Source organism: Levilinea saccharolytica (genome assembly GCF_001306035.1).
Taxonomy (GTDB): Bacteria; Chloroflexota; Anaerolineae; order Anaerolineales; family Anaerolineaceae; genus Levilinea; species Levilinea saccharolytica.
In genome coordinates this window covers 1-224,488 of record NZ_LGCM01000065.1, presented here as the reverse complement: position 1 = coordinate 224,488, position 224,488 = coordinate 1, and the positions used below count along the sequence as shown (strand labels likewise).

Annotated in this window: 216 protein-coding genes, 2 tRNA genes, 2 pseudogenes, 1 riboswitch and 1 other annotated feature (1 of these 222 cut by a window edge); of the genes and pseudogenes, 75 read left to right on the top strand and 145 right to left on the bottom strand. The window is 60.6% G+C overall.

The window, feature by feature from the left end; translation table 11 throughout:
- The 3 genes in view from ADN01_RS18235 to ADN01_RS18225 are tightly spaced (at most 16 nt apart) and all read left to right on the top strand, a layout consistent with a single transcriptional unit that may run on beyond the window.
- On the top strand, positions 1 to 1,762 hold the 3' portion of the coding sequence (locus ADN01_RS18235) for a PEP/pyruvate-binding domain-containing protein (RefSeq protein WP_062417156.1). The gene continues 578 nt to the left of window position 1, outside the view; the window shows 1,762 of its 2,340 coding nt (coding positions 579-2,340); its start codon lies off the left edge, out of view; its stop codon occupies positions 1,760 to 1,762.
- Between the two features lie 16 nt (positions 1,763 to 1,778).
- Entirely contained in the window at positions 1,779 to 2,528 is a 750-nt protein-coding gene (locus tag ADN01_RS18230) for an ABC transporter ATP-binding protein (protein WP_062417155.1), read from the top strand.
- A 13-nt stretch (positions 2,529 to 2,541) separates the two neighbouring features.
- Entirely contained in the window at positions 2,542 to 5,121 is a 2,580-nt protein-coding gene (locus ADN01_RS18225; RefSeq protein WP_062417154.1) for an ABC transporter permease, read from the top strand.
- Between the two features lie 90 nt (positions 5,122 to 5,211).
- Here the strand turns inward: ADN01_RS18225 and ADN01_RS18220 are convergent, their stop codons facing one another.
- The gene (locus tag ADN01_RS18220; protein WP_062417153.1) at positions 5,212 to 11,118 is read right to left on the bottom strand and encodes a choice-of-anchor D domain-containing protein; all 5,907 of its coding nucleotides are present in this window, start codon (positions 11,116 to 11,118) and stop codon (positions 5,212 to 5,214) included.
- A 389-nt stretch (positions 11,119 to 11,507) separates the two neighbouring features.
- On the opposite strand from ADN01_RS18220, the gene ADN01_RS18215 reads away from it, so the two are divergent.
- Entirely contained in the window at positions 11,508 to 12,800 is a 1,293-nt protein-coding gene (locus ADN01_RS18215; protein ID WP_062417152.1) for an ATP-binding protein, read from the top strand.
- Between the two features lie 21 nt (positions 12,801 to 12,821).
- Here the strand turns inward: ADN01_RS18215 and ADN01_RS18210 are convergent, their stop codons facing one another.
- From ADN01_RS18210 to ADN01_RS18115, 23 genes are all read right to left on the bottom strand, one after another.
- Complete coding sequence (locus tag ADN01_RS18210; protein ID WP_062417151.1) at positions 12,822 to 13,286, bottom strand: GNAT family N-acetyltransferase; 465 nt, start codon at positions 13,284 to 13,286, stop codon at positions 12,822 to 12,824.
- Between the two features lie 17 nt (positions 13,287 to 13,303).
- The gene (locus ADN01_RS18205; RefSeq protein ID WP_160318466.1) at positions 13,304 to 13,960 is read right to left on the bottom strand and encodes a CPBP family intramembrane glutamic endopeptidase; all 657 of its coding nucleotides are present in this window, start codon (positions 13,958 to 13,960) and stop codon (positions 13,304 to 13,306) included.
- 59 nt (positions 13,961 to 14,019) lie between these two features.
- A complete protein-coding gene (locus ADN01_RS18200; RefSeq protein WP_062417149.1) occupies positions 14,020 to 14,784 on the bottom strand; it encodes a flavodoxin family protein in 765 nt (254 codons plus the stop codon).
- 143 nt (positions 14,785 to 14,927) lie between these two features.
- Entirely contained in the window at positions 14,928 to 16,118 is a 1,191-nt protein-coding gene (locus tag ADN01_RS18195) for an ImmA/IrrE family metallo-endopeptidase (protein ID WP_062417148.1), read from the bottom strand.
- Positions 16,118 to 16,411, bottom strand: coding sequence for a type II toxin-antitoxin system HigB family toxin (locus tag ADN01_RS18190; protein WP_062417147.1), 294 nt, complete (start codon positions 16,409 to 16,411; stop codon positions 16,118 to 16,120). The genes ADN01_RS18195 and ADN01_RS18190 overlap by 1 nt, the downstream gene beginning before the upstream one ends.
- A 110-nt stretch (positions 16,412 to 16,521) precedes the next feature.
- Positions 16,522 to 17,376, bottom strand: a complete 855-nt coding sequence (locus tag ADN01_RS18185; protein WP_062417146.1) for a DUF2785 domain-containing protein — start codon at positions 17,374 to 17,376, stop codon at positions 16,522 to 16,524.
- Between the two features lie 76 nt (positions 17,377 to 17,452).
- On the bottom strand, positions 17,453 to 18,646 hold the full coding sequence (locus ADN01_RS19495) for a hypothetical protein (protein ID WP_147238974.1): 1,194 nt from the start codon (positions 18,644 to 18,646) through the stop codon (positions 17,453 to 17,455).
- A 40-nt stretch (positions 18,647 to 18,686) separates the two neighbouring features.
- Positions 18,687 to 19,193: a hypothetical protein gene (locus ADN01_RS18180; RefSeq protein WP_075071338.1), complete on the bottom strand. Its 507-nt coding sequence runs from the start codon at positions 19,191 to 19,193 to the stop codon at positions 18,687 to 18,689.
- Between the two features lie 4 nt (positions 19,194 to 19,197).
- Positions 19,198 to 19,776, bottom strand: a complete 579-nt coding sequence (locus ADN01_RS18175) for a hypothetical protein (RefSeq protein ID WP_062417144.1) — start codon at positions 19,774 to 19,776, stop codon at positions 19,198 to 19,200.
- A gap of 140 nt (positions 19,777 to 19,916) precedes the next feature.
- Positions 19,917 to 20,633, bottom strand: a complete 717-nt coding sequence (locus ADN01_RS19490; protein ID WP_147238972.1) for a hypothetical protein — start codon at positions 20,631 to 20,633, stop codon at positions 19,917 to 19,919.
- A gap of 198 nt (positions 20,634 to 20,831) precedes the next feature.
- Positions 20,832 to 21,473, bottom strand: coding sequence for a hypothetical protein (locus tag ADN01_RS19485; RefSeq protein ID WP_147238971.1), 642 nt, complete (start codon positions 21,471 to 21,473; stop codon positions 20,832 to 20,834).
- Between the two features lie 91 nt (positions 21,474 to 21,564).
- Positions 21,565 to 21,984 (bottom strand): type II toxin-antitoxin system VapC family toxin, encoded by a 420-nt coding sequence (locus ADN01_RS18170; RefSeq protein WP_062417143.1) that lies wholly within the window; start codon positions 21,982 to 21,984, stop codon positions 21,565 to 21,567.
- Positions 21,981 to 22,238 carry a type II toxin-antitoxin system Phd/YefM family antitoxin gene (locus ADN01_RS18165; RefSeq protein WP_062417142.1) on the bottom strand — a complete coding sequence of 86 codons (258 nt, stop codon included), beginning with the start codon at positions 22,236 to 22,238 and terminating at the stop codon, positions 21,981 to 21,983. Before ADN01_RS18165 ends, ADN01_RS18170 begins: the two co-directional genes overlap by 4 nt.
- A 145-nt stretch (positions 22,239 to 22,383) precedes the next feature.
- Positions 22,384 to 22,680, bottom strand: a complete 297-nt coding sequence (locus tag ADN01_RS18160) for a hypothetical protein (RefSeq protein ID WP_062417141.1) — start codon at positions 22,678 to 22,680, stop codon at positions 22,384 to 22,386.
- A gap of 21 nt (positions 22,681 to 22,701) precedes the next feature.
- On the bottom strand, positions 22,702 to 24,588 hold the full coding sequence (locus ADN01_RS18155; RefSeq protein WP_075071337.1) for a DUF805 domain-containing protein: 1,887 nt from the start codon (positions 24,586 to 24,588) through the stop codon (positions 22,702 to 22,704).
- Positions 24,589 to 24,948: 360 nt separating this feature from the next.
- Positions 24,949 to 25,380: a hypothetical protein gene (locus ADN01_RS18150; protein WP_062417139.1), complete on the bottom strand. Its 432-nt coding sequence runs from the start codon at positions 25,378 to 25,380 to the stop codon at positions 24,949 to 24,951.
- Positions 25,377 to 26,996 (bottom strand): phytoene desaturase family protein, encoded by a 1,620-nt coding sequence (locus ADN01_RS18145; protein WP_062417138.1) that lies wholly within the window; start codon positions 26,994 to 26,996, stop codon positions 25,377 to 25,379. The genes ADN01_RS18150 and ADN01_RS18145 overlap by 4 nt, the downstream gene beginning before the upstream one ends.
- Positions 26,993 to 27,931, bottom strand: a complete 939-nt coding sequence (locus tag ADN01_RS18140; RefSeq protein WP_113918825.1) for an SDR family NAD(P)-dependent oxidoreductase — start codon at positions 27,929 to 27,931, stop codon at positions 26,993 to 26,995. The genes ADN01_RS18145 and ADN01_RS18140 overlap by 4 nt, the downstream gene beginning before the upstream one ends.
- Before the next feature lie 294 nt (positions 27,932 to 28,225).
- The gene (locus ADN01_RS18135; protein ID WP_062417137.1) at positions 28,226 to 29,125 is read right to left on the bottom strand and encodes a class I SAM-dependent methyltransferase; all 900 of its coding nucleotides are present in this window, start codon (positions 29,123 to 29,125) and stop codon (positions 28,226 to 28,228) included.
- A 26-nt stretch (positions 29,126 to 29,151) separates the two neighbouring features.
- The gene (locus tag ADN01_RS18130; protein ID WP_062417136.1) at positions 29,152 to 30,039 is read right to left on the bottom strand and encodes a phosphotransferase family protein; all 888 of its coding nucleotides are present in this window, start codon (positions 30,037 to 30,039) and stop codon (positions 29,152 to 29,154) included.
- Between the two features lie 28 nt (positions 30,040 to 30,067).
- Positions 30,068 to 30,364 carry a hypothetical protein gene (locus ADN01_RS18125; protein WP_062417135.1) on the bottom strand — a complete coding sequence of 99 codons (297 nt, stop codon included), beginning with the start codon at positions 30,362 to 30,364 and terminating at the stop codon, positions 30,068 to 30,070.
- Positions 30,365 to 30,386: 22 nt separating this feature from the next.
- Positions 30,387 to 30,860, bottom strand: a complete 474-nt coding sequence (locus tag ADN01_RS18120; protein ID WP_062417134.1) for a GNAT family N-acetyltransferase — start codon at positions 30,858 to 30,860, stop codon at positions 30,387 to 30,389.
- Between the two features lie 15 nt (positions 30,861 to 30,875).
- Positions 30,876 to 31,367 carry a SagB/ThcOx family dehydrogenase gene (locus tag ADN01_RS18115; RefSeq protein WP_236691037.1) on the bottom strand — a complete coding sequence of 164 codons (492 nt, stop codon included), beginning with the start codon at positions 31,365 to 31,367 and terminating at the stop codon, positions 30,876 to 30,878.
- Positions 31,368 to 31,938: 571 nt separating this feature from the next.
- Here ADN01_RS18115 and ADN01_RS18110 point away from each other — a divergent pair.
- On the top strand, positions 31,939 to 32,217 hold the full coding sequence (locus tag ADN01_RS18110) for a type II toxin-antitoxin system Phd/YefM family antitoxin (protein ID WP_062417132.1): 279 nt from the start codon (positions 31,939 to 31,941) through the stop codon (positions 32,215 to 32,217).
- Complete coding sequence (locus ADN01_RS18105; protein ID WP_062417131.1) at positions 32,210 to 32,479, top strand: Txe/YoeB family addiction module toxin; 270 nt, start codon at positions 32,210 to 32,212, stop codon at positions 32,477 to 32,479. The genes ADN01_RS18110 and ADN01_RS18105 overlap by 8 nt, the downstream gene beginning before the upstream one ends.
- Positions 32,480 to 32,553: 74 nt before the next feature.
- On the opposite strand, the gene ADN01_RS18100 is transcribed toward ADN01_RS18105, so the two are convergent.
- The 5 genes from ADN01_RS18100 to ADN01_RS18080 all read right to left on the bottom strand — a co-directional run bounded on the left by ADN01_RS18100 (position 32,554) and on the right by ADN01_RS18080 (position 37,182).
- Complete coding sequence (locus tag ADN01_RS18100; RefSeq protein WP_062417130.1) at positions 32,554 to 33,558, bottom strand: hypothetical protein; 1,005 nt, start codon at positions 33,556 to 33,558, stop codon at positions 32,554 to 32,556.
- Between the two features lie 54 nt (positions 33,559 to 33,612).
- A complete protein-coding gene (locus tag ADN01_RS18095; RefSeq protein WP_062417129.1) occupies positions 33,613 to 34,197 on the bottom strand; it encodes a dihydrofolate reductase family protein in 585 nt (194 codons plus the stop codon).
- Positions 34,198 to 34,325: 128 nt separating this feature from the next.
- Positions 34,326 to 35,591, bottom strand: coding sequence for an RCC1 domain-containing protein (locus tag ADN01_RS18090; RefSeq protein WP_075071336.1), 1,266 nt, complete (start codon positions 35,589 to 35,591; stop codon positions 34,326 to 34,328).
- A 268-nt stretch (positions 35,592 to 35,859) separates the two neighbouring features.
- Positions 35,860 to 36,357, bottom strand: a complete 498-nt coding sequence (locus tag ADN01_RS18085) for a YkvA family protein (RefSeq protein WP_062417127.1) — start codon at positions 36,355 to 36,357, stop codon at positions 35,860 to 35,862.
- 222 nt (positions 36,358 to 36,579) lie between these two features.
- Entirely contained in the window at positions 36,580 to 37,182 is a 603-nt protein-coding gene (locus ADN01_RS18080; RefSeq protein ID WP_075071335.1) for a hypothetical protein, read from the bottom strand.
- Between the two features lie 103 nt (positions 37,183 to 37,285).
- Here ADN01_RS18080 and ADN01_RS18075 point away from each other — a divergent pair, with 103 nt between their 5' ends.
- The gene (locus ADN01_RS18075) at positions 37,286 to 37,876 is read left to right on the top strand and encodes a type IV toxin-antitoxin system AbiEi family antitoxin domain-containing protein (protein WP_062417126.1); all 591 of its coding nucleotides are present in this window, start codon (positions 37,286 to 37,288) and stop codon (positions 37,874 to 37,876) included.
- A complete protein-coding gene (locus ADN01_RS18070; protein ID WP_062417125.1) occupies positions 37,873 to 38,769 on the top strand; it encodes a nucleotidyl transferase AbiEii/AbiGii toxin family protein in 897 nt (298 codons plus the stop codon). Before ADN01_RS18075 ends, ADN01_RS18070 begins: the two co-directional genes overlap by 4 nt.
- Before the next feature lie 26 nt (positions 38,770 to 38,795).
- Here ADN01_RS18070 and ADN01_RS18065 read toward each other — a convergent pair whose 3' ends face one another.
- The 3 genes from ADN01_RS18065 to ADN01_RS18055 all read right to left on the bottom strand — a co-directional run bounded on the left by ADN01_RS18065 (position 38,796) and on the right by ADN01_RS18055 (position 40,034).
- Positions 38,796 to 39,191: a hypothetical protein gene (locus ADN01_RS18065; RefSeq protein ID WP_062417124.1), complete on the bottom strand. Its 396-nt coding sequence runs from the start codon at positions 39,189 to 39,191 to the stop codon at positions 38,796 to 38,798.
- Positions 39,192 to 39,405: 214 nt separating this feature from the next.
- Positions 39,406 to 39,792 (bottom strand): type II toxin-antitoxin system death-on-curing family toxin, encoded by a 387-nt coding sequence (locus ADN01_RS18060; RefSeq protein ID WP_062417123.1) that lies wholly within the window; start codon positions 39,790 to 39,792, stop codon positions 39,406 to 39,408.
- Entirely contained in the window at positions 39,789 to 40,034 is a 246-nt protein-coding gene (locus ADN01_RS18055; RefSeq protein ID WP_062417122.1) for an AbrB/MazE/SpoVT family DNA-binding domain-containing protein, read from the bottom strand. The genes ADN01_RS18060 and ADN01_RS18055 overlap by 4 nt, the downstream gene beginning before the upstream one ends.
- Before the next feature lie 181 nt (positions 40,035 to 40,215).
- Between ADN01_RS18055 and ADN01_RS18050 the strand changes: the two genes are divergently transcribed.
- Complete coding sequence (locus tag ADN01_RS18050) at positions 40,216 to 41,025, top strand: DODA-type extradiol aromatic ring-opening family dioxygenase (RefSeq protein ID WP_062417121.1); 810 nt, start codon at positions 40,216 to 40,218, stop codon at positions 41,023 to 41,025.
- A 100-nt stretch (positions 41,026 to 41,125) separates the two neighbouring features.
- Here ADN01_RS18050 and ADN01_RS18045 read toward each other — a convergent pair whose 3' ends face one another.
- From ADN01_RS18045 to ADN01_RS18020, 7 genes are all read right to left on the bottom strand, one after another.
- Positions 41,126 to 42,073: an alpha/beta fold hydrolase gene (locus ADN01_RS18045; protein ID WP_082142622.1), complete on the bottom strand. Its 948-nt coding sequence runs from the start codon at positions 42,071 to 42,073 to the stop codon at positions 41,126 to 41,128.
- The gene (locus ADN01_RS18040; protein ID WP_062417119.1) at positions 41,965 to 42,561 is read right to left on the bottom strand and encodes a PadR family transcriptional regulator; all 597 of its coding nucleotides are present in this window, start codon (positions 42,559 to 42,561) and stop codon (positions 41,965 to 41,967) included. The genes ADN01_RS18045 and ADN01_RS18040 overlap by 109 nt, the downstream gene beginning before the upstream one ends.
- Before the next feature lie 217 nt (positions 42,562 to 42,778).
- Positions 42,779 to 43,246: a GNAT family N-acetyltransferase gene (locus tag ADN01_RS18035; RefSeq protein ID WP_174232581.1), complete on the bottom strand. Its 468-nt coding sequence runs from the start codon at positions 43,244 to 43,246 to the stop codon at positions 42,779 to 42,781.
- 111 nt (positions 43,247 to 43,357) lie between these two features.
- Positions 43,358 to 43,912: a DUF1697 domain-containing protein gene (locus ADN01_RS18030; protein ID WP_062417118.1), complete on the bottom strand. Its 555-nt coding sequence runs from the start codon at positions 43,910 to 43,912 to the stop codon at positions 43,358 to 43,360.
- A gap of 108 nt (positions 43,913 to 44,020) precedes the next feature.
- Positions 44,021 to 44,680: a methyltransferase family protein gene (locus ADN01_RS18025; protein ID WP_082142620.1), complete on the bottom strand. Its 660-nt coding sequence runs from the start codon at positions 44,678 to 44,680 to the stop codon at positions 44,021 to 44,023.
- 166 nt (positions 44,681 to 44,846) lie between these two features.
- Entirely contained in the window at positions 44,847 to 45,023 is a 177-nt protein-coding gene (locus ADN01_RS20380; RefSeq protein ID WP_113918824.1) for a PDDEXK family nuclease, read from the bottom strand.
- A gap of 114 nt (positions 45,024 to 45,137) precedes the next feature.
- Positions 45,138 to 48,977: an nSTAND1 domain-containing NTPase gene (locus ADN01_RS18020; protein ID WP_062417116.1), complete on the bottom strand. Its 3,840-nt coding sequence runs from the start codon at positions 48,975 to 48,977 to the stop codon at positions 45,138 to 45,140.
- Between the two features lie 177 nt (positions 48,978 to 49,154).
- Between ADN01_RS18020 and ADN01_RS18015 the strand changes: the two genes are divergently transcribed.
- On the top strand, positions 49,155 to 50,057 hold the full coding sequence (locus ADN01_RS18015) for a nuclear transport factor 2 family protein (protein ID WP_075071333.1): 903 nt from the start codon (positions 49,155 to 49,157) through the stop codon (positions 50,055 to 50,057).
- A gap of 369 nt (positions 50,058 to 50,426) precedes the next feature.
- On the opposite strand, the gene ADN01_RS19475 is transcribed toward ADN01_RS18015, so the two are convergent.
- From ADN01_RS19475 to ADN01_RS17940, 15 genes are all read right to left on the bottom strand, one after another.
- Positions 50,427 to 52,367, bottom strand: coding sequence for a sortase (locus tag ADN01_RS19475; protein ID WP_062417114.1), 1,941 nt, complete (start codon positions 52,365 to 52,367; stop codon positions 50,427 to 50,429).
- 353 nt (positions 52,368 to 52,720) lie between these two features.
- Positions 52,721 to 53,260: an AAA family ATPase gene (locus tag ADN01_RS18005; RefSeq protein WP_062417113.1), complete on the bottom strand. Its 540-nt coding sequence runs from the start codon at positions 53,258 to 53,260 to the stop codon at positions 52,721 to 52,723.
- Positions 53,261 to 53,665: 405 nt separating this feature from the next.
- A complete protein-coding gene (locus ADN01_RS20270; protein WP_082142619.1) occupies positions 53,666 to 53,893 on the bottom strand; it encodes a GDCCVxC domain-containing (seleno)protein in 228 nt (75 codons plus the stop codon).
- A 30-nt stretch (positions 53,894 to 53,923) separates the two neighbouring features.
- Positions 53,924 to 54,247 (bottom strand): hypothetical protein, encoded by a 324-nt coding sequence (locus tag ADN01_RS19470; RefSeq protein WP_160318465.1) that lies wholly within the window; start codon positions 54,245 to 54,247, stop codon positions 53,924 to 53,926.
- Positions 54,248 to 54,451: 204 nt separating this feature from the next.
- Positions 54,452 to 54,811 carry an endonuclease domain-containing protein gene (locus tag ADN01_RS17990; RefSeq protein ID WP_062417112.1) on the bottom strand — a complete coding sequence of 120 codons (360 nt, stop codon included), beginning with the start codon at positions 54,809 to 54,811 and terminating at the stop codon, positions 54,452 to 54,454.
- 337 nt (positions 54,812 to 55,148) lie between these two features.
- Positions 55,149 to 55,550: a Zn-ribbon domain-containing OB-fold protein gene (locus ADN01_RS17985; RefSeq protein WP_062417111.1), complete on the bottom strand. Its 402-nt coding sequence runs from the start codon at positions 55,548 to 55,550 to the stop codon at positions 55,149 to 55,151.
- A gap of 91 nt (positions 55,551 to 55,641) precedes the next feature.
- Entirely contained in the window at positions 55,642 to 56,802 is a 1,161-nt protein-coding gene (locus ADN01_RS17980) for a thiolase C-terminal domain-containing protein (RefSeq protein ID WP_075071332.1), read from the bottom strand.
- 29 nt (positions 56,803 to 56,831) lie between these two features.
- On the bottom strand, positions 56,832 to 57,911 hold the full coding sequence (locus ADN01_RS17975) for a hydroxymethylglutaryl-CoA synthase (protein ID WP_113918822.1): 1,080 nt from the start codon (positions 57,909 to 57,911) through the stop codon (positions 56,832 to 56,834).
- Positions 57,912 to 57,949: 38 nt separating this feature from the next.
- Entirely contained in the window at positions 57,950 to 59,245 is a 1,296-nt protein-coding gene (locus ADN01_RS17970) for a hydroxymethylglutaryl-CoA reductase, degradative (RefSeq protein ID WP_062417108.1), read from the bottom strand.
- A gap of 171 nt (positions 59,246 to 59,416) precedes the next feature.
- Positions 59,417 to 60,106 carry a metal-dependent hydrolase gene (locus ADN01_RS17965; RefSeq protein ID WP_062417107.1) on the bottom strand — a complete coding sequence of 230 codons (690 nt, stop codon included), beginning with the start codon at positions 60,104 to 60,106 and terminating at the stop codon, positions 59,417 to 59,419.
- A 31-nt stretch (positions 60,107 to 60,137) separates the two neighbouring features.
- Positions 60,138 to 62,306, bottom strand: a complete 2,169-nt coding sequence (locus tag ADN01_RS17960) for a heavy metal translocating P-type ATPase (RefSeq protein WP_062417106.1) — start codon at positions 62,304 to 62,306, stop codon at positions 60,138 to 60,140.
- On the bottom strand, positions 62,303 to 62,692 hold the full coding sequence (locus ADN01_RS17955; RefSeq protein ID WP_062417105.1) for an ArsR/SmtB family transcription factor: 390 nt from the start codon (positions 62,690 to 62,692) through the stop codon (positions 62,303 to 62,305). The genes ADN01_RS17960 and ADN01_RS17955 overlap by 4 nt, the downstream gene beginning before the upstream one ends.
- Positions 62,693 to 62,808: 116 nt before the next feature.
- Complete coding sequence (locus ADN01_RS17950; protein ID WP_062417104.1) at positions 62,809 to 63,849, bottom strand: GNAT family N-acetyltransferase; 1,041 nt, start codon at positions 63,847 to 63,849, stop codon at positions 62,809 to 62,811.
- A 64-nt stretch (positions 63,850 to 63,913) separates the two neighbouring features.
- Entirely contained in the window at positions 63,914 to 64,600 is a 687-nt protein-coding gene (locus ADN01_RS17945) for a response regulator transcription factor (protein WP_062417103.1), read from the bottom strand.
- Positions 64,590 to 66,794 carry an ATP-binding protein gene (locus ADN01_RS17940; RefSeq protein WP_062417102.1) on the bottom strand — a complete coding sequence of 735 codons (2,205 nt, stop codon included), beginning with the start codon at positions 66,792 to 66,794 and terminating at the stop codon, positions 64,590 to 64,592. The genes ADN01_RS17945 and ADN01_RS17940 overlap by 11 nt, the downstream gene beginning before the upstream one ends.
- A 545-nt stretch (positions 66,795 to 67,339) precedes the next feature.
- Between ADN01_RS17940 and ADN01_RS17935 the strand changes: the two genes are divergently transcribed.
- The 4 genes from ADN01_RS17935 to ADN01_RS17920 are packed head-to-tail and all read left to right on the top strand — an operon-like array spanning position 67,340 to position 71,747.
- Positions 67,340 to 68,569, top strand: a complete 1,230-nt coding sequence (locus ADN01_RS17935; RefSeq protein ID WP_062417101.1) for an ABC transporter permease — start codon at positions 67,340 to 67,342, stop codon at positions 68,567 to 68,569.
- Positions 68,570 to 68,592: 23 nt separating this feature from the next.
- Complete coding sequence (locus ADN01_RS17930) at positions 68,593 to 69,822, top strand: ABC transporter permease (protein ID WP_062417100.1); 1,230 nt, start codon at positions 68,593 to 68,595, stop codon at positions 69,820 to 69,822.
- Between the two features lie 36 nt (positions 69,823 to 69,858).
- Positions 69,859 to 70,554: an ABC transporter ATP-binding protein gene (locus tag ADN01_RS17925; protein ID WP_062417099.1), complete on the top strand. Its 696-nt coding sequence runs from the start codon at positions 69,859 to 69,861 to the stop codon at positions 70,552 to 70,554.
- A 20-nt stretch (positions 70,555 to 70,574) separates the two neighbouring features.
- On the top strand, positions 70,575 to 71,747 hold the full coding sequence (locus ADN01_RS17920; RefSeq protein WP_075071331.1) for an HlyD family secretion protein: 1,173 nt from the start codon (positions 70,575 to 70,577) through the stop codon (positions 71,745 to 71,747).
- A 320-nt stretch (positions 71,748 to 72,067) separates the two neighbouring features.
- Here the strand turns inward: ADN01_RS17920 and ADN01_RS17915 are convergent, their stop codons facing one another.
- The 3 genes from ADN01_RS17915 to ADN01_RS17905 form a co-directional block, all read right to left on the bottom strand.
- Positions 72,068 to 73,102 carry a threonine aldolase family protein gene (locus ADN01_RS17915; protein ID WP_062417097.1) on the bottom strand — a complete coding sequence of 345 codons (1,035 nt, stop codon included), beginning with the start codon at positions 73,100 to 73,102 and terminating at the stop codon, positions 72,068 to 72,070.
- An 86-nt stretch (positions 73,103 to 73,188) separates the two neighbouring features.
- On the bottom strand, positions 73,189 to 73,935 hold the full coding sequence (locus ADN01_RS17910; RefSeq protein WP_062417096.1) for a 4Fe-4S binding protein: 747 nt from the start codon (positions 73,933 to 73,935) through the stop codon (positions 73,189 to 73,191).
- Positions 73,932 to 74,513, bottom strand: a complete 582-nt coding sequence (locus ADN01_RS17905) for a PadR family transcriptional regulator (protein WP_062417095.1) — start codon at positions 74,511 to 74,513, stop codon at positions 73,932 to 73,934. Before ADN01_RS17905 ends, ADN01_RS17910 begins: the two co-directional genes overlap by 4 nt.
- A 151-nt stretch (positions 74,514 to 74,664) precedes the next feature.
- Between ADN01_RS17905 and ADN01_RS17900 the strand changes: the two genes are divergently transcribed.
- Entirely contained in the window at positions 74,665 to 75,567 is a 903-nt protein-coding gene (locus ADN01_RS17900) for a GNAT family N-acetyltransferase (protein WP_062417094.1), read from the top strand.
- 322 nt (positions 75,568 to 75,889) lie between these two features.
- On the opposite strand, the gene ADN01_RS17895 is transcribed toward ADN01_RS17900, so the two are convergent.
- From ADN01_RS17895 to ADN01_RS17885, 3 genes are all read right to left on the bottom strand, one after another.
- Positions 75,890 to 76,993 (bottom strand): aminotransferase class V-fold PLP-dependent enzyme, encoded by a 1,104-nt coding sequence (locus ADN01_RS17895; protein WP_062417092.1) that lies wholly within the window; start codon positions 76,991 to 76,993, stop codon positions 75,890 to 75,892.
- A 143-nt stretch (positions 76,994 to 77,136) separates the two neighbouring features.
- A complete protein-coding gene (locus ADN01_RS17890; protein WP_062417091.1) occupies positions 77,137 to 78,510 on the bottom strand; it encodes a PQQ-binding-like beta-propeller repeat protein in 1,374 nt (457 codons plus the stop codon).
- Between the two features lie 89 nt (positions 78,511 to 78,599).
- Complete coding sequence (locus tag ADN01_RS17885; RefSeq protein WP_062417090.1) at positions 78,600 to 79,994, bottom strand: amidohydrolase family protein; 1,395 nt, start codon at positions 79,992 to 79,994, stop codon at positions 78,600 to 78,602.
- Positions 79,995 to 80,604: 610 nt separating this feature from the next.
- Between ADN01_RS17885 and ADN01_RS17880 the strand changes: the two genes are divergently transcribed.
- The 5 genes from ADN01_RS17880 to ADN01_RS17860 all read left to right on the top strand — a co-directional run bounded on the left by ADN01_RS17880 (position 80,605) and on the right by ADN01_RS17860 (position 87,295).
- On the top strand, positions 80,605 to 81,612 hold the full coding sequence (locus tag ADN01_RS17880; protein ID WP_062417089.1) for a sugar phosphate nucleotidyltransferase: 1,008 nt from the start codon (positions 80,605 to 80,607) through the stop codon (positions 81,610 to 81,612).
- Positions 81,613 to 81,629: 17 nt separating this feature from the next.
- Positions 81,630 to 81,860: a hypothetical protein gene (locus tag ADN01_RS17875; protein ID WP_062417088.1), complete on the top strand. Its 231-nt coding sequence runs from the start codon at positions 81,630 to 81,632 to the stop codon at positions 81,858 to 81,860.
- 57 nt (positions 81,861 to 81,917) lie between these two features.
- Positions 81,918 to 83,078 carry a pyridoxal phosphate-dependent aminotransferase gene (locus tag ADN01_RS17870; protein ID WP_062417093.1) on the top strand — a complete coding sequence of 387 codons (1,161 nt, stop codon included), beginning with the start codon at positions 81,918 to 81,920 and terminating at the stop codon, positions 83,076 to 83,078.
- A gap of 162 nt (positions 83,079 to 83,240) precedes the next feature.
- Entirely contained in the window at positions 83,241 to 86,036 is a 2,796-nt protein-coding gene (locus ADN01_RS17865; protein ID WP_160318464.1) for a diguanylate cyclase, read from the top strand.
- Positions 86,037 to 86,092: 56 nt separating this feature from the next.
- Positions 86,093 to 87,295, top strand: a complete 1,203-nt coding sequence (locus tag ADN01_RS17860; RefSeq protein ID WP_062417086.1) for a YhfC family glutamic-type intramembrane protease — start codon at positions 86,093 to 86,095, stop codon at positions 87,293 to 87,295.
- 85 nt (positions 87,296 to 87,380) lie between these two features.
- Here ADN01_RS17860 and ADN01_RS17855 read toward each other — a convergent pair whose 3' ends face one another.
- Positions 87,381 to 88,190 carry a VIT1/CCC1 transporter family protein gene (locus ADN01_RS17855; RefSeq protein ID WP_062417085.1) on the bottom strand — a complete coding sequence of 270 codons (810 nt, stop codon included), beginning with the start codon at positions 88,188 to 88,190 and terminating at the stop codon, positions 87,381 to 87,383.
- A gap of 223 nt (positions 88,191 to 88,413) precedes the next feature.
- Here ADN01_RS17855 and rpsB point away from each other — a divergent pair, with 223 nt between their 5' ends.
- From rpsB to pyrH, 3 genes are all read left to right on the top strand, one after another.
- Positions 88,414 to 89,280: a 30S ribosomal protein S2 gene (rpsB, locus tag ADN01_RS17850; protein WP_062417084.1), complete on the top strand. Its 867-nt coding sequence runs from the start codon at positions 88,414 to 88,416 to the stop codon at positions 89,278 to 89,280.
- A gap of 101 nt (positions 89,281 to 89,381) precedes the next feature.
- Positions 89,382 to 89,990: a translation elongation factor Ts gene (gene tsf / locus ADN01_RS17845; RefSeq protein WP_062417083.1), complete on the top strand. Its 609-nt coding sequence runs from the start codon at positions 89,382 to 89,384 to the stop codon at positions 89,988 to 89,990.
- 53 nt (positions 89,991 to 90,043) lie between these two features.
- Entirely contained in the window at positions 90,044 to 90,763 is a 720-nt protein-coding gene (gene pyrH / locus ADN01_RS17840) for a UMP kinase (RefSeq protein WP_062417082.1), read from the top strand.
- Positions 90,764 to 90,825: 62 nt separating this feature from the next.
- Here pyrH and ADN01_RS17835 read toward each other — a convergent pair whose 3' ends face one another.
- Positions 90,826 to 91,710, bottom strand: a complete 885-nt coding sequence (locus tag ADN01_RS17835; RefSeq protein WP_062417081.1) for an SDR family NAD(P)-dependent oxidoreductase — start codon at positions 91,708 to 91,710, stop codon at positions 90,826 to 90,828.
- Positions 91,711 to 91,860: 150 nt separating this feature from the next.
- Here ADN01_RS17835 and ADN01_RS17830 point away from each other — a divergent pair, with 150 nt between their 5' ends.
- The 6 genes from ADN01_RS17830 (at position 91,861) to ADN01_RS17805 (ending at position 97,504) form a co-directional block, all read left to right on the top strand.
- Positions 91,861 to 92,682 (top strand): SDR family NAD(P)-dependent oxidoreductase, encoded by an 822-nt coding sequence (locus tag ADN01_RS17830; protein ID WP_062417080.1) that lies wholly within the window; start codon positions 91,861 to 91,863, stop codon positions 92,680 to 92,682.
- Positions 92,683 to 92,954: 272 nt separating this feature from the next.
- The gene (locus tag ADN01_RS17825) at positions 92,955 to 94,139 is read left to right on the top strand and encodes an ABC transporter substrate-binding protein (protein WP_062417079.1); all 1,185 of its coding nucleotides are present in this window, start codon (positions 92,955 to 92,957) and stop codon (positions 94,137 to 94,139) included.
- Between the two features lie 81 nt (positions 94,140 to 94,220).
- On the top strand, positions 94,221 to 95,096 hold the full coding sequence (locus ADN01_RS17820; RefSeq protein WP_062417078.1) for a branched-chain amino acid ABC transporter permease: 876 nt from the start codon (positions 94,221 to 94,223) through the stop codon (positions 95,094 to 95,096).
- 14 nt (positions 95,097 to 95,110) lie between these two features.
- Positions 95,111 to 96,004: a branched-chain amino acid ABC transporter permease gene (locus tag ADN01_RS17815; RefSeq protein WP_062417077.1), complete on the top strand. Its 894-nt coding sequence runs from the start codon at positions 95,111 to 95,113 to the stop codon at positions 96,002 to 96,004.
- On the top strand, positions 96,001 to 96,786 hold the full coding sequence (locus tag ADN01_RS17810) for an ABC transporter ATP-binding protein (protein ID WP_062417076.1): 786 nt from the start codon (positions 96,001 to 96,003) through the stop codon (positions 96,784 to 96,786). Before ADN01_RS17815 ends, ADN01_RS17810 begins: the two co-directional genes overlap by 4 nt.
- Positions 96,776 to 97,504 (top strand): ABC transporter ATP-binding protein, encoded by a 729-nt coding sequence (locus ADN01_RS17805; protein WP_062417075.1) that lies wholly within the window; start codon positions 96,776 to 96,778, stop codon positions 97,502 to 97,504. The genes ADN01_RS17810 and ADN01_RS17805 overlap by 11 nt, the downstream gene beginning before the upstream one ends.
- A gap of 75 nt (positions 97,505 to 97,579) precedes the next feature.
- Here the strand turns inward: ADN01_RS17805 and ADN01_RS17800 are convergent, their stop codons facing one another.
- The 7 genes from ADN01_RS17800 to ADN01_RS17770 form a co-directional block, all read right to left on the bottom strand.
- Positions 97,580 to 98,560 (bottom strand): hypothetical protein, encoded by a 981-nt coding sequence (locus ADN01_RS17800; RefSeq protein ID WP_062417074.1) that lies wholly within the window; start codon positions 98,558 to 98,560, stop codon positions 97,580 to 97,582.
- A gap of 36 nt (positions 98,561 to 98,596) precedes the next feature.
- Positions 98,597 to 99,280 carry a methyltransferase family protein gene (locus ADN01_RS17795; protein ID WP_062417073.1) on the bottom strand — a complete coding sequence of 228 codons (684 nt, stop codon included), beginning with the start codon at positions 99,278 to 99,280 and terminating at the stop codon, positions 98,597 to 98,599.
- 117 nt (positions 99,281 to 99,397) lie between these two features.
- The gene (locus ADN01_RS17790; RefSeq protein ID WP_062417072.1) at positions 99,398 to 100,204 is read right to left on the bottom strand and encodes a type II CAAX endopeptidase family protein; all 807 of its coding nucleotides are present in this window, start codon (positions 100,202 to 100,204) and stop codon (positions 99,398 to 99,400) included.
- 42 nt (positions 100,205 to 100,246) lie between these two features.
- Positions 100,247 to 100,540, bottom strand: coding sequence for a muconolactone Delta-isomerase family protein (locus ADN01_RS17785; protein ID WP_062417071.1), 294 nt, complete (start codon positions 100,538 to 100,540; stop codon positions 100,247 to 100,249).
- Positions 100,541 to 100,722: 182 nt separating this feature from the next.
- Positions 100,723 to 101,826: a DUF6544 family protein gene (locus ADN01_RS17780; RefSeq protein WP_147238967.1), complete on the bottom strand. Its 1,104-nt coding sequence runs from the start codon at positions 101,824 to 101,826 to the stop codon at positions 100,723 to 100,725.
- A 16-nt stretch (positions 101,827 to 101,842) separates the two neighbouring features.
- Complete coding sequence (locus ADN01_RS17775) at positions 101,843 to 102,457, bottom strand: TetR/AcrR family transcriptional regulator (RefSeq protein WP_062417069.1); 615 nt, start codon at positions 102,455 to 102,457, stop codon at positions 101,843 to 101,845.
- Positions 102,458 to 102,469: 12 nt separating this feature from the next.
- A complete protein-coding gene (locus ADN01_RS17770; RefSeq protein ID WP_062417068.1) occupies positions 102,470 to 102,973 on the bottom strand; it encodes a flavodoxin domain-containing protein in 504 nt (167 codons plus the stop codon).
- 368 nt (positions 102,974 to 103,341) lie between these two features.
- On the opposite strand from ADN01_RS17770, the gene ADN01_RS17765 reads away from it, so the two are divergent.
- The 4 genes from ADN01_RS17765 (at position 103,342) to ADN01_RS17750 (ending at position 106,908) form a co-directional block, all read left to right on the top strand.
- Complete coding sequence (locus ADN01_RS17765; RefSeq protein WP_075071329.1) at positions 103,342 to 104,997, top strand: DEAD/DEAH box helicase; 1,656 nt, start codon at positions 103,342 to 103,344, stop codon at positions 104,995 to 104,997.
- Positions 104,998 to 105,108: 111 nt separating this feature from the next.
- Positions 105,109 to 106,137: a CPBP family intramembrane glutamic endopeptidase gene (locus ADN01_RS17760; protein ID WP_075071328.1), complete on the top strand. Its 1,029-nt coding sequence runs from the start codon at positions 105,109 to 105,111 to the stop codon at positions 106,135 to 106,137.
- A gap of 123 nt (positions 106,138 to 106,260) precedes the next feature.
- Positions 106,261 to 106,656, top strand: coding sequence for an RNA recognition motif domain-containing protein (locus tag ADN01_RS17755; RefSeq protein WP_062417066.1), 396 nt, complete (start codon positions 106,261 to 106,263; stop codon positions 106,654 to 106,656).
- Positions 106,657 to 106,695: 39 nt separating this feature from the next.
- Positions 106,696 to 106,908 carry a cold-shock protein gene (locus ADN01_RS17750; RefSeq protein ID WP_062417065.1) on the top strand — a complete coding sequence of 71 codons (213 nt, stop codon included), beginning with the start codon at positions 106,696 to 106,698 and terminating at the stop codon, positions 106,906 to 106,908.
- A 748-nt stretch (positions 106,909 to 107,656) separates the two neighbouring features.
- Here the strand turns inward: ADN01_RS17750 and ADN01_RS17745 are convergent.
- From ADN01_RS17745 to ADN01_RS17740, 3 genes are all read right to left on the bottom strand, one after another.
- Complete coding sequence (locus ADN01_RS17745) at positions 107,657 to 109,420, bottom strand: hypothetical protein (protein ID WP_062417064.1); 1,764 nt, start codon at positions 109,418 to 109,420, stop codon at positions 107,657 to 107,659.
- A 571-nt stretch (positions 109,421 to 109,991) separates the two neighbouring features.
- Positions 109,992 to 110,135: a hypothetical protein gene (locus ADN01_RS19770; protein ID WP_160318463.1), complete on the bottom strand. Its 144-nt coding sequence runs from the start codon at positions 110,133 to 110,135 to the stop codon at positions 109,992 to 109,994.
- 205 nt (positions 110,136 to 110,340) lie between these two features.
- Positions 110,341 to 111,573, bottom strand: coding sequence for a DEAD/DEAH box helicase (locus ADN01_RS17740; RefSeq protein WP_062417059.1), 1,233 nt, complete (start codon positions 111,571 to 111,573; stop codon positions 110,341 to 110,343).
- 215 nt (positions 111,574 to 111,788) lie between these two features.
- Here ADN01_RS17740 and ADN01_RS17735 point away from each other — a divergent pair, with 215 nt between their 5' ends.
- A complete protein-coding gene (locus tag ADN01_RS17735) occupies positions 111,789 to 113,921 on the top strand; it encodes a molybdopterin-containing oxidoreductase family protein (protein ID WP_147238966.1) in 2,133 nt (710 codons plus the stop codon).
- Here ADN01_RS17735 and trhA read toward each other — a convergent pair.
- From trhA to ADN01_RS20155, 20 genes are all read right to left on the bottom strand, one after another.
- Entirely contained in the window at positions 113,918 to 114,556 is a 639-nt protein-coding gene (trhA, locus tag ADN01_RS17730; RefSeq protein ID WP_062417057.1) for a PAQR family membrane homeostasis protein TrhA, read from the bottom strand. The two genes, ADN01_RS17735 and trhA, sit on opposite strands and share 4 nt — an antisense overlap.
- Positions 114,557 to 114,678: 122 nt before the next feature.
- The gene (locus tag ADN01_RS17725; RefSeq protein ID WP_062417056.1) at positions 114,679 to 115,569 is read right to left on the bottom strand and encodes a transglutaminase-like domain-containing protein; all 891 of its coding nucleotides are present in this window, start codon (positions 115,567 to 115,569) and stop codon (positions 114,679 to 114,681) included.
- A gap of 87 nt (positions 115,570 to 115,656) precedes the next feature.
- Positions 115,657 to 116,568, bottom strand: a complete 912-nt coding sequence (locus ADN01_RS17720) for a GNAT family N-acetyltransferase (protein WP_062417055.1) — start codon at positions 116,566 to 116,568, stop codon at positions 115,657 to 115,659.
- A gap of 32 nt (positions 116,569 to 116,600) precedes the next feature.
- Positions 116,601 to 117,788 (bottom strand): MFS transporter, encoded by a 1,188-nt coding sequence (locus ADN01_RS17715; protein WP_062417054.1) that lies wholly within the window; start codon positions 117,786 to 117,788, stop codon positions 116,601 to 116,603.
- Between the two features lie 56 nt (positions 117,789 to 117,844).
- Positions 117,845 to 119,197, bottom strand: coding sequence for a sensor histidine kinase (locus tag ADN01_RS17710; protein ID WP_062417053.1), 1,353 nt, complete (start codon positions 119,195 to 119,197; stop codon positions 117,845 to 117,847).
- A 9-nt stretch (positions 119,198 to 119,206) separates the two neighbouring features.
- Entirely contained in the window at positions 119,207 to 119,893 is a 687-nt protein-coding gene (locus ADN01_RS17705; protein WP_236691036.1) for a response regulator transcription factor, read from the bottom strand.
- A 78-nt stretch (positions 119,894 to 119,971) separates the two neighbouring features.
- The gene (locus ADN01_RS17700) at positions 119,972 to 120,661 is read right to left on the bottom strand and encodes a phosphatase PAP2 family protein (RefSeq protein WP_062417052.1); all 690 of its coding nucleotides are present in this window, start codon (positions 120,659 to 120,661) and stop codon (positions 119,972 to 119,974) included.
- A 96-nt stretch (positions 120,662 to 120,757) separates the two neighbouring features.
- Positions 120,758 to 121,702, bottom strand: a complete 945-nt coding sequence (locus tag ADN01_RS17695; protein ID WP_062417051.1) for a 2-dehydropantoate 2-reductase — start codon at positions 121,700 to 121,702, stop codon at positions 120,758 to 120,760.
- Positions 121,703 to 121,744: 42 nt separating this feature from the next.
- Positions 121,745 to 122,542, bottom strand: a complete 798-nt coding sequence (locus ADN01_RS17690) for a M55 family metallopeptidase (RefSeq protein ID WP_062417050.1) — start codon at positions 122,540 to 122,542, stop codon at positions 121,745 to 121,747.
- 49 nt (positions 122,543 to 122,591) lie between these two features.
- On the bottom strand, positions 122,592 to 123,362 hold the full coding sequence (locus tag ADN01_RS17685; protein ID WP_062417062.1) for a sulfite exporter TauE/SafE family protein: 771 nt from the start codon (positions 123,360 to 123,362) through the stop codon (positions 122,592 to 122,594).
- Between the two features lie 141 nt (positions 123,363 to 123,503).
- Positions 123,504 to 124,718, bottom strand: coding sequence for a M28 family peptidase (locus tag ADN01_RS17680; protein ID WP_062417049.1), 1,215 nt, complete (start codon positions 124,716 to 124,718; stop codon positions 123,504 to 123,506).
- A gap of 111 nt (positions 124,719 to 124,829) precedes the next feature.
- Complete coding sequence (locus ADN01_RS17675; protein WP_062417048.1) at positions 124,830 to 125,318, bottom strand: ASCH domain-containing protein; 489 nt, start codon at positions 125,316 to 125,318, stop codon at positions 124,830 to 124,832.
- On the bottom strand, positions 125,315 to 125,884 hold the full coding sequence (locus ADN01_RS17670; protein WP_062417047.1) for a hypothetical protein: 570 nt from the start codon (positions 125,882 to 125,884) through the stop codon (positions 125,315 to 125,317). The genes ADN01_RS17675 and ADN01_RS17670 overlap by 4 nt, the downstream gene beginning before the upstream one ends.
- Positions 125,885 to 126,006: 122 nt before the next feature.
- Complete coding sequence (locus ADN01_RS17665; protein WP_062417046.1) at positions 126,007 to 126,852, bottom strand: DAK2 domain-containing protein; 846 nt, start codon at positions 126,850 to 126,852, stop codon at positions 126,007 to 126,009.
- A gap of 20 nt (positions 126,853 to 126,872) precedes the next feature.
- Complete coding sequence (locus tag ADN01_RS17660) at positions 126,873 to 127,394, bottom strand: LysM peptidoglycan-binding domain-containing protein (RefSeq protein ID WP_062417045.1); 522 nt, start codon at positions 127,392 to 127,394, stop codon at positions 126,873 to 126,875.
- Between the two features lie 101 nt (positions 127,395 to 127,495).
- Positions 127,496 to 128,206, bottom strand: coding sequence for a B3/B4 domain-containing protein (locus tag ADN01_RS17655; RefSeq protein ID WP_062417044.1), 711 nt, complete (start codon positions 128,204 to 128,206; stop codon positions 127,496 to 127,498).
- Positions 128,207 to 128,231: 25 nt separating this feature from the next.
- The gene (locus ADN01_RS17650; protein ID WP_062417043.1) at positions 128,232 to 130,751 is read right to left on the bottom strand and encodes a 2-oxoacid:acceptor oxidoreductase family protein; all 2,520 of its coding nucleotides are present in this window, start codon (positions 130,749 to 130,751) and stop codon (positions 128,232 to 128,234) included.
- Between the two features lies 1 nt (position 130,752).
- Positions 130,753 to 131,418 carry an HD domain-containing protein gene (locus tag ADN01_RS17645; RefSeq protein WP_075071327.1) on the bottom strand — a complete coding sequence of 222 codons (666 nt, stop codon included), beginning with the start codon at positions 131,416 to 131,418 and terminating at the stop codon, positions 130,753 to 130,755.
- Between the two features lie 22 nt (positions 131,419 to 131,440).
- On the bottom strand, positions 131,441 to 132,133 hold the full coding sequence (locus ADN01_RS17640) for a hypothetical protein (RefSeq protein WP_062417042.1): 693 nt from the start codon (positions 132,131 to 132,133) through the stop codon (positions 131,441 to 131,443).
- Positions 132,134 to 132,275: 142 nt separating this feature from the next.
- Positions 132,276 to 133,127 carry a peptidylprolyl isomerase gene (locus ADN01_RS20155; RefSeq protein WP_236691034.1) on the bottom strand — a complete coding sequence of 284 codons (852 nt, stop codon included), beginning with the start codon at positions 133,125 to 133,127 and terminating at the stop codon, positions 132,276 to 132,278.
- A 129-nt stretch (positions 133,128 to 133,256) separates the two neighbouring features.
- On the opposite strand from ADN01_RS20155, the gene ADN01_RS17630 reads away from it, so the two are divergent.
- The gene (locus tag ADN01_RS17630) at positions 133,257 to 135,083 is read left to right on the top strand and encodes an ATP-binding cassette domain-containing protein (RefSeq protein ID WP_062417041.1); all 1,827 of its coding nucleotides are present in this window, start codon (positions 133,257 to 133,259) and stop codon (positions 135,081 to 135,083) included.
- On the opposite strand, the gene ADN01_RS17625 is transcribed toward ADN01_RS17630, so the two are convergent.
- From ADN01_RS17625 to msrA, 3 genes are all read right to left on the bottom strand, one after another.
- Positions 135,080 to 136,303: an aminoacetone oxidase family FAD-binding enzyme gene (locus ADN01_RS17625; protein WP_062417040.1), complete on the bottom strand. Its 1,224-nt coding sequence runs from the start codon at positions 136,301 to 136,303 to the stop codon at positions 135,080 to 135,082. The genes ADN01_RS17630 and ADN01_RS17625 overlap by 4 nt on opposite strands.
- Positions 136,304 to 136,305: 2 nt before the next feature.
- Positions 136,306 to 138,531 carry a xanthine dehydrogenase family protein molybdopterin-binding subunit gene (locus tag ADN01_RS17620; protein ID WP_062417039.1) on the bottom strand — a complete coding sequence of 742 codons (2,226 nt, stop codon included), beginning with the start codon at positions 138,529 to 138,531 and terminating at the stop codon, positions 136,306 to 136,308.
- A 146-nt stretch (positions 138,532 to 138,677) separates the two neighbouring features.
- Positions 138,678 to 139,238: a peptide-methionine (S)-S-oxide reductase MsrA gene (msrA, locus tag ADN01_RS17615; protein WP_062417038.1), complete on the bottom strand. Its 561-nt coding sequence runs from the start codon at positions 139,236 to 139,238 to the stop codon at positions 138,678 to 138,680.
- 115 nt (positions 139,239 to 139,353) lie between these two features.
- Between msrA and ADN01_RS17610 the strand changes: the two genes are divergently transcribed.
- Entirely contained in the window at positions 139,354 to 140,766 is a 1,413-nt protein-coding gene (locus ADN01_RS17610) for a glycosyltransferase (RefSeq protein ID WP_062417037.1), read from the top strand.
- Here ADN01_RS17610 and ADN01_RS17605 read toward each other — a convergent pair.
- The 3 genes from ADN01_RS17605 to ADN01_RS17595 are packed head-to-tail and all read right to left on the bottom strand — an operon-like array spanning position 140,763 to position 142,483.
- Entirely contained in the window at positions 140,763 to 141,281 is a 519-nt protein-coding gene (locus ADN01_RS17605; RefSeq protein ID WP_075071325.1) for an NUDIX hydrolase, read from the bottom strand. The two genes, ADN01_RS17610 and ADN01_RS17605, sit on opposite strands and share 4 nt — an antisense overlap.
- Before the next feature lie 4 nt (positions 141,282 to 141,285).
- Positions 141,286 to 141,543, bottom strand: coding sequence for a hypothetical protein (locus tag ADN01_RS17600; protein ID WP_062417035.1), 258 nt, complete (start codon positions 141,541 to 141,543; stop codon positions 141,286 to 141,288).
- Positions 141,544 to 141,562: 19 nt separating this feature from the next.
- On the bottom strand, positions 141,563 to 142,483 hold the full coding sequence (locus ADN01_RS17595; RefSeq protein WP_062417034.1) for a class I SAM-dependent methyltransferase: 921 nt from the start codon (positions 142,481 to 142,483) through the stop codon (positions 141,563 to 141,565).
- Positions 142,484 to 142,703: 220 nt separating this feature from the next.
- Here ADN01_RS17595 and ADN01_RS17590 point away from each other — a divergent pair, with 220 nt between their 5' ends.
- Both ADN01_RS17590 and ADN01_RS17585 read left to right on the top strand, forming a co-directional pair.
- The gene (locus ADN01_RS17590) at positions 142,704 to 143,990 is read left to right on the top strand and encodes an L-lactate MFS transporter (protein WP_062417033.1); all 1,287 of its coding nucleotides are present in this window, start codon (positions 142,704 to 142,706) and stop codon (positions 143,988 to 143,990) included.
- Between the two features lie 116 nt (positions 143,991 to 144,106).
- Entirely contained in the window at positions 144,107 to 144,964 is an 858-nt protein-coding gene (locus ADN01_RS17585) for a UbiA family prenyltransferase (protein ID WP_062417032.1), read from the top strand.
- A gap of 23 nt (positions 144,965 to 144,987) precedes the next feature.
- Here ADN01_RS17585 and ADN01_RS17580 read toward each other — a convergent pair whose 3' ends face one another.
- The 4 genes from ADN01_RS17580 to ADN01_RS17565 all read right to left on the bottom strand — a co-directional run bounded on the left by ADN01_RS17580 (position 144,988) and on the right by ADN01_RS17565 (position 149,169).
- Positions 144,988 to 145,353, bottom strand: coding sequence for a YbaN family protein (locus ADN01_RS17580; RefSeq protein WP_062417060.1), 366 nt, complete (start codon positions 145,351 to 145,353; stop codon positions 144,988 to 144,990).
- A gap of 97 nt (positions 145,354 to 145,450) precedes the next feature.
- On the bottom strand, positions 145,451 to 146,359 hold the full coding sequence (locus tag ADN01_RS17575) for an ABC transporter permease (protein WP_062417031.1): 909 nt from the start codon (positions 146,357 to 146,359) through the stop codon (positions 145,451 to 145,453).
- On the bottom strand, positions 146,356 to 147,384 hold the full coding sequence (locus ADN01_RS17570) for an ABC transporter permease (RefSeq protein WP_062417030.1): 1,029 nt from the start codon (positions 147,382 to 147,384) through the stop codon (positions 146,356 to 146,358). The genes ADN01_RS17575 and ADN01_RS17570 overlap by 4 nt, the downstream gene beginning before the upstream one ends.
- Positions 147,385 to 147,495: 111 nt before the next feature.
- Complete coding sequence (locus tag ADN01_RS17565) at positions 147,496 to 149,169, bottom strand: MDR family MFS transporter (RefSeq protein WP_062417029.1); 1,674 nt, start codon at positions 149,167 to 149,169, stop codon at positions 147,496 to 147,498.
- A gap of 246 nt (positions 149,170 to 149,415) precedes the next feature.
- Between ADN01_RS17565 and ADN01_RS17560 the strand changes: the two genes are divergently transcribed.
- From ADN01_RS17560 to ADN01_RS17485, 17 genes are all read left to right on the top strand, one after another.
- Positions 149,416 to 149,772, top strand: a complete 357-nt coding sequence (locus ADN01_RS17560) for a hypothetical protein (protein WP_062417028.1) — start codon at positions 149,416 to 149,418, stop codon at positions 149,770 to 149,772.
- Between the two features lie 20 nt (positions 149,773 to 149,792).
- On the top strand, positions 149,793 to 150,017 hold the full coding sequence (locus ADN01_RS19765; protein ID WP_160318462.1) for a hypothetical protein: 225 nt from the start codon (positions 149,793 to 149,795) through the stop codon (positions 150,015 to 150,017).
- Entirely contained in the window at positions 149,977 to 151,137 is a 1,161-nt protein-coding gene (locus ADN01_RS17555) for a hypothetical protein (protein WP_062417027.1), read from the top strand. Before ADN01_RS19765 ends, ADN01_RS17555 begins: the two co-directional genes overlap by 41 nt.
- Positions 151,138 to 151,151: 14 nt before the next feature.
- The gene (locus tag ADN01_RS19955) at positions 151,152 to 152,126 is read left to right on the top strand and encodes a GNAT family N-acetyltransferase (protein WP_075071324.1); all 975 of its coding nucleotides are present in this window, start codon (positions 151,152 to 151,154) and stop codon (positions 152,124 to 152,126) included.
- A gap of 79 nt (positions 152,127 to 152,205) precedes the next feature.
- Complete coding sequence (locus tag ADN01_RS17545) at positions 152,206 to 152,613, top strand: 4Fe-4S dicluster domain-containing protein (protein WP_062417026.1); 408 nt, start codon at positions 152,206 to 152,208, stop codon at positions 152,611 to 152,613.
- Between the two features lie 11 nt (positions 152,614 to 152,624).
- Positions 152,625 to 154,454 carry an aldehyde ferredoxin oxidoreductase family protein gene (locus ADN01_RS17540; RefSeq protein ID WP_062417025.1) on the top strand — a complete coding sequence of 610 codons (1,830 nt, stop codon included), beginning with the start codon at positions 152,625 to 152,627 and terminating at the stop codon, positions 154,452 to 154,454.
- On the top strand, positions 154,451 to 154,675 hold the full coding sequence (locus ADN01_RS17535; protein WP_062417024.1) for a MoaD/ThiS family protein: 225 nt from the start codon (positions 154,451 to 154,453) through the stop codon (positions 154,673 to 154,675). The genes ADN01_RS17540 and ADN01_RS17535 overlap by 4 nt, the downstream gene beginning before the upstream one ends.
- Positions 154,676 to 154,694: 19 nt before the next feature.
- Positions 154,695 to 155,219, top strand: a complete 525-nt coding sequence (locus ADN01_RS17530; protein ID WP_062417023.1) for a GNAT family N-acetyltransferase — start codon at positions 154,695 to 154,697, stop codon at positions 155,217 to 155,219.
- Positions 155,220 to 155,302: 83 nt separating this feature from the next.
- Positions 155,303 to 156,118: an SGNH/GDSL hydrolase family protein gene (locus tag ADN01_RS17525; RefSeq protein WP_062417022.1), complete on the top strand. Its 816-nt coding sequence runs from the start codon at positions 155,303 to 155,305 to the stop codon at positions 156,116 to 156,118.
- Between the two features lie 22 nt (positions 156,119 to 156,140).
- Positions 156,141 to 157,253 carry a DUF4037 domain-containing protein gene (locus ADN01_RS17520; protein WP_062417021.1) on the top strand — a complete coding sequence of 371 codons (1,113 nt, stop codon included), beginning with the start codon at positions 156,141 to 156,143 and terminating at the stop codon, positions 157,251 to 157,253.
- Positions 157,254 to 157,299: 46 nt separating this feature from the next.
- A complete protein-coding gene (locus ADN01_RS17515) occupies positions 157,300 to 158,010 on the top strand; it encodes a response regulator (protein WP_082389745.1) in 711 nt (236 codons plus the stop codon).
- A gap of 13 nt (positions 158,011 to 158,023) precedes the next feature.
- A complete protein-coding gene (locus ADN01_RS17510; RefSeq protein WP_062417531.1) occupies positions 158,024 to 158,314 on the top strand; it encodes a DUF6812 domain-containing protein in 291 nt (96 codons plus the stop codon).
- A gap of 15 nt (positions 158,315 to 158,329) precedes the next feature.
- Positions 158,330 to 159,643: a CpaF family protein gene (locus ADN01_RS17505; protein WP_062417530.1), complete on the top strand. Its 1,314-nt coding sequence runs from the start codon at positions 158,330 to 158,332 to the stop codon at positions 159,641 to 159,643.
- Between the two features lie 147 nt (positions 159,644 to 159,790).
- Positions 159,791 to 160,468, top strand: coding sequence for a helix-turn-helix domain-containing protein (locus tag ADN01_RS17500; protein ID WP_062417529.1), 678 nt, complete (start codon positions 159,791 to 159,793; stop codon positions 160,466 to 160,468).
- A 3-nt stretch (positions 160,469 to 160,471) separates the two neighbouring features.
- Positions 160,472 to 161,014 carry a hypothetical protein gene (locus tag ADN01_RS17495; RefSeq protein ID WP_062417528.1) on the top strand — a complete coding sequence of 181 codons (543 nt, stop codon included), beginning with the start codon at positions 160,472 to 160,474 and terminating at the stop codon, positions 161,012 to 161,014.
- A gap of 10 nt (positions 161,015 to 161,024) precedes the next feature.
- Positions 161,025 to 161,882 carry a GNAT family N-acetyltransferase gene (locus ADN01_RS17490; RefSeq protein WP_062417527.1) on the top strand — a complete coding sequence of 286 codons (858 nt, stop codon included), beginning with the start codon at positions 161,025 to 161,027 and terminating at the stop codon, positions 161,880 to 161,882.
- Positions 161,883 to 161,961: 79 nt separating this feature from the next.
- On the top strand, positions 161,962 to 162,666 hold the full coding sequence (locus ADN01_RS17485) for a DsbA family protein (RefSeq protein WP_062417526.1): 705 nt from the start codon (positions 161,962 to 161,964) through the stop codon (positions 162,664 to 162,666).
- A 51-nt stretch (positions 162,667 to 162,717) separates the two neighbouring features.
- Here the strand turns inward: ADN01_RS17485 and ADN01_RS17480 are convergent, their stop codons facing one another.
- Both ADN01_RS17480 and ADN01_RS17475 read right to left on the bottom strand, forming a co-directional pair.
- On the bottom strand, positions 162,718 to 163,020 hold the full coding sequence (locus ADN01_RS17480) for a DUF6958 family protein (RefSeq protein ID WP_062417525.1): 303 nt from the start codon (positions 163,018 to 163,020) through the stop codon (positions 162,718 to 162,720).
- Between the two features lie 135 nt (positions 163,021 to 163,155).
- On the bottom strand, positions 163,156 to 163,485 hold the full coding sequence (locus ADN01_RS17475) for a DMT family transporter (RefSeq protein WP_062417524.1): 330 nt from the start codon (positions 163,483 to 163,485) through the stop codon (positions 163,156 to 163,158).
- 419 nt (positions 163,486 to 163,904) lie between these two features.
- Between ADN01_RS17475 and ADN01_RS17470 the strand changes: the two genes are divergently transcribed.
- Positions 163,905 to 164,549 (top strand): phosphatase PAP2 family protein, encoded by a 645-nt coding sequence (locus tag ADN01_RS17470; RefSeq protein ID WP_062417523.1) that lies wholly within the window; start codon positions 163,905 to 163,907, stop codon positions 164,547 to 164,549.
- 16 nt (positions 164,550 to 164,565) lie between these two features.
- Positions 164,566 to 165,753 (top strand): M24 family metallopeptidase, encoded by a 1,188-nt coding sequence (locus ADN01_RS17465; RefSeq protein ID WP_062417522.1) that lies wholly within the window; start codon positions 164,566 to 164,568, stop codon positions 165,751 to 165,753.
- Here ADN01_RS17465 and ADN01_RS17460 read toward each other — a convergent pair.
- The gene (locus ADN01_RS17460) at positions 165,695 to 166,723 is read right to left on the bottom strand and encodes a diacylglycerol/lipid kinase family protein (protein ID WP_062417521.1); all 1,029 of its coding nucleotides are present in this window, start codon (positions 166,721 to 166,723) and stop codon (positions 165,695 to 165,697) included. The two genes, ADN01_RS17465 and ADN01_RS17460, sit on opposite strands and share 59 nt — an antisense overlap.
- Positions 166,724 to 166,828: 105 nt before the next feature.
- On the opposite strand from ADN01_RS17460, the gene cobS reads away from it, so the two are divergent.
- The 3 genes from cobS to cobU are packed head-to-tail and all read left to right on the top strand — an operon-like array spanning position 166,829 to position 168,950.
- A complete protein-coding gene (gene cobS / locus ADN01_RS17455) occupies positions 166,829 to 167,569 on the top strand; it encodes an adenosylcobinamide-GDP ribazoletransferase (RefSeq protein WP_062417520.1) in 741 nt (246 codons plus the stop codon).
- 11 nt (positions 167,570 to 167,580) lie between these two features.
- Complete coding sequence (gene cbiR / locus ADN01_RS17450) at positions 167,581 to 168,402, top strand: cobamide remodeling phosphodiesterase CbiR (protein ID WP_062417519.1); 822 nt, start codon at positions 167,581 to 167,583, stop codon at positions 168,400 to 168,402.
- A complete protein-coding gene (gene cobU / locus ADN01_RS17445; protein ID WP_062417518.1) occupies positions 168,387 to 168,950 on the top strand; it encodes a bifunctional adenosylcobinamide kinase/adenosylcobinamide-phosphate guanylyltransferase in 564 nt (187 codons plus the stop codon). The genes cbiR and cobU overlap by 16 nt, the downstream gene beginning before the upstream one ends.
- Here the strand turns inward: cobU and ADN01_RS17440 are convergent.
- From ADN01_RS17440 to ADN01_RS17380, 13 genes are all read right to left on the bottom strand, one after another.
- Positions 168,947 to 169,240: a hypothetical protein gene (locus ADN01_RS17440; protein WP_062417517.1), complete on the bottom strand. Its 294-nt coding sequence runs from the start codon at positions 169,238 to 169,240 to the stop codon at positions 168,947 to 168,949. The genes cobU and ADN01_RS17440 overlap by 4 nt on opposite strands.
- Positions 169,241 to 169,343: 103 nt before the next feature.
- Positions 169,344 to 169,841, bottom strand: coding sequence for a DUF402 domain-containing protein (locus ADN01_RS17435; protein WP_201778703.1), 498 nt, complete (start codon positions 169,839 to 169,841; stop codon positions 169,344 to 169,346).
- Complete coding sequence (locus ADN01_RS17430; RefSeq protein ID WP_062417515.1) at positions 169,832 to 170,875, bottom strand: ABC transporter ATP-binding protein; 1,044 nt, start codon at positions 170,873 to 170,875, stop codon at positions 169,832 to 169,834. The genes ADN01_RS17435 and ADN01_RS17430 overlap by 10 nt, the downstream gene beginning before the upstream one ends.
- A gap of 57 nt (positions 170,876 to 170,932) precedes the next feature.
- A complete protein-coding gene (locus ADN01_RS17425) occupies positions 170,933 to 172,630 on the bottom strand; it encodes an ABC transporter permease (protein WP_075071323.1) in 1,698 nt (565 codons plus the stop codon).
- Positions 172,627 to 173,697: a thiamine ABC transporter substrate-binding protein gene (locus tag ADN01_RS17420; RefSeq protein ID WP_082142673.1), complete on the bottom strand. Its 1,071-nt coding sequence runs from the start codon at positions 173,695 to 173,697 to the stop codon at positions 172,627 to 172,629. The genes ADN01_RS17425 and ADN01_RS17420 overlap by 4 nt, the downstream gene beginning before the upstream one ends.
- Before the next feature lie 2 nt (positions 173,698 to 173,699).
- On the bottom strand, positions 173,700 to 174,374 hold the full coding sequence (locus ADN01_RS17415; protein ID WP_082142672.1) for a thiamine diphosphokinase: 675 nt from the start codon (positions 174,372 to 174,374) through the stop codon (positions 173,700 to 173,702).
- Between the two features lie 32 nt (positions 174,375 to 174,406).
- A riboswitch (TPP riboswitch) is annotated at positions 174,407 to 174,517 on the bottom strand.
- Between the two features lie 58 nt (positions 174,518 to 174,575).
- The gene (locus ADN01_RS17410; protein ID WP_062417514.1) at positions 174,576 to 175,019 is read right to left on the bottom strand and encodes a DUF123 domain-containing protein; all 444 of its coding nucleotides are present in this window, start codon (positions 175,017 to 175,019) and stop codon (positions 174,576 to 174,578) included.
- Between the two features lie 5 nt (positions 175,020 to 175,024).
- Complete coding sequence (locus ADN01_RS17405; RefSeq protein WP_062417513.1) at positions 175,025 to 176,122, bottom strand: glycosyltransferase family 4 protein; 1,098 nt, start codon at positions 176,120 to 176,122, stop codon at positions 175,025 to 175,027.
- Between the two features lie 373 nt (positions 176,123 to 176,495).
- Positions 176,496 to 176,912, bottom strand: coding sequence for a hypothetical protein (locus ADN01_RS17400; RefSeq protein WP_062417512.1), 417 nt, complete (start codon positions 176,910 to 176,912; stop codon positions 176,496 to 176,498).
- Positions 176,909 to 177,349: a DUF3795 domain-containing protein gene (locus ADN01_RS17395; protein ID WP_062417511.1), complete on the bottom strand. Its 441-nt coding sequence runs from the start codon at positions 177,347 to 177,349 to the stop codon at positions 176,909 to 176,911. The genes ADN01_RS17400 and ADN01_RS17395 overlap by 4 nt, the downstream gene beginning before the upstream one ends.
- 25 nt (positions 177,350 to 177,374) lie before the next feature.
- Entirely contained in the window at positions 177,375 to 177,962 is a 588-nt protein-coding gene (locus tag ADN01_RS17390) for a putative hemolysin (RefSeq protein WP_082142670.1), read from the bottom strand.
- 16 nt (positions 177,963 to 177,978) lie between these two features.
- Positions 177,979 to 178,998, bottom strand: coding sequence for an NAD(P)-dependent alcohol dehydrogenase (locus ADN01_RS17385; RefSeq protein WP_062417509.1), 1,020 nt, complete (start codon positions 178,996 to 178,998; stop codon positions 177,979 to 177,981).
- 42 nt (positions 178,999 to 179,040) lie between these two features.
- Positions 179,041 to 179,751: a DUF4386 domain-containing protein gene (locus ADN01_RS17380; protein WP_062417508.1), complete on the bottom strand. Its 711-nt coding sequence runs from the start codon at positions 179,749 to 179,751 to the stop codon at positions 179,041 to 179,043.
- A 297-nt stretch (positions 179,752 to 180,048) separates the two neighbouring features.
- Here ADN01_RS17380 and ADN01_RS17375 point away from each other — a divergent pair, with 297 nt between their 5' ends.
- The 4 genes from ADN01_RS17375 to ADN01_RS19460 all read left to right on the top strand — a co-directional run bounded on the left by ADN01_RS17375 (position 180,049) and on the right by ADN01_RS19460 (position 184,682).
- Positions 180,049 to 180,666, top strand: coding sequence for a CGNR zinc finger domain-containing protein (locus ADN01_RS17375; RefSeq protein ID WP_062417507.1), 618 nt, complete (start codon positions 180,049 to 180,051; stop codon positions 180,664 to 180,666).
- A gap of 346 nt (positions 180,667 to 181,012) precedes the next feature.
- Positions 181,013 to 182,659 carry a hypothetical protein gene (locus tag ADN01_RS17370; protein WP_062417506.1) on the top strand — a complete coding sequence of 549 codons (1,647 nt, stop codon included), beginning with the start codon at positions 181,013 to 181,015 and terminating at the stop codon, positions 182,657 to 182,659.
- Between the two features lie 610 nt (positions 182,660 to 183,269).
- Positions 183,270 to 184,076, top strand: coding sequence for a TIGR02391 family protein (locus ADN01_RS17365; RefSeq protein WP_075071322.1), 807 nt, complete (start codon positions 183,270 to 183,272; stop codon positions 184,074 to 184,076).
- 231 nt (positions 184,077 to 184,307) lie between these two features.
- Positions 184,308 to 184,682 carry a hypothetical protein gene (locus ADN01_RS19460; RefSeq protein WP_147238997.1) on the top strand — a complete coding sequence of 125 codons (375 nt, stop codon included), beginning with the start codon at positions 184,308 to 184,310 and terminating at the stop codon, positions 184,680 to 184,682.
- A gap of 232 nt (positions 184,683 to 184,914) precedes the next feature.
- Here the strand turns inward: ADN01_RS19460 and ADN01_RS17360 are convergent, their stop codons facing one another.
- The 3 genes from ADN01_RS17360 to ADN01_RS17350 are packed head-to-tail and all read right to left on the bottom strand — an operon-like array spanning position 184,915 to position 189,490.
- Complete coding sequence (locus ADN01_RS17360; protein WP_062417505.1) at positions 184,915 to 185,619, bottom strand: AIM24 family protein; 705 nt, start codon at positions 185,617 to 185,619, stop codon at positions 184,915 to 184,917.
- Positions 185,620 to 185,658: 39 nt separating this feature from the next.
- Positions 185,659 to 188,811 (bottom strand): isoleucine--tRNA ligase, encoded by a 3,153-nt coding sequence (gene ileS, locus ADN01_RS17355; RefSeq protein WP_062417504.1) that lies wholly within the window; start codon positions 188,809 to 188,811, stop codon positions 185,659 to 185,661.
- 37 nt (positions 188,812 to 188,848) lie between these two features.
- Positions 188,849 to 189,490, bottom strand: coding sequence for an O-methyltransferase (locus ADN01_RS17350; protein ID WP_160318461.1), 642 nt, complete (start codon positions 189,488 to 189,490; stop codon positions 188,849 to 188,851).
- A gap of 45 nt (positions 189,491 to 189,535) precedes the next feature.
- Positions 189,536 to 189,803, bottom strand: a binding site (T-box leader).
- A 133-nt stretch (positions 189,804 to 189,936) separates the two neighbouring features.
- On the opposite strand from ADN01_RS17350, the gene ADN01_RS17345 reads away from it, so the two are divergent.
- Genes ADN01_RS17345 through ADN01_RS17335 form a run of 3 tightly spaced genes read left to right on the top strand, consistent with a single transcriptional unit; the run spans position 189,937 to position 192,800 of the window.
- Complete coding sequence (locus ADN01_RS17345; RefSeq protein WP_062417502.1) at positions 189,937 to 191,073, top strand: glycosyltransferase family 4 protein; 1,137 nt, start codon at positions 189,937 to 189,939, stop codon at positions 191,071 to 191,073.
- Positions 191,070 to 191,759, top strand: a complete 690-nt coding sequence (locus ADN01_RS17340; protein ID WP_062417501.1) for an FkbM family methyltransferase — start codon at positions 191,070 to 191,072, stop codon at positions 191,757 to 191,759. The genes ADN01_RS17345 and ADN01_RS17340 overlap by 4 nt, the downstream gene beginning before the upstream one ends.
- A 3-nt stretch (positions 191,760 to 191,762) precedes the next feature.
- Positions 191,763 to 192,800: a L,D-transpeptidase gene (locus ADN01_RS17335; RefSeq protein ID WP_062417500.1), complete on the top strand. Its 1,038-nt coding sequence runs from the start codon at positions 191,763 to 191,765 to the stop codon at positions 192,798 to 192,800.
- A gap of 16 nt (positions 192,801 to 192,816) precedes the next feature.
- Here the strand turns inward: ADN01_RS17335 and ADN01_RS17330 are convergent, their stop codons facing one another.
- From ADN01_RS17330 to ADN01_RS17285, 10 genes and pseudogenes are all read right to left on the bottom strand, one after another.
- Positions 192,817 to 194,121 (bottom strand): thymidine phosphorylase, encoded by a 1,305-nt coding sequence (locus tag ADN01_RS17330; protein WP_062417563.1) that lies wholly within the window; start codon positions 194,119 to 194,121, stop codon positions 192,817 to 192,819.
- A 167-nt stretch (positions 194,122 to 194,288) separates the two neighbouring features.
- Positions 194,289 to 195,074 carry an RNA-binding cell elongation regulator Jag/EloR gene (gene jag, locus ADN01_RS17325; protein ID WP_062417499.1) on the bottom strand — a complete coding sequence of 262 codons (786 nt, stop codon included), beginning with the start codon at positions 195,072 to 195,074 and terminating at the stop codon, positions 194,289 to 194,291.
- A gap of 26 nt (positions 195,075 to 195,100) precedes the next feature.
- A complete protein-coding gene (locus tag ADN01_RS17320) occupies positions 195,101 to 195,895 on the bottom strand; it encodes a YidC/Oxa1 family membrane protein insertase (RefSeq protein ID WP_062417498.1) in 795 nt (264 codons plus the stop codon).
- 13 nt (positions 195,896 to 195,908) lie between these two features.
- Positions 195,909 to 196,934, bottom strand: a complete 1,026-nt coding sequence (locus ADN01_RS17315; RefSeq protein ID WP_062417497.1) for an outer membrane protein assembly factor BamB family protein — start codon at positions 196,932 to 196,934, stop codon at positions 195,909 to 195,911.
- Between the two features lie 90 nt (positions 196,935 to 197,024).
- Positions 197,025 to 197,237, bottom strand: a pseudogene (gene yidD / locus ADN01_RS17310) (membrane protein insertion efficiency factor YidD); the annotation flags it as partial.
- Positions 197,238 to 197,307: 70 nt separating this feature from the next.
- Entirely contained in the window at positions 197,308 to 197,664 is a 357-nt protein-coding gene (gene rnpA / locus ADN01_RS17305) for a ribonuclease P protein component (RefSeq protein WP_075071320.1), read from the bottom strand.
- Between the two features lie 73 nt (positions 197,665 to 197,737).
- Positions 197,738 to 197,908 carry a 50S ribosomal protein L34 gene (gene rpmH / locus ADN01_RS17300; RefSeq protein WP_062417495.1) on the bottom strand — a complete coding sequence of 57 codons (171 nt, stop codon included), beginning with the start codon at positions 197,906 to 197,908 and terminating at the stop codon, positions 197,738 to 197,740.
- A gap of 186 nt (positions 197,909 to 198,094) precedes the next feature.
- Positions 198,095 to 198,766, bottom strand: coding sequence for a potassium channel family protein (locus ADN01_RS17295; RefSeq protein ID WP_062417494.1), 672 nt, complete (start codon positions 198,764 to 198,766; stop codon positions 198,095 to 198,097).
- A 3-nt stretch (positions 198,767 to 198,769) separates the two neighbouring features.
- Positions 198,770 to 199,432: a potassium channel family protein gene (locus tag ADN01_RS17290; RefSeq protein WP_062417493.1), complete on the bottom strand. Its 663-nt coding sequence runs from the start codon at positions 199,430 to 199,432 to the stop codon at positions 198,770 to 198,772.
- Positions 199,429 to 201,396, bottom strand: coding sequence for an APC family permease (locus ADN01_RS17285; RefSeq protein WP_062417492.1), 1,968 nt, complete (start codon positions 201,394 to 201,396; stop codon positions 199,429 to 199,431). Before ADN01_RS17285 ends, ADN01_RS17290 begins: the two co-directional genes overlap by 4 nt.
- Before the next feature lie 244 nt (positions 201,397 to 201,640).
- Between ADN01_RS17285 and ADN01_RS17280 the strand changes: the two genes are divergently transcribed.
- Entirely contained in the window at positions 201,641 to 203,125 is a 1,485-nt protein-coding gene (locus ADN01_RS17280; RefSeq protein WP_062417491.1) for a phytoene desaturase family protein, read from the top strand.
- 17 nt (positions 203,126 to 203,142) lie between these two features.
- Positions 203,143 to 204,099, top strand: coding sequence for an L-lactate dehydrogenase (locus ADN01_RS17275; protein WP_062417490.1), 957 nt, complete (start codon positions 203,143 to 203,145; stop codon positions 204,097 to 204,099).
- Positions 204,100 to 204,123: 24 nt separating this feature from the next.
- On the opposite strand, the gene ADN01_RS17270 is transcribed toward ADN01_RS17275, so the two are convergent.
- The 7 genes from ADN01_RS17270 to ADN01_RS17240 form a co-directional block, all read right to left on the bottom strand.
- Positions 204,124 to 205,833: a glycoside hydrolase family 13 protein gene (locus ADN01_RS17270; protein WP_082142666.1), complete on the bottom strand. Its 1,710-nt coding sequence runs from the start codon at positions 205,831 to 205,833 to the stop codon at positions 204,124 to 204,126.
- An 18-nt stretch (positions 205,834 to 205,851) separates the two neighbouring features.
- Positions 205,852 to 207,141 carry a MiaB/RimO family radical SAM methylthiotransferase gene (locus tag ADN01_RS17265; protein ID WP_062417489.1) on the bottom strand — a complete coding sequence of 430 codons (1,290 nt, stop codon included), beginning with the start codon at positions 207,139 to 207,141 and terminating at the stop codon, positions 205,852 to 205,854.
- Between the two features lie 148 nt (positions 207,142 to 207,289).
- Positions 207,290 to 207,952, bottom strand: coding sequence for a hypothetical protein (locus ADN01_RS17260; RefSeq protein WP_062417488.1), 663 nt, complete (start codon positions 207,950 to 207,952; stop codon positions 207,290 to 207,292).
- 33 nt (positions 207,953 to 207,985) lie between these two features.
- On the bottom strand, positions 207,986 to 209,389 hold the full coding sequence (locus ADN01_RS17255) for a tetratricopeptide repeat protein (protein WP_062417487.1): 1,404 nt from the start codon (positions 209,387 to 209,389) through the stop codon (positions 207,986 to 207,988).
- Between the two features lie 120 nt (positions 209,390 to 209,509).
- Complete coding sequence (locus ADN01_RS17250) at positions 209,510 to 210,352, bottom strand: DUF6159 family protein (protein WP_062417486.1); 843 nt, start codon at positions 210,350 to 210,352, stop codon at positions 209,510 to 209,512.
- Between the two features lie 83 nt (positions 210,353 to 210,435).
- A complete protein-coding gene (gene proC, locus ADN01_RS17245) occupies positions 210,436 to 211,287 on the bottom strand; it encodes a pyrroline-5-carboxylate reductase (RefSeq protein ID WP_062417485.1) in 852 nt (283 codons plus the stop codon).
- A 2-nt stretch (positions 211,288 to 211,289) separates the two neighbouring features.
- Positions 211,290 to 212,198 carry a class I SAM-dependent methyltransferase gene (locus ADN01_RS17240; RefSeq protein WP_062417484.1) on the bottom strand — a complete coding sequence of 303 codons (909 nt, stop codon included), beginning with the start codon at positions 212,196 to 212,198 and terminating at the stop codon, positions 211,290 to 211,292.
- Positions 212,199 to 212,342: 144 nt separating this feature from the next.
- Here ADN01_RS17240 and ADN01_RS17235 point away from each other — a divergent pair, with 144 nt between their 5' ends.
- The 4 genes from ADN01_RS17235 (at position 212,343) to ADN01_RS17220 (ending at position 215,835) form a co-directional block, all read left to right on the top strand.
- Positions 212,343 to 213,509 carry a MalY/PatB family protein gene (locus ADN01_RS17235; RefSeq protein ID WP_062417483.1) on the top strand — a complete coding sequence of 389 codons (1,167 nt, stop codon included), beginning with the start codon at positions 212,343 to 212,345 and terminating at the stop codon, positions 213,507 to 213,509.
- 23 nt (positions 213,510 to 213,532) lie between these two features.
- Positions 213,533 to 214,177: a YdcF family protein gene (locus ADN01_RS17230; protein ID WP_062417482.1), complete on the top strand. Its 645-nt coding sequence runs from the start codon at positions 213,533 to 213,535 to the stop codon at positions 214,175 to 214,177.
- Between the two features lie 99 nt (positions 214,178 to 214,276).
- Positions 214,277 to 215,269: a DNA-methyltransferase gene (locus ADN01_RS17225; protein ID WP_075071319.1), complete on the top strand. Its 993-nt coding sequence runs from the start codon at positions 214,277 to 214,279 to the stop codon at positions 215,267 to 215,269.
- Positions 215,266 to 215,835, top strand: coding sequence for a BglII/BstYI family type II restriction endonuclease (locus tag ADN01_RS17220; protein WP_062417481.1), 570 nt, complete (start codon positions 215,266 to 215,268; stop codon positions 215,833 to 215,835). Before ADN01_RS17225 ends, ADN01_RS17220 begins: the two co-directional genes overlap by 4 nt.
- Before the next feature lie 249 nt (positions 215,836 to 216,084).
- On the opposite strand, the gene ADN01_RS17215 is transcribed toward ADN01_RS17220, so the two are convergent.
- The 4 genes from ADN01_RS17215 to ADN01_RS17200 form a co-directional block, all read right to left on the bottom strand.
- Positions 216,085 to 216,156: transfer RNA gene (locus ADN01_RS17215), tRNA-Gly, on the bottom strand.
- Positions 216,157 to 216,561: 405 nt separating this feature from the next.
- A complete protein-coding gene (locus tag ADN01_RS17210) occupies positions 216,562 to 217,713 on the bottom strand; it encodes a diguanylate cyclase (RefSeq protein ID WP_062417480.1) in 1,152 nt (383 codons plus the stop codon).
- Between the two features lie 163 nt (positions 217,714 to 217,876).
- The gene (locus tag ADN01_RS17205) at positions 217,877 to 218,665 is read right to left on the bottom strand and encodes a HEAT repeat domain-containing protein (protein WP_062417479.1); all 789 of its coding nucleotides are present in this window, start codon (positions 218,663 to 218,665) and stop codon (positions 217,877 to 217,879) included.
- A 19-nt stretch (positions 218,666 to 218,684) separates the two neighbouring features.
- On the bottom strand, positions 218,685 to 219,077 hold the full coding sequence (locus tag ADN01_RS17200) for a cytidine deaminase (protein WP_062417478.1): 393 nt from the start codon (positions 219,075 to 219,077) through the stop codon (positions 218,685 to 218,687).
- Between the two features lie 125 nt (positions 219,078 to 219,202).
- Here ADN01_RS17200 and ADN01_RS17195 point away from each other — a divergent pair, with 125 nt between their 5' ends.
- Together ADN01_RS17195 and ADN01_RS17190 are read left to right on the top strand one after the other, a co-directional pair.
- Positions 219,203 to 219,784 (top strand): PadR family transcriptional regulator, encoded by a 582-nt coding sequence (locus ADN01_RS17195; protein ID WP_062417477.1) that lies wholly within the window; start codon positions 219,203 to 219,205, stop codon positions 219,782 to 219,784.
- Positions 219,785 to 219,792: 8 nt separating this feature from the next.
- Positions 219,793 to 221,307, top strand: a complete 1,515-nt coding sequence (locus ADN01_RS17190) for an apolipoprotein N-acyltransferase (RefSeq protein ID WP_062417476.1) — start codon at positions 219,793 to 219,795, stop codon at positions 221,305 to 221,307.
- A 44-nt stretch (positions 221,308 to 221,351) separates the two neighbouring features.
- On the opposite strand, the gene ADN01_RS17185 is transcribed toward ADN01_RS17190, so the two are convergent.
- From ADN01_RS17185 to ADN01_RS19760, 3 genes and pseudogenes are all read right to left on the bottom strand, one after another.
- Complete coding sequence (locus tag ADN01_RS17185; RefSeq protein ID WP_062417475.1) at positions 221,352 to 222,905, bottom strand: L-lactate permease; 1,554 nt, start codon at positions 222,903 to 222,905, stop codon at positions 221,352 to 221,354.
- Between the two features lie 778 nt (positions 222,906 to 223,683).
- Positions 223,684 to 223,758, bottom strand: a tRNA-Ile gene (locus ADN01_RS17180).
- Positions 223,759 to 223,795: 37 nt separating this feature from the next.
- A pseudogene (locus ADN01_RS19760) lies at positions 223,796 to 224,488 on the bottom strand (hypothetical protein); the annotation flags it as partial.

Genomic DNA, 224,488 nt, shown 5'->3' with positions numbered 1-224,488 from the left:
GGCCTGGGTTGCCCGCCCGGATGACAGCCAGGTTCCCATTCAGGTGATGGAACAGGTGGCAGCCGGGGCACGCCGCATCAGCAAACTGCTTCGCAAAGATGTGGACCTGGAATGGGTCTACGACGGCAGCCAGGTGGTTTGGGTGCAAATGCGCGAGATCACCGCGCTGAATCATGTGAATGTGTACACCAACCGCCTGTCGAAAGACATGATGCCCGGCATCATCAAACCCCTGATCTGGTCCATCAACGTGCCCCTGGTGAATTCGGTGTGGATCGGTTTGATGGAAGAGATGGTCGGCCCCACCGGCCTGAAGCCGGAAGATTTAGCCCGGCCGTTTTATTACCGCAGCTATTTCAATATGGGCGCTATTGGGAAGATCTTCAACCGCGCGGGCTTCCCCTCCGAAGGGCTGGAAATGATGATGGGCGTCATCCCACCGCAAAAAGGCCGCCCGATGATGATGAGCATGAAAAGTCTGGTTTTGCTGCCGCGTGTGCTGGTTTTCCTGGCGGATAAGTGGAATTTCAAGCGCAAGCTCACCGCCAGCCTGCCCCCCCTGCAGGCCGCCCTGACCGCCCTTCCCATCCCGCCGCAGGCCGACCTCAGCGAACAGGCTTTGGCGGCCCAGGTGGAGGAAATTTACGCCCTGGTGCAGAAAATCACCTACCTCAACGTGGTGGTTCCGCTGCTGGTCACCATGTACGGCCGTCTGTTGGCCCAGGACCTGCTGCGCCTGGGGGTGGACCCTCCCCATTTCCACCTGACCGAAGACCTTGCGGAGATCGACGACTACAACCCCGCGGTTCACATGAACGCCCTGCACCAGATGACGCTGGCCCTCAGCGAGGAACAGCGCGCGCAGCTGCGCCAGATTTCCTACGCAGAATTTCAAGCCCTGCCCGGCCTGCAGCCCCTGCAGCAAGCCGCGGCGCAGTTCTTCACCCGCTTCGGGCACCTCTCCGATAACAGCAACGACTTCTCCGCCGCGCCGTGGCGCGAACACCCAGAGAAGATTCTGAGGCTCATTCTCGATTACAGCCGCGGGGAGGATGGGGCGGATTCCCGCGTGAGGCTCGCGGATCTGCGCGTGAAGGGCATCGCCCAACAGCGGGTGCGCCTTTTTTACAACCGCGCCCGCGCCCTCATCCCCTACCGCGAACAGATCAGCTCCCTGTACACCTATGGGTACGGCCTGTTCCGTCCTTACCTGCTGGCCCTGGCCGCCCGCCTGGTGCGGCGCAGCCTGCTGGACAGCGAGGATGACATCTTCTACCTGCATTGGGAGGAGATCCGCTCAGCGGTGAACGGCGCGGGCGAGGAATCCTTGCGCGAGCTGGTGCGCAGCAGGCGCAGCGAGATCGAGCGCGTGCGCGGCATAGAGCTGCCGGAGGTGATCTACGGCGACGAACCGCCGCCGGTGCTGCCGTCCTCGGCGGAGCGCATGTCGGGTACGCCCACTTCGCGCGGGTACTACACGGGAACCGTCAAAATTGTCCACAGCCTCGGCGATTTTCAGAAACTGGAAGCGGGCGATGTGCTGGTGGTGCCCTACTCCGATGTGGGCTGGACGCCCTTGTTTGTCAAAGCCGGGGCCGTCATCGCCGCATCCGGTGGCATGCTCTCGCACAGCTCGGTGGTTGCGCGCGAATACGGCATCCCCGCGGTGGTATCTGTCGCCAACGCCATGCAGCTCAAAGACGGGCAGCGCGTGTGCGTCGACGGCTACCGCGGATGGGTGACCATCATCGAAAGTGCATAGCAAAGGGACAGCAATCATGAGCGTTCTGCAAGCAAGCCAATTGATCAAACGTTATCAGTTGGGGGTTCATGAGGTGAACGCCCTCAACGGGGTGGATTTTGAGGCCGCCGCCGGGGAATTTGTGGCCATTATGGGACCGTCGGGGAGCGGAAAATCCACCCTGCTGCACCTGTTGGGCGGCCTGGATGCGCCCACCGGCGGCACCGTCATGCTGGCAGGGCAGGAGCTTTCGGGGTTGAATGACCAACAGGCCACCCTGGCGCGCCGCCGCAGCATTGGCTTTGTGTTCCAATTTTTTAACTTGCTGCCGACCCTTTCCGCAGAAGAAAACATTCTGCTGCCGATCTTGATTGACGGCAAAAAACCGGCGGAATTCAAGGAACGGCTGGACCAGCTGATTGCGCTGGTCGGCCTGGAGGAGCGGCGCACGCATAAACCCGACCAGCTTTCGGGCGGCGAGCAGCAGCGCGTGGCCCTGGCGCGCGCGCTGATCACCCAGCCGGCCATCCTGCTGGCCGATGAACCCACCGGCAACCTGGATTCCAACACCGGCAAGGCCATCATGGAACTGCTGCGGCGCTCCTGCGATGATCTGAATCAGGCCATCGTGGTGGTGACCCATGATGCCCGCGCGGCCGCGTTCGCTGACCGGGTGGTTTTCCTGCGCGACGGTCAGGTGGAACGCCGGCTGCAGTTGGCCCAAGACGAAGCGCCCGCCCAGCGCATGCGCGCCATCATCGAAATCATGGAAAGCCTCGAGCTGTGAACGGGAGCCCATCATGCTGCTGACCCGTTACCTCTCCCTGCGCTCGCTGCGTGCCCGCCCGCTGCGGGTGCTGCTGTCTATGTTCGGCATCACCATCGGCGTGGCCGGCATTTTGGCCATCGGCATCGCCAACCAGGCCGCCATGGATTCGATCACCCGCCTGTTTGAAGATACCAGCGGACGCGTAGACCTGATGGTGACCGCAGCCAGCAGCGATTCCGGCTTCAGCGATTCGCTGGCGCGCAGCCTGGTGAACGTCCCCGGAGTACAAATGGCGCTGCCCATTCTAAAGGCCCAAACCGCCCTGGCCAGCAGCTCCGCTCAGACGGAGCTGGGTTTGAGCTTTTTCGGAACCAACAGCGGCGGGCTGATTCTGTACGGCGTTGACCCGCTGGGCGAGCCGCAGGCGCGGGATTACACCATCACAAACGGGCGTTTCCTTTCGGAAGACCGTCAGGCGTTTGAGGTGGTGCTGGTGGAAAACTACGCCGATGATCAGGACATCCGCGTGGGCGACCGTGTGGGCATCTTAACCCCTTACGGGGTGGAAAAGGTGCAGGTGGTCGGGTTGATGGCGCGCGAAGGCCCAGGCCAGACCAACAACGGGGTCTTTGGTGTGCTGCCGCTGGAGGCCGCCCAACAGTTGTTCAACCGCCCCGGCCAGGTGGATCAATTCGACCTGATTTTAGACCCCAAAGCCAGCAGTCCGATTGAATCGATTCAAGAGGTGCTGCAAAAACGCCTGGGTGCAGATTACTCCGTCACCTACCCGGCTGGGCAAGGCCGGCGTATGACGCAGATGCTGTCCAATTATCAGATCGGCCTGAATTTTCTCAGCGGCATTGCCCTGTTCGTGGGCGCTTTTCTCATTTACAACGCCTTTGCCATGACAGTGGTGGAGCGAACACGCGAATTTGGCATGCTGCGCGCCATCGGCATGACCCGCCGCCAGATCACCCAGCAGATGTTGGTGGAAGCCCTGGTCCTGGGCGCCGCCGGGTCCATCCTGGGGGTCTTGCTGGGGGTCCTGGGGGCGCGCGGGCTGGCAGCGATGATGAGCACGCTGCTGGGATCTCCCGTTCAATCTCAGCTCACCATCCCCCCGGCAGCCCTGGCCGTCAGCCTGAGTATGGGCATGGGCGTTACCCTGCTGGCGGCGGCGCTGCCGTCCATCCAGGCCGGGCGGGTCACACCCATCGCCGCCATCCGCATCCGCGGTGTGCCGCGCCAGGGCTGGTTTCAGCGCCACGGCTGGAAGCTGGGCGTCGTGCTTCTGGCCGTCTCCACGGCGCTGCTCATCTGGAATCCCTTTGCCGATGACCCCCTCTTCCGCGCGGGCAGCATGGTGGTCTTTGCCATGTTCACCGGCATCACCCTCATCATCCCGGCCATGGTAGACGCCTGGGAACGGTGGACGCGCCCGCTTATGGCGGCCATTTACGGAGCCAGCGGAGCCTTGGGCAGCCGCAACATCCAACGTGCGCGTTCGCGCACCACGCTGACGGTCGGTGCGCTGCTGGTCGGCGTGGCCATGATCCTGGTGGTGCGCGGTCTGACGGGTTCCTTCGCCGCGGATCTGCGCGTGTGGGTCGAATCCTACCTGGGCGGGGATGTGTATATCCATTCCTCCGTTCCGCTGCGCGCCGATCTCGCCCGCCAGATCAGCGCGGTGGACGGCGTGGCTGCGGCGGCTTCCATTCGCTACCAGCCCACCGAAGTGCGCCTTTCAGACGGCAGCTTTGAAGCCATCACCTACATGGCCGTGGATCCCGCCGCCTATTCGCGCGTGACCCGCTTTGTCTTCAGCGACAACCGCACCGACTCCTCCGCGGCTTTATCCACCCTGGCGGCGGGGGATGCCCTTTTCATTTCCAGCGTGCTGGCCGAAAAATACCAGTGGCAGGTGGGGGATGCCGTGGCGTTAAGAACGCAGGGCGGCGTGCGCACCTTCACCGTGGCGGCCGTGGTGGTGGACTTCTTCAACCAGGGTCTGGTGGTGACCGGGAACTGGAACGACCTGCGCCGCTATTTCCATTCCAACGAAGCCAGCACCATCCTGGTGAGCGTTCGCGATCCGCAGTCTGTCGCCGCCGTTCAGACCAGGATTGACGACCTGTACGGCAAGCGCTACCGGCTTTCGATGGATTCGAATGCGTCCATCCGCGCGCGGGTGTTTAACCTGATGGATCAGGCCTTCAGCATGTTTGATGTGCTGGCCCTGCTTTCGGTGCTGGTGGCCTCCTTGGGGGTGGTCAACACCCTGACCATGAACGTGATCGAACGCACCCGCGAAATTGGCATGCTGCGCGCCACCGGCATGACCCGCCGTCAGGTGATCTTGATGGTGATGGCGGAAGCCGGGCTGATGGGCATGATCGGCGGCCTACTGGGGCTGGTCTTTGGCGTGCTCCTCTCGCGCATTTTCCTGACCGGCATGACCGCCATGTCAGGCTACCGCCTGGATTTCGTCATGCCCGCCAGCGGCATCCTCAGCGCGCTGGTGGTGGCCCTGGTCATCTCCCAGCTGGCCGCCTTCCCCCCTGCGCGTCAGGCCGCCCGAACCAACGTGCTGGAAGCTATCCAGTACGAATAGAACCGTCAACAGCTTTTCCACTTCCAAACACAACGGCGCGCCCAGGGGATATTCCCAGGCGCGCCGCAGATTGCATCCATCAAGCCCGACTTAATCGGGGTCCACCACCTTCATCTGCACCGCCCGCACCACCGTGCGCCAGCGGTACGTGCCGGTTTTCTCGTCATAGCCGTTGCAGGTGATCAGGGTCAGCCAGGGCAGTTCTTCGTGCTTGCTCAGCACGCTGACGTCCTTCGGATCCGTCCAGCGGTTGACCGTGCGCACCTCATAGATGTAGTCCTGCCCAAAGGCATGGATCACAATCTTGTCGCCCCAGATCAGGCTGCCCAGGCGGGCAAAAGGCCCGCTGCCGCCGTTGGCGTCCGTGGCGTGGCCGGTCAGCACCGAGTTGCCCGCCCAGGTGGGGAAGGCCGTGCCGCCCAGATAGCCAACCTGATCGCCCAGCCAGGTCACATCCCAGCCTTCGCTTTCGGGCACGCCCACGATCGCCTCGTTCACGCTCAGCGCCGGGATCTCCAGCACCATTGGGGTGCTGAAATAGGCGCGCTCACCCGGCTGCTGGGGCAGCTCGGTGATCTTGCCGGGGGCAAAGCCGGTGACAGGCAGCACCTTGCTGCTGGCACCCTCGCTCTCGCTTTCTGCGGCGGCGGGGGCCACGCGGAACTCATAGGTGAAATCCATGAGGCCGTTGTTGATGGGGTTGCCCGCCAGATCCACAATGGAGGTCGTGCCGCACACAAAGACCACATATTTCCCCGTCGGCAGAACCGCGCCGCCGTTCACCGTCACCGTGGCGGTGAAGGTGCTGCTGTCGTACACCACCTGATCCATGCTGAGATAAACATCATCCGAGCCGGGCGGTGGGGGTTCCACACAGGCAGCCCGTTCGGTGACGCCGTTGGGGCCCTTGTTGATCAGCAAATAATTGGCCGGGTTGGTCACGTCGTCCTCGGCCGTGTCGCCCGCCGGGTCGTTGACCGCCTCGCTGAATTCCACCGTAAAGCTGCTGAACCCGGAGGTCAGCCTGGATTTCAGGCTGGTCTTCGACACCGTGGGCATGCTGGCGTCAAAATGGACGGAATTGTCCGCCGACGTGCTGGCGCTGTTGTGGTTGCCGGCCGTATCCTGCACCTTATCCGCCGCCAGGCTCATGGTCACCGTGCCGGGCGCGGTCAGGCCGTTCACCGCCGCGTTGAAGGTGGTGCCGTCATTGGGCGCGATCTCAGTGATAGTAGCCGCGAGCGCGCCGGGCCCGGTGCTGCTGAGGGTCAGGTCAGCCGCGGTAAAGCTGAGCGGATCAATGGCCCGCCCAAAGGTCACGGTGAAGTTCACCGGCAGGGTATTGGTGGGGTCCAGCTGCGCAGCGGCCTGCTCAACGGTCACATCCACCGGCCCAACCACATAGTTAACCAGATTGTCCGTGGAGGTGGAGGCCTGGCTGGTGTTCAGAGCCGCGTCCTGCGCCGCGCCGTCCGCCACGGAGGCCGTCACCGTGCCGTTGGCGGTCATGCCGCTGACGGCCACGTCATAAGTCGTGCCGCTGCCGCTCACCACGGCCGTGGTTGCCCCGGCAGTTCCGGCCAGGGCCACGTCGCTGTCCTCAAAGCCCGTCACCGCTTCGCTGAAAGTCACCGTAAAGTGGATGGGCGAGATGTTGGTGGGGTCGGCCTGTGCAGCAGCCTGCTCAATGGTCACCGTGGGACGCACGGAGTCATAGGTGATGCTGAACGTATTTGATTCGGTGTTCGCGTTGCCAGCCGCGTCCTGCCCGCTGGCCGCCGGAACCATCACCGTCACCGCTCCCTGCCCGCTGGGGGTCAGGTCAAAGGTGTAAGTCGTGCCGCTGCCCGCCGGGTTGCTGTCGGTGCCGTTGGTGATGACCACATCCCCCGAGGCGCTGCTGGGGGTGAAGCCGGTCACGGCCTCGTCAAAGGTGATCGTCACCGGGATGGGGCTCACGTTGGTGGGGTCGGCGGCTATGGAACTCACCGTCACCCCCGGCTGGGCAATATCGTAGCTGACGGTGTTGTCCGTCGACGTGCTGGCGCTGTTGTCGTTGCCGGCCGTGTCCTGCACGGTATTGGCCGCCAGGCTGACCGTCACCGTCCCCGACCCGGTCAAACCGGTCACCGCCGCGTTGAAGGTGGTGCCGTCGTTGGGGGCAATCTCGGTGATGGCCGCCGCGGGTGTGCCCGGGGCGTCGCCGCCCAGGGTGAGATCACTGGGGGTAAAGCTGCCCAGGTTGATCGGGCGGCTGAAAGTCACGGTGAAGTTCACCGGCAGGGTATTGGTGGGATCCAGCTGCCCAGCAGCCTGCTCAACGGTCACATCCACCGGCCCAACCACATAGTTAACCAGATTGTCCGTGGAGGTGGAAGCCTCGCTGGTGTTCAGGGCCGTGTCCTGCGCCGCACCGTCCGCCACGGAAGCCGTCACCGTGCCGTTGGCGGTCATGCCGCTGACGGCTACGTCGTAAGTCGTGCCGCTGCCGCTCACCACCGCCGTGGTTGCCCCGGCAGTTCCGCCCAGGGTCACGTCGCTGTCCTCAAAGCCCGTCACCGCTTCGCTGAAGGTCACCGTGAAGTGGATGGGCGCGCCGTTGGTGGGGTCAGCCTGTGCGGCGGCCTGTTCAATGGTCACCGTGGGACGCACGGAGTCATAGGTGATGCTGAACGTATTGGATTCGGTGTTCGCGTTGCCAGCCGCGTCCTGCCCGCTGGCCGCCGAAACCATCACCGTCACGGCTCCCTGCCCGCTGGGGGTCAGGTCGAAGGTATAGGTCGTGCCGCTGCCCGCCGGGTTACTGTCGGTGCCGTTGGTGATCACCAGGTCCCCCGAAGCGCTGCTGGGGGTGAAGCCGGTCACGGCTTCGTCAAAGGTGATCGTCACCGGAATGGGGCTCACGTTGGTGGGGTCGGCGGCTGTGGAGCTCACCGTCACCCCCGGCGGATCGGCGTCGTAAGTCACCTGGTTATCGCTGATCGCGGCGGCGGTGCTGTCATTACCCACCGCATCCTGCGCGGCCCCGGCAGCGATGTTGATGATCACCTCGCCTGCCCCGGTCATGCCGCTCACCGCCACGTCGTAGGTAGTACCGCTGCCGGTCACCAGGATGGTGGTCGCGCCCGCGCTGCCGCTGAGTGCCACGTCGCTGGCATCAAACCCGGTGACGGATTTGCTGAAGACCACGCTGAAATGGATTGGGCTGGCGTTGGTGGGGTCAAGCTGCCCCACCGCCTGGCTGATGGTCACCGTGGGCGCCGCCCGATCCAGGGCATACACTTCACCGGTGAAGGGCAGGTTGTAAAGCCCGTTGTTCAATCCCGCGGCGCTGGTCAGGTTCAGTCCCAGCGTGCCCGAACCCGTGCCGGTGCTGGCCGTCACCGTCCAGCTCGTGCCGGAGCCGCTGACGCTGGTGATGGAAGCCCCGGCCAGGCTGCCGCCGTCGACCAGGGTGAAATTGGAGGCGCTCAAACCCGTCACCGGCGCGCTGAAAGTGACATCCCAGCTCAGCGAACTGGCGTTGGTGGGGCTGGCGCTGCTGCGGGTGATGGAGGCAACCATGTTTTGGGTGGTAAATTCTTCCACGCCGCCGTACGAGGTGCCCTGCGGGTTGGTGGCATAGGCCTGAACGTAGTAGTGAGTGGCCAGCGACAGACCCGAAATGGTTTCGCTGAACGCGCCGCTGCCGGAGCCGTTGGTGTCCTGAGTCACACCCAGGCCGCCAATGGTGGGGGTGGTGTTGGTGGACGAATACACCACACCGCGCTCGGTCACAGGGTCACCGCCGTCGCTGCTGATGGTGCCGCCCAGCACGGCTGCGCTGTTGGTGATCCCCGAAGCCGCCGCAGTGGTCAGGGTGGGGGCCACCAGGCCCGTCCCCTGGATGTTGAACGTGTAGGGATTTTCGTTGCTGTCGTTGTTGGCGATGGACACCACCGCGGAGCGCACCCCGCCGCCAGCCGGGTTAAACTCGATCGTAAAGGCGGCACTTCCGGTCAGCGCAGCGACCGGTGTGGCTGGCTGCGCGCTCACGTTGAACTCGCCGGCATGCGTGCCCAAAATCTGTACCTGCGGTGAGCCCGTCAGGTTCAAGGTTTCGTAACCGGTATTGTAGATGGTGAAGGTGTGCGAGGTGCTGCCCGCAGCCACACCCACCGAGCCAAAATCGGTGTCATTGGCCAGGCTAGGGACAAGGCTGCCGCTGGCGATGCTCACGCCGCCGCCCTTCACGTCCATTTCCGGGCCAGCGTACACAATCGTGGGCGGCCCAGCGCTTTCAAACCCGGCGGTGGTATTGGCAGACCAGCCCGCCAGCCCAACCGGAGCCACAGCTTGCGAGTTGGTAAAAAACAGGTAGTCCATGTCCGTGTCGTCGGTATCCACGTCCAGGTTCCAATAATAGCTCGAGGTGTACTCATCGTTAAAGATGTAGTAATTGAGCGTTTCATGCTTCCAATATTGGAACTCGTTCAATTCCCCCTGGAACAGATACACGCCGTTGGCCGCCGCGGGGGTGGTGATATCCGACACCATCAAATTCTTGGGTGTATAGGCGTCGCCCGAAATGGTGAAGGTATAGCTGCCCTCGTCGCTGTCATCACTGGCGACGGTGAGGGTGGCGGTCTTGGTGCCTTCGCTGGTGGGGTCAAACGTCACGGTAAAGGTGATGCTGCCGTAGGCGGGGATCGAGGTCGAAGCGGGGTCGGTTTTGCTGAATTCGCCCGCGTCGCTGCCCCCCAGAGCCACGCCCGTGAGAGTCAGGGCCGCGCCGCCGCTGTTTTGAATGGTGTAGGTGCGCGTCCGGGAACCGCCGGAGACATCCACCGAGCCAAATTTGGTGTGATCCGAAAACGAGGGCGTGTTGTCGTTGATCGCAATCAGCGTGCTGTTGCCGTATAGATCAATTTCGGGTGCGGCAACAGCGTAGCTGATCACCGGGGTTCCAGCCGGGTCTGGGTCTAATGCAGTATCTGGGCTCCACCCCGTCAGCCCCACCGGCGTGCCGTCTTCAGACCCCTTGAAGAATAGGGCCTGGGCATCATCCGTGTCCGTGTCAATCTCCCAATAACCGCCGCCCCCAAAAGTGTCGAAATAGATGTAGTAGTTGAGGGTGGCGTGTTTCCAGTATTGGAACTGGTTCAGCCGCCCCTGATGCAGGTAAGTGCCGTTGGCCGCCGCCGGTTCGGTAATCCCTGCCACCAGCAAGTCGCGGGCCACATAGCCGTATCCCTGAATGGCGAAGGTGAATTCCCCTTCGTCGCTGTCGTTGCTGTTCACGGTCACCACCGCATTGTGATAGCCCTCAAAAGACGGGGTAAAGGTGATCGCAAAGGTGGTCGTGCCGGTCGAAGCGGGGATGCTAGCACTGGGGATGGTCGTCACCGCAAAGCTGCCAGCGTTGGCGCCGCTGATGGTCACATAGGGTGAGGGTCCCGCCAGGGTCAGCGCCGCCGAACCGGTATTATTAATCGTGAAGGTGCGCGAGGCGGTTTCGCCGGGGAACTTGGCCGCGCCAAAATTGGTGAAATTATTGGTGAGAATGGCTGCGCTGCCGTCCATAATCTGCGCCCCATTCCCTGTGATCGAGATCTCCGGGCTGGGGGTGCCCGTTTGGACGATCAGAGAGCCCGCCCCCAAATCCGCCGTCCAACTCAGCCCGGTGGGCACCAGAGCGGTGGAAGGGCTGGAGGAAAAAAACAGGGTGGCCAGCGTGCCTTCGTCATCAAAATCGGTATCCAGGTTCCAATAGCGGTCCGGGCCTGCGCCGTAGACGTCATTGTAAAGCACGTAGGTGGTGGGTCCCACCGTCAGCGACCAGTAATCATAGCCGCTGTAGGTGCCGGCCCAAACGTAGGTTCCGTTGGCCTCGAATGGGTTGGTGATGCCGGATACCAACAGGTCCGGGCCAGCCGCGGAGACCGCGGAGGTGGGGACTAAGAAAAGGGAAAATAGCAGGGTGAACAGCAGCGTACAGCGGACGAGGGTGTGTTTCATTGGGACTCCTGGGTTGCAGCGTCTGACCGTGGGCCTGGGGTGGCCGCTTAATTCACCACCCTGATTCGCTTTATGGATGTGGTTCGTGGGGCTCAGCAGCCGTTTTCATGCACGGCGGTATGAAGCAGCCCTTTTGCCGCCCTACAACGCGAACATCGGTACGAATCAATTTTCCGAAAAAACCGGGGGGTTCAAGCAAAACCCGCTTAACTCTAGCATAGATTGAAAAATGGGGTTGTTTTTTTGCCTCCCCAATTTCTCTTTTTGGCTCCGAATTTCAGACTCTCGCGGTGCTTTACGCAGGGGCATAATTTCCGGCCGCTCTTTCAGGCCGCAGTTCTTATAATATTTTCATTGACAATGAAATCTTTTATTGCTATAATTTCATTATGAATGAAGTTACCTGGCGTTCCCGATGGTCTTCAGAACAGGTCCGCGCCATGCTGCTGGAGCAATTCGAGGCGTTTTGGCGGCGGGACCCGGGCATTGAGCGAGAAACGCTGGCCGAAATTGAGAAAGCCGCCGGTGCGCCGCATGCGGTTATTCTTTCGGGGCTGCGCCGAGTCGGCAAGTCCACCCTCCTCGCCCAATTGGCGCACCGGCTGGGGGCGGATGCATTTTACTATGTCAACTTTGAAGACGACCGTTTTTTGGGATTCCGTGCAGAAGACGCCGACGATTTATATCAACTACTGGTCGAGGTTTTTGGCGAACGCAAGATTTTTCTCATCGATGAAATCCAAAACATCTCCGGCTGGGAGCACTTTGTGCGCCGTTGGATGGACCTGGGGTTGAAATTTTACATTACCGGTTCCAACGCTTCCCTTTTAAGCCGCGAGCTGGGCACACGCCTGACCGGCCGGTATATCCCCATCGAACTGTTCCCGTTCTCGTTCCGCGAATATCTCCGCTTTCAAGAAAAGCCCATCCCGCACCCAGGGCACATGACCACCGTGGAACGCGCCCAGCTGAACGCAGCCCTGACCGCTTATTTGCAGGCTGGCGGCATCCCCGACGCCTTAAAATATCCCGAGCTGCCCCTGCTGCGCACCCTGTACGATGATGTGCTTTACCGCGATATCGCCTCCCGCTACCGCATTGAGGCGGTGACCGCCCTCAAAGAGCTTGCCTTTTACCTCATCAGCAACCCGGCCAGTCCCATTTCGTTCAATAAGCTGAAAGAACGCCTCAAATTGGGCAGCGTCAATACCATCAGCAGCTACATTGGTTACATGGAAAATAGTTGGCTGATCTTCACCCTCAATCTGTATGATTTTTCGGTGAAACGCCAGCAGATTGCCCCCAAGAAAATTTACTGCGTGGATACAGGCTTGGCCAACACCGTGGGCTTTAACTTCTCCCCCAATACGGGCAAGCTCCTGGAAAATTTGGTGTTCCTGACCTTGCGCCGGCAGACCCAGGCGATCTACTATTACACGACCCCAGCCGGGTATGAGGTGGATTTTTACCTACCGGAAAAGAAGCAGCTGATCCAGGTGGCGCAGCACCTTGAAAACCCGGCAACGCGTGAACGGGAGCTTCGGGCTTTGGAAGATGCCCTCCAGGCGCTGGATGCGCGCAGCGCCCTGATCCTCTCAGATGCCAACGAACCCGGCTTTACCCTCCGCGGCATACCGGTAGAAATACAATCCTGCGCCGAGTGGATGTTAACAGCCAAATAACCAGGCGCAGTGAAAAACTGCCTACAGATCCTTCACCAACTGCAAGGCCCCCACTTCCCACAGCTCCTCATACCGGCGCGTGACCCTGAAGCCGTGCTTTTCATAAAAACCCAGCGTGGAAGCATACGCCGGCTTGCGGTCCGGCGGCACGGTGTACACCATGATGCGGTTGAACCCGATGCTCTTCACATGCTCGCAAAACGCGTTGAGCAGGATCGAGCCCAGGCCGCGGCCCCGGGCCTCCAGGCGGGTGCCCATCAAGGACAGCTGAATCGTACCGTCCAGGCAGGTGAACATGATGAAAACGGCGATCCTGCCCCCCTCTTTGAGGATGATCACATCTTGAAAGCCCAAATCCGCATAGGTGTCCTGGGGGACGTTGGGCGTGAACCATTCTGAGGTGAGTTCCTGGGCGATGCTGACGATCTCATCCCGAATTGCGCCGGACGGCCGGGGGTGAACTTCAATCTCGTAGTCTGCCGACATAAATCCCTCTTTAATGCTCACCACAACCCGTAGATCGGCCCGGTGAAGAAGAAAATAATGACGCCCACAGAGTTGTAAAACCCGTGCGCCAGCACCGCAGCCCACAGGTTGCCGTCCATTTTCAGCTTCAGCCAGCTAAAGAAGAGCGCATCCAACGTGGTGACCACCACGCCGATGAGGCCCTGCTCGGTGTGGGCAATGCCGAACAGCAGGCTGGAAATCCCCACGGTGATCAGCACCCCCGGCAGGCTGGGCCCCACCAACTGCGTGAGCAGCTTTTGGAGGTAGCCGCGGTACACCATCTCTTCGCCCAAAGCCGCCAACGTCCAGGAAACCACCAAAAGCAAAACGAGCTGCCCCAGGTTGCCCTGCAGGTGGGCAAACCCGCTGTAATCAATGGTCGTACCCGTCAGCCGGTTGAGGATCGGCAGGGTCACGCCCACATCCAACAACTGCAGTCCCACCGCACCGGCGAAACTCAAGCCAATCAGGCGCGGCCAGGATGGGGGACGCTTGAACCCCAGCACGCGGATGGGTTCGCGGCGGAGCAGCAGCGACGCTGCCATCATTCCCAGGATCACCAGGGTGGGTATCAAGAGGTCCAATACGATCACCACCGCCGCGGCCGCCAGCTCCACCAGGGTGATGATTTTCCACAGGGTTTCACGGTTCATGATCCACACTCCCTGCCGTCCGAATTTCCGCAGCATTCACCCGTCTATCCTGCACCATCTCACCGCAATATCACCGCCATAATGCCTTTGCCCATCCAGCGAGCCGCGCCAGTTTTGAGGCGGCTCACCGGAACTTCCGTATAGTACGCGCGCCCCTCGCTCAGCCAGCCCTGCTCCTGCCAGAACTGCTGGTCATAGGTGCCGTCATACTCCGCCTTTTGATAATACATTTTCTGGATCTGAAAGGTCAAGAGCTGCAAAAAAGACGGCTGCTTCCGCGGCGCAGCCCGCAGAATTTTGCGCACGTCCGCTTCAATCTTCTGGCGGTACTGCCGGGCGAATTCATCCGGGGTGGTTTTTGCCCCCGCGATAAACTTACTGCGCCCAATGATCCCTGCCCCCCAGGTCTGCAAGGCGCGCTGGAGCGTGTCGGCCGCGTGCCACGAGGCCCCGGAGCCGGACGTGCACACGATGTAGGCCTTCTGCGCGAACAGCTGTGGCCGGTGGCAGTTGAACGCCATGCGGTCAATCCAGTTCTTCATGATCCCGTTGACGTCTTCCACGTAAATGGGGCTTCCCAGGAGCAGCACATCGCTGCTTTTAACCTTCGCATACAGCTCCAAAAGGTCATCCTTGTGCGGGCAGGCTTGCTCGCCCCGATCAAAACACAGCCGGCATCCCCGGCACATGCCGATGTTCAGCGCAGAGATCTGCACCCCCTCCACCGTCCAACCGGCCTGGCGCAGGATATCGGCGTAGACGGATAAGGCGGTGTCCGTGTTGCCGTGCCTGCGGGCGCTGCTGTTGATCATCAGTGCATGCATGTTGAGTCTCCTGCGTCTATGTTCTGAATAGTCTCTTGTAGATACTCAGAGGTATGCAAAACCCCAAAACCAAAGCACAAATCGGCCAGGCTGCCGTAGCGTTATATTCTCAACGACTCTTAACGCGCGTATTTCTCTTCACCTCACCCAAAGAAAAGTTGACGCACCTTATTTCGGCCAATTAAATCATCAAAACGGGTATAGTCATTACTCTCCCAACGGATACGCCCCGCAAGAATGGCTGGTGAGATTTGCAGGTCCTCTGCGAATGCGTGGATTTCCGCGCGGTTAGCATTGAGGAGCGCTTCTTTCCTCTGTTCCCAGTAATCTCTAGGAATGAGCATATCCCGCGCCAAAGAATTAGCTTCTTCTTCCTGTGGATCACACGATTCTCGCAGACTTGACTCGGTATCATCAAAGAATGCCAAAGGTTGTGAACCCAAATGCAGTAAAATATGAGCCAATTCGTGGGTCAGAGTAAACCAAAAATTGTCCAACCGGTCGTGGCGAAGGGTTAATCCAATCACGGCGCGGCCTGAAGGCAATTGGAAACAAGCCCCATCCAGGTAGGTATGGGGCAGGTGACGGAGAATGATCAAGGGGATGCCGCGTTTATTCAGCTTCTCTTTTGCTAATAACGGCCCCTGATCAAAATAACTCAATTGCACCATATCCCGAATAAAATCTTGACTGATCTTTGAAGAGTCATATGCGGGCAGATTCTGGCTTTCAGCAAGCATCATCACACGAGCCTGCCAGGCAATAAGCGCCTGCTCATCGCTCTGTCCTTCTGAGCATCGTGGAAAAATTGGCTGTGGCTGCTGTCCACGGAAGACAGAAAACAAGTCTTCAAGGAGTTCTTCCGCCATTCCCTTTGCTTCTTGTAATGACTCAAGATTCGAAGGAAAAAACCCGGCGTGAAACATGTCCCTAAACGGAAAACGGCGGTAATCATAACGCGGTTCTACCAGCTTCTTTCCAGGTTCCTGCAAGAGTATTTCTGCGGGAATTCCCAGGCCAGTGTGCAAAGCTCGGATCATTGCCAGGCTTAAGGGGCGCTTGCGGTTCAGCACTTCAGACACTTTGCTTTGACTGCCAATGAATTGTTTAAGGTCCTTGCGCGTCAACCCCTGCTGGTCCATCCGAAATTCAATCGCAGCAACCGGATCCGGCAGATCAATGGGGAAATGCGCCTGCTCATACTGCTCGACAAGAGTCGAAAAAAGCTCCAATTCTTCCTCTTCAGGCGAACCGGGTTCTGCATCCATCAAGGTATCCAGGTAAGCCAGCGCTTCCTGATATTCTGCTTCTGTCTTCAGGATTTTTGGCTTCATCAGATTGTCTCCGCATCTATTCGGTCATATTCGGCATGCGTGCCAACAAAACGGATATAAACAACGCCCGTGTTATAGTGGATCTTCACAACCAAACGGTAACTATTCCCTTTGATATTGAATACCACCCGGTTACCTGGCAAGAAATCCGCGCTGCGATAATGTTCTTTGATGTCACTCGGGGACTGCCAACAGGCGTGTTCCGCTTCTTTGAACCAGGCGTCGAGCGCTGGTTTTGCATCGGAATGGGTCTGTCCATATTGGTAGAGCTGCTGGCGCGAAATGACTCGCATATATTATATCCCTTTTTGGGAAAATGTAAATATGATAAATATCCCAATTTGGTATATATTCCAAAATTGTTGAATTCTTAGATCCTCACCCCCACCCGACCCGCGCCGGGTTAGCCGCCCTCCTTCGGCGCAAACGGGCTGATCCTGCGCAGGGTCTGCTGGATGGGCGTCTCCAGCGGATGGGGCAGGCCCTCCCAGCCCAAACGGAAGTACAGCGACTGCAAGAAATTCTTCACATTCCCGCGGATCCAAATTCTCTCCGGTAAGGCCGGAACCGCCAGCACCGCATCCCCGAAGCCCTCGATCCACGGAATCAGCTCCGCGTCCAGCACCAGTTTCCTTTTAAGAACGGTGATCACCGCGCTGGCCAGGCGTTCCTCCTCGCCGCAGGTATAGCACGGGCTGTGCACGCACACCGTCCGGCGAATGACGCCCAACATTTCCAGCAGGTCGGCCTGGGTCAGCTCTGCGCATTCGGCCAGATCGTCCAGGGCATCGGCGGCGTGGGCCGCAGCGTGCGCCCAACCCTTGCCGGGCACGTACCCGCGCCGGTCTTTTTCCTGTGTAAGATAATCGCAAACCTGCCGCAGAATCGCTTGGATTTCGGCAGACGAAAAAATCGGCTGGGAGCGGTGGCGGATGAGCAGCAGCGGCAGCACCAGAACGGAAAATGTGCGCGTGAAGACGCTGTCGGTGTCCTGTTCGCCGAGCTTAAAGCGCAAATGTTCTTCATCCAGGATGACGGGCAGCAGGCCGCGCACCTGATCGGAGTCCAGCACGGGTTCGCCCAGAATCCAAGCGTCGAAGGCGGTGTAGATCAAATCATCGCGCAGCTCGCTGTCGGTGGAACCGATATATTTCAGCATGGCGGGGATCAGCTCCGCCAGCTCCTCGCGCCGGGCCAGATGAAAATCTTCCTGCGCCAGGGCCTGCAATTTTTCTTTGAGTTCGGTTTCAGTTAACATATTTTTTCCTGGGTTATGATTTTTTTGGTGCGGGGGATAAGAGTAAAGGGCAATTTTGATCTGTTAGCTGTTGTTATTAGCCCTCTTTGTTGTTCACGAGTGATTGTATCGGATGTCCTGAAGTGCAACGAAGGATACAATCATGAAATGAAGGCAGGCTGTCAATTCCACAAGCACAGAGCATAAACCCATCGAAAGGTTTGGGTAAAGCCGGGACATGCCCACGCATCAATGCCCTGGCAATCTGCCAGTCGCTGCCAAGCAAGTAATTCACCATCAAAAAATTTGGGTGATGCTCATCAATCCTATTTGCAGAAGCTTTATTACGAAGCACTTCCCTGCATGCACGATCCAAGTAACGCTCCGTCTTACAACCTACTGAACTTAAGATCTTCTCTAACCTAGGTTTATGATTTTCTGCCCATGGGTTTTCTAAATACACATAAAAATTATTAGAACTCTTTGTGGTGTGAATTATCACTGGTGTTTCTCCGAGGGTCTGCTTCCACTTGCGACGTAAAAATATTGGATCAAGGTATGGTCTAAACAAGTTATCTAAAAAAATATCAATCTCGCGGCCCTTTGGGAGGGAGAACTTTTTCCAAGGTTTGTGTTCAATCTTGATTTGTGGGTCAATGAATTGAAAAATCTCTCTGACAAACTCCTCAAGCCCAAATGACTTACGATAGGTTGTACATTCAACGAAAAAACACGATGAGCCTGTTGAGACGCGAAAATCCGGGCCATCCCTTTTCCACTCTGTATGCAATTTGAGGTGGCCAGCAAAAAGTGCAGCTACCTGCAACTCCCAGATAAAGCCCCAAAAGTTATCAAATTCACAGCCTTTTGGGATTCGGGTTGTATCCCATCCTTTTAATTCTGCGCCAAATCCCAATAATGTATCCAGAAATTCGAAAAGTTTTTCATCCTGCCACGTCCCAAGTCGCCAACTGAGATAATGACAATAATACGGCGGCTTATCTGAACAGCCTCGCAAGGTGTCAATTGGGAATGCCTTACCGATATTCTTATATCGGTCTAGACGTTCTCTCACTAAATCCCAATTGAGATATTTTTCTACGAAGATCCGATGTGCTGGTTTTTCCATAAACATGGCGCTCATGCCCCTAGCAGCAAATGGTATTATGCTCAAATGACACAGCGATGCGAGTGGATTTTTCCCTTTACCTTGCCCACCGCCTTCTATTATATACTGACCTGCCGCACAACCAAAAAATCGCCCCCAATGTTCGGGGGCGATTCGATACATCCGTAAATCTACTGTGCCACGCGGCTGCTCACGGTTCGTCTCAAATCAGTTTTTTCCGGCGCAAAAGGAACCCGCCCAGGGTCAGGATGCCCCCAGCGGCGCCCGCGCACAAGATCAGGGACAGCGGGAGAAAGCACCCCGACCCAGCCGAGGGCGCCGGCGCAGCCGGAGAAAGCGGCGTGACGGTGGGGTACTGGCCCCAGGTGCAGGCCATCCATTCGTTTCGCGGCCCTTCCACACAGTCCAGGGGGTGATCCTGGCCGGCGTCCAGCTCCTGATAAGGCACGACCTGGTAGCCCGCCGGGCACTGCCCCGTGGGCGAGACCTCCCAGGGGGCAACCACCCGGCAGGTATGGCATTCATCGGACAAATACACGTTCTCCACGCACTGCTGGAGGGTCGGGTTCACCAACAGCACCGGGGGGGTGGGCGTGGCATAGGCCGTGCGCGTTTGCGCCAGCCCCGCCGCGGCCAGGATCAGGCACAGGATCAGCGCGCGCCGGAGGCGAGGGACTGGGTGTTTTTGGGGGGCGGGGGTGGGGGGCATGGGGTTATTTGTGGGTGGGCGTTTCCCGATCATCGGGGTGAACCCATCGGTTAATGACTGCTGAAGAGGGCGTATGGGTGGAAAAAACAGGAATTTCTTTCGTTTCACAATCCTCAATATGAGACAATAAATTTAGAGCCGGAAATTCTTCCTTTGATAAGGTCTTTAGAATTTCAATTAACGGTGGTTCCATCGTTCGAATAACCGGTGACCAGTCAAATTCTTTTCCGCGCTTATTAGTCCCATGGGCAAGAAGTTTATCAATAAGAGTCTTAGAAGTTCCTTTAAGTTCCGATACATAGACTTTCTCATAGGCGTGATGTAAATTCTTAATCAAGAGCTTATGTTCGTCACACCATTTTTTCATGACATTCACAGCCTTGATATCGTCCTCACGTCCGCCTGGCATGAATATCTCTGTCAGCACACGTATATGCAAAACAAGCGATTCCGCCAAAGCATTCTTTATGTAATTTTCCATTACGGAATCGCTACAGTCTTTTTCCATTCTTTTTTGATAAAAAATCAAAGCCGATAAAAACATCCCGATTTCATAATTTATGACATCAAATTCTGTATCCATCTTGCCTCGCTCAAATATTAACCTCGGAAAACCCGCGTTGTTTTACTGCAAGAGAGAGTTAATTTCAAGATTGGTTTTACGGAGAGGGGTTGAACCTAAATCCAGTTAAGGAGGATAAGCCACAAATCGGCCTTGTTTGTCTATACAGTGTTTTTTCTTTTAAGCTGGAATGGCGTTTGCTGTTTGTCAAGTGACCTTAAATATTCATTTGTGTCGACAAAACTAAAATCATGCCACAAGAACAGTGTTGAAAGAGAAATTTCCATGCTGCGAACAAATATGAACCGCTGGCTTCTTTTTTCTTGTTCATATGCTATCACAACTAAAAAAAGACTTGGCGGGTTTTCGCGTGTGTTAATTTGACTTTGCCAATACTGAGTTACGGTCCTAATAAAATCGTTCAACTTATCCACGCTGCAATAGGTTAATAGAAACCCGTCCGATTCTGGATTTTGCTGAACCCCGTTCCATAGCTTTTCTAACTCTTTATCTTTGTCAAAAATACTCGACGGGTCACTTTCCCACTCTGCAACTAATATTACGCCAGGAAAAACGCTTAGACTGTCAATTACTGCATCAAGTCGTCCCATCGTCTCAAAAGTACATCCCAAATATAAGGTTTTTGCTGCAGAGCGTATAGAAAAATAAACATGATGTGTCCAATTACTTCTATTTATGCTCTCATTCGAGTTCAATGGGGTTTCCGCAAAATAATGCAGAAACAATAAAACAAAGTTCTCAGAAAGCCGGTGCCGAACACCCACAACTTTACATTTATCTTTTAAAGCCTCCTGCACCTTCTCAACATTGACAGGAAGTGGCCTATCATATTCCTTGAGAGTAACATCATCAGGCATATTCTCTTACCGTCCTATATCTGCACACTATGGAAAAAACTAGCCAATTCGCACAACGGCCCTAAAGGACCAATTAAAGGGCGGGATTAATTTATGGGAGAACACCCTTCCTTTCCCCCTTCCCTTCCCATTATACCCCCTGCGAACCTGCGCGTAATTAAAAACTCACAACGGATTGGGGCGATCCCTTGGATATCGTCACTTTTGCTTGCACTGGTTTTCCACGCAGGCGCACATGTCATCCGAGTAGGGATAATACCCTGCCCAATTTAAAGGCGCATGCAGAAAATTACTGCACCCGATGAGGGGTACGCCGCTGCCCGAAAGGCCGCGGCAGTCAGGGCCAACACGACAAAACAACGGGTCCTTGATATAGGCAGCAGCAGGGTCTAGATGATCGATCGCCAATGTTTTTTGATTTACTTTCACAACAATCCTGGATTGCGTAGGGTCGCTGTGACGAAACTTACAATTTTCTGATACCCAGAGTGCAACCGTCCAAACCGGCGCCTCATCGACGATGGAATACTCAACGCATTTCCCAATGCCTTTGTCAGGAGAAAACGTTGGAGTATCACACCCTTCGCATTCCGAATAAGTTGTGACAAAATCAAAAACCTCTTTGTTTGAAAGCGCGTATTGTAATGGACAACGTGCCGCGCTTACACAAGTTTGGGAAAGACAGTCTGTTTCAGAACCACAAATTAGGCTGGTGACGGCATTGAGAGGAACAGTTTGATTGGCAAGCGAATTGGTTTCATCAGCGATTGCCGGGTTTTCCAAATTACAAGAAGCCGCGAATAATAAGATCACGGTCAATAGAAAAGGCATCTTTTGCACAGTTCTCTCCCACAGTCGGTGCAAGAAAGCTTGCGTTCGCACTACTCAAAGCTCAGTTCCAGGATTTGGTCCTCTGGCCGCCCTCTCCCCCTCACCCCCAGGGGTTGATTACCTGCGCCCCGCTGGGCGTAAAATCCGCCGTGTTGCGCGTGACGATGATCAGGTTGTTCTGCACGGCGCTGGCCAAAATCAGCGAGTCCATCACGCCGATGGGCTGCCCCGCCGCTTCCAGGCGCGCCACCAGAGACCCCCACAGGTACATCGTCGTCGCGTCGATCGAAACGATGCGCCCCGCGAAGCGCGCCGTCAGCCCGTTGTCCATCCACACCGCCAGCTCCGTTTTGCGGCGCGAGTCCGGCAGGCGCTGGATGCCGCGCTGCACTTCGCCAATCGTAACCGCGCTGATGAACAACTGCTCCTCATTCATCGCATCAAGCCAGGCAACCACCCGCGCGTCGGGCTGGCGGCGGGTGAATTCCGAAAGGACGCAGGTATCCAGTAAATAGTTCACGGCTCAATCTCAAGATCCCGCGGCAGGCGCGGATCGCGTTCGATGACCAGTTCAGACCCGGCCAGGGGGGAAGACAGCAGGAACTGCGACAGGCGGCCGGAGGGCTGAGTCAGGCGCTGATATTCCTCAAAGGGCAAAATCACCACGGTCTTTTGGCCGCGGCGGGTGACGATCTGTGCCCCGTGCGCCAGGGCGCGATCCACCAGTTCGCTGAATTTGCTTTTGGCGTCTTGAAGCTGCCAGACGTTTTTCATGCTGCACCTCCTTGCTTTACTAGTCAGACTAGTCTGACTAGATTATACGACTTTTCGCCGCTGAAATCAAGCGGAGCCCCCCACCAAAAAGCGCCCCCCATCTCTGGAAGGCGCTTCCTACGCTGCAATTCCCACTCCCCCAGCCCTACAGAACCGCAATCACCAGCGCGGCCAAAAACACCGCCATCATCCCCGCGATCATCCAGCCCAGCACCGCCGAGTAGTTGGCAGGGTCAATCTGCCCGCCGCGGTCCATCTTGCGGATCAGCGGGAACAGCCGCCAGAAGAAGGATGCGATCGAAACCAGCATGGCTGCCCCCGTCCACAGCAGGGTCGTCTGCGGGGCGGTGGCCAGAATCACGATCAGCAGCAGGATAAAGATCAGCTTGGTGCCCGCCACCCAGTTCACCAGATCATGCACCTTGGGGTCTTCTCTGATCATGCAGTATCACGTTGGATTTTTTCACGCAGCCTTCCGGGATGGGATCAATATGCAGATCAGCACAAGCGCTGCACCTGCAAAAACCAGATATGGGCCGATCCCAGTGCCAGTATATGTAAACCATGCTTCCCCAATATTTTGCTCAGAGATAAAATAATAGGTAACAGCGGCAGCCAGCAAAGATAAAAAGGTTGCCCAAAGATGCGCCGGCGTTTCTTTTTCGATGGAAAAAAGCAAGGTCAAACCTAACAAACTGAGGACTGCTGAGATAATTCCTTCCAAGGTACTATACCCCAACATTGTTTCTACACTCCTACCGAAGATGCTGCTAGTAATCTCAAATTCCCAGGGAAAGACCAAAGAAGCAACAATATCAACTAGGCCAATTGCGCTGAGGATACGTTTGACTGTAAATTTTCCCGGCTTGGCTTCAGAAGTATTGGAAACAGGTTGAAACGTGGAAGATGCATACGCCACCTGCGGAGATGCGGCAAATTTTTTGCGGCGAGGTTTTATAAAGACCAGAACACCCAGAACTGCCCCCAAAACACTGACCATGTAAACAAGCGCGACAGTTGTGGGATCGAAATGGTCAAAAAGAACGATCATACCTCCTTGTAGGAAATTGTAAATCTCAAATAGGAGAATCACTAGGAAGATATTAACCAATGCCAGTATGCGGCGAATATTGAATGGGCGGGCCGATAAAGGTGTAATAAATGCACTAATGAAATTCAAGATTAGCAGAATTGAAGAAGTGGGCGCCAGGTTGTAAACATATGGGAAAACCAATCTCCCAAAAATCATCTGGAGCACGACGTATACTAAGCCCATGCCGATGAAAGCAAGGAAAACTTCTCCCACTCCGGGTTCTCGCTCTGACTGAATTTCGGGTTGAAAAGGGTTTGGCGGGTAAACCGCCGTTCCTTGTACCCTATAACCGTACAGATTTTGCGCATCCTGTGACCTGGTCAGAGGAGTTGAAGCATCAAATAAAGTATCGTCCTCACCCGTTGGGTTACCACAATTTTGACAGAACAACGATCCCGACAGCAACGAGTTTCCACAATGCCGACAGGTCCGCATTGTATTTACTTTTTCATTAGACCTGATGCTTTTTTGCACTACTTCAGCAGGTAAATGTAGTTTCCCTAATCTTTCCAGTGCTTTCTTATTGTCCGGATTGATACGTAATGCCTGCTGTAAGCAGTATTTTTTTTGTTCTTTTCTATCAACGCACAAATACAAACATAACCATGCTTTTTCGTTATTGGGTTCTTCCCGAACTAATTCTTTCAATACTGAGAACGCATCCTCTTTCTGCCCATTTCTCAACAGAGAATAAGCATACTCGGCTTTTGGTGAACCCAACTGAGGTTTTCTTTGTGGACGTGTTTGCGTCAATGTAGGAAAATCCTGCTGCACAGCAGGATAGGGGGAAGCCTGGATAAAAACCCTACCACAAATTGGGCAAGCCGTGCTGACGGCTGGAATTACATTGCCGCAATAACACGTCATCATCTCTTGCGAATGATTAACCACTCTTTTGCCCGGATAGGGTCCGTATTGGTTATCTTGCCTCTTTCCTTCGCCCACCAAAACAATAAGCAACCAGATGGGGCCGATAATCGGGATCAATCCGATGAGTTGAAACCATCCGTTTTTACCTACATCATGCAGTCGTCTAGTAGTGACAGCAGTAAAGGGAAGAAGTGTCAAAAGATTATAGAGAAGAAAAACGAGACCATAAGGTAGATCACTGCTAATTGTTGTTCCATTGATGTTATCCAAAATTGTAGCGCCAGTACCGATAATTAAATGAAATACATAAAAAGTCCAATATTCTTTTCTACTTGCTCTTCCGGAAAAAACAGCATACTTTCCAATAACAATGAAGTACTGTTTCATTTTCGTTTATTATCCTTTTGACATTTTCGGACCTGGAAAATGGGGTGTTTTTAAGCGGGTTCTTAGGGATAATTTTTTTAGATAAACCACAAGACTCATAATACGTGCGCAAATGGGATGATAACAGCCAGCGAACCTGACAGATCGCCTGCGCATACGCAAAACAGTACTTGTTTGGGGGAAACACCCTTCACAATCCCCCAATATTTTCATTATACTTCCCCCCCAAATCCTCACAACAAAAAACACTTTTCAGATATGAAAGGTGCTGCTAAATCGCATATTCGCCCCCCACAGCCTTACGATGATTCGCCTCTCGCCCGCCTCAATCCCAGGGGTTGATCACCTGCGCCCTCAGCCCTACAGAACCGCGATCACCAGCGCAGCCAAAAACACCGCCATCATCCCCGCGATCATCCAGCCCAGCACCGCCGAGTAATTGGGGGGGTCAATCTGCCCGCCGCGGTCCATCTTGCGAACCAGCGGGAACAGCCGCCAGAAGAAGGACGCGATCGAAACCAGCATGGCTGCCCCCGTCCACAGCAGGGTCGTCTGCGTGGCGGTGGCCAGAATCACAATCAGCAGCAGGATGAAGATCAGCTTGGTGCCCGCCACCCAGTTCACCAGATAGCGCACCAAATCATGCACCTCGGGGTCCTGCTTGGATTTTTCCCAGGCCTTAAACACGCCGACCCCGTTGGCATATTTCGACCCCGGGAAGAAATACAGCGTGAGCACGTTTGAAGCTTCCATCAGTAAAAAGGCGATCGTCACCACCGCAACAGCGTTCATCGGATCAGCCCCGCCTTTCGCGCGTCTTTCAGGATCCGTTGGGACGCGTACCAGCCGGTGAGCATGGCGATGGGCACGCCCGCGGGGGAATAAGCCCACTGCCCGGCCTGGTACACGCCGGGGATGGGGGTGAGCACCGACTTGGGGATGTCCTTCAGTTTGTTCACCACCGGCACGTCCGTTTCAAAAGACCAGCCGGTGATGGCCCCCTCTGAGCTGCCCGCGACCTGGCAGATGGTCAGCGGCGTGGCCGAGAACTTGAAGAGCAGATCCTCCGCCAGCCCCGGGTACAGCGTCTGTGAGAAGATGCGCACCACGCGCTCTTCCAGGGCGGTCTTGAATTCATCGTACCAGCCCGCCGCGTTGATTTTTTCGATCAGGGCGTAATCCGTCAGGAAGCTGATCATCAGCCCCGTCTGGCCTTCCGGCGCCAGGGCCGGGTCGCGCAGGGCCGGCACAGACACCTCAAAGGTGTTCAGCTCGCAGAACCGGGCCGCCCAATCCAAAATCTCGGCTTTGGAGGTGTGCTCGAAGGCCTCCAGCAGTTTTTGCCTTTCGGCCTGATTGGTTTCGCCCAGGCCCTGGGTAGAGGGGGTGAAGAACAGGTGCTCCCCGCCCCTCGCCCGGAAATACTCCGGCGGACGGTTGACCGCCAGGAACAGAATGAAAACGGATTCAGCCCCCTTGGCCGCCAGAGTCTGCCGGGTCTTGGTGTCAATTTGGGCGCTCACTTTTGCATCCAACCCCGCCGGGTTCAGCGAGCGGTACAGGGTTTTCAAGTCCGCGGCCCAGATCAGGTCGTCGTACGCATAGCGCTGGCCGTCCGCGTCCGTGACGGTCTTTTCCGCCGGGTTGACGGCCGCGATGCGCGTGTTCAGCCGGATCTCCCCGCCCCCTTCCAGCACTTTGTTTTTCAGCAAATCCGCCAAAACGCCCGTGCCGCCTTTAGGATAAAAATAATCCAGGTACACGTAGTAATAGCCCAGCGCAAAATAGGCAGGCGTATGCTTAAAGAAATGCTGCAGCAGCACATCGCTCAGGGATGCATTGGCGGTGTAGCGCCGGATGAAAGCCTCCATAGGTATGTTAAACTGCTCGAACTTTCTCAGCGCGTGCAGGAACTTAAACGTCCAGGGGATCAATTTTCGGAAGATGAACTTGCGGTCATTCATCTGATCCGAGAAATTGGGGTTGTCAAACTCGTACAAAACGCGGGTATATTCTGATAATTCCGAAGAGATCGCGGTAATTTTTTCAATTTCCTGGGCGTTCTGCGGAAACAGGCCGGTCAGCATGCGCTGATAGTCCTGGATTCTGTCCATCGAATCAAAGCGCAGCATCTGGTCGGCAACCCCGATGGAGATTTTGTTCTCCAAAAACTCCCACTCCATGCCCAAATCTTTGAGGATGGGCTTAACGATGCCGGAGTTCACAAAAGCCCGCGGCCCAGAATCAAAGTAAAAACCGTTGCTGTTGAAGGTGCTCAATAATCCCCCGCAGCGGTCATTTTTATCCAGCAGCAAAACGTCGCAGCCGTCCTTCAGCAAATAGGCTGCCGCAGTCAGTCCGGCCATGCCGGCGCCAACAATCACAATTTTTTGCTTTTTCATGGTCATGTGAGTCCACCTAGCTCCAGGCTGCGCTGCCACAGTTCCTCGGCGGCCTCCGCGTCCAGGGCCGGAGGGGCCGGTTCTTCCACGGTTGTCAGGTTAAAAAACTTGCCGGTCATCTGCTTAACTGTATCAGAAACGCCCAAAAAATACAGGGCTTCCGCGGCCACCTCAATCGGCCGGGCGGAGCGGTCAATCAGCAATTTCTTGAAGAATTTGTAAACAACCCCGTTATTCTGTCCGCTGTTGGTCTTAATGTTGCCGGGGTGCATGGCGTTGACCGTGACCCCGCTGCCCCGGAAGTATTCATTGAGCTTGATCATCGACAGCAGCTGGGCCATTTTGGCCGCGCCGTAGCTGTTCAGACCCGAATAGGCGTGGTGTTCCCAGGCCAGGTCGTCCAGATGCAGGCCCCAAACCGCAAAGCGGTGCGCCTCCGAATTGACAAATAGAATCCGCCCGCTGTTTTGGCGCCGCAGTTTTTCTTTGATGCCGTAGTTTAAAATGAAGGTGCTCAGGTAATTGGTCTGAAAGACCAGGTCAATCTGATTTGCGGTCAGGATTTTTTGGGTGTTGTAAATCCCCGCGTTGTGAATCAGCACGTCAATATTCCCCTCCAAGGCGGCCAACTGCTCGGCGGCCGCGCGAACCTCGGCCGGGTTGGCGAAGTCCGCGAGGAGATAGCTGCATTTCGCGCCGTAATCCTTGTACAAAGCAGCGCACAATTCTTTGGATTTGGACTCGCTGCGGTTGATACACACAATTTCCGCCCCGCGCGCAGCAAATTTCCGGGCGGCCGCCGTCCCAATCCCCGACGTGGCGCCGGTAATCACCACCACCCGGTTATCAAACGGATCGGGGCAAATTTCCGGGTTGAGTCTCTGATTGCGCAGCATGGCACCAATATTGGACCATTTGTATTGTCGGTAATACTTCTGCAAGTCAACCTCGTGTGGATGGTGAATGTGAATGCCAGGGAACTGTGGGGTTACTCGCGCAGAAGGACGTCCCCAACTCTTCAGTGCAAAAAGCTCCCAATGAACGCCTGGGGGCTTCTCTTTAACTGTTATTGATTATAACCATTCCTGTTTTGGGTGCAATCCAAATATGCCAATCCTTATATGAAAGGGTTATATCCTTTCCACCTGTCCCCCTTTATGCGGTTCTCACTCTCGGCCAGAACTATGTCACGCTCACACCCAGCCAACGGCGAACAAATGAAGCCTCCCACCCCATCATTCAGCTCGGAAGATGCGGCTGACGCTGAGGTCCTGGGTTTTTTGCTCGCGCTGGACGAGGTACTGCTGGGTCGGTAAAGCCTCTTCCACGCTGGGCAGAGCGGGCGCGTAGATAAAACAACCGCCGACGGCTAATGCTTCAAGCATCTCTTTCATTTTTAGCAGGTAGCGTTCCAACTGAGAATAATCGTGCCGGTAAGCGTAATTGAGATGATTGCTAAAGCCCATGTTCGACACAATCGTGCCCCAGCGGTCTTTCTCAAAGCGGTAATCGAACCAATCCGCCTGAAAAATATACGGGCGGCTGGTCTGCACCTCGCGGTCCATGCCGTAGGCTTCCATTCCTAAAGAACGAAGATGCCGCACCAGGTTCGCCTGGCTGCCGCAGCCCACGTCCAAAATGGGCGGCTGCAGGCTGGCCAGATCCAAACCCAAGAGCTCAATCTGGAATTCGGCTGAATATTCTTCGTAGGTCACGCGGCCGACGCTGGGCGAGCCTCTCAGAGACTTTTGAAATTCTTCGGGATACAGCCCCGTCAGCCATTTGGATAAGGCAGGGTAATGGAATTCATTCAGTGTAGTTTTGATATCCCGCGTCTGCTGCATGAGCTGCCAGGTCTGGCGGTAGATTTGTTCCAGGGCTGCCGCATCCGCCGGGTTGATTCGCAAATAGGGGTTGATCGCATAAATGCGCTTCACCATTTCATTGGCCGTGAAAGCCGCGAACTGCGCATGCGCTTCTTCCGGCGGTTGGTTGGAATCCGAATTCAGCAGGGCTTCCAGCGCCGCCAAAAAGCTGGGGGCCACGCTCATGCTCTGCTGGATATGCTCAAACAGCAGATTCTTGGATTGATTCAGATCCAACTGCTGTTGAATGCTGTCCTGAATCGACCGCATACACGCACACCTTCAGGCTTGTCAGCCTAATCCTCATACCCCTGGGGGTTTTCTTCGCCAGCCAGGACGGCCCGGAAATCGGCCAAGGACTGGGTGAAATCGTCCGGGTCAAACACATCAAAGCTTTGTTCACGCGGCAGCAGGATGTGGAGGCAGTGCATCGCCATGCGCACCTGCATTCGCTCCTGAAAAGCCGCATCAGGGGGATAACCCGCTTCTTCCAAAAAGCTTTCGCGCAGTTGGGGTGGGTAGTACCACCACAGCGTCGCGCCCACATCCAAGGCGGGGTCATCCAGCGACATGGACTCTAAATCAATCAAATACACTTTTCCGTCCGTGGAAACCAGCCAGTTGGCGTTGCATATATCATTGTGCGAAGCCACCAAACCCGCCCCCTGAAAATCTGCAATTTTCTGCCGGAGGTCGCCCAGGCTGTGATCCACAAACTCCGCGGCCTGGGGCACTTGTGCCCGCCAGCGCGCCCATTTTTGCTCCAGGCGGCTGAGAGCTTCCAAACCCGCCGCGGCGTACAGGTCGGAAGGAGCCTGGGGGAGAAGTTTTTGCAGGGCGGTGTTGTGGTGCAGTTGGCGGATCGCCGCAGCAAACTGCGTCAGATGCAGGCGGTATTCTCTGCGTGAAGGGTTTTTGCCCGCCACATAGGCCTGAACCAGGATGCTCTCGCCGTCCGCCAGGCGCCCGGCGGCCAGCACTTGCGGCGTCAATCCCATCGCGGCCAAGGCTTGATACCGGGCAATCTGCACGCCGATCTTAACGAAATAGGTCTGATCGCCGCATTGTGCAAAGTAGGTTTCATGTCCGCTTCCCACGGGAAGGGTCAAATCCCAGGCTTTGTTGGAGATGTGCCGCTGCAGAAAAGCCTGAACTTCCTGCTGGTGCTGCGTTCTGTCCATCATCACTCATCCTGATAGGCTTGCGGCCCATTTATACCAGCTTCTTGCACATGGGGCACAGGTAATCCGTCTCAAACGTCTCCGCGTCAAACCGCATGTCCAGAATTTCGCGAAGTTTAAAGGAATCGTTTTTGATCTTCGCATGCAGCGCATAGTACGGATAACCGCAGGCATCATACCGAAATTCGTAGTTCGCCAACGCGATGCCAAACGGCAGGGTGCGCAGCAAGGCTTCTATCTGCTTTTTCTTCGTTTCTTCTGGAACCTCACTGCGCAGGATCGCCAGAATTTTTTGCTTGGATGCTTCCCAGTCAAAACGCTTCTTCATAGCAGATCACCCTTTCACGGATTCAGCCGGGCAGCGACAGGCGTGCGACCACTTCGTCATCTTCCCATTCCGTTGTTTCCATAAAGCCCAGTTTTTCGTAAAGCTGCCGGGCGGCCGCATTGGCGGGTTGGTAAGACAGGGCAAAATGTCGGTACCCATGCTCACGGGTTAACATCGAGACGGCCTCCCGCACCGCCTGTCCTCCAAAGCCGCGCCCCTGCACCGCCGCATCCACCAGGATCCCTCCCAGCCAGCAGCTCCCGTCTTTTTCATCCACGGCCCACATCATGAACCCGATGACCTGCTCCTCCACACAGATCGCCAGCGGATGCCAGTCGCCCCCATAATTGCACAGAGCCAGGTAGTAGCACGGCTCGGCGACAAATTCGCGTTGGGCGTCGGTCACCTGCAGCCGGGCCACAGCGCGCCAATTCTCGCGATTGACCGGGTGCAAGGAGACCTGAGGCGGGTTTTTGGCTGGGGAGGTTGAATCCATGGGCGCAGCACCTTTCTAGGGTAAGTACCCCACCACCTGAGTCAAAACGATCTTCTCATGTTCTTGCAGCTGCATTCGTTGATGCAGCTCATCACGATCCACCAGGGATAAGGCCACCGTCCCCAAGCCGAAAGCGGCGCAATACAAATACACATTTTGACTGATATAACCGGTATCCACCCAGGCACAAAAGCGCTGCGCTTCCTTGTTCTTCAAATAAGGGCTGGTCATTCGTGAAAGATCCGCCACAAACACAAGGCCCATAGGCGCCGATTTCATCATTTTCTGCGTGCCAATGTGTTCGCGAATATCCGCTGCGGCCACCTCAATTAACGTATGGCTCTCTTCGCTGTAGAGAAATACCCCCTTCGCCAGGAGGACATAGACGCAGATTTCCTGCGAATTGCAGGCGGAGGGGGCTGTCCGCTTGCTCTTGACATTCCCATACTTGCTTTTGGTAATTCCGCATGCAGCCCACAAAAGGTTGGATAGGTCTTGCTCGGCGATCGGGGCATCTTTCCATTTTCGGATGGAACGCCGGTTCTCCAGCGCTTTACAGCATCTTCCCCTTCAAAAAGATGCGGCGCAAAATTCTCAATGATTACAACGCCCTGGCTGGCAAAAGCAGACAGCAGCGATTCATCGCCTGTCTCAATAAACTGCGCAACCTTCTCGATTGGCGCGAGTAATGCTGGGTCAAGAAGTTCAGTCATCCTATCTCCTGGCAAATTCGATTTCGAAACAAGTAACGGATATGCATGGACACCACCCGCCCAACGGCTGGTTTTGGCTGCCAGGGCTGGCGCGGACTGCTGCGAGGCAGCGTATTTGGCACAAGTATCTCTTTTTCTTCTGATACTTTCCAGTATACTCGCGCCGCAATTCCCCGCAGCCAAAAAGTGCCCTCCACCGCTGGAAGGCGCTTCTACATCGTCTCACCCGCCAGCGCTGGGTCCGTGCCGCACATCCGGTCTCATCTGCACGCATGGACGGCCGTTTCGTGATCGAAGACTGGGTAGGATCCTTGACAAACCAGCGTATATATTGTACAGTATTCCTGTACAGATTGGAGGACGAAATGACCATTCAAACTACCTATACACAGGCCCGCGATGGGCTGGCGAAATTACTGGATCAGGTGACGCACAACCGCGAAGTTGTTGTGATTCAGCGCCGCGGCGAAGAAGAAGTGGCCATGATCGCCGCATCTGAGCTGACCAGCTTAATGGAAACCGCTTATCTTTTGCGCTCTCCGGCAAATGCTGAACGCCTGCTTTCTGCACTGGGCCGCGCATTGAAAAATGAGGAACAGCCGCTCACTGTGGATGCTTTGCGGCGAGAGGTAAACCTTGAGTAAGCAGGAGCGCCTGGCGGTCTTCCATCCTGAGTTTATCGAAGACCTGCGGTACTGGGTGGAAACTGACCGCAAGCTTGCGCTCAGAGCGTTCGATCTCATCGACGCCGTTTTGCGAGATCCCTTCGAGGGGATAGGCAAACCCGAACCGTTAAAATATCTCACCCCGGGGGCATGGTCCCGAAGGCTGACCCAGGAGCACCGCATTGTCTATCTGGTTCGGGATCATCAGATTGATTTTCTACAGGCGCGATATCACTATTAAATGCAATTGCCTCACTCCACCGATGGGTAAGGCACGGATCGTTCCATTCTAGCCCCCTCTTAGAACCGCGTCACTCATGAGCAAAGCTCTGCCGGCAGCCAGCCATACCCCGCGCCTTCCAGGCGGAGGGCCAACCCAAAACCAAAAAACTCTCTGGCCTTCAAGACCGCCGTCAAACGGTGGGTTCCCTGGCTCAAATAGCGGCTGACGGCTTGATCCGGCCGCACGTACCCGCGTTCTTCCCATTTGGGAGACACGTGGAACAGGTTCTCTCCCGTGAAAACCTCTTCGCCGTCGATCTGGAAGGTGATCTCATCGCTGAAGCCCAAATGGAAAACAAATTCCCCGGCCTCGTCCACGCGCATCTCCCGCGTCAGCCGGACGGCCTGTTCGCTGACGGGCAGGTACCGGTTGAGATTCAAAATTCCATTGGCTTCGGCGCCCACCACGCCAAACCCCTCTAAGAACCACTCCCGCACCGTCCCGGCCGGCAGCTCTGGGTTGGGGGCCGGCTCCGTTCCCAGTCCAAAGTCAACCGCATCATCCCCCACGCGCAGGTTCGCAAAATACGCCGGAAGGAAAGTCCACAACCCCAAAAGCCCCGTTGGGTGCGAATGCGCCAGTTGGCGCACCACCAGCGGTTCCTGCTGCCCCACCCGAATGCGGGCCGTCTGACCCTGGAACTCAACCCGCAGATGGTGCCAGGTTTGCACGGGCACATCCACAGCCTGCTGCGCCTGGCTGCCGTAGTAAAGCTGCCAGGTGTTTGAGCCGTGAAAAACGGGGTCATATTGCAGGGCGTCCCATTGGCCGCTGGTGTGCGGCTGGATGTAGGCCAGCTCGTAATTCAGGCTGTCGCGAAGCCGAAAGGCGATCCCCGGATAGGCGGCCCCCTCCGAACCCAGATCAACTTCAACCCAGCCCTGGGCCAAAGACAAACCGGGCACAACCAGCAAGCTGCCCTCCTGGCCGCCCAATTGGAGCGCCTTTTTCCCTTGCCAGTCACAAAGGAGCGGCTGGGGGCCGCGAATGAACAGCTCGTTTGGGTTTGGCACGGCGCTTTCATACAGGATGGTCATGAGGTTCCTCGTAGAATCACTTCTGGAATGTTTTCGTCACCGTGATACCGGGCTTCAGTCAAGCACTGCGCTGCGCTCATACTGTGCGATGATAACGCCCTTGGACGTAACCGTGCTGTCCGTCACCTGAAAAGCCCTGTGCAAGGCGCCCTGAGCAAACAGCCGTTTTCCAGCGCCCAGTGTGATCGGATAAATCATCAGCCAAAAGACATCCACCAAATCCTGGCGGATGAGGGTCTGAACCAGCTCGCTGCTTCCCCAAACCTGCAGGTCAGGCCCCGGCTGCTGCTTGATTCTGGCAATTTGCTCAGCCGCGTCCCCGTTTAAGAACACCGAGGGCTGCCACGGGCTGGAGGTGATTGTATGAGAGGCAACATACTTGACGGCCGTGTTCACCCCAGGCCAAATATCTGCATGCTGCGGCCAATACGGCGCCCAAATGTCAAAGGTTTTGCGGCCCAGCAGCAGGTCGAAGGGCAGGCTCATCTGCTTGCGCAGCCTGGCTCCGAGAACCTCGTCCGAATAGGGGCCGATCCACCCGCCGTAGGCAAAGCCGCCGCTGGGGTCCTCATCCGCCCCGCCAGGGGCCTGGATGACCCCATCCAGGGTGATATGTTCATGCACGATGATTTTTCTCATGCCGGTGATCCTTTCGTGCGGGCAGCCGGAAACGCGCGCAGCCGGCCAGCGGCAGCCAAACGTGGATCGTCACGCGCATCTTTTGGACGATTACAGCAGATCCAATATACCTTACCTGCGCGTTGGGATCAAGGAAAGAGCACCGGCTGGGGGTCGGGGCTGGCCTCCATGCTGCCGCGGCCCAGCTGCCCCACATTGTTGTTCCCCCACGCCCAGACCACGCCAAACCGATCCAATGCAAGCAGGTGGTCTTCTGCACAGGAGATGGCAACCATATCCTTGAGGGGCGTCTGCCGAAGTTGAGCCCCTGACTGCATGTCGATTTCCCCAAACCCCACCAGCCACACACTGCCGTCGGCTTTGAGGGCCGCCAACTGCATACTGCAGGCGTCCACCTGCACGGCATCCGCGAAGGCATCCAGGGGCATGGGGTTCGGGTAAGGCTGCGGGTCACCCAGCTTGCTGGGGTCCAACTGCCCGCCCAGGTTGCCCCCCCAGACCCAAACGCTGCCGTCCTGTTTTTGCACCAGGCTGTTGGTAAACCCTGCGCTGACGCCGGTCACATCCGTTAACCCTGGCACCTGTTTGGGTTCGGGATGCTGCCGGGTATCTGCTGTTCCCCAACCCAGCTCCCCGAACTGATTAAAGCCCCATGTCCAAACCGTGCCGTCAGAGCGCAGGACCATGCCGTGATGCCAGCCGGTATCCACCGCGGTCACATCCCCCAAATTCACCACCGGCGCCGGGTTTTCTTGATAGAGGGGGTAATCGGGTGTGTACGAGTCTTTACCGTTCCCCAATTGACCGGCGCTGTCGCCACCCCAGGCCCACACGGAACCGTCTTTCTTCAGAGCCAGGGTAAAGTTGCCGCCAGCCGAGACCGCCGCCACATCCGTCATCCCCGGCACCTGCACGGGCTCCTCATGATACGCTTTGTCGCCGTACCCCAGGCCCAGCTGATAGCGCTCGTTCTGTCCCCAGCCCCACAAACTGCCGTCGCTTTTCAAAGCCATGCGGTGGGTGAACCCAGCGGATACCGCCACCACATCCGTGAGATTGGGCACCAGGGCCGGCGTGAGCAGACAGGCATCCCCGCCCTTACAGGGCGAGTTGTTGGGCCCCAGGTGATAGCTCCCCCACTGCCAGACCCGTCCCTGATCGTCAACAGCCAGGCTGATATTGCTGTTGGCATGAATCGAAACAATCCGCACCGCCGGTGGGGTGGGCAAATCTGGGCTGAGGGTTGGGGGGGCTTCTGAGGGGGGCGGAGCGGTGGTGGGGTTCGGCTTTGGCGAAGGCGGAACGGCGGTGGGGCCTGTTTTTGGTAAGCTGAAGGAGCAGGCCAGGGTAAAAATTACGAACAGAACCAAAATTACACTTTTCTGTTTTTTCATGGTACCCTCTCCGTTTCACCTGACATCCTCTCCGGTGCGAAAGCGGGGGAAAAACGATCGCTTTCTGAGCTTCGGTGACGATACGGTGGGTGCGTTCCCTTCAGACCAAACCAGAACGGAAAAGGGGGCAGCGGTTAACGTTCACAAAGAACGCTGCGGGTCAGGAAGGGCCGCGGCCTTCCATTAATGATTATACTCCTCGCGAAAGGCGGGGCAATAAGTAATCGCCCCCCAGGGGTGGAGGGCGGTTGAAGACTCCAATTACGTACTAATCAAGCTCAGACGGGCCTTCCTCTATGTCATCCTCAACGCTTACCCTCTCGACTTCCCAGGTTAAGAATTGATCTAGATCTGCTTTTATCTGTTTTACGACAAATGCAATAACCGTCGCATCATCAATAAGCCCGCCAGGAAGTACGTCGGGGATCAGGTCAATTGGCGACACAAAATAGATGATCGCGACGATTACCAGTACAATGGATCCCCATGGGATGTCCTGATACTCTCCTTTTACATAAGCTCGCAATAAGCGAAAGAGGGATGTAAGATAACTCCACACTTCTGCCAAAGGGCCTCTGTTAATTTGATAGCTCTTGGCCTTCTTCACTGCGTCATCGAGTAATTTTTTGGCTTTTTTTGGATCACGAGCATATTCTTCAGCCTTGCTTTTGGTTTGTTCAATCGCTTTTGCGACTTGCTTCTTAGTAGGCCTTGTTTTACGGCTGGGGGACTCTATTGGTTTATTGTCGGGCTTCCTAGGTGTCATCGTATTCTCCCTTAAGTGATCAGACAGAAACTATTCCAAAATAAGAAACCATCAACATCCGGTCTTTTCGAAACGCAACCCATGAGCGGGCATGTTTTCACGGGGAACATCCTTACTTTCCCCCTCTGGGTTAATTTTACGCACCCCACCATTCCGCGCAACTCAAAAGCGCCCTCCATTGCTGAAAGGCGCTTCTCGCCGGCCGCTGTGTCAGCGCCATTTTCATATCGAAGCCGCGAGGATCTTCTTGATTGCCGGGCCAATTTCACCGAACGAAGCTTTCACAGGGTTTAACCTTAATAATGCAGCCAGACCAATTGTCCTTTGACACGGCTTTTCAGCATTAAGAACAGCTGTCGATAAAAGGTAAAAATCCCATTGATCTAAATCTAACGGGTCCAGCGTAGCTTTTTCGTGATGGTTTAATAAACAAAACACATAAACATCCGCTTGCCGTTTACATTCACCGCTGTATTCATTCGTGCTGGCTTGCCAGGCTCTGGTTGGGGCAATATCAAACAAGATTTGAGAAGGTTTCGCTTGCGCCCAAGATTGCAGATAGGATGCCGATTTTATCTCCAGTTTAATGCCGTCTTGGGTCTCTAAATCGTAAGCATCCCATTCGCGCCTCGTATTTGCGGCTATGCCTAATGCAGAAGCCACAATGTATTCTGCGAGAACACCGCGCGATGCGTTGCTGGATACATCGGAAAAAGCCCACTGCCAAAAACCGAGCAAGGTATGTTCTAAGCGAATTCCTTTTGCTTTGAAATGTTCATCGCCCTTTTTGCGAGTTACGGTGATTGCGCCTAGAGGTTTTTCCATCTGCGATGACCCTAACCTTCTGCCGTTTTTTGCCCCAGAATTTGCAAGTCGTTGTATAATATTAACTGTACTTTTTAGGAAACACAGTTAAATCAATACGCTCATGAACCGTGCAATTGAAATATTTAAGAAATATAAGGGCACACTCAAAACCAGTCAAGCCATCGCCTTGGGTATTTCTCCGCGCACGCTGTACGCCCTGCGAGACACAGGCTTGATCCGACCGATCAGCAGGGGTATTTATCAGCTCACAGACCAGGAGCTGCCGGGGGATCCCGACCTGATTCGTGTCGCCCTGCGAATTCCAAAAGCGGTGATTTGCCTGATCTCCGCTCTCAATTTTTACGGCCTGACCACCCACATCCCCCACAAGGTTTATATCGCCCTGCCTCAATCGGCGGAGAAACCGCGAATCGAGTTCCCGCCGCTTGATATTATCTGGTTGACAGAGAAACCTTATTATGCTGGGATCACAGAAAAGCAGGTGGATGGTGTGCCCATCAAAATCTATTCCAGAGAAAAAACGATTGCCGACTGTTTTAAGTTTCGCAACAAAATTGGAATCGATGTGGCTTTGGACGCCTTGAAAGATTACCTGAAACTGCCAGACCGGCAGTTGGACCAACTGCTGGAATACGCCCGTATCAATCGAGTGGAGAGTCTGCTGTCACGCTATCTTGAGGCCCTATTATGACACCCGCAAACCAGGCCGCATCCATCCATCAGAGAATATTGAATAAAGCGGCGGCGGATCATAGGCCATTTCAGGAACTGCTTCAGTATTATGCGGTTGAGCGCTTTCTCTACCGGTTGAGTGAATCTCCGCACAGCACATATTTTGTTTTGAAAGGCGCTCTGGTCTTCCTTGCGTGGAAAGCGCCCCTCACTCGCCCCACACGAGATATAGACTTCCTCGGATATACACATAATTCCGTTGAAAATCTGACTCGTATGATTCAGGATGTTTGCATGCAGCCTGTCGAAGCGGATGGTATGATCTTTGATCCACAAAGTGTGGTTGCAGAAGTCATCAAAGAAGAAGCAGATTATGAGGGTGTGCGCGTCAGCTTTCTCGGTTTTCTTGGAAGAACCAAAATTCACATGCGCCTGGACGTAGGTTTTGCAGATGTTGTGACCCCATCGCCGAATGAACTCGAACTTCCAACTATCTTTAAAAACATGGGCAAACCCTGCTTGCGCATTTACCCGCCGGAAACAGTTATCGCGGAAAAATTTCAGGCGATGGTTACACTGGGGATCATTAACAGCCGCGTGAAAGACTTCTATGATATCTGGTTTTTGGCACAATCCATGGAATTAGACTTTCGTACGTTAAACGAAGCGATCATAAACACCTTCGCTCAAAGAAGAACCGATGTTCCTAAGGATCTTCCCACAGCATTAACCTCTAAATTTGCGGAACAAAAACAGGTTTTGTGGTTCGCCTTCCTAAAAAAGAATCAAATCGAGCATGCACCGACGGAACTCAGCACCGTTATCCAGGTGCTATGTAAGTTCTTTGATCCGTGGGTGAACCTATCAGCGAAACCTTTAACCCGTTGGTCTCCAGAAATTGGCTGGGAATGATCGCGCGGCGTGTGCCATCTTGCGATTTACCGGAGTTCTATGCCATCTCGATAATCTTGATAGATTCGTTCTTGCGGGATTTGCATTACCTTTTTTAATGCTTCATGTTGGTCAATCACATGTCGAAACTCAGGACGCATTTTGTGCAAGTCGCCATTGAAACGTTCTATAAAAAGAAGGTATCCCGTAAAGCCGAATTTTTCACCCGGGCTTTCTAATTCATCAACTTTTTGTGCCAGGCTACTCAAAATACCGCTGACAACAGTGCCTTGTTTTGTTTCAGGCATTCTTGATGTTATCTCTGGTAGCGTCAAACCAGGTTCTGGAGAATTGTAAAGGATATTGAATATTGCCAACTGATTTGAGGTGAAATGCATATTGTGAACAACGTACAAGATCGATTTTTCAATTTCTTTGACCATGGGACAATCCTTTCAGCATAACAAGGGGGTGATTTTTTTGCGTACACCAATCAACCTTTGGGTTCGGGCACAGGTCGGCCTTATTCAGACGCAGTTTCAATCAATTTCGGAAAACACCTCTTCTTTGCTCAATTAATTACAACCTCCTATTAATCCTCACTGTCCTGAAAACGACATTTCTTCTTCACATGATACGATTGTTACTGGATAAATTTTACAATGGGCTGCAAAACCGTTGAAACCACGCTGTGATTTCTTCCAAAACAGCCTGTGATTGGGCACACGCGAGCGTAAAGCGGACCATCTCTTCATTCGGAACCAGCAGAACATAACCATTCATGCGCAAAAAAAGCGCCGCCGCGGTAACGGCCGCTCGCTTGTTTCCGTCTAGAAAAGGGTGATTTCGAATGAGCGAATCCATCAATGCCGCAGCCTTGGAGAAAATATCTCCATACAGTTCATTCCCATCAAAGGTCGCCTGCGGCCTCCCCAGCGCTGAAAGCAGCATGGAAAGGTCGCGAATCCCATAAGCGCCCCCCGTTTCCTGAACGAGGCGGCTGTGAATAAAAAGCACCTGCTCCGGGGTGAGGTAGCGGGTCACTTTGCCAGTTCTTCCAAGGCCGGGCGATACTGTTCGATGAAATCATTAATTTGGCGGGCGAATTCTTCATCCACCCCAGTAATTGCCAGCGGTTTTTCGACCGGGCGCACAATGACCTGCCGCTGCTGGCTGTCCAATTCTAAAGAGACGTTCTCGCCCTCAGCCAGCCCCAACTCATCCAAAATTTCCTTTGGAAGTGAAAGAACCACACTATTTCCGGTCTTGAATAAACGCCGCAGCATATCAGCCTCCTGTGCTTACATTGTAAGTATAGCACAGCGTCCTGGCGCATTCAAGCCGAGGCGTGAACGCAGAATCAACGGGTCTGAACCGCCGCCCTTTCCATCACCCGCCCGCCCGGCTGGAGCAAAAAGCGGTACAATGATTCCAGACCGTATCCCCTTACCATCCCCGAGGTGTCGAATGAACCCAACAGAATCGCGCAGCCAAATGCAGGTGGTCTATTTTTCGCACGGCGGCGGGCCGCTGCCCATTTTGGGGGACCCCGGGCATCAGGCGATGGTAGATTTTATGACCCGCCTCCCCCAGCAGCTCACCCAACCCGACCTGATCCTGGTGATCAGCGCCCACTGGGAGGAAAAGGCGGCCACCCTGCTGGGCGCAAAAAACCCGCCCATGTTCTACGATTACTACGGTTTTCCCGAAGCCGCCTATGAAATCCAATACCCGGCCCCCGGCAACCCACAGGACGCCCAGCGGATCGCCGAGCTCCTTTCGCAAAGCCAAATTCCATCCGCTGTGGACGCGGAGCGCGGTTTTGACCACGGGGTCTTCATCCCGCTGAAGATGATGTACCCGCAGGCGGATATCCCCTGCCTGCAGCTTTCTCTGCTGCGCGGCCTGAACCCCGGCGCCCACCTGGCCCTGGGGAGAGCCCTGCGCGCACTCCAGCCCGAAAACATCCTGGTGATCGGCTCCGGGTTCTCCTTCCACAACATGCGGGAATTCTTGTGGAACGGCGTCCCCCGGCAAAACCCGGCCAACGACGCCTTTCAGAACTGGCTGATCGAAACCTGCACCGGCCCGCTTTCACAAAGCGAGCGCGAGCAGCGCCTGTTGGAATGGGAACAGGCGCCCAATGCCCGCTACTGTCATCCGCGTGAGGAACATTTGCTGCCGGTGCATATCTGTCAGGCGCTGGCTAATAAACCCGGCCAAGTGATCTTCGACGACTATATTCTGGGGCTCAGAAGCGTGGGCTTCCTCTGGTAAAAGAAAGGCAAGAGATAAGTACAGCGCCTTCCATTTTTTGAAAGGCGCTGTTTGTTACCCGAAAAGCGCGGACCAACGGGTCCAGACAGCCCGCTGGAGCTTATGCGCTCAAGAAAGGGATAATCTTCTCTGAGAGGTTAACCAGCGCGTGGCTCATCCCCGGGATAATTTCCGCCGTGAAGTGGGGCAGCAGCTTTTCCATCCGCGGGGTGATCTTCTCTACCGGGATCAGGGCGTCTTCGGTGCCGCCAATCAGCAGAGTCGGCATGGTCAGGCGTTTCAGTTCCTCATCGGTAAAAATATATTCCTTTTCCAGGCGGCCGTGAAAATTGGCCATGATGGTGTTCATAAACCGCACGGCGTCCGGGTGCATCTCCTGTCTGCCCATCACCAACTGATTCATCTTTTCGCCGCCCTTACTGCCCAACAGACTGTAGAAAATCGCCTTCAGGAGAAACGAAGTACGCGCGGGGGCAATGCCAGCGGGGGCTAATACAACCAGCTTACTCACGCGCTCAGGCCGGTAGGTGGCAAATCTTAAGGCCGTCCACCCGCCCTGTGAAATTCCTACCAGCGCAGTTGCTTCGATCCTGAGACCGTCCAGAACATCCTCCAGCCATTCGCCGAAATCCAGCTCTTGCCAGGAGGGGCGGTTTTCCGCGCTCTTCCCCGGCTCGCCCGGAAGGTCCACGGCCAGCACATGAAAATGCGCGCTGTAGGCGGCAACATCCGCCACCCACGAAGCCGCATTCGAGGCGGAGCCGTGCAATAGAATCAAGGGCGGCGCGGTTCTTTCTCCGCTCGAAATCACAAACGTATCGCCGTGCCGCGTCGGAATGTATATTTCTTCATGCGGTACAGGCCAACGCGCCAGAACCGCGTCATAAAGGGCCATGATTTCTTTCTTTCCCGCGGGGGATTTATAGATCGGCTTGGCGTTCATTCCTTTTTCCCTTCTTCGGTATGCTTGAGTGCGGAACGGAGATCCCGGATCCACTTCAGTTCGTTTTGATAGAATGCGATCCAGTTTTCCTGGATCTTGTTCCATAAAACGGCCTCCCGCGGCGTGCGCGCCAGCGCTGGGTTGATGTAGGAGTCGCGCATTTTTCCGGAGGGCGCAATGTTATTCTGCTGGGCCATCATCTGGAGCATCGCCGCCTGGATGCGCATTTCATCTTCATACTTCGCCAGCAAGGCGTCCATCTCGTCGTCATCCAGTTGGTCCGCCCAGGCGAGCTGCACCAAGAAGGGGTGGATCAACTGCGGCGGCTCCGGCTGCGAGAGCAGGGTTTTCTTAAGCTCCTCCAGCCCCAGGGCGCTGATGCGGTACAGCTTGCGTGAAGGCCCAGACGGCGGCAGTTCAATCTCCTGCGTGACCCATTCCTTCTGGTGCAATTTTGCCAGCGAGGTATACACCTGGTTATTGTTGCCAGACCAGTAGAGGACATGGGAGCCTGTCATCATCTTTTTAATATCGTATCCGGTCATGGGCCGCATGCTCAGCAGCCCCAAAATGGCAAATTCAATCGTGATCATTCTTCCCTCAATTCGCGCGAAGGCTTACAGTTCATATGGAACATATGTTATTTATAACATATGTTCACACATTAATCAATGCTCATTTCGGGCGAATTGTTGTCTCATTTCAGCGCATTCACTCAGCCGCGGCTGGGCGCCCGCCTTAGGGCAGCAAAAAAGCGCCCCCCATCGCTGGAAAACGCTTTTGGCTTCGCCGAAACAGCTAAATGAAGGGTCAGCCAGCAGTGTCCGAAAACCGCAGCGTCAGACGCAGCATATCAAAGAGCTGAATGCCGTCCTCAAAGATCGGCTCAGGGTAGTTCTTGACGAAGAAGTCATGGTCAATGCGGGTCACCCGAAAGCCCTGCCGCTGGTAGAAAGCCAACTGGTAGCCGAAGGTACCGGTGCCCACCTCCAACTGCCGTGCGCCAGAATTGCGGTAATACGTAATCACCCATTTCAACAGCGCTGTGCCGTATCCAGACTTCTGATAATCTGGGGGCACGGCGATGCTCATCAGCTCATGGGCGCCTTCACCGCACGGCTGTACCACGCAGGCGCCCACCACAACCGCATCCAGTGACGCAGTGAAGCACTTGGACCCTGGAAGATAGGAGCGAATCTTCTCTTCCGAGGGATCAGCCAGCAGCAGCAGTTCGATGGGGGCATGGGTTTCTGGGACTTCTTGAATCAGCAGCGGCATAGGGTTCGGTTTCCTCTCGGTTGGTGTTGGCGAAGCACCCCATCGGGGCGCGTGCGGCTGGGCGCGGACTCTGCCAGGATCGCTGGGCGAAAGTCCCCCACGATTCGAAGCCTACGCGTCCATTTTCCGCAGCAATTCCAGCAGCTTGGTGGTGGTGTTCCAGTTGCGGATGGTCATGGATGCATACCAGGGCGACTCCATAATCTTGTTCAGGCGGCTTTTCGTGCGTTCAGAGCTGAGGCGCTGCGAATAGATCACCCCATCCCCCGCCCAGACTTGGTCCACCCCCTCGCGCGGGTTGAAAGCCGGCAGTACCTGAGCCGCATCCAGCCCCATCAGGAAGATAACATCGCTGTGATACTTCTCCGGCTGCTCGCCGAAGCCTTCGGGTTTGTGCTCAATCACAGCCTGGAGCTGCGCGGGCGTCAGCACCAAAACCTTGACGAAGCCGTTATCCAGCGAAAAGTTTTCCGATAAAACCCCTTCGATCCGGGCTTTGACATCATCGGCGTCCAGGTCGGATTGTAAGAGCACGTTCCCGCTGGCGATATAGGTCGAAACCTGGGAAAACCCGTGCGCTTCCAGGCAGGTTCTTAAACCCGCCATGGGGATGATATTCTTACCGCCAACATTGATGCCGCGCAACAGGACGATATAGGTGTGCATGCTTGCCTCATTCCTTAAGTTAATTCGGAACGCAATGGGCTGAATGATATCACCCAACGGTGTTCGTTCGCAAATCACCCTCGCGTGGTACGTGTGGGCGGACGTGGGTTACTTAACCGTATGTATCCTTAGCAGCTTAGGAAAAAACATGCTGGTCCTTTTGCGGTATTCACCATACTCTTTTGCTGCCAATGTCATCAGGTAATTTTCTTCGGCACGTGATTGAAAATAAATTGCAATCCAACCGATCATACCGAGCAACGGCAACCAAATACCAGTAAACAAGAATAAAGCAAGGTTTAGAACAGCTGCAGCTGCATAACGTGGATGGCGAATGATTTGATATGGGCCTTGCGTTGCCAAGACGAACTCTTGAGGCGGGGTTGTGTATAAGGGCGTATAGTTGGGGTTAAAAACCATGGCGAGAAAACCAAAAATGGTGTCTAAAACGAACAAAATGCTTCCACCCACGTTCACACAAAGCGGCAAGTTGACTTTTACAAACGCTGTGTATTGATTGGTTGACGATGAGAGCAAGTCCGCGAGAAGGAGAATGACCGTCGCGATATTGACAACAAACACAAACAGCACGCCTATTTTTGAGAGAATTGTCCCTGGCGGTTTCGATGAGGTGGACACACGGGAAACGACTGTCTTTGAGAAGTGATGTGGAAACGCACTTCGTAATAGAAATCTATTGACACTATACAACACAAATAGTGCAGCCCATGTTATCGCGATGATCAACAACCGGTTTTGGTTACTCATCGGATGACCTTTTCGGCGAGCGCCTAACGGTTAACCTGACCCGCCTGTGAGCGGAACGAGGCACACTTTAAAATGAGTATAAGCCCAAAGTCAGGAAAATGCCTATCAGTCGCGGTGAGTTAGATCCATTAACCGGTAGGGTGGGTTGAATTTAAAACCCACCACTTCAACAATGGTAATTATACGTCCCAGCATAAAAAACCGCCCTCCATCTCTGAAAGGCGGTTCCCGATCCAAGCTGCACCCTCACCCCCATCTCCAAGATCTTTGGCAGCACCTCTTCCAAATTCTCCATCCCCTCATGACTCCAAAATCGCAGCACCCGGCAGCCCTTCGCCTCCAGATAAACCGTACGTCAAATTCCTGGATATCGCCAAAATAATAGCTATAAAGACAGGAGATTTACCCGTATTCACAATATCAGTTCAGTCGAATTTGGAGCGGGCTAGTTGCTGTGTCAGGGACAAGTTTCACGATGCAAAAACTTCTGGCATTCTTCAGTGTTCAATACTCGGGTAACGCGTTCTCTGGCAAGCACCACCAGATCATTCGTTTGCGTTGTGAACCATCTGACATTCCCGTCCGCCCCTGCCGTAACCAGGCGCTTTCCATCCGGGCTGAACGAGACGCCAAAAACATTCCCGGCATGGCCGTAAAGACTGAATAATTCTACGCCAGCGGCAACATCCCAAACTTTGGCAAGACGGTCAAAACTGGCCGATGCGAGGCGGGAGCCGTCCTGACTAAAGCTAAGACGCGCCACCAGCCCGGCATGACCAGACAAGGTGTGCAATTTCTTTCCCGATTGAATCTCCCATAAGGCAATCGTGCCGTCCTGCTGGCCGACTGCCAAAAGATTGTCATCTGGGCTGACGGCAATGCCGTAAACATCCTGTCCGCCAGCGGAGAATTTTTGTAATTCCTGACCCGTCGCCGCATCCCAACGGTAGACCGACCAGTCAATGCCGCCGGTAAATATGCTTTTTCCATCCGAACTAAAGGCCACGCCCGACCACTGTTCGGGAAAAGTCAGGAGTTCTCGGCCAGAGGCCAAATCCCACAATTTCGCCGTTCCATCCCAACTGGAAGTGACCAACTGGCTTCCATCTGGGCTGAAAGCGAGATCGAATACCAAATAGGTATGACCCGGCAAGGTCATCACCCATTGGCCCGTCTCCGAATCCAGGATGAACACCTTTCCGGTTGCGCTTCCCACCGCCAATTGCCCACCATCCGGGCTAAAAGCAAGGCTCGTCAGCCCATCTCCAGGTGAGAGTGATCGTGTAAATTGGCCTGTCACGGCATCCCAGAGCACTGCAATTCCATCGGCGCCAACAGTTGCCAGGTGGGTTCCATCGGGGCTGTAAGCAATGTCCCAAACGATGTCAGTATGCGCCGTAATGGTGAGCAATTCCCGCCCGGGAGCGGTGTCCCATATCTTGAGTGTCCCGTCATAACCCGAGGTGGCGATATGCGTTCCATCCGGGCTGGCGACAACGGAGGTGACGGTGCTGGTATTGCCCGCAAGCGTAAACATTTCCTGACCTGAAACCGCATCCCAAACCCGGGCAGTACCATCTTGCCCGGCAGTGACCAGGCGTTTTCCGTCGGGCAAAAAAATCACGCCGTACATTCCAGAATTCCCACGCAAACTCCAGGCTTCCTGACCGGTGACCACGTCCCAGACCCTGAGTGTGCCGTCCTCGCTGGCCGCGGCCAGCTGTGTGCTGTCATGATTGAAGGCAACGCTATGCACATTCCCACTCAGGGTCAAACTGAGCAATTCCTGACCGGTGACAGAATCCCAGGTTCTGACCATCCCAGCATCATCGCTGGTTGCCAGCAGTTTGCCATCCGGGCTATAGGCAATACCATCGCAAGGTTGGCTGTGGCCAACCAGAGAGAATATCTCTTTGCGCGTGGCAATATCCCAGATTTTTGGGCTGCCGTCCATGTGCGCAACTGCAAGGCGGCGGCTATCTGGGCTAAAACTGAGGTGTACCATCTCGTTGTTCGGCGCGCCGCTTACATTTCCAGGCAGATAGAACAATTCCTCGCCTGTCGCCGCATCCAGAACCAGCAGCTTCGTGTTCAGTGCAGCGGCCAAAAGTTTACCATCCGGGCTGTACGAAATATCATAACCCACACCGCCAGACGCATTCAACACTGTAAAAACCTGCTCTCCGTTGGATGCATCATAGACCTTAATATCACCATAGGCGCCAATGCTGGCCAGATGGCTCCCATCTGGGCTATAAGCCACACCCGCCGCACCGCCTTGATGAGATGAAGGAATCGTACGCAAAAGATGTAATTCTGGCAGAGCTTGGTGAAGCGCGTTGCGCGCTTCGAGCGTGTCGGCTTGCTCCAAGGCGTGCAAAGCCAGCTGCACACTGCGCTCCGGGTCAATTTGCAGGTTGTTAACGGCTGCGGCAGCCAGTTCCCGCGAGTTGGCGAGTCTTGCGTTTTGAGAAGCGCGCTGCCCATACCAGGTGACGGTAACGGCCAACAGGACTGCAAGGATGGATACAAGAGCCAGGAAAGCATTCCGCTTGCGTAATTGCTGTGCTGCGTTGGATTGCTCCTCGGCTCGGCGGGTTTCTGTTTCGGCCAATTTTTGGGCAGCCTCCAGTTCGCGCTTGCGCTGCGCCTCACGCTCACGAGATTCTTGTTCGGCCAACGTCTGGGAAGCTTCAAGGAAGGCGCGTTCCTGGATGTTCAAAACGGAAGCATTGGCACTGCTCCACTCAAGCGCCTGGGCCAGCCGCGCTCCACGGTACAGCCCATCCGGGTCATGCTGTCGGTTCTCCCATTCAAGAGCTGACTCGGTCAGGTGGCGGTGTAAGCGCAAACCCTCACGGTCCTCCTCCAGCCAGCCGCGCAGGGTGGGCCACTCACGGATCAGAGCCTCATGCGCCACCTCCGCTGTGTTTTGGTCGGTGGTAATCAGGCGGGCATCAGCCAGCGTGTTCAAAACCTCGCGAACAACAGCCCACTGCTCGGGCGTTTGAGTAAGTTCAGCAAAATTGACCCGGCGGCGGGTATCGGCAGTCGTGCCCTCGCTGCCCAATTCAGTCAGGCGCAGGAAAATCTGACGAGCAATGGGGCGTTGTTCCGCTTCCAATTGGTCAAAAAAGACGGCTTCGGCGGTTTCCGCGATGGCACTGCGAACGCCGCCAGCCGCACTGTACCCGCTCATGGTCAACATCCGCCCGCGGCGCCGCTGCCAGGTTTCCAGAAGAGCGTGTGAGAGCAGCGGCAGTGCGCCGGGTTCGGGCGCATGACCGGAATCAGCACCGAGGTCGTGGAGCAAAATCTCCACCAGGCCCGGTTCAATCTCCCAGTGACCGCGCCGGGCCGGTTCCTCGATGGCACTGCGCAGCTCGTCGGCGCTCATTGGCCCAATATATTCCTGATGCTGAGCTAACGCCTGGCGCAATGGGTCAAAACGGGCGCAATGGGCATAAAAATCGGCCCGCAGGACGATGATGACAATGGCTTTACCGCCCGGATAGTTTGCTGCTGTCAGCAGGTTTTCGACAAATGCAGCCTGTTCCGTTTCGCTGCGGCAGAGGGTAAATAACTCCTCGAACTGGTCAACCACCAACAGGGTGTGGGCGGTTGCGGCCCTTTCCGCAATCCGGTCCAAAGCCTGGCATAAGCCCTGAGGATTGCCTTCCAAATCATCTACAAATTTCCTGGCTGACAACCCGCGGCGAAGTTCCTCGCTCAGGCACACGGCCAGGGCTTCCAAAGGATGGGCGGTCGGCGTCAACGTGTAAACCGGCCAGCCAGAGGAGGCTGTCTGCCAACGCAAGGCCGGAATCAGCCCGGCGCGCACGACCGAAGATTTCCCGCTGCCCGAAGCGCCAACCACTGCCAGGAAACGCTGCCCGGTTTCCAGGCCGGTGGTCAGTTTCCCAAGCAGAACCGCCGTCAGGGTCTCACGTCCGAAAAACAATTCAGCATCCGATTCGCCAAAGTAATACAGGCCCTTGTACGGGGCCAGTCCGGTTGCGGGGGCATCTTCTCGGCGCATAGCAGCTGCCAGCTCCAGCAGACGTACGGCGACTTCTGGCTGATCATCAGCATGTAAGGCGGGTAGAAAACGAGCCGTCAAAGTGGCCAGATCGGGCAGGCGTTCGTTTTGTTCGAGGCGGGAAATTTGCGTATCGCTGTAGCCGACCGCAATGGAAAGTTCGCGCTGGGTAATACCGGCGCGGCGGCGCAGGTATTTGAGCAGGTCACCAAAGGTGGTGAATTGGTCAAGTGCAACCCTCACGCTGGAAACTGGCATGGTGACTCCTTTCCATACCTTTCAGTATAGTGATTTTCTATGCAAGTGGGGAATTTTGTCAAATATTGTCAAGTTTCGCAATCGGCAGGATGTTACGCTACCCATGAGGTTGGCGAAGAATTGGGTGTCTGACCTCACCTGAAATTTCGATTGACTTGAGGTAAAGGAGTGATCCAAATGAAAACCCTGTTAAAAAATCTCGCGTTGTTACTCTCGATTCTGGGGTTGGGGCTGACGAGCTGTGCTACCCCGGCCACCCAGCCCCCACCGCCCCCAACATCTGTTCCGGTGGCGGATAATCCGCCGGAAAAAATGGTGCTGGAGATGGTGGAACTCCTGAATGCGGGCGACATTGAAGGATCGCTGGCCTACTTTTCCGAGGATGTCATGAGTTACATCATCGGCTTGCCTCCCACCGGGATGGAGGTCTATGCCGGGAAAGAACAACTGCGCACCCTGTGGCAGGATAGCGTCGACAACCATTTCCAATGGGAAGTCGCTCTTCCCCGTGTCAATGGGAATGTGGTTTCTGTCAGCACCAAAACCTGGCACGACTTTACCCGCCAGTTAGGTGTTGCGCCTCTTTCCTGGTATGACGCCTATGAAATCAAGGATGGCAAAATTATCGCGTATTCGACCACCATCACCAGGGAATCGTTGGCAAGTTTGAAAACAGCCCTGGCCGAAGCGATGCCGCCCGAACCCACCTCTGCTCCGTCCACGAATCTGCCCGCATCCGAGATGACTGTCACCATCGCAGGAGGCACCTGTACTACCGATAATCCTCTCACCCTGCGGGCCGGTGAAGTCAAAGTCCATCTGAATATCAAGGATCAGAACAAACCCCTCTATGCCTTGACGCTCTTCAACCTGGATGAGGGCAAGGATCTCTTGGATCTGATGGCTGCCACAGTCGGGGAGCCGCCTTCTTGGGCAGATATGCTCTTATTCAAAGAAGTGGAACCGGGTACAAACGCAACGTATACCTTCACCGTTAAAAAGGGGCCAGTCTACCTCGTCTGTTGGGCAAAACCGCTCGAAATTCCGATTGGAAATGCCGGCCCTCTTGAAGTGAAGTAAACCCAAGTGGTAAATAGAATCAAAACACAAACTGGCAGCCAGCGTCAGTTTGTGTTTTGATGAAAGCTAAGGTCGTTTGACATTTCATCCTGGCCACATCAAAATGCCAGCAAAGCTGAGGAAATCGAGATGACGATGATCTAGCCGGTAGGGTGGGTTCGATTTTGAACCCACCACTTCAACAGAGTCAATGATACGTCCCACCATAAAAAAACTGCCCTCCATCTCTGGTAGGCGGTTCTTAATCCCGGTGTCGAGCCTGTGGGCGCCGATGAGCCATTGGCCCCTCCTGCCTGCCCATTTTGAAAACCCAAAATGGGGGAGAGAATATTAAAGCACACCCTTTGGGGCTATCCCCATCTCACCGCCCTACGGCGAATGGATCGTGATGTTGACCAGCACAGCGCGCACCATACGGCGCGCGCCGTAGGTGGCTGTCTCTTCATCGAAACCCTCACAGGTCAGCAGTGTGAGCCAGCTGGACGATTTTGACTCAAATGCCAGGTCAATCTGGTCAGGCTGGATGCGCAGATTCTCTGTCACTTCATAGGTATAGCGCTGTTCTGCCATCCGCACCTCAATTTTGTCGCCGTAGCGCAGCTTGTTCAGGTGTGCAAACATCCCCGGGGTATTATCCGCATTCCACACGTGCCCGGTCAGCACCGAGTTGCCAGACCAGGTGGGGAAGGAGGAGTTCTCCAGCCAACCGGCATTGTTCCCCAACCAGGATACATCCCATTCGCTGCTGACAAAAGGCACGCCCAGGATGGGCATTTTCAACCCCAGTTTAGGGATTTGCAGGGTCAATTCCGTCGCGGCGTAGGCCTTTTCTTTGGGCTGACGTGGAAGTTCCGCCATAATCCCAGGCATGAAGCCTGTATCAGGCAGCTTTTCGGGGTCGTCCTTCGCTGCCGTCACGCGGAAATTCGCCACGGTATCCAGGCCGCCGTTGATCTTATTCCCATACGAATCCTGAATGGAGGTGCTTCCGCAGACCAACAGCCGGTAGACGCCAACCGGCAGCGGCGCTGACAGATTGAGCACGGCCTGAAATGGGCCGGCGCCGGAATTGCTGCTGTACACCGCGCTGGCGATGTTCTTTTGTTTGTCGTCGCCTTGCCGCCCGCCAGAGCAGGTGAGCGTTTCAAGGGTTTGATTGAGCCCCTGTTCCACCAGGAGATAGTTAATGGGGTTATCCGCGGCATTGACCGAGCCGTCATGAATCACATCTTTGTCAAAAGTGACCTTCAACTGGGTTGGGCCTTTGCTCAGCGCTGCGCCATCCTTCGGAACCGTATCCATAACCAGCGGCGCCGGGGGCAGCGTGTTTGTGATGGTGGGGGGGATGGGGGTCGCCGTGACTGTGCTGGTTGCCGTCGGGGATGGAGTCACGGTAAACGTGGCTGTATTCGTAGGGGTCAGCGTATCTGTAGCTGTGTTGGTCGGCGTCAGGGATGGAGCCGGGGTAAAAGTTTCTGTATTCGTAGGGGTCGGAGTCGCTGTGTCTGTCACCGTTGGGGATGGGGTCATCGTGAAAGTTTCGGTATTCGTGGGGGTCCAGGTGACGGTGGCGGTGTGCGTGGATGTACCGGTGCGGGTGACTGTGGGGGTGGGCGTGGCACAATCGGCCGCGCCGCTGGCCACCTGCACGCCGTTGTTGTCGCGGATCACAACCGTTAGCTGGCCGTACAGCCCGCTAATCGTTAACTGGAGCGAGCTGCCTGTGTTTCCGGCGGCGGTCAGAGTGAACGGGCCCGAAGTCAGGAAAACGCTGTTCTGATACAGCTCCCAGGTGTAATTGACCGTCATTGCCCCGCCCGTGTTGGTGATGGTGAAGACAGAATTTCCGGCACCGTCGCAGCTGCCGCTCAGTGTAATGCTTGGCGGAATCGGGGTTGCGGTGGGGGTGCGGGTGACTGTGGGGGTGGGCGTGGCACAAGTGGCCGCGCCGCTGGTCACCTGCACGCCGTTGTTGTCGCGGATCACAACCGTCAACTGACCGTACAGCCCATTAATCGTTAACTGGAGCGAGCTGCCTGTGTTTCCGGCGGCGGTCAGAGTAAATGGGCCCGAAGTCAGGAAAACACCGTTCTGATACAGCTCCCAGGTGTAATTGACCGTCATTGCCCCGCCCGTGTTGGTGATGGTGAAGATAGAATTTCCGGCACCGTCGCAGCTGCCGCTCAGTGTAATGTTTGGCGGAATCGGGGTTGCCTGGGCCAGAGCAGGAGAAGGCCATACCAGGCTGATGAGCAGCACCAAAAGCAAGCTGAAGAGTACGGTTTTTTGTTTGAGTAGGTATTGATTCATCACGATCATTCCTCAACGATCATCATCGATGCTTCAGGTTCGCACCTGGCCCCAAATGGGTGATCAACATCCATACCTTCGGGCAAAACCTGTCAATGGTTCGCTGCCGCTTTCTCGACCCCTTCAGTGTCACAGGAAACCCCCGCCGCGCTCCGCACCCCGCAGCCTACCACCTTGAGTTAGGGCGTTTCATAGCACTGGGAGGGTTTAATTTTTGCATATTCACCCATAAGATACCATTGGCAACCCATCCACATGTCAATGACCCTCTTTTCCAAATCTTAGTTCTTCTTCATTCTGCCCGTAAGGCAGCCAATCGAGTTTGCAGCGATGGGGGGTATGCCGCCGCGGTGTCAGGCTGAGCTGCGGCTGAGGATTTCTCTGACTGTCTCCTCAATACTCAGGTGGGTTGTGTCGATCAGGATCCAGCCGGCTGCACGCAGAGACTCCATCGAAGCATTGAGCTGTGCGTACACCGAACGGATGCCGATATCAATGTACTCACGCGCCGGATCATCCCCGCTGCGCTTCAAATTGCGCGCATGGGCGGTTTCCTGCTCCGGCAGCAGCAGCACCTTATGGATCCCGGGCTGGTCGGCAAATGCCCGATACTCGCTCAATTGATGCGGGTCGAAGAAATCGTCCATCACCACAGCAAAACCGGCCTTCTGATACTGGAAAGCCATATGAATCACACTCTCCCGAGCCAGGCCGACTTGCTGAACCAGTTCACGGCTCCAATCCAAGCTCGGCAGAACCAGGCCAGACACAACCATATCGCGGATGTCGTCGACAGGGATGTGGATGCTTCTGCTGAATTTCGAGGCCAATGCTCGGCTCGTGGTGCTCTTGCCCACCGCGGGAGGGCCAACCAATAAATATATGGGCTGCATCCGTATCTCCGATCCGGTACCTTCGCTGGCCGTCCACAGGATCCGCCTGCAGATCAGCACGGATCATGATCCAGTTATTTATACACCATCTTTATCTAATTTATCACATTTTCCAAAATTGTGGGTGAGAAAAAAGGATGGATCAGGCTGCTGTGGGCGCCCTGAAAAAGGTACCCCTACACGCGGCTCGGTCTGCGGGGGAGAGGTGAGAGTATTGATTTTACGGCAGGCGTTACCGGCGGGCGCGGGATTTTGCGGACAAAACCACCAGATGCCGAATCCGCTCGCCTGCCCCGCGTTACTGGCGGGGTTGGAGTCGCAGCCCTGAAAGTGCAGGCAGCGCTCGCCCGTGTCCAGTGCGCACTTTGTTGGCACGCTTTTGACCTTAAGACTCACTTGCTTTTATCAACCCTCAACATCGCCAAGTATTTCTCGTTGTTTCGATGGGCAATGTTTATCTGAATACGAACAAAAAACACAGCAATCACCTGCTTTGGGTCGAAGTATAGCCCCGCAACGGGAGCATTTATAGATAATAGCTCAAGTGTCGGGCGGCATTTGCTCGTGTTTAGCGAATTGGCACTTTGGGCAGGTAATAACTGCTTCAAAATCTATGCTTGCACTATCTTTCATTTTTTCAATGGGAATCATCTTTATCTGATCCTATCTTGCAAATTTGTTGTAGGTATATCCCAACAACGCTCCTAAAATTAGCGTCATAACGGCTATTGGAAGCAAAGAAAAAGGATTATTCCAACCAATTATAAAAGTGCTTGGGAGTAAACAAAGAAATGGAATAATTATGCCTTTGAGGATTGGATGTGCTGTCAAATTAGATGTGGATAACATAAAGCCTGACACAACCCACAGAAAAAACGCCGATAAATTTGCGTCCCAAGTTAAGCCTTGAAGTAACATGGGAATTACATCAAGTACGCCAGCAACCACCCCAAGTAATAAGCCAACAGCGATTTTCTTTTTCATCATCCTAGCCTTCTTTATACATAGTGTGAAAATATGTTTGTTTTGCAAGGGGCGTGCTAACAGCTGGCGTTACTTACGCTGGGGCGTGGACAATGCGCAGAATTTAGTAATCTCTGGTAACGAACATCACGCCCCACCACTGCAATTATACAAAATACTGCAATCTACACACAAAAACCGCCCTCCATCTCTGGAGGGGCGTTCTCGTTACCTCCCTGAACTCCCCATCTCCATAATCCTCAACAGCACACCTTCCAAATTCTCCATCACCTCATGATTCCAAAAGCGCAGCACCCGGTAGCCTTTCGCCTCCAGATAAGCCGTGCGCTCAGCGTCATACGCTTGTTGGAACAGGTGCTGGCTGCCGTCCACCTCGATGATTAATTTCTGGCGCGGGGCGCAGAAATCCACAATATACGGCCCGATGGCGTGCTGGCGGCGAAAATGAACATCGTTCAGGCGGTGGGCGCGCAGCACCTGCCACAATCGGGCCTCTGCCTCCGTCAGGTGATGGCGGAGCTGGGCGGCGTATTGGAAGGTTGAGATGCGCGTGCGCCGATGCGCCATTGGCCCCTTCCTGCCTCCCCCATTTTGAAAACCTAAAATGGGGGAGAGATCATTGTGTTGCACTAGAGATTCTTACTCTTAGTATACAGCATTCCCTCCCCAAGTATTGCAATAATTGGGGAATCGCCGGGTGAGGTCATCCGCAGCAGCGCTCTCAAGCATTCCCTCCCCAAATTTCGCAGAAATTAGGGGAGGGTGGAATACAAAAAACCGCCCTCCATCTCTGGAAGGCGGTTGAAACCTCAATATCTGCTTATGCCTGCATCACCGGCCGGAACTTACCCTCTGCGAGGGCTTCACCCACACCGTCCCCCCTGTGGGGATACACCAGCATTTCCTATGCCTGCATTACCGGCCGGAACTTATACCCGTACACCAACATACCGCGCTCATCCCCATCCGAGCGGATGCGCCGCGTGACCATTTCCACCGGCATGCCAATTTCCACCGGCTGGCTGCCCAGGTCGGTCAGCTGCGCCGTCACCATCGGCCCCTCTTGCAACTTCACCAGCGCCACCGTGTAGGGCGTGGATTCCTGATACCCCGCCGGGGCGTCGTTCATCACCGTGTACGAATAAATCTCACCCCGCCCCGTGAAGGCAAAGGGGGTCTTGGCTTCGCCGCCGCACTCCGGGCACACATCCCGCGGCGGGAAGATTTTCGCGTCACAATGCGGGCACACTTCGCCCACCAGCGCGTAGCGTTGTTTCTTAATTCTCCAATGGCGAGGAATCTCCATGATCTGTCTCCTTTTCTTTGCGTTACAACCCGTAGTGTATCGGTAAGATACTATCAATTCCTATCAGACCCGCGCACGGATCTGTCAAAAGCTATCCCAAACGCTCCAGCACATGGGTGACGGCCGTGGAAGCCGGGCCGCCCAAAGACTGCACCAGGCCGCGCTGGGCTCCTGCCACCTGGTTGGCCCCGGCTTGCCCGCGCAGCTGCATCACCGCTTCCACAATCTGATACACGCCCGTGGCGCCCAGGGGGTTGCCGCGCGCCTTCAGCCCGCCAAGGGTCAGCGCCGGCAGTTTGCCGCCCAGGTTCAGCGCACCTTCCGCCGCCAGCCGCCAGCCTTCGCCGCGCGGCGCAAAGCCCGCCGCCTCCAGGCTGAGGGCCGCGTAAATGGAGGTGCTGTCGCACAGCTCAAAGAAATTCACATCCTTGGGCAAAATGCCCGCCTGGCTGCAGGCCTGCTCCACCGAAATGCGCGCCGCCTCAAAAGCCAGCGGATCGCTGCGGTCGTGCAGGGCCAGGGTGTCCACCACCACGCTGGAGCCGCTCACCCGCACCAGCGGATGGGGGAAATCCTTGGGCAGCAAACTGGCGCGCGTCAGCAGCACCGCCGCCGCCCCATCCGCCAGGGGGGCCACGTCGAATAAATTCAACGGTGCGCTCACCATGCCGGCCTTCTCGTAGGTCTCCGGCTTAATCGCCTTGCGGAACATGGCGTTGGGGTTGTTCACCGCGTTGGCATGCGCCAGCAGCGGGAAAGCCGCAAAGGCTGAGCGCGGCGGCTGGTACTCGTGCAGGTAGCGCTGCATCAACAGCCCCGCCTGCCCCACCGCCGAAAGGCCCTGCACGCCCTCGTAGTCATAATCCATGGCCTGGGCTGCGGCGCTTTCCAGGCCCGCCCCCACCATGTCGGTGTACTTCTCCACCCCCACCACCAGGGCCGCATCCACAAAGCCGGAAGCCACCGCCAGATACCCCGTGCGGAAGGCCCCCGCCCCCGAAGCCCCCGCGGCTTCCACCGTGTAGGCCTCAATGCCGGTCATGCCGGCGTTCTCGGCCAAGAGCGCGCCCAGGTTCGACTGGTGCGACACCACCGAGGCCAAAAAGTTGCCGATATACAGCGCCTGCGGACGAATGCCGCCCGCGTCGCGCACCGCCGCCAGCATGGCCTTGGCCGCCTGGCTGCGCAGCGAAAGCTCCCAATGCTCGCCCACGGGAATTTGCCCAATGCCTGCAATGATGATATCCGTCATAGCTCCTCCCAAAACCTGCCCCGTCTGGTTTACTTCATCGCCAGCTTGCCGCGCAGGCGTACATAGGTGGCATAATCAATTTCCGTGCGCCGGGCGATATAATCGGCCGTGCGCAGGGCCTTCTCCCGCCGCTCCAGCAGCGCATCCGTCACAAGGATGGAAAACGCATCCGAGCCAGCCCCAGAGCCAAAAGACACCATCAAAATGCGGTCCCCCGGCTGGGCCACATCCAGCGTGGCTGTCAGCCCGATCATGGCCGCGCCCGCGTAGGTGTTGCCGATCACCGGCACCAGCAGCCCCGGCTTGATCTGTTCCGCCGAAAAGCCCAGCATGCCCGCCACACGCTGCGGGAATTTGGTGTTGGGCTGGTGGAAAACCGCGTATTGGTAATCGCCCGCGCTGGTGCCCATCATCTGCATCAGGGCCTTGCCCGCCGAGGAAATGTGGTGAAAATACGCCGGCTCGCCGGTGAAGCGCTGCCCGTGTTCGGGGTACTTGGCTTCCGCCCGCCGCCAAAAGTCGGGGGTGTCGCTGACGAAGGAATAGGAGGCCTCAATCACCGCCAGGGATTCTTCGCCCGGGCCCAGGATGTAGGCCGCGCCGCCCGCCCCCGCCGTGTATTCCAGCGCGTCGCCGGGGCGTCCCTGGGCCGTGTCCATGCCCACCGCCAGGGCGTAGCGCGCCATGCCCGACCCCACCAGGCCCATGGCGGCCACCATGGCCTCGGTGCCGGCCTTACAGGCAAATTCCCAGTCGCCGGATTGAATGGAGGGCGACGCACCGATGGCCTCGGCCACCACCGTGCCGCTGGGTTTCACCGCGTAAGGGTGCGATTCCGAGCCAATCCACACCGCGCGCAGCTCTTCCGGCGAAATTCCCGCCCGCTTCAGGGCGTTGCGCGAGGCCTCGATAGACATGGTGATCACATCCTCATCCATCCCGGGCACAGCCTTTTCCTTAATTGGCAGCCCCTCTTCACCCCCCGCCCACACCCGCGCCACCTCGGCGGCCGGCAGGCGGTACTGCGGCACATACGCCCCGTACCCAACGATCCCAACCGATCGGTTGGTCTTCAACAGCAGGTCTTTTTGAGGTTGGGTCTCACTCATCACTTCGCTCCTTGTAGATGCCTGTGTCCGGTCGGCGCTTAGGCTCGGCCGGTCTCACTCGCATTGAGTTCTTTTAAGATATCCATCGCGCGGTCAATCCGCACCACTTTTTCCGCCACCAGCCGCCCGGCCACGGTTTCAATCTGCGCCCCCACCGCCCCGGCGGCAATCGCCACCTGACGCGCATGCAGCGACATGTGCCCGCGCTGAATGCCTTCGGTGGCCAGCGCCCGCAAGGCCGCCAGGTTCTGCGCCAGCCCCACCGAGACGATGATCTCGGCCAGCTCGCGCGCACTGCGCACGCCCATCAGCTTCAGGGCCGCCCCCGCCGTGGGATGCACCCGCGTGGCCCCGCCCACCGTGCCCACCGCCATAGGCATTTCCAGCGTGCCCACCAGATTCCCTGCCGCGTCCTGTCCCCAGGTGCTCAGGCTGGTGTAGCGCCCGCTGCGGGCCGCGTAGGCATGCGCCCCGGCCTCCACCGCGCGCCAATCGTTGCCGGTGGCAATCACCACCGCGTCCACGCCGTTCATGATGCCCTTGTTGTGGGTGGCCGCGCGGTAAGGGTCCGCCGCCGCAAAAGCCCAGGCGGCGATGATGCCGTCGCGCACCTCTTCGGCGGCGTAATTTTCAAAAGCCAGCTCCTCCAGGCGCACGGTCATGCGCGCCCGCGCCAGACGCCGGTCGGCCAGATTGGAAAGAATGCGCAGCAGCACGCGCCCGCCGGTCAGCTTCTCCACCATCGGCGACAGCCGCTCCATAGCGGTGTTGACCGCGTTGGCCCCCATCGCGTCGCGCACATCGTAGATCAAATGCAGCACCAAAAAGGTTCCCAGCCCCGGCCCCTCCAGAATGCGCACTTCGATCTCGCGCGGGCCGCCGCCCAACTGCGCCAGCAGGGGGTCCACCTGGGCCGCCTCGGCCAAAAGCTGCTCGCGCGCCTCCAAAAGCCGCAGCCGCGCGCTGGGCGCATCCGCCAGATCCAGAATCTGCATCTGGCCAATCATCAGCGGGTCGGAGGAGGAGGCAAAAAAACCGCCGGAAGAGCGCGCCAACTTGGCCATGAAGGAGGCCCCCGCCACCACCGAAGGCTCTTCCAGGGTCATGGGCACCAGCACCTCGCGCCCATTGACGATGAAATTCTGGGCGATGCCCAGCGGCAGGCTGTGCAGGCCGACCACATTTTCAATCATGTGATCCGCCTGGTCGCTGTGCAGCCCGCCCCCTTCGGCCAGCGGCGCCAAAACCTCAGCGCTCAGGCCGGTCTGCTGGCTCAGCCAGGCCAGCCGTTCTTCCACGCTCATCTGATAGAATTTTTTGCTCGCGCCCGTCATCCGTCCACACTCCTCCCGCAGGATCTATCAAAAATCTTATCACGTTTCACTGGCAAAAACTATCAGACTCAGCCACCTTGTACAATATTTGTGGAAAGCTTGTACATTCTGTGCCGTCCCAAACAAAAGCGGGCCTCGCGGCCCGCTGGTTTATGCATGGAAATGCGTCTTTTAGGACAGGGTATAGCTCTCCCCCGGCTGAAGCAGCAGCGCGTGCACGCTGGTCTCGCGGTTCACGCGCTCCACCCAGGCGGCCGCGTCCTGCTGAATCACCCCCCAGGTGCTGTAGTGCATGGGGATGACCACCTTGGGCCGCAGCAGCCGCACAGCGCGCAGGGCGTCCTCCGGCCCCATGGTGAAATTGTCGCCGATGGGCAGCACGGCCGCATCCAGGCCTTCTTCGCCGATCAGAGCCATATCCCCAAACAAGCCCGTATCGCCCGCCAGATAGATCTTCTTCCCGCCCAGGGTGGTAATGAGCAGCCCGGCCGGGTTGCCGCCGTTGCTGCCGTCGGGCAGGGCCGAGCCGTGCAGGGCAAAAGTCAGCTTGAGATAGCCAAAGGGATGGTGATAGCCCCCGCCCAGGTGCTGCGCGTGGGTGTTCTCCACCCCTTGCTTGCGCATCCACCCGGCAATTTCGGCGTTGCTGATCACCAGCGCTCCGGTGCGTTCGGCGATCTGCACGCTGTCGCCCACATGGTCGCCGTGGCCGTGAGTCACCAGGATAAAATCCGCCTGAGCTTGTGAGGCTTGCAGCGTGGCCGCCGGGTTGCCGCTGAAAAAGGGGTCCACCAGAACGGTGTAGCCGCTGGTTTTCAGCCCCCAGGCCGCATGTCCGTACCAGGTTAACACATCTTGCATGGCTTTACCCTCCGATTGCAATCTACCCTCATTATACAGACTTTTGGCTCTCAAAGCGCACCGCGCGCATGCCGTTGGCGGTCACTGCCAGCGAAATGCCCATATCGCCCACCACCGCCAGCCACATGGGCGCCCACCCCAGCAAAGCCACGCCCATCAGGCCCAGCTTGGTCAGCAGGGAAAAAGCGATGTTCTGACGGATGAGGCGCAGGGTAAAATGCGCCAGGCGGGTGACAAAGGGCAGCTGCTCCAGCGAATCGGCCATCAGCACGATATCCGCCGTTTCCAGGGCCTGGGCGCTGCCCGCCCCGCCCATGGCCACGCCCACACTGGCCGCCGCCAGCGCCGGGGTGTCGTTGATGCCGTCCCCCACCATGGCCGCCGGGCCAAAGGCCGCCTGCAGTTCGCGCAGCGCCCCCAGCTTCTCCTCCGGCAGCAGCCCGGCCCGCACGGTCTCAATCCCCGCCGCCGCAGCGCTGCGCTGGGCCGCCGCGGGGTTGTCGCCGGTCAATACCGCCGTGTGCAGCCCCAGGGCATGCAGGGCCGCCGCCACACCGGCCGCCTCCGGGCGGATCTGATCGCTGGCGGTGATCACCCCGCGCACTGCCTGCCCGTCGCTGACCAGCATGGCGGTTTCTCCGGCGGCCTCGGCCGAAAGGACCCAATCGCACAGCGCGGGCGGGTGCGGATAGTGCGCATCGAACAGGCGGTGGCTGCCGATGACGGCCGTGGCGCCGTTCACCTGCCCGCGCAGCCCCAGCCCCGCCATCGCCGTGACCCCCTCAGCCGCGGCGTAGGCCTGCGCCAGGCCGCGCGTTTCAGCCGCCGCCACCACCGCCTGGGCCAGCGGGTGCGCGCTGGATCGTTCCAAGGCGCAGGCCAAAGCCAGCACCTCGCCGCAGCGCGCGCAGTCCGCCGATCCTTCGCAGTCCACGGCCCGCGCCTGCGTCACCTGCGGCCGCCCGTAGGTCAGCGTGCCGGTCTTGTCAAAGGCGAACAGGCGCACCCGCGCCAGGGCTTCCAGGAAGGCCCCGCCCTTCACCAGCACCCCGCGCCGCGCCGCCGCGCTGAGCGCCGAAAGCACCGTCACCGGCGTGCTGATCACCAACGCGCACGGGCAGGAAATGACCAGCAGGGTCAGGGCGCGGTACAGCCAGCCGCGCGTGCCGTCTGCCAGATCAAAGAAAGGCGCGCCCCACAGCAAAGGCGGCAGCGCCGCCACCAGCAGCGCTAAAACCGTCACCGCCGGGGTGTACACGCGCGCGAAGCGGTCCACCATGCGCTGGCTGGGCGCGCGCAGGGCCTGGGCCTCGCTGACCGTCTTGACGATGCGGCTGAGGGTCGATTCGCCCGCCGTGCGGCTGACCTGCACATGCAGCGCGCCGCTGCCGTTGAGCGTACCGGCGAACACCTCATCGCCCACCCCTTTTTCCACCAGGCGGCTCTCGCCGGTGATGGGCGCCTGGTTGACTTCGCTTTCGCCCAGCGCCACCACCCCATCCGCGGGGATGCGCTCGCCCGGCTGCACCAACACCCGATCCCCCGGCTGCAGGGCCGCCGCAGGCACTTTTTCGGTCTCCGTGCCGCGCAGGCGCAGGGCCGTATCCGGGGCCAACTGACTCAGCTCGCCCAACACGCGGCGGGCGCGGTCGGCGTTGTATTCCTCCAGGGCCTCCGAGATGGCAAACAGGAAAATCAGCGTAGCGGCCTCGCCCAATTCGCCAATCCACACCGCCCCCAGCGCCGCCAGGGTGGTCAGCAGGTTGATGTTAAAATCGCGGTTGACCACCAGATTGACCACGCCGCTGCGCGCCACCGGCCAACCCGCCAGGCCCAGCGCGGCGATCTGCAAAACCACCGTCAGGGCGCGCGGCGCGCCAGCCAAACCCAGCAGCCAACCCGCCAGCAGCAGCCCCCCGCCCACCAGCGCCAGGCGCGTGACGCGGCTGGAAAGCAAAAAAGCCGCCAACCCCATGCGCCCCGCTGCCGCGGGGGCTGGCGTGGTCTGCACACCGTAGCCCAAAGCCGTCACCCGCGCCGCCACGGCCTGCGCCTCGGCGTCGCCTTCCACGCTCAGAGTCTGGTCGGCAAAGTTGAGCTGCACCGCCTGCACCCCCGGCACCTGCCGCACCCCATTTTCCACCGTCGTCACGCAGTCGGCGCAGTGCAAGCCGGTGATCTGAAAAGTCTGTTTGCTCATGCCGCACCCCCTGCCGCTTCATCCCCTTTGGGATGGCGGATATGCTCCAGGCCCATCTGGAACAGCAGGCGCACATGCTCATCTTCCAGGGCGTAATACACAATTCGCCCGGCTTTGCGGTGGCGCACCACCTGTAAATTGCGCAGCAGGCGCAGTTGGTGCGAAACGGCGCTTTGAGTCATGCCCAACACCGCCGCCAGATCGCACACGCACAATTCCCCGCCGCTCAGGGCTGAAATCAGCCGCAGCCGGGTGGGGTCCGACAAGGCCTGGAACACCGCCGAAAGGTAGGTGGCCTCCAGGCCGGAAATCAGGGTCGCCTGGGCGGCCTGCACCTCTTCTTCATGGATCACGTTTTCTTCACAACGGGCTATGGTGGGTTTCATGCGGTCATCCTTGAATATATGAGCAGTTATTCATATGTTGCCCAGTATACAAGCCCCCCTTACGACTGTCAAGGGGGGCCTGGGGGTTTTCTCAAAAATGATAGGCTGCCGTGCGCTCAGCATTCCAGGCGCACGCGCATCACAAAGCGGTCCACCGCCCCAAATTTGTACTTATAGCTTTCGTCGCCGCGCATGAAGTCAAACTCGTCCCGCCCCTGCTCATTAGCCCACTGCAGCAAATACCCCAGCATGACCCACCCCGGCGAATAAGCGTTAAAGGCCGGATCCATGCCGGAATTGTAGACCCACAGACGGTTTAAATCGTCAAAGCTGAAGTACCCGGCCGCCTTGTGACCTTCGATCTCCAGGAAAGACAGATGCAGACAGCCCGCCCCCAGCGCCCAGCGCGCCGTGTGATGCAGGTGCTGGCGCATGGCCGGGGTCAAGAAGGCGGCTTTCTCCGCGTCCTGAGCCATCAAAGCCATGAAATCATCCACCTCGGCCGCTAAACGGTCAGGGTCATCAGCCGTGTACCAGCGGAAGGGCACGCCCGACTCTTCCAGGCGGCGCATTTTACGGCGGATCTCGTGGCGCTGCTTCTTATCAATCCCCGCCAGATAGGTTTCCCAATCCCCCGGCAGACGGATGAAGGGCGAATGCTGCAAGCGTTCCACCTGCGCGCTGTACCCCGCCGCGGCCGCCTCGGCTTCCAAAAGCGCCAGGCTGGGCGAATCGTCCAGCAAATTGTAGAGGTCCAGCGCCGACCAGGCAGGCAGATCCAGACCCGGCAGAGCCGCCAGCAGCCCGCGGATGAACTCCGCCAGATCCTGCGGGCGGGCGATGACATCCAGATAATCCGAAATCTCCACGCTGCCCAAAAGCATCAGCGCGGCGCCGCCTTCGGCGCGGGGCGTCCAAAAGAGGGGCGCCACCCCCACCAGCTCGCCCTCGCGGCGCGCTGTCACCAATGCCAGCTGCGCCTCCGGCCATTCCCCCCCGCCGCGGGTCTGCCACCAGCCGCGCAAATACCCCGGGTGTAAAAACGGCACGTGCACAGCCGCCTGATTCAGCAAACGCGTCCATTCTTCGTCCAGGCTCTCTGGGAAGTCGCGGTGCAGTTCAAAATTCATGGCATACCCCTCACGGTGATTTTTCATTCGGCCTGCATTATACCCCAGGGGTCAAGGCCGCTTCCAGCCTGTGCACACCCTTGCCCCGCCCTCAATCCGTATCCAGGCGGTAGCCAAACCCGCGCACGGTGATGACGTGGCGCGGCTGCGAAGGGTCGGCCTCGATCTTCTGCCGCAGCAGCCAGATGTAGCGGCGCACGGCGGTGGAATCCTCACTGCGGCTGGCCCCCCACACCGCCTCAGACAGCTTTTCTTCCGACACCGCGCTGCCCGGGGTCTGCGCCAGCACCTCCAGCAGACGGAATTCGGTGGGCGTGAGGGCGATGACCTGCTCCCCGCGCCGCACCTCGCGCCGGTCAAGGTCCAGGCTCAGCTCACCCACCGGCAGCACATGGTGGGCCGTTCCCGCGCGGCGCGCCGCCCGGTTTAACACCGCCTGAATGCGCGCGGTCAGCTCGGCAAAGGAAAACGGCTTGGTCATGTAATCATCCACCCCCAGCCGGAAACCGCGCAGCTTATCCGCCTCGGTGGTCTTGCCCGTCAGCAGGATGATGGGCACATCCGCCATCTCGCGCAGACGCACGGTCACTTCCCAACCGTCCATGCCGGGCATCATCACGTCCAGCACCACCAAGTGGGGGTGTTCGCGGTAGGCCAGGCGCAGGGCTTCGGGGCCGCTGCCCGCCGAAAGTACCTCGAAATTCTCGTTCTGCAAAAATTCGCCCACAAAGCGGCGCAAGGTGCTGTCGTCATCCACCAGCAGGATCTTATAGCCCATGTTCACCTCGCTCTTCCAAACGCGGCAGGCGGAACCAGAAACAAGCCCCACCCTGCGGGCGGTTTTCGGCCCCCACCTCTCCGCCCATCGCCTCCACCAACCGCCGTACAATGTAAAGTCCCAAGCCGTGCCCGTACACCGCCTGTGAATCGCCCGCGTTGGAGCGGTAAAAGCGTTCGAACAGCAGCGGAATCTGCCCTTCGTCCAGTCCCGGCCCCTGGTCGCACACCTCCACGCGCACGGTGTGCGCTTCAGCCCGCGCCTGTGCCCAGATTTCGCCGCTGGCGGTGTACTTGAAGGCGTTGTCTAATAGATGAAAGAGCGCGCTGTTCAGAGCCTGCTCATCCGCCAGCACCGGCGGCAGATCCGCCGGAATGTCCCAGCGCAGCCGCTGGGCCTGGGCATGGGCCATGAACTGCTGGCGCAGGGGGGCCAGCGCCGCCGCCAGCAGCAGCGGTGCCGGATAGAGCGGCAGCCGCCCGGCGTCCAAGGCCGAAAGGTCGAGGATGGTCTCTACAAAGCGGCTCAGGCGTTGAATTTCAGCCTGCACCAGGGTCAAATTCCCGCGCGCGCGCACCGGCAGGCGGTAACCGCCCCCCAACAGCAATTCAATCCCCCCGCTGATATTGGTCAGCGGGGCGCGCAGCTCATGCGACACCAGGGAGACAAACTCGGTTTTCAGCTCATCCAACTGCTGCAAGGCGCGGTTCTGCGCCTCCAACTGCTCCAGAGCCTGGGTCAAATCGGCGGTTTTCTCAGCCACGCGCACCTCCAGCTGGGCGTTGAGCTGTTCCAGCTCGGCGCGGTCCGCGGCGATCTGCTCATAGGCCTGCTGCAGCGCGGCCTGCTGGCGTTTTTGCAGACTCAGGTCGTGGGCTGTGCCCGCCAGCGCCAGGCGCCCGCCGCGCGCCGGTAAGATGGGGCGCAGCGCCAGAGAAACGGGCAGCATCTGACCGTCGCGCCGCCGCAAATGGATCTCGCCCCGCCAGCCGCCCTTCAGCCCCGCGGTGATCCAGCCAAAGGTGCCCTCCGCCGGATGCACCAGCTGCTGCAAAGGCCGCCCCAGCAGGTCGTTGGCCTGGGTGTAGCCCGCCGCCTCCAGCAGGGCCGGGTTCACCAGCCGCAATCTTCCTTTGGAATCGCACACAAAAGTCGGCTCGGCCACCGAATTGACCAGGTTGGCGTACTGCTGCATCTCCACTTCGCCAGTCAAAACTCCCTGGCGGGCGATCAGCCCCAGGCCCAAAATCAGCGTCACCCACAGGGCGGTGGGGTTAAAGCGCCCCCACAGCTGCCATTCCACCAGGCTGTACCAGCCCACCACCACCACCGTCAGCAGCGGCAGCAGCGCCTGCAGGCGCACCACCCAGCGCCGCACCCTTCCGGCGGGGGGCGGCTCGGCGTTCATCTGCGCCACGGGGGCCTGCAAGGCCGCCCAGGCCAAAAGCCCGTCGCCGATCACCCAACCCAGGTCCAACAGCGTGCCGCTCTGGTAACCCGGCCCAGCCAGCATAGCGGTGTAGGCCAGGTCGGAGAATAAATATGCCAGCAGCCCCAGCCCCACCCAACCCAAAGGGGCGGGCAGGCTGCGCGGATCGGAAAGCAAAAACAGGCTGAGCAGGAGCAGCAGGGTCAGCAGATCCATACCCAACGGCAGCAGCACCAGCGCGCTGGCCCCCGCGCTGGCTTGCGCATCCACCACAGGCTGCAGCGCCCACAGCCAGGCCAACGTCACCGCGCCGGTGGACACCAGGGTCAGGTCAAACAGCAGCCCCAGGCGGCCCAGCAGCGGGCGCGGCTGGCGCGGAAAACGCAGCAGCCCCACCCACACGGCCAACGCGCCGGGGATATACAGATATTCCAGAGCGCTCAGGCGCAGTGTGGCGTCCGCCGCCGCGGCCTGCGCCGCCAGACGAACGGCATCCCCCAAAGCCCAGGCCCACAGCCCCGCCGACGTCCACCCCCAGGCCTGCCGCAGCCGTCCCGGCCCCACCCGGCGAGCGGCGCGTGTGGTCAGCACGGCGCTGAGCAGCCCGGCAAACACCAGGGTCACGCCCCCCATCCACACCCGTTCCCAGGGCTCAGCCCGCCCCCACAGCAGCCAGGCGGCGTAGAGCAGCCCAAAGACGGCCGCCAGCGGCCTCAGACTGCGCCGGGCGCGGGTTTGCGTGTCTTGCGGTTGCGAAGCCAACATATCCTCATTGTACAACAGAAGTCCTCGCCCCTCCCGCGGACGATTCAGACGAAAAATCCTGGATTTTAACCAGCATTTAATCTATAATGATGCCATTGTGTTTCTCCTCCCAGGGCGCCGCAACGCCTGGGCTTTGATGAACGGTTTGGTGTCTACATGATCCCCTGCATGAGGCGGCAGCCCCTTCGGATGTGGCCTTTTTTGTTGGTTCGTCTTCCTGGCGTCCGCGCTTTTCGTTTGAGACGCATTCTCCCCAACTAAACCAACCCATCTCGATCTTTCTCGCTCGCGGTGCAAGGCAGCCTTTTGCTCACTGCGTGCGCTTTTATGCCTTACCCTGGGTCACCCGATGAATCTGTTTTCTTCGCCTTCCAAATTTGTGCCAGCCCTCGCCCTTTTATGGCGCGGCAAGCCTTTTGATTCCCAATTAGATGAGGTGTGGAGCCATCCCCCACCGCGGCGTGCCTGACCTTACCCTTCCGGCGCCGTCTGGCAGCCCCAGACGAGCTTACCGCATCTATCCGTTTTTTGATCGAGGTTCTTCCATGACAAAATTTCTCAAAATCACCTGGCGCAACGTCTGGCGCAACTGGCGGCGCACCGTCATCGCCCTGGCAGCCATTTCGCTGGGTCTCTTCTTTCTGGTCTTCATGGACGGCGTCATGAGCGGGTCGCGCGTGGCCATTTACGGCAATCTCATCAAGGTCCTGGGCGGCAACATTCAAGTGCACGCCCAGGGATATGGTGAAAAAGCCGGCCGCTCCCCGCTGCTGCCCATCCCCAACCCTGACCAGGTACTGCAAGCCGCTCTGGCCCGCCCCGAAGTGACCGGCGCCTCCAGCCGTATCCAAACGGGTGGGTTTGCCACCAGCCGCGATGCCTCGCTGCCCGTGGCCATCAGCGGCATCGAACCCGAAAAAGAAGCCCCCCTCAGCCTGATCGCCGATCACATCATCGAGGGACGCTATCTGACCGCCGAAGATCAGGATGCGATCCTCATCGGCTACACCCTGGCCGAACGCCTGAACATCGGCCTGAACGACCGCATCAGCCTGGTGGGGCGTGCCCCGCACGAACAAATGCGCACCCGCACCATGACCGTGGTCGGCATTTACCGCATCGGCTCGCCCGAAACCGAAAAGCGCAACGTGTACATGTCCCTGGCCGAGGCCCAATCCCTCTACGATCTCCCCGGGCAGGTCACCGAAATTGTCGTCGCCCTGAACAGCGTCGGCAATGAAGAGCCCACCGTCAGCGCCCTGCGCAGCAGTCTGAGTGGGGTAGAGGTGGATTCCTGGAAAGACCTGAACCCGGCCCTGCTCAACGCCTATGCGTTGGGCGATAAGATCATGGGCATTTTTGGCTTCATCGTGCTGGGTATCGCCGGAATCGGCATCCTCAACCTGATGCTCATGGCTGTCTTCGAGCGCACGCGTGAAATCGGCCTGCTCTCGGCCATCGGCCTCAAACGCCGCCAGATTCTGCTGCTCTTCCTGATGGAAGGCACGCTCATCGGCGTGCTGGGCGGCGTGGTGGGAGCCGTGCTGGGCGCGGTGGTGGTGACCATCGCCGGCTCCATCGGCTTCGATCTCAGCATGGCGGCAGAAGCCAGCGAGATGATGGGGCTGCTGGGCACGTACCTGTACCCCGTGTTGGAAGCCGGGCCGTTGGTCTCGCGCTTCATCACCGTCATTTTCATCTCCGCCCTGGCGTCGCTGTACCCCGCCTGGCAGGCCGCCAACAGCCAGCCCGCCGAAGCGCTGCATTACGTGTAGGCTGCGGCCCAAAGGAGCCATCTATGTTTAAAATTTGGAAAATCGCCTTTCGGGATCTCGTCCGCAACCGCCGCCGCTCGCTGCTGACCCTGCTGGCCATCGTCATCGGCGTCAGCCTGCTGCTCTTCACCGGCAGTTTTTACGACGGCGTCTTCGCCGGTTCGCTGGATATGAGCATCCACTTGCAGACCAGCGACCTGCAAATCCGCGCTCAATCTTATGACGCGGATAAAATCAGCCTGGATTGGAAAGACCTGATCGAAAACCCTCAGGATCTGACCGGGCAAATTGAAGCTATTCAGGGCGTGCAAGCCGTCACGCCGGTTCTGTGGGCCAGCGGCATGCTGCTCTCGGGCAGCGAATCGGTAGGCGTGCAGATCAACGGCATTGACCCGCGCTCGCCCATCTACGACCCCATCCGCCAGGCCCTCACCAGCGGCGAAATGTTCGCCGCCGACGACCGCGGCGGCGTGCTGGTGGGAGAAAGCCTGGCCAAAAGCCTGGGGCTGAGCGTGGGACAAAACATCACCCTGGTCACCAACACCGCCAACCGCGAAACGGATCAGGCGGCCTTCACCATCCGCGGCCTGTTCGATACGGGCGTGGCCCAATATGACGACAGTACCATTTACATGCCGCTGGAGAAGGCCCAAACCTTCACCGCTGCCGGTACGCGCGCCAGCGCCATCCGCATTCTGCTGAACGACCGCACCCAGGCCGAAAGCTACGCGGCGGCCTTTGCCGCTCCCGGCCTGCAAGTGCTCACCTGGAAGCAGCTCAATTCCATTCTGATGGATTCGGTTAACGCCAGCGCGGCCTTCATCCAATTGCTGTACTTCATCGTGTTGGGCATGGTGGCGGTGGTCATCGCCAACACCCTGCTCATGTCGGTCTTCGAGCGCACCCGCGAGATGGGCATTTTGTCCGCGCTGGGCATGAAAAGCCGTCAGATCCTGGGCATGTTCCTGCTGGAAGCCGGAATGTTAGCCGTGGTGGGGGTGGCCCTGGGGGTGCTCTTCGGCGGGCTGATTGTGTACTACTACTCTCAGGTCGGCATCAGTTTTGGCCAAGACATCATGGAAGTCAAAGCTTCCAACATGATCACCTACGGCAAGGTCCTTTACACCCAGTTCTCAGCCCTGAAAACCATGCAGCTGAGCCTGACGGCGCTGATCATGATCTTGTTGGTCGCTGTGTACCCGGCCTCGTTTGCGGCCCGTCTGCAGCCGGTGCAGTCCCTGCACGGCAAATAATTCCCTCATCCATCATCATCCTCGCGGAGGAGCGATATGTCTGCAATCGAAGTGGAACAAATCACCAAAACCTATAAAATCGGCACGCAGGAAACCCATGCGCTGCGCGGCGTGACCGCCAGCTTTAACGAAGGCGAATTCACCGCCCTGGTGGGGCCTTCGGGCTCCGGCAAAACCACCCTGCTGCAAATTATCGGCTGCCTGGATCAGCCCACCAGCGGCGCCCTGCGCATCAAAGGCCAGGATGTCAGCCGCCTGAACGCCGACCAGCGCGCTGATCTGCGCAAGGGCACCATCGGCTTTGTCTTTCAGTTCTTCGCCCTCATCCCCGGCCTGACCGCTTACGAAAACGTGGAACTGCCCCTGCTGCTCAACGGCGAAGGCACGGCGGCGCGCAAGGCGCGCGTGCTGGAGCTGCTGGACGCAGTGGGCCTTTCGGAACGTGCCAACCACCGCCCCGATCAGCTCTCCGGCGGCGAACAGCAGCGCGTGGCCGTGGCCCGCGCCCTGTCTGTGCGCCCCCTGATGGTGCTGGCGGATGAGCCCACCGCCAACCTGGACACTGAGAACGGCAAACAGGTCATGGAGATCATGCGCCGCCTGAATCAGGAAACCGGCGTGACCTTCCTGTTTGCCACCCACGATCCGCGGGTGGTATCCTACGCCACGCGCGTGGTACAGCTGCGCGACGGGCGCATTGACGACAATCACAGCGCCATTCCCACCGTTTGAGCCTTCATAGGACACTTCCCATGCTGCGCAAACTTTCCTTTCTTCTGATCGCGGCTGCACTGCTGGCCAGCTGCAGCCCCAACCCCACCCCCGCCGCCATTCCCACCCTGGCGGTCAACGCCACCTCCGGCGCGCCGGAGTCTCCCGCCCCTGCCCGCGGGGACGGCATCATCGCCACGGCAGAGATCGTCCCCGCCCAAAGCGTAGACCTGGGCTTTGCTGCCGCCGGCTTTGTGGACGCCGTTTACTTTGCCGAAGGCGACACCGTGCGCGAAGGCGACCTTTTGGCTCGCCAGCAAAACCTGGAACAGCTCAAGATCACGCTGGAAGCCAGTCAGCAAAGCCTGCAAAGCGCCCAACACGCTCTGGACGAGTTGGTGGCTAACGCGCCCCTGACCCTGGCCGAGGCCCAACTGCGCATGGTGCAGGATCAAAAGCGCTATGACGACGCCGCCAAGAAGCAAAAACGCTCCGGTTTCCGGCGCTGCAACGACGAGACCATTGACCTGTATTCGGAGCGCTTTGAAGACGCCAAAGACCGCCTGGAAAAGGCCCGCGACGACAACGACGGCTCGCTTTCGGCCCTCGAAGCCCTGCAGTCGGCCCAAAACCAGTTTGACACCGCCCAGGCCAACTACCTCTACTGCCTGAATTACACCCCCCAGGAAATCGCCGAATCCGACGCCGAGCTGGCCGTGGCAGAGGCCGCCCTCAAGATCAGCACCAGCCGTTATGAGCAGCTCAAGAGCGAAAACGGCCTGGATCCGGTGGAACACGCCCGCCTGAGCGCCGCTGTGGCCGAAGCCCAAAGCCGCCTGGCGAGCGCCCAATCGGCCTACGACCGCGCCGTGCTGGTGGCCCCCTTCAACGGGCTGGTCGCCTCGGTCAACGCCACCGCCGGACAGGCGGTGAACCCCGGCCAGACCATCCTCACCCTGGCCAGTCTCGATACATGGCAGGTGGAAACCACCGACCTGAGCGAGCGCGACATCCCGCGGGTGAAGGTGGGCCAAACCGCCTCGGTGCGGCTGGAGGCCTTCGCTGAAGATTTCCCCGCTGAGGTGGTGCGCATCGCCCCGCGGGCCACCAAGGCCGGCGGCGACGCCGTCTATAAGGTCGTCCTGCGCTTTATCGAGACGCCCCCCGACCTGCGCTGGGGCATGACCGGCTCGGTCGTGCTGGACGCGGAATAAAACCAACGCAAGGCGCCCCGTATGGAGCGCCTCGCGCTTTATTTGTTCAAAAAGCGGAGTGCCTAAGCCCCCAGCCAATGCATTGCGAGCAATCTCTACCTTGAGAGAGAAATCACCGCAGCCCCCAAGAACGAGGGCAGGCCACCTGTTTTCGGTGGTCGCGATGACATGCGGAGGCTCGCCCCAACGGGGTGTGGTCGATAGAGCACTTCAAGATGATACGGGGCATCTTCCCAGCCCTGCTTGGCGTCCTTGGCGCCTTCGCGGTTCAAATAGTTCGAGAGAGGGTGAAGCAATCTCTACCTTGAGGGAGAAATCGCTTAAGCCCCCAACCGCCGTAAATCCTCCAAAAATTCATCCACCTTTTCATCCGGCGTGGCCCACGAGGTCACCAGACGCACAGCCGAAAAGCCAGGCCGCACCCTGGCCCACACGTAAAAGCCGTAGAGGGCCTGCAGCCGCTCAATCAGCGCATCCGGCAGGATGGGGAAGATCTGGTTGGTGGTGGAATGGGTCAAGAAGGGGTAGCCCGCCGCTTTAATCCCCGCCGCCAGCCGCCCCGCCGCGGCGTTGGCCCTGCGTGCCAACTGAAAGTACAGATCCCGCTCAAACAACCCCAGAAACTGGCTGCCGATCAACCGCCCTTTGGCCAGCAGCGCCCCGCGCTGCTTGAGGTGATGGCGAAAACCAGCCTGAAGCTGCGGGTTCTGTAGGATGATGGCCTCGCCGATCAGCGCCCCGTTCTTGGTGCCGCCGATGTAAAATGCATCCAACGCGGTGCACAGGTCGGAAAACTGCACATCCGACTCCGCGCTCATCAGACCGCAGCCCAAACGCGCCCCATCCAGATACAGATACAAACCGTTGGCACGGCACACCTGCGCCAGGGCCAGCAGCTCATCGCGGCGGTAAATCGTGCCCACCTCGGTGGAATTGGAGATGAACACCACCCGCGGCTTGACCATGTGCTCATCGGTATGCTCGTCCACCACCGCCTGCACCTGTTCAGGGCGCAGCTTGCCGTCCTGCGAAGGCACGGTGTTGATCTTATGCCCCGTGGCCTCAATCGCCCCCGATTCATGCACGGCGATATGGGCCGTCACCGCGGCGATGACCGATTCATACGGGCGCAGCAGGGCCGCCAACACAATCTGGTTGGCCTGCGTGCCGCCGGAGACAAAATGTACCGCCGCCTGCGGGCTGCCCAGCTTTTCGCGAATCAGGGCTTCTGCCTGCTGGCATAGGCTGTCTTTGCCGTAGCCGTCTTCCTGATCCAGGTTGGTGCGCGCCAACACGGCCAGCAAATCAGGGTGGGCGCCTTCTGAGTAATCGTTAAAGAAGCTGTATTTGGTCATCCTTCACCATCCGGCAGGGGGAATTGGCCGCGCAGGGCAGCCGCAGGTTAATTGTATCCCTTTTTGCCCGCCGCGCCGGGTGAGCTTCACTTGCCCGCGCGAAAAACGTATTGGATGGCCTTCGAAGGGCAGCCGTCCACGCATTTGCCGCACAAAATACACTCGCTGTGCTCCATCGCCCCTGCCTTGACCATAGCGTTCACGTCCAGGCTCATGGCGCAGTTCTGCGTGCAGGTCATACAGTCAGAACAGCGCTGCGGGTCAGATTGCAGCCGCAAGGACGGCCAGGCGAAGACATTGCGCAGTTTGCGGCCCAAAATCATGAAAGGGGCCATCCAGCAAAAAGTGTGGCAGCCCGCCCGGCGCCCCACCGCCACCGAGAGGATAAAGAACAGGCCCACCACGCCGTAATACACGATGTAGCCCTGGGCGTCCACCACCGACACGCCGCCCGCGGTCATATACAGCGGGTCCACGCGCTGGTAGCCGCCCGCGCGGATCACCAGGAACGCCAGCAGGCTGATCCACGGCAGCCAGATGGCCCATTTGATCCAATCCAGGCGGCGGCCCCTCACCGCCCGCGGGTTCACCGCCGTGCACACCTCGCCCAGCGCCCCCCCAGGGCAGGCCCAGCCGCACCACAGGCGGCCCACCAGCAGCGAAGCCAGGAACATGAGCGCAAAGGAAATGGCACTGCCGGTTACGATCCCCTCGGAACCGCCCTGTAAAATCAGCGCGGGGGAAAAATAATACAGAGTGATGGGGAACAGCAGCAAAGACACCAGCAGCAGCGCCTGGCGAACGGCCTGACGTTTGGAAACGGTTCGTTTCATGCTTCACCTTCCTGAGGGGGGTCGAGCGGCGGAACAGCTCCTTGTTCCAGGTCGCGCAGCACCTGTTCCGCCCACAGGAGCTGCGCCTGCATGGTCAACATACCCAATTCCAGGGTTTTCATCCAAAAATAGGTTTCGCGCGGTGAATCCACCTGATGAACATAAGGCTGGACCTGCTGGGGAACCTGCTGGTAACGTTCCAGCATCCCGCGAAACAGGTCTGCCGCCGCCGCAAACTTGGCCTGCACCACCGCATCGGGCATTTGGCCGGAGAAGAACACCTGCACCAGCGGTCCGCTGTGCGGCGCCGCCGTGGGGAAAGGCCCCGCCAGCCATTCCCGCAGCGCTGCCTGTCCCTGGGGGGTGATGCGGTACAGCTTGCGGTCGGGGCGCTCGCTTTGCTCCACCACCTCCACACTGGCCCAGCCCTTTTCAGAGAGCTTGCCCAGCGTGCGGTAAATCTGGCTCAAATCCGCCACCCAGAAATGCTGCACGGAGCTGTCGAACATCTTTTTTAGGTCGTAGCCGCTGAAGGGTTGGTAATTTAAGAAGCCCAGTACAGCGTATTCCAGAGACATACGCGCCTCCTTGATAAATGCAATTGCATATACGTGCATATGCATATAATAAACCCACGGATTTGCGCTGTCAAGGGTCTGGCGTAAACCGCCGCCTCTCCGGTATACTGAAGGTGTTCCCTCATCCATCCCCCTGCACGAGGCCTCCGCCATGCCTTTTCACCTGCGCCCTGCCCAAGCCAACGATCTGCCCGCCCTCCAGGAAGTGGAAAAGCTTTCAACCCCCTCGCTGACCTATCTGCCCTACGTCTTTGAGCAGTTCCTGCGCGACCCTGGCGGCGAGCTGAGCGTGGCCGAGGACGAAAGCGGCCGTCTGGTGGGCTGCGGCAAGTTCACGCGCCTGCCCGACGGCTCGGCCTGGCTGGAAACCCTGCGCGTCATCCCTGCCTGTCAGGGCCAGGGGATAGGCAAACTCTTTTACCAGCGCTTCTTAGATACCGCCCGCGCCCAGGGCGTCACCACCCTGCGCATGTACACCGGCGTGGAAAACCACACCAGCCGCGGGCTGGCCGAGCGTTTCGGCTTTACCCTGGCCGAAACCCTGCGCGGTTACCGGCGGCCCTGCCCATCCGAGGCGCCGGCGCTGGCCGCCAGCGGCTGGCACCCTCTGGGGACCCCCGCCAGCGTTGCGCCCATCCTGGCGGCCCAACGCGCCGCCTGGGGGCCGTTTTTGGTGCTGAACCGCACCTTCTACCCCCTCACGTCCGCCCTGGCTGAGCTGGCGGTGCAGCAGGGTTGGGCCTTCCAAAACGCCGACAGCGGGGATTTCTGCATCCTGGGGGCGCGGTTCATGCCCCAACAGGCTCTGCATTTGGGTCTGCTGAGCGGCGACCTGGACGGCTGCCTGATCTTTGCCTTGCAGCAAGCCTACCAACGCAGCGTGCCGACCCTGATCTGCACCCTGCCTGCCTCCGCCAGCGCCGTGCAGGCCGCCCTCCTTCGTCACGGCTTTCAGCCCGAACCTGCTGATTTAATCGTGATGGAAGCCCATTTCCCCGAATACGTGCCCCAACCCAGCCAACGCCCCCGTACGGGCACGGCGGTTTCCACCTAAATCACAGCCCGCAACGGCCTCGCCGTGCCCCCCAGCCAACGCCCCCGTAGGGGCACGGCGGTTTCCACCTAAATCACAGCCCGCAACGGTCTCGCCGTGCCCCCCCCAGCCCATTGGGCACGGCGGTTTCCACCCAAATCACAGCCCGCAGCGGCCTCGCCGTGCCCCCCTTGCCGTGCCCCAACCCAGCCAACGCCCCCGTACGGGCACGGCGGTTTCCACCTAAATCACAGCCCGCAGCGGCCTCGCCGTGCCCCCCCTTGCCGTGCCCCCCCTTGCCGTGCCCCCCCTTGCCGTGCCCCAACCCAACCAACGCCCTCGTTTACAGCGCGTCTAAAAAGCGGTCCACGTCCGTTTCATTATTAAAGAAATTGGGGCTGACGCGGATGCGCCCGTCGCGCATGGCCACCAGGATCTTCTGGGCCAGCAGGCGCTCATAGAGACTCTGGTTGGCCTCCTGCGACCCCAGCGTGATAGAAAGGATGGCCGAACGCTCCTCCACCCGCTCCACCGGCGAAGCGATGGTGATGCGCCGCGCCCGCAGCCCGGCGATCAGGCGGTCGGTCAACTCCAGCACACGCGCGTGAATAGCCTCCACCCCCACGGCCTGCAGCAGCTCCAGCCCGGCCGTCCAGGCGTGAAACAGCGAATAGGCAATCGTGCCGGTCTCATAGCGGCGCGCATCCGGGAAGTAGCGCAGCGCGCGGGTGTCGTCCTCAGCGGCGAACATACCGGGGATCACCGGGCGAATGCGCTCCAGAGCGCGGGCGTTGGCGTATAAAAAGCCCGTGCCCGGCATACCCAACAGCCATTTGAAGCCCGCCGCGCAGAGCAAATCAATACCCATCTCTTCCACGCGAATAGGGAAAACCCCCGCGCCTTGAATGCCGTCCACCAAAAACAGCGCCCCGTGAGCGTGTGCCATCTGGCTGTAGAGCTTTAAATCAGCACGGAAACCGGTGTTAAAACGCACCGCCGCCATCGCCAGAATGCGCGTGCGGTCGTCCACCAGGGCCGCCACCTTTTGCGGGTCCACGCGCTGATCTTCGTCCACCGGCGCCAGACGCACATCCACCCCGCGCTCGCGCAGGGCCAGCCAGGGGAAGGTATTGTTCCAATGCTCATCGGCGGGCACCACCATGTTGTCCCCCGGCCGCCAGTCGTACCCCGCGGCGGCCGTGCCCACCCCCACGCCGGTGCTGGTCACCAGGGCGTAATCCCTGGGCGCCCCGCCAAACAGCCCCGCCAGGGCCTTGCGCACCGCGGAGCGCGGCGAGGGTTTGTCTTGCGGGGCCGCACTGGCCGTCGTCAGATATTCTTCCAGCCGCTGCCGCACCCGCAAATTGAGCGGAGATTCAGCCGCATTGTTTAAGTAGACCGCCTGTTCCGTCACCGGAAACAGCGCGCGCGCCTCAGCCATTTGCATTCGATTCTCTCCTGATCCAGCGCTTGCCAAACACAGCCTCAAAACAACTCAACGCCCCCGGCATCCGGTCGGGGGCGGTTAAGGTGATTATACAGATTGTCCGTTTGCGGCGCGCTTAAAAATGGCCGCGGCTTTGCTTCTCCCTAGGGCTGGTCGTAACGCAGCACGCGCGGGGTATTGGTGACCACCACCAGAGCCCCATCTGGAGTGAAGCTGAGGCCCATCGCCACCCCCTCTACATCCAGCATGCGCAGATAGCGCCCGTTGCCGTCAAAAATCTGAATGCCCTTGATGTCGGTCACGTACACCTGCCCCTGTCCGTCCACAGCCAGGGCGTAGGGCGCGCGGAACTGCCCCGGTTCTTCCCCCTCCCCGCCGAAGCGGTTGATAAATTTGCCCTCCGGCGAAAATTTGAACACGGCGTTGTTAAAGCGCCCCAGCACGTAGATGTTGCCCAGCCCGTCCACCGCCAGGCCCGCGGCCAGCTCCGAATCCCCGCTGATGCTGCTGACCGCGTCTTCCACCGTCCACAGCACCTGCCCCTCGCGGTCCATGCGCAGGAGGGTCTCACTGTCGGCCAACACCACCAGTCCGCCGTCGGCCGTCACCTGCACATCGTCATAAAAGCGGTTGCCGGGGTTGGGCAGCAGCCCCAGGGGTTTGCCGGTGGCGCCTTCAAAGCGGTGAATACCGCTGCCGTAGGCCACAAACACCTCGCCGTCGCGGGCCGCCGCCAGCGCCCCCAAGGGGGTCTTATCGCCCATATCCCACAGGTTCAAGAAATTGCCGTCAGAGTCAAAGCGCTGCACGCGCCCGTCCGAGTAGTTGGCCACCACAATATTCCCCTCGCCGTCCACGCCCACACTGCGCGGGTCGTCCAGCAGCCCCGGAGCGATGCCCTCCTCGCCAAAAGACAGACTGGCCTGCGGGCCTGCGGGCGTGGGGGTGCTCAGGCTGAGCTGTGGGGCCGCCGTTTCAAAAAGCTCCTGCGGCTGCAAGCCCGCCGTGCTGGAGCTGCCGGCGCTCAAGGAAAAATACAAAATGCCTCCCAGCACCACCAGGAAACCCACCACCAACAGGCTCACCAAGCAGCTGATTCCGCCGGTCACCTTGGCCGCGGTTTTGACCGCCTGCCCCAGGCCGCTCATGTCCACCTTCACAGGCATCTCTATCGGGCTTTCGAACCCCACCTGCACCACCTGCCCGCGCTCAATCTGCTCCACCGCGGTGCTGGCCTGCTGTAAGGTGAAGTGGAAGCGATCCTGAAGCAGCTTCACGGCCGCCACCTTTTGGCCGTTCTTCACCAACCGCACTGCCTCGCGCATGGCCTCGGCCAGGTCTGGCAAATCCGTCATGGCCTGGTTGGCGCTCATCGTCGGCTCGCGCAGCGCCTGACGCCGCAGATCCGCCGGAACGATCACCGAGGAGGTGCAGAAACCGCAGCGCACGGTGGTGCCGGCGTTATCCGGCAAATCCAGCGGCGCGCCGCAGTTGGGGCAGTGGAAGGTCTGGCTCATGGCTTCTCCTGTTTCTATATCTAATAAAGTACATCTATTTTATCAATTTTTATTTCAAACTCAAGCCTCCCCCACACCCATTCAAGGACTTAATCGTTTTTGGAGGTTCGCCGCGAGAAATAGGCCCATTCCTGCGGGGCAGCCTGAGGAGGCTGGCCTTTTTGTGGGTACGCCCCTGGGCCAAAATCGCGCCGCCGCAAGCGCCCCGCCGCGCGCTGCACCAGGGCTTCTTCGTCCACGCTGACCATGTGCCCATCCCACAGCAGCGGGCTGCCGTCCACAAACACCGCCGCCACATCCCCCGCCGCCGTATTGTGAATCAGGCGCGAGAGCAGGCCGCGTTCGCCCAGCAGGTGCGCCTGGGGGTAGCGCAGCACGGTCAGGTCGGCGCGGTAGCCCACCGCCAGGCGCCCCACCTTGCCTGACCAGCCGCTGGCCTCGGCCCCGTAATCGGTCAGCATGTGCAGCACCTGTTCGGCGGGCAGGGCGGCTGCATCCATGCCGCTGCCCTTGGCCAGCAGAGAGGCCAGGCGCGCTTCTTTTAATAGATCATAGGTTCCGCTGCTGGCGGCCCCATCGCAGCCCAGGGCCACGGGGATACCTTTTTTCAGCAGGGCCGCCGCCGGGGCAATCCCGTCTGCGATTTTTAGATTGGTCGAAGGGCAGTGCACCACCCGGCCGGTGTGGTTGGCGATGATCTGAAGATCCCGTTCGCTCAGCCACACGGCGTGCACCAGGGCGCAGTCCGGCCCCAGCAGGCCGCAGCGCTCCAGCATCTCCACCTCACTGGCCCCGTAGCGCGCACGAACCGCTTCGGTTTCGGTGGGACCCTCGGCGCAGTGGGTCACAATTTGGGTGTGCAGCTCCTCGGCCAGGGCGCGCATGCCCCGCACCAGGTCCAACGTGCAGGCAGCCAGCCCCACCGGCCCCATGAGCACCTTCAGCCGCCCCCAGCCCGCGCCGTTCCAGCGCTCAAAGAAGCTGCGCGTGGCCGCCAGAGCCTGATGGGTGTTCATGTCCGGGGGATTATTGCCCTCGGCCTGATCCCCCACCATCACCGCCAGCGAGGCGCGCAGGCCGCTGTCCAAAATCGCCTGGGCGGCCGCGTCCGCGAAAGCCAGCTCGGTCATCTCGCTGACGCAGGTGGTTCCGGAGCGGATGGCCTCCACGCACCCCAACAGCGTAGCATCATACGCTTCATCTTCGCTCAGCGTATATCCGTGAATGAGAGCCTCCAGCCAGGCGTTGACCCCCAGGCCGTCGTACAGCCCGGTACCCAGGCTTTGGTACAGGTGGGTGTGCGCGTCCACCAGACCCGGCAGCACCAGCCCGCCGCCCAGTTCGTACACCTGCCAGCCCTCTTCACGGGGTAGAGGGCGCTCGCTGAGGCTGTCGATGACCCCATCCACAATGCGCATTTCGATCGGGCGCAGCCGTTGGCCGCTCTCATCCAGAGTCACCGCCTGAGTCAGCTGAATGCGCATGTCTGTCTCCTCTCGCAAAAAACCCACGTTTTATCCATACGGCGCCAGCTGGGTGTGGTACGCTCAGCCTCAGCGAACGCACCAAAAGGCCCAACACAACCGGTGCGTTGAGAACGCACCCTCTGTTTTGCGCCCTTGGCGCCTCCGCGGTTCATAGACACATTTTTACCGCCAAGGCACGAAGAACGCCAAGAAAGCGAAACAAAGAGCCCCTGTCGTTCCGGCGCGTTCGATAAAACGGGCCGTTTCCCCGGCTCTGTTTTGCGCCCTTGGCGCCTCCGCGGTTCAAAAACACGTTTTTTACCGCCAAGGCGCGAAGAACGCCAAGAAAACGAATCAACAAACCTCTGGCCTTCCGGTGCGTTCGATAAAACGGGCCGTTTCCCCGGCTCTGCTTGGCGCCTCCGCGGTTCAAACCGTTCGAGAGCCCCTCTTTCTCGAAGCAAGCGAACAACCCTGAACAAATTATACATCCCCCGCCGCGCTGGAAGAAAATCGGGAATTAAGGAAGCTCATGGGGTGACGTTTGTGAGGTGATTCCCCCCGGCATAAAATGTTACAATACGCGTATCCGTGCTTGACCCATCCCCTTTCAGGTAAAGGAAAAGTCATGAGCCAGACCTTAAAAATCGCAATCCCGATGGCTGGGCTGGGCACGCGCATGCGCCCCCACACCTGGAACAAACCCAAACCCCTGATTGCCCTGGCCGGTAAGACCGTCCTGGATTACGTTCTGGAACAGTTCAACACCCTGCCCGACCCTCAAAACGTCGAATATATCTTCATCGTTGGGCAGCAAGGGGACCAAATCCGCGCCTATATGGATGAGCGCCACCCCGACAAAAAAGTTCACTACGTCCTGCAGGCCGAAATGCGCGGCCAGTCGGACGCCATCTATCTGGCCCGCGAACACCTGCAAGGCCCCATGCTCATGGCCTTCTCCGACACCCTGGTGGAAGCCGACCTGAGCTTTGTGGGCAGCGAAACCGCCGACGGCGTGGCCCTGGTGAAGCCCGTGCCCGACCCGCGCCGCTTTGGCGTGGCCCTGGTGAATGAGCAAGGCTGGATCACCCACATGGAAGAGAAGCCCAAAGACATGCACAACAATCTGGTGTTGGTGGGCTTTTACTACTTCCGCGACAGCCAGGCCCTCATCAGCGCCATTGAAGCCCAAATGCAGCGCGGCATCACCCTCAAGAACGAATATTTCCTGACTGACGCGCTGAACATCCTGCTGGAACGCGGCGCACGCCTGCGTCCCTATGCCATTGACACCTGGCTGGACGCCGGCACGGTGGACGCCCTGCTGGAAACCAACCGCTACCTGATGGAACACGGCCACAACACACCCCTCACCGAAGCCGCCCGCCCCGGCGTGGCCATCATCCCGCCGGTCTTCATCCACCCCAGCGCCACCATCGAAAGCTCGGTCATCGGCCCCTACGCCTCGGTGGACTGCGACTGCCACATCAGCGACTCGGTGGTGCGCAATTCCATCATCGGCGAAGGCTCGCACATCAAGCAAATGATCCTGCAGGAATCGCTGGTGGGCCACAACGTTCAGCTCGAAGGCCAGGCCATCCGCCTGAACCTGGGCGACAACTCCTCCACCCGCTAAAAGGCACATCAGGGCGTATGAGCGAACGGGTTGAATGTCACTCCGGGTATGAATATGCCGAACGGCCGCTGGCGCTGGTCTGGCAGGATGAACGCCTGGAAATTGAAGAAATTGAGGCCCAATGGCGCATCCCCGGCGGCAAATGCTTCCGCGTGCGCACCGCCCCGCCCGCCGGCGAAAGCGCCCCCCGCCGGTTTGAACTGTTCTACGGCGAACTGTATGACGAATGGCGAATCCATCCGCTTTAAGTTCGTAAGGAGAATCCAAAGTCTATGAGCCAGGAAATCACTGCACAAGGAGCAAAAATGCGTGAGTCTTACATTTCCAGCCGCGTGGCTGGGCTGAAACCCTCCGGAATCCGCAAGTTCTTCGACATCGCCGCCACCATGAAAGACGTTATTTCGCTGGGCATTGGCGAACCCGATTTTGACACCCCCAAGACGATTGTCGAAGCGGGCGTAGCTTCTTTGCGCAAAGGTCAAACCCACTACACCTCCAACGCCGGCATTTTGGAACTGCGCCAGGAACTGGCCACCCACCTGAAAAAGCTGTACGGTGTGGAATTTGACCCCGCCACCGAAATCATCATCACCGTCGGCGGCTCCGAAGCCCTGTACCTGGCCAATACCGCCCTGCTGGACCCCGGCGATGAGGTCATCATCCCCACCCCGTGCTTTGTCTCCTATCAGGCCGAAGCCACCCTGGCGGGCGGCGTCCCCGTGGAAGTGCCCTGCCGCATGGAAGACAACTTCGACCTGAACATCGAAGCCGTGCGCAAGGCCATCACCCCCCGCACCAAAGCCATCCTCATCGGCTACCCCAACAACCCCACCGGCGCGGTGGCCTCGCGCGAAACCCTCACCGCCCTGCTGAAACTGGCCGAAGAGCACGACCTGATCGTCATGTCGGATGAAATCTACGATCAGCTCGTGTACGGCATCCCGCATGTGTGCTTCCCGGCTCTGCCCGGCGCCCGCCCGCGCACCCTGCTCTTGGGCGGCTTCTCCAAAGACTACGCCATGACCGGCTGGCGCATCGGCTTCGCAGCCGGCCCGGCTTCCATCATCCAGGGCCTGGTGCGCATCCACCAGTACACCATCATGTCCGCCCCCACCACCGCCCAGGTGGCCGCCATTGACGCGCTGAAGAACTGCGATGAAGACGTGATCGAAATGCGCGAAGAGTACGACCGCCGCCGCAAATTGATCGTCAGCGGCCTCAACCGCATCGGCCTGCCCACCTTTGAGCCGCGCGGGGCTTTCTACGCCTTCCCCAAGGTCTCCGTCACCGGTTTGGATGACGAAACCTTCTGCAACCGTCTGCTCAACGAAGAACATGTGGCCATCGTGCCCGGCTCGTCCTTTGGCGCGGGCGGCGAGGGCTTTGCCCGCTGCTCCTATGCCACCGCCTACGAAAAAATCGAAGAGGCCCTGCGCCGCATCGAGAAATTCGTCAACCGCCTCTAAACCTACCGATCTATCCATGCCGGGCCTGCTCAAAGAGATTGAGCAGGCCCTCTTTAAACTGAAAACCACTTGTAAGCGCAGGGGGGTTCCGGAATGCGAATTACTCGTTATACTATAAAAATGATAAAGTATTACCCCTATCCATGATCATTGGACCCTCAAGTGAGCGCTGAGTCAGCCGACCTTTTTCGTTTATTGTTAGATCATCTTCCCGATGCCATGGTGGTGCATCAAAAAGGGAAGATCCTTTTTGCCAATCCTGCTGCCCTGCAAATGTTCCGCGCCAGCCGACTGGAAACCCTGGTTGGCAAAGACATCCTGGCGCTGCTGCATTCCCAGGAGCAAATCACTGTGCTCACCCGCCTGCAGCGCGCGCTGCGCGGCAAGCCCACCCCGCCCACCGAAGAGCGCCTGGTGCGCTTTGACGGTTCCGAATTCCCCGCCGAAATCACCACCCACACCATCACCTACCAATCGGCTCCGGCTGAACTGGTGCTGCTGCGCGACATCACCGCGGAGAAACAAGACCAAACCGCCGTGTTCAATCGCGAGCGCATTTTGCAGGCCGCCGCGCTGATTTCTGCCTTCTTCCTGCGCCAGCCCGATTGGGAATCGGCCCTGCGGCGCAGCCTGGAAACCCTGGCCCTTCAGGCCGGGGTCAGCCGCGTGTACCTCTACGAAAACCTGCCGGCCGTTAAAAATGAATGGCTGGTGCGGCTGCGTTCCGAATGGGCGGCGGCGGGGCTGCCCCTCCTACGCGACGCCACCCCCCACATCCAATGGTCCTTCCGCGAAGTCGGCCTGCGCCGCTGGGAACAGCTGCTGCGCGCCGATAAGCCTGTGGCCGGGACGCTGGACGACTTTCCCAAAGGCGAAAAGCCCTTCCTGGCGCGCAAACAGACCCAATCCACCGCCTTCCTTCCCATCTACACCCTCGGCTCCACCTGGGGTTTCCTGGGGCTGGATGACTGCACTCAGCCGCGCGCCTGGTCCAGCGGCGAGCTGGAAGCCCTGCGCCAAACCGCGGATGTGTTGGGGGCCGCCCTGGAACACCGCCAGATGACGGACGAGCTGAGTGAAATTCAAAGCCGCTTTCACGACCTGTTTGAATTCACCCCCCTGGCCATCACCGAACAAGATTTTTCCCGCGCCCGTCAGGTCCTTCTGGATCTGCGCCGCGCCGGGGTTCAGGACCTGCACCAGCACCTGCAAACCCACCCGGATGTCAAAGCGGCCTACTTCCGCAGCATCCGCCTGGTGGACGCCAACCGCGCCGCCCTGCAGTTGTATGGCGCCCGCTCCAAAGGCGAATTGATCGCCCGTTTTTCGCTCATCGCACCGGTCGAAAACCAGCTCATCACGCCCCAAGAACTGGAAGCCGTCCTTTCGGGCCAAATGAACTTTCAAAAAGAGGTCGTCAACCACACCCTCAATCACGCCACCATGCATGTGGACTTGCGCTTTGTGGTCCTGCCCGGCTATGAAAAAGACCTCTCGCGCGTCATCGTCTCCACGGTGGACATCACCCAGCGCGTACAGGCCGAAGCCTCTGCCCAGGAGCGCCAGATCCGGATTCAAACCTTGCTTCAGGCCATCCCCGATTTGATGTTTGTTTATTCCAATCAAGGCGTTTTTCTGGAAGCTTATGCTCAAAATCCAGAGGATCTATTCGTGCCCATTGAACATGTCATCGGCAAATCTCTCGATGAAGTTTTGCCGCCCGATCAAGCCGCAAAGTCCCTGGACTGGATCAAGAAAACCCTGGCAAAAAACCAAATGCAGATCTGGGAATATCCGCTAGAAATTCAAGGGCAAACCAAATACTTTGAATCGCGCGTGATCCCCTTTGATGAACACCGTGTTCTCGCCATCATCCGCAATATCACCGAACGCAAAGCGTCCGAAATTGCGCTCAAAGACGCCCAGACCCAATTGGCGCAGCGCGTGACTGAGCTGGAGAACCGCAACCGCGAAACCGCCGCCATGGCTGAAATGATCAATCTGCTGCAAATCAGCACCGACTTCGATGAGGCCCTGGGGATCATTGAACAATTTTGCGTGCGCCTGTTCCCGGATATGGCTGGTGCCTTTCTGGACCTGGACGAAACCCACGCTCAACTGCGCGTGCGCCGCACCTGGAACCACCCGGCCCTCATTGGGGAGACCTTCCAACGTAACGACTGCTGGGCTGTGCGGCGCGGGCGCTCCTTCATCTCCACCGACCCCGAAACCGGCCCGGTTTGCCAGCATGTGGGCATGCCGCTGCCTTCCAGCTACCTGTGCGTGCCGATTTTGGCCCAGGGGCAAATTGTCGGCCTGCTCCACCTGCAAACCCCCGCCGAACAGCCCGGCCTGACCCCTGCCCAACAGCAGTTAGCCGTCCACGCCAGCGAACAGATCGGACTGGCCCTTTCCAATTTGATCCTGCGGGAAAAATTGCAGCGGCAGGCCGTACACGACGACCTGACCGGCCTGTATAACTACAGCTACATGGAGGGCAGCCTGGAGCGCGAGCTGTATCTGGCCCGCACCACCAGCGCCCCGGTCAGCATCATCATGCTGGACCTGGATCATTTTAAAGACCTCAACACCCAGTTCGGCCACCCGCGCGTCAACCAGTTCCTGCGCCAGTTTGGCCGCCGTCTGCGCCAGGTGGTGCGGGCAGAAGATGTGCCCTGCCGCTACGGCGGAGATGAATTTCTCGTCGTCCTGCCCCACACCGACCTGAACCAGGCCGTGGAATTGGCCGAAACCCTGCGCGTTCAAATTCGCTCTCTGCCGATCCAAAGCGAATCCGCGCCCACCCACTTCATTTCTGCGTCCATCGGCGTGGCCTGCTCTCAGGAACACGGCCTGACCATTGAAGAGCTGCTCGAGGCAGTGGATCGGGCGGTGTACCAGGCCAAAGCCCAAAACGACTGCGTGATCATCGCCCCGCCCCGCACGCTGAATCCCTGAAAAGCGGTACAATTAGCTCCGTACAGCCAAACTATCCAACTTGACGGAGCCATCCCATGAAGAACCTCAAGCGCATTTTGGCGCTGCTGAGTTTGCTGTTTTTGGCCGCCTGCGCCCCGGCTGCCGAGCCTTTTCAGCCGGGCGGGTGGGTCAACGGGCCAATCAACGAAACCCAACCCGGCGCATCCGATATTTTTGTCGTCACGGTGGCCGCCGCGGGCGACCCTGTCGGCATTGATTTCAGCGGGTCAGTCACCAGCGGCTCGGTGCGCGCCGTCCTCAGAGACCCCAGCGGCCAGATCCTGTGGGAGCAGGCAGCCCCCGCCGTGCCCGGCCCCTTCGCCTATACCACCACCCTGCGCCCCGAAACCCCTGGGGAGTACCAGTTGGGATACGCCTGGGAGGCCAACACCCAGGCCTCCTATTCCATCGTGTGGCGGCCTGAAGAAATGGTGCGGCCCAGTCTGACCCCGGTGATCCTCGTCCCCGGCATCAGCATGATCCTGGTGGCCCTGGCGTTTTTGGCCTACAGCCTGGTGCGCCGCCTGCCCTTCCGCTACTTCCTCTTCGGCGGGCTGGCCTGGGTGGTGACGGTGGCGCTCAAGTTTGCCTGGGCTATCCCCTTCAACACCCCCATCTACAAATTCCTGACAGAAAACCTGCCCGCGGCGCTGGGCTTTCCCGTCTTCTATCTGTATGTCGGGCTGCTCACCGGCGTTTTCGAAGTGGCCCTCACCTGGCTGGTGCTGCGCTACACGCGCCTGGGCAAGGCCCCCTGGCGGGCGGCTTTGGCCTTTGGCATCGGCTTTGGCGCGCTGGAGGCCTTTCTGCTGGGCGCAAATTCGCTGGTGGGCACGGCCACAGCCCTGCTCCTGCCGAATATCCTGCCCCTCTCCACGCTGGAGACCGTGGCCCAGGCCAACAACTGGATGTACAGCCTGATGCCCTCGTGGGAACGCTTCTTCACGGTGTGGATTCACATTTTTTGCAACACCATGCTCTTCCTGGGCGTGGCCCAATCGCGTCCCAGCCGCATGTGGGCGGCTTTCATCTATAAATCCCTCATTGACGCCCTGGCTGCCTGGGTGCAGGTGGCGGGGATAACGGATGTTGGCTCGCTGTGGATGGTAGAAGCCGCTATCGCCATCTGGGGCGGGCTGGGTTGGTGGGCGGTGGTGCGCTGGGTGCAGCCGCGCTACCCCGCCGAGACGCCGCCCGCGCCAGCCTCGCCGTCTGAAACGCAGGCCGCGCCCCTGTAATTATCTTCCCCAGTGCATGCACAAACACGAGGGGCGGTTTTGGGGCCGCCCCTCGTTGATTCCCAATCCGTTTCGGCAGGCAGCCTTACACCCCCAGGCCCTTCAGCAAGAACCCTACCCCATAGGCCACGCCCGCCGCCAGCCCGCCCACCACCAGCATCTCCAGCCCGCTGCGCCAAAAATTGCGCTCAGTTACCAATACCTTGGCCGCCCCCAGCCCAAACAAAGCCAGAGCCGAAAGCCCCAAAGCCGTGAAGAAGGTGGTATCCTGCGGCAAGCCCAAAGCAAAGATCCAATCAGCCAGATAGGCCAGCAAGGGAATGGCCCCTGCCAGGCAAAAGGCCCCAAAGGTGGTCAAAGCTTCCCACAGCGGGTTGCGCGTCTCCTTTAGCAAGCCCAGCTCTTCCACCATCATGGCGTCCACCCAGCGCTGCGGATCGCGCGTCTTAATCGCCAGCATCTGGGCGGCGTCCTCCGGCGGGTAGCCCTGCTTGAGATACAGCTCCAAAAGCTCAGCGCGTTCGCCGTCGGGGAAATTTTCCACCTCCCAGGCCTCGCGGGCGCGTTCACGCTCATAGAATTCCTTCTCGCTCTTAGAGGACAGATACGCACCGGTGGCCATCGAAAAGCCGTCCCCCAGCAAATTGGCCAGCCCTAAGATCAAGATAATGCTGGCGTTCAGCTCCGCCCCCACCACGCCCGAAACCACCGCAAAGGTGGTGATAATTCCATCCAGGCCGCCGTACACCAGGTTGCCCAAATAGGCCGACCCCACCCCGCCGTGATGCTCATCCGCCTGTTGAATCCGTTTGACCTCATGCGCGCGGGCCGCCGCTTTGCGGTCTCCGGCAGCGTACGCCTTGCGCGCTTCTTCCAGCCGTTTCGAAATGCTCATCGTTCACCTCATTGCTGTCCAGGGTATTCAAGCCGCCGTCCATTATACTCCCGCTCGCGCGCCGAAAAACCCGGCTGGACGACTCCCCCTGCCTATGGTATAATCCCCCCGCTTAATCCATCTCACACGCCTGCCTGACCGTCCGCTGCGTGCCCCCCTGGGGGTGGCGGCCGGAGTGAGGGCGGCGGAGGAAAATAACGCAAAAGGAGAATACCCAAACCCTATGGCTACCATCATCTCGATGAAAGCCCTGTTGGAAAGCGGCGTCCACTTCGGTCACCGCACCAACAAGTGGAACCCCTCGATGAAGCCCTATATCTTCACCGAGCGCAACGGCATCCACATCATTGACCTGCAGCAAACCGTCAAAGCCCTCACGGCGGCCTACAACCTGGTTCGCGACACCGTGCAAAACGGCGGCTCCGTCATGTTTGTCGGCACCAAGCGCCAGGCTCAAGAGACCATCCGCGACGAAGCCATCCGCTGCGGCATGCCCTACGTCACCGAACGGTGGCTGGGCGGCATGCTCACCAACTGGAGCACCATCAACAAACGCATCCAGGAGCTTGACCGCCTGGAACGCATGCACGAAACCGGTGAAATCACCCGCCTGACCAAAAAAGAAGGCCTGATCATTGACCGCGAAATCAAGCGCCTGGAAACCCGCCTCAGCGGTGTGCGCAAGATGAAAAATGTGCCCGACCTGCTCTTCATTGTGGATGTGGGCCGTGAATCCACCGCAGTGCACGAAGCCAATCTGAAAAACATCCCGATCCTCGCCATGGTGGATACCAACTGCGATCCCTCCGGTGTGGATTATGTGATCCCCTGCAACGATGACGCCATCCGCGCCATCAAGCTGGTGGTCGGCAAAATCGCTGACGCCGTCCTGGAAGGCAAAGGCATGCGTAAGGATGAGGACATGGAGAAGGAATTGGCCGCCGAAAGCGCTGCCGCCGCTCCCCGCCCCGCCCCCGCCCGCCCGCGGCTGACTGTGGATGCGGAAATGGAAGAAGGCGATCTGCTGGGTGAATCCACCATCGCCAAATTGGCCGCCAAGGACGAAACCGACTCCGAGGCCGAGGCCTAATCCGCACAGCTCCATGGACAAGAAACCTGGCAAGGGGCGCAAGCCCCTTGCTTTATGGAACGGAAACCAACCACCGGTTATCAACAGAAGGGATGTAAAGAATGGCTATTACTACTGAACAAATCAAAGAGCTGCGCGCCTCCACCGGTGCGGGCATTTTGGACTGCCGCAAGGCCCTCGAACAAGCTAACGGCGATATGGCCGCTGCTTTGGATTACCTGCGCGAGAAAGGTCTCGCCACGGCTGCCAAGCGCGCCGAACGCCAGGCCAGCGAAGGCGTGGTGGAAATTTATTCCCACGGCAGCGGCCGTGTGGGCGTGATGGTGGAACTGAACTGCGAAACCGATTTCGTGGCCCGCTCCGAGGCCTTCCGCAATCTGGCGCACGAACTAGCCCTGCAGGTGGCTGCCACCTCTCCCCTCTACATCCGCGAGGAAGACATCCCCGCCGATGTTTTGGAACACGAAGCCAAAATCGCGACCGCCAAGGCGCGCGAAGAAGGCAAGCCGGATGCCATCATCCCCCGCATCGTGGAAGGCACCCTCAACAAGTACAAGGATGAATTCGTCCTGCTGCGCCAGGCCTACATCCGCGACGACAGCATCAGCATCCAGCAGCTCATCAACCAGAACGTCGCCTCCATCGGCGAAAATGTCATCGTCCGCCGCGTTGTGCGGTGGGCGCTGGGTGAAACAACCCAGGAAGAATAATCCACCCAAGGCCAACCCCACGGTTGGCCTTTTTTTTGACTGGAGGTAGCTGCATGGAAGGACTGCAATTCCGCCGGATTTTGCTCAAGCTGAGCGGCGAAGCCCTGGCAGGTGATCAAGGCACGGGCATTGACCCCCAGGCCGCCGGACACATCGCCGAACGCGTGCGCGAAGTGCGCCAGATGGGTGTGGACGTGGCCATCGTCATTGGCGCGGGCAACCTGTGGCGCGGGCGCACCGGCATCGGCCTGGGCATGGACCGCGCCACCGCCGACTACATGGGCATGCTCGCCACCGTGATGAACGCACTGGCCCTCATGGACGCCCTGGAAAATATCGGCGTGGTCACGCGCGTGCAATCCGCCATCGAAATGCGCTCGGTCGCCGAGCCGTATATCCGCCGCCGCGCCATTCGCCATCTGGAAAAAGGCCGCGTGGTCATCTTCGGCGGCGGCACGGGCAACCCCTACTTCTCCACCGACACCGCCGCGGCCCTGCGCGCCATGGAAATTGACGCGGATGTGCTCATTAAGGCCACCAAGGTGGACGGCGTGTACGACTCGGACCCCCACCGCAACCCTGATGCCGTGCGCTTCGACCGCCTGAGCTACATTGAAACTCTCAACCGCCGCCTGGAAGTGATGGACAGCACCGCCATTTCACTGTGCATGGAAAACAAACTGCCCATCCTGGTGCTCAACCTGTGGGATGAAACCGCCCTGCGCCGCGCCCTTCTGGGTGAATCGTCCGGCACGTTGGTCACAGCCGACTGAGGCTGTTCATGTAAACACCCCACCGGCGGGTTTGGAAGGCAGCTTCCAGGCTCGCCGGTTTTTTATTCCCCCGTCATGCCGCATAAGGCACGCGATACGGCCCACAATTCCGCCGCCAGATCGGCGCGCTGGGCTGTGCGGCTGGGGGTCTTGGACTGCAAGTCGCGCCAATAGAAATCCGCGCTGGTTTGCAGCGCCGCCTGTGCGCATAAATACACCACCGTCTGCGCCGGAACCTGCGGCGGGCGGCCCTTTTTGGCGCGCTGCGCCCAAACCCAGGAGGAAATCCCCCGCGGGCCTTTGACGCCGATATCCGTGCGGATCAGCCCTGGGTCCACGGCAAAGGCGCGCACTTCCTGGGGTGGGAAGCGCCGGTTCAGTTCATAGGTGAAGAGCACATTGGCCAACTTGGAGACCTTATAGGCCCACAAGCCCAAGTACAGGCGCGGGCGGGCTGCTCGTTCGGGGTTCATCCAGGTGCGGTAGTGCGAGGCCGAGCTGACCGTCACCACCCGCCCGCCGCCCGGCGCAGCCCGCAGCGCGTCCATCAGCTCCGCCGTCAGCAGAAAAGCGGCCAGATGGTTCACCGCGAAGGTGCTTTCCACCCCATCCTCGGTCCACACCCGCCGTTCGGCATAGATGCCGGCGTTGTTCACCAGCGCCGCCAGCGGCGGGAAATCCCCACCCGCCAGCAGGCCGCGAATTTCGGCGGCGGCCCGCCGCACCTGGGCCTGCGAAGACAGATCCGCCAGGCAGTACGCCGCGCGCACCTGAGGGTAGGCCGCCCGCAGGCGCGCCTCGGCCTGTTGGCAGCGCTCTGCGCTGCGCCCTATACCAATCACCGCCGCCCCCTGCCCTGCCAGCGCCAATAAGCTCTCCCAGCCAATCCCCGAAGTCGCCCCGCTGACCACCACCGTTTTTCCCACCAGGCGCTGCTCGCTGTTCATCGCTGCTCCCTTCTGCTGCCTCTCAAAAGTGAATCCCCTCTGGTGTATTGTACTGGAAGCGCGCTTTTTTGACACCCGCGCGCGGCGTTTCCGGTATACTGGAAGGGTATGACCCCCGCAGCCTCCCTTCGCACAGGAGCGAACTTGCCTATGCCTTCTTACATCCTGATCACCGGCGCGTTGGGCGGAATCGGCACCCGCATGGCCCGCGAACTGGCCCTCCGCGGCTATTCCCTCTGGCTGGTGGACCAGCGCCCCGACGAACAAGCCTTCGCCGCCGAGATTCAGCGTATCTACGGGGTTGAAACGCGCTTCACGGCGCTGGACGTCACCAACGTCGCCGCCCGCGCCGACTTTCTGCAGGCGCAGGCCGCGGCTGGCGCGCGCTTTTGCGGCCTGATTCACATCGCCGGGCGCGACTTTGAAGGCGCCTTTTTAGAAAAATCCCGCGATCAAATCGTGTACCTCTCGCGCCTGATCATCGAAGCTAACCTGGACCTCACCCACGGCATCCTCAGCCTGCGCGACCCCGACCGCCGCTTTTTGCTCATCAGCATCTCCAGCCTGGCGGGCTTTTTCCCCATGCCCTACAAGGCCACCTACGCCGCCGCCAAGCGCTTCCTGCTGGATTTTTCGCGCGCCCTGCACGAAGAAATCCGTGAATTTGCCGACGTGCTGGCGGTGTGTCCGGCGGGGCTGCCCACCACAGCCGAATCGCGCCGCAAAATCGCCGCACAGGGCTTTTGGGGCCGCGTCACCACTGTGGATACCGACCGGGTGGTGCGCCGCGCGGTGGAGCTGGCCCTGCGCGGGCGCTCGGTGTATGTGCCTGGGGTGCTCAACCAGATCTTTGCCGCCCTGGGCGGTTTGCTGCCGCCCGCCTGGGTGGCCCTGTGGGTGGGGCGCCGCTGGCGCAGTGCCCAGCAAAAAGTGCGCGCCATGCTGCAAACCCAAGACGGCCAGGAAACCTGAACCGCTCCGGTCAACATTGCCGATTTTCCTGACTTGACACACCCCCTCTGAATGCATAGAATATTTTGCATAGGGGGTGTTTTGACAACGCTGTCCGGCTTTTTTTTGGGCTGTACCGCCGGATGAGTTGTTTTTTGTTTATCTGTTCCATATCGGAAACCATCATCCATTGCACAACCGTTTAACAGCCCCATATTTGCAGTACCTGAGGATCCCTTCAGGCGTCGTTCACTTTCCCCCCTACCCTTCATTTCATCAGGAGCAGAAAGCACATGAACCGTCCGTCCTCAATTTTTTCGTGGTTACGAGTCCCCCTGGTGCTCGTGCTCGCCGCCGGTCTTTTGCTCACCGGCTGCCAGCAGGAGAAAACCATCAAAATCGGCTACGTAACCGAACAAACTGGCGTGGAAGCCTATATCGGCCAGGCCACCGTCCCCGCCCTGCAGGATTACATTGACGAGGTCAATGCGGCGGGCGGCGTGGGCGGTTATAAATTGCAGTTGGTGGCCTACGACACCCGCTCTGAGGTCACCGATGCGGTCTCCGTCACCAAACGGCTGATCGAGCAAGACCGCGTCACCGCCGTCATCGGCCCGTCGTGGTCCGCCGCGGCCATCCCCATGGCTGAGATCGCCGACACCAACAAGGTTCCCATCATCGCCACCACCGCCTCCAACGTCAACGTCACCGTGGACGAAAAGGGCGAATTGAATCCCTTCATGTTCCGCGTGTGCTTCATTGATCCCTATCAAGGCTTTGCTCTGGCCGATTACGCCTATAACGAACTCGGCAAACGCAAAGTGGCCTTCCTCACGGATGTGGCCTCGCCCTACTCGGTCGGCATCCAGCGCTACTTCGCCGAGCATTTTGTGGAACTGGGCGGTGAGGTGGTGGCCGAAGAAGGCTATCAGACCGGCGACACCGAATTCCGCGCGCAGCTGGCCAAAGTGAAAGACTCCGGCGCGGATGTGCTGGTGGCTCCCGCCTACACCTACCGCGACGCAGGCCTGATCGGCCAGCAGATGAACGCCCTCGGTCTGACCATCACCGTCATGGGCGCGGACGGCTGGTTTGTGGACGACCTGCTCTCGATGGCGGGTAAGGAATTGGAAGGCGCGTATTTGACCAACGGCGTCTCCACCGACGACCCGGCCTTCGCCCCCTTCAACGCTGCTTTTGAAAAGAAGCACAACGTCAAAGCCAATATCTACACCTACTACACCCTCGACGCCATGTACGCCATCAAGTACGCGCTCGATCAGGCCGTCCAAAAAGTCGGCAGTCCCGACCCGGTGGCCGTGCGCGATGCGTTGGAAAACATGAAGGATGTTCAGGTCTTCACCAGCAAAATGACGATGGAGCCGGACACCCACAACCCCCACAATAAGCCCATTCTGATCATGACCATCAAAGACAGCAAATGGGAAATTGTGAAAACCTTTATCCCAGGTCAGTAAGGCAGAGCCAGACTCCACGTTGAAGCCCGGGGTGTTCGCGGCCAACAACCGCGAACACCCCCTGGAAAAAAGGATAAGCCCATGGAATTGTTCTTTCAGCAAATCGTCAGCGGTATCTCAATCGGTGCGGTGTATTCCTTACTGGCAGTCGGCTACGCATTGGTGTACAGCGTGTACAACTTCACCAACTGGGCCTTCGACGCCTTCATGGCGTTCGGCGCGTTTATGGCCTTTTACGCCATATCGCTCTTTTTTATGCCGTTTTGGGCCGCTGCACTCATTTCCATTGTGTTGACCATTGTGCTGTCGGTGGGGTCAGAGCGCCTGGCCTACCGGCCGCTGCGGCTGCGCAAAGCCCCGCGCTTGTTCATGATGATCTCGGCTATGGGCGCCAACCTGATGATCGTCAACCTGCTCAACCTCATCTTCGGGGGCTCCTTCCGGCGCTTCCCTGTGGATGCAGCCAAGCCCTTCTTCATCGGCAACGTCTCCATCGGGCGCATGGACCTGCTGGCAGGGGCCATCTCCTTCGCCATCCTGGCCCTGCTGTGGTGGTTCCTGTACCGCACCAAACCCGGCCTGGGGGTGCGCGCCAGCAGCATTGACATCATGACCGCCTCGCTGATGGGGGTCAACAACGACGCCGTGGCCTTCATCATCTTTGCGGTCACCGGCGCGCTGTCTTCGGTGGCGGGCGTTTTTTACGGCATCAAATACGCGGTCTTCCCCTACATGGGCCTGGTGACCATCAAAGCCATGATCGCCAGCATCGTCGGCGGGCTGGGCAGCCTGCCTGGGGCCGTGGTCGGCAGCCTGATTTTGGGCGTGCTGGAAACCCTGGTGGCGGGCTACATCTCCTCCACCTACCGCGACTTATTCTCGTTCTTATTCCTGGTCATCATCCTGCTCTTCTTCCCCAACGGGTTAATGGGCAAATCGGGTGATGAAAAACTCTAAGGAAAGGTGCAGCCATGGGATACATTAACGCGATCATCATCCTGGGCGGCATCAACGTCATCGCCGCGCTGGGAGTAGCCATCCTCACCGGATACACCGGCCTGTTCTCCATCGGCCACGCCGGATTCATGGCCCTGGGCGGGTACATGTGCGCCATCATGGTCATGGAATTCAACGTCCCCTTTGCCATCGCCCTGCTTATCGGCGGAACCTTCGCCGGGCTGTGCAGCTTCATCATCGGCTACCCGGCCTTCCGCAGCCGTCTGCGCGGGGACTACTTCGCCATCGCCACCCTGGGCTTTTCAGAAGCTATCCGCCTGGTGCTGAACAACACCTACGAGGTGGTGGGCGGCGCATTCGGCTATATGGGCATGTCCACCCTCACCACCCTGCCCGTCATTCTCATCGCTGTGGCGTTGGCGCTGTACTTCGCCCACATGTTCGTCACCTCGCAGTACGGCAAAAACTGCATCGCCGTCAGCCAGGATGAAGTGGCCGCCCAGATGATGGGCGTCAACCTGCTGCGCACCAAGCTGATTGCCCTGTTCATCAGCGCATTTTATGCCGGGGTCGCCGGGGGGTTGCTGGGCTTTTACATGGCCTACCTCTCGCCCTCCTTCTTCTCCATCACCCGCTCCTCCGACCTGCTGGCGGCGGTGGTCTTTGGCGGCATTCAGTCCCTCATCGGCCCCTTCATCACCGCCTTCGTGCTCATCGCCGTGCCCGAACTGCTGCGCTTCTTTGCTGAATGGCGTTTGGTGGTCTACGGCTTGCTCTTCGTGGTGGTCATGCTCTTCCGCCCCCAGGGTCTGCTGGGGTATGTGGAAATGAACTTCGCTTTTGCCCGCCGGTGGTGGAGCAAACTCACCGCCAAAAAAGACGCCTCCGCCAAAGGAGGTGCAGCATGAGCACGGCCATCCTCTCCCTTCGCGATCTCACCGTAGACTTCGGCGGCGTGCGCGCCGTCAACCAGGTGACGCTGGATATTCAGCCCGGCGAACTGGTGGGCCTCATTGGACCCAACGGCGCGGGTAAAACCACCGTGTTTAACCTCATCACCAATTCCATCCAGGCCACCTCCGGCGACATCCTCTTCCAGGGTAAGAGCATCCGCAACAAAATGCCCGACGCCATCTGCCGCATGGGCATCAGCCGCACCTTCCAAAATATCCGCCTCTTCCCGCAGATGAGCGTCTACGAGAATGTGGAGCTGGCGCTGCACAACGCCCCGCGCTATTCCATCCTGGAAGCCTTCGTGCGCACGCCCCGCGCCAGCCGCATTGAAAAAGAGACCCGCCAGCGCGCCTTTGAACTGCTGGAAATGGTCAGTCTGAAGGACTATGTGCACGAAAAAGCCGCCAATTTGCCCTACGGCCTGCAGCGCCGCCTGGAAATGGCCCGGGCGATGGCCGCCAACCCCTCGCTGCTGCTGCTGGATGAACCCGCGGCGGGCATGAACGAAGATGAATGCAACGATCTGATCAAGCTCATCCGCCAAATCCACACCCAAATGGGCTACGCCATCATCATGATCGAACACCACATGAACGTCGTCATGGATCTCTGCGCCGGGTCGCGCATTTACGTCCTCAACCTGGGCAGCATCCTGGCTGTGGGCAGCCCCGCCGAAATTCAAAGCAACCCCGACGTCATCAAAGCCTACCTTGGGGAGCGCCGAAATGTCCGCTAACTCACCTTTATTGGATGTTCAGAACCTGGTGGTGCATTACGGGGGCATTTGCGCCCTGAACAGCGTCAACCTGCACGTCGACTCGGGCGAAATTGTGGCCGTCATCGGCGCCAACGGCGCGGGCAAATCCACCCTGATGCGCACCATCGCCGCCGTCAAAACCTTCACCTCCGGGGCGGTGCTGTTCAACGGCCAGCCGCTGAAGAAGGACGCCTCGCGCGTGGTGCGCGACGGCATCACCCTGGTTCCCGAAGGCCGCCGCATCTTCGCCCCCCTGACGGTGCGCGAAAACCTGATGTTGGGTGCCTACACCCGCTCAGACCGTAAGGAGCAGGAGGAAACCCTGGAAGAAATCTACGCGCTCTTCCCGCGCCTGAAGGAGCGCCTGCACCAGCGCGGCGGCACCCTCTCCGGTGGGGAACAGCAGATGCTGGCCGTGGCCCGCGCCATGATGTCGAAACCGCGCCTGTTGCTGCTGGATGAGCCTTCGCTGGGTCTGGCCCCCATCGTCATTGACGCCATGTTCGACGCCATCGTCAAGCTCAACCGCGAGCTGGGCCTCACCATTCTGGTGGTGGAACAAAACGCCTCGCTGGCCTTGGAAATGTGCCACCGCGCCTATGTGCTGGAAACGGGCACCATCCGCATGGAAGGCCGCGGCAGCGATCTGCTGCAGGATAAGCGTGTGATGGAAAGCTACCTGGGCATCACCGGCTGATTGAGTCCCACTTTGCCGAAACATAAACGAGACGCCGCGCGGCGTCTCGTTTTTTGTCTATCTCGCGGCGGCCCGTCAGGCCTGGGCGGTTTCCATGCACTGACGGATCCTCCAGGCGGCCAGGGTGAGCCAGCGGGAAGGCGCTTTCTTCTGACCGAACTCCCACTCCTTCCAGGCCGTCCACACAGACTCCAGGGTAAAGCGCCCCTGCGGGTCGGCTTTGGCGCTCATGGTGTCCAGCATATCGTGCAGGCGGGGGTCGCCGCGCAGCCACGGGAAGCGCGAGAGGACGTCCAGCACATGCATCAGGTCATACCAGACAAAAGGCACTTTCAGTTTGCGGAAATCGGTGCCCATAAAAAACATATAGGGGTGCTGGGTCTCGCTCTGCGTCCACAAGCTGAGCAGGGTCTCCGCCCCCGTGCGGGCGGCAGGGCCGTCGCGCAGGCTGTCCTCCGCCGCCGCCAGTGCCTTGAGCATGGCCAGGGTCGCGAAGGGGCAGGGGTCGGCTTTTCGCCCCGGCCCGCGAAAGCTGCCCAGCTCTTTGGAAACCACACAGGGCCAACCGTTCTCCCGCACCAGTCCGGTCAGATACTGGAGGGCTTTCTGCACCGCTGGTTCGTGTTCATAGCCGAGCCGGAGCAGAGCAGAGACGATCAGCGGCGCATCGCACAGCGCCCAACCCCATTGATCCTGGCCCGTTCCGCCGTAATGTTCGGCGATGTTCATGGGCAGCCGGAAGGGGCCTTCGGGGGAAGCCTGTTCCAAAATGCGCTCGACAATCCCATTCACGCCGGGGTCAGCCGCCCTCAGTCCCAGTTCCGCCAAAAAAGTGAGCTTGTGAAAGGGTTGGCTGGCGCTTTTGTGACTGGCCAGCACCGTGCCCGGCCAGCCTGCCAGCTCCGCCAGCAGCTTCTGCACCAGCGGGCTGGCCAACATGGCCACCCGCGCCGTCTGCACCGCGGGGTCGCTTTCCGGCTGGTTCAGCACATCGCGCCGGGTGCGGTATGCAATCCAGTCCTCCCCTTCCAACAGCCAATCCACAGGAATCTGCATGATTCTTTCCTCCATCCTTGGCGGGAGCCGGCAGCCTCACCACACCCCTGGGAAGAGGCGAAAGCGCACCTGCCGGGCGTAGTCGGCGTAGCCTGGCAGCTCCGCCAAAAGGGTGCGGTCTTCCAGCACGGTACGCACCATCAGCAGTACGGCGCTCAGGCCGCTGACCGCGAAAGCCCACCAGGAAGCCAGCAAGAGGGAGATGGTCAGTTCGTACATAATCGCCCCCAGGTAGCCTGGGTGGCGCACGTAGCGATACGGGCCGCCGCTGACCACCGTGTGCCCGCGCTCCCCCTGAATGCGCACAACCTGCGAAAAAAACGCGTTTGAAGCCGTGGCCCACACCACCAGAGCATATCCCAGAGCGCACACCACCAGAGCAGCGATCTGAAGCGCGGTTGGGAATTCGCCCGTCCAGCCGTAACGCTGGTCCAGACCAGCGGAAATGTAGCGAGCCAACTGCAGCAGTCCCACCAAGCTCAGGAGAACCGTATCCCAGGACTTAGCCCCCTTGCGCGGCCCCAAACGCTCGGCCAGGAGAGTCGGGTTGGTGCGCAGAATAACCACGGCTGTCGCCGCAGTCCAGGCAGCTATCACCGCCAGGGCAGCCCAGCCCGGCCACCAGTCTATTCGTCCGGCGGACACAAACAGGGCAGCGCCCATGACGGCCAGCCCCATCGTTTCCCGCACGGCGTACCGCACAATCAACTTCGTGTTCATCGGCTCTCCAATCACACAGAAGGCGGTTTATCGTTTCATTCACCGGCTGGCTGAGGAGTTGGCTGAAATATGCCGACTTATTGGAAATTCGCTTGGGGAGCCCCCCTAAAAACTCAGTCAGGCGCGCGCGGTGGGGGCGCCCATTTTCCAGAAAATCAGCCCCACCAGGATACCCGCGGCGGCCAGGCCCAGGCCAAATTCGGTGGTGAAGTAGAACGTCTTGCCGGTGTCGAGCGTCAGGGGATCCAGCACGGCCTGAATGATAAAGTTGTGCCCGCCGTGCAGCAGCACCGCCGTCCACAGGCTGCCGCTTTTCAGGCGCAGCCAGGTAAAGGGGAAACTGATGCCCAACACCATCACGGCAAAGCACAGCCACCCAAACCACACCGGCGTGCTGGAACGATAGTCGCTGAATAAAATCAGCGGGGTATGCCAAAGCAGCCAGATCAGTCCGGAGAGGAGTGAAACGCGCACCCAGTCCAGGTCCTTGGCCATCTCCGGCACCAAAAACCCGCGCCAGCCAAGCTCTTCCCCCAGGGCGGTGATGCCCGTGCCCAAGGTGGCCAGAAGGAGCAGAGTCACCAACCCCTGCACCGAGCCCATGCTGGCAAGGGTGTCCGCGTTCACCTGGCCCAGCCCAAAAGCCCACACCAGGCCGTAGACGACACCCGCATAAACAAAGGGCAAAAAGTAGCTGAGGAGCTGCCAGCGGGTCTGTCCCCAGCGCCAGCCCAGGCCGCGCAGGGATTTATAGCAGATGCGGCTGGTGAGGATGGCGGCGATGCCGGGGCACCACATCAGAACAGCGGTGAGGCCGCCCTGCGTGCCCAGGCCCATGCCGATCATGGGGATATACAGCAAAAAGCTGAGCCCAAAGGTGATCCCCAGAAAAATCAAAATGGGCTTACGGCGAAAAACGATCATGGATAAAACTCCTCGCTCGGGATATTGATTAAATTATACCGCTCAGGCTGCGGCAAACAGCCTGGAAAACCCCGGGTAAGCCGCCAGGGGGATGATTTCAAAGGTGATCAGCCCCTCTTTCACCAGCGGCAGGGTCGCCAGGGCTGCCTCGGCCTCCTCAGCATCTCGACATTCCAGAATCAGCACCGCGCTGTGGGCATCCTGACGGAAATACAGCTCGCGAATGGTGCCGGCCTGATAAAGCTCCCAGGCGCGGGCAGCCTCGGCCTTCAGGTGCGGCTGAAAGCGCTCCGCGGGGATGCCCTCGGCTTCTTTCTCAATCGCCAATATTTTCATGGTGTGAATCCTTGTGCAAAGTCAAGGCCGGCAGCATCCTGCGGCCCATGTGTAATGAAATTATACAATCAACTATTCCAGCGTCTGTACATCACAGCCGAATCAATTCACCCCACCCGCCCAGAAATTGCTCTGGAGGGGTGGGGTGAGGTTATTTTTGCACGGTGATTTCGCTGCCCCCCCTAGGCCCCCTTCTGGCGCAGATAGGCGCTGACATCCGCGTTGTAGACCGCATCCTCCAGCCATTCCGTCAGCCAGGGCGTGCCCTCGTCTTCCCAGGTGGCCGTGAACACCTTGCGGCCGTCCACCACGGGCGACTCGCACCACCAGCGCATGGGCGGGGTCTTGCTGTCGCGCAGGCGCAGCGTCTCCAGGCGCACAAAATCACCGCTGACCGGATCAAACTCAAAGGTGAAGGTCTGCGTTTCCGCTCCAAAGGGCACGTGCAGTTTGGCCTGCCGCTCGTCCACGCTCTCCCAACGCACCCGCGGGTCGGTGACCAGCGAGACCGGGTAATACATCATCTCAGCCCATAAGCCCTGGTTGGCGGCGCTGTCTACAGCGGGGCCTTCTTCCACCCCAAAGGGCAGTTCCAACCGGCCGCGGCCGTCCCTATAGACTTCGTTGACCTTCATCACCGGCCGCCCCCAAAAGGTGGCCTCCAGGTAGTGGCGGTAATCGTAGCCCGAGCGGTGGGCAAAGCGGATGCGTGCCGGAAAGGTGACGCCCATCACGCGCAGCGTGCCGCGCCCGGTGAGCACCGCCGAATGGATCCGCGGCAGGCGCTCGCCGTACACCCCGCGCAGATAACGTTCCACCGGCTGAGGCAGCCCTGGGGGCAGGGGCACGCTGTCCACCGTCCCCGCCGCCAGGGGCGCCGGCGGGAAAGGCACGGGGCTTTGGCGCAGGCCAAACACCACCCCCAGCACCAGCAGGACAGCCGCATTGATCCAGGCCCCGCGATAGGCCGCTTCCCAATCCAGAATGCACAGCACCAGCGACACCAGTGCGGCCGCCAAAATCACCCCGGCCCAGGCCCGCCGCCGCAGCGCCAGCAGCACCGTCCCCACGGCAAAAGCCAACCCCGCCGCCAGCCAGACCGCCGCGAACAGGCGCATGCCCCCTGCGCCCAGCACCAGTCGGCCGCCCCACAGGGCGGTTTTATACGGCAGCTCGGCCACCTCGGCCAGCGGCCAATAGGCCGCAAAGCCCATCGCATGTACCAGGCCGTGCAGCAGCAGGCCTACCCCAAACAATCCACGAAAAAATCGCATCATTGACTTCATCTTGATCCTCCCAGGCTCAGGCCTGAGTCCCGCGCACAAAAATTTGCACCAGCGCATCCACGGCTGTTTCATGGGTGTACGCGCCGGACGGCGAAAACGACCCTTCAAACAAGTTTTCCAAAATCAGTTGGGTCGAAAACAAACTGTCAAAAGCCATCACCAAAGCCTCGGGGGCCACATCGGCGCGCACCACACCGGCTTCTATCTGGCGCTGAAAAAAGTTCCGCAGGCGGGCAAAATTGCCGCTGCCTCCCTGCACCATGGCCTCGCGCAGCTCCGGCACGTTGCGCGCGTCACAGATCAGCACGCGCAGGATATCCATATGCTCCAGCGTGTCGCGCATCTGGCGCACCGCCATGCGGCGCACATCTTCGGCGTACTCCCCACACAGCTCGGTTTCAAAAGTGGCCGCAAAGCCGCCGGCGTTCATAGTTTCCACACAGGCCGAGAGCAGGTTCATCTTGGTGCCAAAATGACGAAACAGGGTAACCTCGTTCACGCCTGCTTCCTGGGCGATGGCGCGGGTGGTGGTTTGGGCGTAGCCGACACGGCCAAAGAGAGTCAGGGCCGCCTGGATGATGCGCTGGCGGGTGTCTTCCGCCGGCCGCTCGCTAGTTTTTTGCACATTCATGGTTCTCCTCCCTCAGGAAAAAAGCACCGTTCGCGCCGTTTGCGCCCAGGCCTGCAAAGTCTGCGGGCTGGCCGGCTCCCCGTTTTCCTGGGGGATCATGCGCGTCAGCAGGCGCTCAAAGAAGTTCAGTCGGGCCGTATCGGTACGCCCCACAAAGAAACCTTCGCAGCGCGTCTGGAGCAAAGGGCGCACCTTAACCAAATAAGCCTCACGCTGCACGCGGCTGGCGGCGTCGTCACCGCGGTTTAAATCGTGCACCGTGAACAGCGCCGTGGGGCGCTGAGCCAGGGCAGCCTGGTGACCTTCTACAAATTTCTGCGCCTCAGCCAGCCACTGACCAAAGCGCACGCTGCTGCCCAAAATCACGGCGTCGAAGCCGTCCAGATCGCGCACATCCTGCATCTTCAGCACCTGCACGCTGTCCGCGGCAAACGCCGAGGCCTGGGCGAGGATTTGGGCATACTCAGCAGTCACACCGGTGCGGCTGGCGTAAGCGATTAAGATACGATGGGACATGATGACCTCCTCAGATTCGTTGCTGCAAGCAAGTACTTGCATGTTAGTTCTTGCACACAGTATACCGCGCCCTTGTATGTATGTAAGTGATTACTTGCATACATTCCAGATGACATTCTTCCCGGCCTTGCGCGCCAGCTCGATTCGCTTAATTTTTCAAAGCGTGGTATACTACCCGCCGCGATCTCAACAGAGAGATCAACGTATCTGGGAATTGTTTTGAGACTTCCGAATGATTGCCCGACGTAAGCTTGGTCGGGCTTTTTTGTCGCAGTCAGCGCACCTCCGCGAGGAGCCGCTCACACTCTGCGGCAGCTTGGGCAGAAGTCGGGAACATCAAAACAATTCATGAATTTTGAGGAGTTTTGATGACAACCGATTTTACCCAACTGTCCCTGCACCCGCAGCTGGTGCAGGCTGTGACCGAGCGCGGCTACCAAACCCCCACGCCCATCCAATCCGCCCTGATTCCGGTGATGCTCACCGGCAAAGACGTCATCGGCCAGGCCCAGACCGGCACCGGCAAGACGGCTGCTTTTGCCCTGCCTTTGCTGAACAACCTGGAACCCGGCCAGTCTTACGTTCAGGCCCTGGTGGTGGTACCCACCCGCGAACTGGCCCTGCAAGTGGCCGAAGCCGTAACAGAATACGGTCAGTTTTCACAGGTGCGCGTTTTGGCTGTGTACGGCGGCGCCCCCTACCGCCCGCAGATTAACGAACTGCGCCGCGGTGTGGACATCGTCGTGGGCACCCCCGGCCGCCTGATTGACCTGATGAACAAAGAAATCCTCGACCTGCGCCGCGTGCGCACGGTGGTGCTGGACGAAGCGGATGAGATGCTCAACATGGGCTTCATCGAAGACATCGAATCGATCCTGGCTGCCACACCCTTCACCCGCCAAACCGCCCTCTTTTCCGCCACCATGCCGGCCGAAATTCGCCGCCTGGCCGAAAAGTACATGAACGACCCGCAGTCCATCACCATCCGCCGCGAACAAATGACCGTGGAGACCGTGGACCAGCGCTACTATCTGGTGAACGACAGCGACAAACTGGCCGCCCTCACCCGCCTGTTCGAGGTGGAAGACATCACCAGCGCGCTGATCTTCGTGCGCACCCGCAATGAAACCGGCGAGTTGGCCAACGCCCTCACCCTGCGCGGCTTCCCTGCCGAAGCCCTCAACGGCGACATGAACCAGGAATCGCGCGAACGCACCATGTCCCGCTTCCGCCAGAACCTGATCACGGTGCTGGTGGCCACGGATGTGGCCGCCCGTGGGCTGGATATTGACGACATTTCGCATGTGATCAACGTGGGCCTGCCCGAAGACGCCGAATCTTACGTCCACCGCATTGGCCGCACCGGGCGCGCCGGGAAAACCGGCACCGCCATCACCCTGCTCACCCCGCAGGAGCGCCGCCGCCTGGGCTATATCGAACACTTCACCCGCTGCAAGATCAAACGCGGCACGCTGCCCTCCGAAACCGATATCATCGCCTACCGCGAAAAACAGCTCATGGATAAAGTGGGCATGTGGCTGCGCCGCGGGCGCTGCCTGCATGAACGCGAGCTGATCGAGGCCCTGGTGGCCGAAGGCAACGACCCCCTGGCCGTGGCGGCCGCCGCCCTGAAGGTGGCCCGCGCCGACGAAAAACAACGCCCCATCGCCGCCATCACCCCGGTGGTGGAACCCCTGCCCGTGGAGCGCACGCGCGAACGCACCGGCGCCAGCCGCGGCGGCCCCGGCCGTCCGCAGCCCCGCGCCTGGAACGATGCTGCCTCTCACGAGCCGGGCATGGTGCGCCTCAGCCTCAACCTGGGCCGCAAGCACGGCATCGGCCCGGCCGACATCGTGGGCGCCATCGCCCGCCACGCCGAAATCCCTGGCTCGGCCATCGGCAAAATCCACATTCAAGAGAAAACCTCCCTGGTGGATGTCCCTGAAGCCCTGGCCGACCGCGTGATGGCCAAAGCCAGTGAGGTGCGCATCCGCCGTATGGCCATCGCCATGCAGCGCGCCTGAAAGCGCCTCCGATCCCCTCAGCCTGTTTCCCCTGGTTTTCGACCCGCCGTTCCCGTCAAAACCAGGGGTCTTTCTTAACCTTGTGCCCATGAAACCAAAGGAGACCCACCCATGAAAACGATCTTCATCAACCCTCAAGAACAGCGGCTGCGCGCCGGGTGGCGTTTGCTCTTGCAGCTAGTCGCCTTTCTGCTGATCACCTTCCTGGTGCAAATCCCCCTGGGCATCCTCCTGGCCGCTCTGCCCAATCTTACCAGCGGCAGCAACTTGTGGCTGCAATTCCTGCTGCGCCCGCTGACGGGGCTGATCAGCCTGGCGGCGATGGGCTTCAGCTATTGGCTGGCCGCGCGCTTCTTCGACCGGCGTCCCGTGCGCGATTTCGGTTTTCATTTCAGCCCGCGCTGGTGGAGCGACTTTGGTTTTGGGCTTTTCCTGGGGGCCTTCCTGATGGCCCTGGTCTTCGCCGTGGAATATGCCCTGGGCTGGGTCACCATCACCGCCGTGCGCTACCACGCCTACACCGGCATCCCCTTTGGGCTGGGTCTGGCCGCCTCGCTGCTGTTTTACATCTGCGTCGGCTTTTATGAGGAAATGCTCTCGCGCGGCTACCATCTGCGCAACCTGGCCGAAGGCTTTAACTTCGGCCGCCGCTCTCCCAAAACCGCCATTTTCCTGGCCTACGTGCTGTCCTCTTCGATCTTTGGCCTGCTGCACCTGTTTAACCCCAACACCTCGCTCATCAGCACGTTCAACCTGATCCTGGCGGGTATCTTTTTGGGCTTTGCCTACGTGCTCACCGGTGAACTGGCCATCCCCATCGGTCTGCACATCACCTGGAATTTCTTCCAGGGCAGCGTTTTCGGTTTTCCGGTCAGCGGCGGCACGCCTTCGGTGGCCTGGCTGGCGCTGCGTCAGGGCGGCCCCGACCTGTGGACGGGGGCAGCCTTTGGCCCCGAAGCAGGTCTGCTGGGTCTGCTGGCCATGTTCCTGGGCATCCTGCTGACGGCTGGCTGGCTGCGCCTGCGCGGGCAGCCCCTGGCCGTGCAAACCCGCCTGGCTGAGTACCCATCTCCGGCGACTTCCATGCCAAAGAGGGATGAATTTGAGGAAAATTTGGGCAATATTAACCATTTAACTTAAATTTGTGTTATAGTACACGAGCCTTGTTCGTCTCGTGTTGCGTTGAATCACCGCCGGAACAGTTCAGGTTCGGCGGTGTTTGTTTACAGACGCAGCCTGTCAAACCTCAGGAGAGGATGAAAGATGGAAGTAAAACTGTATGTTGGAAACCTGTCATACAACACCACAGCGGATGAACTCCGCACGGCGTTTGCTGAGGCAGGGACGGTATCGTCTGTCGATATCATCATGGATCGCATGACGGGAACCTCGAAGGGCTTCGCCTTTGTGCAAATGAGCACCCAGGCCGAGGCGGAAAAGGCTATCCGTATGCTGAATGGTTACCGCCTGGGCGGACGCGAGCTGAAAGTCAGCGTGGCGCGCCCTAAGGAAGAAGGCGGGTCGGGCGGCTTCGGCGGCCCGCGCCGTTCAGAAGGCGGGTTCGGGCGTCGCCCTGGCGGCCCCGGTGGGAATCGAGATAATCGCGGCGGGCGCGGCGGCGGAGATCGACGCGGCGGCGGCGGTGGTTACTACCAGTAAGTCACACAATTTTTTTAATTTCACAAAGGATAAAAAGCAATGTCAGAACGGATCATCGGAACGGTTAAGTGGTTCAATAACACCAAGGGTTTTGGTTTCCTCTCGCAGGACAACGGCGCGGATGTGTTTGTTCACTTCTCCGCCATTCAGAGCGACGGCTACCGCAGCCTCGAAGAAGGCCAGAAAGTGGAATTCACCATCGAAAAAGGCCCCAAGGGCCTGCAGGCGTCGAACGTCACCATCGTTCGCTAATCACTCTATCAAAATCACGAACACCCCGCCTGAAAATGGCAGGGTGTTTTCTTTTTAATCCGTGCCCTATTTCCGGGGAGGGGCCGGGCACGGCGAGGCCGTTGCAGAATGTGATTTAGGTGTAAACCGCCGTGCCCCTACGGGCACGCGGCCTGGGTTGGGACACGGCGAGGCCGCTGCGGGATGTGATTTAGGTGTAAACCACCGTGCGCCCACGGGTACGCGGCCTGGGTTGGGGCACGGCGAGGCCGCTGCGGGATGTGATTTAGGTAAAAACCGCCGTGCCCCTACGGGTACGCGGCCTGGGTTGGGACACGGCGAGGCCGCTGCGGGATGTGATTTAGGTGTAAACCGCCGTGCGCCCACGGGTACGCGGCCTGGGTTGGGGCACGGCGAGGCCGCTGCGGGATGTGATTTAGGTGTAAACCGCCGTGCGCCCACGGGCACGCGGCCTGGGTTGGGACACAGCGAGGCCGCTGCGAAATGTGATTTAGGTGTAAACCGCCGTGCGCCCACGGGTACGCGGCCTGGGTTGGGGCACGGCGAGGCCGCTGCAAGATGTGCTTTAGGTGTAAACCGCCGTGCCCCTACGATGGTCAATGGCGTTCGCGATGACATGCCCGGGCGGGGCTGCCTGCTGCGTGCGATGAAACAGGGCTTCTTCCCGTCCTTCCTTGGCGTCCTTCGCGCCTTCGCGGTTTAAAGACAGCGTGGGCGTTTGGCGCGTTTCAGCAAGACAAACGGCACCCTACCCGTCTTCACCCTTTAATATCCGCAGCAGCGCCTGGGCCGCCTGCTCAGGCCCGCTCCGCTCCATCCCGCCAATCCCCAACTGTGTTCGCATCTGCCCCACAAACATGCCCTGGGCAAAAAAGGCCTCAAAAAAGGTCTGGGCCAGTGCGTCATAGGCTTCAGGGTACTGCTGAGGGCCAAACACATTGGCGAAATACGAGCGCACCAGCCCCGTGGTAGTGGTGGTACCTTTACTCATCACCGCTCCCTCGCGGAACACCGCCAGGGCCTGTTCGGGGCTTTCAAACCGCTCCACAGCAGCGTGCTGCGCATCCACCGCCTCGTAGTTGTTCGCGTACAGCACCATATCCACCGCAAAGCCGCGCATGATGGTCTCGTAGGTGGTCACCGGCAGCACCGCACGCGCATTCACCTCCGCCGGGCTCATAATGATGGTGCGGTCAATTTGACCAAAGGCATAGCCGGGCTTCAAATCATCCAGGCGCACGAAGGCCCCGGTCTCGGTTCCGTAGCCCAACACCCGCCCTTGCCCGTCCATGCCCAAAGAGCCCATATCGTCGGCGATAATGGTGATATCCTCCAGCTCATCACTGCCCAACGTGCGCAAAGCTTCCAGCATTTCAGATTTGCCCGCGCCGGTGTCTCCCAGGGTCAGCACCGTAAAACGCCCGTGTCCGCGCACCGCCAGGTTGATCAGCGCGCCGTGGAAGGGCATTTTGCCCAGCTTGATCATCTTAATATTGTGCAGGGTCAGGATCATCTTTTTCAGATACCCAAAATAGCCAAACTTGGGGCTGTCGGGGATAGCCGCCACCAGTAAGTCGTGCGCCGGATCGTCATAAAAGATGGTCTGCCCTGCCCCCAGGTTGGGGAAATCCTCTTCGGGGACGCCGAATAAAAACACCGCATCCGGCTTTTGATGCAGGGCTTCGTCCCCGGCCAACTCGAACAGGTTCGCCAGGGTAAAGCCCAGCTCGAAATACCGCAGTGAGAAGTACACCATCACCAACAGCGGCCCCACCTTGGCCGGGTAACACAGCCAATTATTTTTATTCAGAGTCAGCGCTTCTAACGGGTTCCGCGCCACCCGTTCAAAAACCCCAGAGCGTTTGTTCATGGGCGGGTTGAAGATCAACGGTGGGTAAATCAGCACTTGCCGAATCACCGGTATCGCGTTCAGGCGCGCCGCGTACAACTCAGGATAATGGATATCTTTCGGCAGCGCAATCGTGGCAATTTCTGCCCCGGCGCTGACCTGGCGGTAAATATTGGGATGGTTGCCGGTGATGTTCTCCTGGGTTTCGCGGTAGGTGCTGCGCACCAGATGGGTCAGCGTTTCCACGGTGCTGTTAAAGGTGCGGTAGGGGCGCTGGTCAAAACGGTCGCCCGCTGAGTCGCAGATCACCAGACGCTGCATCCCGCGCCAGGAGTTATAGAGATGTTCCACAAAATCATTAAAAAGCACCGGATCGCGAAAGAAGGTCTCGGCGCCTTCCACCACCCTGGGCACCAGTCCGCCCGGAAGCTTCACCAGGAATTTCAGCGTGCGCACCAGCAGCAGCAGATCCGCGCTGCGCACTGGCGTCTGGGGGAAAATTCCCAGCAAAGGGGAGTTGCGCCGCTCCAGCTCCGCCACGGTGCGTTTGAGAATATCCAGAAAAAGCGGGCTGCTCAGCAGGCTTTCCGGGGTATCGCAGATTCGATCGCGGATTCGCAGGATGACCTTACCGTCAATGATCTGGTGGGTTCCAATTTCCATTTCGGGCCTCCGGGCATAAATTCGTTCCATTTTAGCCGATTTTGTGTGTTTTGGAACAAATTGCTGGGAACAGGATTGGTGGTGGGGGCGTCGTCCCGGTTGGGGCACGGGCACGCGGCCTGGGTTGGGGACGGGCATACGGCCTGGGTTGGGGACGGGCATACGGCCTGGGTTGGGGCACGGCGAGGCCGTTGCGGGATGTGATTTAGGTGAAAACCGCCGTGCCCCTACGGGTACGTGGCCGGGGGGGGACGGGCACGCGGCCTGGGTTGGGGCACGGGCACGCGGCCTGGGTCGGGGACGGGCATGCGGCCTGGGTTGGGGCACGGGCACGCGGCCTGGGTTGGGGCACGGGCACGCGGCCTGGGTTGGGGACGGGCATACGGCCTGGGTTGGGGCACGGCGAGGCCGTTGCGGGATGTGATTTAGGTGTAAACCGCCGTGCCCCTACGGGTACGTGGCCGGGGGGGGACGGGCACGCGGCCTGGGTTGGGGCACGGGCACGCGGCCTGGGTCGGGGACGGGCACGCGGCCTGGGTTGGGGCACGGCGAGGCCGTTGCGGGATGTGATTTAGGTGAAAACCGCCGTGCCCCTACGATGGTCAATGGCGTTCGCGATGACATGCCAGGGCGGGGCTGTCTGCTGCGTGCGATGAAACAAGGCTTCTTCCCGTCCTTCCTTGGCGCCCTTCGCGCCTTCGCGGTTTAAAGACATTGAGGGCCCGCCTCTCGCACTGAGAGCCCTACAGTCTGGGTTGGGGCACGGCGTGGCTGTTGCGGGATGTAATTTAGGTGAAAACCGCCGTGCCCCTACGGCAACCTCCGCGCCTTCGCGGTTCCCTCATCGGGGCGTCACAAAAACAACACCCGCCTCCAATCAACAGAGGCGGGTGGTCATCACAACACCAAATCATCAGGGCCTACGGCGTTCTGCGCGCCTGCGCGCGCGCCGCGGGCCGGGGGGCACGCCGCCCCGCCGCGTGTATATGCGTCCGGGTGGGGGGAAGGGACGGCTTCACCTCTGGCATCACCGCCACGGTCTCAAAACCAGCCAGCTTCTGCCGTTCCAACGGCTTACCCAGGGCACGCTCAATGCTGCGCACCATCTGCGAATCTTCCGAGGTGATCAGCGTGTAGGCTGTGCCTCGCGCCGCCATGCGGCCCGTGCGCCCAATGCGGTGGGTGTAAGCCTCCACTGTATCGGGGATATCGTAATTGATCACGTGCGAAATCCGCGAAATATCAATACCGCGTGCAGCGATATCGGTCGCCACCAGAATGCGCACCTTGCCGGTGCGAAAACCGTCCAGGGCGGTTTGACGCTGGCTTTGCGACAAATTGCCGTGCAGGGCTGTGGCCGAAAGGCCGGCCCGCGTCAGCTGACCAGCCACCTTACGGGCGCGGTACTTGGTGCGGGTGAACACCAGCACCTGCCCCGCATCCACCCCGGCCAGCAGGCCCAGCAGCATCTCGGATTTTTGGGTCGAATCCACCGGATACACCGCGTGGCGGATGGTTTCGATGGGGCGGGTGATGTTCACCTCCACCGTCACCGGGTCTTTCAGCAGATCGGTGGCAAAGGAGCGAATTTCGGAGGGCATGGTGGCCGAAAACAGCAGCGTCTGGCGCTGGGCAGGCAAAGCTGCCAAAATGCGGCGGATGGACGGCATAAAGCCCATGTCAAACATTTGGTCGGCTTCGTCCACCACCAAAATTTCCACCGAGCGCAAATCCACTGCCTTTTGCGCCATCAAGTCCAATAAACGCCCGGGGCAGGCCACCACAATTTCCACGCCCGATTTGAGCGCGCGAATTTGAGGCTGCGCCCCAACCCCGCCGTAAATGGTGACACTGCGCAGTCCCGTCTGCCGTCCCAGCGCGGTGATGGCCGCGTGAGTTTGTTCGGCCAGTTCGCGCGTGGGTGAAAGGATCAGCGCGCGCAGCCGTCCGCGCGGTCCGCGCAGTAAACGCTGTAAAATCGGCAGGCCAAAGGCCGCCGTCTTGCCGGTACCGGTCTGAGCCAGACCCAAAACGTCCTTACCCGCCAGAATGGGGGGGATCGCCTGAGATTGAATCGGGGTGGGGGTAATATATCCCGCCTGAGTAATGCCCGCATGGATCTGCGGGTGCAGAGAAAACGCTTCGAAATTCACAACACATCCTTATCCGCGCATAAATTGAGCCGCGCGGGGCGCGGCCTGGGGTGGTGATAACCTGATAAATTTTATCGGATTATACCCGCGGTCAGTCGAGTATACCACGAAATGCGCATAAATCCACGGCTGTGTCAAATCTCGCCTTATGAGCGAGAGGCGCACACGCCCCCAATGCTCTCCCAAAATCGACTCATTCCACGTACAATAGGGGCTTGAAAACCATCTCCCCCCACCCCCAGGATGCCCCCATGACCCACACCCTCCCCACCTTTTGCGGTAAAGACTGCGGCGGCGACGCTTGCCCGCTCTCAGCCGTCCTCGAAGAGGGCCGCGTCACGCGCATCATCAACAACCCCGCCGGGGGTAAGTACCTGCGCGGCTGCTGGCGCGGCCACCACCAGTTGGAGGCCCATAACGCCCCCGACCGGCTGCTGCATCCCCTGGTGCGGGTGGGGCCGCGCGGCTCGGGTCAGTTCCGCCGCGCCTCCTGGGACGAAGCCCTGGATCAAATTGCCGCCGCCCTGACCCAGGTGCGCAGCCAACACGGCCCCCAGGCGGTTTTATCCCTGGCCTCGGCGGGCTGCACCGGCGCCCTGCACGGAACCCACGGCCTGCTCACCCGCTTTCTGCACCTCTTCGGCGGCTGCACCGAGCTGACCAGCAATTACAGCAACGGAGCGGCCAGCTTTGTACTGCCCTATCTGTACGGCGATGCCTGGCGGCAGTCCGGGTTTGACGCGGCCACCCTGCAGGTTTCGCAGATGATCATCCTGTGGGGGGCCAATGTGCTGGAAACCCGCCAGGGCACCGAAGTGCCCATGCGCCTGATGGAGGCCAAAGAGCGCGGCGCTCAGATCGTGGTCATTGACCCCCGCCGCAGCGACACGGTGGCCCAGGCCGCCACCTGGTGGCTGCCCTGCCGCCCCGGCAGCGACGCCGCCCTCATGCTGGCGGTGCTGCATGTGCTCTTCAGCGAAAACCTGGCCGACCGCGCCTTCATGCAGGCCCACGCGGTGGGCATGGACGCGCTGGAACGGCACGTGCTGGGGCTGGACGGCGGCCCGGCGCGCACCCCAGAATGGGCCGCACCCCTCTGCGGGCTGCCCGCAGAGGAAATTGCACGCTTTGCCCGCGCCTATGCCGCCGCCAAACCCGCTGCGCTTTTCCCCGGCTACTCCATTCAGCGCGTCTTCGCGGGCGAAGATACCTACCGCCTGACCGCGGCTCTGCAAATCGCCACCGCCAATTTCGGCGTGCTGGGCGGCTCCACCGGCTCCATCAACAGCCGCCTGCCCGCCCCGCGCGTGGGCAGCCTGCCCATCCAGCGCCGCCCCCACACGCCCTCCCTACCCATCCTGCGCTGGCCGGATGCCGTACTGCAAGGCCGGAGCGGCGGCTACCCCAGCGATCTGCACGCCATCTACGCCCTGGGCGGCAATTTCGTGAACCAGGGCGCGGACGTACACAAAAACTGCGCCGCCTTTGCCGCCGTGGATTTTGCCGTCACCCACGAAATGTTCCTCACCCCCACCGCCCGCTGGTGCGACGTGGTGCTGCCCGCGGCTGGCCCCCTGGAAAAAGAGGATATCGGCATCCCCTGGCTGGGCAACTACCTGCTCTACAAATCCCAAATCGTGCCGCCCCCCGGCGAGGTGCGCACAGATTACGACATCTTCTGCGCGCTGGCCGAACGGCTGGGCTTTGGGTCTGAATTTTCCCAGGGCCGCAGCGCCGCCGAATGGGTGGAGCTTTTCATCCAGGAATCCGAAATTCCCGACCCCCAGGATTTCCGGCGCACAGGCATTTACCTGGCCCCCAACCAGGAGCGCACCGGCCTGGCCGAATTCAGCGCGAATCCTCAACGTCACCCCCTGCCCACCCCCTCCGGCAAGGTGGAAATCGCCAGTCCACGCTACGCCGCAGACACCGGCTTTCCGGCTGTCCCCACCTACCAGCCGCCCCCCGCGGACCCGCGCTTCCCCCTGCTGCTGCTCACCCCCAAATCACGCTACCGCACCCATTCGCAGGGCAGCAACCTGCCCGCCGTGCGTCAGCGCGCCGATGACGCCCTGGAAATGCACCCCGCGGACGCCGCGGCCCGCGGACTGCGCGAGGGGGATAGGGTGCGCCTATTTAACCCCAACGGCGCAGCCCGCCTGCGGCTGCGCCTGAACGCTGAGATGATCTCCGGGATCGTAGTTTTGCCCGAGGGCATTTGGTTTGAGCTGGACGAGAACGGTGAAGACCTCGCCGGTTCGGCCAACCTCTTCACCAGCACCCAGGGCACCGCCCCCGCCGCCGCCTGCATCATGCACGCCGTGGGGGTAGAGGTCGCCGCGGGCTAAAGCAGGAAGGGCGCCACGTAAGCGGCCACCACCACCAGATGGCTGAAAGCCCCCAGCATCACAAAAATATGCCAGATCTCATGAAACCCGAACACCCCGGGGAGGGGATCTGGCTTTTTGAGGATATAAATCAGCGCGCCCAGGCTGTAAAACACGCCCCCCAACACGAGCCACACGATGGCCGCGGCCGGCATGGTCGCCAGCATCTGCCGCACCGCCAGAATGGACAGCCAGCCCATCAGCAGATAAATCCCCGCCGTTACCCAGCGCGGCGCGCGGATCACAAACAGCTTGACCACAATCCCGATCAGGGCCATGCCCCAGATGGTGCCCAGCAGGCCCCAGCGCCAGATACCGCTGAAGAAATGCAGGCAGATGGGGGTGTAGGTTCCGGCGATGAGCAGGTAGATGGCCGAATGATCCAGCTTGCGCAGACGGCGCAGGGCCGTCTCAGACACGACCGCCAGATGGTAGCTGGCGCTGGCCGAGAACATGCCCACCAGGCTGAGGCCGTAAACCGTCAAAGCCATCTTGCCGCCCCAGCCGCCGGGGTGAATGACCAGCATCCAGACCAAAGCCGCCGCCGAAACCACCGCCGAAAACGCATGGGTCAACCCGTTCACTGGTTCGCGCATTGCACCGCTCCTAAGCTGCCGTCGTTGTCCAAAATGTTTGCCGCCCCTGAGTGTACCATCAAATCACAAAGATCAAAAACTCCCCCGCGGGGGGGGAGTTGAAAAAACACACAGCATACGGCTCATTCCTGGGCGGGCGGCAGCTCCACCGGCAGCATCTGCCCGTTCACGTAACTCAAAATTGGGTTCTCCACCCGGAAGCGCGCATCCGTCTGGTAGCACTGGCGCACAGCTTCTGCATCCGGCACATCCCCGGCGGTCAGCGCCGCGGCGGCGTCCAGGGCTGCCAGGTCGCCGGGGTCGTCCACAGTCCGCGACAGGATCACCCCCCAGCAGTCCCAGGGGAGCAGCTCCACCTTGTTCAGCGAGGCCAGATCGCGCACCAGGTTACCGCGCACAAACCCCAGGCCGCGCATATCAAAAATGCCGAAATGGTCGGGGTTTTCCTGCCCGGAGCGGCACAGCTGCCAGGCATGCCCGCCCACGATGAACTGGTCGCGGGGCACGTCCAGCGGATTGAAGTTGATTTGGAGCGTGCTGCTCTGGAAGGCATCCAATTGTGGATCCACCAACACCCAGCGCGCGGCAGTTTCATCCCAATATTCCGCCACCCAATGATCCTCAAAGTGGTTGGGCTGAAAATAAGTGGCAAAACCACAGCGGGCGCGCGCGGGGATGCCCGCATGCCGCAGGAGAGAGGTCAGCAGCACAGAATGATCGCGGCAGTTACCGATCAACTTCTGATCCAGCGAACGCTGCTCCAGCAGGGGCCGCGGGTCCAGCTCCAGGGTGCGTTCCAGGCGGCGCGGGATGGTGCGCAGCTGAAGCTCAGCCGTGCGTTCCACCGGGACCTTGTAGCCGTAGCGTTCGGCCCAGAAAACGTGGAGGGTCACATTCTGAACAACCTTGACCAACTCCGCCGCCGAAGTGGGCAGGGATGCATACAGGGAGCCCAGCGGCCCCGGATCCGAAATGCGGCCTTGCTGCGTAAAGTACGTCAGGGTAGGGTTCATACACACTCCTTTCGAAGCGAATGATAACACGTCCGCATCCAGGCGCTTCCCCCGGCCAGGGGGTTCCTTCCTGGTCAGCTGGGCAGATTATACGGATCCAGCCTCAGCCGGAAACGGATGAGAGAACCACAGCACCTCGTAATCCAGTTCAAAACCGGCGGCCTCGGCCGCCCGGCGCATGCCCGTGTTTTCACTGGTGGTGCCCAGGCGCACGCACACCGCCCCGCGCGCCTGTAAGGCCGCGGCCCCCGCGCACAGCAAGGCTTTGGCCAGCCCCAGGCGCTGAAAATCGGGGTGAACGGCCACGGGGTCGGTGTAACCCACCATCTGCTCGCCCGCCGGGCTGAGCGAGCCGGTGCAGTAGGCCGCCAGGCGCCCATCCCCAGCCTGCACCACCCAATCCAATTCGGGGCAGTATTCACTGGTGTGCATGGTGGCCAGGCGGTCTTCTTCCGTCATCTGCTCGGTGCCAAAGGCCGCGCGGTGCAGCGCCACCACCGCCCCCACCTCTTCCTCCCCCGCCAGGGGGCGCATAAGGAAGCCTTCGGGCAGTTGAGGGGCCTGCGGAGGGGTGTTCAGGCGGTGCACGTAGTGCACGGTACGCACCGGGCTGTCCGCAAACCCGTGGCAGCGCAGCAGGGCAATGCGCTCCGCCGCACTGCCGCGGCAGCTGGAATCCAGCAAGTTCTCGTCCCCCTCTTCCACCGGCAGTTCCGCGGCGCGCGCCAACCCCCAGCGCACCATCGCATCCCCCAGCCCGGGCTGCGGGCGGTATTCAAAATGCAGATTGCGGTAGTCATCCACCCAGGCATAGCCTTGCAGATCGCCGCGGTCGTCTTCCCACAGCTGAATCCAATCGGCTGCGTCGTGCTGGGCCAGGAATTCTTCAAAATCCACCCGCCCCGGAAAGTCGCTGCGCTGCTGCGGCGGGCGCACGGCCGCCTGCAAAGCCAGAATCCGTTCCAGATCCTCTTCCCCTTCGTACAGCCGTGTTTTCATCGAATCCTCTCCTGATTGCAGTCTGACAGCGTTTACACCGCCTTTTGCGGCAGGCGAATACGCAGGGCTGCGAAGAAATTGACCGCGGCAATCACCATGCCCATGATGAACACGTATTGGTAACCAAATCGGTTCCAGATGACTCCACCCACCAGGGCGATGGTGATAGAGAAGATATGATCAATGGTCACCGCCGTGGTCAGGGCGGGCTGCACGTCCTGCGGCTGCACGGCCACTTTTTTCATGTAGGTGGAGCGAGCCATGTTGACCGACATGAGCGAGTAATCCAACAGGTAACACACGCATGCCGCCCAAAACGCCGCCTGCTCCGACAGAAAATTGGGGCCAAACCCGTACCCAAAGCACACCCCCACCAGCAGCACCGCCTCGCCCGCCAGCACAAAGCGCTCGCCCAGTTTGTCAATCATCCAGCCCAAGAGCGGCTGGAAGAGGATGCTGATGATACCGCCAATCATCAAAAGCTGCGCCAAAAGCTCGGTGGGCTGCTGAAAGACAGTCACCAGCACCCACGGCGCAAAGGTGATGAAGAGCTGCTTGCGCGAGCCGTACAGCACCGCCAGAAGGTAGTACAGCCGGTATTCGCGGTGCAGCCGCAAATACACCCCAGCGGGCTGGGCTTCTTCTTTTTTCATCCTGAACATGAGGACCGCCGCGATGACGAATCCTGCCGCGGCCAGCGCAAAGGTCATTTGAAAGGTAAGCCCCAGGTAGCGAAAGCCCAAAAATACCAGGAAGCTGCCCAGAATGGTGGCCAGGTTGCGCAGCGCGTTCAGCTGCCCCAGGCGCCGGCCGGTTTTGCCCTCCGCCGCCAGCTCCATGCCGATGGTGGAGGATACCGGCATGAAGACGTGCTGCCCCAGGCTGTAGATAAACAGCCAGATCACCAGCAGCAGGTAGCTGGGGGCCGCGAAACCGATCAGGATGCAGCCCACGCAGCTGAGCAGCAGCGAAACCGCCCCCAAACGCCGGCTGCAAAGGAACCACATGCCTGCCGTTACAAACACCACCAAAAAGCCGGGCAGTTCGCGCGGGGCCTCCAAAAAAGAGCGCTCAAACCCGCTCAGGGCAAAGCGCTCGTTCAAGAAGTTATTGAAGGTGGAGTCGAACAGGCTGTAGGCCACGCCCATGACAAAAGAAGCCAGGGCAAACAATTTCAATTCACGGGAAGCATGTTGGATGCGCAGTGTGAGGGCGGTCATAATGCCCCCATTCTATCACAGCCCCCGCCCCGCGCCGCTTCGGACCAGGATTCTTTTCAGAGCCGCGCGGGCATCCACACGATAAAAGTGCTGCCCTGGCCCAAGCCGGGGCTTTCGGCCCGAATACGCCCGCCGTGCAGTTCCACCAGCGACTTGGTGATGGCCAACCCCAGACCCGATGCGCTGTTCTGCCGGGCCGAATCGGCACGGTAAAAGCGCTCAAAAATCTGCGGCAGGGTCTGGGCGTCCATCCCTTCGCCCGTGTCGCGCACGCGCAGCTCCACCCCATCCTCCGCTGCCCGCGCGCTCAAAATGATCTCACCCTCCGCCGGGGTGTGGTGCAGGGCGTTGCTGACCAGGTTATCCAACACCTGCTCCATGCGCGCCGTGTCAGCCCACATCTCCGGCAAAGGCTCCTCCGCCACCACCCGCAGCTGCACATGCTGCTGGGCGGCCTGGTGCTGAAAAGCCGCCGCGGTCTGTTCCAGCAGCAAACGAGGCTGCACCGCCTGGGGCTGCATGGACAGCTCGCCCGCATCGGCCAGCGACAGCGTACGCAGATCTTCGACCAGATGGGTCAAATGGCGCACTTCTGAATACATGACCTCATAGCGTTCCGGGCTGGGCGGCAGCACGCCGTCGCGCAGCGCCTCCAGATAGCCGTTGAGCACCGTCAGCGGGGTGCGCAGGTCGTGGGCAATATCGGCGGTCATCTGCCGCCGCAGGTGGTTGGCATGGGCCATCTCCTGGCTCATGTGGTTAAAGGCCGCCGCCAGCTCGCCCAGTTCGTCCTGCGAACGCACCGGCACGGTCTGGTGCAAATCGCCCTGAGCCATGGAACGGATGGCCTGGGTCAGTTCGCGCACGGGCCGGGTGAGGGTACGCGCCAGGAACACGCCCAAAACCAGGGCCGCCACGGCCGACCCCAGCGCCGCCAGCCACAGCGAATTTTGCAGGCGGCGCACATATTCAATCTCGCGCGGCTCCAGGCGGGGGTTGCCCAGGCTGTACACCGTGCCCACCCGCTGGCCGTTCACCACCACCGGCGAAGACTGCATCATGCCCATCATTTCCATCATGCGCATGCGCTGTCCGGTCTGAAAATTGCCCGAACCCACCACCACATTCTGATTCAGATCCACCAACACAAAGCGCGGCCCGCGGCCCACCTCCGGCGCACCCGCGGGTAAGGGCGGCCCGTTATGCAGGGTCTCAGACGCCCCGGCCCAGGATCCGTTCTCCGCGTAGTACTGCGCCGCCGCGGCCACGAAATTCTCGGTGGCCTGCTGGCTCACCAGGCGGTCAAATTCGCGCGAGGTGGCCAGGCGCGAAAACAACCCCACCAGGAGGGCCGCCACCACGCTGATCAACAAAAATGCCAGGGTCAGTTTGAGAAAGAGAGAGCGCATCGTATCCTTTTACCGATCCGAACGAAAACGGTAGCCCACCCCAAACACCGTTTCAATATACACAGGCTGCGAAGGGTCCGCCTCAATCTTGGCGCGCAAATTGCGCACATGCACGTCAATGGTGCGCTCCACGCCCTCAAAGGCGCTGCCCTGCATGCGTTCCAGCAGCTCCATGCGCGTGAAAGCCCGCCCCGGCGCGCCCATCAGCACCGCGAGCAGGTCGAATTCCGAAGGGGTCAGGTTCACCACCTCCTCGCGCACTTTGACCACGTGGCTGCCCTTATCCATCATCAGGTCGCCGCTGCGCAGCACCTCGCTGGCAGCCGCGCTTTCTTTGGCCGCCCGCCGCAGCACCGCCTGAATCCGTGCCGCCAGTTCGCGCATGCCAAAGGGCTTGGTAACGTAATCATCTGCGCCCAGCTCCAGCCCCAGCACCTTATCCGATTCTTCCATGCGCGCGGTCAGCAGAATGATGGGCGTGTCCTTCTCCTTGCGGAAGGCGCGCAAAAAATCATAGCCGCTCATCTCCGGCATCATGATGTCCAGCAGGATCAAATCTGGCTTTTCGTGACGGGCGGCATACAGACCCTGCTGGCCGTTTTCCGCTGTCACCACACGGTAATTCTCCTGGGTCAGGTAATCCTTCACCAGCGTACGCACATTGGCTTTATCATCCACCACCAAAATCGTTTTCACGCGCCTTTCCTCCTCCACCGGCTGCATGTTCCGGCTGTACTGATTGTATTCTACAATGCCGGGCAAGAAAAGCACTCCTTAACGCGACTTGACGTTGACGCGGACCGGCTGCAAACTCAGCCCTGTCACCTCGGCCGTCTGCCGGGCCTGCTCGGGGAAGAGGGCCGTGCCCAGGCGGTAAGCCCCCCAGGCCAGCGCCGCCCCGCCCAGCGGGTCGGGCAGGTTGTGCTGGTGAGTAAAGAGGGTAGAAAGCACCACCACCGCCACCACCCCGGCCCATACCCAGCGGGTCTTGGGATACCAACGCGCCATGAACAGCCCTAACAGCAGGGTCTGAAAGACATGCCCGCTGGGGAAGGCGTTGTACAACTGATCATTGGCATACACAAAGCGCAGCAGATCCCAGGCCCAGCCCGCGCCCTCCAGACTGGGGCGGATCACATAGGTGGGGTAAAAGGCATAAATCAGGGTGGCCGTGCCCAAAGCCAGGAGCGAGGCGCTGATGAAAGCGCGAAAACGCTGCCCCTTGACCTTCCACACCACCCAGGCCAGCCCCAGCCCCCACAGCGGCAAAGCCAGCAGATAGGGGACCGTCCAGGCGGGCCATAAGGGGATCCACGCGTCCCACACGGTGGTCAGTTCCGTGCCGCCGGTCAGATTCTGGTTCAACGGAAAATACAAAAAAGCCACAGCAGCCACCAGGCCGGCCCAAATCAGACGTTGGGCAGCCCCATCTTTATTTTTGAGCAGTTCACCACTTTGAATCATACTATCCTCCAGACAGGTCATGCAGCAACTGTCTGAAGGATAGCAAAAGGGTGTTCAGATTCGGTTTAGATGTTCTTAGGGTTTTCGGTAGGTTGGCTACAGGCTGAATTCCAGCTCGCCGCGCGCGCGCAGTTCACTGGGGCGCAGGCTGGCGTACAGGCTGGTGCACACCGGCACGGCCACACCCGCCGCCTGACCCAAATGCACCACCGCCCCCACCAGCGAATCCAGCTCGGAGCGCCGCCCGGCGATGACGTCGCGCTGCATGGAGGCCGTCCCGCCCGCGGGCTGGGTATCCACGAAGGTCATGGCGCGTTCCACCGCCTGCTCATCCAGCACAGCCCCGTAGGCCGCCGCCACCGCCCGCGTCTCTTCCATGCAGGCGCGCAGCATGGCGCGCGTCTCCGGCACACTGCGCAGAATGCCAATCGGCGCGCGCGCGGCTGCCCCCACGCTGCCAAAGGCGGCGATCATCAGCAATTTTTCCCACAGCGCCGCCTGAATGTTATCGGTCAATTCCGCGGCGATGCCCTGCGTGTTTTTCAGCACCGCATACAGACCCTGCGCCCGCGGGCTGATCTTTCCATCCAGTTCGCCAATCAGGAACTGGGCCGGGCCGCCGCCGTGCACCACATGTCCGGGAGCCACCAATTCGGTGAAGAGCTTCACGATCCCGCCCAGCATGTGCCCCATCCCCAGGATTTCGCCGAACTGCTGCGGGGCTTCCACGCCGTTCTGCACGGTCACCACGAGGGTCTCTGGCCCCACCAGCGGGCGCATGGCTTCCGCCGCCTGCGGGATCTGCCAGGTCTTGACGCAGGGGATGACCACATCCACCGGCCCCACCGCTGCGGGGTCGTCCGTGGCGGTCACCTGCGGCAGGACGAAATCACCCTTGGTGCTGTCCACGCGCAGACCGCTGGTCTGCAGGGCGCGCAAATTCTCACCGCGGGCGATGAACACCACCTCGTGCCCGGCCTGGGCCAGCCGCCCGCCGTAATAGCCGCCCACCGCTCCCGTTCCATAAATCGCAAATCGCATTCTAGCCTCCTGTTTGAGCCGCTGCTGCTTTTGCCGCCCCGCTTACAGGGTGAAAGACACCAGGCGCAGCACATCAAAATAGTCGTCGCTTTCAAAGCCGATGGTGTGCGTGTCCAGCAGGCGCGCGCCCGGGTAAAACGAGCTGCTGTAGGCGTGGCGCATCTCTTTGTAGCGTATCTCCACCGAGAAATGCTTGGGCAGCTCCAACCGGCATTTAGACAGGTCGCCCGCCAGGGCCTGCTGCACCCCCGCGCGGATTTTTTCCAAAGCCACCTGCGGATGCAGATTGATGGTCGAGTCGCCGCAGCCGCTCTTCACCGCCACATGCGTGATGGCCGGGATCAGCGCGGCAGCTTCTTCGCACAAACCTTCATCGCCGGAAACAAACACCACCGGCACGCCCGCCAATGCGGCCGTGTAGGCGTTGAGTATAAATTCGGAGGCATACAGGCCGTTGATCTTAATCGTGCTGACCCGAAGAGAAATGGTGTGCGAAAGCGGGTTGGCCGCCGAGCCTGCACGGGCATGGTAGCCAATCATCACCGCCGCCTGGAAGCTGCCGTCCAACTGCTCCATCATCATATACGGGTGGCCGGCCCAGCCGCGCACCAGACGCGTCTGCTCGGGGAGCGACCCGGCGATGATGTTGCGGGCGGAGTGATGCGCGTCGCGCACCCATACCTCGCTGGCCCCAGCCTGCAGCGCCCCTTCACAGGCCGCGGCCACCTCGGCGGTCATCTGCTCGCGAAAGTCGGAGTAATCGGGGAATTTGATCTCGGTTTCGTCCCAATGGGTAGTGCCGGTGACGCCTTCAATGTCAGCGCTGAGGTAAATTTTCATGGTTTGGCTCCTGAAAAGGATGGGGGATAGGATAATTATACGCCAGGCCTCAGCGCAGCAGGTACACCAGGGCCACAATCACCCCAATGGTCACCACCACGCCGCGCAGCACGGCGGGCTTCACCCGGCTGGCCAGTTTGCCGCCCAGGGTGCCGCCCACCCAGGCGCACACCGCCATCACCAGCGCCGCAGACCACAGCACCTGGCCGGAGAAGACAAAGAACACCGCCGCGGCGATGTTGACGCTGAAAGCCACCGCCTGCTTGAGGGCGTTTAACTGCGTCAGAGGTTGGCTGAGCAGCAGGCCCAACACCGCCAGCACGATCACGCTCAGCCCGGCCCCAAAATAGCCGCCGTAAATGGCCGCCAAAAAGACGGCCGCGGCGGCCCACACCCCCAGCGAAGCCGGTTGGGCGCTGCTGCCCGACCCCGTCCGCCGCAGCAGCCAGCCGCGCAGCGGATCAGCCGCGGCCAGCAGCGCACAGGCCAGCAGGATCAGATACGGAACCAGATCGCGGAACAGGCGTTCACCCGTGTTCAGCAGCAGTACCCCCCCAAGAATGCCCCCCAGCACCGAAGCCGGAACGTACAGCCACAGGCGCTGTTTTAGCTCTTTAAGGTCTTTCCACTGCGCCAACGTGGCCCCCAAATACCCCGGGCACAGCGCCACCGTGTTGGTGACGTTAGCCACCACCGCCGGAACCCCCACCGCCGTCAGCATGGGGAAGGTGATCAGCGTGCCGCCCCCCGCCAGCGCGTTCACCATCCCCGCCGCCACCGCGGCGATCCCAATCCAAACGTATTCCCAGCCTTCCAGCACCATGTTCGCAGCCGTCCCTTCGGTGTGCAGGTTTCCCCTTGCGGCTTAGTATACCCGTTTTTCGGCCCGGCTCCCCCACAAAAAAACCCGCCGAGGCGCGCGGCCCCGGCGGGTGGGTGTGAGAAAAAACGGTCTCGCGGGTTATTCCGCGGCGGCTTCCGGGCGCATCCAGCCCAGCGGCCGGGCGTGCATGCGCCGGACGATATCTGCCGCCAGTTGGGCGCATTCCAGCAGGCGCGGCGGGTGCACCCAGCGCAGGCTGTCGTCGTGCTGGTGCGAATACAGCCAGATGGCGCGGCTGCTGAAGGCCAGGGCGGGGACCCCACGCATGGCAAAGGTGCTGTGGTTGCTCTGCGGCCAGGGCTCCACCCACTGCACCGCCGGGTAGGCGCGGCTGACCGCCTCCACCTCGGCCTGAAACTCCGCCGAGCAGGTAAAGCTGGCCAGCGAATTGACATCCACAATGTGCCCGGGCCCGTCAAAGTTGATCGCCATCAGCACCCGATCCAAAAAGCCTTCGCCGCGCCGCTCCAGATAGGTGTCGTCGCCGATGGGCAGATACTCCTCGTTGGTGAAAGCCACCAATTCCAGATTGCAGTCCAACACGTCTTCGCGCAGCAGTTCCGCCGCAGCCAGCATGGCCGCCACGCCCGCGGCGTTGTCGTTGGCGCCGGGGGTGTCCACCTTGGTGTCGTAATGGGCGCACAGCACCAGGGTTTCGGGGCGCGTACCCTGGCGGCGGCCGATGATGTTGGCGGTCGTGCCGCGGCCGCTCACCGTGCGCAGCCGCACCTCAGCGCGTTCACCCGCGTGCAGCAGCACCACCCGCCCGCTCTCGGCCGGCAAGGTGGCGGAGGGCAGCAGGAATTCCCAATCTTCAAAAATACGGTTGGTGGAGCCTGGGGCGGCCTGCACCGCCAGGATGACCGCGGGCGGGTTGGCTTCCAGCAGCTCCAAAATGCGCCGGTCGCGGTCTTCGGTCAGGAACCAGGATTTGGCCGAAATGGGCGCGCGGGTCAGATCCCCGTACAGCACGGCGATCTTGCCGCCCAAATCCGCCTGTTCCAGCTCCGCCAGGGTGCCCACCGCCGCCAGTTCCGCTTCCACCGCGCAGCTGGGGGAATAGGGGTTGGCGTACACGGCCAGTTCCTGCCCGGCGGCTTTCAGGTACTGCTCCTCCACCGTCCAGGAGGGGATTTCAAATCGCTGTTCTTCCACTTCCAACCCTAACGCCCGCATTTCATCGGCCAGAAAAGCGGCCGCTGCCAGATTGCCGGGCGTGCCCGAATGACGGCATCCGATGGCGCCTGCAAGCATGTTCAGGCGCTGTACAATTCTTTCCTCGACAGAGGTCATGGGGGTGCTCCTTCAAGGTCTGCTGGGGGAAATCCGGTTTGCGCAAAGCCGGTGAGAAAAACCGACCTCAAGCTTAACCGCGCCCGCCGCGGGCGTCAACCGGCCAACTGGCTAAACTTCACCTGCCCGCCACACCAGTCGAAAGCGCTCACACAGCAGCGGGGCCTGGGGGGTGAAGGTGCGCCCCAGGGTCTGGCATTCGCGCGTGAAGTAGCGCCAATGCCCCTCGCGCCAGGATTGCAGTGAACGGTCGTCTTCGCCCTCCTCGGCGGCAAAAACAGCGTCCACATCTTCGTAGGCCCGCTGCCGCAATTCCACCGTCTCAATCAGGGCCATCACCCGCCCGCGCCCGTCCAAAATCAGGCTCAAATCCCCCACCTGGGGCATGGGGTCCACGCCCATCTCGTAGCCCCACATCAGCGAACAGGTGGCCGTCTTGATCCCCGCGCACACCAGCCCGCCCAGTTCATCTGCCATTTCGGGGGAATCGCCAAAGCTCCACGCGGCCGGCAGCGGGCGCGCGCGGTGGGGGTGGTCGGGCGGCAGCGCAGCCAGATAGGTCTGCCAGGCGCGTTGGATATCGTCTTCGTCGGGGTTCATGGTTCTTGCCTTTCTTGGGTGGATGTTTGTGCGCGGGTCAGCAGGTCCCAATCGCTGATTTCTTCCAGATAGGTCAGCAGGTGGACGTTTTTTTGACCTTTCAATTCCTCGCGCGCCGCAGCGCGCAGTTCCCCCAGGGTCAGCCCCTGCTCCTGGGCAAATTTCTCCAGTTGGGGCAAAATGTCGCGTTCAAAACGGCGCTTGCGGGCCGCGTCGCGCAGGCCGCCCAGGGGAATAGACATGACCAGGAAGGTCAGGCCCGCCAACAGCAGGCCCACCAGCCACTTGCTCCAATGCGGCTCCCCTGCCACGGAGATGCCCAGCACCACCAGCGGAAACGCCGCCCAGCAAATCAGCAGCAGCCAGGCCAATGCGCTGTTGAGGGATTCCAACTGCTGGTGCGCGGCCCGCAGCCACGCGCGGACGGCAGCCTGCCGGTCTGCGCGCAGCGGCTGACCGCAGTGGGCGCACAGCCATTCCTCCGGCGCGCAGGGCGCGCCGCAGCGTTCGCAGATCCGGCTGCCGGCCTCTGACGAACTCTCATGGGCTGAACTTGCAAAGGGCATCCATTTCCTCCTGAATCAAATTTGCCTGGTACTGGGATGATTGTACCTGAGGTTGGGCCAGACGGCGGGAAAAAGAAAGCCCCCCTCTGGAGGAGGGGGGCTGGGGGGTACAGTTTTACAGCCTATTTGGCCATTCCGCTTAAGGCTTGCAGGAACGATCCGATGACCAACTGGGTGGACTGCTGGCGGTGGGGGGCTGTGCCCATGCCGCTGCCGGCCAGGAAGGCCTGCAGCAGTGCCTGGGCGTTGCTGCCGCCCTGCTGTTTGGCGGCCATGTAGGCCATGCCCGCGTTGAGCAAATCACCCATATCCAGGCCGTCCTGAGCGTTGGACTGCGTGCCAGAAGAGCCGGTCAGACCGCCCAACAAAGCGCCCAGCATATCCGCGCCGCCCGCGGCAGGGGCCTGGGGCTGGGGCGCCTGGGCAGTTTGCCCGCCCATCAGCCCGCCCAATAACTGGCCGAGCAGTTCGTCGCCGCCCGCGGCCGGAGCCTGGGGCTGAGGCGCCTGGGCAGTTTGCCCGCCCATCAGCCCGCCCAATAACTGGCCGAGCATGTCGTCACCGCCCGCGGCCGGAGCCTGAGGCTGGGGCGCGGGTGCGGGGGTTTGCGGCTTGGGGGCCACCTGCCCGCCCGCGATCAGCGTTTGCAGCAGCTGCATGGCCCCCTGGGCATCCACCTTTTTGCCTTTGAACTGCGCGGCGGCCTGGTTCAGACCCTGGGCATACAAATGGCCTGAACTGCTGCGGGTGCTGGCCTCTAACTTTTTGGCAGCATACGCCATCGCCGTGCTGTCTGCGCTGCCGCTTTTTTCCTGCAGCGCCTCGGTGATGGTTTGAAAGGTCTGCACCATGTTGGTGCCGTGATCCTGATTGTACACATCCGCCTGGTTCAACCCCTGCTGGTTTTGCGCCAGGGTTTGCGTCACCGTTTGGAAAAGGCTTACCAGATCAACGCCAGAATTTGTCATGCTCTTGTTTCTTTCCCGGCTTACTTCAGTTCTTCGGGGAGCGGCGGGATTTCGATTTCCAGCCCGACGCGGATATCATTGGGATGGTTGCCGATGATGCCCTTGTTATGTTCGTAAATCAGCCGCCAGTAGGGTTCGGTGAACTTGCCGTAGTGCTTGAGGGCCAGGCTGGCATAGGTGTCGTCCTTGGTCCACACATGCTTAATCACCGCAGCGGCAGCAGCAGCGGCAGCAGCTTCAGCGGCCGCTTTTTCCGCGGCGGCCTTTTCGGCGGCGGCTTTCTGCTCGGCCAGGCGCTGCTGCTGCAGGAGCATACCCTGGCGCGCGCGCTCTTCTTCCGCTTTCTTAGCGGCATCCAAGGCAGCTTTCTTGGCGGCTTCGGCTTCTGCTTTGGCTTTCTCGGCCTCAGCCTGGGCTTTTTCCAACAGCGCCTTGGCTTCCGCCGCTTCGGCAGCGGCTTTTTCCGCGGCAGCCTTCTCGTCGCGGTTGGTCAGGGCGTCCACAGCCCGGTCGAAAATATTCTTCTTTTTCTCTTCAGCCATTTCAGTCTCCTTGTACTACGCTAGGTGAACGTGCTTGGCTTGATTATACAACCATTGTGACATTGTCACATGTAAATATGCCCTCAGATGTCTTTTTTACCTTAAATTTCCATTTCTGGCTGCTGCGCGCTCAGCACCGCCCAGCGGGTTTGCCCGCCGCAGTAGGTTTGCACCCAGGCGGCCACCTGTTCGCAAATGGCGTGCACCTGTGCATCCGTCACCAGGGCCAGCGCGTCCACGTTGAATTCCACCGTTCGCGTTTCGGCTGTCACCAGGGTGTGTTTGGCCTGCCGCCAGGTCCAGCGCCGTGTCAGCACCGTATCGCCCTCGGCGAAGATCATCTCACCCGCCGCGGGATGTTCCAGCACGTCCGTGCCAAAGGGTTCAAAGTTCTCGTCCCCGCGGGCCAGCCGCAGCGAGAGGTCCCCACGCACATCGTCCAGGGCATGCGCCCCAATGGGCAGCATGTAGTGGATGGACGCCAGTGTGCCGATATCCACCAGGGCAGAAATCAGCGGCAGGGCGTCGCCGCGCAGCACACGCCGCACCAGAGCCTCGACCGACGGGCGAAACTCGCTGGGTTTCATGCCCGCGGCACGGTAGGCCTCACGCCAGGCCGCTACAGTGGGGTCTTCTAAGAGCGCCTCCAGGCTCAGCCGCGCGCGCAGGGCCTCTTCCGCGGCGCGCAGCTCCGTCACCAGCCCCGCGGGGGCCGGGGGATTCTGCACGTCCAGCGCCGCCACCACCCCGCGCCGGTAGCCGGGGAAACGCGTAAAAACCTGGGGGTCAATGCGATAATACCGATGGGTCATCTGCGCGCACCTCCTACTGTTCGGTTCAGCGGCCTTGGGCCTGCAAGCGGGCCGCGTATTCGCGCCCCGCCTGGAAAGCCGCCTGATTTCCAGCAAAGACCACCGCGCGGGCGTTGACCTTGCGCAGGGCCTGCAGCCACAATTCCGGCGGCAGTTGATCAAAGGGCGGCAGCGTGCTGAGGATGCCCATCATGACCACATTGGCAATCCGGCCGGTGGGGTCGCCCAAAGCCAGGGCCTGCCCCAAAACATCCACTTCCCACACGTGGAAGCCCTTCAGGCTGGCCTGAATCGCCTCGTCGCTGGGGTATTGGTCTTCCTTCAGCCCCAGGGGGATGATCTGGGTGCTGGCCAGCAGCACCGTGCCGCCCGGTTTGAGCATCTCCAAAAAGCCGGGGCGCAGCACTTCGCTCTTCTCCATCGTAATCAGGCAGTCGGCCGTCCCCGGCAGCAGCACCGGGCTGGCGACCTGACCGCAGCCAAAGGTGCTGATCACCGGCCCGCCCATCTGGGCCATGCCGTGGGTCTCGCCCTTGATGATATTTTTCTCACCGTACCCGGCTAAGAAGGCCCATTGGGCCAGCACCGTGCCGAAGAACAGGTTGCCCTGCCCGCCCACGCCGCGAATGGCCAGGGCGATGCGCTCCGGCAGCAAAGCGCGGTCAAAGCTCACCGCGGGGACTTCGGGGGCCAGGCTGGGCTGAACGGCGGCCCGCTCGGCGGTCTCACGGGTGACCACATGCAGCACATGCGTGGGGCACATCTGCACGCAGGCCGGGGTGTGTCCGCCGCAGCCGGTACACAGGTTGTTGGCTGTCGGAATGCCGTCCGCGTTCAGTTCTAACCCCGGGCAGATCAGGCAGGCGTTGCACTGCTTACACACCGCCGGGTCCACCTCCACCCGCTGGGTGCTGGACGGCGATTTCTGAATGCAGGCCCCGTCGCGCACCACGATGGTGGTGAAGACGCCCTGCTCGGCCTCGCTCAGGGCCGTGCGCAGGGCTTTGCGCAGGGTGTTCTTTTCGTAGGCCCCCGCCACCACCACCTTGGCCCCGTGGCCTTGCAGCGAAGCCACCAGATCAAAGCGCATGGGCTGGCCCGCCAGATTGGTGGGCGAGGTGGGTGAAGGCTGCCCACCGGTCATGCCGGCGTATTCGTTGTCCAAAATCACCTTCACGCCGGGGATGTTGCGGTACACGGTGTTGCGGGTGGAGTCCATGCCGGTGTGACATTCGGTGCCGTCCCCCAACACGCTGATCACCCGCCCGGCCTTTTCCGGCATGGAAGTGACATAGCCCAGCCGTTGGGCCTCGCTGGCCCCCATCGCCAGGCCTGTATCCAGCGCGTTCATGAAATACAGCAGGGTGTTGCAGCCGATATCGCCAAACACGGCGTCCACCAGCCCCTTTTTCTTCAGCAAAGACACCTCCAGGGCGAACAGGCGGTAGGGGCAGCCCGCACAGATCACCGGCGGGCGCATCACCGGCGCCGCCAGGGGCGCACCGCCTGCCTGGGGGGCGGCTTCGCCCAGTTTTTGGGCGATCAGCGCCGGGGTCCACTCGGTCAGCGGGCTGTAGGGAGGCTTGCCTTCCACGCGGAAGCCCAGCCCCTCCACGGCTTCCTGCAGCCAGCGGTAGCCGTCTTCGATGACGGTGATGGGGCCCTGAATGCTCTCGCAGAAACGGCGGATCAGACCCAGCGGCAAGGGGTTGGTGAAGGCCAGCGACAAGATGTCCACATCCAGGCCCAGAGACTGCACCACCTCGCGCACATACAGGTCGCTGATGCCGCAGGTGATGATGCCGCGCTTGCCGCTGCCCTTGTCCCAGCGGTTGAGCGGGCTGTTTTCCACCATCGCCTCCAGCGCGGGCATGCGCTCGGCCATGACCACATCGTAATTCTTGCGCGCCACCGCCGGAAGCACATTAAACGGGTGCAGATCCGCGGGCATATCCACCGGGTCGCGGTGCTGCGGCTCCATCAGGCGCACCAAACCCTCGCTGTGGCATAAATTGCCGTTGGGCAGGATCACCACCTGGGTTTTGTAGGCGCGGCTGATCTCCACGGCGATCGCGGCCGCCTCATGCAGCTCCTGATGGCTGCGCGGCTCAAACACGGGCGTGAAGCAGCTTTTGAACAGATAGCGCGGATCGAGGGTGTGCTGGGTGGAAGAGGGGGTGAAATCGCTGGCGATGTAATAGATCAGCGCGCCCCGTTCGCGCACAAACAGCGCCCCGCTGGTGAAGATGTCCCCCGCCTGGTACAGCCCGGGGATCTTCATGGTCACCACGCAGTCACGCCCCGCCAGGCTGTGACCGTGGCCCACCCCGGCCGCCACCGCCTCGTTCACCGACCAGCCCACGCGGATGCGGTCCTGCACCTGCGAAAGGCCGCGGTCAATCACCTCGGAACTGGGCGTACCGGGGTAGCCGTCTGCGCAGTGAATCCCGGCGCGCACGCACCCCGCCGCAAAGGCAATATTGCCCTGCAAAATCTCCACCTGCCCGCTGGGGGCATCGCACAGCTTTTCCATGGCATTCGACATGTCAACGGCTCTCCTGGCTCAAGGGTTTGGGTAAGAAGGCGGCTGCCTGCCCCGTGTTGGGCAGCACCGCGAAAGTGTTTTCCACCACGCCGGGCAGATGGGCGTAGATCGAATGACCGATCGCCCGCTCAAACTCGGCCTGAATTTCAAAATAGCGCTGCCAGCGCGCCACCGAACACGGCCCTACCCCGTAGCGCAGGGCCACATCCACGATGCGTTTTTCGATCAGGCAAAAGCCGTCCGGCAGCGACAGCGCGTCGCACAGCTGAATCAGATGGTCGTAGGCGTCGTAGGGCGTGCGCAGCAGGTAATCCTGCACAAATTGGGCTTCGGCCTCGCTGGCATCCCACAGGCCCGCCGCGCATTTCAAGTCGGCGATGGGGTACGAATGGGTCAGGCTGATGCGCGCCGCCGCGGAATAGCCCAGACCCTCCAGATAGCGGTAGCCGTCCAGAATGTGCCGCATGGCGGTCACCCCTTCACGCCGCCCGATGTCGTGCAGCAGGCCCAGCACATAAGCCGCCTCAGGGTCGAGCTGGGGGTGGCCGCTGGCCAAAATAGCCGCCGCCTGAGCAGCGCAGCGCGAATGCGCCGCCCACGGGCCGGGGTTGCGCGCCTCGGCCTCCGCTAGAATTTGATGGGCTGTCTCTCGATCCGGCAGGTTCATGCGGTCCTCAAAGTCTCCGGCCTCAATCTTCCGTGTGGTAGGGGCCAAAGCGCGGCAGGCGCTGGGGCGGCACGCGCTCCAGGCGCTCGCTGCGCGGGCTGAGCAGGTAAAAGCCCCCGCGCCGGTGCAGCAGGGGGATGCGGCGGCGCTGCGCCGCGAAATGCGCGCGCATCTCCTCACTGGCCGCCGCGTAGCTTTCATATTCATCCGGCCACTGCGCCAAAATCACGTCGTAGGTGGCCACGAACTCGCGCCGGTAGGCCTCTGTGACGCTCTCCAAATGGCTGATGACCCAGCACAGCGGTTCAAAATCCCATTCGTACACCAACCCCAAAAAGCGGTCGTCGGCAGTGATGTAGGGCAAAAAGGGGAACTGACGGCAGCTGGAGGCGCGGTACGCGCGCTGACAATGGGCCGGGCCCAGGCAGGCCAGCAACAGCATGTGCTCTGGGGTTTGTTCGCGCAGCTCGGCCGGGTCGCTGGGGTCGCCCGCACATTCATCCCCGCGCCACTCGTGCCAAAGGTCAGTGCGGCCCTGCAAATAGTCCCATTCCTGGCGGTAGGCCACGGGAACAGCATGGCAGATATCACAGCAGAAGGGTTTGCCGTTGGGATTATGCGGCGCGCATTTTTCCCCGCAGTCAAAAGCCGTCACGGGCGCATCAAAATGGTCGTAAAACTGGCGAATGTCCAGGCGCGGCGCAAAGGGGGCCATAGGCAGAAGTCCTGTGAATCATTGTAACCCGAATCCCCGCGGAAGGATGACACCTTTCGGCATGATCAAGGGCATATCCCGCGGGGTTAAAAACAGCGCGCCGCCCCAGGGGGCAGCGCGCCGCGGTCTGATCGGCACAGGCTCAGAATTCTTGAATGGTGATGCTCTCGATGACGTCGCCGGTGAAATCGGGGTTTTGTTCCGGGTCGCGGCGGGTGATGCCGTTGACCACGTCCATGCCGCTGGTCACCTGCCCAAAGATGGTGTAGCCGCCGTTGAGCTGCGGGGTGGGCTGGAAGGTGATGAAGAACTGGCTGCCGTTGGTGTCGCGCCCGGCATTGGCCATAGCCACCACCCCGGCCTTGTCGAAGGTCAGGTCGGAATCTTCGTTGACGAACTTATAGCCCGGCCCGCCGCCGCCCGTCCCCGTGGGGTCGCCGCCCTGGGCCATAAAGCCCTCCAAAACGCGGTGGAAGGTGACGCCGTCGAAGTACTTTTCGCGCGCCAGGAAGACAAAGCTGTTGACGGTGATGGGGGCCTTATCGGGGTAAAGCTCAATCACAAATTCGCCGCCCTTGGCCATTTTGACCGTGGCGGTGTAACGCTTGGTCGGGTCAATCAGCATCGGCGGCTGCCCCGAATAGGTCTTGGTGCCCACCAGCACGGGCATTTCCCCCGTTTCAGCCGGGGCGGCCGCTTTCTTGGGCAGGGCGATCACCAGCAGGACAACGATCAGCGCCACCACCAGAACGGCCACAGCGGCCAGCGGCCAGTTGAAGCGGCTGCGCGGGTTGACCTTGGCCTGGTGTTTGGCGGCGTACTTGCTGACGGGAGGGGGGTCTTCTTTTTGCTCATCGGGGGTTCCTTGGGGTTGAGGGGATTGGCATGCTGGGGAGATGGGCGTTCCTTCCTGGCGTGCACTCTTGATCCATCCAGGGGGAGACTGCTTCGCCGCCGGACGGCGTCTCGCAGCGGCACAAACGCGTTTCCCCACAGCACGCTATGATTATAGTCCGAGATGCCCGCGGCGCGCCAGTTTCTATCACCGCCTCTTCCGCCCGCCCAATCCGCTCATTTCATAGTATATTTGCGGCATACTTTTTCACGTAAGGGATCAGGCCGCATGGCGCTAATCAGTCTCCAAGAGGTCAGCCTGGGGTTTGGCGGGCCGCTGCTGCTGGACAACATCAATCTGCAAATTGAGCGCGGTGAATGGGTGGGCGTGCTGGGCCGCAACGGCGCGGGCAAATCTACCCTGCTCAAGCTCATTCACGGCGACCTGCTGCCCGATTCCGGCTGGGTGGCCCGCCAGCAAAACCTGCGCACGGCCTACCTGCCCCAGGAAGTGCCCCAAGACCTGGCGGGCAGCGTGGCCGAGATCGTGGCCGCGGGCCTGGAACACCTGCCCCTGGCCGCCGGTGAGGAACCCTGGCAGCGCAAATTGCAGGTGGATCAGGTCATCGCCCGCATGGCGCTGGAGCCCCAGGCCGATTTCGCCCAGCTTTCCGCCGGGCTCAAGCGCCGCGTGCTGCTGGCCCGCGGGCTGGTGCGCACGCCCGACCTGCTCCTTCTAGATGAGCCCACCAACCACCTGGATCTGCCCACCATCGCCTGGATGGAAGAATTTTTGCAGCGCTGGGGCGGCACCCTGGTGTTCGTCACCCACGACCGCGCCTTCCTGCAAAAGCTGGCCACGCGCATTGTGGAGCTGGACCGCGGCCGCCTGTTGGACTGGAACTGCAATTACGCCACCTTCCTCCAGCGCAAAGAGGCCGTTCTGGCCGCCGAATCTGAGCAAAACGTGCTCTTCGATAAAAAGCTGGCCCAGGAAGAAGCCTGGATCCGCCAGGGGATTGAGGCCCGCCGCACCCGCAACGAAGGCCGTGTGCGCGCCCTGAAACGCCTGCGCGATCTGCGCGCCGAGCGCCGCGAACAGCCTGGGCGGGTGAACATGCAGATTCAAGAGGCGCGCCGCTCAGGGCGGCTGGTGATTGAGGCCGAGCACGTCTCTTACGCCTACGGGGAGCGCCCCATCCTGAACGATTTTTCCACCGTCATCCAGCGCGGCGACAAGGTGGGCATCATCGGCCCCAACGGCTGCGGCAAAACCACCCTGCTGCGCATCCTGATGGGCGAGCTGCCCCCCCAGAGCGGAGAGGTGCGCTTGGGGTCGAATTTGCAGACGGCCTATTTTGACCAGCTGCGTTCCCAACTCGATGAAAGCCAATCCGTGCTGGAAAATGTCGGCCAGGGGCGCGACACGCTGACCATCAACGGGCGCCAGCGCAACCTGGTGGGCTATCTGGAAGATTTCCTGTTCACGCGCGAGCGCGTCCACGCCCCCATTCAGGCCCTATCCGGCGGCGAGCGCAACCGTCTGCTGCTGGCGCGCCTGTTTGCCAGCCCCGCCAATCTGCTGGTTTTTGACGAGCCCACCAACGACCTGGATTTAGACACCCTGGAACTGCTGGAAGATCTGCTGCTGGAATACACGGGCACGCTGCTGCTGGTCAGCCACGACCGCGCCTTCCTCAACAATCTGGTCACCAGCACCCTGGCCCTGGACGGACAGGGGAACGTGACGGAGACCGTGGGCGGTTACGATGACTGGCTGCGCCGCGCCCAGACCCCGCCGCCCGCGGCCGCCAAAGACGCGCGGGAAAAAAGCGCCCGCCCCGCCGCCGAAAACGCCCCGCGTAAGCTGAGCTACAACCAGCAGCGCGCCCTGGAGGCCCAAAAGCGCGAGCTGGCCGAGCTGCCCGCCCGCATTGAAGCCCTGGAAGCCGAACAGCAGCGCCTGACGGCCGAAATGGGCTCCGCCCAGTTTTATCAGCAGGACGCCGAGCACATCGCCCAGGCCGCCGCTCGCCTGCGAGAATTAGAAGAAGAACTGGCGCAAGCCTATCAACGTTGGGAAGTGCTGGAACAAAACCCCGACCAGCCGGCTTAGCCCCGCGCCGCCGCCCGCCCCGCCAGGGCGCCGCTGCTGAAGGCGTACTGCAAATTAAACCCCCCGCACGGGCCGACCACATCCAGGGTTTCGCCGGTCAAAAACAGCCCCGGCAGCCGCCGCGCCTCCATCGTGGTGGGCTCCACCTCGCTCACCGCCACCCCGCCCGCTGACACCTGACAGTATTCAAAGCCGCGCACGCCCCGCACCCCCAGGCGCGTTTCCCGCAGGCACCCCACCAGCCGCTGGATCTCGGCCTCTTTCAGTTGGTTCAGCGCGGCCTGTTCCGGCAGCCCCGCCATGCGCAAATACACCGGCGCCAGCTTGGGCGGGAAGAAGGCCCCCAAAAGCAGCGCGGCCGGAAAGGGTTGTTTGCGCTGTGCCGTCAACAGCGCCGTGAATTCCTCAGCGTGGAAAGCCAGCAGATCCAACACCAGGGTCAGCTTTTCCCCCTCGTGCGCCGAAACCGCATGGCTCACGTCCATCACCGCCGGGCCGTTCAAGCCCCATTCGGTCACAATCAAATTGCCGTGGCTCTCCGCCAGGGTGCGCCCGTCCTGCTCCAGGCGCACGCCCACATCCAACCGTAAGCCTTGCAGCCCGCGCAGCGCGCCCAGCTCAGCCAACACAGGGGCCAAAGCCGGGCGCTTGGGCGTGGTGCGCAGGCCCAGGCGGGTCAATTCGGCAAACAGCTCTCCCCGGCTGCCCAAGGTGGGGTAAGCCGCCCCGCCCGCCGCCAGGATCACCCGTGAAAAACGCTCCTCACGCTGCTGACCGTCCTGCAAAACGCGCAGGCGAAAACCCTCCCCCGCGCGCTCCAGGCCGGTCACCTGCACCCCCAGGCACACCTCCACCCGCGCCTGGCGCAAGGCGTGTTCCAGGGCGCTTACCACGCTTTGCGCTGCGTTCGAACGGGGATAATACCAGCCGTCGTCGGTCTTGTAGGCCGGAACGCCGATGGACTCCAGCAGGCGCAGCACATCCCCCACGCCAAACTGCTCCAGCAGGCTCGCCATCCACTGCGGGTCAGCGCAGGCATACCGTTCGGCGCTGACCGCATCGTTGGTCAAGTTGCAGCGCCCGCTGCCCGTCACCAACAGCTTACGGCCCAGGCGGTCGTTGCGCTCCCACAGGCAAACCCGCGCCCCGGCCCGCGCCGCGGTGAGGGCGGCCACCAGCCCGGATGCGCCCCCACCGATGACCGCTACGCGTTGGCTCATGCTTAAACTGCTTCCAGCTTACCCAGACCGCGCAGCACCCGTTCGGGGGTCAGCGGAAATTCGTCAAACCACACGCCGGTGGCTTCATACACCGCGTGGGTAACGGCCGGCGCCAGGCACATGTTCATCACCTCGCCCAGGCCGCGCGCCCCCCACGGCCCTCGCGGGTCGGGGATCTCCAGGATGATGGTCTTCATCTCTTTGGGGATATCCAACGCGGTGGGGATCAAATAGGTGGAGAGCGAGGGGGTCAGCACCTGGCCGTCCTTCTCGATAAAGTTTTCCATCACCGCATACCCCACCGACTGCACCAGCCCGCCCTGAATCTGGCCTTCCACCAGGCCGGGGTTGATGGCCTTGCCCACATCAATGGCGCAGATGATTTTTTCCACCTCCACCTGCCCGCTCTCCATGTCCACGCTCACCTCCACCGCCTGGGTGGTGTAGGCGTAGGCCACGTTGGGGTCGCATTGGCCGGTCTGCGGGTCGGGGGCGGTGGTTTTGGGCGGGTAATAGGTGTGCAGAATCTGCACCGGCCGCTCTTCCTCCTGCCATTTTTGCAGAGCAATCTCGGCCCCTTCTTTCAGGGCGTTGCCGATGAAGAAGGTCATGCGAGAGGCCGACACCGAACCTGAGTCCTTGGTCTCGGCGGTATCGCTGGAAACCAGCTCCACCTGATCCAGCTCCAGACCCAGGGCCTCCGCCGCCATCTGGGTGATGACGGTCAGCGTGCCCATGCCCACTTCGCTGGCCCCGTGGCGGATACGCGCCCGTTCAATTTTGGAGCCGCCGTACAGCTCAATGCCCACCGTGCAGGATTCGGGGTAGCCGTAGGAGAAGCCCACGTTCTTATGCGCGCAGGCAATCCCCACCCCGCGCCGTTTATTGGGGTGCTGCGGGTCTTCGCTGCCAAAACCCTCTGGCCGCGTCCAGCCCGCTGTGCTCTTCTGCCAGCCGGAGCCTTCCGCGCAGGCCTCAGTCACCTCGCGGATGCTGACCCCCGGCGGGTAAGGCGCGCCCGTGGTTTGCAGCGAGCCTTCGCGCGCCAGGTTGCGCATGCGCAGTTCCACCGGGTCCATGCCCAGCGCCTGGGCCAGTTTGTTCACCTGCTGTTCGGCGATGTACACCGCCTGCGGCCCGCCAAAGCCGCGGAAGGCCCCGCGCGGCACGTTGTTGGTGTAAATATCGTAGGCGTCCACCTTTACATTGGGAATTTCATAGGGGCCCAAGGAGTTCAGCACGGCGTTGCTGGTGACGATGCTGGTGGTGAATTTATAAGCCCCGCCGTCGGCGTACATGCGCACTTCCGCGGCCACAATTTTGCCCTCGCGGGTGGCGCCCCAGCGCGTGTACACGCGGAAGGGGTGGCGTTTGCAGTGCGCCAGAATGGACTCTTCGCGCGTCCAAACGATCTTCACCGGCCGGTCGATGCCCATGCGGTGCAGCTTCAGCGCGCCCAGGCAGACCACAATCTGTACGGAAATATCCTCGCGCCCGCCAAAGGCCCCGCCGGTCATGGGGTAAATCACGCGCACCTGCTCTTCGGGCAAACCCAATGCGTGGGCAATCTGCTTGCGATCTTTGGCCCCCCACTGTCCGGTGGTCACCACGGCCACGCGCCCGTCCTCGTCCATATAGGCCAGCCCGGCCTCGGTTTGCAGATAGGCGTGTTCCTGGGCGGGGGTGTTGTACACGCTCTCCACAATCACATCCGCCTGCTGGAAACCAGTTTCTATATCGCCGTTATAGAGGAAATGATGGCCAAACTGGTTGCTGCCCACATCCGGGTGCAGCACCGGCGCATCTGGCCGCAGGGCGTCTTCCATATCGCATACCGCCGGAAGGTCCTCGTATTCCACCTCGATCAGCCCCAGGGCTTTCTGGGCCACGGCTTCCGTCTCGGCGATGACCGCCGCTACGCGGTCGCCCACATAGCGCACGCGGTCAGCATAGGGCTTTTCGCACGGTCCCACCAACACCGGCTGATCGTAGGTGTAATAGCCAAATTCGTTGGCGGGCACATCCCTGGAGGTCAGCACAGCCAAAACGCCCTCCAGGGCCTCAGCACGGGCGGTATCCACCCGTTTGACAATGGCGTGCGGCCGCCGCGCCAGCAGCACCTTCATAAAGGCCTGGTTGGGGCGGGTCATATCGGAAGCAAAAACAGCCTCACCTTTAACTTTTGAGCGCGCATCTACGCGAGGGACGGATTGACCAATATGTTTCATGTTTCCACCTGGGTGATTAAGGTAGCGGCGGCGGGTGATCTGCCAACCTGAGAACGCAGCATACACTTATTATATCCAATTTTAACCGCAAGGCGGCGCGCTGACGAATGCCAGCGCGCCGCGCAAAACCAAAGCTGTGGGGCACCTCAGCTTTTCAGGCGCTCCTGATACTGTTTGCGAAATTTGGCTACCTTGGGCGCGATCACCATGCGGCAGTAGCCCTGATACGGGTTGCGCGCAAAATACTTCTGGTGATACGCTTCGGCCGGATAAAAGGCCTCCAGGGGGGCCAGCTCGGTCACCAGGGGCCGATCCCACAGCCGCGCCGCGCTCAGCTCGGCCATCACCGCCTCGGCCTGAGCTTTTTGCTCTGCGTTGTGATAAAAGATCACCGAGCGGTACTGCGTGCCCACATCCGCTCCCTGGCGGTTCAGGCTGGTGGGGTCGTGGATAGTGAAAAACAGGGTCAGCAGGTCGCGGTAGCTGACCTGAGCCGGGTCAAAGCGCACCTGCACCACCTCGGCGTGCCCGGTCTCGCCGGTGCACACCTCTTCATAGCTGGGGTTGGCGGAGTAGCCGCCCGCGTAGCCCGAAACCACCTCTTCTACCCCGCGCAGTTCATCATACACGGCTTCCAAACACCAAAAGCAGCCGCCCCCCAGGGTAGCGGTTTGCCAATAAGCATCCTTTTTCGCATTCGTTTCCATATTCACCCTTTCCTGAGGCCCCCGCGCGCCGCGGAGGCTCGTGATCTCAGTATAGCGGGTGGAACGCCGGTTTTTCAAGGCTTGTATCACCTTCGGTATGGGGTATACTGCCCCTATGGCTCTCAAAATTCTGTTTGTTTCCATTTTTCGCGAAGGGGACGGCGGCGGCGAGGGACGCGTGGCCTTTGAACTGGCCCGCTGGTGCGCGCAGCAGGCCGCGGTGGTCATGCTCTGCCCCGGGGAAAAAACCGGGCCGGCCAGCGATGAAAGCGGCTTCCATTTTTTCCACATTCAAAGCGCCCACCAGGATAAATTCTCCATCCCCCTGCTCAATGCGCCCACTGTGCGCAGGCTGTACCGTTTTTTAGACGCCTGGAAGCCGGACGTTATTCACATCCACGACCCTGCCCTGCTGGGGGTGGTGGCCCAGCTGTGGGCGCGCCTGAACCGCGTGCCCGTGTTTTACACCGCCCACATCCTGCCCTCGCGCGCCCTGGAATTTGGCCCCAGCGAGCTGGCGGGCTGGCTTTCGGGTCCGCTCAACGACGCCCTGGTGGAACAGTATCTGAATAATTTCTACGACAACTGCGACGCGGTGGTGGGTCTGAACCCGGCCGCCGTGAGCGAAATCCGCGAATTTGGCTTCCGCGGCCCCGTGTTTCAAATCCCCAACGGGCGTGATTTGCAGCAGTTTGGCCAGGCCGCCTTCGCCGATCCGCTTTCCCCGCAGAAAACGCTGGCCTTCACTGGCTTTCTCAGCCGCCGCAAGAACCAGCTCTACCTGGTGGAGATGCTCGCGCACCTGCCGCGCAGCTACGAACTTTGGCTGATGGGCGAAGACCTGACCCCCGGCTACACCGAGGAACTCACCCGCCTCATTCGCGCCCACGATCTGCACGTGCGTTTCACCGGCCAGCTCAGCCAGGCGGAAATCGCCGCGGCTTTGGCGCAGGTGCATGCGTTTGTATCCGCCTCCAAAATGGAAGTGCAGAGCCTGGCGGTCATCGAGGCCCTGGCCTCCGGCACACCCGTGGTGGGGTTGGCCAATGAGACCATCGAAGAGCTGGTGGACGATACTGACGGCGTTTGCCTGCCCAAAGATACCCCCCCAGAGGTCTTCGCCGCCGCCGTGCAGCGCGTGTGCAGCCTGCCTGCCGAAGAATATCACCTACTGTGCCGCAGCGCGCGCCAGCGCGTGCAGCCGCTGGACCGCGCCAATATCGTGCGCCAGACCCTGCAAGCGTATCGGACGGTGCTGGATGAGCGCGCCGAGGCGGAGCCTGCGCTCCCTGCGCGCGAGCTGATTGGGCGTTATCTGTCGCAGCTCCCCCAGGGGGTCCTTGCGCCGGAACTGGCCGAATTCCTGTCGAAACGCCTGGAAGAAGCCCTGCGCCAACCGGTGCAGCACGCCCGCGCGGTGTGGTTGACCGGCGTCAACATGGTGGGCTCAGTGATCGGTTTTTATGTGCTGCAAGGTCCGCTGAAAACCTACCGCCGCCTGCGGCGGCTGCCGCTGCGCCGGCCTTAGCCCCCGTTGGCCAGCAGATGCTCCAGCACAAACGTCTCGCGCGGGGTCCAGGTGGGCGCCTTGGGAACGGTGCGCGCCAGCACCTGCTGGTTGGCGGCGATGGCCTCCGCCAGAGTCACCCATTCCGGGTGAAAGCCCAGTTCGCGTTCATAGGGTTCCAACTGCGGCGGGTTTTGCTCGGCGGTGATCTGGCACAGGTAGTAATACGAAATCATCTGAAAGATATCGCTGCCCGGCTCAAAGGCACGGTCAAATTCCAACACGCGCCCGTAGCCGCCCTCTACCGCTGCCAGCCGCACCCCACATTCCTCCGCCAGCTCCCGCGCCAGGGCGGCGGGGTGCGTCTCCCCCGCTTCCACCCGCCCGCCGGGGAATTTGTAATCCCCGTTCTTCTCCGAATGCACCAATAAAATCAGCCCATCCCGCCGCACCACAGCCCGCACCGCCTCGTGCAGGTTCACCCTGCCGCGGGTGTAATCCCCCGGGCGGCGGTACATCTCCCTCAGGATGCGCATGAGCTCACCGCAGCAGGTCCCGTTTGGCCTGGGCGATTTCTTCCTCCACCTGGGCGGCCTGCGCCTTGGTTTCCTCCGGCATGCCGGAGGTGAGGGGGATAAACTGGATCAGCTCGTGCGCCTTGCGCAGCAGATCTTTGACCTTGGCCACGTATTCAAAATTGCCCCAGCCCAAATCTTCTGGAGCCGGCAGCTTGCGCGCCTTTTGAATCAAAGCCCGCGCTTTGGTGATGCGCTCTGCGGCAGGGATGAACGGCGACATCGGCCCTCCTAACGGTAGATCACTGTGCCGGGGCAGCCCCCTGCGCCAGGATCAAAATATGCTCTTCGGGGAAGCCTACCCCCGGCGTCAAAATGGTCACGCGCTGCTCCCATTTGACCGCGTTCATGGTCAGGGTGCGCTCTTCGCGGATGACCAGACCCTGGCGTTCAAAGGCGGCGTGGAACTCATCCTGGGTGAAGTACTGGTAACTTTCCAGCCGTTCTGTCTGCCACAGACCCTTGCCCAGGAAGATGGATTTGGTGATGTAGCGGGTAAAATCCCGCCGCGGCAGCTCCACCTCCAACGGCCCCTCGCCCGGCCGGTAGGTGATGTGAAAGGGGCGGTACTGGCGCGCGAAGGTCTCAAAATCGCGGCGCGAGGCGGCGTTGGCAAAGCGCACCCGCAGGCTTTCGCGCGGATCCCCTGGCGGCTCCAGCCCGTCAAAGAGCACCAGCCAGCCCCCCGCACCCAGGCAGGCCGCCGCCCGCCCCAGGGTGGTTTCGGCGCGCTGTTTGGCCGCCGGAACGTCCACCACCCCCGCCGAGAGCGTGCTGGAAAAGACCTCGTGCAGGGCGTTGACCATCAGCACCAGGTCAAAGCGCCCCAAAGCCTCCAGATAACCGGCGGAGGTGAAATCATCCTCCAGCCACTGCAAACCGGGGTAATCCTGGCGGCAACGCTCCAGCGAGCGCGGGTTGTAATCCACGCCCACGCAGGCGCGCCGGTCGCACAACTGCGCATGACCGTCAACCAGCGCCCCCAGAATCTGGCCTTCACCGCAGCCCAGCTCCAACAGACGCAGCCCCGATCCGCGCCCACTGCGGGCCATCTGACGCATGAGGCGCGAGGCCGCCTGAATGGCAGCGCGTTTGCCCAAATTTTCCATCGGGCGCAAGCGCATTTCCCAAAAAAAGTCCCAAAACGCGTCGGTTTCTACCATATAACAGGCATTGTACCCGATTCTCCGGCAAAACCAAACAAGTCGGCCTGCGGGGGGAAGAGCAGTTACTTTCATCCTATTGACAATTGTCTGACAATTTGTATAATGCAATCATCGCAAGTTTGTCAGACAATTCACCCCTTGCGCTGCCTTCTGCCCCATCGAAGGCCCCATTCTTGATTCTATTTTACCCCTCCCCCGAAAGGAAAATTTTAGATCTATGAGCGATTCTTCTTCGACCCGCGCCGCCGCCTCGAACAAGGGCTGGCTGGTCACCATCGCCGGCACCTGCGCCCTTCTGGCGTTGGGCGTCTTGTATGCCTGGAGCGTCATCAAGGCCAACATCCCCGTGGAATGGGGCTGGGCCGATTCGCAGAAGTCCCTGCCTTACTCGGTGGCGTGCGTCGTCTTTTCCATTATGACCCTGGTTGGGGCGCGTCTGCTGAACAAATTCGGCCCGCGGGTGGTCGTCAGCCTGGGCGGCCTTTTGGCGGGTTTGGGGGTGATCCTCTCCAGCCAATCCACCTCCCCGTGGATGTACACCTTTGCCTTCGGCGTGCTGCTCGGCTCCGGCATCGGTTTTGTGTATGCCACCGCCAGCCCCACCGCGCTGAAATGGTTCCCCGCCTCCAAAACCGGCCTGATCTCCGGCATCGTTGTGGCCGGTTTCGGCATGGGCAGCGCCTGGGTGGCCCCCCTGGCCCGCACGCTGATCGCTTCCATCGGCCTGCAAACCACCATGCTCTACCTGGGCATCGGCATGTTGGTGGTGGTGATCGCCTTTGCCCAGCTGCTGCAATTCCCTCCGGCGGGCTACGTTCCGGCGGGTTCGGCCCCAGCCAAAAGCACGGCCGCCAAAAAACAGGAATTTGCCCCCAGCGAAACCATCAAAACCTGGCAGTTTTACCTGATCTGGGTGGCCTTTGCCTTTGGCTCCGGCGCTGGCCTGATGGTCATCGGCAACCTGGCCTCCATCGTCAAAGATCAAATCGGCCTGGCGGCGGTCTCCGCCGTGGCGGTTTCGGCCCTGGCCCTGGGCAACGGCGGCGGGCGCGTGCTCTACGGCCTGCTTTCGGATAAAATCGGCCGCAAGAACGTGCTGCTGATCGCTTTCGTCTTCCAGGCAGCGCTCATCTTCGGGCTGTCCTTCATTGTTCAGGGCAGCGCCCTGGCCAATGTGCCCCTGCTCATGGCCCTGGTGGCGCTCATCGGCGCCAATTACGGCGCTAACCTGGCGGTCTTCCCCGCCATCACCAAAGATTACTACGGCCTCAAAAACTTCGCCATGAACTACGGCATCGTCTACACGGCCTGGGGTCTGGGCGGTTTCATGCTTTCGCAGTTGGCGGGCGCCATCAAAGACGCCACCGGCAGCTTCACCAACGCCTATTTCCTGGCCGCCGGCATGCTGGTGCTGGCCGCCGTGCTCACCGCCGTGCTCAAATCACCCCAGCCGGCCGCCGCCCCTGCCCAACCGGTGCAGGCGGGCGCTCCCGCTGGCGACTAAGGCGCCGTTCCCCCACCCACACCCAAACACCCGCGCAGTCCGGCGGGTGTTTGTTGGTTAAAACCTGTCTGCGGCCCTGCTGTATAATTCTTATATCCAGACCTGCCTGGAGGCCTATGCCCCTCGCCCGCAAAATTTCCGCGTTCATTCAATTGATCCGCCCGGAGCTGCCGTTGGCGGCGGGCCTGTGCGTTCTGCTGGGGCAGGCGGTGGCGTTGGGGGGCTTCCCGCCTTTTTCCACCATGCTGCTGGGCTTTTTGCTGGGCTTTCTGCTTTCCAGCTCGGCCATGGTCTTTAATGATTACTTTGACCTGGAAGTGGACCGCGTCAACGCCCCCCAGCGCCCCTACGCCGCCGGAAAGCTGACCACCGCCGAGGTGATCGTTTTCGGTCTGCTCACCGCCCTGTTGGGCCTGCTCACCGCCGCTGCCATCCGCCCCCTGGTGCTGGGCCTCAGCCTGCTCACCTGGATCCTGGGCTTTGGCTATAACTGGCGCTTCAAATCCGCTGGGCTGTGGGGCAACCTGTGCGTCAGTATCTCCGTGGCCATGACCTTCATCCTGGGCGGCTTGAGCGTGGGCCAGACCCCCAACGCCATCTTGTGGGTTTTCATCGCCGTGGTGTTTTTCTTTGATCTGGGGGAGGAAATCGCCGGGGACAGCATGGATATGGCCGGGGACGAAAAACGCGGGGTGCGCTCACTGGCCTTACGCGTGGGCAAAGCCGCCGCGCTGCGCGTATCCGCGGCGCTGTTTGGGCTGGTGGTGGTGCTCAGCCTGATCCCCGTCTTCACCGGCAGCGTCGGCTGGGCCTACGCCGTGCCGATGGGCATCGCGGACGTGTTCATCTTGTTTTTCACCTACCGGCTGATGCACGCCCCCAACCGCCAGGCCGGGCACAACGCCATGCGCGCCCTGTACCTCACCGCCACCGCCGGGCTGGGGCTGGCCATTTTGGGCCACTATCTGCTCTAACCGCCCGTGCCGGCCTCGCGGATTCACTCCGAGCGCAGGGTCTTCAGCTGAACCAGATGGATCGTCACCCCCGCGGCGATGACCAGCAGCAGGGCCCGCACCCAGCCGTTCTGCACCCACAGCAGCACCGCCGCCCCAATCGTGCCCCACAGCAGCACCAGGGCCGAGACCTTATGGTGCAGATGCACCCCCTTACCCTCGCGGTAGTTGCGGATATATTCCCCAAACCAGCGGTTGTTCAGCAGCCAATCGTAAAAACGCTGGGAACTGCGCGCGTAACACACCGCCGCCAGCAGCAAAAACGGGGTGGTGGGCAGCACCGGCAGAAAAATCCCCACCAGACCCAGCCCCACAAACAGCGTACCGAAGACAATGAGCGCGCCGCGCACAACTTGATGCAAAATTTCGCTCCCAGGGCGTTCGAGATGGCGCGCACCGCGGCGCGCTGGGAGATTTTATCATCTTTTCACGCAGGACAATCCCCTCTCACTGCGCCTCAGGCCGCGAAATCCCTTTCAGAAAGTCGCCCAGTAAAATGCAGCTCATCGAAATCAGCAGGATGCTCACCGAGGGGATGACCACCATCAGCGGGCTGCGGTTGAGAGCCGAGCGCCCCGAAAAGAACATCCCGCCCCAACTGATCACCGAAAAGGCGTTGTCCGAATCCGCGCTGGTGACCCCGATGCCGATATAGCCCAGGACGGCTTCAATCAAAATCACCGCGGGCACATTGTTGATGACCCAGGCGATGATGAGGTGCGACACGTTCGGCAGCAGGTGGCGGGTGATGATCTGCCAGGGGGTTGCGCCCACCGATACCGCCGCCTCCACAAACAACTGCGCCTTTAACACCATCACCTGAACGCGGATCAGGCGCGCCAGGCTGACCCAGGCCACCGCCGCAAAGCCAAACACCAGGGCAATCAGCCCGTGAAACCAGGACGGCGACAGGACGCTGCGCAAAATGAGCACCAGCATCACCATAAACATGATCCCCGGCAGAGATTGGATCATGTCCATCAGCAGGGATAGCCCGGTATCCACCTTCCCGCCCGCATAGCCGGCGGTCAGCCCCACCAGCGTGCCCACCAGGCCCGCCAGCGGCACCGAAAGCAGCGCCAAAAAGAAGGCGGTGCGGGTTCCATACAGCAGGCGGCTCAAAATATCGCGCCCGTAGCGGTCAGAGCCCAGGGGAAAATCGGCCTGGGGGGCTTTGGGGCCGTCTGTCACCCACACGGGCGGCAGATCAGCCTGAGATGCGCCCCAGCGGTAAGGGTCTTGCGGGGCCAGCCAGGGCCCCAGGACGGCGGTCAAGGCAAACGCAGCCGTCACCATCAGGCTGAACCAGACCGCCTTGCTGTGCAGGGCGCGTTTCCAGGGAAAATGAGTCCTCATGCCGCCGCCGCCTCTTCCGCGGCGCGCAGGCGCGGATCCAAAATCTCACACAGCGTGGCGATACTCACATTCACCACCCCAATGCCGACGGCATACAACAGCAGGACCCCCATCGCCAAGGAGTAATCCAGCTTGAGGATGGCGTCCCAATAGCCGCGGCCAAAGCCGGGGAAGGCGTACAGGTTTTCAACGATGAACAGCCCCCCGAACATCTCCATCAGGACGGGGCCTAAGAAAGTGGTGATGGGAACCAGCGCATTGCGCAGCACATGCACGCGCATGACGCGCCGCTCCGTCATGCCCTTGGCCCGCGCGGTGAGGATGTAATCTTCGTTCAGCGTGTTTTCCAGGGTGGTCTGCGTCACGCGCGCAATGCTCGCGATGGGCATGGCCGCCAGCACCACCGCCGGGATGATCCAATGGGCGGGCTGGTTCCAATTGGGCAGCACCGGAATCAATTTCAGCCAGGAGGCGAACACGATCATGGCCAGCAGACCCAGCACAAAATTGGGGATAGAGATCAAAGCCGCCAGCCCAAAGGAGACGGCTCTTTTCAGGCGGGTTTGGGCGCGGGCCGCGGTCAGGAATCCCAGTGGAATGCCCAACCCCACGGCGATGCACGAGGCAAAGAAAACCAGGCGAATGGAATATCCAAAGGCGCTGTGCCAGAAAGACCCGCCATCCGGCGCCGCAAACAAGAAGTCCTGCACCGTTCGCCCGCGCTGCTGAATGGATGGGCCCAAATTGCCGCAAATAGCCCCGCAAAAGAATTCCCCCTGCTCATCAAAATCGCCCACAATGTAGCGCGTGTACTGCCGCCAAAGCGGCAAATCCAGGCCAAAGCGGCGGTAAAGCTCTTTTTCCTGCGCCGCATCCAACCAGATGCCCTTCATGGCGCGCACGTTGGAGGAATAATTGCTCCAGGGGTTTCCCGGGATGAGGTGCATCAGCAGGAAAGCCAGCAGGGTCGTACCGAACACGACCGCGATCACCCGCAGCAGCTTTCTGGCGAAAAATGCAAGCATCTCCACGCGCCCCTCCTTATCACCGCAGACAGCCCAAATGCCCAAGAGCGTACTGACCTCCCGAGGGCCACGCTGATGGTTTAATTATAGTCCTTCAGCAAACCAGATGGGTCAGGCCGTTTCGTCCTCACCAGAGACACTCTCGCGAAAGATCTCTACCCGGGCTTTCGCTTCCGTCTCCAGGCTGGCGCTGCCCCCGTTGGAAAGCCCCTCGGCGATCAAATGCCGCAGGCGCTGCGCATCCACGTGCTGCTCCACATCCAGCGACAGGCGGCAGTCGGTGTTGAGAAAGATATTTACCAACCCCAAAGGCAGCAGCAGTTCGGTGTGGGTATGCCCGCTGTCGGTGCTGCTGACCCGCACGCGCAACTGCTCCGGCGCGGGCGGGGTTTCCTGCTCGCGCATGCGGGCGTACTTGGCTTCCTGCACCTCAGCCAGGCGCGCCGCAGCCTCTTCCACCGTCAGGCGGCCTTCTTCCAACTGCTGAAAAACTTGCAGCCGCATATCCACCAGCGCCCAACGCGAACCGCCCACCTTTTGCTGCAAGGCATAGTACATGGCCGCCGACGCCAGGCCCAAAAACCCCGCCGCAAACCAGAGCAAATGCGGGTCCAAATTATCCAGGATCAGCCCTGCCAAAAGCGGCCCCACCGCCGAAGGCAGCACCCAACTGAATCCGTAGGTGGCCATGTAGCGCCCGCGCATGTCCTCCGGCGCCAGATTGGTGACAATGGCCTGCGAAACCGGGCTGACCAGCATTTCGCCGATGGTGATGACCACCATCGCCGCCAAAAAGAGGGGGAAGCTGGCCACAAAGCCGTACAGGCTGAAGCCCACCGCGTACAGCAGGGTGCCTGCCACCATCACCATCAGCGGCCGGAAAGGGGTAATGCGGCGGGTGATGGGGAACTGGAACAGCACCACCATTGCGGCGTTCAGCGCCAGGATGTAACCAAACATCTGTTCATTGGTGCCGTGCACATCCCGCAGGAACACCGCCAAACTGGTGTTCATCTGCATATACATGAGCACGCTTAACATGGAGGCCAGCATGAACCAGGTGAAGGCCGAATCGCGCAGAACGGTGAAGTACCCCTTGAAGGTCTGCCCCAGGCTTTCCTGCGGCTCTCCCGGCGCGGGGGCCACGCGCGTTTCGCGGATGGCCACCCACACAAAGCCTGCCGTCAACAGGCTCGTGATGGTATCAATGATGAACAGAAGCAGATAAGAGCGCGAAGCCAGAATCCCACCCAGCAGCGGGCCGATCACCACCGCCAGGTTGAAGACCACCCGCAAAATGCCAAAGCCCTGGGCGCGTTTATGCTCCGGCAGCAAATCCGCCACCATCGCGCTATGCGCCGGCCCGCCCACATCCGAAAGCAGACCCACCACCCCGGCCACCACCAAAAAGGTGGTGAAATCGTTGACCAGACCCATCCCCAGGGCGGAGAGTGCGCTCATCACCAATGCAAAAATGATGATGCCCTTGCGCCCGATGCGGTCGGTCAGCGCCCCGCCTAACAGGCTGCTGAATAGGCCGGTGATGGAGAAGACCAAAAAAATCACCCCCACCTGGGTCATGCCCACGTCAAATTTTTGGGTGATGTACAGTGAAAAGAAGGGGAACAGCAGCGCACCGCCCAGGCGGTCAATGAAACTGCCGAACACCAGCACCCAGAATTGTCGCGGGTACTCTTCATATACGCCGCGCAGCCGCGCGATCTGCCCGGCCAGCCCGCGGGTGGGCGCGGAAGAGGGGGTGGGGGAAGGTTGGGGGTTTGACATGCTAGGCCTCAAACGATAAGCAGGATTTGGTTATGATTGATCGTATCACAGCGCCCACCGCACGGGTTAAAAAACTGGTCAAGTGGCCGATGAAAACCCGCCGGGCGACGGGGAGCTGCCGACCTTTCCCCTCTGCGCAGAATGCTCGGCCTGCCGGGCTGCATTTTGGCAAAAAAGGTCTATACTTAAAGGGAGCCTCATTTCCCCATCCCGTTTGCAGAACCGCTTGACCGAAAGAGACCCGCCATGAACTGCTTCCGCCTGACCGTCATCCTGTGGGAAAACCCCCTGCCCGATTCGCAGCACAGCGACCGGCGCGCGCTGCGCGAAGCCTGCATTCTGGACTGCGTATCCGCCGAGGAAGCCCAGGCCGTCTTCACGCAGATTTGCGCCGCCTTCCCGCCCATCACCGACGCCGATCAACACCCCCTGGCGGTGGAGGCCTTGGTCAGCCAGGGGCCGCGCACCACCGGCCGCCCCGAAACCAGCGCGGCGCTCTTCGCCGGCCCTCTGTGGGATTTCACCATCGGCCAATTTGAGCACATTGCCCGGCAGGCTCGCCACATGGCTGCCCTGCCGCCCGGCCCGCTGACCCCCTGCTAGCCCTTCCATCACGGTGCGCAATGACCTCTTCCCCTTCGTTTTTTGATGTCTTGCGCAGTTACGGCCTGGACCGCCCGGAGGTCCTGGATCAACGCCTGCTGCATCTGCGCGAGCACGATTGGAAGGCCTTCAGCGACGCCCTGGACGCCTACTTTAAAGCCCAGCCTGCCCCCGCAGGAGCTGACCCAAACCGCGTCTCACCTCTTGATCGCCGACCGGCTGTATCTGGACGACCCGCTGTATGACTACGCCGCCTTTCTCAGCGGGCCTGAATTTGACGACCCCGGCCTTCAGCCTGGGGCGCAAATGACCGCCGCCTACCGCGCCGGATACCCCATCTGCCTGCAAAACCTGCGCGCTGTGCTGCAGTATTACCATCAGGCCCGCGAACTGATCGCCGAAGGCCGCCTGGTGCCCTACAAGCTCACCCAAATGCCCGATGGGGCCTGGCCGTTTATCTCGGTGTACACGCGCCAGACCCTGCTGGACGCGCGCGCCTTGCGCATCGCCGGGTACGGCAGCCCCGCCGGTCTGGCCGCTCTCGCACTGAAGCAAATCCTCACCCAAAACCGTTTGGCGCGGGCGGTCTCGCGCCGTCTGAGCAAGCCCGCCCCGGCCGCACCCTCGCCCCGCCCCGCTGTCCATTTTGATGAAATCACCGCCGCCAGCGCCCGTCTGGATACGCGCTTGCAGCGCTATTTCACCTACCAGCCTCTGTGGGTTTCCCTGGCGGCCTTTGCCATCGCCGGCGGCCTGCAAGGGCTGAGCACAGATTTCTTCTCGCCCGATTACGCCTACATGTTTCGCAAAGCCCTGGACGCCGCCCGCCAGGTGAACAAGAAGCTGCCCCAGGATCGGCGTTTTCTGATCCCGGCCGGATTCAGCCTGAACGGCCTGCGCCTGCCGGCCCTGCTGAACCTGCCGGTCGAGCGCGTGTTGGATACCATCACCCACGAACCGCACGCCTTTCAGGCCTTCCGCGCCCAGATCAACCAGAAACTGCTGGAAATCTCTGCGCCCGCCGGAAGCGAAGAGCGCGAACAGCAAATCTTGGCCCTCCAGCACAGCGTGGAACACGATGTGGCCCAGATCAGCCTGACCTATCAGGAAATCAGCACCTCATACCGCCAGCGCTTTTCCACCCACCTGGCCCTCGGCTCGGCATCCGTGCTGGTGGCCGGGCTGACCACCCTGGGCAGTAACCTGGATGCGCTGTCCATCGCCGGTGGGGTCTTTTCCGGCCTGTCCCTCTCGGCCAGCCTGAAAGAATTTGCCAAAGAATGGCTGGATTACCAGCGCGACCTGCTCAAATTAAAAGCCAACGACAACTATTTCGTCTGGCGGCTCACCCCACCCCCTCGCTGAAAGGCGGCCCCCCGATGCCCTTCCCCTTGCAAACACCGCGCCTCATCCTGCGCCCCTTTACCCAGGCAGACCTGTCGGCTTTTGTGGCCTACCGCTCCGACCCCCAAACCGCCCGCTACCAAAGCTGGGAGGCCCCCTACCCCGAAGAAAAAGCGCGGAAATTCATCGAAACGCTGCTGCGCAGCCAGCCCGGAACCCCCGGGGAGTGGTATCAGCTGGCGGTGGTGCGCAAAGACAGCGGCGAGATGATCGGCGACTGCGCCTTTCACATTATGGCCGAAGACTCCAGCCAGGCGGAGATCGGCTACACCCTTTCGCCCCGCCAGCGCCGCCGCGGCTTCGCCACCGAAGCGGTGGCCGGGCTGCTGCGCTACCTGTTTGAGGAATGCCGCCTGCACCGCGTGCGCGCCGTGTGCGACGCTGAAAACCCCGCCTCGGCCCGCGTGCTGGAGCGCATTGGGATGCGCCGTGAAGCCTTCTTCAAAGAAAACATCTGGTTCAAAGGCGCCTGGGGTTCAGAATGGGTTTACGCCATCCTGGAAAGCGAATGGAAACGGCTGCAAACCGCCCCCGCCCCGCGCTTTCTGTACCCGGCCGAATGGATGCTGTTCGTCCCCGACCGCCTGGCCGCCGCCGAATGGTATGCGCGCCTGCTCAGCACCGCGGTGCAGTACCTGCCGGAGGGCAACCATTACATTGTGGAGGCCGGGGGAATTCGGATCACCTTCCATTTGGCCGATGAAAAAATGCCCTCAGGCAAAGCCGGGCAGACCCTCTACTGGCAGGTCAGCCAGTTTGACGCCGCCCTGGGGCGCGCCCTGGCCTGCGGGGCGGCGCTGTACCGCGGCCCGCTGGAGCGCACCGACAACCTCAGCATGGCCCAGGTGAGCGACCCCTTTGGCAATCTAATCGGCATCCTCGGCCCTCGTCCCGGCCTACCCGCCGATATGGGATATTCGGCCGCCCCAAATCAGGATGAATGTGAATAGCCTTTGTGCCTGCTCTTGGGTACAGTGTTACCGTTGGTAAACTTTTTTGCGTCCGCCCCCTTTTCAAGGAGACCCGCCTATGCGATTGTACGCCGATTCTTCCAAATGCTGCGGCTGCAGCGCCTGTTTGGTGGCCTGTTCGCTCAACCTCTTTGAGGAAAACAATCCCAAAAAAGCCGCCCTGCGGGTGGTGCCCCATTTCCCCGAACCCGGCAATTATGAGCTGAAAGTCTGCACCCAGTGCGGCGAATGTGCCCAGGTGTGCCCCACCGGCGCCATCCAGCGCAATGAGCGCGGAGCCTATTTCGTCGATGCCGCCCTGTGCGACCTGTGCGGCGCGTGTGAAACGGTCTGCCCGGAAGGCGTCATGTTCGTGGTACCAGAAATGTCCGAACATTCCTGGAAATGCGACCTGTGCGGCGACTGCGTGTTGGTTTGCGGCATGAATGTGCTGTGGATCGCTGAACCCTCCACCCAGGCAGCCTAAAGGAGCAGACCATGAACGGATATGGCGGCAGTATCTTACGTGTCAACCTCACCGAGGGCAAAATCACCCGTCTGCCCACCCCGGCGGATGTCATCCGCGATTACATCGGCGGGCGCGGTTTTGGCGCATACTTCCTGTACCATGAAGTGCCTGCCCACGCGGACCCCTTGGGCCCCGAAAACAAATTGATCATCTCCACCGGGCCGCTCTCCGGCCTGATGATCCCCGGCGCGGGGAAATGCGATTTCTCCACCAAATCACCCCTCACCGGCGGGTACGCGGGCTCATCCCTGGGCGGCCTGTTCACGGCTGAGATGAAATACGCCGGGATCGACTCGATCATCCTGGAGGGCATCAGCCCCAAACCGGTATACCTCTTCATTGACGACCGCAAAGCGGAACTGCGCGACGCCTCGGAATATTGGGGCAAAGGCAGCATCACCGTGGAGCGCATGTTCAAAGAGCAGCTGGGCGAAGAATTCCAGGTGGCCGTCATCGGCCCCGGCGGCGAGAACCTGGTGTCTTACGCCAGCATCAACCACGATTACGGCCGCGAGGCCGGGCGCGGCGGCGTGGGCGCGGTGATGGGCTCCAAGCGCCTCAAAGCCATCGTCCTGCACGGCACGCAGTCGGTGCAGGTGGCCGATCTGGCGGGCTACCGCCAGGCGGGCATGGCCCTGTTCAAAGCCTGCAAAGATTCCGACGGCCTGAAGCCCTGGCAGGATTACGGCACCACCATCGTCACCAGCTGGTGCGACGAGGTCGGCGCCCTGCCCACGCGCAATTTCAGCGCGGGTTCCTTCGAGGGCGGCCCCACCCTGTACGGGCCGGTGATGCGCGAGCAGATCGTCATCACTGACAAAGGCTGCTTTGGCTGTCCTTCGCCCTGCGGCAAATACAGCCGCATGAAACGCTACGGCAGCACGGTGGAAGGCCCCGAATACGAAACCATCGGCATGTTGGGTTCCAACCTGGGCATCGCCGACATTCAAGATGTGGCCCAGGCCAATTTACTGTGCGACGAGCTGGGCATTGACACCATCTCCGCCGGCAGCGCCATCGGCTGGGCGATGGAATGTTTTGAAAAGGGCATCCTCACCCTGGAAGATACCGGCGGCCTGGAGCTGCGCTTTGGCAACGTGCCCGCCGTCTTTGAACTGCTGCAGGCCATCGCCAAACGCCAGGGCCTGGGCGCGCTGCTCTCTCAGGGCGTCAAAGCCGCCGCCAAACAGGTGGGCAAAGGCAGCGAAAAGTTCGCCATCCATGTCAAAGGCATGGAGCAGTCGGCGTACGCCACCCACAACGCCACCGCCATGCTGCTGGCCTACATGACCTGCGACGTTGGCGCACACCACAACCGTTCCTGGGCCATCACCTATGATCTTCAGGTGGGCCGCGAACTGGTGGTTCCGGAAAAAGTGGCCCGCATCATCTGGCTGCAGGACTTCCGCCCTATGTTCGACGTCTTTGGCACCTGCCGTCTGCAGTGGGTGGAATTGGGCATTGACCGCGAGCTGTATGTCCCCGCCCTGGCCGCCGTCACCGGCGTGCAGCGCTCCTGGGAAGAGTTGGAAATGGTGGGCGCGCGCATCTGGAACCTCAACCGTATGTTCTGGATTCGCGAGAACGAGGGCTTTGGGCGCGAATGGGATCTGCCCGCCCCGCGCTTCTATGAAGAAGCCCCCAAAACCGGCGTCACCGCCGGACAAATCACCCGCCTGGAAGATGTGCATAAGCTCCTGGATATGTACTACGAACAGCGCGGCTGGTCTTCGAACGGCATTCCCACCCCCGCCACCCTGGAAAAGCTGGGGCTGGCGGAGCTTGCGCAAACCTTGTGATCACCCTGCGGCCTTTGGGCGGGCTAAAGGCCCTGGTTCACGATCAAAAAGAGCTGCACCTGGAGGCCGCGGGCTGTTCGGTGCGCGAGGCGCTGCTGCTGGCCAATATCCGCCCCGAACTGGTGGCCCTGGTGCTGGTCAACGCCCGCCCGGTGGATAAAGCCCACCGCCTGGCAGACGGCGATATCGTTCAAGTCCTGACGGTTTTTGGGGGCGGCTAGCCGCCCCCATCCCTTTTTTATGAAACCCATCCTGCCAACCCACACGCTGCGCCCGCTGACCCCCGCCGATCAGGGTTTGATCCGCGAGCTGATGTTTTACGCCATCTTCGTCCCCCCGGGCACGCCTTTGCCCGACCGGGCCTTGCTGGATGAGCCGCGCATCGCCGCCTATTATCAGGATTGGGGACGCGCGGGTGATTTTGGCTTTGCCGGGCTGGCGGGCGATGACAGCGCACAGCCGGTGGGTGCGGTTTGGCTGCGCCTGTTCCCCGCCGAGGCCCCCGGCTATGGAACCGTGTCCCCGGCCGTCCCCGAACTGTCCATCGCCCTCACCCCGCCGCACCGCGGGCAGGGACTGGGCAGCCGTCTGCTGACCGCCGCCCTGGACGAAGCCGCCCGCCGCGGTTTTGAATCCGTGTCTCTCAGCGTTTCCCCCACCAACCCGGCCCTGCGCCTGTACATCCGCGCGGGGTTTGAACCGGTACACAGCGAAGACGATTCGATGGTCATGCTCTGCCGCTTGCTGCCCCCCACCCGCGCCTGAACGCGCCCCCCAACCCGGCCAAGCTCCTGTATAATCAATTCATCCAGCGGTACACCCACGCTTGCCCGATTGGGGATATACGCATGTCCACACCGTCCGACCGCCGTACCCATACCGTCGTCTGCCTGGGAGACAGCATCACCCTGGGGCAAATCAGCGTCTCGTACATCTGGCCGCTGCGCGACCGCTTCGCCGGGTATCCGGTGCGCTTCATCAACGCCGGGATCAACAACGATCTGGCCTACAACCTGCTCACCCGTCTCAACCCCGTCATCCGCGAACGGCCCGATACCATCCTGGTTCTGGCCGGAACCAATGATGTGCTTTCTTCGCTTTCGGTGCTGAAGACCCTGGCCAATTTCGCCGTCAAAGGCATCCCCCGCTGGCCCAATCTATCCTGGTACATCCGCAACATGCGCCTGATTCTCAGCCGCCTGAAAGCCAGCACGCGCGCCGCCCTGGCGGTGGCCACGCTGCCGGTGCTGGGCGAAGACCTGGATTCGCTCCCCAACCAGCGCGTGCGCCAATATAACCAGGCCCTGGCGGAACTGACCGAAGAAATGAACATCCCCTTGCTGCCCGTGTATGAGCGCATGGCTGCCGTGCTGCGGGCCGACCCGCGCCCCAAGCGCGCCTACACCCATTCCATCCGCCTGACCGCCGAAGTCATCCTGCGCTGCAACATCCTGGGCGAGCCCTTTGACCGCCTGGCGGAGCAAAACGGCTTTGCCCTGTTGACCGACTCGGTGCATTTAAACAGCCGCGGGGCTGCCATCGTGGCGGACGAAATGGAAGCCTTTCTGCGCCGCACCCTGCCGCCCGAACCGCCCCGCAGCGGCCTGCCGGAGGTGATCCTGCCCATCAAGATCCCCTTCCTGCCGCCCCGTCCGCCCGATTAGCCCGACCTCAAGGACCCGCCGTATGTCCAGTGAAAATTGGGCCGTCAGCCCGCTGCCTTTCCTCCCCGGCCAGGAACTTTGCCAGCAGTACTACCAGCAGGCCGTGCTGCCCATCCTTCAGCGAGGTTTCCCCGGCCTGCCGCACACCGCCGCCCTGGTGGGCTACGGCTCCGACGTCCTCGGCTACGACACCCCCCTCTCACGCGACCACATGTGGGGGCCGCGCCTGGTGCTCTTTTTGCCTGAAGATGCCTCCGAAAGCCTGCGCGCCCGGCTCATCGCAGCCCTGGGCCGCGAGCTGCCCACCCAGTTTTACGGCTACCCCACCCATTTTTCCGACCCCGACGGCGAAGGCGTGCGCATCCCCACCCCCATCGAATCCGGGCCGGTGGATCCCCTCATCGCCCTGACCACCCTTTCGGCTTTCACCCAGCAGGAACTGGGCATCACCCCCCAGCAGGCTTTGACCCCTGCCGACTGGCTGACTTTCGCGGAGCAGCGCCTGTTGGGGGTGACCGCCGGGCGCGTCTATCACGACGATTTGGGCCTGGAAGCCCTGCGCAGCCGCCTGGCCTATTACCCTGACCCTGTGTGGCGTTACCTGCTGGCCTGCCAATGGATGCGCCTCAGTCAGGAAGAGCCTTTTGTGGGCCGCACCCACAGCGCGGGCGACGAGCTGGGCTCGCGCCTGATCACCGCGCGCCTGTGCCAGGATGTCATGCGTCTGGCCTTCCTGCTGGAACGCCGCTACGCTCCTTACAGCAAATGGTTTGGAACCGCCTTCCAGCGGTTGGATTTGGCCGCGCAGCTCTCCCCCTACCTGCAGGGCGCGTTGGAGGCCCCTGACTTTCCCCGGCGCGAAGCCCAGTTGTGCGGCGCGTATGAGACCCTGGCGCGCGCCCACAACGACCTCGGCCTGACCCCGGCGCTGGAGCCCTCCTGCTCGCTTTTCCACCAGCGCCCCTTCCGCGTGCTGCACGCCGAACGCTTCGCCGCAGCCCTGCAGGAGACCCTCCGCGACCCCTGGCTGCGGGCTTTGCCGCTCTACGGCGGCCTGAACCAATACTGCACCACCACCGACATCCTCGAATCTCCGGCGGCCTGGCGCCGCCTGCAAGGGCTGTACGGCGGGTAAGCGTCCCCGCCGCCGCAATCACTTTTGGTACTGTAGGGAGGATGAGATGAAACGACCTGTGCTGGCTGTATTCCTGCTGAGCCTATGTCTGCTGGCCGCCTGCGCCCCCCAGGCCGCGGCCCTGCCCACCGCTGCCACCCGCGCCGAAGAACTCCAGGCTCAACCATCGGAACTGGTGGCCAGCCGCGGCCCAGACCTCCTGATCCTGGATATCATGATGCCCCGCCTGGACGGCCTCAGCACCTGCGAGCGCGTCCGGCAGTTTTCCAATATTCCCATCATCATGCTCACCGCCCGCGGCGAAGAACAAGACCGCGTTCAGGGCCTGAACGTCGGCGCGGATGACTACGTGGTCAAACCTTTCTCCGCCATCGAACTGGTGGCGCGCGTGCGGGCTGTGCTGCGGCGGGCCAGTAACGCCGAACAGGTGACCCAGACCCGCTACTTCATCCACGGCAATTTGCGCATTGATTTTGCCCGTGCCGAAGTGTGGAAGGACAACAAACCCGTCTTCCTCTCCGCCACCGAATACCGCCTCCTCATCCAGTTTGCCCACCACGTCGGCGAAGTACTCACCGCCGAAGACCTGCTGGTGGCCATCTGGGGGCCGCAGTACCGTGAAGATAAAGAAATCCTGTGGGTCAGCATTGCCCGGCTGCGCCAAAAGCTGGAAGATAACCCCCACTCGCCGCAGCACATCGTCACCCGTGCTGGCCTGGGCTATTTAATGCCGCCTGTCGATAAAGACAATTCCTAACGGAGCAGCCGCCATGTATGCTAATTTTGAAGATAAAGGCAAAATTTTTACACCCGTCGTCTCCAAAGAACCGGTGGACGTCATCCTGCAAACCACCGTGCACCGCATCACCGGCAAATTCCACGTCCGGCCTGATGAGCGCCTGATTGATCAGCTTAACCACGCCGATGCCTTCCTGGCTCTCACCGATGTGACCGTCATGGATCTGTCCGGCGGCGAAACCCTGTACACCCTGCGTTTTATGGTCGTGCAGCGCAATCAAATCGTTTGGATGGCTCCCACCCAAGAACTGCACAACCAGTAAGTCTGAGAGTATCGTATGAACCTATCTGGACAATCCACCGGGCGCAGCCCAGAAATAGGCAAATTAAAAGCCTATCTTTCCAACATGGTCATCCGCGAAATTGAATCGCAGAATATTCCGGATGCCGACCGCCGCGACATGATCTTACAGGTACTGCAGCAGGCCTACCAGAGCACCAAGCTCCAGCTCCCCAACACGCTGCGGGATCAAATCTTCCATGAAATTTTGGATGAGCTTTTGGGTTTTGGCCCCCTCCAGCCCCTGCTGGATGACCCCGATATCTCCGAAGTGATGGTCAACGGGGTTAACAAGGTCTACATTGAGCGCAAAGGCAAGCTGGTAAAAACCAACGTCACCTTCGACAGCGAAGAGCAGGTCCTGCGCCTGATTGACCGCATCATCCTGCCCCTGGGCCGCCGCATTGACCGCGACAGCCCCACGGTGGATGCGCGCCTGCCCGACGGCTCGCGCGTAAACGCGGTGATTGGGCCGGTGGCCATTGACGGCCCCACCATCACCATCCGAAAATTCATGAAGAACAAACTCAGCGTGGATCAGCTGATTGAATTCGGCTCCATCACCCGCAACATGGCCGATTTCGTGCGCGCCTGCGTAATTTCACGCCTGAATATCCTCATCTCCGGCGGCACCGGCTCTGGTAAAACCACCCTGCTCAACGTGCTGTCTAGTTTCATCCCCGAAGATGAGCGCATCATCACCATCGAAGACGCTGCGGAGTTGAAGCTCCAGCAGGATCACATTGTGCGCCTGGAGACCAAACCGGCCAATTCGGAAGGTCAAAACGCGGTCACCATCCGCGAACTGGTGCGCAATTCCTTGCGCATGCGCCCCGACCGCATTGTGGTGGGTGAGGTGCGCGGCGGCGAGGCCCTCGATATGCTCCAGGCCATGAACACCGGCCACGATGGTTCCCTCACCACCCTGCACGCCAACGCCCCCCGCGACGCCATCTCGCGTCTGGAAACCATGTGCCTGATGTCGGGCATGGATCTGCCTGTGCGCGTCATCCGCGAACAGATCGCCTCCGCCATTGATCTCATCATCCAGCAGTCGCGCCTGCGCGACGGAACCCGCAAAGTCACCTCCATCACCGAGGTGGCCGGTATGGAAGGCGACACCGTGGTCATGACCGAGATCTTCCGCTTCGAGCAGACCAAGGTGGAAAAAGACGGCCGCATCATCGGCGAGCTGAAACCCACCGGCATCCGCCCCCTGTTTTCGCCGCGTCTGGAAGCTGCCGGCTTCCACCTGGGGCCGGAAGTCTTTGGGGCCAACCTGTCGGAAATGCTCAATTCGCGCCGGCGCTAACCGCGGCAAGCAACTGCGTCCAAATCCGCCTTGCGCGGCCTGTGGGTGCTATAATCAGGACATCAACCAGACCCACAGCCGGCCAATGCGCCGCCTGATTTGCCGCACCGGAACCGACCGGACTCCAACCAGGGGAAAGGGCAAAGCATGAACCGACAACAAACCATCCTCAAGCTCCGCACACACCGGCTGGCCGTCCTGCTCATTGACGCCCGCCAGGCCAACCGCCGCACCTTCGAAGAATGTGCCCAGGCGATGGGCGTTAGCGTGGAGGAGTATCAATCCTACGAAGCTGCCCAGGCCGCCCCTTCGCTGCCCGCGCTGGAAGCCCTGGCCTTTTACCTGAACCTGCCGCTGGAACATTTTTGGAGCCAAACCACCCTCAGCGCCCAGGCCGCGGCCCCTTCCGATCAGGTGCGCAAACTGCGCGGTCTGCGCAACCGTGCCATCGGCGCGCGCCTGCGCCAACGCCGCACCCAGTTGGAAATGGGCACCGAAGCCCTGGCCGAAAAGCTGTCCATGCCCATTGAAAATGTGGATACCTTTGAATCCGGTCAGAATTCCATCCCCCTGCCTCAATTGGAGCTGATCGCCGAAGCCCTGGGTCTGCCCATTCAAGAACTGTTTGATCAGCACGGCCCCATTGGGGAATGGCGCACCGAGCGCGAGCTGAACGAAAAGTTCGCCCAGCTGCCCGCAAAGATGAAAGATTTTGTCAGCAAACCCGTCAACCGGCCCTATCTGGAGCTGGCCATGCGCCTGAGCGAACTTTCGGTAGAAAAACTGCGCACCGTGGCCGAAAGCCTCTTGGAAATCACCTACTAACCCATGAGCGAAGTTCTCCCTCCCGCCGTGTTGAACGACCAGGCCCAAAACGCCTACCGCGAAGGCCAGTTTTCTCTGGCCGCCGATTTGTTTGAACAGGCCGCCCGCGCCCTGGATGCGCAAGGTCAGGCGCTGGACGCGGCAGAGATGTGGAACAATGTCAGCGTGGCCAGCCTGCAGGCCGGGGATGCCGCCCGCGCCCTGCGCAGCGCCGAAGGCAGCGACGCCGTTTTCGCCGCCCAACAGGACTTCCGCCGCCAGGGGCTGGCCCTGGGCAACCAGGCCGCCGCCTTAGAAGCCCTGGGGCAGACGGATGAAGCCCTGTCCCGCTACCAGCGTTCCAGCGACGCACTCAAGCAAGCCGGGCAGCCGGAGCTGCGCGCCGTAGTGCTAAAAAGCCTCTCTGCTCTGCAAATGCGCACCGGTAAACGCATGGAAGCCATGGCGTCCATGCAAATTGCCCTGGAAAACCAAAAACACCTCAGCCTGCGCGAACGTCTGCTCAAGTCGCTGCTGAAGGTCCCCTTCCGAATGCTCAAATCTTAAAAAGGCCTTGATGGACTCCTGGAGCCTGCGGCAAGCCACCCTCGCCGATTACCCCGCTCTGGCGCGCTTTCTTCAGGTGCAGGCCTATGTCCACCGCCACCTGGATTGGCGCCCCACCCTGGATTGGCTGGGCTTCCAGCCTTTTTACTTGTTGGAAGACTCCGCCGGCATCCGGGCTGTTCTGGGCTGCCCCCAGGACCCTCCTGGCGTTGCCTGGGTACGGGTCTTCGCCTGCGCGGAAGAAAGCCATCTGCGTCCAGCCTGGGAGCAGCTGTTCACAGCCGCCCGGCAGGCCCTGCCCGAACCGCGCCCCACCCTGGCGTTGCTGGCTCTGTATGAATGGATGGCCGACCTGGCCCCTGGGGTGGGTCTGCACAAAACCCAGGACATCGTCGTGTTGGAATGGAATCAGCGCGTGCCCCCCATCGCCGCCGCGCAGGGAGAGGTGCACGTGGAGCTCATACGTCTAACGGATCTGCCTGCCGTGCTGGAACTGGATCAGCAGGCTTTTGGCAGCCTGTGGCAGCTTTCAGCCGATTCGCTGGAACGCTGCTTTCGCCAGGCCGGGTACGCCACCCTGGCCTGGTTGGACGGGCAGCCCGTGGGCTACCAGATCAGCACGCACACCTCCTATGCCGCCCACCTGGCCCGTCTGGCTGTGCGCCCAGACCTTCAACGGCGCGGCATCGGCGCGACCCTGCTGGGCGAGCTGCAAACCCACTATCAAAACCGCGGCGTCTGGCGGCTGACGGTGAACACCCAGTCCGACAACCACGCCTCCCTGTCCCTCTACCACCGCGCGGGCTTCCGCGAAACCGGCGACCGCTTCCCTGTTTTCGTCTACACCGAACCTCCATCCGAAGGTTAAAAAACACTTTCTTTACAAAACCCCTCCACTATGGCACAATTCGGGGCATCGTCACTGTTCGACAAGGAGGAACTGACCGATGAGCCGCACCAAAGATAAACGCCAGCAAACCCAAATCGACCGCCGCCGCCAGCAAACGCGTGAGACGCTCACCCTGATCGCCATCATCACCTTCCTGGTGGTGATTGTGGCCGCTGCGCTGATCATCCCCCAGATCCAGCGTCAAAACAGCGCCCGCGCGCAGATCACCACCCACGGCATCGCCTATACCGCCTCAAACCAAAACTCCCTGGGCGACCCCAACGCGCCTGTTAAAGTGGTGGAATATTCCGACTTCCAATGTATTCACTGCAAGACTTTCGCCCTGGAAGAAGAATCCGCCCTGCTGCAGTATGTGGAAGAAGGCAAGGTGTATTTCACCTACATGCCGGTGGATATGTTTGGGCCCATTTCGGAAACCGTCTCCGAGGCCGCCTACTGCGCCGCGGATCAGGGCAAATTCTTTGAATACCGTGATGTGATCTTCCTCAACCTGGACGGCAACCGCAGCGAAACCTATTCCGCCGCCCGATTGGCCGATTACGCCGAGGCTCTGGGGCTGGAGCGTAAAAGCTTTGAAAGCTGCCTGAAGAACCGCACCTACGATAAAAAGGCCACCCAGAACTTCGCCGAGGCGCGGTCGGGTGGGGTCGAGGGCACGCCTGCCTTCATCATCGGCGGCAAAGTGGTCTACAAAGATCAGCTGCTGTCCACCATCAACCAGGCCCTGCTGTCGGTTCCCTGATATTCCCCTCTGTGTGCAAACCGAGCGCCGCGGACCGCGGCGCTTTTTTTATTACTGCACCGCAGCATGGCGCGCGCCCAATCGCAGCAGCTGTTCGCTGCCCCCCTTGCGCGTGCACAGGATTTCGCCGCGGGTTTCCAGATCCAGCTTGACGGCGGTGTAATACCAGGGGATGGAACCCCCAAAGCGTCCGCGCAGCTTCTGCTCCACCACAATGGCCAGCTGGCGGTAGGTTTGCGGGCCCAGATCCGCCAGGGATTGCAGGATGACCGCGCGCATCTGTTCATATTTGGCCCGGCTGATGTGGACACCCTTCAAACCCTGGGGGTGCAGCGTGACAATCTTATCTTCCATTTCGCCGCCTCCTGGCTGTGCGTGCGCCTTCACCTTAATTATAAAAAGGTCGTCAAGCCCCTTTCAAACGCACAGCCCGGCTCGCCCCTCCCCCATTCCCAGGGGAGGGGCAAGCGCAGAGGGCGGGAGCGCGGTTTAATGCTGCCCGCTGGAAAAGGCCAGCCCCACCACGCCCAACACAATTAACGCCAGCGAGGCGAATTTCAGCCAATGCGCCGGTTCCTTGAACAGGAAAATGCCGATCAAGGTGACCATCGCCGTACCCACCGAGGCCCAAACCGCATAGGCCACGCTCACATCCAGTTTTTTCACCGCCACGGCGTCGCAGGCCAGGCTCAGGCCCATCAGCACGAAGATCAGCACCGAAGGCAGCGGCCGGGTGAAGCCCTGTGATAATTTCAAGCAAATGGAGGCGCCCACTTCAAAGACGATCCCCACAAACAAAACTAACCAGCTGGTACCCATGAGATTCCTCACGTTTCTCATCCACGTAGAATTCCGATTCATCGCAGAAAACCAAACCAGCCCGCTGGGGGTCAGAGGCTGTTCGTTTTCACTCAATTGTGGGTCAATCGGATGAGAGCCGTCAGGTAAAGCGGTGTGCACCAAAACGCCGGTTGGTCCGGTCGGGGCGAACGGTGGCCAACAAGATCCAGTACAAACGCGTTAACATCTTATTTTGCGCAGACATAAGAATTCTCTTTCACTCACAGGAGCGCGTCTACTCCCATTATAGCACCCAGGTCAACCCGCCGCGGGCCGCGGCCGCCTGGACAGTTGACCAGTCTTTGGGCCGCCCGCGCGCGCCGCCGCAAAGCCGGGTATAATTTTGCAACCTGTGCGCCCCTTTGGACGTATATCGTTATGGCTGCATAGGAGCATATATGAAAACATCTACCCGCATTCTCTTGGGATGCCTGACCTGCATCCAGCTGCTCTACGTCCCTCTGAACCGCCTGTCCACCGGCGGCATTGCCCCCTTTGTCCCCCTGGATGCTTACATCCCCCTCTGGCCGGTGTGGGCTGTGCCCTACCTGCTGATTGTGGCCTGCTGGCCATTGGCCATCGCCTGGGCGGTGTTCTTCGCCAAAGATGAAGAGCTGGCGGCCCTGGTGGCCTCCATCCTCATCGCCTCCCTGGCTGGCATTGTGACCTTCACCCTCTTTCCCACCTACGTCATCCGCCCCGAAGTCACCGCCCAGGGCTGGGCCGCCGATCTGCTGCGCTGGATTTACGCCAACGACGGGGCCTACAACGCCCTGCCCTCCGGCCATGTGTACATGACCACCGTATTGGCCTACTACGGGCGGCGCTGGTTCCCCAAAGTGCGCGGCCTGTTCCCGGCGGTGGTGGTGGTCATCCTGCTGTCCACCCTCTTCACCCATCAGCATTATCTCTTAGACCTGGCCGCGGGGCTGTTGGTGGGATTGGCGGCCTGCAGCCTGGGCCCGTGGGCTGCCCGCCTGTTTTTCCCGCAGCCCAAGCCCAAATCCGTCCAGCTGGTCAAAGCCCCTTCATCCAAAGATTAACCCCTCCGGAGGCCGCATGAACCCCATCGTGCTCGAAAAAGTGGACCAGGCTGTCGCCATTTTGCAGGAAAAAAAGATTGACCTTTGGCTGACTTTCGTGCGCGAGACCTCTGTGCTGGCCGACCCCATGCTGGCGCTCATCTACGGCGAAACCGGCCTCACCTGGCACAGCGCGCTGATCCTCACCCGCCAGGGGCAGCGCGTGGCCATCGTCGGCCGCCTGGAGCGCGAAGCCGCCCAGGCCACCGGCGCCTACACCCAGGTGCTGACCTACGACCAATCCATTCAGCCGGTGCTGCTGGACACTCTGGAACACCTTAACCCCCAGCAAATCGCCATCAACACCTGCCCCGATGACGAACTGGCCGACGGCCTGACCCACGGCATGTACTCGCTGCTCACCCACATGCTGGCCAACACGCCCTATCACGACCGCCTCATCTCCTCGGCCGAGGTGATCGCCGCCCTCAACGGGCGCAAAACCGCCCAGGAAGTGCAGCGGATCCAGACCGCGGTGGATATCGCCGAAGAAATTTTCGCCAGCCTGTTCGCCGAGCTGCGCCCCGGCCTCACCGAGCGCGAGGTGGCTGCGCGCATGCACGCCGAGGTGGACCGGCGCGGCCTGGAAACCGCCTGGGCGCGGGCGGGCTGCCCGGCGGTGAACCACGGGCCGCTTTCAGCGGTGGGCCACGGCCTGCCCGGTGATATCCCCCTGGAACGCGGGCACATTTTGCACCTGGATTTCGGCGTGCGCTATCAGGGCTATTGCTCTGACTTACAGCGCGTGGTGTATATGCTGCGCCCCGGCGAAACCCAGCCGCCCGAAGCCGTGCAGCACGGTTTTCGCACCGTGGCCGATACCATCCAGGCGGTGGCCCAGGCCATGCTCCCCGGCACCCCCGGCCACGAATTGGATCAGTTGGCGCGCCAACGCCTGACGGCGGCGGGCTACCCCGAATTCCCCTACGGCCTGGGTCACCAGGTGGGACGCCGCGTGCACGACGGCGGTGCGCTCATGGGCCCCCTGTGGGAACGCTACGGCCGCCGCCCCCTGGGCACGCTGGAAGCCGGGCAGGTGTTCACCATTGAGCCGGGACTGATGCTCCCCGAACACGGGTATGTGGGGCTGGAAGAAGATGTGATCGTCACGCCTCAGGGCGCGCGTTTCCTGAGCCGACCGCAGACCGAATGGATCGTACGGTAAAGGTGCGCTCCGCCAGGGCGCGGATTTGCTCGCGGAACAGCTCAATTCCCTGACGGGAGGCCGCGCTGGGCACAATTAAACACACCGCCCCCGGAACCACAAAGGCCTCAAAAGGCGTCTGCCCGATAATTTCCCCATCCGCCTGGGCCACCAGCGGCTTGCTGGCGCTGACCCAAATGCGGCGCGCCGCCCGATAGGTGCGCAGCCGCGGCGAACGGTCGCGCCGCGAGATCACCACGTCCCAGGCCACCCGCAGCAGGTCCACCAGCGTGCGCGAGCGCAGCACACACACTTCCATCAGTCCGTCATCGGGATAGATATTCAGCGGCGTGGGCAGTTCCCCCAGGCCAATCACGCTGCTGTTCACAATCATTATTTCCGAGGCACGTGTGCGCACAGGCAAATCATCAATTTGCAGGGTGAAGGCGTGCGGCTGCAAGCCGATCAGCGAGCGGAAGAAATTCAGCAAATAAGCCAAAAAGCCAAAACGGCGCTTCTGCTGGCGGTCGGTGGTTTGAATCAGCGTGGAGCTGATCCCCGCACCGGCGTTAAGCAAATACAGGCGGCCAGCGATGCTCAGCCCGTCCAGGCGGCGCAGGCTGTGTTCCCCCAAAATCAGTTCCAGAGCCGTTTCGAGCTGCAAAGGGATGCCCAAATTGCGCGAAAGCGCGTTCCAGGTTCCCGCGGGCAGCACCCCCAACGGCACCGAAGTGCCCACCAGCCCGTCCGCCGCACCCGAAACCGTGCCGTCCCCGCCCGAAACCACCACCAACTGCGCCCCCCAGTCCAGCGCTTCGGCCACCACCGGCTTCAGCGATTCATTTCCCTGGGTGGTGTAGGTGCGCAGCTCCCAACCCGCCGCGCTGAAGCGCTGCTGCACCAGGGCCAGCACCGCCTCGGCGGAGGTGACACCCGAAACGGGATTGAGGATGAACAACGCGCGTGCGGGTGGGGTCAGGTCTGGCTGCATAGGCTTAACATAATCCAAACCCGCCAATCCGGCAAGCCTTTCGCCCGGTTTACCCCTCACGGCCCGTCCTGCGTTACAATAGAACCCCGGAGCCACAGAGAACGTATGCACCCCTTTCTGACCGCCCTCATGTTCCTCACCACCCTGCCGGTGCGCTCCCGCACCCCCCTCCAACCGGCTCCCCTCAGCCGCGCTGCCCCCTGGTTTCCGCTGGTGGGCTTGCTCCTGGGTGGATTGTTAATGGGCGCGAGCGCTGCCCTGGGCGCGCTCTTCCCCCCGCTCCTGGCTGCCGTGCTGCTCACCGCCGTGTGGGCGGCCCTCACCGGCGGACTGCACCTGGACGGGCTGGCCGACTGCTGCGACGGTCTGCTGGCCCCGGTCTCCGCACAGCGGCGGCTGGAGATCATGAAAGACCCGCGCATGGGCAGCTTTGCGGGCGTGGGCCTGGTCTTGTTTCTGATGCTGAAGGTCTTTGCGCTGCTGTCTCTGCCCCCTGGCGCGGGCGGCTGGGCGGCCATGCTGCTGGCCCCGACCCTGGCGCGCTGGCTGGTGCTCTGGCTGGCCTTACAGCCCCAGGCGCGCCCCGCGGGTTTGGGGGCTGCCCTGGCCGAAGGCCTGCAAAAACCGGCCCTGCTGGCGGCCTTTCTCCCCGTGGGGCTGGCCGCGGCGCTGGGCGGTTGGCGCGGGGCCGCGGCCCTGCTGCTGGGCGCAGCCGCCGCCTGGCTCATCCTGCGTGCAGCCAAAGCCCGCCTGGGCGGTGTCACCGGCGACGTGATGGGCCTGTGTATCGAGATGGTCGAACTGGTCACGCTGCTGACCTTCGCGGCCCGCATCCCCATTTTGTAGGCATCTCCCCCATGACCCTTCCCCCTTTTCCGTTTCGCCTCGGCACGACTTCCTATATCGTCCCGGATGACATCCTGCCCAATGTGCGCTTTCTGGCGGACCAGGCGCAGGATATTGAACTGGTGCTGTTTGAGGTGGACGACGGAACCAATAACCTGCCCAGTGCCGAAACCGTGGCGGAAATGCAGGCTTTGGCCGCCGCCCACAACCTGAGCTACACCGTGCATCTGCCCTTGGATCTGCGCCTGGGCGCAGAGGAAGACCTGCGCCACCCCTCGCTGGTCAAGGCCGAGCGCGTCATCGAACGCACCCGCGCCCTGGCCCCCTTCGCCTACGTGCTGCATCTGGACGGCCGCGAGGAACGCAGCCAAACCGACCCGCAGGTGCTGGCCCGCTGGCAGCAGAATTCCATCCGCGCCCTGCGGCAGGCCGCCGCCTGGGCCGGTGACCCCGCCCTCCTGGCAGTGGAAAACCTGGAAGGTTACCCCCTGGACTTCTGGGAGCCGATCTTCGATCAGATCCCCGTCAGCCGCTGCGTGGATATCGGCCACCTGTGGCTCGACGGCCGCGACCCGCTCACCTATCTTCAGCGCGCCCTGCCGACCACGCGCGTCATCCACCTGCACGGCATCGGCACGCGCGATCACCAATCCCTGCGCCACGCCGACCCCGCCGCCCTGGACGCCGTCCTGGCGGCCCTGCTGCGCGCCGATTACCGCGGGGTGCTGACCCTGGAAATTTTTGGCGAGGAGGACTTCCACACCTCCCTGCAAGCTCTGAATGCCAGCCGCCAACGGTTGGCCGCCGGAGGAGACTTATGGGCAAAAGCCTGACCCTCATCCTGGGCGGGGCGCGCAGCGGCAAAAGCACCCTGGCGCAAACCCTGGCCGCCCAACGCAGCCCGCACGTGCTCTATGTGGCCACCGCCACCGCCGGGGATGACGAAATGCGCCGCCGCATCGCCGCCCACCGCGCCGAACGCCCGCCCCAATGGGGCACTTTGGAAGCCCGCCGTCACGTGGGCAGCGCCGTGCTAACCTGCCCCTACCCCGCTGAGGTCATCCTGGTGGACTGCCTGACCCTGCTGGCTAACAATGTCCTCATGGATTTGCCCGAAGGGACCGACGAAGCCCAGGTGCAGCAAACCCTGGACGATGAAGTCCAGGGTCTCTTGAACGCCTATGCGCAGCTTTCTGCGCAATGGATTGTGGTCTCCAATGAGGTCGGCCTGGGGTTGGTTCCGCCCTATCCCCTGGGGCGCATGTACCGCGATGTGCTCGGCCGCGCCAACCAACGCCTGGCACAAGCCGCCGACCAGGTGGCTTTTTTGGTGGCTGGTCTGCCCATGTGGCTCAAGGGGCCAACCTCACCCGCCCCTTAGACGCGCGAGTAATGCCGACTGACGCGGTGCGCGGTGCGCACGGGGGTGCTGCCCGCGTCGCAGAACAACTGCGTGCAGGTATCCGTCACCTTCATCTCGTGGCCCAACTCATAGGCTTCCTGGCTGCGCCAGACGGAAACGATCTGCCACAGCGTGCGGCTTTCGCTGTCTTGAATCAGGAAGGATTCCAACAGGCCTTCGGGGGGGTGACGGATGGCTTTGGCGTAGGCCTCTTCCAACCGCACCCAATTGTCTTTCACCACCTGCCCGCTCAAAATGGACACATACATTTCAGCCTCCTTTCGGCGGGGGGTCTTGTCCCTCCAATTTCATTATACAGTTCTCCGGCGCGTTTTGTACCCGCGACTGGCGCGTCTTTCCCCCTTTGGGGTACTATCCCTCCCGCACCAGCCGTTCCAAATCCTGCGCCGCGCCGCTGGCAAACAGGGCCTTCAGCTCCGCCAGGCTGTCCCAGGCGAACTGGGCTTCCTCCGGCGAAAGGTTCAGCTCCGCGAATTCATCCTCATCCAGCACCAGGCTGCTCCCGTCGGGGTACACCAGCAAATCCAGGGCCAGATCCACATAGGAAATCTGGCCGTCCTGGAACAGCGCCGGGCGGGTCACGTTGCAGTACCAGCCCTTGAGATGCCCGTCGTCCACGTCGTACATGGCGAAGATGTTATAGCCGCGCTGGCTGAAATAAGCCTCCACAAAACGGTCGCCCACGCGCAGAAAAATTCCGTGGAACATGCGGTCTTTACGGTTGAAAAAAGCCTCCAGCAGCACGGCCTTCTCACCCCGCACCAGAATCTTCCCTGGGTAGCGCCAGGTCTCTTCGCCCCGCGGGTTCAGTTTGATCACATCCGCATGGGATGCAGCTGTTATAGACACAAAACACCTCCCAACGGCAAAGATAAAGATACCGCCTCACCCGCCTTCACCGGCTGGGTTAACAGGAACTGCAGGCGTTGGCCCGCGCAGTCCAGCGTCACGCGGAAGCCCTCCGGGCGGAAAAGCACATCCACCACGCGCCCATCCAACTGCCCCGCACCCGCCGCGTCTGCGCCGGGCGAAAGTTGGGCGTGCAAAGGCCGCAGCAGCACCTGCACGCGCTGCCCCAGGGCAAAGGCGCGCCGCGGGTCGGCCTCAGCCTGAAAAATCCCCAATGAGGTGCGCACCGTGAGGGGCTGCAAAGCCGCCACCTCCCCCGCCAGCAGGTTGGTCAGCCCCAAAAAGCGCGCCGCCTCCGCGTCCGCCGGGTAGCGGTACACCTCCGGCGGGGCGCCGGTCTGCACTACGCGCCCTTCGCGCAGCAGTACCAGCCGGTCGGCGATGGCAAAGCCCTCCTCCTGATCGTGGGTCACATAAATGGCGGGGATGGCCGTTTCGGCCAGTACGCGGCGCAGTTCTTCCAAAAGCTGTTCGCGCAGACCGCGGTCCAACGCCCCCAGCGGCTCGTCCAGCATCAGCAGGCGCGGCTGCGGCACCAAAGCCCGCGCCAGGGCCACGCGCTGCTGTTCCCCGCCGGAAAGGTCTGTCACCCGCCGCCGGGCAAACCCGCTCATGTGCACCTTTTCCAAAGCCTCGTCCACGCGGCGCTCGGCCGGGGGGCCGCTGACCCCCTGCATTTTCAGCCCAAAAGCCACGTTCTCTGCCACCGTGCGGTGTGGAAACAGGGCGTAATCCTGAAACATCAGGCCAAAGCCGCGCTGGTGCACAGGGATGGGGGCCTGATCCACGCCGTCCCACAGAATCTGGCCGCCTTCGGCCTCTTCCAACCCGGCGATGATGCGCAGCAGCGTACTCTTGCCGCTGCCGGAGGCGCCCAGCAGGCAGATGGTCTCACCCGCCTCCACGGTCAGTGAGATCCCGCGCAGCAGCGGCTTGCCCTCATAGGTTTTGGTGATCGCTTGCACTTCCAGCATAAGCCTTCGCTCCGTCCTTCCAATGCGTTTCCAGGCTGCCGCAGCCCCAGGCCGCGTCTACGCCTCCAGCTTTTCCATCAAAAAGATGCTCAGCGCGCACACCAGCATCAAAATGGTGGACATGGCCATGGCCTGCCCGTAATTATAGGCCCCCGGCTGGCTCAAGAAGCGGTAAATCGCCACCGGCAGGGTGGGATATTCAGGCCGCGCCAGAAAAGAGGTGGCGCCGAACTCCCCCAGCGAGATAGTGAAAGAGAAAATGGCTCCCACCAGGGCCGCCCGCCCCACGATGGGCAGATCCACCCATTTCCACACCTGCCACGGTGATGCGCCCAGGGTGGCCGCCGCCTGCCGCAGCCGTACCGGGATGGAAGCCAGGGCGGGCTGCAGGGTGCGCACCACAAAAGGCAGCGCCACCAGGCTGTGGGCGGCGGGGATCAAAAACGGCAGGCGGGCAATCTCCAGCGGCGGGCGGTTAAAGGCCACCAGATAGCCCAGCCCCAGCGTCACCGCCGAGGTGCCCAGCGGCAGCATCAGCGCCAGGTTCAGCACCCGCCCCCAGCCCCCCTTGCGGTTGACGGCGTAAGCCGCCAAAAACCCCAGGGTGAGCGAAATGGCCACCGTCTCGGCGGCGTACACCAACGAATTGCGCAGCGCCGCCGCCGGAGGCACGTAAAAATACACCTCGCGCCGGTTGACAAACAGCTCGCGGTAATAATCCAGGGTCAGGCCGCTCTCCAGGCTGGTGCGCCCCTCGCGGTCCCCCGCCAGGCGCGTGACCGAACGCGCCCCCAGGGCGCCCAAAGGCGCCGCCAGGAGCAGCAGCAGGGCCGCCGCCACCCCAAACACAAACCAGCGCGCCGCGCGGCTGCGGGGCGGGCGCAGACCCTCGCCGTGCACGCGCGGGGTCAGGGGAATGTCCCCTTGCTGGCGGCTCAGGCGCGTGTACAGCGCGGTGATGGCCAGCGTGCAGCCCATCTGAATCAGCGAAAGCAGCCCCGCCAGCGGGATGTTCAGCATCTGCATGGCCTGGATGTAAATTTCCACCTCCAGGGTGGCGTAGCGCGGCCCGCCCAGGAGCAGCACCACGCCAAAGCTGGTGAAATCAAACAGGAACACCAGCACCACCGCTGCCCACAGGGCCGGGCGCAGCAGCGGAAAGGTCACCTCACGCCAGGCGCGCAGCGGCGAAGCCCCCAACACGCGCGCGGCCTGCTCCAGGCGCGGATCCAGCTGCGCCCAGGCGCTGCCCACCACGCGGATGACGATGGTGGCGTTGTAAAACACGTGCACCAGCACGATGGCCGCCAAACTGTTGAGCAGTTGGATGGGCGGCTCTTTCAAGCCCATCAGGTCCATCAAGCCCACGTTCAGCCAGCCGCGCGGCCCCACCAGGGCGTTGAAGGCCGCCGCCACCACCACCGTGGGCAAAATGAAAGGCAGGGTGCTCAAAATGCCCACCAGGCGTTTGCCGGGGAAGGTGTAGCGCCCAAACACGGCCGCCGCGGGCAGCCCCACCGCCAGAGTCAGCAGGGTGGAAAGCCCCGCCTGCCAAAAGGTGAAGCCCAGCGCGCGGGTCAGGCGCGCCCAGCCCGCCGCCCCCACGCCGTTTTGCAGCAGGGATTCTCCGGCGGTGCCGAAAATGGTCAGCAGCGGGTAAAAGAAAAACAGAGCCAGAAAGGCAAACGGAACGGCCCACAGCGCCCCCCTGCGCCAGCGGGCCGCCCTAGCTGCCGTGAGCTGGGCAGCACTCAACGCAGAACCGCCTCGTCCCAGGCCTGAATCCAGGCGTCGCGGTGGGCAGCGATGCGCTCCGGGTCCAATTGGGCCGGCTGCTGGGCCTGCTGGGCGTATTTTTCATACACTTCGGGCAGTTTGGCCTCGCTGTTCACCGGATAGACGAACATTTGCAGGGGCATGTCTTCCTGGAAGGGCGCGCTGAGCATATAATCCACAAATTTTTCAGCCAGGGCGCGGTTGGAGGTGCCCTTGAGGATGCCCACGAACTCAATCTGCCGGAAGCAGGTGCCGGGGGCCGTCACCGAACCGGTGATGGCCTCATCCACGGGCGGGTCGGCAAACACCACCTCGGCCGCCGGGCTGCTGGCATACGAAACCACCAGCGGCTGGGGGCCTTTGCCGGAGGAGCCGCTGAAATTGGTGTAATAGGCCGTGGTCCAATCCGATACCACCGCCGTCTCGTTGGCGCGCAGCTTCTTCCAGTACTCCAGATAACCCTCCTCGCCGTACTGCGCCACGGTGGCCAGCAGGAAAGCCAGCCCCGGCGAAGACACCGCCGGATTTTCCACCACCAGCAGGCCGCGGTATTCGGGCCGAATCAGGTCGTCCAAACTCTGCGGCACAGCCAGCCCCTTGGCCTCCAGGGCGGCGATGTCGTAATTCAGGCACACATCCCCAAAATCCACCGGCAGGGCGCGGTTTTGTGCGTCCGCGCGGAACTCGGCGGGAATTTTTTCCAGCAGGGGCGAGTCGTACGGCTCAAAGATATCCTCTTTCAGCGCGCGCGAGAGGAAGGTGTTGTCCACCCCATAAAACACATCCGCCTGGGGGTTGCCCTTGGTCAGGATGGCGCGGTTGAGGGCCGAGCCGGAATCGCCGCTCTTCAAAAAGATCACCTTCACCTGGTTGGCCTCTTCAAAGGCCGCCACCACCTCTTCGCTGACGGCAAACGAATCGTGGGTCATCACCGTCAGCACCGCCGGTTCCGCGGGCTGAGGGGCAGCGGGCGCGGGTGCAGCCGCCGGGGTGCAGCCCGCGAAAACGAAGCTCATCAAAACCAACATCCATACAAAGCGTTTCATGCCTACTCCTGAGATGAATCGGATTGAGATTTGCGCGTGTGGATGCACAGCAGCACACCGTGCTGCACGCTGACCGCGGCGCTGGTGCTCTCCATCACGTTGCTGATGCCGCGGGTGCGCTGTGGAAACAGCGTCTCACCCCGCAGCGGATAAACCAGCTGGGCGGTGGTCACGCCGCGCGCCGGGCCCAAAATGGGCAGCAGGGAGACGCCATCCCCCGCCTGGCCGTGAATTTCGGCCCGCTCGCGGATGAGGAAGACCTCTTCCTGGCCGTCGTCCAGGCGCACATCGCAGTCTTCCAGCTCCGGCAGCAGCAGCAGGAACAGGTTGGCCAGGGTCTGATCCAGCCGCCCGCCCAGGGCCGCCGTCACCCGTAGGGTGGTCACGCCCGCGGCGCGTACAGCCAGGAGGGCCAGCTCCAGATCGGTTTCGTCTTTATGCACCGGAAAACGGCGAATTTCGACCCCCTGAGCCTCCAGCGCGGCCACATCCTCGGCCGCCACCGAATCCAGATCGCCGATGAGCAGATTCGGCCGCAGCCCCAGGGCCTTCAGGTAATACCAGCCCCCGTCCACAGCCACCAGCCAGTCGTCTGGCTCCAGCAAAAAGCGCACTTTTTCTGGGTCTGGCAGGCTGCCGTTGACAAAAATCAGCGCGCGTTTGGGTTGAGCACACATAAAAACCACCTCCGCTGGCGAAGGTGGTTGCACAAGTTGACAGGATCCTTTCCCTCCGCCGGCATTACCCGGATCAGGTACATTGGGTCGAAGGCTGGCGCCTTCCTCTCAGCCTGGGCTACCAGGCTCCCCGTGTTCAGTTGTTAATGCCAGTATAAGAGCGCGGCGGGGAATTGTCAATAGTCCCCCGTTGCAAATCCTTCAGCACCCCACCCACGCCGCTCCCAGGGCGTGCGCGCCCTCCTCCGGCCTCATCCCCTCCGGCAGCCGCAGCAAATGCGCCGGGCAGCCCGCCGTGCAGTCGCTGGCGCCAAAGCCGCGCACCGCCGCCTCGGCCCCCAGGGCCAGCATCTGCCCCACCCACGCACATTCCAGGCGCTGCGGGGCGCAGCGGTACGACACCCCGCTCAGCGCGGCCCAGGCGCGGAACACGTCAATGTGCCAGTGCGGGCGCAGCACCGGGCGCAGGTGCCGCCCCAGGCGCCCGCGCAGGCCCCCTGGCCCCAGGGCGCTGCCCAGATACACATAATCGCCCGCCGGAAAGGCGCACCAGCCCAGCCGCCCCACCTGCCCCTCCGCGGGCTGCGCCAGGGTGAACCACAGCGCGTAGCTGCCGGCACAGGCCGGAAAAAGGTCGCCTTCCACCCGGCCTAGGCTCCCCCGCCTGCCGCCATGCTCTCGATCCACAGGCGGGCGCCGTTCATGCTGGCTTCCCAGCCCGGAAAGGTCAGGTAACGGCGGCGCGCCCCCAGGCTGAGGGTCAAGAGATGTCCGCGATCGTTAGCCAAACGCGCCAACCCCGCCGCCAGCCCCGGTGCGTCCCCCGGGGGGATCAGCAGGCCGCTGTCGCCGCTGCCGATCACCTCGCCCGCCGCGCCGTAGGTGGTGCCCACCGCGGGCAGGCCGAAGGAAAAGCCCTCCAGATACACAATCCCAAAACCCTCGTACGAAGAGGGCACCGCCAGCACCTGACTGCTGCGGTACACGGCCTTCAGCTCATCCTGATCCAGCGCCCCGTGAAAACGCACCTGCTCTTTCCACGGGCTGGCTTGCAGGGTTTTCATCAGGCTGCGCGTGTAGGCGGGCTTCATGTTCATACGCCCCACCACATCCAGCTGCCAGTTGGCGCTGGGGATGCGCCCCAGGGCGTCCAGCAGGAAATGCAGACCCTTGCGCGGGGTCAAATTGCCCACAAAGAGCACGCGCAGCGGCCCATCCTGATAACAGCGCGAAGAAATTTCGGATTCCCCCAAAGGCACGGCCCCCATCAGGCGGTCGCCGCCGGGGGTGGCCACCGCCGCCGGGCGGCGCTGACCGGTGAGGGCTTCCACCGTCTGGCGCGTGGTGCGGCTGTTAAACAGCCAGCCGTCCACCGAGCGCAGGTAAGCGCGCTCCACGGCGCGGTAGAGGGGCATCCATACCGCGGGGTGATTTTCACTGCTGCGCAGGTGGTGCACGATGGACAGCAGCGGCGGCCCGCCCAAGCGCCTAAGGTCGCGGTTCAGCCGGAACAGGGAGGGGTGGTTCATCTCGTCCTGCAGCCAGACGTCCACGCGTTTGCGCATGAGCAGGCGGCGCACCTCGCTGGAAAAATTGTCGGTCAGATGGGCCGCGTAGCCGCGCCAGGGCAGAGAGACGATCTCCACACTGTGCCCGGCGCGGGCCAGATTCTCCACCAGCATCCGGTCGTACAGATATCCGCCGGAGAGGGTGTTCAGGCTACCGTAGATCACCAATCCCACACGCATCCGCGCACCTCGTTGGCCGTGATTCCTGCTCCCCCACACGCAGGTGGATGGGTTAAGTATAGGTCAAAATCACGGGCAGCACCGCCGCTTTTACCCCTGGGTTTGATGCCCCGTTTCATCCAGTACAGAGGCGTACCCAAATTGCGCTGTGGGGTATGAACCACCAAGACGCCAAGGCGCGAAGGGCGCAATGTGGGGGCACGCCCTCGAAGTACGAGGGCACGGGCGGTTTTAGGCCCGTGCCCCATGTGCTCATTCCCACATTGTGTTTGAACCGCGAAGACGCCAAGGACACCAGGTAGGGGCGTGCGTTCGTTGAACCTGAACGCACCCTTATATTTTCAGCAGCCCCCTCTTCTAAGACACGCGCGGGCTAACCCGCAGCCGGCACCCGCAGCACTTCCAGCACCAGGGCGGCGGTGTAGGCCAGCCAAACCAGCAGGAAGGCTGCCAGCATGCCGTACTGCAGGCCGGGGTACAGGCTGCCCTGCGGGTAGACCGCCTGCATAACCACCCGCGTCAGCCACAAAATGCAGGTGGCCGCCAGCAGCACCACCACCGCGTAGCGGTTGGCGCGCCCGCCGAAGATAAACAGCAGGTTCATCACCCCAAAGAGCACCAGCGAGAGCGAGAAGAACACATTGACCGCCCGCACCGCGGTGACCAGCTCCGCCGCGCTGGGGTGGATATAGCTGTACCACTTCCACGCTCTCGGCACGAAGAAGTGCCAGATGCCAAAAGCAATCGAGGCGCTGCTGCCGAAGGTGACCAAAACTTTAACTGCGTTCATTCACCCTCGTTGGCTTGCATCTCTGCCCGGCAGCTCATCACCGCCTGCCCGCAGTGCGGGCAGGTTTCATCCCACCAGGTGTGCGGCCGCCCGCAGCCAGGGCAGCGCCAACACCCAGCCTGCTCCTCCAGCCAGCGCGTCAGGCCGCCGCGCTGAATCGTTTCCAGGTTCAGCAGCACCCCGCGCTGGTTGAGCCAGGTGGTATCCGCGGCGAACTTCGCCATCAACGCGCAGCCGCGCAGCTCGCCGCATTCGCCGCAAAAAGCGATCCCCTTTTCCACGGCGCAGGCCTTCAGCGCACAGTCGGCGCAGTACCCGGCGTTCAGCTCGCTCTTGCAGCCCAGGCAGCGCTGTTCCCCCTCCCCCGCCAGGGTTTGCTGCAAAACTGGGCAGGCCCCACAGTACAGCCCGCAGTAAGCGTGCAATATCGCTTCCATCGTTTTACCTCCCAAAAGTGAGGAGTTATTCTTCAACTTCAATGCGCTCTACCTGGATCTGCGAGCCGTTGGTGTCGGGCACGTTGCTGAACAGCCAGCCGTACAGGTGAACGATCTTGCCGCTGCCGCGCAGCTCCTCGATCTGCGTCTTGATCGCCGGGTCGCTGGCGTCAATACCGTACAGGATCACCTGGCCGAGGTCCTGGCGCTCAAAGACATCGTCAAACTGCGCGCCGGGCGGGTTGGCGGTGATGGTTCCCCACCAGTCGCTGACCGCTTCAGAGGTGCCCGGCGGGATGGCCCCGCCCGCGCCGTCACTGGGGGCAGCGGTCGGCGCGTCATTCGGTTCAGGGGACGCGGTGGGCGTTGCGGCGCCCGGCCCGCACTCCCCGCGGAAATAGGCCCACTCATCACAGCGGCTGCCGTCGGGGAAGATGCACACCCCACTCTGGCTGCCGTCTTCGGCCGTGCCTATCTCCAGGGTGTTGCCCTGTTCCCGGCAATAGACCGAGGCCGGGTTGGCCAGGTTGGTTTCAGGCGGCGGGGCGGCGCAGGCCGCCAGCGCCAGCACGAACGAGAGCATCCAGCAAGTGACCCATCGTTTTGTCTTCATGCAGCACCGCCTCGCTCTAGGCTGCCCCCGAAGGGGCAGCCTGGGGAAGGGTCAGGACCACAGCGCCTTTCTTCTGCCCGCTCTCGGCGTAGCGGTGCGCTTCGGCGGCCTGCTCCAGGGTAAAGCGCCGGTCCAGGCCCACTTTGAGCTTACCGGCGGCGATCAGGTCGCGCACGGCGTTCAGGGTCTCCTGATTTTCCGGCACCAGCTTACAGATCACCCGCTGACCGCTGCTGCGGCGCGTGCGCAGCATCTCCAGCAGCTCCCGCTGTTTGAAGCTGGCATACAGCAGCACACCCTTCGGCGTTAGCGCGCCCCTGAATTTGGCCGGGGAGCCTTTGCGCAGGATATCCAGGATCAGATCGTACCGCTGACCGCGTTGGGTAAAATCCTCGCGGGTGTAATCCACCACATGATCCGCGCCCAGCGCCCGCACGGCTTCCATGCGCCCTGTGCTGCATACGCCGGTGACCACCGCTCCGCGCAGTTTGGCCAGCTGCACCGCCGCCGAGCCAATTGCCCCGCTGGCGCCGTTGATCAGCACCTGATCGCCCGGTTGGATCTCCACCAGCTTCAGCAGGTTGTAAGCCATGATCGCCCCGTAGGGGATCGCCGCAGCTTCTTCAAAGCTCAAATGGTCAGGCTTCAGCGCCACCGCGCCGTTTTCGGGCAGGCACAGGAATTCGGCATAGGCGCCAAAGGTGCTGCCGACATAGCCAAAGACCGCGTCGCCGGGCTTGAATTTCGTCACCTGCGCGCCCACTTCCGCCACCACCCCCGAAAATTCGCTGCCCAGCACCTGGGCGCGCGGCCGGTTCCAGCCCATCATCACCCGCGCCGCCAGCCACAGCATCCCGATCATGTTGAACCGGCTGGGTGTGACAGCCTTAAAATTGCGCGCCATCAAGTCTCCAAAGTTGACGCTGGTGGCGCGCACGCGCACCAGGATCTCATTTTCTTTGACGGCCGGCTTCTCGATCTCCGCCGTGTGCAGCACGTCGGGCGTGCCGTATTCGGTATACACAACTGCTTTCATTCTTGCTCCTTTTGACTCCATATCCGTTTCTTTTTTCGCCGCCTATGCGGCCGCCGCGGCGCGTTTTTCCCACCCCGCAGCGTTCACGCCCTTGATCAGCAGCCACAGGGTCAGCGCCACTTCCGCCAAAAAACTGACCGCAAAAAAGCCGTAGCTCATGCTCAGGGTGTAATTCGGCACCAGGAAAGATTGCAGGAACCACCCTATCACCGCGAAGCAGTCTGCCATCAAGAGCACCCCCAGCGCGCGGGGCAGATAGCCGGATTTATAGATGAGGTACCCCAGCGGCAGAGTCCAGGCGGCGTAAAACAACTGCGCGCTGCCGAAGAGCATGTCGCGCAGCTTGATCCAGAACAGGGCCAGGCCGGTGAGCTGCCCGGCGGAGAAATCCGTCAAATAAGCCGCCTGATGCACAAAGGGGAACACCGCGAACAGGCACACCGCGCTGACCGTCACCACCGCGCCGCCCACCAGGTTCAAGACCAGGAAAGACAGGCTGAGGTGCTTGCCCACCGGCCGCAGCAGCGCGTAGAGCGCCAGCGCGGTCAGGATGAAGAGCAGAGAAGAAACCAGCTCCAACACCACCCCCAGGCGGAATTGAGCTTCGTGCGCCAGGATATTCGCTGCCGTCTGTGCCGCGTCGCCAGGAACGATGATGGCGCTGCGGCCCAAGGCATTGGCCAGCACCGTCACCAGGATATAGATCAGGTACAGACCCCCGGCCAGACGGGCGGTTTTTTGCATCACTTTCATTTCAATCTCCTTCACAGAACAGAAAAATTTGGTTAGCGAGCCGCGCAAGGGCTGGTCTGCCCGGCGGTCCGTCTTTCCACCGGTCTCGTACGGCAGAGTGAAAACACATCCGCGTATAGGAACATCCGCGCCGCAAGTTTGCAGCGGATCTGCGCCTTGGTTACAGAGTTGCCTATTTGATTGTCGCGTTACGGATAAAGAGGAATTCTAACCTGTATTTTTGTTTTACTAGTTAGTATCATACGCCGCATTTTCTAACTTGTCAAGGGTTGAATATAGGTTATAATTAGAGTCACCATGGCCGATATCTACGACTTCATCCCCCGCGAGCTGATGATCCTCGATTTTGCCAACAGCAAGATCACCCGGGCGGCAGCGCCCCATGACCTCTTCACCGAGTATCCCTACGTGGTGCACTGGCTGCGCCACCTGGACGTGCTGAATGACGAGCAGGCCAGCAGCCTGCTGAAGGCCGCCGAAGAGCACCCAGACCGGGCGCAAGCCGCGCTGGAACAGATCAATGACCTGCGCGATGCTTGTTTTGGCCTGTTCACCGCCGCGGCGCGCAAACAGCCCCTGGGTGCGGAGCACCTGGCGGTGCTGAACCGCCACTTGCAGGAGGCCCTTGGGCAGCGCCGGCTGGCCGCCGCCGAGCCCGAAGGCGCGCGCTGGGAATGGGATCTGCCCGCCGCTTCGCTGGACTGGATGCGCTATCCGCTGGCCCTGGCTGCCGCGGAATTGCTGACCTCAGACCAGGCGGGGCGCATCCGCGAATGTGACGGCTGCTACTGGCTGTTCCTGGATACCAGCCGCAACGGCAAGCGCCGCTGGTGCAATATGAAGATCTGCGGCAACCGCGAAAAGGCCCGCCGTCACTACGAACGCACCCGTAAAAAGCCGGCCGCGGAGCAGTAAGGGAGAAGCAATCTGCGCGCCAAGGGTGCAGAGCTGTGGGGCATTAAACCGCGGAGGCGCCAAGGACGCAAAGATGGGTAGGGTTCGTTCACCTTCGTCTCGCGTCCTTCGTCCCTTAGCGGTGAAAAATCCATGCCTTTGAACGGTGGATACGCCTGGTAGGGTCACGCCCTCGAACTGCGAGGGCACTGACACAGGGTTGACCGTCCCGCTTGCCACGATTGGCTTCTTGGCTGTACAATTCACCCAGACTCGCTCACAAGAGTAATCGTTTGTTGTGCCTGATCTTCCAATTCACCTCTAACGTTTTCTCAGAGAACTTCGTTCAAATTGGAACGAAATCCTAATGAACCCATTCCAACGACTTTCTAAGAGTGTTCTGGTCACCATTGCTTTTTTAGTCCTCGTCCCTGTGATTGCTCATTGGACATTTTCATCGCTTGGTTTTAATCCGACCGATGACGGCTTCAACCTGGCGTACTCGAGACGCATTCTAGAAGGTCAGGTCCCACATCGTGATTTTATTATCATTCGTCCGTTTTTATCGCCGCTTCTGCACGTGCCGTTTGTTCTTTGGGGTGGAGATTTCACTTATTGGATCTCCAGATTCTTTGTATGGTTTCAGCTGGCTTGCATCGTTTGGATTTGGGTTTCACTGATCGAAAAAGGACTCAAGCAAACGCTTGGGCTTGTAGAAAAGATTTGTATAGCACTCATTGCTTTTGCTGCTTCGGCCCACACGTTCCCAATTATGGCCTGGCATACAATCGATGGTCTATTTCTGTTGTCCATCGGGCTTCTTCTCTGTGACACGGACAAGCCCACCCATAAGCTCATCGGATACTTCCTCATCAGTACAGCTTACTTGTGTAAGCAGAGCTTTATTTTTGGGGCTCCCCTGACCTTGCTGGTGTTAAGAGACTGGCGGAGCATCAAGTACTGGCTAGCTATTCTATTCCCAGGGCTTCTATATGTTTTTTTCCTGCTTTTTACAAATGCACTTCCAGATGCCATTGCACAATTAACCTCTCAGAAAGGGTTCCTCTCCGTTGGATTAATAGCTTACCTCAATCGTGAGCTGCTGCTGGGGGTACTTGCGGGTTACTTCGCAGCGTATCTCATTGCAGCAAACACCTCATCGATCGTACTGTTCAGCAAAGATACCAAAAAATGGCTTGGTTTGTTATTGCTGTCACTGCTTCCGCTATTGGGGATCACAATGACCTTTGTCATTGGAAAAGGCTTTCTTTCCTGGTCTTTTGGCCTTTTCGGGCTGGTATTGGGCATTGTTGGATACCCGTTAAGAGAGATCACAAGACAACGTCCTGACAAATTTCGTATTGGATTGCTAGTGTTAATCACTGCGTGGAATGCTTCTTTATCCATTGGCTACAATTTTCCCGCCCTTTTTTCAGGTCCGTTGTTGGCCTGGTTACTTATGTATACCTACATCGAGATTCTCCGAATAGTCAGCAAGAAAGTTTACATCGGGGCGCTGGTCATTCTCACAGTAGTATTCCTACAGTCGTTTTGGTGGGTAAGAATGAATAACATCTACCGAGAGCAGGCCGCTCCAAACTTAGCAAGCGCATTGGACGGAACGCTTGATGGTGGTAAATGGATCAGGACGAATCAAAACACGTATGAATTCCTGGTGGATCTGAAAAATTCAGCCGCCATTGCAAATAGCCTCGGGAAAACCTATGCAATTATTCCAGATTGCCCTGGCTATTGGGTGAAATCCGAAATGGTTAATCCCCTTCCGATTGATTGGCCGCAAGGCACAGAATTAAACACACAAGAACTGGTCAATCGTGTAACCCAAAAGATGGAGGACATTCGGGATACCAATGTCATCATTGTTCAAAAGTATGAAGCCAATGCCTTAGCAGATGGATTTGTGCCACTGAGTGATTCGTATACGGTGGTGGCGTATGTCCGTGAGCATTTCACAAAGGTGGAAGAAACCAAATTCTTTGAAATCTACAGATAGACCAGCCCTTATTCTGACAGAACAGAACATACATCATGAACATGCGTCAGCCAAATTGGGTGTGTTTGGGTTCGTTAAACGCACCGGACAATCCTGCGCCGCCCATATCATCGTAAGGTAGGGGCACGCCCTCGCACTTGGAGGGTGTACCCTCGGGCTTGGAGGGCACGCCCCCTCAGCACGGGGGTGTACCCTCGTACTTTGAGGGTGTACCCTCGCACTTGGAGGGCACGCCGCCTCAGCACGGGGGCACGGGCAAACCGCGCCCGTGCCCGTACATGGGCTCCCCGCTTCATCCAACACAGCGGACGGCCCTCGCCCGCGCATGTCATTGCGAGCCGCGCAGCGGCGTGCCCTCGTACTTTGAGGACGAAGCAATCTGCACGCCGAGAAGTGCTTTGGGCTAGAGGGGAAATCAACCGGTACTGGGTGCTTGACTTTCCTAAGCGGGGGGTATATTTTTAAGTCAGCAGCATCCTGATGGCTTGAGATAACCAGGCATAACCGCAGGATCACAGCCTTCTTTTGCGGGCTAACTGGTAAAAATGCCGCATATCAGGAGTCCGGTTAATTATTAGTTGGGCGCTGGCGCTAAAAAGACAAAATAAAAATGGCATCTATTCCATCCTTTGACGAAACAGTTCTTCACGCTATCTGTAATGTTTTGGCTGATACTGCCGAAGGATTAACAGGAGGTGAAATTGGGCAACTTTTACAAGAAAGTAATATTGAGGACCCATTGCCTGGATTCACGAAAAGAGAAAGACTTTTTGAAGCCTTGAATCAGAAGCAAAAGCAAGATAGATGTGCAAATAATGTTGTTGCCTTCATTCATAAGTCAATGAATCCTGTCCGCTACATACAAAAACCTCACGTTTTTGAAAATCGACGTTTTGAACTAAATAAGGCTTTAGCATTTGCAGGTTTAGTTTTGGGCGAAAATGGAAAACTTCGAGAAATAACTACCGCTCAAACATTGTCGGAAGCGCAAGAACGAGCAGGCAAATTATATAAACAGTTGCTTGCTAGAAATACTCACAGCGACATTTTGGTATTTTGTCGAGCCGAATTACTCCAAGACAATTATTTTCATGCAGTATTTGAAGCAACCAAAAGCATCGCAGATAAAATTCGTGAAAAATCGGGATTGTCAAATGATGGTGCAAGATTGGTAGATGACGCATTTGGTGGAGAATTACCATTACTGGCTTTTAGCCCATTGCAAACTGAAACAGAGAGAAGCGAACATACTGGTTTTATGAATTTACTAAAAGGCATATTCGGTACTTTTAGAAACACATTGGCGCACACGCCTAAAATCAAGTGGAATATAAATGAGCAAGATGCAATAGATATGTTAACCTTTGCATCTTACCTACATCGAAAACTTGATAGTTGTGTTCGTACAAGAAAGTAACTTACAGTAAAATGCGTCCAACAAAGCGTGCAGCGGACGGCGGGGATTCTGCGCCACTTCAGGCAGTTTCCACGCTCAAAAAGAATCCTGCTCCCAAGCAGAATCCACGCTCGCCCCGCCGCCGCTAACGTCAGCCGTTGGCTTGCTCCTTGCAGGATAAGGAATGTTCAATTTTCAATATACTGACATAAAGCATATTAAGTAATTTTTCTCACCGAAAGGACAAACCAGATGGAAATATTCAGTATGATTCGCGGACATTTTGCGCTCTTGATAAACACACCTATGACGACCCCCGCACAAGGCAAAGAATTTTGCATTGACAGCGTCAGTACAAAAGAAGGTGATTGGCAAATAGTGCTAAATATCAGCACGCGCAAGCAAGCCAAAGTTTATATTTCCGACATTTTGCGCGTCTATACTTTCATTGTCTCCTGTAATCGCCCATTGACTCAAGCGGACATAGATGCTTTTGTGAAATCTAGTTGCCTTTCAAAAGCAATTACTTCATATGTTATTCCCCTTATCGCAACTTTTTCAGATATTGAAGTAGTCAAAGAACCAAAATTGACAATACGGTTTATTCCTTTAAGAGAAACATTGTAAAGGTTTCCAGCTTTAAGCCACGCCTATTCGATTTGAGTAAATTAATTCAATAATTGCGGTTTTTCTACCCAAAAAACTAAAAAGTATTTTGTGGCAGAGCACCTTTCAAGTAAAAAGCAAGCCAACACCGCGTCCACCGGACAAGTGTAAACTCTGCCCTCCCCCCTTAAAACCCACGGAGCCTGCGTCCCCTTCGCGCAGGCCCCGTGCATCTTACGCTCAAACCGCGCCGCTAGGCGCCCGCCGAAGAGTTCGCTTGCATCACCGTCTCTTCGTACGGCTGCAGCATCACCCAGCCCTGCCCCTCAAACTTGAGCTGGATCGATTCCCCGCTGCCCCGCCCCAAAAAGGTCTTGAAAGACAGATCTGTGTGAAGGTCCGGGTTCAAATTGCCCGACCAGGCCACCGTGGCGTTGGGATCGGTGAACACCGGCTGCCCCGGCAGCACTTCCAGCGCCAGCGGGTCAAAATGCGAGGTGATCGCCACCATGCCCGTCCCCGACAGGCGCACATTAAACAGCCCGCCCGCCAGCATGCCCGCCACGCGGCGCATCATGGTGATGTCCCACTGCACGCCGTCCTGAAAGGCCAGCAGATCGTTGCCGTTGACCGTGATCGCATCGTTGTTGAGCTGCAGCACCTGCACCTTCTTGCCCTTATCCGCCAGGTACACGCGCCCCTGGCCCTCGGCCTTCATCAGCGCCGTGCCCTCACCGGTGACCATTTTCTTGAGCATTTTTTCCAGGCCCTGCTCCAGCATCCCCTCGCGGGTGAACTTGACCCGCCCGGTATAGGCCACCATCGCGCCCACCTTGGCCCACACCCGCCCGTTCAAATTCACTTCCAGCAGGTAAGGGTTTTCACACTCAAACAAGGCGTTGGCCGCGTTGTTCTGCGCCTTCGAACGGACAAAATCCTGAACCGAAATCGCGCACATACAATCTCCTCTTTCTGAAATCCGGTCGTTTCCCCGGCCTCAAGCCGCTTTTTGCAGGGTGGCGCGGAAGGTCTCGCCGTCAAAGCTGTCTTCCACCAGCGGCAGCCCTTCGTCCAGCGTCCCCGCGCTCATCTCCACCGCCAGGGTTTCGCCCATGATGTACGGCCGGAAGGCGGCGACGGCCGCCTCCAGCCCCGCCGAGGCCTGGAACACCACGCGGATGCGGTCGGCGATATCCAGCTCGGCCGACTTGCGCAGATCCTGCAGGCGGCGCACCACTTCGCGCGCCAGGCCTTCCTGCACCAGTTCCGGCGTCAGCTCGGTCACCAGGGCCGCCAGGTATGCCCCTTCGGAGGCCACCGCAAAACCGCTGCGGGCGTTGGCGCGCACTTCCACTTCCTCCGGCAAAATTTCCAGCGTCTCCCCCTCCACCGCAACCGCCACGGGCTGCCCCGCCAGCAGGGTCTTGGCCGCTGCCTCGGCGGGCAAAGCCAGCACAGCCTTGCGGATGGCGGGGAAGCGGCTGCCGTACTTCTGTCCCAATTGCTTGGGCAGCGGGTTCAAGGCGTAGTCCACCGCCTCACCGGCCGCATCCAGGGCGCGCACCTGCTTCACGTTCAGTTCATCCGCCAGCAGATCCGCGTACCCGGCCAGCACCCCGCGTTCCTCCGCCGACCCCACCGAGAAAGCCGCCTCGGCCAGGGGCTGGCGCACTTTGCGGTTGGCTTTGTTGCGGGCGGCGTGGCCCAGCGAGGCCAGGCGCATCACCAAGGACATATCGCGGTTGAGTTTCTCATCCATCACCTCCGCGTCAAACACCGGCCACTGCGCCAGGTGCACCGAAAGGGCCGCGTTCTCATCCACCGACCGCACCAGATTCTGGTGCAGCTCTTCGGCGATGAAGGGCATGGTGGGGGCCAGCAGCTTACTGAGGGTGGTCAGCGCCTCGTACAGGGTGGCGTAGGCCGCCTGCTTATCGGCATCGGCGCCGCTCTTCCAGAAGCGGCGGCGCGAACGGCGCAGATACCAGTTGGAAAGCTGATCCACAAAGGTCTCAATCGGCCGGGTGGCGCCCAGCACGTCGTAGGTCTCCAGGGCCTGGGTCACATCCCGCACCAGGGTGTGCAGGGCCGACCGCAGCCAGCGGTCCAGCGGGCTGTACACCGGCGCAGCGCCCTCACCCGGCTTCCACCCGTCCAGATTGGCGTAGGTGACGAAGAAGGAATAGGTGTTCCACAGCGTCAGGGTGAAGTTGCGCACCACCTCGGCCACCAGGTCCTTGCTGAAGCGGCGCTCCTGTCCGGGCGGGCTGGCCGTGTACAGATACCAGCGCATGGCGTCCGCCCCGTTATCTTCCAGCACCTCCCACGGGCTGACGATATTGCCGCGGGATTTAGACATCTTGTAGCCGTCCTTGTCCAGGATCAGCCCCAGGCAGATGACGTTCTTATAGCACTCCTGATCGAACAGCAAAGTGCTGATGGCGTGCAGCGAATAGAACCAGCCGCGGGTTTGATCCACCGCCTCGCAGATGAAATCGGCGGGGAAATATTTTTTGAATTCTTCCTGATGCTCGTAGGGGTAATGCCACTGCGAGACCGGCATGGAGCCCGAATCGAACCACACGTCAATCAATTCCGGCACGCGCTGCATCGAGCCGCCGCAGTCCGGGCAGTGCAGGCGCACGTCGTCCACATGCGGGCGGTGCAGATCCAGCCCCGAAAGGTCCTTGTGGGCCAGCTCCGAAAGCTCCTTCAGCGAGCCCACGCAGGTCTGCGTGTGGCAGGATTCACATTCCCACACCGGCAGGGGCGTGCCCCAATAGCGGTTGCGGCCCAAGGCCCAGTCCACATTGTTGGCCAGCCAGTTGCCAAAGCGCCCGTTCTTGATGTGTCCCGGATACCAGTTGATGCGCTCGTTCAGTTCCACCAGGCGGTCTTTAAACTGGCTGGTGCGGATGTACCAGGTGGGCAAAGCGTAATACAGCAGCGGCGTGGTGCAGCGCCAGCAGAAGGGGTAGGTGTGGGTGTAGGTCTCCACGCGGAACAGCAGCCCGCGGGCTTCCAGGTCCTGGGTGATGAAGGGATCGGCGTCCTTAACGAACTTGCCCGCCCAGGGGCGCACCTCGCTCAGGAAGGTGCCGTCCCCGGCCACCGTCATCAGGATGGGCAGATCGGCGTCCATCGCCACCTGCATATCGTCCGCGCCAAAGGCCGGGGCAATATGCACCAGGCCCGAACCGTCTTCGGTGGTGACGAAATCGCCGTTGATCACAAAGTGCGCCGGCTTTTCGGTGGGCATAAAGGTGAACAGCGGCTGGTAGCGCTTGCCCTTGAGCTGCTTGCCCTTCATGCGCTCCACCACCGTCACCGGCTCTTCGCCAAACACCTTGGCCACCAGCGCCTCCGCCAGGATCAGGCGCTCCGTACCGCCTTCGGCCAGGGCGCGCTCCACCACCACATATTCCACATCCGCCCCCGCCGCCACAGCCACATTGGCCGGCAGAGTCCAGGGGGTGGTGGTCCACACCAGCAGGGAGGTGCCCGGCTGATCCACCAGCGGCATGCGCACAAAGATGGACGGGTCGCTGGTTTCGCGGTAGCCCAGGGCCACCTCGTGATCTGAGAGCGGCGTGCCGCAGCGCGGGCAGTAAGGAACCACCTTAAAGCCCTGATACAGCAGGCCCTTATCCCAGAAATTCTTGAGAATCCACCAGGTCGACTCGATGTATTCGTTCTTGTAGGTGACGTAGGCGGTCTCCAGGTCTACCCAATAGCCGATGCGGTCGGTCAGGCGTTCCCATTCCTGAATGTAGGTGAAAGCCGACTCGCGGCACAGCTGGTTAAACTGGGCGATGCCGTAATTTTCGATCTGCTGTTTGTTGGTGAAGCCCAGCTTCTTCTCCACCTCAATTTCCACCGGCAGGCCGTGGGTATCCCAGCCCCCGCGCCGCGACACGTGATAGCCGCGCATGGTCTTGTAGCGTGGGAAGATGTCCTTAAAGGCCCGCGCCAGCACATGGTGCACGCCCGGCTTACCGTTGGCGGTCGGCGGCCCCTCAAAGAACACGTATTCAGGCCCGCCCTGGCGTTCGCGCATGGAACGGTGGAAGATATCCTCCTGGGTCCAAAAATTCAGCACCCCTTCTTCCATCTGAGTCACATTTAACTTGGCTGAAACCGGTTTAAACATCGTTCACCTCATCCCAAAAAAGATCGAAAAATCCAGCTTAGCAAGGCACAAAGAACAAAGCCGTGGCAAACACGCCGTTGCAGGTCCACACCCGCCGCCAGCCGGAGACCGCCTCCAAAAATTGGCCCCAGCCCGCGTTTTCCGGCCCCTGCTGGGGACGGCGCGCGTTGGGCGTGCGCACCTGGCTGGGCAGGTAAATATCGGCGTTATCCACCACCAAAAGCCCCCCCGGGCGCATCTTGGGCAGCACCGCGTTGGCGCATTCATCCCGCAGCCGCCCATCCACCAGCGCAAAATCCAGGCTGGCGGGGGCAAAACGTTCAACAACGCGCACGTAATCCGGCGCGGCGCTGGGGTCGCTGCGCGCTTCCAGCGGGATGTGTATGTAATCCACGTTGCTCACCCCGGCCGCGGCCAGCATCTGACGCACGCGCTCCGACCAGGCCAGATCATGCTCCACGCTGGTCAGGTGCCCCAGATGGCGGGCAAACCACAGGGTGGAGCGGCCCGACCCAAACTCCAGGCCGGTATCGCTGGGGCGCAAATAGCCTTCCAAAAAGCGCACAGCCTCCGCCGTCAGCCAGGGGTGGTCGGGGTGGGCGCGCTGATCGCGCTTCTCGGCCAGGCGGCTGAAGATGTAATGCGGGGTCCAATGACGTATGGAGCGCAAACCTGCCAAAACAACCTCCAAACCCTCAGGGTTAAAATAAAAACTTCCATCCCACACAGGGACGGAAGACAATCCGCGGTACCACCCTGATTCTGGCAGGCAAGCTGCCAGCACCTTTGCCCGGTGCGCGCGCCCAAAGGCGGTGAACACCAGCGCCGCGGCTAACGGGGGGCGAACCCGGCTTCCCTACTGACCCGGCCAAGGGGGGTTCAGGTCGCAGCTCCGGAAGGATTTTCAGCCCCGCGCGCCGCCCCGGCTCACACCTTTCCCGGGTTCGCTGTCAGCCTGCTGTGGGCTTACTCGTTTCCATCATCGCTTTTTTTACACGAAACTGCCTCGATACTACCATATTTTGCCAGAGGGGTCAATCACCCAGTTGGCCAGGCTTTCCTCTCCAGCCCAGCCCCGAACAGGTATGGTACAATCAGCCCAAGACCGCCCGTGGAGCCGCTATTTTGAAAATTGCCGCAATCGCCACCTCCCTTGTCCCCTCCAGCACCGCCAACAGCATCCAGGTGATGAAAGCCTGCCAGGCGCTGGCCCAGGCCGGGCATGAGGTGTGCCTGTGGGTTCCTGGACGCACCGCCGCCCCCTGGGAAGCCCTGGCGGAGCGCTACGGGCTGGAAACGCGCTTCGATGTGCGCTGGGTTCCCGCCCCGCTGGTCTTCCGCCGCTATGATTTCACCCTGCGCGCTCTGCTGCAGGCCCGCGCCTGGGGCGCCCAGGCCCTCTACACTTGGGCCTTGCAGGCCGCCCTGCCCGGGCTGTGGCTGGGCTGGCCCACCCTGGTGGAGCTGCACGGCCCGCCCACCGGCAAGCTGGGGCCGCGCCTCTTCCGCGGGTTCATGCGCAGCCGCAAGCCCAAACGCCTGCTGCTCATCACCCAGGCCCTGCGCCAGGAGCTGGAAGCCGCCTACGGCCTGCCGCTGCACGGCAGCGAAGTGCAGATTGCCCCCAACGCCGCCGACCGCGCCCAATACGCTCAATTGCCAGATGCCCCCACCGCCCGCGCCCAACTGGGGCTGCCCCAGGGCCTCACCGTGGGCTACACCGGCCATTTTTACGCCGGGCGCGGCATGAACCTGCTCTTCGAGCTGGCGCGGCGCTTTCCGCAGGTGAACTTCTTGTGGGTGGGCGGCAACCCGCGGGATGTGGACGCCTGGCGCGAGCGCCTCAGCGCCGCCCAACTGAGCCACGTGACCCTCACCGGCTTCGTCCCCCAGCGCGCTTTGCCCCTCTACCAGGCCGCCGCGGATATCCTCCTCATGCCCTATGAACGCAAGATCGCGGGCAGCAGCGGCGGCGATTCCGCCAGCATCTGCTCCCCCATGAAAATGTTTGATTACCTCGCCGCCGGACGCGCCATCCTCACCAGCGACCTGCCCGTGCTGCACGAAGTCCTCAATCCGCACAACGCCGTGTTCTGCCCGCCCGAAGATGTGGACGGATGGGCGGCAGCTCTGGGCGCGCTGATCGAAGACCCGCAGCGCATCGCCGCCCTCAGCCGTCAGGCCCGCGCCGATTCTGAACCGTACACCTGGCTGGCGCGCGCCCAGCGCGCCCTGGCGGGTCTGCCCCTGGAGGGAAAATGAAGTCTTTTTTCACCCGCGCCCTGCGCCGTCTGCGCCGCACCTGGAAGATCTTTTGGCGCAAGCTGCAAGCCCAACGCCTGGGGCTGCGCTTCTCACCCCCCAATTACATCTACTTCCCGCGCTTTTCAGAGCAAAGCGTGATCATTGACGCGGGCTGCGGCTTTGAAGCCGAATTTTCCCGCCACCTGATCAACGTCTTTGGGGTGCGCGCCTTCGGCATTGACCCCACCCTCAAGCACCGCGCCCCCCTGCACACCCTGGAACAGCAGACCAACGGACGCTTCACCCACCTGCCCCTGGCCGTCACCGCCGCCGCCGGAACGATCACTTTCTACGAAAGCGAGCATTTCGAAAGCGGCTCCATTCACACCGACCACACCAACGTGCGCCGCGATTCCACCCTGCAGTATGATGTGGAAACCCTGCCCATCTCGGCCCTGGCCGGGCGCGTGGGCGCGGAGCGGGTGGAGTATCTGAAGCTGGACCTGGAAGGGGCCGAATTTGAGGTCATCGCCCAATTAGACGTGCGCGATCTGGCCCCCTTTGACCAAATTTTCATCGAGTTTCACCATCACGCCGTGCCGCATTACAGCATTGAAGACACGCGCCGCGCCGTGGAAAAGATCCGCGCTGCCGGCTACCGCGTCTTCTCGCTGGACGATCACAACTACCTCTTCTACCATTAGCGCATGTCCGAAAAGATCACCCGCCGAGCCTTCATCCAGCGCGGCCTGACGGCCCTGGCTGGGCTGGCTTTGCTGCCCGCCAGCCGCTGGCTGGAGGAACTGGAGGGTCAAGACCTGATCCGCGTGGCCGGGGATTGGGTCACCGTGTACGACCAGCCCTCTTACCAGGGCCGCGCCGTGGCTACCCGCCGCCGCGACGAACTGCTGCACGTCTATCACACCGTTCAGACGGAAAGCGGCCGCAACCGCCGGTGGTACCGCGTGTGGGGCGGCTACGTCCATTCCGCCCGCACCCAGCGCGTGCAGACCCTCCTGCAGCCCTGCCTCACCTCCATCCCCGCCAACGGCCAACTGATGGAAACCAGCACGCCCTACACCCGCGCCTACCAGCGCACCCGCGGCGGCGAATGGTTCCCCATCAACCGCCTGTATTACGGCAGCACCCATTGGGCGGTGGCCGTGGAAGAAGGCCCCGACGGCAGCCCCTGGTATCAGTTGAAAGACATTTACGAGCGCGTCTATTGGGCCCCCGCGGCGCATCTGCGCCCTGTGCCCGCCCACGAACTGACCCCCATCGCCCCCCAGGTGGATTCAAAGGATAAATACATCCTCATTTCCATCGGCCAGCAGACCCTGACCGCCTACCAGGAGGGGCAAATCGTCTTTGAGACCGACATTTCTTCCGGTATGCCCCAAAAAGAGCCGCCGCCCCCCGGCGAAATCCCCACCGATACCCTCATCGGCGACTTCCATATCACCGTGAAGACCCCCACGCGCCCGATGGGGGATAAGAAGCTCAGCGATGAACTCCTCTCCGGGGCGCTGCTGGGGGTCCCCTGGGTGTCCTTCTTTCACGAAACCGGCCTCAGCCTGCACGGCTGCTATTGGCACGACAACTTCGGCGTGCGCATGAGCCACGGCTGCATCAACCTGCGCAACGCCGACGCCCTGTGGATCTACCGCTGGACGATCCCCTGGGCGCCGCCGGAGCAAATGCAGGCTTCGCAGTGGGGCACGCGCGTGTCCGTCCGCGAAGCCTGATTCGTTTTTTCCCGCCTTACGAAATCACATCATAAAACAGCGGCAGCGGTTCGCAGGGCGCATCGCTGAGGGTGAAGGCCCCCGCCAGGCGCTGCAGGGCGGCTTGCAGCCGTTCGGGGCTGTTGGCGTGCACCGTCACCAGCTCCTGCCCGGCTTCCACGCGGTCGCCCACCTTGGCGTGCAGCACCATGCCCACACCGTAGTCAATCACATCCGTTTTCTTGGCCCGCCCCGCGCCCAAATCCACCGCCGTCTCGCCCACCTCACGCGCGTTCAGGGCTGCCAGCCAGCCGCCGCGCTCGGCGCGCAGGGGTTGGCGCAGGGCCGCCGCGGGCAGCTTTTCAGGGTGATCAATGTACGAAACATCGCCGCCCTGGGCTTCCACCAACTGGCGGAATTTTTCCCAGCCGCGGCCCGAAACCAAAGCGTCCTCGGCCATGCGGCGGGCGCTGTCCAGATCGGGGGCGGTTTCGCCCAGCACCAGCATATGGCTGGCCACCACCAGGCAGTGTTCGCGGAAATCCGCAGGGCCCTGGTCGTGCAGCCCCGCGATGGCTTCCTGCAATTCCAAAGCGTTGCCCACCGCATCGCCCAGGGGCTGGTTCATGTCTGAAATCAGCGCCACCACCTTGCGCCCGCTCAGGCGGCCGATGGCGGCCATCAGGCGGGCCAGATGGCGGGCGTCCTCCAGGGTTTCCATGAAGGCGCCCTTACCGGTCTTCACATCCAGCACAATCGCCTGCGCGCCTGCGGCGATTTTTTTGCTCATCACCGAGGAGGCGATCAGGGGGATGGAGGGCACTGTGCCGGTCACATCCCGCAGGGCGTACATCTTGCCGTCCGCGGGGGCCAGATCGCCGCTTTGGCCGGTGAGCACAATCCCGATGCGGGCCAACTGCGCCATAAACTCCTCGCGCGAAAGGTTCACACGGTAGCCAGGAATCGATTCCAGCTTGTCCAGCGTCCCGCCGCTGAACCCCAGGCCGCGTCCCGACATCTTGCCCACCGCCAGCCCGCAGGCCGCCACCAGGGGTGCCACCGTCATGGTGACTTTATCCCCCACCCCGCCGGTGGAATGTTTGTCCACCGCGATCGGCACCACCTGGCTGAGATCCAGCACCTCACCCGAATCGGCCATCGCCAGGGTCAGGTCGGTCACCTCGCGGTCGCTCATGCCGTTCAGCAGCACTGCCATCGCCCAGGCCGATGCCTGGTAATCGGGAATATCGCCGCGCGTGAAGCCTTCCACAAAATAGCGAATTTCCGCTGTGCTCAATTCTCCGTGATCGCGTTTTTTGATGATGATATCCACTGCACGCATATTGGCTCCCTTTCTGGCCCCGCGCGGCTCATCCGCGCTGGGGAAAATCAACCCTGATCTCATTATACCGAAATCATCAACACAGCGCTGCCGCAGCCGGAAGGCTGGGGCAGCGCTGCATTCGTTTGTCCCGCTGCAACCCGCAAAAGGGTTGTCCGGCGTTAACCTTATTTCTTCGGGACGATGGTCACCTTGCGGTTCGGCTCTTCGCCCACGCTCTCGGTGCTCACAGCGTCGTGCTCGCGCAGCTCCAGGTGAATGACGCGCCGTTCATTGGCGGGCATGGGTTCCAGCACCTGACGGCGGCCGGTATGCAAAGCCTGTTCGGCCATGCGGCGGGCCAGTTGGCGCAGCTGGCGCTCGCGGCGCTGGCGGTAGCCTTGCACATCAATCATCAAAGGCACCCAGCGTCCGGCCTCGCGGCCCACGATCAAATTGGCGATGTACTGCAAGGCGTTGAGGGTCTCCGAGCGGCGGCCAATCAGGATGCTCAAATCGTTGCCCTGAATCTCCACCATCACGGTCGGCTGGTCGCCGCCCTCTTCCGGCTGCACATAATCCGCCGTCACCCGCGCGCGCACCTTCATGCGCTCCAGCAGGTCGGAAACCACCTGGACGGCAATGCGCAGGGTCTCTTCATCGCCCGCCGGTTCGGTGCGCGCAGGCGCAGGCACGGGCGCAGTGGTCACCGCGGGGGCTTCTTCATTTTTCGGCGCGGGGCTTTCCACCGGGGGGGCGGCCGGGCTGCTTTTGCTTTGGCCTTCCTCCGCCCAGCGAATGCTCAGGCGCACGCGCGCCTGGCGGCCGCCCAGCCCAAACAGGCCGCGGCTGCCCGCATCCAACACTTCCACATCCACCATCTCGCGCGGCAGGCCCAACTGGCCCAGACCGTTGGCGATGGCCTCATCAACTGTAGGGGCAATCACTTCTAGCGTTGTCTTTTCTTCACTCATGTCCGCCTCGATTGAAAGCAAGCCGTCTATTTTTTCCCTTTGGCAGCCGGGGTGTCCGCCGCAGGCTTGCGGGTTGGCAGCAAATTACGCCAGTTGACCTTACCCAGGATGGCATATTGGGCGATACCGATGATGTTGGACACCAGGAAATACAGCGACAGACCCGAAGCCAGCGTCAGCGCCAGGTAGCCCATCAAGAACGGCATGTACAGGTTCATCATGTTCGACATCATCGCCGTCTGGTCGCCGGGGCTGCTGGAGGGGGGCGTCATCAGCTTAGACTGAATGTAGGTGGACGCCGTGACCACAATGGCCAGAACGGGGATGCCGAAGGACAAAAACGGCAGGTTCAGCCGTTCCGGCGAGCCCAAATCCATCCACAAGAATCGGCTGTTCAGCGGGATCAGGGATTCCACCTTGAGCAGCCAGGGGTACACGTGCCCGGTCAGCTTGAGCAGTTCCACCGGCGTGGAGGCCAGCGCCTGAATCACCGCCTGGTACAGGCCGATGATGATGGGGAATTGAATGAGGGTCGGCAGGCAGGACGACAGAGGGTTAATCCCCAACTCTTGATACAGCTTCATCTGCTCCTGCGAAAGCTTTTCCTTGTCACCCTTATATTTGGTCTGGATTTCAATCCAGCGTTTATCCTTCTGCAAGTCCTGCATCTTCTGCGTGCCCTTCAGCTGGCTCACCGTCAGCGGATGGGTCAGCAGGCGGATCAGAATGGTGAAGAGGATGATCGCCACCCCGAAATTGCCCACCAACTGATAAATGTAGAGCAGGACGTTAATGAAAATTCCAACAAACGCATCCCACATGGTTCAACCTACCTTATTTTTTGGGGAACTGGAATTGCCAGGTTTGATTCCCCTGGAAATCGAACGCCACCAGGAGGTTTTCGCCTTCCAGAGCGGCAACGACGATATGTTTCTCACCGACCGCGGGGCTGCTATACAGTTTACCATTAACTGTGCGCGTCCACACAATCGAGCCGTCCAGGGTCAAGAAGATCACATCGCCTTTTTCGTTGACCACCACCAGGTTTTCGGGGGTCTGTCCGGCCGCGGCGATCACCGGCGCACCGGTATCCACCGACCACACCGCCTGGCCGTTCTTGGCGTCAATGCCGTAGAATTTGCCGGTCAGGTCGCCCACAAAGACTTTGCCGTCCTTCACCACGGGGCGCGCCCAAATGACGCCCTGCGCAGCAAAGCGCCACAGTTCCTGCCCGTTTTCAGCGCGCAGGGCGATGACCTCTTTGGCCATGGTGGACACGTACAGCACCCCATCCGCGTCCAACGCCAGCCCGTACACCACCGAGCCGCCCAGGTCTTTCGTCCAGCGCGGCTCACCGCCCGCCATAGGCAGCGCGTAGAGCTGACGGTCCATGCCCGCCAGATAGATAAAATTCTCATCCGTCACCGGCTGTGCCCACACGCCCTGCTGAGTTTCGAATTTCCAGCGCAGTTGGCCCTGGCGGTCCAACACATACAGGTGATGGTCAGCATTGGCAGCCAGGATGGCATCCGGAAGGATTTTCACCGGCGCAATATAACGCCCGGCTGCGCCTTCAAAGGCCCACTGCGCGGTGCCGGTGTTGGCGTCCAGGCTGTGCAGTTTGTTGGCGTAATCGCCCACCAGAAGCTGCGTGCCGTCCAACTGCGGTGCGGCGTAATAGGTGGTGCGCGCGTCCACTTTTTCGGGGTACCGCCAGGTTAAATTGCCGGTGCTCAGGTTCACGGCCCCAATCTCAGAGCCGTAGGCCACATAAGCCACATCGCCCGCAACCGTCACACCCGGCCAGGAGCTGGCCGCCAGGCCCCCGCTGCAGGCGCTGAGCAGCAGAGAAGCAGCCATAAGTACAAAGGTAATGGAAAGGATTCTTTTGGATTTCATGGACAACAACCGTTGGTCTCCAAAATCGAATATCTGCGCCCGCCCAGCTTAAGGCACAGGGTCAAAGCCGCCCGGGTTAAAAGGGTTGCAGCGCAGCAAGCGCCAAATCGCCAGGATTGAACCGCGAACGGCCCCATGTTTGTAAATGGCCTGATAGCCGTAATGGGAACAGGACGGGTAAAAGCGGCAGGTATCCGGGGGCAAGGCGGGGGAAATCACCGCCTGGTATGCGCGGATCAAAGCCAGCAGCGGGTAGCGCGCCAGGTTCTTGAGGTTAAACGGCAAATCCCGCAAGCGCGGCTCTGGGGCAAACTCGGGGATCACGACACCCTGTTCAGGTTCCATCTTCGGTTGGTTCGCTCAGCAAGCCCGCCCTTCGCAGCAGCTGATGCAGGGCTGCTTTCAATGCCGCATAGGGAGCTTCTACCAAAGGACGGCGAGCAATCAGAACCAGATTCCAACCCACCGGGATGCAGGGCAAAAAACTGTCCATACAAGCCCGAATTCGGCGTTTTGCGCGGTTTCGCTGTACGGCGTTCCCGACCGAATGGCTGGCCGCAATCCCAATCCGCAGTTCTGCCTGCGGATTGGGATCAGCGATCAACACAACAAGGGCATGGGCATACGATTTTCCTGAACGCCGCGCCCGCAAGAAATCGGAAGATCGGGACAGGCGGAAGTTTCTTTTCACGGCGGATCCTGCTGGCTAACTCCGCATAGAGTCCGCGAGGCACGCCTGCTGAGGCCTAACCCAGGCTGGTGATTTACCAGCGAACCTTCTTAACGTGATTATTCATGACAACCGTCAGTTTATGGCGGCCCTTCAGGCGGCGGCGCTTTAAAACCTCACGGCCGTCGGCAGTCGACATGCGTTCGCGGAAACCGTGCACGCGCATGCGGCGGCGGATCTTGGGTTGATAAGTACGTTTGACCATTCTAATCCTTTCGCTGCTTTCTCAGCATCAACGTAAAATTCGCAAGCCCAAATTATACCCGAACCTCCCCCACAGGTCAAACACCCCACGGGGAATTTGGCGGTGAATCTGGGGCGGCAAACAAAGAGAGCGTCCCAGCGCTGCAAACGCTCTCCCCATTTCTACTTTTTTCATTGGCCGTGGTGCTCAGGCTTTTTCCGCCGGAGACAGCCAATCGGCCAGCATGCGGGCGCCTTGCGGGTCGGCCACCGCCAGAACTTCATCCCCCACCTCAAAAGTGGTCACACCGCGCGGCATCACCATTTCACCGTGGCGGATGATGGCCGCAATCACACAGTGGGATAAATCCATATTGCGCAGTTCCACCCCAATCACCCTTGCACCTGGGGGAACCTTCTCTTCCACCAGCGAAAAATTGCCTCGCCGCAATTTGAGCAAGGTCATCATGTCGCCCATGGACATTTCTTCTTCAATCAGGCGCGCCAGGATCTCGGACTGGTTGACAGCCACATCCACATGAAACTGCTCCGTGAACAGCCAGGCGTCCCGCGGATTGTTCACGCGGGCAATCGTGCGCCGCACGCCGTAGCGTTTGCGGGCGATGTAGCACAACACCAGATTGGTTTCGTCACTGGTGGTCACCGCCGCCAGCACATTGGCGCTCCGAATTCCGGCGTCCTCCAAAATTTGCGGAGAAATCGGATTGCCTTCCACGATCATTTCCGTGGGCAGCTCGCGGTGAATACGAGAGAGCACTTCCTTGCGGTCTTCCACGATGGTGACATCATGGTTCTGGCTGATGAGAAAACGGGCCAACTGCGCTCCGGTTCGGCCGCCTCCAGCAATTAATACTTTCATGGCCTATCCCTCCTTCCCAAAACCGCAAATCTTATCACGCAGCAGCGAAACGCCCTCAAAGGTAGCGCTGACATGCAGCACATCCCCGGCCTCCAGCACAAAATCTGCCTGGGGCAGTTGGGCGCGGCCCGCCCGCGAAATTGAAACCGCCACGCTGTTGGCTGTGGTCATCAACTCGCCCAGGCGTTTGCCTTCGCAAGCCGCAGGGATGGTGATCTCATAAATTTCCACCTCACCGTTGCCCGCCGAAAACACCGTGCGCATATCCTCGTGATACAGGAGCTCTTCAATGCGCTGCGCGCCCCACGAGGCCGAGCCGACCACCTGCACGCCGAAATCTTCAAACAAGGTGCGGGTGAAGGGGTCGTAATTGCGCGCGATCACCCGCGGGATGTGATACCGCTCCTGGGCTATGTAGCAGATGACCATGTTGAGCGCATCGTTGTTGGTCACGCAAGCCAACGCATCTGCATCTTCGATGCCAGCGCGGTTGAGTACGTCCTGGTTCAGCGCATCTCCCTGCAAAGGACGGCCCTTAAAATCACCGGGCAGGTTTTTAAAAGCTTCCTCTGACAGATCAATCACCACCACCTCGTGGCCGTTCTTGAACAGGCGGTCCGACAGCTCGGTACCCAACCGTCCGCAGCCCACAATAATTGCTTTCATTCTTTTTTCTCCTCCGAAGCCAGGTCGCCTACTTGATAGGGAACTTCGGTAATTACCAAACCTTCGCGGTTGATCAGCACCCGGCGCAGGGTGTCTGCCGCGCGGGCATGCAGCCCGTTGCTCATCCAATGGCGAGCGATGAACTGGGGTACGATAACCGTCACCACCTCATTGGGCCGCCGCCGCTGGTCTAAATCTTCAATATATTCAATCAATGGTTCCACAAAGGTGCGGAAGGGCGAATCCAGAATCACCAGCCGCACCCCGTCGCCCCAGGTTTCCCATTTCCGCTGTAATTTGGCCGTTTCCTCCGGATCAATGGAAACATGCACGGCGGTGATATCGTCTGTCAGCGTGCGTGCATAGCGCAGGGCCGCCAACGAGCCGCGGTGCACCCCGCCGATGAGCAGAATGGCGCGGTGGCGTTGGATGGGGCCGGGCGCGCCAAAATGCTCCAACGAAAGTCTCTCCGCCAGGCGGCGGTAATGCCGGTGGATGGATAAGAAGCCCATGACCAACAGCGGGGTCAGAATGATCACAATCCAGGCGCCGTCGGTGAATTTCGTCACCGCGAACACGATCATGACGATGAAGGTGGTCAGGGCTCCCAGACCGTTAGAAATCATCTTAAACTGCCAGGCGCGGTCTTCGCGCAAGACAGAGCCGCGTTCCACAATCTCCTGCCCCGGCTTCAACTGGCCGCATTTCCACCAGCGCAGGGCCATGCCCGCCTGGGCCAGGGTGAAAGATAGGAACACGCCGATGGCATACAGCGGGATCAGGTTGGTCACGCTGGCCTGGAAAATCACAATCAGCAGGCTGGCGATCACCGCCAGAGCCACAATCCCGCGCGAATACACCAGGCGGCTGCCGCGGTAGGTGAGCTGGCGGGGCAAATAGCCGTCCTCGGCCACCAGCGCGCTCAGGCGCGGGAACCCGGCAAAAGCCGTGTTGGCCGCCATCACCAAAATCACCGTGGTGGCCACAATCGTGCCCAGGTACAAAATCCCGCGCCCACCAAAGGCCGTGCGCGCCATCTGCGAGATGATCGTCTCGGTTTCGGAGGGCACCGCCTGGATCTGCACCGCCAGGAAGGTGATGGCCATCAGCAGCGTGCCCAAAATGACCGACATCCAGATCAGGGTGATGCCAGCGTTGCGGCTGCGCGGCTCTTTAAAAGCGGTGGTGCCGTTGGAAATGGCTTCCACCCCGGTCACCGCCGAGGTGCCGTTGGAGAAGGCCCGCAGGATCAAGAAAAACGTCACCGGCTGGGCAGCGTGCAGCATTTCCATCTCCGGCGGGTTCTGCACCACCCCCAAACTGCCGGTCAGATAGCGGATCAAACCCGTGCCCACTGTGGCCACCATCATCAGCACAAAGAAATAGGTGGGAATGGCAAAGGCCTTGCCCGATTCACGCACCCCGCGCAGGTTGATGAGGGTCACAAAGGCCACCGCCAATACGCCCACCTCCACCCGCCAGGGGAATAATTCCGGGAAAGCGGAGACGATTTGGGCCACACCGGAGGAGATGGACACAGACACCGTCAAAATGTAATCTGTCAGCAGCGCAGCCCCCGCCACCAGAGCAGCCATATCGCCCAGGTTATCGCGCGCCACAATGTAGGCCCCGCCGCCGTTGGGGTAGGCGTGGATCACCTGCTCATACGACAGGGTCAAAATGCCCAGCAGGGCCACAATCCCCACCGCGATCGGCACGGAGTAGTTCATAGCGCTCATCCCGGCGATGGCCAGGATCACCATCATTTCCTGGGTGGCGTATGCTGTGGAGGACAGCGCATCAGAAGCAAAAACGGCCAGGCCAATGGCCTTGCCGATCGTCTGATGGGGGGCATCTGCGGTGGGCAGGGGCCTGCCGATCAACCAGGTGCCGATATTTTTTGGGGGCTTTTTTTCCGGCGTGCGCCGCAGCACCGTTGTGCCGTTCTTCTCTTCGATATTCATAGATACTCTCAAATTCGTGCTTGATCCGAAGGCAAGCACATTCCATTTCACAAGGCGGGAAATTATATCAAATAATAATCGCCTTGATAAGAGCTTACAAGTAGGGTTAAGGAACTGTGAGGAAGCTGCAAATTAGCTCTTGAATTGTAGCAGGTTTTTACAACCTTTGCATTGAAAATTCGGACAGCGGTGGTTATAATTTTCACAATCCTGGTAAACACATTCCATCAGAAAGGTGAATCGTATGAAAACAGCGCTGGTGATTGGGTCGGGTTTGGGCGGTTTGGCCGCAGCCTTACGCCTGCGAAAAATGGGGCTGAATGTCACCGTCATCGAAAAGCAGGAACGCCCCGGCGGCCGCAGCAACGTCCTCATGGAAAACGGCTTCCGTATGGATACCGGCCCCACCATCCTGGTGATGAAAGATACCTTTGACGAAACCTACCGCGCCCTGGGGTACGACATCAACCAGCGCCTGCATTTCACCCAGTTAGATCCCAACTACCGCATCTATTTCCACGACGGCGATTCGATTGACCTGTATTCCAACATGGCCCGCCTGGCGGCCGAGGTGGATCGGGTGGAGCCCGGCAGCGGCGAGCGTCTGTTCCAGTTCCTGGGGGCCAACGCGCGCAAATACGAGCTGGCCATGGAGTTCGTCACCCGCAACTACGACCACATCACCGACCTGGCTAACCCCGTAGCGGGGGTGCGCCTGCTGGAAACCCAGGCCCACCAGCGCATGTACGCCCAGGTGTCGCGCTTCTTCCAATCCGATAAACTGCGCAAGGCCTTTTCCTTCCATTCCATGTTCCTGGGTCTTTCCCCCTTCGATGCCCTGTCCATTTACAGCCTGATCACCTACGCCGATATGGCCCGCGGCATGTTCTACCCCAAGGGCGGCATCTACAGCATCATCGAAGACCTGCTGACCCTGGCGGCTGAGATGGGCGTGGAAGTGCGCACCCAGGCCCCCGCCGCCGAAATCCTCATCCAAAACGGGCGCGCCGTGGGCGTTCGTCTGGAAAACGGCGAAACCCTCAGCGCGGATCTGGTGGTCTCCAACGCCGACCTACCGTACACCTATCAAAAGCTCATCCCCGCTGCCCACCGCCGAGATTACCCCGACCGCCGCCTGGAGCGCATGGAATACGCCTGCTCCGGCTATCTGCTGTACCTGGGCGTAGACCGCACCTACCCGCAGCTCCAGCACCAGGCCCTCTACTTCAGCGACGATTACCGCGCCAATCTGGACGCCATCTTCCGCACGCGCACCCTGCCCGGCGATCCCTCCTTCCACCTCAACGTGCCCACCCAAACCGACCCGAGCCTGGCGCCCCCCGGCCACAGCCTCATCTATATGCTGGCCCCTATGCCCAATTTGCAGGGCGGTGTCTCCTGGGACAGCGCCGCGCCCCAGGTGCGCGAAACCCTGCTGTCGCGCCTGGAGCAAATTGTGGATCCCCACATCCGCAGCCATATCGTGTGGGAGCGCGAATACCGCCCGGATGACTTTGCCAGCCGCATCAACGCCGTGCACGGCACGGCTTTTGGCTCGCTGGCTCATGGCCTGTTTCAGTCGGCCTATTTCCGCCCGCACAACAAAGCCCGCGATATCCAGGGCCTGTATTTTGTCGGTCAGGGCACGTACCCCGGCATCGGCATGCCCATGGTGCTGCTTTCGGCGCGTCTGTTGGCCGAGCGCGTGGCCCGCGACTTTCATCTTTAATTCAAGGGAGTATTGCGATGTCCCATCAAACCCACCACCCCCGCCGCGTCGCCGTCGTCGGCGCGGGCAACGTCGGCGCCAGCTTTGCCTACGGCCTGCTGCTCAGCGGTCTGGCCAGCGAAATTGTGTTGATTGACGCCAATCACGCCAAAGCCGAAGGCGAGGCCATGGACCTGAACCACGCCGTGCCCCTGGCCCACCCCACGCGCGTTTTTGCCGGCAGCTACGCCGACTGCGCCGGAGCGGCCGTCACCGTCATCACCGCCGGAAGCGCCCAACGCCCCGGCGAAACCCGCCTGGATCTGGTGCAGCGCAACGCCCAGATTTTTCAGCAGATCATCCCCCAGGTGGTGGCTGCCAACCCCAACGGCCTGCTGCTCATCGCCACCAACCCGGTGGATGTGCTCAGCTACGCCGCCTGGAAGTTCTCCGGTCTGCCCAGCCAGCGCGTCATCGGCTCCGGCACCATTTTGGATACGGCCCGCTTCCGCTACCTGCTCAGTCAGCGCTTTGATGTGGACCCGCGCAGTGTGCACGCCTTTATCATCGGCGAACACGGCGACAGTGAAGTGCCGGTGTGGTCGCTGGCCAACATCGCCGGAATGCGCCTGCCGGTGTACTGCTCTTCCAATGGGTTTGAATGCGGTCTGGACACGCTGGATGAAATTTTTGCGCAGACCCGCGACGCCGCCTATCACATCATCGAGCGCAAAGGCGCCACCTATTACGCCATCGCTACGGGATTGGTGCGCATTGTCGAGGCCATCCTGCGCGATCAAGGCAGCGTGCTGTCCGTCTCCAGCCTGCAGGACGACACCTACGGCGTGGGCGACGTGTACTTCAGCCTGCCCACCGTTTTGGACGCCGCCGGGGTGAACCACGTCATCCGTCTGGATCTGGCCGAAGATGAAATCGCCGGGCTGCAGCGCTCGGCGCGCATCCTGCGCCAGACCATCGAAAGCCTCAAGCTGTAAGCTTGCCCCCTGCCCCGCCGCCGGTCACACGCGGGCGATATAGACTTCCAAAGGCGCTAATCCCAAAGCGTCCAGGCGGTCCAGCGCCGCGGGCCGGCGCGGGCTTTGCGTGCTGAAGAGTCCCTCGGCCGCCTCCCCCAACGCGCTGAGGTTCACGCACACCGCCTCCAGTCCCATATTGAAGGCCACCAGCAGCCGTTCCCCTTCACCCTGGCGCACAAAGGCCAGCACGTCGGGGCTGCCCGATTCCGCAGGCTGGTAATCGCCCGCGATCAGCGCCGGGTGCTGCCGCCGGAAAGCCAGCATGCGGCGGTAAAAATTCAGCAGCGAGCCCTCATCCGCCGCCTGATCGGCCACGTTCACCCCGCGGGCGTACTCCGGGTTCACCGGCAGCCAGGGGGTCACCTCCGCCGGGCAAAAGCCGCCGTTGGGCGCATGGCTCCAGGCCAGGGGGGTGCGCGCCCGGTCGCGTCCGTTTTCGGCCGCGTAGCGCAGCGCCTCTGCAGGGGCGTGCCCCAACAAGCTCTGTTCCAGCGCGTAATAGCGCAGGCTGAGCGGGTCGCGGAACTGGCTGGGATCCTGGATGAAATAATCCCCCATGCCAATCTCTTCGCCGTTATAGAGAAAGGGCGTGCCGCGCAGGGTCAGCATCAGCGCCAGGCTCTGGCGGGCCAGGGCCGGCCCGTGCTGGCCGTCGTCAAAATGGGGGTAGACCCGCGGCACATCGTGATTGCCCAGCGTGTTGCACGGCCAGGCCGTGGGGGGCAGTTCGCCCAACCGCTGACGCTGGTTTTCCAGCACCCAGGCGGGGGTCAGCCGGTCGGTCTTCATCAGGGGGAAGTTGAACACCAGGTGGAGCATATCCTCGCGGCAGTAGCGAATCTCGTCGCTCTCTCCCACCAGCACGCGGTCGTCATATTCATCCACCACGCGGCGCAGTTCGCGCAGCAGGTCTTCCATGCCGGGCTGATCCACCTGCGGGCGGAACAGCTCGACCCAGTCTTTCTGCACGGCCAGGCGTTCCTCCGCGCTGCGCGCCAGGCGGCTGCGGCGGTACATCTCGTCCAGCGTGTAGGGGCAGGTCGATTCGGGCAGGGCCGGGTCTTCAAAGATGGTGCCGATGGCGTCCAGCCGGAAGCCGTCCACGCCCATGTCCAGCCAAAAGCGCACCGCCTGCCACAGGGCCGCGCGCACTTCGGGGTTGTGCCAGTTTAAATCCGGCTGCTCTTTAAAGAAGAAGTGGTAGTAATATTCACCCGTCTGCGGGTCCAGCTCCCAGGCCGGGCCGCCAAAGGTGGAATACCAGCCGTTGGGGGGCTGCCCGCCGCGCCCCTTGTGCCACACGTACCAGCCGCGCTTGGGGTTATCCAGCGAAGAACGCGATTCCTGGAACCAGGGGTGCTGGTCAGAGGTGTGGTTGAGCACCAGATCCAGGATCAGGCGCATCCCGCGCGCGTGGGCTTCTTCCAGCAAACTTCGGAAGGTGTCCAGATCGCCGTATTCGGGGGCCACGCCGGTGTAATCGGCCACATCGTAGCCGCAGTCCACCTGGGGTGAGGGGTAATGCGGCGAAAGCCACAGGGCGTCCACCCCCAAAGACTGCAAGTAATCCAGCTTTTGGCGAATGCCGTGCAAATCGCCAATGCCGTCACCGTTGCCGTCCGCGAAACTGCGCGGGTAAATTTGATAAAACACGGCTTTCTGCCACCACTTCAACGAATCCAGCGCCATCATCCCTCCCGTTCTCTTTTCTCAGCCTTGGCGTGCCGCCACAATCTCGCCTTCCAGGGTCTCCCCCTGAGCGCGCAGCAGCCGCACCGAGGAAATTTGATTCCACAGCGGCTGCGGCGCCGCCGCCGACACGCGCACATATTGATCCGTCCAGCCCTGCATGCGCCAGCCCTCCGGCCCCAGCGCAGAACACACCTCCCACAGCACCTCCACCGTGCGCCCCACGAAAGACTGGGCATAGGCTGCCGCCGATTCAGCCACCGCCGCGCGCATCAGCGCGCTGCGCTGCTTTTTCACCGGCGCAGGCACCGGGTCGGCATAGCCCGCCGCGGGCGTGCCGGGGCGGGGCGAAAAGGCAAAGACATGCCCGCCGGCAAAACCCATCTCGCGCACAAAGGCCAGCCCTTCGGCAAACTCCGCCTCACCCTCGCCGGGGAAGCCCACCAACAGATCGGTGGTCACGGCCACCTCTGGGACGGCCGCCCGCGCCTGAGCCACCAGGGCGCGGAACTGGTCGGGGGTGGTTTTGCGGGCCATGCGGCGCAGCACCGCCGCCGAACCGGCCTGCAGGGGCAAATGCAGATGGCGGCACAAACGCGCATCCTGCCACAATTGGAAAAAGGACTCGTCCAAATCCCACGGCTCCAGGGAGGACAGGCGCAGCCGCGCCGCCGAGCTGTGGGTCAGCAGCCCGCGCACCAGGTCGGCCAGATGCTGCCGAGGCTGAAAATCCTGCCCCCACGAGCCCAGGTGTACCCCCGTCAGTACCACTTCCAGCGCGCCGCCCTGCACCGCCCGTTCCACATCGCCCAGCACTTCAGCCAGCGTACGGCTGCGCCCCGCCCCGCGGGCCACACGGGTGATGCAGAAGGTGCAGTGGTTATCGCATCCGTCCTGAACTTTAATGAACGCGCGCGTGCGCTGGCGCAGCCCCGGCAGGGGTTCGCGCGCCAAAGGCTCAAGATCAAAGTCCGCCTGAGGCAGCCCCAATACCTGGCTGACCAGCTCATCTTTATCCATGTTGCTCACCGCGCGGGCCACCCCCGGCAGCCGCAAGGCCGCCTGCGGTTCCAGGGTGGTCCAGCAGCCCGTGGCCACAATCTCCCCTGCGCCGGCGCGCGCCGCCTGGCGGATCTTCTGGCGCGAATCGGAAGCGGCCTCGCTGGTCACCGCGCAGGTGTTCACCACCACCAGATCGGCCCCTTGCGGGCTGTCCACCACCACATGCCCCGCCGCCCGGAACTGGGCGGCCATGGCTTCAATTTCGCTTTGATTCAGGCGGCAGCCGATGCTGTCCAAAAAAACTTTCATGCTTGTTTCCACACCGTTAAGCCGAAGATGAACGAACCTGGGTGCATCTTACCCGATTCTGACCGATTGAACAAGAAGCGTATTAAAAAATCAGCCTCTCTCCGATCCACAGGATCAGAAAGAGGCCAGCCGTCCGCGCCGCGGCGCATCAGGGTTGAATCACATAAAAGTTGTCAAAAAGGATATCCACCCCGGTCTCGTCAAAGCTGCCGGCGATCAGCCCCACCTCGCCCGCGGGGAAATCCCCATCCTGCGCTTCCAGCAGCAGGTTCCCGTTGGCATACAGCGCCAGCCGGCCGCCCACACATTCCGCCCCGATCACGTTCATCTCGCCCCCCTGGCGGACCGCTTCTTGATACGTAAGGGTCTCACCGCTGAGAATTTGATATTTGCCTTCTTTGACCTTCAAAATGCCCGCGTACCCGTCGCTGGAGATCACCAGAGCGTAAAAGTTGCTGCGGTTGCTGTAGCGGCAGAGAATGCCGTAATTGTTATTGTCCGGCCCGCCCAGGCGAGTGGTGTCCACGGCAATGCGCGCGTCGCCGTAGCGCCGCCCCGGCCGCGACCAGGTGTCGTAATTCGCCTGGCTGACGCGCATGCGCAGACCGCCCTGGTCGTAGGCCGCCTGTGATTTCTCATCCGACCAGGTATCCCAGCCGGAGCTGTCGTCAGAAAAATCGTCAAAGTACAGCGTGCCCCCCGACTGCACCTTGGGCGCGGCGGAAAGGGTGCCCCCGGGTTCATCCCCGGCGCAGCCGCTCAGCAGCAGCCCGCACACCATCAAGACAAAAATCCATCGATGTCGAAACATCCCTGCCTCCTGCGTTAAAAACCGCACGAGTCTTTAACCGCCATCAAAAAAACGTTCTAATAAGCGCCGGGCCAAAATTTCGGTGTCGGTGCCTTTTCCCAGGCTGCGAGCGCGGGTCAGATGGGGAAAAGCTCGTTCCATGTCCTCCATCTGCAAATACAACTGCCCCAGATGAAGGTGAATTTGGGCGCTGCGATCCTCTAACGATAAAGCCTGTTGCAAGAAGCGTTCCGCGCTGGCGTAATCCCCCAGGTTCATCAAGACCCAGCCCATCACATCCTGGCTGCGGGCATCCTGAGGGGCCAGCAAAACCGCCTGGCGGGCGGCGGGCAGCCCCAAAGCGCGCGCATCGGCGTCATATTGAATGCAGAATTGGGCCAGTTCCCGCCACAGGGCGGCGCGCTCAGGGGCCAGCGTGACCGCTTTTTGAAAGTACGGCAGGGCGGCGGCGCTGTCGCCCATTTCAATGAACGCGTAGCCCATTTCCAGCTGCCAGGCGGGTTCCTGCGGTTCCTGGGCCGCCACCCGACGCAAAATCTCCAGCGCGCGCTCCCCCTCGCCCGCGCGGCGGTACTGTAAGGCCTGCAGCGCCTGGGCCAGAACAGATTGGGGGTTCAGCTTCAGAGCCTGCCGTACATCGGCGCTGCCGTCCGCGCCGGTCTGGTAACGCGCCTCGCCGCGAAACGCCCAGGCCTCGGCGTAGCTTGGGTCGGCCGCCACCGCCTGGTCGAAAGCCAGCTCGGCCAGATCCCACTGTCCCTGCCCGGCCAGGGCGCGCCCCACCCCCACCAGTTGATAGGTCGACGGTCCCCCCGAAGTCGCGGCGGTCAACAGCGCCTGGCGCAGCTCCTCGGCCGGGGCGGCGGTGACTTCAGCCTGGGCCGCGCTGCGCAGATAACCCTCGGCGCCGCTGTCCAGCGATGCTGCCAGCAGCGCGCCCAACTGCCAGGATAACTCCGCGCTGTTCGGATGCACCCGCAGGCCGCTGCGCAGGGTGTCTTCCAGTTCCGCCCAGCGCTGGCCTGCGCGCAGCACCTGCGCCGCCCGCACATAGGCCGCTTCGGGCGGGGAGTCTTGTTTCAGCAGGGCAAACCACCAGGCTTCGGCGCGTTCGTCTTGGCCCAGTTCGGCGTACAGGTCGCCCAGCCGCACCTGCCCCTCGGCCGAAAGCGCACCCAGGCGGTGGGCTTCTTCCAGGGCCGCGGCGGCCTCTGCGGCCTGCCCTTGCGTGCCCAATGCCTGCCCCAGGGATTCCCACAGATCGCCGCGCCAGGGCTGCCAGGCCAGCGCGGTTTGCAGGCCTTCCAGGCTGCCCTGCTGGGCCTCGCCCCACGCCTCGCGCAGCCCCACCGGCAGGGGCTGCAGACGGAGCAGCACCGCCACAGCCACCACCAGAAGGATGCGCACGATCAATTGCAGCCGATCCTGGGTCTTCATGCGTTTAATTATATGCCCTTCCCCACCGCACCCGGTAGAAAATGTCTAACCTGCCCGTCGAGGAAATAAAAAAAGCGGCCTGCCGTTGGCAAGCCGCTCGCATGTCGAATCAGGGGACGCTCAGGAACCGGATTGGAAAGCCTCGCGCACCAGGGTTTCATCAAAAAAGCCGCTGCGCCCGTCCACGGCGTAAGTGTACACCGCGGCGGTGTAAATGCCGTTGAGGGTGGACTGCACCAGCCCAGACACCAGCAGGAAAACCACCAGCAGCACCGCCAGGGCTACGGCCACCCAGGGCGTTTCCAGCAGCATAATGGAGCCGACCCCTAGGGCCAGCGACACCAGCACCACCGCCAGGGTCAAAATTCCAAAGAAGGCTCCCAGGCCCAAATTACCGGCAATCTGCTCGCCCCAGGTTTTCTTGAGCAGGCTCACACTGCGCTGAATGGCCTGCAGCGGGCCGAGGTTTTCCACCGCCAGCACCGGAACCACCAGGAAGGTGGCGATGCTCCACCCCAGGCCCAGCAAGGAAGAGGCCGTGCGCACCAGGCCGCTGCGCTTGCGCGACAGAGCTTTCAGGATCATGCCCACCGTGGCGGCCACCAGGGCGTAGCCCAGGATGGGTCCAAAGCGGCTGAAGGCGATGCGAAAACCGTCCCCCAGGGTCGGGTCGCCGCCCCGCAGGCGGATGAGAGCCGCCCCCACCAGGGCGGTGTTGGCAAAGAAGATAACGAAGTACTGCACCAGGTAAAACAGGAACAGCACCGCCATCCCCGCAACCTGCCCGCCGCCTTCGATCAGGTTTTCCACCCGTCCCGCCAGGAACAAGGGCAGAGCGAAGGTCAAACTGACCAGAATCACCCCCAGGCTGGAGATGAACGGGAAGACCATCAGTTCTTTATCCTGCGCCAAAACGCGCGCGCTGGCTTTGACCAGTTCCCAAGAATTTTTCAGCCGATCCATCCTACGCCTCCTTTGTACAGCGGCCCCAGAAAACCATTCTCACACCTTAATATACGTCCAACCGCCCCTACGGTTGCACAGCCTCAATCGCGCTCGGCGCTGTTCTCCGGCGACTTGCGGTGCTTATCCTTGCCCAGCTCCTGCGAACGCTCATAGGCCGCCCAGATGGCGCGCGAAATGGCTGTGCGGAAGCCAGCTTTCTCCAGATAATAGAGCGCCGCGGCCGACGTGCCCCCCGGGGACGTGACCTCATTGCGCAGCGCCGCCGGATGAGACTTACGCCCGGCGAAATAATCCGCCGACCCGCGCACCGTCTGCGTCACCAGCTGCTCGGCAATGCGGCGCGGGAAACCCAAATGCACCCCCGCGTCCACCATGGCTTCCATGAACAAGAACACATAGGCCGGGCCTGAACCGGATAAGGCCGTGGCCATATCCAGATAGTTTTCCTCTTCCACGAAGATTTCCGACCCCAACGCGCCCAAAATGCACCGGGCCAGCTCGTGCTGTTCGGTGCTGACCGCCGCCGAAGCCGTCCACACGGTGATGCCCTCGCCGATCTGCGCCGGGGTGTTGGGCATGGCCCGCACCAGGGCCTTGTGCTGCAGCCGCTCGCTGATGGAGGGCAAAGCCGCGCCCGCCACAATCGAGAGCACCAGCGCCTGGGGCGGCACCTTGCCGCACAAACCGCTCAGCACCCGTTCCAGGCGCTGCGGCTTGACCGACAGAATCACCACATCCGCCCCCTCCACCGCCGCGGCGTTATCCGTCATGGGGCGCACGCCGTACACCGAGCGCAGTTCCTCCACCCGTTCCACGTCCGGGCCAGAGGCGGTCACATGCTGTGCCGGGGTCAACCCATCGCGCAACAGCCCCGCGATAATGGCTTCGCCCATCGCACCGGGGCCAATTACAGAAATTTTGGGGGCATCCATGTTTATTTCTCCTTGGTTTGGACCGCGCTCCAGCGCGCAAAAATGGCCAAAGGCAGCAGCCGCCCGCCGCTGGTTTCGGCCAGCGTCACCTCACCCGCCTCACACTGCCCCCCTAGCCCGGCGGTCATCTCGCCCAGGGCCTGGTGCAGGGTCAGCGCAGAGGCCTTCACCGCGTAGGCTGTCAGCACCAGAAAAGCTGGCGACGCGCTGAACAGCGTGCGGCAAGTTTCCAGCAAATTGGGGATCAATTTGTAAAATTCCCACACCTCCCCCTTCGGCCCGCGGCCAAACTTGGGGGGATCCAGGATAAAGCCGTCATAATGCGCCCCGCGCCGCACCTCGCGCTGCACAAACTTGAGCGCGTCGTCCATAATCCAGCGCAGCGAGGCCGCTTCCAGGCCGGAATAGGTCTGGTTTTCGCGCGCCCAGGTGATCACTTTGCGAGAAGCGTCCACATGCGTCACGTCCGCGCCGGCGCGGGCTGCGGCCAACGAAGCAATACCGGTGTACCCGAACAGGTTCAGCACCTTCAGCGGGCGTTTGGCCTGGGTTACCTGGGCGTCAATCCAATCCCATTGGCTGGCCTGCTCTGGGAACACACCCACATGCCGCGAGGCTGAGAGCCGCGCCGCGAAGCGCATCCCTTTGTAGGCCATGATCCAATGTTCCGGCAGCGTGCGCAGTTTTTTCCAATGCCCGCCGTTTTCCTCGGCGGAGGGCTCAAACACCGCGTCCACCTGCGTCCAGGCGCGCTCGTTCAACGCCGGGCGCCAAACCGCTTCCGGTTCGGGGCGCACAAAGCGGTAGGGGCCGTAACGTTCCAGCTTTTGACCGCGGCCGCTGTCTAAAAGTTCATAATCCTGCCAGCCGGGGCTGGTGAGTACGGTTAATGGGGGGGGTTGAATGGCCATTGGCTCACTTCCTCTTGGGGGTCTATGGGTAGTATACCAGCACCGCCCCTTCCCTGCGACCCCTATTCCTCGTGGGGCGAAACGCGCGGGAGGATTGGGTTATAATCACGTTAACCTACCTTTTCACCGCAACTGAGGGAACCCATGACCTACAATTTTGACACCTGTCCGGACCGCCGCAGCACCGAAAGCATCAAATGGCGCCGCTATGACGAAGATGTACTGCCCATGTGGGTAGCGGATATGGATTTTGTCTCCGCCCCAGCCATCGTGGACGCGCTGCGCAGCCGTGTAGAACACGGCGTGTTTGGTTACCCCTCCACCCCGCCCGAATTTTTTGAGCTGCTGGTGGAGCGCATGGCCCAGCGCTATCAGTGGGAGATCAAAACCGAAGATATCGTGCTCATCCCCGGGGTCGTCACCGGCTTCAACCTGGCCTGCCACGCCTTTGCCCAGCCCGGCGAAGGGGTTTTCATGCAGACCCCGGTCTATTTCCCCTTCTTCGGCGCGCCCAAGCATGCCAACCTGGAAATGCAGACCATGCAGCTGACCCGCGAAGGGGACGGCTCCTATTCCATTGATTTTGACGCCTTCGAAGCTGGCCTCACCGATTCGACCCGCCTGTTTATTTTGTGCAATCCGCACAACCCGGTCGGGCGCGTCTTTCGTAAAGATGAGTTGGAGCGCATGGCCGAGATCTGCCTGCGCCATAATGTGCTCATCTGCTCCGATGAAATTCACTGCGATCTGGTCTTCGAGGGCCATCCGCATTTCCCCATCGCCTCGCTCTCACCTGAAATCGCCCAGCGCTCCATGACGCTCATGGCCCCCAGCAAAACCTTCAACATCGCCGGTCTGGAATGTTCCCTGGCGATTATCCAGAACCCCGAACTGCGCCAGCAGTATCAGGCCGCCGATAAGGGCCTGGTGGGCTGGGTCAATTTGATGGGCCAGGTGGCTGCCCACGCCGCCTACCGCCACGGCCAGCCCTGGCTGGATGAAGCCCTGGTGTATTTGCAGGGCAACCGCGATTATCTGGTGGATTTTGTGCGGCGCGAGATGCCCGAAATTCACATGGCCTCCCCCGAAGGCACCTATCTGGCCTGGCTGGACTGCCGCGAAGCTAATTTGCCGCTCAGCCCCAGCGAGTTCTTCCTGCAAAAAGCCCGCGTGGGGCTGAACGAAGGCGCCACCTTTGGGCCGGGCGGTGAGGGCTTTGTGCGCCTGAACTTCGCCTGCCCGCGCGCCACCCTGCAGGAAGGTCTGCGGCGGATGAAGGCCGCCCTGGACGAACAGCGCGCAGCCCGCTGAAGCGGCTGCGCGAAGGAGGAAGTATGACACCGGTGAACCCATCCGCGCCAAAAGGCGGCTGTCTGCGGGCGGCTGGGGGGGCCTTATCGCTGGGCGTTATCGTGCTGATCGTCCTGGCGGTGATTGAGACCGTCCTGGTGGGGGCCGGGGGGCTGCTCATCGCCGCTGACCCGCTGGAAAAAGCCGACGCCGTAGCTGTGCTGAGCGGCGGCGGAAATGTGCGCCTGGAAGAGGGCGCGCGTCTGTATGAGGACGGCTATGCGCAGTACATCATCCTAACCGAAACCGGCGCCACCCTCTCTGACGGCTCAGCCTATAACATGGTGCTCAAGCTGGAGCTGATGGACCGCGGCATCCCCAACGGTGCCATTTTGGAGACGGAAAAACACGCCCAGACTACCATCGAAGAAGCCCAGGCGCTGCGCAAGCTCCTGGTGGAGAAGAATTTCAAGACCTGCATCATCGTCACCGACCCCTATCACACCTTTCGCACCCGGCAGATCTTTAAAACCGCTTTCCAAAACCGCGACATCCGTATCATCGTGCGCCCTGCCCGCGGCCATTGGTACCGCGCCACCACCTGGTATCTCAGTTCGCGCGGTTGGAAAACCACCCTGCTGGAATACGCCAAGCTGCTGAACTTCTATTTGCAGCTGAACAACGATTGAAGTCTAGAGCGTTTAAGATTAATTACCAAGAGCTGGCTGTCTAGGTCCAATCAGCTCTTTTTAAAAAAATTTGTAGCTGGTTTGGAGTAAAATAACACTATGAGCCTACCTTTATTCCATAGTACTAAACCAATTGATAGCCATTTTAAAATCAACTCGGACATCGTGCTTTTTGAAGGTGATGTTAATAGATTGCTTACAGAGATCCCAAGTAATTCAATTCAGCTAATTATCACTTCACCACCTTACAATCTTGGAAAGGATTATGAAAGCCGGGTTGAAATTGGCCATTATCTTGACCAACAAGCAAGTATCATCGCAAATCTTTATCGAGTACTAAAAGACGAAGGTAGCTTATGCTGGCAAGTAGGAAATTTTGTGCAAGATGGTGAAGTGTTCCCACTCGATATTTTGTATTATGGCATCTTTAAGAATTTGGGCTTGAAGTTACGCAACCGGATCATTTGGCGTTTTGGTCACGGGCTCCATGCATCAAAGCGATTTTCCGGAAGATACGAAACTATCCTTTGGTTCACAAAAAGTGATCGATATACTTTCAATCTCGACCAGGTTCGCATCCCTTCAAAATATCCTGGGAAACGTCATTTTAAAGGCAGTAAAAAAGGTGAACTCTCAGGTAATCCTTTAGGTAAAAACCCATCTGATGTTTGGGAAATTATTTTACAGGACTGGGAAAAGGAAGTCTGGGACATTCCCAACGTAAAAGCAAATCATCCCGAAAAAACGGATCATCCTTGCCAATATCCAATTGAATTAGTTGAACGCTGTGTCCTTGCGCTTACAAATGAAGGTGATTGGGTTTTAGATCCATTTGCGGGTGTTGGCTCGACGCTTCTAGCGGCAATTAAGAACAATCGAAAGGCTGTAGGAAGCGATAAAGAAAAGGAATATGTTGATTTAGCGCGTCAACGGATATTGTCGTTATTTAATGGCACTTTAGGTTATCGGCAGCTTGGAACACCGGTTTACCAACCAACAGGCAAAGAAAAAGTTTCAAGAATCCCTGATGAGTGGGGGGAATCCTATGGACAGCAAAAAATGCTTGAACACAAAGGAGAGTATGACGAATGAAAATAGTTGGGATTTATTCGTTCAACGGTGGTGAAAAAGCGGTTCGAGCAAATTTTTCTGATGAACTTGAAGAAGTAAGAAGTATTCTTCGTCATGTTGACGCTAATCAACACATGACCAAAATAAGTAAAGAAAAAACTATGAGGGATAAGGTTTTATACAGTCCTCGCTCTTTGAACAGGTCGATAAGCGACCACTTCTTAGAGTTTGGTTGGGAGAAAAAACGAGTTCATTGCGATTATCCTACCCAATTCTACACGGCGGGATATCAAGTGCCCCAGGTATCTAAAGGGGCATTTAGAGAAATGGATTTTATTAAGAATAAACTGGGCGTTGAGGTTCAGTTTGGCAAGTACTCTTTTATGGTATATAACGTATGTGCAAAAATGACCATTTTCCACAAGATGGGTTTTATAGATGTCGGGATTGAAATAGTACCAGTTAAAGAATTGGCAGAAAATATGTCTTCAGGTGTTTCTTACTTTGAGCAGTTTGTATGGGATTTAGAACGACGTGGTATTTCAAATATTGACATTCCTGTCATGATACTTGGCGTTGCGCCTTAATTCATCCTAGATACTAGCTATCAAAAAGTGCCTCCAGATAATTGTCTGGAGGTTCTTGGTATTTGTTCGCAACTTTGGTGTTTCATTGCGATTTACTTATAATCGATAATGATAGTTGTTGCATGTAAATAGAAGACAATATCAACTGCATAAAAAACAACATAGGATGATATCTCCGTTTTCGCTGGAAATTTTAGCGAAGGTGAATCATCAGCCTATGATTTTCATCGAGGATGATTGCAAAATAGGAGCGGGAGACGGGATTCGAACCCGCGAATGTCAGCTTGGAAGGCTGATGCCTTACCGCTTGGCGACTCCCGCATTGTGCGCATATTATACTTGAATTTTCAATCCTGAGCAGCCTGAATTCCAACCCAACCCTCACCCTACGCGATTCTTAAATCGCCCCCAGGTACTTGTATTCCATTCCCTTTTTTGCTATAGTGAATTTGCCTGAGCAGTCATTCGTCACCAGACAATGAGTAGTAGCAGTTGAAAGGTGTTGCGCGCACCACCGGCGCGTTTACGAAGCTGCCCTCAGCTTCTGTGAAGAATGACCAAGGCCATGCTGCCGAGATGGCCACCTGTAAGTGGTACAGGCTTGAGTACGTCCGCTTCTTCTATCCAACGAATGCTGCTCAGGTTGGTATTATGGAAGAAGAGATACAGAAAAGCAAAAAGGCCGCCGGAAATCACCGGCGGCCGTTCTTTTTCCGCACCCCACCCTCAAAGCAAACGCCCGCCCGAAGCGCGGCTGCGAATCAGCAGATCCAGGAACACATCCACCAGATGCGGATCAAAATGCGTCCCGCGCTCGCGGTACAAAAATTCCACAATCTCATCCCCCGTCCAGGCGGGCCGGTAGCTGCGCTCCATCCCCAGCGCGTCCCACACGTCCACAATCGCGAACATGCGCGCCGCCAGTGGAATCTGCGTCCCCCCCAGGCGGTAAGGATAGCCGCTGCCGTCCCACCATTCATGGTGAAAGCGCGGGATCTCCATGCAGCCCTGAAAACCGTGCCAGACGGATAAAAATCGGCTGCCGTATTCCGGATGCACCCGCACCATCCCGCGCTCTTCTTCGTTCAGCAGGCCGGGCTTCAGCAAAACCGCGTCGGGGATGCACACCTTGCCAATATCGTGCAGCAGCGCCCCCTGACGCACGGCTTCCACGGTGGGCGGGTCCAATTGCAGCGCCTCGGCGAACTGCACCGCCATGGTGGCCGTGCGCCGCGCGTGGCCCACAAAATCCGGGTCGCGCAGAGACATGGCGTCCAGCAAAATGCGGATCACACCCTCCTCATCCGGCTTCTGCCGCCTCGCCACCCCCAGGGTGCAGCTGGGGCAGGTGCAGAGGGTGGTTTTCTCCTGCAGGCGCAAACTCTCGTCTTCCAGGGCGCACACCTGGTTGCAGCCGTTGTGCTTGGCCCGCCGCAGCGCCTGGCTGGCCTGGTTCACCAACCGCACCAGGCTGAGGTGGGCTGTGGGCGAGGATGCGATCCCCACCGATACGGTCACCGAAACCGGCCCTTCCCCCGAAGTGATTTCCAGCTGTTCCGCCGCCCGCCGAAGCCGTTCCGCCACGCGAAAGGCTGGCTCCGGCCCAGCCCCAGGCATCAGCAGAATGAACTCCTCCCCGCCGTAGCGTGCCAAAAGGTCCTCTTTGCGCAGCGCTGCCCGAAACACCTCGGCCAGGCGCAGCAGGACAAAATCTCCGGTGGTCCATCCGAACTGGTCGTTGATCTGCTGCAAATGATCCACGTCCACCATCAGAGCAGACACAGGGGTGTGGTCGGCCTGGGGGCCCAGGTAGCGTTTCGCTGAGGCCAGGAAACCCTGGCGGGTATATAGATGGGTGAGGGTGTCGGTGGTGACCATGGTCTCCACATGCCAAAAGGGAATGAGCCTGGCAGATTGTCCCCAGGTGATGGGCGAGGCCCGCAGTCTGTTTGCCACTGCGTGCTAGAGACCTATGATGCAAGACTCTTGCCAGACTTTTCCCCCACCCAAAGGCAAGCTTCGTTCCTGAGCGCTTCCCTCCCTAACCGCCCAGACCCACGATCAACAGAAACACCACCACCAGCAGCGAAACCCCAATCAGCACCCACATCACCGTGTGAGCTTTCTCCTCGTTCACCACCCCGGCCGGGCTGTCCCACCTGTTCGAGGGTTCAGCGTAGTAGTCTGCCGGATCCATGCGAAGCGGTTCCGCATCCGCGTCCTCATCTGCTTCCAGTTCCGTTTCATCTTCCAGGCTGGCCAAAAAAGCGGGCAAATCCTCGCCAAAGGTGCCTTCCAGTGCATCGTAGGCCGCCCGCTGCACACGGTCGTCCGCCTCATGCAGGGCCAGGGAAGCCAGGGTGCGGATGGCGTGCAAGTTGCTGATCTTGCCCAGCGCCTGAATGGCGCGGATGCGCACCGTGGGGTTAGGCTCTTCGCGCGCCACCAGGATCAGCCCGCGCAGTTCTTCGGCCTCCTGCGCCGAAAGACCTTCTTCCTCGTCAAACCCATCTTCGCCGCCGCTGCCGCCCTCCACTTCATCCACCAGCCAGGGCTGTTCCTCCGGCTGGCCGGAGGATTCCACCTGCAAGGCCAAATCCAGCGCGGCGCCCAAATGTTCGCGCAGCACCTGCCGGGCCGCCTGGCGCACCAGGGCATCATCATCATACAGCACGGCCTTCAGCAGCCAGGGGTATACCTCGCTGTCCCCCCAGCGGCCCAGGGCATGCACGGCGTCCTCACGGCGCTGCGGGTCGCTGCGGCTGCGCAGAGCGCGCACCATGCCGTTCAAATCGCGGTTTGCAGACAGGCGTTCAATCGAAGCAGGCATGCGGCATCCCTCCAGAGGTCTACTCGCCCTGCCGCTGGTACTTTTCCGGCAGCAGCGCAGAAATTTTAACAACTCGCTCTTCGCCCAAAATCACGCGGCAATCGGGAGCATAATCTGACAGCAGCTCGCGGCACATGCCGCAGGGGGCCACAATGCGCCCGTGCCGATCCACCGCCACGATGGTATCCACCTGGGTATCCCCTTCCGCAGCCGCCATGCCCAAAGCCACCGCCTCAGCGCACACCGCCACCCGCCCCACATTGGCCTCCAGGTGCACCGCGGCAAACACCCGCCCCGAACGGGTGCGCAGGGCCGCCCCCACATGATGATAATCCTGCCTGAAGCGGGCGGCGATTATATCCCGCGCGGCCTGGATCAATTGCCGGTCTGTGTCCGATACAACAGCGCTCATGGGCAGCTCCTGGGGTCCTTTGCAAGGATTGTAACATCAAATCCGGCCGCTGAAACAGCCGTCCAGGCCTTGACAAAAATATTAGCTTAGACTATTATAGGACTTGTATTATATAGGAGGAAACAATGTCTCTGGATCATGCCATTCTAGGCTTTCTCAGCTACGAACCCATGAGCGGCTACGACCTCAAAAAGCTGTTTGATCAGTCTGTGGCTCATTTTTGGCCCGCGGATCAAAGCCAGATCTACCGCACGCTGACGCGCATGGAGCGGGACGGCTGGCTGACGCTGGAAGTCATCCCCCAGGATTCGCGCCCGCCCCGCAAGGTCTATCACCTGACCCCCGCCGGGCGGGAAGAACTGGAGGGTTGGCTCTCGAGCCCTTTGCCGCCGGACGAAACCCGCCTGGCCTGGCTCATCCAACTGTTTTTTGCCGGGCGCGTTTCCGATGAAAACGTGCTGCGCGTGCTGGAACATCAGGCCGCCGTCCAACGCGGGCGCATCCAGCGCCATATGTCCATCCCCACTGCGGTTCAAGATGAGATGGAGGAGGACGAAGACCCGCGCGAATACTTTTATTGGATGCTGACCAGCGATTACGGCCTGGCCCAGGCCCGCTCGCAGTTAGCCTGGCTGGAGCAAGTCATAGACCGCATCCGCCGCAAGTCCTATCAACTGCCCTCCCTATCCCCATATCTTCCCGAGTGAGTGTCCCCATGCAAACCCCTTCCCCTTTGTCTTTATCCTTTGCCGTGCGCGTTGTCATTGGCCTGCTGCTCAGCGCCCTCAGCGGCCTGGCCTTCATGCTGGCCTTTCCCCCTTATGAAATCTGGCCGCTGGTTTTCTTCGGCTGGGTTCCCATGCTCTTTGCCCAATACCGCCTGATGCCGCCCAAACTCTCCGGTCTGGCCCCAGCCCTGGCCATCGGCGTGTGGCTGCAAGGCTACCTGGGGCCGGTGTTTAAACCCGTTGGCACCTTCATGGTGTGGCTGCCCCTCATCGTGTCCGGCATCACCTTCTTAACGGACGGCGGTCTGCGCAGTTTCCACCAAAAAACCGGCTATCGTTATTTCCTGCTCGCCGGGTTAGCCAGTTGGGCGGGAGGTGAGATGATCCGCCTGTTCATCCCCATCGCCGGATCCTGGGCGTTCATCGCCTACCCGCTCTTCCGCCAGACGTGGATGCTGGCGCCGGTGAGCATCTTCGGCATCATTGGTCTGGGGGTGCTGATCCTGTGGGTCAACAATGCCCTGGCACTGGGCCTGCTGCGCTGGGCCGACCGCCGCTGGCAGTTCGACGCGGAGGGGGTCAGCGTGCCCGCTCGCCCGGCCCGCACAGCTCTCATCAGCGCTGGCGCGGTGTGCGCTCTGTGGCTGGTGCTCAGCGCCGTTTTGGGGGCCGCCCGCCCCACCGCCACCGCCCGGGTGACCGCCGCGGCCATTCAGCCGGAGATCTCGCCGGTGATGACCGCCAACGCCGACCAGGCCGAACAGCTCAAGGTGCTGCATGAGCAAATGATCGCCCAAACCCGCCAGGCCGCCGCCCAGGGGGCGCAGTTTATCGTCTGGCCGGAAGGTTCCTTCCTGTGGGACCCCCAGGTGGAAGACCGCCTGAATCTGCGCGCTTTGGCCGCGGAAACCAACGCCCATCTGGCCACCGGCTATCTGGTGATCGAAGAGCAGGGCTTCCGCAATGAAGCTACTGTCATCAACCCTCAGGGCGAATTCCTGGGCGTGTTTGGCAAGGATCACCCCGTGGTCTTTGGCGGCGAAACCAGCCTCACTCGCGGGACCTACCCGGTGTATGACACCCCTCTGGGCAAGCTGGGCACCATCATCTGCTACGACGCCGATTACACCGACACCACCCGCAAACTGGCGCGTCAGGGTGCGCAGATCATCGCCGTGCCCTCCAACGACTGGAGCACTATCGCCGCCACCCATTATGCCCATGTGGTCTTCCGCGCGGTGGAGAACAACGTCGCCATGGTCAAGGCCGACGGCGGCTATGACTCGGCCATCATCGCCCCCAACGGCGAGATCCTGGCCCTGGCCGTCAAACCGCAGGGCGGCGGTGCCACCCTGGTGGCCGAAGTGCCCCTGGGCGACGGCCGCGGCACCCTCACCACCCTGCTGGGTGATTGGGTGGGGTGGCTCGGCTTGGCCGGAATGATCTTCTTTACCTTTTTCAGCGGCTGGCTGGAAAAACGCCACGCGGCCGCCCAGGCCTGAATTTCTCTGCCCGCCCTCCGGTCAACGCCAGAGGGCGGGCTTTTCTAACCGTACGCCCACACCAGCGAAAGCAGGGCGCACACCGCCGTGATCACCACAGCAATCACAAAGGTCACGCGCAGCACCTGGCCTTCTTCGCCGATGCGGTCAATGCTGGCCGCCGCGTTTTGCAGCTTGGCCGGGGAGATCACCGAAGCCAGTCCCCCGCCAATGCCGCTGGCCGCGGCGATAACCACCCCCGCCAGGCCCACCTGCTGGGCGGTGGAGAGGTGCAGACGCGTCAGCATGGCGATGGAAGAAGCCTCAGACCCGCTGACAAAACCGCCCAGCAAGCCCAGGAAGGGAGCGATGAGCGGGTACAGGCGGCCAAATCCCGCCGCCGAAGCTCCCGCGATGACGTTGACCATGTTGCGGGCCGGGTCTGCCAGGGTCCAATCCAGCCCCTTGCCGGAATGGTTGATCAAATAAGCCAGCGCAAAGAACACCGCCGCGGCTGCCATTGGGCGCGGGGCGCGCTTCAGCCATTTTGCCACCGTCCGGCGCAGCACGCCGCCCCCTGGCTTTAAAACCGGCAGGGCCAGCAGCGTACTGACCAAAATCCAGAAATACGCCTGCCACCACAAGCGGATCTTCTCCGGTTCATTGGGGATGATCTCCAGCGGCATGGCCTGCTGCACAAACAGCCAGTTATAAAACGGCAGGAAGGGCGCGTTGATCAGCACGGAAAAGAAGGTCAGCAGAATCCAGGGGAAGAGCGCCCGCCACAAAGGCATACTCCGCTCGTTGATGAGGTCCTGTTCGGTCAGCACGCTGCGGTCGTACAGGCGTTCTCCGCGCAGTTTCAAATAGGCCAGTTCCACCAAAATCACCGCCAACCCCGCGGCCACGCCGGTCAGCGGGATCATGCGGGCGGCGTTCATCACCAAAGCAGTCAGGCCCGCCGTCACCCCCGCGATTAAGGCCGGCAGCAGACCCTTCCAGATCATTTTCCAACCGCCTACGATGTAAAGCATGCCCAGCGCGATGCAGGAGCTGATCACCGGCATAAAGCGCGCAAAGTAGATGCCGACTTCGTTCACCGGCATCTGCACAAAGGTGGAGAAGACCACCACGGGGATACCCAGCAAGGCGTAGGTGCACAGGGCATCGTAGCCGATGGCGGGCAGGGCGATGGCCACGAAGGAGGAATAGCCCATCGCCAGCATGATGGGCGGCAGGATCGAAACCGGCGTGGCCCCCATGGCCGCCAGCAGCGTGCCAAAGCCCAGGTTGATGATCATGATCTGCACCACCTGATTGCCTGGCGCGACCGCCTTCATCAGCACCACCACGCGCTGGATGGCGCCCGTTTCCAGCATGAGGGTGATTTGCAGAATGGAGGTCAGCACCATCAGGCTGATGGGAAAAGAGGCCACCACCCCGCCCAAACTGGCCTGCAAGGCCACCCCTGGCGGGGTTTGAAACCAGAAAATCACAATCACCAGGGCCAGCAGCCAACCGGCCAGCCCCGCCACATCCGCAGCGGTGCGGCGCAGGACCAACAAGAGAAAAATGAACACCAGGGGAAGCAGGGCCAGGACGAGCGAGATACCATTCATTGGGCAGGGGTCTCCAAGTCGGGGTCGTAGGATGGTTCCATTGTAGCACGGCCCCGGCCACGCACCCGTAGGGGCACGGCGGTTTCACCCAAAATCACCATCCGCCACGGCCTCGCCGTGCCCATCCCCCCGGCCGTGTCCCACCCCCGGCACGCCCCCGTAGGGGCACGGCGGTATCACCCAAAATCACCATCCGCCACGGCCTCGCCGTGCCCATCCCCCCCGGCCGTACCCCAACCCCGTCACGCCCCCGTAGGGGCACGGCGGTATCACCCAAAATCACCATCCGCCACGGCCTCGCCGTGCCCATCCCCCAGGCCGTACCCACGGCAAATTGGGCACGGCAGCACCGTTTCAAGCCAAAGGCCGCAACGCCGCAGCCGTGCCCCTACACCGGCATATTTTGTTCTTGAATGTGACATCAATGGATGGAATTTTTGGTGGGCCCGGATGGGTTCGAATACCACCCCTCGATGGGGCCACACAACCAATCCTATTTGAATTTTTGGTGGGCCCGGATGGGTTCGAATACCACCCCTCGATGGGGCCACACAACCAATCCTATTTGAATTTTTGGTGGGCCCGGATGGGTTCGAATACCACCCCTCGATGGGGCCACACAACCAATCCTATTTGAATTTTTGGTGGGCCCGGATGGGTTCGAATACCACCCCTCGATGGGGCCACACAACCAATCCTATTTGAATTTTTGGTGGGCCCGGATGGGTTCGAATACCACCCCTCGATGGGGCCACACAACCAATCCTATTTGAATTTTTGGTGGGCCCGGATGGGTTCGAACCATCAACCAAGCGGTTATGAGCCGCCTGCTCTGCCGTTGAGCTACGGGCCCGCGCAAGCCAAATGTCCCCCTGGCGCAATCGATTATATCATGGATAGCGCTCCCAGATTTGGTAACACGAATTTCGCCCGCGCGTCTCCGCGTCCCGCGGATCAAACCCCAAAGGGTTAATTTCCGCCGCCAGCCGAAAGGCGCGCGTCAGCCGGTTCTCCGGCTGGGGGTCCCGCTCGGCCCAGCGCAAAGCATCGTCACAATGCAGCAGCACATAGTCCGGCCGCAGCGCGTCCAGCGCCTCATAAGTATCCGTCACCCCGCTGCGTTTGAGAGCCACCACCGCCGGGGTCACCAACCCGACCTCATCCAACATCACCCGTTGAGCGTAGTAGCCCGCGTAACCCAGCGGCTCCAGCAAAACGCGCGCATCCAGCGGGGTATGGCGGTTCAGCCACAGCCCCACCGCCTTTAAGGAAGCCTCATGCCGCACGGACTGTACCTCACGCAGCGTCACCGCCGTGGTGCGCAGGGTGAACCCGGCCGTGCCCGCAAAGGCCAGCGCCAACCAGCCCAACGCCGCCCAGCGCACTGCCGCCGCCCAGGGCCGCCGCCCCGCCCAAAAAGCCAGCCCCCCTGCTGCCGCAAAGACCAGCGCTAACTTGCGCTCTACTCCCAGGGCCGCCTCACCGTACGCGGCAAACAACAGCCCGCCTGCCAAAGCCGCCGCCCCCCAGCCCAGAGCCAGGGCCGTGCCCCACCGCGGCGCGCGCCGCCCGTCCCCCCACAC

Bases quoted from the DNA above. Each gene is read 5' to 3' on its own strand.
- ADN01_RS17485 (WP_062417526.1), top strand. From the start codon at position 161,962: ATGAGCCGCACCAAAGATAAACGCCAGCAAACCCAAATCGACCGCCGC.
- ADN01_RS17715 (WP_062417054.1), bottom strand. From the start codon at position 117,788: ATGACCGCCCTCACACTGCGCATCCAACATGCTTCCCGTGAATTGAAA.
- ADN01_RS17940 (WP_062417102.1), bottom strand. From the start codon at position 66,794: ATGTTGGCTTCGCAACCGCAAGACACGCAAACCCGCGCCCGGCGCAGT.
- ADN01_RS17205 (WP_062417479.1), bottom strand. From the start codon at position 218,665: ATGCCTGCTTCGATTGAACGCCTGTCTGCAAACCGCGATTTGAACGGC.
- ADN01_RS18050 (WP_062417121.1), top strand. From the start codon at position 40,216: ATGAACCCAACAGAATCGCGCAGCCAAATGCAGGTGGTCTATTTTTCG.
- ADN01_RS17530 (WP_062417023.1), top strand. From the start codon at position 154,695: ATGAAACCCATCCTGCCAACCCACACGCTGCGCCCGCTGACCCCCGCC.
- ADN01_RS17790 (WP_062417072.1), bottom strand. From the start codon at position 100,204: ATGATCGTTTTTCGCCGTAAGCCCATTTTGATTTTTCTGGGGATCACC.
- cbiR (WP_062417519.1), top strand. From the start codon at position 167,581: ATGACCCTTCCCCCTTTTCCGTTTCGCCTCGGCACGACTTCCTATATC.
- ADN01_RS18125 (WP_062417135.1), bottom strand. From the start codon at position 30,364: ATGAAGAAGCGTTTTGACTGGGAAGCATCCAAGCAAAAAATTCTGGCG.
- ADN01_RS17690 (WP_062417050.1), bottom strand. From the start codon at position 122,542: ATGAAAATTTACCTCAGCGCTGACATTGAAGGCGTCACCGGCACTACC.
- ADN01_RS19765 (WP_160318462.1), top strand. From the start codon at position 149,793: ATGACCTCTTCCCCTTCGTTTTTTGATGTCTTGCGCAGTTACGGCCTG.
- ADN01_RS17340 (WP_062417501.1), top strand. From the start codon at position 191,070: ATGAAGTCTTTTTTCACCCGCGCCCTGCGCCGTCTGCGCCGCACCTGG.
- ADN01_RS17855 (WP_062417085.1), bottom strand. From the start codon at position 88,190: ATGAGCATTTCGAAACGGCTGGAAGAAGCGCGCAAGGCGTACGCTGCC.
- ADN01_RS17405 (WP_062417513.1), bottom strand. From the start codon at position 176,122: ATGCGTGTGGGATTGGTGATCTACGGTAGCCTGAACACCCTCTCCGGC.
- ADN01_RS18150 (WP_062417139.1), bottom strand. From the start codon at position 25,380: ATGAACGCTGTTGCGGTGGTGACGATCGCCTTTTTACTGATGGAAGCT.
- ADN01_RS19770 (WP_160318463.1), bottom strand. From the start codon at position 110,135: ATGTCTTTAAACCGCGAAGGCGCGAAGGGCGCCAAGGAAGGACGGGAA.
- ADN01_RS17510 (WP_062417531.1), top strand. From the start codon at position 158,024: ATGTATGCTAATTTTGAAGATAAAGGCAAAATTTTTACACCCGTCGTC.
- ADN01_RS17360 (WP_062417505.1), bottom strand. From the start codon at position 185,619: ATGTGCGCGATTTCGGTTCAGGATTTTGTCCGTTCGAAGGCGCAGAAC.
- ADN01_RS17420 (WP_082142673.1), bottom strand. From the start codon at position 173,697: ATGAAACGCTTTGTATGGATGTTGGTTTTGATGAGCTTCGTTTTCGCG.
- ADN01_RS18195 (WP_062417148.1), bottom strand. From the start codon at position 16,118: ATGAAGCCAAAAATCCTGAAGACAGAAGCAGAATATCAGGAAGCGCTG.
- ADN01_RS17830 (WP_062417080.1), top strand. From the start codon at position 91,861: ATGCCTTCTTACATCCTGATCACCGGCGCGTTGGGCGGAATCGGCACC.
- ADN01_RS17285 (WP_062417492.1), bottom strand. From the start codon at position 201,396: ATGAATATCGAAGAGAAGAACGGCACAACGGTGCTGCGGCGCACGCCG.
- ADN01_RS17295 (WP_062417494.1), bottom strand. From the start codon at position 198,766: ATGAAAGTATTAATTGCTGGAGGCGGCCGAACCGGAGCGCAGTTGGCC.
- ADN01_RS17520 (WP_062417021.1), top strand. From the start codon at position 156,141: ATGTCCAGTGAAAATTGGGCCGTCAGCCCGCTGCCTTTCCTCCCCGGC.
- ADN01_RS17920 (WP_075071331.1), top strand. From the start codon at position 70,575: ATGCTGCGCAAACTTTCCTTTCTTCTGATCGCGGCTGCACTGCTGGCC.
- ADN01_RS17330 (WP_062417563.1), bottom strand. From the start codon at position 194,121: ATGCGTGCAGTGGATATCATCATCAAAAAACGCGATCACGGAGAATTG.
- proC (WP_062417485.1), bottom strand. From the start codon at position 211,287: ATGGATGCCCCCAAAATTTCTGTAATTGGCCCCGGTGCGATGGGCGAA.
- ADN01_RS17290 (WP_062417493.1), bottom strand. From the start codon at position 199,432: ATGAAAGCAATTATTGTGGGCTGCGGACGGTTGGGTACCGAGCTGTCG.
- ADN01_RS17220 (WP_062417481.1), top strand. From the start codon at position 215,266: ATGAAAATAGTTGGGATTTATTCGTTCAACGGTGGTGAAAAAGCGGTT.
- ADN01_RS17795 (WP_062417073.1), bottom strand. From the start codon at position 99,280: ATGAACACGAAGTTGATTGTGCGGTACGCCGTGCGGGAAACGATGGGG.
- ADN01_RS17670 (WP_062417047.1), bottom strand. From the start codon at position 125,884: ATGCCCTTTGCAAGTTCAGCCCATGAGAGTTCGTCAGAGGCCGGCAGC.
- ADN01_RS17195 (WP_062417477.1), top strand. From the start codon at position 219,203: ATGTCTCTGGATCATGCCATTCTAGGCTTTCTCAGCTACGAACCCATG.
- ADN01_RS17955 (WP_062417105.1), bottom strand. From the start codon at position 62,692: ATGAAACCCACCATAGCCCGTTGTGAAGAAAACGTGATCCATGAAGAA.
- ADN01_RS17910 (WP_062417096.1), bottom strand. From the start codon at position 73,935: ATGAAACGAACCGTTTCCAAACGTCAGGCCGTTCGCCAGGCGCTGCTG.
- ADN01_RS17595 (WP_062417034.1), bottom strand. From the start codon at position 142,483: ATGGTAGAAACCGACGCGTTTTGGGACTTTTTTTGGGAAATGCGCTTG.
- ADN01_RS17470 (WP_062417523.1), top strand. From the start codon at position 163,905: ATGAAAACATCTACCCGCATTCTCTTGGGATGCCTGACCTGCATCCAG.
- ADN01_RS17275 (WP_062417490.1), top strand. From the start codon at position 203,143: ATGTCCCATCAAACCCACCACCCCCGCCGCGTCGCCGTCGTCGGCGCG.
- ADN01_RS17200 (WP_062417478.1), bottom strand. From the start codon at position 219,077: ATGAGCGCTGTTGTATCGGACACAGACCGGCAATTGATCCAGGCCGCG.
- ADN01_RS18210 (WP_062417151.1), bottom strand. From the start codon at position 13,286: ATGTCGGCAGACTACGAGATTGAAGTTCACCCCCGGCCGTCCGGCGCA.
- ADN01_RS17970 (WP_062417108.1), bottom strand. From the start codon at position 59,245: ATGACGGGCGCGAGCAAAAAATTCTATCAGATGAGCGTGGAAGAACGG.
- ADN01_RS17400 (WP_062417512.1), bottom strand. From the start codon at position 176,912: ATGAACGCAGTTAAAGTTTTGGTCACCTTCGGCAGCAGCGCCTCGATT.
- ADN01_RS19490 (WP_147238972.1), bottom strand. From the start codon at position 20,633: ATGCCTGATGATGTTACTCTCAAGGAATATGATAGGCCACTTCCTGTC.
- ADN01_RS17680 (WP_062417049.1), bottom strand. From the start codon at position 124,718: ATGACCTCTGTCGAGGAAAGAATTGTACAGCGCCTGAACATGCTTGCA.
- ADN01_RS17780 (WP_147238967.1), bottom strand. From the start codon at position 101,826: ATGAAGTCAATGATGCGATTTTTTCGTGGATTGTTTGGGGTAGGCCTG.
- ADN01_RS18135 (WP_062417137.1), bottom strand. From the start codon at position 29,125: ATGCGGTCGATTCAGGACAGCATTCAACAGCAGTTGGATCTGAATCAA.
- ADN01_RS17585 (WP_062417032.1), top strand. From the start codon at position 144,107: ATGCCCCTCGCCCGCAAAATTTCCGCGTTCATTCAATTGATCCGCCCG.
- ADN01_RS18070 (WP_062417125.1), top strand. From the start codon at position 37,873: ATGACACCCGCAAACCAGGCCGCATCCATCCATCAGAGAATATTGAAT.
- ADN01_RS17895 (WP_062417092.1), bottom strand. From the start codon at position 76,993: ATGCAAATGGCTGAGGCGCGCGCGCTGTTTCCGGTGACGGAACAGGCG.
- ADN01_RS17960 (WP_062417106.1), bottom strand. From the start codon at position 62,306: ATGAGCAAACAGACTTTTCAGATCACCGGCTTGCACTGCGCCGACTGC.
- ADN01_RS17440 (WP_062417517.1), bottom strand. From the start codon at position 169,240: ATGTATGTGTCCATTTTGAGCGGGCAGGTGGTGAAAGACAATTGGGTG.
- ADN01_RS17835 (WP_062417081.1), bottom strand. From the start codon at position 91,710: ATGAACAGCGAGCAGCGCCTGGTGGGAAAAACGGTGGTGGTCAGCGGG.
- ADN01_RS17815 (WP_062417077.1), top strand. From the start codon at position 95,111: ATGGGATACATTAACGCGATCATCATCCTGGGCGGCATCAACGTCATC.
- ADN01_RS17500 (WP_062417529.1), top strand. From the start codon at position 159,791: ATGAACCGACAACAAACCATCCTCAAGCTCCGCACACACCGGCTGGCC.
- ADN01_RS17625 (WP_062417040.1), bottom strand. From the start codon at position 136,303: ATGAGCCAACGCGTAGCGGTCATCGGTGGGGGCGCATCCGGGCTGGTG.
- ADN01_RS19470 (WP_160318465.1), bottom strand. From the start codon at position 54,247: ATGATGAAAAAGAAAATCGCTGTTGGCTTATTACTTGGGGTGGTTGCT.
- ADN01_RS17265 (WP_062417489.1), bottom strand. From the start codon at position 207,141: ATGAAAGTTTTTTTGGACAGCATCGGCTGCCGCCTGAATCAAAGCGAA.
- ADN01_RS17540 (WP_062417025.1), top strand. From the start codon at position 152,625: ATGAACGGATATGGCGGCAGTATCTTACGTGTCAACCTCACCGAGGGC.
- ADN01_RS17210 (WP_062417480.1), bottom strand. From the start codon at position 217,713: ATGGTCACCACCGACACCCTCACCCATCTATATACCCGCCAGGGTTTC.
- ADN01_RS17240 (WP_062417484.1), bottom strand. From the start codon at position 212,198: ATGGCCATTCAACCCCCCCCATTAACCGTACTCACCAGCCCCGGCTGG.
- ADN01_RS17935 (WP_062417101.1), top strand. From the start codon at position 67,340: ATGACAAAATTTCTCAAAATCACCTGGCGCAACGTCTGGCGCAACTGG.
- ADN01_RS18185 (WP_062417146.1), bottom strand. From the start codon at position 17,376: ATGTTAACTGAAACCGAACTCAAAGAAAAATTGCAGGCCCTGGCGCAG.
- ADN01_RS18095 (WP_062417129.1), bottom strand. From the start codon at position 34,197: ATGAGAAAAATCATCGTGCATGAACATATCACCCTGGATGGGGTCATC.
- ADN01_RS17185 (WP_062417475.1), bottom strand. From the start codon at position 222,905: ATGAATGGTATCTCGCTCGTCCTGGCCCTGCTTCCCCTGGTGTTCATT.
- ADN01_RS17335 (WP_062417500.1), top strand. From the start codon at position 191,763: ATGTCCGAAAAGATCACCCGCCGAGCCTTCATCCAGCGCGGCCTGACG.
- ADN01_RS17885 (WP_062417090.1), bottom strand. From the start codon at position 79,994: ATGCGCATTCAGCTGACTCAGGCGGTGACTCTGGATGAGAGCGGCCAA.
- ADN01_RS18090 (WP_075071336.1), bottom strand. From the start codon at position 35,591: ATGAAAAAACAGAAAAGTGTAATTTTGGTTCTGTTCGTAATTTTTACC.
- ADN01_RS18130 (WP_062417136.1), bottom strand. From the start codon at position 30,039: ATGATGGACAGAACGCAGCACCAGCAGGAAGTTCAGGCTTTTCTGCAG.
- ADN01_RS17785 (WP_062417071.1), bottom strand. From the start codon at position 100,540: ATGAAAATATTGGCGATTGAGAAAGAAGCCGAGGGCATCCCCGCGGAG.
- ADN01_RS17805 (WP_062417075.1), top strand. From the start codon at position 96,776: ATGTCCGCTAACTCACCTTTATTGGATGTTCAGAACCTGGTGGTGCAT.
- ADN01_RS17565 (WP_062417029.1), bottom strand. From the start codon at position 149,169: ATGTCAAACCCCCAACCTTCCCCCACCCCCTCTTCCGCGCCCACCCGC.
- ADN01_RS18030 (WP_062417118.1), bottom strand. From the start codon at position 43,912: ATGCACACCTATATCGTCCTGTTGCGCGGCATCAATGTTGGCGGTAAG.
- ADN01_RS17370 (WP_062417506.1), top strand. From the start codon at position 181,013: ATGAACCCATTCCAACGACTTTCTAAGAGTGTTCTGGTCACCATTGCT.
- ADN01_RS17810 (WP_062417076.1), top strand. From the start codon at position 96,001: ATGAGCACGGCCATCCTCTCCCTTCGCGATCTCACCGTAGACTTCGGC.
- ADN01_RS17610 (WP_062417037.1), top strand. From the start codon at position 139,354: ATGGCTCTCAAAATTCTGTTTGTTTCCATTTTTCGCGAAGGGGACGGC.
- ADN01_RS17965 (WP_062417107.1), bottom strand. From the start codon at position 60,106: ATGCAAGATGTGTTAACCTGGTACGGACATGCGGCCTGGGGGCTGAAA.
- msrA (WP_062417038.1), bottom strand. From the start codon at position 139,238: ATGGAAACGAATGCGAAAAAGGATGCTTATTGGCAAACCGCTACCCTG.
- ileS (WP_062417504.1), bottom strand. From the start codon at position 188,811: ATGTTTAAACCGGTTTCAGCCAAGTTAAATGTGACTCAGATGGAAGAA.
- ADN01_RS17860 (WP_062417086.1), top strand. From the start codon at position 86,093: ATGAAGAACCTCAAGCGCATTTTGGCGCTGCTGAGTTTGCTGTTTTTG.
- ADN01_RS17395 (WP_062417511.1), bottom strand. From the start codon at position 177,349: ATGGAAGCGATATTGCACGCTTACTGCGGGCTGTACTGTGGGGCCTGC.
- ADN01_RS17650 (WP_062417043.1), bottom strand. From the start codon at position 130,751: ATGTCGAATGCCATGGAAAAGCTGTGCGATGCCCCCAGCGGGCAGGTG.
- ADN01_RS17990 (WP_062417112.1), bottom strand. From the start codon at position 54,811: ATGGCGCATCGGCGCACGCGCATCTCAACCTTCCAATACGCCGCCCAG.
- pyrH (WP_062417082.1), top strand. From the start codon at position 90,044: ATGGAAGGACTGCAATTCCGCCGGATTTTGCTCAAGCTGAGCGGCGAA.
- ADN01_RS17665 (WP_062417046.1), bottom strand. From the start codon at position 126,852: ATGACAAATTCTGGCGTTGATCTGGTAAGCCTTTTCCAAACGGTGACG.
- ADN01_RS18165 (WP_062417142.1), bottom strand. From the start codon at position 22,238: ATGAAAAACGTCTGGCAGCTTCAAGACGCCAAAAGCAAATTCAGCGAA.
- ADN01_RS17270 (WP_082142666.1), bottom strand. From the start codon at position 205,833: ATGATGGCGCTGGATTCGTTGAAGTGGTGGCAGAAAGCCGTGTTTTAT.
- ADN01_RS17645 (WP_075071327.1), bottom strand. From the start codon at position 131,418: ATGAACCTGCCGGATCGAGAGACAGCCCATCAAATTCTAGCGGAGGCC.
- ADN01_RS17725 (WP_062417056.1), bottom strand. From the start codon at position 115,569: ATGAACCCTACCCTGACGTACTTTACGCAGCAAGGCCGCATTTCGGAT.
- ADN01_RS18190 (WP_062417147.1), bottom strand. From the start codon at position 16,411: ATGCGAGTCATTTCGCGCCAGCAGCTCTACCAATATGGACAGACCCAT.
- ADN01_RS17415 (WP_082142672.1), bottom strand. From the start codon at position 174,374: ATGTGTGCTCAACCCAAACGCGCGCTGATTTTTGTCAACGGCAGCCTG.
- ADN01_RS17575 (WP_062417031.1), bottom strand. From the start codon at position 146,359: ATGAGGACTCATTTTCCCTGGAAACGCGCCCTGCACAGCAAGGCGGTC.
- trhA (WP_062417057.1), bottom strand. From the start codon at position 114,556: ATGCGCGAACCAGTGAACGGGTTGACCCATGCGTTTTCGGCGGTGGTT.
- ADN01_RS18230 (WP_062417155.1), top strand. From the start codon at position 1,779: ATGAGCGTTCTGCAAGCAAGCCAATTGATCAAACGTTATCAGTTGGGG.
- ADN01_RS17190 (WP_062417476.1), top strand. From the start codon at position 219,793: ATGCAAACCCCTTCCCCTTTGTCTTTATCCTTTGCCGTGCGCGTTGTC.
- ADN01_RS18215 (WP_062417152.1), top strand. From the start codon at position 11,508: ATGAATGAAGTTACCTGGCGTTCCCGATGGTCTTCAGAACAGGTCCGC.
- ADN01_RS18100 (WP_062417130.1), bottom strand. From the start codon at position 33,558: ATGACCATCCTGTATGAAAGCGCCGTGCCAAACCCAAACGAGCTGTTC.
- ADN01_RS17495 (WP_062417528.1), top strand. From the start codon at position 160,472: ATGAGCGAAGTTCTCCCTCCCGCCGTGTTGAACGACCAGGCCCAAAAC.
- ADN01_RS17825 (WP_062417079.1), top strand. From the start codon at position 92,955: ATGAACCGTCCGTCCTCAATTTTTTCGTGGTTACGAGTCCCCCTGGTG.
- ADN01_RS17925 (WP_062417099.1), top strand. From the start codon at position 69,859: ATGTCTGCAATCGAAGTGGAACAAATCACCAAAACCTATAAAATCGGC.
- ADN01_RS17915 (WP_062417097.1), bottom strand. From the start codon at position 73,102: ATGACCAAATACAGCTTCTTTAACGATTACTCAGAAGGCGCCCACCCT.
- ADN01_RS17820 (WP_062417078.1), top strand. From the start codon at position 94,221: ATGGAATTGTTCTTTCAGCAAATCGTCAGCGGTATCTCAATCGGTGCG.
- ADN01_RS17980 (WP_075071332.1), bottom strand. From the start codon at position 56,802: ATGACGGATATCATCATTGCAGGCATTGGGCAAATTCCCGTGGGCGAG.
- ADN01_RS17900 (WP_062417094.1), top strand. From the start codon at position 74,665: ATGCCTTTTCACCTGCGCCCTGCCCAAGCCAACGATCTGCCCGCCCTC.
- ADN01_RS17515 (WP_082389745.1), top strand. From the start codon at position 157,300: ATGAAACGACCTGTGCTGGCTGTATTCCTGCTGAGCCTATGTCTGCTG.
- ADN01_RS17280 (WP_062417491.1), top strand. From the start codon at position 201,641: ATGAAAACAGCGCTGGTGATTGGGTCGGGTTTGGGCGGTTTGGCCGCA.
- tsf (WP_062417083.1), top strand. From the start codon at position 89,382: ATGGCTATTACTACTGAACAAATCAAAGAGCTGCGCGCCTCCACCGGT.
- ADN01_RS17590 (WP_062417033.1), top strand. From the start codon at position 142,704: ATGAGCGATTCTTCTTCGACCCGCGCCGCCGCCTCGAACAAGGGCTGG.
- ADN01_RS18120 (WP_062417134.1), bottom strand. From the start codon at position 30,860: ATGGATTCAACCTCCCCAGCCAAAAACCCGCCTCAGGTCTCCTTGCAC.
- ADN01_RS17660 (WP_062417045.1), bottom strand. From the start codon at position 127,394: ATGGCTGAAGAGAAAAAGAAGAATATTTTCGACCGGGCTGTGGACGCC.
- ADN01_RS17775 (WP_062417069.1), bottom strand. From the start codon at position 102,457: ATGAATGTGCAAAAAACTAGCGAGCGGCCGGCGGAAGACACCCGCCAG.
- rpsB (WP_062417084.1), top strand. From the start codon at position 88,414: ATGGCTACCATCATCTCGATGAAAGCCCTGTTGGAAAGCGGCGTCCAC.
- rpmH (WP_062417495.1), bottom strand. From the start codon at position 197,908: ATGGTCAAACGTACTTATCAACCCAAGATCCGCCGCCGCATGCGCGTG.
- ADN01_RS17905 (WP_062417095.1), bottom strand. From the start codon at position 74,513: ATGTCTCTGGAATACGCTGTACTGGGCTTCTTAAATTACCAACCCTTC.
- ADN01_RS17525 (WP_062417022.1), top strand. From the start codon at position 155,303: ATGTCCACACCGTCCGACCGCCGTACCCATACCGTCGTCTGCCTGGGA.
- ADN01_RS18160 (WP_062417141.1), bottom strand. From the start codon at position 22,680: ATGATCAGAGAAGACCCCAAGGTGCATGATCTGGTGAACTGGGTGGCG.
- ADN01_RS18065 (WP_062417124.1), bottom strand. From the start codon at position 39,191: ATGGTCAAAGAAATTGAAAAATCGATCTTGTACGTTGTTCACAATATG.
- ADN01_RS17760 (WP_075071328.1), top strand. From the start codon at position 105,109: ATGAAAACGATCTTCATCAACCCTCAAGAACAGCGGCTGCGCGCCGGG.
- ADN01_RS18180 (WP_075071338.1), bottom strand. From the start codon at position 19,193: ATGCCCCCCACCCCCGCCCCCCAAAAACACCCAGTCCCTCGCCTCCGG.
- ADN01_RS17390 (WP_082142670.1), bottom strand. From the start codon at position 177,962: ATGAAGACAAAACGATGGGTCACTTGCTGGATGCTCTCGTTCGTGCTG.
- ADN01_RS18020 (WP_062417116.1), bottom strand. From the start codon at position 48,977: ATGCCAGTTTCCAGCGTGAGGGTTGCACTTGACCAATTCACCACCTTT.
- ADN01_RS17490 (WP_062417527.1), top strand. From the start codon at position 161,025: ATGGACTCCTGGAGCCTGCGGCAAGCCACCCTCGCCGATTACCCCGCT.
- ADN01_RS18025 (WP_082142620.1), bottom strand. From the start codon at position 44,680: ATGAGTAACCAAAACCGGTTGTTGATCATCGCGATAACATGGGCTGCA.
- ADN01_RS17890 (WP_062417091.1), bottom strand. From the start codon at position 78,510: ATGAGCCAGACCTTCCACTGCCCCAACTGCGGCGCGCCGCTGGATTTG.
- ADN01_RS17675 (WP_062417048.1), bottom strand. From the start codon at position 125,318: ATGAACCCCGACGAAGACGATATCCAACGCGCCTGGCAGACCTATCTG.
- ADN01_RS17560 (WP_062417028.1), top strand. From the start codon at position 149,416: ATGAACTGCTTCCGCCTGACCGTCATCCTGTGGGAAAACCCCCTGCCC.
- ADN01_RS17640 (WP_062417042.1), bottom strand. From the start codon at position 132,133: ATGGCCCCCTTTGCGCCGCGCCTGGACATTCGCCAGTTTTACGACCAT.
- ADN01_RS17260 (WP_062417488.1), bottom strand. From the start codon at position 207,952: ATGTTTCGACATCGATGGATTTTTGTCTTGATGGTGTGCGGGCTGCTG.
- ADN01_RS18225 (WP_062417154.1), top strand. From the start codon at position 2,542: ATGCTGCTGACCCGTTACCTCTCCCTGCGCTCGCTGCGTGCCCGCCCG.
- ADN01_RS17745 (WP_062417064.1), bottom strand. From the start codon at position 109,420: ATGGAAATTGGAACCCACCAGATCATTGACGGTAAGGTCATCCTGCGA.
- ADN01_RS18035 (WP_174232581.1), bottom strand. From the start codon at position 43,246: ATGCCGCTGCTGATTCAAGAAGTCCCAGAAACCCATGCCCCCATCGAA.
- ADN01_RS17605 (WP_075071325.1), bottom strand. From the start codon at position 141,281: ATGCGCATCCTGAGGGAGATGTACCGCCGCCCGGGGGATTACACCCGC.
- ADN01_RS17930 (WP_062417100.1), top strand. From the start codon at position 68,593: ATGTTTAAAATTTGGAAAATCGCCTTTCGGGATCTCGTCCGCAACCGC.
- ADN01_RS17460 (WP_062417521.1), bottom strand. From the start codon at position 166,723: ATGCAGCCAGACCTGACCCCACCCGCACGCGCGTTGTTCATCCTCAAT.
- ADN01_RS17755 (WP_062417066.1), top strand. From the start codon at position 106,261: ATGGAAGTAAAACTGTATGTTGGAAACCTGTCATACAACACCACAGCG.
- ADN01_RS18220 (WP_062417153.1), bottom strand. From the start codon at position 11,118: ATGAAACACACCCTCGTCCGCTGTACGCTGCTGTTCACCCTGCTATTT.
- ADN01_RS17375 (WP_062417507.1), top strand. From the start codon at position 180,049: ATGGCCGATATCTACGACTTCATCCCCCGCGAGCTGATGATCCTCGAT.
- ADN01_RS18055 (WP_062417122.1), bottom strand. From the start codon at position 40,034: ATGCTGCGGCGTTTATTCAAGACCGGAAATAGTGTGGTTCTTTCACTT.
- ADN01_RS17255 (WP_062417487.1), bottom strand. From the start codon at position 209,389: ATGAAGACCCAGGATCGGCTGCAATTGATCGTGCGCATCCTTCTGGTG.
- ADN01_RS17620 (WP_062417039.1), bottom strand. From the start codon at position 138,531: ATGAAACATATTGGTCAATCCGTCCCTCGCGTAGATGCGCGCTCAAAA.
- ADN01_RS18005 (WP_062417113.1), bottom strand. From the start codon at position 53,260: ATGCAGCCCATATATTTATTGGTTGGCCCTCCCGCGGTGGGCAAGAGC.
- ADN01_RS17600 (WP_062417035.1), bottom strand. From the start codon at position 141,543: ATGTCGCCGTTCATCCCTGCCGCAGAGCGCATCACCAAAGCGCGGGCT.
- ADN01_RS17320 (WP_062417498.1), bottom strand. From the start codon at position 195,895: ATGTGGGATGCGTTTGTTGGAATTTTCATTAACGTCCTGCTCTACATT.
- cobU (WP_062417518.1), top strand. From the start codon at position 168,387: ATGGGCAAAAGCCTGACCCTCATCCTGGGCGGGGCGCGCAGCGGCAAA.
- ADN01_RS18080 (WP_075071335.1), bottom strand. From the start codon at position 37,182: ATGGAAAAACCTCTAGGCGCAATCACCGTAACTCGCAAAAAGGGCGAT.
- ADN01_RS17770 (WP_062417068.1), bottom strand. From the start codon at position 102,973: ATGTCCCATCGTATCTTAATCGCTTACGCCAGCCGCACCGGTGTGACT.
- ADN01_RS17720 (WP_062417055.1), bottom strand. From the start codon at position 116,568: ATGAAAACACGGCTGTACGAAGGGGAAGAGGATCTGGAACGGATTCTG.
- ADN01_RS17380 (WP_062417508.1), bottom strand. From the start codon at position 179,751: ATGAAAGTGATGCAAAAAACCGCCCGTCTGGCCGGGGGTCTGTACCTG.
- ADN01_RS17230 (WP_062417482.1), top strand. From the start codon at position 213,533: ATGACACCGGTGAACCCATCCGCGCCAAAAGGCGGCTGTCTGCGGGCG.
- ADN01_RS18155 (WP_075071337.1), bottom strand. From the start codon at position 24,588: ATGAAACAGTACTTCATTGTTATTGGAAAGTATGCTGTTTTTTCCGGA.
- ADN01_RS17870 (WP_062417093.1), top strand. From the start codon at position 81,918: ATGCGTGAGTCTTACATTTCCAGCCGCGTGGCTGGGCTGAAACCCTCC.
- ADN01_RS18145 (WP_062417138.1), bottom strand. From the start codon at position 26,996: ATGACCATGAAAAAGCAAAAAATTGTGATTGTTGGCGCCGGCATGGCC.
- ADN01_RS19475 (WP_062417114.1), bottom strand. From the start codon at position 52,367: ATGAATCAATACCTACTCAAACAAAAAACCGTACTCTTCAGCTTGCTT.
- ADN01_RS19495 (WP_147238974.1), bottom strand. From the start codon at position 18,646: ATGTATCGAATCGCCCCCGAACATTGGGGGCGATTTTTTGGTTGTGCG.
- ADN01_RS18015 (WP_075071333.1), top strand. From the start codon at position 49,155: ATGAAAACCCTGTTAAAAAATCTCGCGTTGTTACTCTCGATTCTGGGG.
- ADN01_RS17945 (WP_062417103.1), bottom strand. From the start codon at position 64,600: ATGGGCTATAAGATCCTGCTGGTGGATGACGACAGCACCTTGCGCCGC.
- ADN01_RS17630 (WP_062417041.1), top strand. From the start codon at position 133,257: ATGGCGCTAATCAGTCTCCAAGAGGTCAGCCTGGGGTTTGGCGGGCCG.
- ADN01_RS17950 (WP_062417104.1), bottom strand. From the start codon at position 63,849: ATGAAAAATCACCGTGAGGGGTATGCCATGAATTTTGAACTGCACCGC.
- ADN01_RS17365 (WP_075071322.1), top strand. From the start codon at position 183,270: ATGGCATCTATTCCATCCTTTGACGAAACAGTTCTTCACGCTATCTGT.
- ADN01_RS18040 (WP_062417119.1), bottom strand. From the start codon at position 42,561: ATGATCACGATTGAATTTGCCATTTTGGGGCTGCTGAGCATGCGGCCC.
- ADN01_RS17475 (WP_062417524.1), bottom strand. From the start codon at position 163,485: ATGGGTACCAGCTGGTTAGTTTTGTTTGTGGGGATCGTCTTTGAAGTG.
- ADN01_RS17465 (WP_062417522.1), top strand. From the start codon at position 164,566: ATGAACCCCATCGTGCTCGAAAAAGTGGACCAGGCTGTCGCCATTTTG.
- ADN01_RS18110 (WP_062417132.1), top strand. From the start codon at position 31,939: ATGACCATTCAAACTACCTATACACAGGCCCGCGATGGGCTGGCGAAA.
- ADN01_RS17315 (WP_062417497.1), bottom strand. From the start codon at position 196,934: ATGGCTGCTTCTCTGCTGCTCAGCGCCTGCAGCGGGGGCCTGGCGGCC.
- ADN01_RS17225 (WP_075071319.1), top strand. From the start codon at position 214,277: ATGAGCCTACCTTTATTCCATAGTACTAAACCAATTGATAGCCATTTT.
- ADN01_RS17385 (WP_062417509.1), bottom strand. From the start codon at position 178,998: ATGAAAGCAGTTGTGTATACCGAATACGGCACGCCCGACGTGCTGCAC.
- jag (WP_062417499.1), bottom strand. From the start codon at position 195,074: ATGAGTGAAGAAAAGACAACGCTAGAAGTGATTGCCCCTACAGTTGAT.
- ADN01_RS19460 (WP_147238997.1), top strand. From the start codon at position 184,308: ATGGAAATATTCAGTATGATTCGCGGACATTTTGCGCTCTTGATAAAC.
- ADN01_RS18175 (WP_062417144.1), bottom strand. From the start codon at position 19,776: ATGGATACAGAATTTGATGTCATAAATTATGAAATCGGGATGTTTTTA.
- ADN01_RS17480 (WP_062417525.1), bottom strand. From the start codon at position 163,020: ATGGAAGATAAGATTGTCACGCTGCACCCCCAGGGTTTGAAGGGTGTC.
- ADN01_RS19955 (WP_075071324.1), top strand. From the start codon at position 151,152: ATGCCCTTCCCCTTGCAAACACCGCGCCTCATCCTGCGCCCCTTTACC.
- ADN01_RS17545 (WP_062417026.1), top strand. From the start codon at position 152,206: ATGCGATTGTACGCCGATTCTTCCAAATGCTGCGGCTGCAGCGCCTGT.
- ADN01_RS17875 (WP_062417088.1), top strand. From the start codon at position 81,630: ATGAGCGAACGGGTTGAATGTCACTCCGGGTATGAATATGCCGAACGG.
- ADN01_RS18205 (WP_160318466.1), bottom strand. From the start codon at position 13,960: ATGAACCGTGAAACCCTGTGGAAAATCATCACCCTGGTGGAGCTGGCG.
- cobS (WP_062417520.1), top strand. From the start codon at position 166,829: ATGCACCCCTTTCTGACCGCCCTCATGTTCCTCACCACCCTGCCGGTG.
- ADN01_RS17505 (WP_062417530.1), top strand. From the start codon at position 158,330: ATGAACCTATCTGGACAATCCACCGGGCGCAGCCCAGAAATAGGCAAA.
- ADN01_RS17880 (WP_062417089.1), top strand. From the start codon at position 80,605: ATGAGCCAGACCTTAAAAATCGCAATCCCGATGGCTGGGCTGGGCACG.
- ADN01_RS17655 (WP_062417044.1), bottom strand. From the start codon at position 128,206: ATGACCCATCGGTATTATCGCATTGACCCCCAGGTTTTTACGCGTTTC.
- ADN01_RS17235 (WP_062417483.1), top strand. From the start codon at position 212,343: ATGACCTACAATTTTGACACCTGTCCGGACCGCCGCAGCACCGAAAGC.
- ADN01_RS17975 (WP_113918822.1), bottom strand. From the start codon at position 57,911: ATGAGTGAGACCCAACCTCAAAAAGACCTGCTGTTGAAGACCAACCGA.
- ADN01_RS17800 (WP_062417074.1), bottom strand. From the start codon at position 98,560: ATGCAGATTCCTGTGGATTGGCTGTTGGAAGGGGAGGACTGGATTGCA.
- ADN01_RS17700 (WP_062417052.1), bottom strand. From the start codon at position 120,661: ATGATTCAAAGTGGTGAACTGCTCAAAAATAAAGATGGGGCTGCCCAA.
- ADN01_RS17570 (WP_062417030.1), bottom strand. From the start codon at position 147,384: ATGCTTGCATTTTTCGCCAGAAAGCTGCTGCGGGTGATCGCGGTCGTG.
- ADN01_RS18045 (WP_082142622.1), bottom strand. From the start codon at position 42,073: ATGGAACAAGATCCAGGAAAACTGGATCGCATTCTATCAAAACGAACT.
- ADN01_RS17430 (WP_062417515.1), bottom strand. From the start codon at position 170,875: ATGCTGGAAGTGCAAGCGATCACCAAAACCTATGAGGGCAAGCCGCTG.
- ADN01_RS17695 (WP_062417051.1), bottom strand. From the start codon at position 121,702: ATGCGATTTGCGATTTATGGAACGGGAGCGGTGGGCGGCTATTACGGC.
- ADN01_RS17985 (WP_062417111.1), bottom strand. From the start codon at position 55,550: ATGGAGATTCCTCGCCATTGGAGAATTAAGAAACAACGCTACGCGCTG.
- ADN01_RS17750 (WP_062417065.1), top strand. From the start codon at position 106,696: ATGTCAGAACGGATCATCGGAACGGTTAAGTGGTTCAATAACACCAAG.
- ADN01_RS18085 (WP_062417127.1), bottom strand. From the start codon at position 36,357: ATGACACCTAGGAAGCCCGACAATAAACCAATAGAGTCCCCCAGCCGT.
- ADN01_RS18075 (WP_062417126.1), top strand. From the start codon at position 37,286: ATGAACCGTGCAATTGAAATATTTAAGAAATATAAGGGCACACTCAAA.
- ADN01_RS17765 (WP_075071329.1), top strand. From the start codon at position 103,342: ATGACAACCGATTTTACCCAACTGTCCCTGCACCCGCAGCTGGTGCAG.
- ADN01_RS18200 (WP_062417149.1), bottom strand. From the start codon at position 14,784: ATGCATGCACTGATGATCAACAGCAGCGCCCGCAGGCACGGCAACACG.
- ADN01_RS17710 (WP_062417053.1), bottom strand. From the start codon at position 119,197: ATGCGCTCTCTCTTTCTCAAACTGACCCTGGCATTTTTGTTGATCAGC.
- ADN01_RS17250 (WP_062417486.1), bottom strand. From the start codon at position 210,352: ATGGATCGGCTGAAAAATTCTTGGGAACTGGTCAAAGCCAGCGCGCGC.